Annotated in this window: 148 protein-coding genes, 4 pseudogenes and 1 riboswitch; of the genes and pseudogenes, 89 read left to right on the top strand and 63 right to left on the bottom strand. The window is 48.3% G+C overall.

Translation table 11 applies throughout. From position 1 onward, the window contains the following. Positions 1 to 191: 191 nt before the first annotated feature. The gene (locus NC980_RS14195; protein WP_190376708.1) at positions 192 to 4,985 is read right to left on the bottom strand and encodes a PAS domain S-box protein; all 4,794 of its coding nucleotides are present in this window, start codon (positions 4,983 to 4,985) and stop codon (positions 192 to 194) included. A 408-nt stretch (positions 4,986 to 5,393) separates the two neighbouring features. Here NC980_RS14195 and NC980_RS14190 point away from each other — a divergent pair, with 408 nt between their 5' ends. From NC980_RS14190 to NC980_RS14170, 5 genes are all read left to right on the top strand, one after another. Further along, positions 5,394 to 5,927: a hypothetical protein gene (locus tag NC980_RS14190; protein ID WP_190376707.1), complete on the top strand. Its 534-nt coding sequence runs from the start codon at positions 5,394 to 5,396 to the stop codon at positions 5,925 to 5,927. Between the two features lie 352 nt (positions 5,928 to 6,279). Next, on the top strand, positions 6,280 to 7,716 hold the full coding sequence (gene gltX / locus NC980_RS14185) for a glutamate--tRNA ligase (protein WP_190376706.1): 1,437 nt from the start codon (positions 6,280 to 6,282) through the stop codon (positions 7,714 to 7,716). Between the two features lie 256 nt (positions 7,717 to 7,972). Then, complete coding sequence (ftsH2, locus tag NC980_RS14180) at positions 7,973 to 9,859, top strand: ATP-dependent zinc metalloprotease FtsH2 (protein WP_190376705.1); 1,887 nt, start codon at positions 7,973 to 7,975, stop codon at positions 9,857 to 9,859. 789 nt (positions 9,860 to 10,648) lie between these two features. Then, positions 10,649 to 11,200 (top strand): heme NO-binding domain-containing protein, encoded by a 552-nt coding sequence (locus NC980_RS14175; RefSeq protein WP_190376704.1) that lies wholly within the window; start codon positions 10,649 to 10,651, stop codon positions 11,198 to 11,200. Continuing rightward, entirely contained in the window at positions 11,166 to 12,542 is a 1,377-nt protein-coding gene (locus NC980_RS14170) for an ATP-binding protein (RefSeq protein WP_242026831.1), read from the top strand. The genes NC980_RS14175 and NC980_RS14170 overlap by 35 nt, the downstream gene beginning before the upstream one ends. Positions 12,543 to 12,735: 193 nt before the next feature. Here the strand turns inward: NC980_RS14170 and NC980_RS14165 are convergent, their stop codons facing one another. The 3 genes from NC980_RS14165 to NC980_RS14155 all read right to left on the bottom strand — a co-directional run bounded on the left by NC980_RS14165 (position 12,736) and on the right by NC980_RS14155 (position 16,653). Beyond that, the gene (locus NC980_RS14165) at positions 12,736 to 14,343 is read right to left on the bottom strand and encodes a glycosyltransferase family 2 protein (RefSeq protein ID WP_190376703.1); all 1,608 of its coding nucleotides are present in this window, start codon (positions 14,341 to 14,343) and stop codon (positions 12,736 to 12,738) included. Positions 14,344 to 14,423: 80 nt separating this feature from the next. Further along, positions 14,424 to 15,149, bottom strand: a complete 726-nt coding sequence (locus tag NC980_RS14160) for an HAD family phosphatase (RefSeq protein WP_190376702.1) — start codon at positions 15,147 to 15,149, stop codon at positions 14,424 to 14,426. Continuing rightward, on the bottom strand, positions 15,127 to 16,653 hold the full coding sequence (locus tag NC980_RS14155; protein WP_190376701.1) for a mannitol dehydrogenase family protein: 1,527 nt from the start codon (positions 16,651 to 16,653) through the stop codon (positions 15,127 to 15,129). Before NC980_RS14155 ends, NC980_RS14160 begins: the two co-directional genes overlap by 23 nt. Before the next feature lie 376 nt (positions 16,654 to 17,029). On the opposite strand from NC980_RS14155, the gene hflX reads away from it, so the two are divergent. Next, positions 17,030 to 18,715: a GTPase HflX gene (hflX, locus tag NC980_RS14150; RefSeq protein WP_190376700.1), complete on the top strand. Its 1,686-nt coding sequence runs from the start codon at positions 17,030 to 17,032 to the stop codon at positions 18,713 to 18,715. Positions 18,716 to 18,839: 124 nt separating this feature from the next. Here the strand turns inward: hflX and NC980_RS14145 are convergent, their stop codons facing one another. Further along, entirely contained in the window at positions 18,840 to 20,732 is a 1,893-nt protein-coding gene (locus tag NC980_RS14145; protein WP_190376699.1) for a sugar-binding domain-containing protein, read from the bottom strand. Positions 20,733 to 21,209: 477 nt separating this feature from the next. Here NC980_RS14145 and NC980_RS14140 point away from each other — a divergent pair, with 477 nt between their 5' ends. The 8 genes from NC980_RS14140 (at position 21,210) to NC980_RS14105 (ending at position 28,721) form a co-directional block, all read left to right on the top strand. Beyond that, a complete protein-coding gene (locus NC980_RS14140) occupies positions 21,210 to 22,445 on the top strand; it encodes a glycosyltransferase family 1 protein (protein WP_190376698.1) in 1,236 nt (411 codons plus the stop codon). Next, entirely contained in the window at positions 22,438 to 23,640 is a 1,203-nt protein-coding gene (gene glf, locus NC980_RS14135) for a UDP-galactopyranose mutase (protein ID WP_190376697.1), read from the top strand. Before NC980_RS14140 ends, glf begins: the two co-directional genes overlap by 8 nt. A gap of 161 nt (positions 23,641 to 23,801) precedes the next feature. After that, complete coding sequence (gene galT / locus NC980_RS14130; protein ID WP_190376696.1) at positions 23,802 to 24,902, top strand: galactose-1-phosphate uridylyltransferase; 1,101 nt, start codon at positions 23,802 to 23,804, stop codon at positions 24,900 to 24,902. A gap of 18 nt (positions 24,903 to 24,920) precedes the next feature. Continuing rightward, positions 24,921 to 26,042 (top strand): M24 family metallopeptidase, encoded by a 1,122-nt coding sequence (locus NC980_RS14125; RefSeq protein WP_190376695.1) that lies wholly within the window; start codon positions 24,921 to 24,923, stop codon positions 26,040 to 26,042. Positions 26,043 to 26,047: 5 nt separating this feature from the next. After that, entirely contained in the window at positions 26,048 to 27,133 is a 1,086-nt protein-coding gene (galK, locus tag NC980_RS14120) for a galactokinase (protein ID WP_190376694.1), read from the top strand. A gap of 147 nt (positions 27,134 to 27,280) precedes the next feature. After that, positions 27,281 to 27,487 (top strand): chlorophyll a/b-binding protein, encoded by a 207-nt coding sequence (locus NC980_RS14115; RefSeq protein ID WP_190376693.1) that lies wholly within the window; start codon positions 27,281 to 27,283, stop codon positions 27,485 to 27,487. 42 nt (positions 27,488 to 27,529) lie between these two features. Beyond that, a complete protein-coding gene (locus NC980_RS14110; RefSeq protein ID WP_190376692.1) occupies positions 27,530 to 27,979 on the top strand; it encodes a DUF4383 domain-containing protein in 450 nt (149 codons plus the stop codon). Between the two features lie 94 nt (positions 27,980 to 28,073). Next, on the top strand, positions 28,074 to 28,721 hold the full coding sequence (locus NC980_RS14105) for a class I SAM-dependent methyltransferase (protein WP_190376691.1): 648 nt from the start codon (positions 28,074 to 28,076) through the stop codon (positions 28,719 to 28,721). On the opposite strand, the gene NC980_RS14100 is transcribed toward NC980_RS14105, so the two are convergent. Then, entirely contained in the window at positions 28,718 to 29,260 is a 543-nt protein-coding gene (locus NC980_RS14100) for a general stress protein (RefSeq protein WP_190376690.1), read from the bottom strand. The two genes, NC980_RS14105 and NC980_RS14100, sit on opposite strands and share 4 nt — an antisense overlap. Positions 29,261 to 29,995: 735 nt before the next feature. Between NC980_RS14100 and NC980_RS14095 the strand changes: the two genes are divergently transcribed. Together NC980_RS14095 and crcB are read left to right on the top strand one after the other, a co-directional pair. After that, entirely contained in the window at positions 29,996 to 30,466 is a 471-nt protein-coding gene (locus tag NC980_RS14095) for a hypothetical protein (RefSeq protein ID WP_190376689.1), read from the top strand. A 1-nt stretch (position 30,467) separates the two neighbouring features. Then, entirely contained in the window at positions 30,468 to 30,875 is a 408-nt protein-coding gene (gene crcB, locus NC980_RS14090) for a fluoride efflux transporter CrcB (RefSeq protein ID WP_347272599.1), read from the top strand. Here crcB and NC980_RS14085 read toward each other — a convergent pair. Next, positions 30,867 to 31,313 (bottom strand): ferritin-like domain-containing protein, encoded by a 447-nt coding sequence (locus NC980_RS14085; RefSeq protein WP_190376688.1) that lies wholly within the window; start codon positions 31,311 to 31,313, stop codon positions 30,867 to 30,869. The two genes, crcB and NC980_RS14085, sit on opposite strands and share 9 nt — an antisense overlap. A 213-nt stretch (positions 31,314 to 31,526) precedes the next feature. Then, positions 31,527 to 33,149 (bottom strand): ABC transporter substrate-binding protein, encoded by a 1,623-nt coding sequence (locus NC980_RS14080; protein WP_190376720.1) that lies wholly within the window; start codon positions 33,147 to 33,149, stop codon positions 31,527 to 31,529. Between the two features lie 512 nt (positions 33,150 to 33,661). On the opposite strand from NC980_RS14080, the gene NC980_RS14075 reads away from it, so the two are divergent. Then, positions 33,662 to 34,873, top strand: a complete 1,212-nt coding sequence (locus NC980_RS14075) for an AAA family ATPase (RefSeq protein ID WP_190376687.1) — start codon at positions 33,662 to 33,664, stop codon at positions 34,871 to 34,873. 187 nt (positions 34,874 to 35,060) lie between these two features. Here the strand turns inward: NC980_RS14075 and NC980_RS14070 are convergent, their stop codons facing one another. Beyond that, positions 35,061 to 35,591, bottom strand: a complete 531-nt coding sequence (locus tag NC980_RS14070; protein ID WP_190376686.1) for a CAP domain-containing protein — start codon at positions 35,589 to 35,591, stop codon at positions 35,061 to 35,063. A 245-nt stretch (positions 35,592 to 35,836) separates the two neighbouring features. Here NC980_RS14070 and NC980_RS14065 point away from each other — a divergent pair, with 245 nt between their 5' ends. Further along, complete coding sequence (locus NC980_RS14065; protein ID WP_347272601.1) at positions 35,837 to 36,271, top strand: DUF1499 domain-containing protein; 435 nt, start codon at positions 35,837 to 35,839, stop codon at positions 36,269 to 36,271. On the opposite strand, the gene NC980_RS14060 is transcribed toward NC980_RS14065, so the two are convergent. The 3 genes from NC980_RS14060 to purS all read right to left on the bottom strand — a co-directional run bounded on the left by NC980_RS14060 (position 36,255) and on the right by purS (position 38,002). Further along, positions 36,255 to 36,857 carry an exopolysaccharide biosynthesis protein gene (locus NC980_RS14060; protein ID WP_190376684.1) on the bottom strand — a complete coding sequence of 201 codons (603 nt, stop codon included), beginning with the start codon at positions 36,855 to 36,857 and terminating at the stop codon, positions 36,255 to 36,257. The genes NC980_RS14065 and NC980_RS14060 overlap by 17 nt on opposite strands. A 100-nt stretch (positions 36,858 to 36,957) precedes the next feature. Continuing rightward, positions 36,958 to 37,656 carry a phosphoribosylformylglycinamidine synthase subunit PurQ gene (purQ, locus tag NC980_RS14055; protein ID WP_190376683.1) on the bottom strand — a complete coding sequence of 233 codons (699 nt, stop codon included), beginning with the start codon at positions 37,654 to 37,656 and terminating at the stop codon, positions 36,958 to 36,960. Between the two features lie 79 nt (positions 37,657 to 37,735). Further along, positions 37,736 to 38,002, bottom strand: coding sequence for a phosphoribosylformylglycinamidine synthase subunit PurS (purS, locus tag NC980_RS14050; RefSeq protein WP_190376682.1), 267 nt, complete (start codon positions 38,000 to 38,002; stop codon positions 37,736 to 37,738). 92 nt (positions 38,003 to 38,094) lie between these two features. Here purS and NC980_RS14045 point away from each other — a divergent pair, with 92 nt between their 5' ends. Beyond that, a complete protein-coding gene (locus NC980_RS14045) occupies positions 38,095 to 38,490 on the top strand; it encodes a Fur family transcriptional regulator (protein ID WP_190376681.1) in 396 nt (131 codons plus the stop codon). Between the two features lie 49 nt (positions 38,491 to 38,539). On the opposite strand, the gene NC980_RS14040 is transcribed toward NC980_RS14045, so the two are convergent. Then, positions 38,540 to 40,759, bottom strand: coding sequence for a putative PEP-binding protein (locus NC980_RS14040; protein ID WP_190376680.1), 2,220 nt, complete (start codon positions 40,757 to 40,759; stop codon positions 38,540 to 38,542). Between the two features lie 53 nt (positions 40,760 to 40,812). Between NC980_RS14040 and NC980_RS14035 the strand changes: the two genes are divergently transcribed. Beyond that, positions 40,813 to 41,520 carry a ComF family protein gene (locus NC980_RS14035; protein WP_242026819.1) on the top strand — a complete coding sequence of 236 codons (708 nt, stop codon included), beginning with the start codon at positions 40,813 to 40,815 and terminating at the stop codon, positions 41,518 to 41,520. A 4-nt stretch (positions 41,521 to 41,524) separates the two neighbouring features. Here the strand turns inward: NC980_RS14035 and NC980_RS14030 are convergent, their stop codons facing one another. The 4 genes from NC980_RS14030 to NC980_RS14015 all read right to left on the bottom strand — a co-directional run bounded on the left by NC980_RS14030 (position 41,525) and on the right by NC980_RS14015 (position 45,518). Further along, on the bottom strand, positions 41,525 to 43,165 hold the full coding sequence (locus tag NC980_RS14030; protein WP_190376679.1) for an ATP-binding protein: 1,641 nt from the start codon (positions 43,163 to 43,165) through the stop codon (positions 41,525 to 41,527). Between the two features lie 33 nt (positions 43,166 to 43,198). Further along, positions 43,199 to 43,765 carry a chemotaxis protein CheB gene (locus NC980_RS14025; protein ID WP_190376678.1) on the bottom strand — a complete coding sequence of 189 codons (567 nt, stop codon included), beginning with the start codon at positions 43,763 to 43,765 and terminating at the stop codon, positions 43,199 to 43,201. Continuing rightward, positions 43,765 to 44,595 (bottom strand): protein-glutamate O-methyltransferase CheR, encoded by an 831-nt coding sequence (locus NC980_RS14020; protein WP_190376677.1) that lies wholly within the window; start codon positions 44,593 to 44,595, stop codon positions 43,765 to 43,767. The genes NC980_RS14025 and NC980_RS14020 overlap by 1 nt, the downstream gene beginning before the upstream one ends. 80 nt (positions 44,596 to 44,675) lie before the next feature. Continuing rightward, entirely contained in the window at positions 44,676 to 45,518 is an 843-nt protein-coding gene (locus NC980_RS14015; RefSeq protein WP_190376676.1) for a DUF72 domain-containing protein, read from the bottom strand. A 108-nt stretch (positions 45,519 to 45,626) separates the two neighbouring features. On the opposite strand from NC980_RS14015, the gene NC980_RS14010 reads away from it, so the two are divergent. Further along, on the top strand, positions 45,627 to 46,508 hold the full coding sequence (locus tag NC980_RS14010) for a M48 family metalloprotease (RefSeq protein ID WP_190376675.1): 882 nt from the start codon (positions 45,627 to 45,629) through the stop codon (positions 46,506 to 46,508). Between the two features lie 58 nt (positions 46,509 to 46,566). Beyond that, on the top strand, positions 46,567 to 47,151 hold the full coding sequence (locus tag NC980_RS14005) for a rhomboid family intramembrane serine protease (protein WP_190376674.1): 585 nt from the start codon (positions 46,567 to 46,569) through the stop codon (positions 47,149 to 47,151). 35 nt (positions 47,152 to 47,186) lie between these two features. Here NC980_RS14005 and NC980_RS14000 read toward each other — a convergent pair whose 3' ends face one another. Next, positions 47,187 to 48,116, bottom strand: coding sequence for a LysR family transcriptional regulator (locus tag NC980_RS14000; protein WP_190376673.1), 930 nt, complete (start codon positions 48,114 to 48,116; stop codon positions 47,187 to 47,189). A 116-nt stretch (positions 48,117 to 48,232) separates the two neighbouring features. Here NC980_RS14000 and ilvD point away from each other — a divergent pair, with 116 nt between their 5' ends. From ilvD to NC980_RS13985, 3 genes and pseudogenes are all read left to right on the top strand, one after another. Further along, complete coding sequence (gene ilvD, locus NC980_RS13995; protein WP_190376672.1) at positions 48,233 to 49,918, top strand: dihydroxy-acid dehydratase; 1,686 nt, start codon at positions 48,233 to 48,235, stop codon at positions 49,916 to 49,918. Between the two features lie 202 nt (positions 49,919 to 50,120). After that, positions 50,121 to 50,237: pseudogene (locus tag NC980_RS13990) on the top strand (type II toxin-antitoxin system HicA family toxin); the annotation flags it as partial. 11 nt (positions 50,238 to 50,248) lie between these two features. Then, positions 50,249 to 50,629 (top strand): hypothetical protein, encoded by a 381-nt coding sequence (locus NC980_RS13985; RefSeq protein ID WP_190376670.1) that lies wholly within the window; start codon positions 50,249 to 50,251, stop codon positions 50,627 to 50,629. Here the strand turns inward: NC980_RS13985 and NC980_RS13980 are convergent. Continuing rightward, complete coding sequence (locus tag NC980_RS13980; RefSeq protein WP_242026818.1) at positions 50,626 to 53,706, bottom strand: glycerol-3-phosphate acyltransferase; 3,081 nt, start codon at positions 53,704 to 53,706, stop codon at positions 50,626 to 50,628. The two genes, NC980_RS13985 and NC980_RS13980, sit on opposite strands and share 4 nt — an antisense overlap. 6 nt (positions 53,707 to 53,712) lie before the next feature. Beyond that, the gene (locus NC980_RS13975) at positions 53,713 to 54,351 is read right to left on the bottom strand and encodes an alpha/beta hydrolase (RefSeq protein ID WP_190376669.1); all 639 of its coding nucleotides are present in this window, start codon (positions 54,349 to 54,351) and stop codon (positions 53,713 to 53,715) included. A gap of 462 nt (positions 54,352 to 54,813) precedes the next feature. On the opposite strand from NC980_RS13975, the gene NC980_RS13970 reads away from it, so the two are divergent. The 5 genes from NC980_RS13970 (at position 54,814) to NC980_RS13950 (ending at position 65,103) form a co-directional block, all read left to right on the top strand. Next, on the top strand, positions 54,814 to 57,252 hold the full coding sequence (locus NC980_RS13970) for a hypothetical protein (protein ID WP_190376668.1): 2,439 nt from the start codon (positions 54,814 to 54,816) through the stop codon (positions 57,250 to 57,252). A gap of 17 nt (positions 57,253 to 57,269) precedes the next feature. Beyond that, complete coding sequence (locus NC980_RS13965; RefSeq protein WP_190376667.1) at positions 57,270 to 57,830, top strand: hypothetical protein; 561 nt, start codon at positions 57,270 to 57,272, stop codon at positions 57,828 to 57,830. 69 nt (positions 57,831 to 57,899) lie between these two features. Further along, positions 57,900 to 59,408, top strand: coding sequence for a hypothetical protein (locus NC980_RS13960; RefSeq protein ID WP_347272598.1), 1,509 nt, complete (start codon positions 57,900 to 57,902; stop codon positions 59,406 to 59,408). Continuing rightward, positions 59,405 to 62,821 (top strand): TonB-dependent receptor, encoded by a 3,417-nt coding sequence (locus NC980_RS13955; RefSeq protein WP_190376666.1) that lies wholly within the window; start codon positions 59,405 to 59,407, stop codon positions 62,819 to 62,821. The genes NC980_RS13960 and NC980_RS13955 overlap by 4 nt, the downstream gene beginning before the upstream one ends. 113 nt (positions 62,822 to 62,934) lie before the next feature. Further along, complete coding sequence (locus tag NC980_RS13950; RefSeq protein ID WP_199298497.1) at positions 62,935 to 65,103, top strand: DUF11 domain-containing protein; 2,169 nt, start codon at positions 62,935 to 62,937, stop codon at positions 65,101 to 65,103. On the opposite strand, the gene NC980_RS13945 is transcribed toward NC980_RS13950, so the two are convergent. Both NC980_RS13945 and NC980_RS13940 read right to left on the bottom strand, forming a co-directional pair. Next, a complete protein-coding gene (locus tag NC980_RS13945) occupies positions 65,100 to 65,639 on the bottom strand; it encodes a DUF456 family protein (protein WP_190376665.1) in 540 nt (179 codons plus the stop codon). The two genes, NC980_RS13950 and NC980_RS13945, sit on opposite strands and share 4 nt — an antisense overlap. Positions 65,640 to 65,649: 10 nt before the next feature. Further along, entirely contained in the window at positions 65,650 to 66,492 is an 843-nt protein-coding gene (locus NC980_RS13940) for a M48 family metalloprotease (protein ID WP_190376716.1), read from the bottom strand. Positions 66,493 to 66,763: 271 nt separating this feature from the next. Between NC980_RS13940 and NC980_RS13935 the strand changes: the two genes are divergently transcribed. The 3 genes from NC980_RS13935 (at position 66,764) to NC980_RS13925 (ending at position 67,833) form a co-directional block, all read left to right on the top strand. Further along, positions 66,764 to 67,057: a DUF4870 domain-containing protein gene (locus NC980_RS13935; RefSeq protein WP_190376715.1), complete on the top strand. Its 294-nt coding sequence runs from the start codon at positions 66,764 to 66,766 to the stop codon at positions 67,055 to 67,057. Positions 67,058 to 67,164: 107 nt separating this feature from the next. Next, positions 67,165 to 67,536, top strand: coding sequence for a hypothetical protein (locus NC980_RS13930; RefSeq protein WP_190376664.1), 372 nt, complete (start codon positions 67,165 to 67,167; stop codon positions 67,534 to 67,536). 27 nt (positions 67,537 to 67,563) lie between these two features. Next, positions 67,564 to 67,833: a DUF2171 domain-containing protein gene (locus NC980_RS13925; RefSeq protein WP_190376663.1), complete on the top strand. Its 270-nt coding sequence runs from the start codon at positions 67,564 to 67,566 to the stop codon at positions 67,831 to 67,833. Between the two features lie 44 nt (positions 67,834 to 67,877). On the opposite strand, the gene NC980_RS13920 is transcribed toward NC980_RS13925, so the two are convergent. Both NC980_RS13920 and malQ read right to left on the bottom strand, forming a co-directional pair. Beyond that, positions 67,878 to 69,569, bottom strand: a complete 1,692-nt coding sequence (locus NC980_RS13920; RefSeq protein ID WP_190376662.1) for an ABC transporter ATP-binding protein/permease — start codon at positions 69,567 to 69,569, stop codon at positions 67,878 to 67,880. Between the two features lie 79 nt (positions 69,570 to 69,648). Further along, positions 69,649 to 71,139 carry a 4-alpha-glucanotransferase gene (gene malQ, locus NC980_RS13915; RefSeq protein WP_190376661.1) on the bottom strand — a complete coding sequence of 497 codons (1,491 nt, stop codon included), beginning with the start codon at positions 71,137 to 71,139 and terminating at the stop codon, positions 69,649 to 69,651. Positions 71,140 to 71,319: 180 nt separating this feature from the next. Between malQ and treS the strand changes: the two genes are divergently transcribed. Continuing rightward, on the top strand, positions 71,320 to 74,577 hold the full coding sequence (gene treS / locus NC980_RS13910; protein ID WP_190376714.1) for a maltose alpha-D-glucosyltransferase: 3,258 nt from the start codon (positions 71,320 to 71,322) through the stop codon (positions 74,575 to 74,577). A 212-nt stretch (positions 74,578 to 74,789) separates the two neighbouring features. On the opposite strand, the gene NC980_RS13905 is transcribed toward treS, so the two are convergent. The 7 genes from NC980_RS13905 to NC980_RS13875 all read right to left on the bottom strand — a co-directional run bounded on the left by NC980_RS13905 (position 74,790) and on the right by NC980_RS13875 (position 88,915). After that, positions 74,790 to 76,148: a glycosyltransferase family 1 protein gene (locus NC980_RS13905; RefSeq protein ID WP_190376660.1), complete on the bottom strand. Its 1,359-nt coding sequence runs from the start codon at positions 76,146 to 76,148 to the stop codon at positions 74,790 to 74,792. Positions 76,149 to 76,233: 85 nt separating this feature from the next. After that, positions 76,234 to 77,304, bottom strand: coding sequence for a glycosyltransferase family 4 protein (locus NC980_RS13900; RefSeq protein WP_190376659.1), 1,071 nt, complete (start codon positions 77,302 to 77,304; stop codon positions 76,234 to 76,236). A gap of 731 nt (positions 77,305 to 78,035) precedes the next feature. Next, positions 78,036 to 83,540 (bottom strand): hybrid sensor histidine kinase/response regulator, encoded by a 5,505-nt coding sequence (locus NC980_RS13895; RefSeq protein ID WP_190376658.1) that lies wholly within the window; start codon positions 83,538 to 83,540, stop codon positions 78,036 to 78,038. Positions 83,541 to 83,726: 186 nt separating this feature from the next. Beyond that, on the bottom strand, positions 83,727 to 86,375 hold the full coding sequence (locus tag NC980_RS13890; protein WP_190376657.1) for a methyl-accepting chemotaxis protein: 2,649 nt from the start codon (positions 86,373 to 86,375) through the stop codon (positions 83,727 to 83,729). Between the two features lie 258 nt (positions 86,376 to 86,633). Further along, positions 86,634 to 87,164 (bottom strand): chemotaxis protein CheW, encoded by a 531-nt coding sequence (locus NC980_RS13885; RefSeq protein ID WP_190376656.1) that lies wholly within the window; start codon positions 87,162 to 87,164, stop codon positions 86,634 to 86,636. A gap of 12 nt (positions 87,165 to 87,176) precedes the next feature. Beyond that, positions 87,177 to 87,542: a response regulator gene (locus NC980_RS13880; RefSeq protein ID WP_190376655.1), complete on the bottom strand. Its 366-nt coding sequence runs from the start codon at positions 87,540 to 87,542 to the stop codon at positions 87,177 to 87,179. Positions 87,543 to 87,670: 128 nt separating this feature from the next. Next, positions 87,671 to 88,915 carry a response regulator gene (locus tag NC980_RS13875; RefSeq protein WP_190376654.1) on the bottom strand — a complete coding sequence of 415 codons (1,245 nt, stop codon included), beginning with the start codon at positions 88,913 to 88,915 and terminating at the stop codon, positions 87,671 to 87,673. Positions 88,916 to 89,145: 230 nt separating this feature from the next. On the opposite strand from NC980_RS13875, the gene hmpF reads away from it, so the two are divergent. Beyond that, positions 89,146 to 90,855, top strand: a complete 1,710-nt coding sequence (gene hmpF, locus NC980_RS13870) for a pilus motility taxis protein HmpF (RefSeq protein WP_190376653.1) — start codon at positions 89,146 to 89,148, stop codon at positions 90,853 to 90,855. Here hmpF and tilS read toward each other — a convergent pair. From tilS to ccsB, 3 genes are read right to left on the bottom strand one after another with little or no spacing between them, the layout of a single operon-like run. Continuing rightward, the gene (tilS, locus tag NC980_RS13865) at positions 90,852 to 91,817 is read right to left on the bottom strand and encodes a tRNA lysidine(34) synthetase TilS (RefSeq protein ID WP_190376652.1); all 966 of its coding nucleotides are present in this window, start codon (positions 91,815 to 91,817) and stop codon (positions 90,852 to 90,854) included. The genes hmpF and tilS overlap by 4 nt on opposite strands. Before the next feature lie 49 nt (positions 91,818 to 91,866). Further along, positions 91,867 to 92,259 (bottom strand): KGK domain-containing protein, encoded by a 393-nt coding sequence (locus NC980_RS13860; protein ID WP_190376651.1) that lies wholly within the window; start codon positions 92,257 to 92,259, stop codon positions 91,867 to 91,869. 36 nt (positions 92,260 to 92,295) lie between these two features. Further along, positions 92,296 to 93,255 carry a c-type cytochrome biogenesis protein CcsB gene (gene ccsB / locus NC980_RS13855; RefSeq protein ID WP_190376650.1) on the bottom strand — a complete coding sequence of 320 codons (960 nt, stop codon included), beginning with the start codon at positions 93,253 to 93,255 and terminating at the stop codon, positions 92,296 to 92,298. A 184-nt stretch (positions 93,256 to 93,439) separates the two neighbouring features. Between ccsB and NC980_RS13850 the strand changes: the two genes are divergently transcribed. The 6 genes and pseudogenes from NC980_RS13850 (at position 93,440) to NC980_RS13825 (ending at position 96,456) form a co-directional block, all read left to right on the top strand. After that, on the top strand, positions 93,440 to 94,459 hold the full coding sequence (locus tag NC980_RS13850; protein ID WP_190376649.1) for an adenosine deaminase: 1,020 nt from the start codon (positions 93,440 to 93,442) through the stop codon (positions 94,457 to 94,459). Positions 94,460 to 94,543: 84 nt separating this feature from the next. Beyond that, positions 94,544 to 95,143: a hypothetical protein gene (locus tag NC980_RS13845; RefSeq protein ID WP_190376648.1), complete on the top strand. Its 600-nt coding sequence runs from the start codon at positions 94,544 to 94,546 to the stop codon at positions 95,141 to 95,143. A gap of 193 nt (positions 95,144 to 95,336) precedes the next feature. Next, positions 95,337 to 95,552 carry a hypothetical protein gene (locus tag NC980_RS13840; RefSeq protein ID WP_190376647.1) on the top strand — a complete coding sequence of 72 codons (216 nt, stop codon included), beginning with the start codon at positions 95,337 to 95,339 and terminating at the stop codon, positions 95,550 to 95,552. A gap of 16 nt (positions 95,553 to 95,568) precedes the next feature. Then, on the top strand, positions 95,569 to 95,811 hold the full coding sequence (locus NC980_RS13835; RefSeq protein WP_347272600.1) for a type II toxin-antitoxin system RelE/ParE family toxin: 243 nt from the start codon (positions 95,569 to 95,571) through the stop codon (positions 95,809 to 95,811). 3 nt (positions 95,812 to 95,814) lie between these two features. Further along, positions 95,815 to 95,931, top strand: a pseudogene (locus NC980_RS13830) (adenosine deaminase); the annotation flags it as partial. Positions 95,932 to 95,973: 42 nt separating this feature from the next. Then, positions 95,974 to 96,456: an AAC(3)-I family aminoglycoside N-acetyltransferase gene (locus tag NC980_RS13825; protein ID WP_277881354.1), complete on the top strand. Its 483-nt coding sequence runs from the start codon at positions 95,974 to 95,976 to the stop codon at positions 96,454 to 96,456. 424 nt (positions 96,457 to 96,880) lie between these two features. Here NC980_RS13825 and NC980_RS13820 read toward each other — a convergent pair whose 3' ends face one another. Then, entirely contained in the window at positions 96,881 to 97,063 is a 183-nt protein-coding gene (locus NC980_RS13820) for a hypothetical protein (protein ID WP_190376712.1), read from the bottom strand. A gap of 115 nt (positions 97,064 to 97,178) precedes the next feature. On the opposite strand from NC980_RS13820, the gene NC980_RS13815 reads away from it, so the two are divergent. Beyond that, on the top strand, positions 97,179 to 97,772 hold the full coding sequence (locus tag NC980_RS13815; protein ID WP_190376645.1) for a YdeI/OmpD-associated family protein: 594 nt from the start codon (positions 97,179 to 97,181) through the stop codon (positions 97,770 to 97,772). A gap of 9 nt (positions 97,773 to 97,781) precedes the next feature. Here the strand turns inward: NC980_RS13815 and NC980_RS13810 are convergent, their stop codons facing one another. From NC980_RS13810 to NC980_RS13795, 4 genes are all read right to left on the bottom strand, one after another. Then, positions 97,782 to 98,204, bottom strand: coding sequence for a hypothetical protein (locus tag NC980_RS13810; protein WP_190376644.1), 423 nt, complete (start codon positions 98,202 to 98,204; stop codon positions 97,782 to 97,784). A gap of 396 nt (positions 98,205 to 98,600) precedes the next feature. Beyond that, positions 98,601 to 98,978: a DUF5615 family PIN-like protein gene (locus tag NC980_RS13805; protein WP_190376642.1), complete on the bottom strand. Its 378-nt coding sequence runs from the start codon at positions 98,976 to 98,978 to the stop codon at positions 98,601 to 98,603. Continuing rightward, a complete protein-coding gene (locus NC980_RS13800) occupies positions 98,975 to 99,202 on the bottom strand; it encodes a DUF433 domain-containing protein (RefSeq protein ID WP_190376641.1) in 228 nt (75 codons plus the stop codon). Before NC980_RS13800 ends, NC980_RS13805 begins: the two co-directional genes overlap by 4 nt. A gap of 133 nt (positions 99,203 to 99,335) precedes the next feature. After that, complete coding sequence (locus NC980_RS13795; RefSeq protein WP_190376640.1) at positions 99,336 to 102,641, bottom strand: HEAT repeat domain-containing protein; 3,306 nt, start codon at positions 102,639 to 102,641, stop codon at positions 99,336 to 99,338. 147 nt (positions 102,642 to 102,788) lie between these two features. Here NC980_RS13795 and fabI point away from each other — a divergent pair, with 147 nt between their 5' ends. Further along, entirely contained in the window at positions 102,789 to 103,586 is a 798-nt protein-coding gene (fabI, locus tag NC980_RS13790; protein ID WP_190376639.1) for an enoyl-ACP reductase FabI, read from the top strand. A 194-nt stretch (positions 103,587 to 103,780) separates the two neighbouring features. On the opposite strand, the gene NC980_RS13785 is transcribed toward fabI, so the two are convergent. The 5 genes from NC980_RS13785 to NC980_RS13765 form a co-directional block, all read right to left on the bottom strand. After that, positions 103,781 to 104,347 (bottom strand): hypothetical protein, encoded by a 567-nt coding sequence (locus NC980_RS13785; RefSeq protein ID WP_190376711.1) that lies wholly within the window; start codon positions 104,345 to 104,347, stop codon positions 103,781 to 103,783. A gap of 41 nt (positions 104,348 to 104,388) precedes the next feature. Continuing rightward, positions 104,389 to 104,928, bottom strand: a complete 540-nt coding sequence (gene coaD / locus NC980_RS13780) for a pantetheine-phosphate adenylyltransferase (RefSeq protein ID WP_190376638.1) — start codon at positions 104,926 to 104,928, stop codon at positions 104,389 to 104,391. 104 nt (positions 104,929 to 105,032) lie between these two features. Further along, positions 105,033 to 106,205, bottom strand: a complete 1,173-nt coding sequence (locus NC980_RS13775) for an aldo/keto reductase (RefSeq protein WP_190376637.1) — start codon at positions 106,203 to 106,205, stop codon at positions 105,033 to 105,035. Between the two features lie 574 nt (positions 106,206 to 106,779). Continuing rightward, complete coding sequence (locus NC980_RS13770; RefSeq protein WP_190376636.1) at positions 106,780 to 107,688, bottom strand: ROK family protein; 909 nt, start codon at positions 107,686 to 107,688, stop codon at positions 106,780 to 106,782. Beyond that, positions 107,666 to 107,827, bottom strand: coding sequence for a hypothetical protein (locus NC980_RS13765; protein WP_190376635.1), 162 nt, complete (start codon positions 107,825 to 107,827; stop codon positions 107,666 to 107,668). Before NC980_RS13765 ends, NC980_RS13770 begins: the two co-directional genes overlap by 23 nt. Positions 107,828 to 107,965: 138 nt before the next feature. Between NC980_RS13765 and NC980_RS13760 the strand changes: the two genes are divergently transcribed. Continuing rightward, positions 107,966 to 110,056, top strand: a complete 2,091-nt coding sequence (locus NC980_RS13760) for a flavin-dependent dehydrogenase (protein ID WP_190376634.1) — start codon at positions 107,966 to 107,968, stop codon at positions 110,054 to 110,056. A gap of 91 nt (positions 110,057 to 110,147) precedes the next feature. On the opposite strand, the gene NC980_RS13755 is transcribed toward NC980_RS13760, so the two are convergent. From NC980_RS13755 to NC980_RS13745, 3 genes are all read right to left on the bottom strand, one after another. Beyond that, positions 110,148 to 110,306, bottom strand: a complete 159-nt coding sequence (locus tag NC980_RS13755) for a hypothetical protein (RefSeq protein WP_190376633.1) — start codon at positions 110,304 to 110,306, stop codon at positions 110,148 to 110,150. Positions 110,307 to 110,624: 318 nt separating this feature from the next. Further along, positions 110,625 to 111,692 (bottom strand): glycosyltransferase, encoded by a 1,068-nt coding sequence (locus NC980_RS13750; RefSeq protein WP_190376632.1) that lies wholly within the window; start codon positions 111,690 to 111,692, stop codon positions 110,625 to 110,627. Next, a complete protein-coding gene (locus NC980_RS13745) occupies positions 111,685 to 112,878 on the bottom strand; it encodes a glycosyltransferase (RefSeq protein WP_190376631.1) in 1,194 nt (397 codons plus the stop codon). The genes NC980_RS13750 and NC980_RS13745 overlap by 8 nt, the downstream gene beginning before the upstream one ends. A 185-nt stretch (positions 112,879 to 113,063) precedes the next feature. On the opposite strand from NC980_RS13745, the gene NC980_RS13740 reads away from it, so the two are divergent. The 4 genes from NC980_RS13740 (at position 113,064) to NC980_RS13725 (ending at position 116,620) form a co-directional block, all read left to right on the top strand. Further along, the gene (locus NC980_RS13740) at positions 113,064 to 114,098 is read left to right on the top strand and encodes a WG repeat-containing protein (protein ID WP_190376630.1); all 1,035 of its coding nucleotides are present in this window, start codon (positions 113,064 to 113,066) and stop codon (positions 114,096 to 114,098) included. A gap of 66 nt (positions 114,099 to 114,164) precedes the next feature. After that, positions 114,165 to 115,439 (top strand): sodium:proton antiporter, encoded by a 1,275-nt coding sequence (locus NC980_RS13735; protein WP_190376629.1) that lies wholly within the window; start codon positions 114,165 to 114,167, stop codon positions 115,437 to 115,439. Positions 115,440 to 115,540: 101 nt separating this feature from the next. Beyond that, positions 115,541 to 115,636, top strand: a complete 96-nt coding sequence (psaM, locus tag NC980_RS13730; RefSeq protein ID WP_058996364.1) for a photosystem I reaction center subunit XII — start codon at positions 115,541 to 115,543, stop codon at positions 115,634 to 115,636. Between the two features lie 561 nt (positions 115,637 to 116,197). Further along, positions 116,198 to 116,620 carry a hypothetical protein gene (locus NC980_RS13725; protein ID WP_190376628.1) on the top strand — a complete coding sequence of 141 codons (423 nt, stop codon included), beginning with the start codon at positions 116,198 to 116,200 and terminating at the stop codon, positions 116,618 to 116,620. Between the two features lie 137 nt (positions 116,621 to 116,757). Here NC980_RS13725 and NC980_RS13720 read toward each other — a convergent pair whose 3' ends face one another. After that, positions 116,758 to 117,063 (bottom strand): hypothetical protein, encoded by a 306-nt coding sequence (locus NC980_RS13720; RefSeq protein WP_190376723.1) that lies wholly within the window; start codon positions 117,061 to 117,063, stop codon positions 116,758 to 116,760. 650 nt (positions 117,064 to 117,713) lie between these two features. Next, a riboswitch (cobalamin riboswitch) is annotated at positions 117,714 to 117,857 on the top strand. A 31-nt stretch (positions 117,858 to 117,888) separates the two neighbouring features. On the opposite strand from NC980_RS13720, the gene cobG reads away from it, so the two are divergent. The 6 genes from cobG (at position 117,889) to NC980_RS13690 (ending at position 123,415) form a co-directional block, all read left to right on the top strand. Further along, positions 117,889 to 119,205: a precorrin-3B synthase gene (cobG, locus tag NC980_RS13715; protein ID WP_190376627.1), complete on the top strand. Its 1,317-nt coding sequence runs from the start codon at positions 117,889 to 117,891 to the stop codon at positions 119,203 to 119,205. Beyond that, complete coding sequence (locus NC980_RS13710; RefSeq protein ID WP_190376626.1) at positions 119,198 to 119,827, top strand: precorrin-8X methylmutase; 630 nt, start codon at positions 119,198 to 119,200, stop codon at positions 119,825 to 119,827. The genes cobG and NC980_RS13710 overlap by 8 nt, the downstream gene beginning before the upstream one ends. A 2-nt stretch (positions 119,828 to 119,829) precedes the next feature. Next, positions 119,830 to 120,525, top strand: coding sequence for a precorrin-2 C(20)-methyltransferase (locus NC980_RS13705; protein WP_190376625.1), 696 nt, complete (start codon positions 119,830 to 119,832; stop codon positions 120,523 to 120,525). After that, on the top strand, positions 120,513 to 121,928 hold the full coding sequence (gene cobJ / locus NC980_RS13700) for a precorrin-3B C(17)-methyltransferase (RefSeq protein ID WP_190376624.1): 1,416 nt from the start codon (positions 120,513 to 120,515) through the stop codon (positions 121,926 to 121,928). Before NC980_RS13705 ends, cobJ begins: the two co-directional genes overlap by 13 nt. A gap of 366 nt (positions 121,929 to 122,294) precedes the next feature. Beyond that, on the top strand, positions 122,295 to 122,999 hold the full coding sequence (locus NC980_RS13695; protein ID WP_190376623.1) for a MotA/TolQ/ExbB proton channel family protein: 705 nt from the start codon (positions 122,295 to 122,297) through the stop codon (positions 122,997 to 122,999). An 8-nt stretch (positions 123,000 to 123,007) separates the two neighbouring features. Further along, entirely contained in the window at positions 123,008 to 123,415 is a 408-nt protein-coding gene (locus tag NC980_RS13690) for a biopolymer transporter ExbD (protein ID WP_190376622.1), read from the top strand. A 58-nt stretch (positions 123,416 to 123,473) separates the two neighbouring features. On the opposite strand, the gene NC980_RS13685 is transcribed toward NC980_RS13690, so the two are convergent. Further along, a complete protein-coding gene (locus NC980_RS13685; protein ID WP_190376621.1) occupies positions 123,474 to 124,556 on the bottom strand; it encodes a hypothetical protein in 1,083 nt (360 codons plus the stop codon). A gap of 394 nt (positions 124,557 to 124,950) precedes the next feature. Here NC980_RS13685 and pstS point away from each other — a divergent pair, with 394 nt between their 5' ends. The 5 genes from pstS (at position 124,951) to pstB (ending at position 130,623) form a co-directional block, all read left to right on the top strand. Next, positions 124,951 to 125,994, top strand: a complete 1,044-nt coding sequence (gene pstS / locus NC980_RS13680; RefSeq protein WP_190376620.1) for a phosphate ABC transporter substrate-binding protein PstS — start codon at positions 124,951 to 124,953, stop codon at positions 125,992 to 125,994. A gap of 124 nt (positions 125,995 to 126,118) precedes the next feature. Continuing rightward, positions 126,119 to 127,912, top strand: a complete 1,794-nt coding sequence (locus tag NC980_RS13675; protein WP_190376619.1) for an iron uptake porin — start codon at positions 126,119 to 126,121, stop codon at positions 127,910 to 127,912. Between the two features lie 72 nt (positions 127,913 to 127,984). Next, positions 127,985 to 128,944: a phosphate ABC transporter permease subunit PstC gene (gene pstC, locus NC980_RS13670; protein WP_190376618.1), complete on the top strand. Its 960-nt coding sequence runs from the start codon at positions 127,985 to 127,987 to the stop codon at positions 128,942 to 128,944. 11 nt (positions 128,945 to 128,955) lie between these two features. Beyond that, positions 128,956 to 129,831: a phosphate ABC transporter permease PstA gene (gene pstA / locus NC980_RS13665; RefSeq protein WP_190376617.1), complete on the top strand. Its 876-nt coding sequence runs from the start codon at positions 128,956 to 128,958 to the stop codon at positions 129,829 to 129,831. Between the two features lie 3 nt (positions 129,832 to 129,834). Continuing rightward, positions 129,835 to 130,623 (top strand): phosphate ABC transporter ATP-binding protein PstB, encoded by a 789-nt coding sequence (gene pstB / locus NC980_RS13660; protein WP_190376616.1) that lies wholly within the window; start codon positions 129,835 to 129,837, stop codon positions 130,621 to 130,623. A gap of 44 nt (positions 130,624 to 130,667) precedes the next feature. On the opposite strand, the gene NC980_RS13655 is transcribed toward pstB, so the two are convergent. Next, on the bottom strand, positions 130,668 to 132,053 hold the full coding sequence (locus NC980_RS13655; protein ID WP_242026804.1) for an SGNH/GDSL hydrolase family protein: 1,386 nt from the start codon (positions 132,051 to 132,053) through the stop codon (positions 130,668 to 130,670). 319 nt (positions 132,054 to 132,372) lie between these two features. Between NC980_RS13655 and NC980_RS13650 the strand changes: the two genes are divergently transcribed. The 4 genes from NC980_RS13650 (at position 132,373) to NC980_RS13635 (ending at position 135,603) form a co-directional block, all read left to right on the top strand. After that, positions 132,373 to 133,602, top strand: a complete 1,230-nt coding sequence (locus NC980_RS13650) for a hypothetical protein (RefSeq protein WP_206753819.1) — start codon at positions 132,373 to 132,375, stop codon at positions 133,600 to 133,602. Positions 133,603 to 133,683: 81 nt separating this feature from the next. Continuing rightward, the gene (locus NC980_RS13645; RefSeq protein WP_190376614.1) at positions 133,684 to 134,283 is read left to right on the top strand and encodes a helix-turn-helix domain-containing protein; all 600 of its coding nucleotides are present in this window, start codon (positions 133,684 to 133,686) and stop codon (positions 134,281 to 134,283) included. Positions 134,284 to 134,380: 97 nt separating this feature from the next. Next, entirely contained in the window at positions 134,381 to 134,881 is a 501-nt protein-coding gene (locus NC980_RS13640) for a Uma2 family endonuclease (protein ID WP_199298494.1), read from the top strand. A gap of 179 nt (positions 134,882 to 135,060) precedes the next feature. After that, positions 135,061 to 135,603: a Dps family protein gene (locus NC980_RS13635; RefSeq protein ID WP_190376613.1), complete on the top strand. Its 543-nt coding sequence runs from the start codon at positions 135,061 to 135,063 to the stop codon at positions 135,601 to 135,603. Positions 135,604 to 135,658: 55 nt separating this feature from the next. Here NC980_RS13635 and NC980_RS13630 read toward each other — a convergent pair whose 3' ends face one another. Beyond that, on the bottom strand, positions 135,659 to 136,123 hold the full coding sequence (locus NC980_RS13630; protein WP_190376612.1) for a GNAT family N-acetyltransferase: 465 nt from the start codon (positions 136,121 to 136,123) through the stop codon (positions 135,659 to 135,661). Between the two features lie 229 nt (positions 136,124 to 136,352). Here NC980_RS13630 and NC980_RS13625 point away from each other — a divergent pair, with 229 nt between their 5' ends. Continuing rightward, positions 136,353 to 136,889 carry a diheme cytochrome C gene (locus NC980_RS13625; protein WP_190376611.1) on the top strand — a complete coding sequence of 179 codons (537 nt, stop codon included), beginning with the start codon at positions 136,353 to 136,355 and terminating at the stop codon, positions 136,887 to 136,889. A gap of 68 nt (positions 136,890 to 136,957) precedes the next feature. Here the strand turns inward: NC980_RS13625 and NC980_RS13620 are convergent, their stop codons facing one another. Further along, the gene (locus NC980_RS13620; protein ID WP_190376610.1) at positions 136,958 to 137,191 is read right to left on the bottom strand and encodes a hypothetical protein; all 234 of its coding nucleotides are present in this window, start codon (positions 137,189 to 137,191) and stop codon (positions 136,958 to 136,960) included. Between the two features lie 25 nt (positions 137,192 to 137,216). Here NC980_RS13620 and NC980_RS13615 point away from each other — a divergent pair. Together NC980_RS13615 and secA are read left to right on the top strand one after the other, a co-directional pair. Next, positions 137,217 to 138,680: pseudogene (locus NC980_RS13615) on the top strand (DEAD/DEAH box helicase); the annotation flags it as partial. Between the two features lie 81 nt (positions 138,681 to 138,761). Beyond that, positions 138,762 to 140,315 (top strand): annotated as a pseudogene (secA, locus tag NC980_RS13610) (preprotein translocase subunit SecA); the annotation flags it as partial. Positions 140,316 to 140,390: 75 nt separating this feature from the next. Here secA and NC980_RS13605 read toward each other — a convergent pair. After that, positions 140,391 to 141,575, bottom strand: a complete 1,185-nt coding sequence (locus tag NC980_RS13605; RefSeq protein WP_190376608.1) for an NAD(P)H-quinone oxidoreductase subunit H — start codon at positions 141,573 to 141,575, stop codon at positions 140,391 to 140,393. 86 nt (positions 141,576 to 141,661) lie between these two features. Further along, on the bottom strand, positions 141,662 to 142,555 hold the full coding sequence (locus NC980_RS13600) for an AraC family transcriptional regulator (protein ID WP_190376607.1): 894 nt from the start codon (positions 142,553 to 142,555) through the stop codon (positions 141,662 to 141,664). Positions 142,556 to 142,639: 84 nt separating this feature from the next. Between NC980_RS13600 and ureG the strand changes: the two genes are divergently transcribed. From ureG to NC980_RS13565, 7 genes are all read left to right on the top strand, one after another. Further along, the gene (gene ureG, locus NC980_RS13595) at positions 142,640 to 143,272 is read left to right on the top strand and encodes an urease accessory protein UreG (protein ID WP_190376606.1); all 633 of its coding nucleotides are present in this window, start codon (positions 142,640 to 142,642) and stop codon (positions 143,270 to 143,272) included. 181 nt (positions 143,273 to 143,453) lie between these two features. Continuing rightward, positions 143,454 to 144,773, top strand: coding sequence for an urea ABC transporter substrate-binding protein (urtA, locus tag NC980_RS13590; RefSeq protein ID WP_190376605.1), 1,320 nt, complete (start codon positions 143,454 to 143,456; stop codon positions 144,771 to 144,773). A 101-nt stretch (positions 144,774 to 144,874) separates the two neighbouring features. After that, complete coding sequence (locus NC980_RS13585; RefSeq protein ID WP_190376604.1) at positions 144,875 to 146,035, top strand: branched-chain amino acid ABC transporter permease; 1,161 nt, start codon at positions 144,875 to 144,877, stop codon at positions 146,033 to 146,035. 12 nt (positions 146,036 to 146,047) lie between these two features. After that, positions 146,048 to 147,223 carry an urea ABC transporter permease subunit UrtC gene (gene urtC / locus NC980_RS13580; RefSeq protein WP_190376603.1) on the top strand — a complete coding sequence of 392 codons (1,176 nt, stop codon included), beginning with the start codon at positions 146,048 to 146,050 and terminating at the stop codon, positions 147,221 to 147,223. After that, on the top strand, positions 147,183 to 147,938 hold the full coding sequence (gene urtD, locus NC980_RS13575; RefSeq protein WP_190376602.1) for an urea ABC transporter ATP-binding protein UrtD: 756 nt from the start codon (positions 147,183 to 147,185) through the stop codon (positions 147,936 to 147,938). The genes urtC and urtD overlap by 41 nt, the downstream gene beginning before the upstream one ends. Before the next feature lie 6 nt (positions 147,939 to 147,944). Beyond that, a complete protein-coding gene (gene urtE, locus NC980_RS13570) occupies positions 147,945 to 148,697 on the top strand; it encodes an urea ABC transporter ATP-binding subunit UrtE (protein ID WP_190376601.1) in 753 nt (250 codons plus the stop codon). Positions 148,698 to 148,734: 37 nt separating this feature from the next. Continuing rightward, on the top strand, positions 148,735 to 149,145 hold the full coding sequence (locus NC980_RS13565; RefSeq protein ID WP_348253934.1) for a hypothetical protein: 411 nt from the start codon (positions 148,735 to 148,737) through the stop codon (positions 149,143 to 149,145). A gap of 103 nt (positions 149,146 to 149,248) precedes the next feature. On the opposite strand, the gene NC980_RS13560 is transcribed toward NC980_RS13565, so the two are convergent. After that, on the bottom strand, positions 149,249 to 149,740 hold the full coding sequence (locus NC980_RS13560) for a hypothetical protein (RefSeq protein WP_190376599.1): 492 nt from the start codon (positions 149,738 to 149,740) through the stop codon (positions 149,249 to 149,251). An 87-nt stretch (positions 149,741 to 149,827) separates the two neighbouring features. On the opposite strand from NC980_RS13560, the gene NC980_RS13555 reads away from it, so the two are divergent. Both NC980_RS13555 and NC980_RS13550 read left to right on the top strand, forming a co-directional pair. Beyond that, complete coding sequence (locus NC980_RS13555) at positions 149,828 to 149,974, top strand: hypothetical protein (protein ID WP_190376598.1); 147 nt, start codon at positions 149,828 to 149,830, stop codon at positions 149,972 to 149,974. An 8-nt stretch (positions 149,975 to 149,982) separates the two neighbouring features. Further along, complete coding sequence (locus NC980_RS13550) at positions 149,983 to 150,963, top strand: NHL repeat-containing protein (RefSeq protein ID WP_190376597.1); 981 nt, start codon at positions 149,983 to 149,985, stop codon at positions 150,961 to 150,963. 291 nt (positions 150,964 to 151,254) lie between these two features. Here NC980_RS13550 and NC980_RS13545 read toward each other — a convergent pair whose 3' ends face one another. The 3 genes from NC980_RS13545 to NC980_RS13535 form a co-directional block, all read right to left on the bottom strand. Then, a complete protein-coding gene (locus NC980_RS13545; protein ID WP_190376596.1) occupies positions 151,255 to 151,965 on the bottom strand; it encodes a microbial rhodopsin family protein in 711 nt (236 codons plus the stop codon). Positions 151,966 to 152,045: 80 nt separating this feature from the next. After that, positions 152,046 to 152,681 carry a bifunctional phosphoribosyl-AMP cyclohydrolase/phosphoribosyl-ATP diphosphatase HisIE gene (gene hisIE, locus NC980_RS13540; protein ID WP_190376595.1) on the bottom strand — a complete coding sequence of 212 codons (636 nt, stop codon included), beginning with the start codon at positions 152,679 to 152,681 and terminating at the stop codon, positions 152,046 to 152,048. A 27-nt stretch (positions 152,682 to 152,708) separates the two neighbouring features. Further along, positions 152,709 to 154,436, bottom strand: a complete 1,728-nt coding sequence (locus tag NC980_RS13535) for a CBS domain-containing protein (protein WP_190376594.1) — start codon at positions 154,434 to 154,436, stop codon at positions 152,709 to 152,711. Positions 154,437 to 154,535: 99 nt separating this feature from the next. Here NC980_RS13535 and psbZ point away from each other — a divergent pair, with 99 nt between their 5' ends. From psbZ to NC980_RS13520, 3 genes are all read left to right on the top strand, one after another. Then, complete coding sequence (gene psbZ / locus NC980_RS13530) at positions 154,536 to 154,724, top strand: photosystem II reaction center protein PsbZ (protein ID WP_190376593.1); 189 nt, start codon at positions 154,536 to 154,538, stop codon at positions 154,722 to 154,724. A gap of 113 nt (positions 154,725 to 154,837) precedes the next feature. Further along, positions 154,838 to 155,413, top strand: a complete 576-nt coding sequence (gene ribH / locus NC980_RS13525; RefSeq protein ID WP_190376592.1) for a 6,7-dimethyl-8-ribityllumazine synthase — start codon at positions 154,838 to 154,840, stop codon at positions 155,411 to 155,413. A 144-nt stretch (positions 155,414 to 155,557) separates the two neighbouring features. Next, on the top strand, positions 155,558 to 156,574 hold the full coding sequence (locus NC980_RS13520) for a TOBE-like domain-containing protein (RefSeq protein WP_190376591.1): 1,017 nt from the start codon (positions 155,558 to 155,560) through the stop codon (positions 156,572 to 156,574). 13 nt (positions 156,575 to 156,587) lie between these two features. On the opposite strand, the gene hpnJ is transcribed toward NC980_RS13520, so the two are convergent. Beyond that, positions 156,588 to 158,033: a hopanoid biosynthesis associated radical SAM protein HpnJ gene (gene hpnJ / locus NC980_RS13515; RefSeq protein ID WP_190376590.1), complete on the bottom strand. Its 1,446-nt coding sequence runs from the start codon at positions 158,031 to 158,033 to the stop codon at positions 156,588 to 156,590. Positions 158,034 to 158,331: 298 nt separating this feature from the next. Here hpnJ and NC980_RS13510 point away from each other — a divergent pair, with 298 nt between their 5' ends. The 8 genes from NC980_RS13510 to NC980_RS13475 all read left to right on the top strand — a co-directional run bounded on the left by NC980_RS13510 (position 158,332) and on the right by NC980_RS13475 (position 164,601). Then, positions 158,332 to 158,919 (top strand): TetR/AcrR family transcriptional regulator, encoded by a 588-nt coding sequence (locus tag NC980_RS13510; RefSeq protein WP_190376589.1) that lies wholly within the window; start codon positions 158,332 to 158,334, stop codon positions 158,917 to 158,919. Beyond that, positions 158,916 to 160,088 (top strand): ABC exporter membrane fusion protein, encoded by a 1,173-nt coding sequence (locus NC980_RS13505; protein ID WP_190376588.1) that lies wholly within the window; start codon positions 158,916 to 158,918, stop codon positions 160,086 to 160,088. Before NC980_RS13510 ends, NC980_RS13505 begins: the two co-directional genes overlap by 4 nt. A 33-nt stretch (positions 160,089 to 160,121) precedes the next feature. Continuing rightward, a complete protein-coding gene (locus tag NC980_RS13500; protein ID WP_190376587.1) occupies positions 160,122 to 160,739 on the top strand; it encodes a GNAT family N-acetyltransferase in 618 nt (205 codons plus the stop codon). Positions 160,740 to 160,751: 12 nt separating this feature from the next. After that, positions 160,752 to 161,117, top strand: coding sequence for a DUF5367 family protein (locus tag NC980_RS13495; RefSeq protein ID WP_190376586.1), 366 nt, complete (start codon positions 160,752 to 160,754; stop codon positions 161,115 to 161,117). Further along, a complete protein-coding gene (locus tag NC980_RS13490) occupies positions 161,107 to 161,307 on the top strand; it encodes a hypothetical protein (RefSeq protein WP_190376585.1) in 201 nt (66 codons plus the stop codon). The genes NC980_RS13495 and NC980_RS13490 overlap by 11 nt, the downstream gene beginning before the upstream one ends. 9 nt (positions 161,308 to 161,316) lie before the next feature. Beyond that, positions 161,317 to 162,468, top strand: coding sequence for an ABC transporter permease DevC (gene devC / locus NC980_RS13485; protein ID WP_190376584.1), 1,152 nt, complete (start codon positions 161,317 to 161,319; stop codon positions 162,466 to 162,468). 2 nt (positions 162,469 to 162,470) lie between these two features. Then, positions 162,471 to 163,178, top strand: coding sequence for a DevA family ABC transporter ATP-binding protein (locus tag NC980_RS13480; protein ID WP_190376583.1), 708 nt, complete (start codon positions 162,471 to 162,473; stop codon positions 163,176 to 163,178). 94 nt (positions 163,179 to 163,272) lie between these two features. Continuing rightward, entirely contained in the window at positions 163,273 to 164,601 is a 1,329-nt protein-coding gene (locus tag NC980_RS13475; RefSeq protein ID WP_190376582.1) for a hypothetical protein, read from the top strand. Positions 164,602 to 164,718: 117 nt separating this feature from the next. Here the strand turns inward: NC980_RS13475 and NC980_RS13470 are convergent, their stop codons facing one another. Both NC980_RS13470 and pds read right to left on the bottom strand, forming a co-directional pair. Next, a complete protein-coding gene (locus tag NC980_RS13470; protein WP_190376581.1) occupies positions 164,719 to 165,654 on the bottom strand; it encodes a phytoene synthase in 936 nt (311 codons plus the stop codon). 32 nt (positions 165,655 to 165,686) lie between these two features. Further along, the gene (gene pds / locus NC980_RS13465) at positions 165,687 to 167,105 is read right to left on the bottom strand and encodes a 15-cis-phytoene desaturase (protein WP_190376580.1); all 1,419 of its coding nucleotides are present in this window, start codon (positions 167,103 to 167,105) and stop codon (positions 165,687 to 165,689) included. Positions 167,106 to 167,698: 593 nt separating this feature from the next. Between pds and NC980_RS13460 the strand changes: the two genes are divergently transcribed. Next, entirely contained in the window at positions 167,699 to 169,795 is a 2,097-nt protein-coding gene (locus tag NC980_RS13460) for a PA14 domain-containing protein (RefSeq protein ID WP_190376579.1), read from the top strand. A gap of 65 nt (positions 169,796 to 169,860) precedes the next feature. Here NC980_RS13460 and NC980_RS13455 read toward each other — a convergent pair whose 3' ends face one another. Beyond that, positions 169,861 to 169,956, bottom strand: a complete 96-nt coding sequence (locus NC980_RS13455; RefSeq protein ID WP_190376578.1) for a cytochrome b6-f complex subunit PetL — start codon at positions 169,954 to 169,956, stop codon at positions 169,861 to 169,863. 119 nt (positions 169,957 to 170,075) lie between these two features. Here NC980_RS13455 and aroB point away from each other — a divergent pair, with 119 nt between their 5' ends. Further along, positions 170,076 to 171,164, top strand: coding sequence for a 3-dehydroquinate synthase (gene aroB / locus NC980_RS13450; RefSeq protein ID WP_190376577.1), 1,089 nt, complete (start codon positions 170,076 to 170,078; stop codon positions 171,162 to 171,164). A 255-nt stretch (positions 171,165 to 171,419) separates the two neighbouring features. On the opposite strand, the gene NC980_RS13445 is transcribed toward aroB, so the two are convergent. Continuing rightward, a complete protein-coding gene (locus NC980_RS13445) occupies positions 171,420 to 173,021 on the bottom strand; it encodes an ABC transporter substrate-binding protein (protein ID WP_190376576.1) in 1,602 nt (533 codons plus the stop codon). 80 nt (positions 173,022 to 173,101) lie between these two features. Here NC980_RS13445 and NC980_RS13440 point away from each other — a divergent pair, with 80 nt between their 5' ends. Continuing rightward, the gene (locus tag NC980_RS13440; protein WP_190376575.1) at positions 173,102 to 173,911 is read left to right on the top strand and encodes an RNA methyltransferase; all 810 of its coding nucleotides are present in this window, start codon (positions 173,102 to 173,104) and stop codon (positions 173,909 to 173,911) included. The last annotated feature ends 107 nt before the right edge of the window (positions 173,912 to 174,018 follow it).

The following is a 174,018-nucleotide window of genomic DNA, read 5'->3' as shown; positions in this document are numbered from 1 at the left end:
CAATTGCTTTGTCAACATTCTCGGCGGCTTGATTGCCTACTGCCATCAACCGAAGAAACCGTCCATTGCGCTCGACCACAATCTGCTGCTCCCGGCTTAACCCGAACTCAGGTTGAATTAGTCTCAGCTCTAGACTCATATTGAGTCTCAAATTATCATCTGGGATGAGATTCGCTAGGGCAGCACCGGATTTAGTCTATGAGGGTGATGATCGCTTGCACTAACTGTTCTGGGTCAAGTGGCTTTGTGATATGCCGTTGATATCCACTGTTGATTGCCCGGTTATGATCATCTTCTCTGGCATAAGCAGTGAGCGCGATCGCGGGAATCTGTCCCCCCTGCTCGACGGGTAAACTCCGTACCTGTTGAATCAGCGTGTATCCATCGACTTTGGGCATCCCAATATCACTGACCAATATATTGGGTTGGAAAGATGGCAAATTTGAGAGTACCTCTGCGGCAGAAGTCACGATCAAAACCTCTGCTCCGTATTGGGTGAGTAATACTGCGAGTAGATCGCGGGCATCAGGTTCATCATCCACGCCAAGGACTCGAATCCCAGTTAAATCGAGTTCTTGGTGGGGTGGCTCGATCGATGGCTGGATTGCGGGTTCAACATTGAGCAAGGGCAGTAAGACCGTGAACGTTGCGCCTAATTCTTCGCCGGGGCTATCGGCTGTAATGGTGCCGCCGTGCGCTTCCACTAACTGACGAACGATCGCTAACCCTAACCCTAATCCCCCATATTTGCGAGTAATCGAAGCATCTTCTTGCTGGAAGGATTCAAAAATGTGAGGAAGAAATTTTGGACTAATGCCTTTACCCGTGTCGCTTACGGTGAGTTGTGCCTGATTGCCGACTTGTTCTAGGTGGATGTCTATCTGTCCACTATTAGGAGTAAATTTAATCGCATTGGACAACAGGTTCCAGACGACTTGCTGAAGGCGAGCCGCATCACCCCTTACTTGCCCAATGTTGTGTAACACAGAATGCAGTGAAATTGCTTTAGCTGTGGATGCTGTTCTGACTGTTTCGATCGCCGCTTCAATCACAAAGGATAGATTGACAGAGTTTATATTTAAGGTGAGCTTGCCGCGTAGGATTTTGGCAACATCGAGGAGATCATCAATTAGCTGGGTCTGAAGATTGGCGTTACGCTCGATCGTCGCGAGGGCTTGAGGCATTTGAGCCGCGTTCACTTTACCCGCTTGCAGTAGCTTTGTCCAACCGAGAATGGGGTTGAGGGGCGATCGTAACTCGTGGGACAGAATTGCTAAAAACTCGTCTTTGATGCGGTTGACGCGGACAAGTTCTTCGGTCTGCTGCTGGAGGGAGTTGAGTAGCTCGGAGCGTTCTAGGGCGATCGCAATTTGGTCGCAGATCGCTTGAAAGAGAGACTGCTCAGAGGCTGTAAATTCAGTGCGGCTGAGGCTGCCAAAGCTTAATGTGCCAAACAATTTTTCTCGAACCACCAAGGGCTGGCTGGCACAAGCGGTGGCACCGAGCGATCGTGCTAGTTCCAATTTCGGATCATCAGACTGCTGAATCTCTGCCCGCACGATTTGGTGGCGTTCTTGCGCGACCGTACCGCAAATGGCTTGCCCAATGTTTAGCCATTTGATCTGCTGAGCAACGTCCTCTGGGATGCCGCCGTAGTTAGCAAGCTGTAGCTTTTGCTGCGATTCATCCAGGATGTAATTGAGATACACATCTAGTCCCACTCGATCCTTGAGCTTATTAAATACGGTTTCAATCAGAGCAAGCGGTTGGGTAGAAGAAAGCAAATCGCGGGTCGTTTCATACAGCAATTCGATATGATCCCGACGCTCTGCAAGAGCGGCTTCGGCTCGTTTTTGCTCAGTAATGTCTAAGATCGTACCGATCATCCGAAGCGGCTTTCCGGTCGCATCAAAATACGCTTGTCCTTTTGCCCTAATCCAGCGCTCAATGCGGTCTTGAATTCCGATCGTGCGATATTCCACATCGTAATCGCCGCCACTGGCTGAATTGATTGACCATTGCATTGCCTGTTCTGCGCGCTCGCGATCGTCGGGATGCAGCGCCTCAAAAAAGACTTCGAGGCTAGCGTCGGCTTCAGGGGGTAAGCCGAGAATAGCTTTGCAGCCTGTATCCCAGATAAGTTCACGGGTGATCAGATTCCAGTCCCAAGTGCCTAACTGAGCAGAGGCGATCGCGATGCGGAGGCGGTCTTCGCTCTGGTGCAAGGCTTCTTCTGCAAGTTTGCGATCGTGGATGTCAGCGATCGAGCCAATGTGTCCTTTGAACTGATGACTCTCTGGATCAGTCCAAGGGTGCCCGGCTCCAATCACCCACCGATAGTTGCTGTCCTGTCCCCGCAGCCGATATTCCGTCTGAAATGCTTCGTGGCGCTCAACTGCATTTAGGAAAATCGTTCTGGTCGCTTCGTAATCTTCGGAGTGCACAGCGTCGAGCCACCCCAACCCTAGTCCTGCGACTTCTGCTTGTCCGGTGAACTCGTACCAGCGTTTACTTAAGTAGGTGCAATGCCCTGTAGTATCTGCGACCCAGATCATCATGGGCGTGTTGTCTGCCATGAGGCGAAAGCGTTGTTCACTAGCGCGTAGGTCTTCTTCGACCCGTTTGCGCTCTGTAATATCCATGTCCACCCCAGCCATCTTGACTGGGGTGCCTGCTGCATCATAGAAGACTTGTCCCAGACCCAGTGCCGACCGTACTGTGCCATCCGGCAGAATAAAGCGGAATTCGATGTTGTATTCTTCTCGATCGTGAAGTGTATGCTGAATTGCTTGCTCAACCCAGGGCAGATCATCGGGATGAATCATTGATCTGACGGTTTCATAGCGTCCATCAAAGCTACCAGGAGCCATGCCAAATAGATGTTCTAAATTGGTAGACCAATGGACACGATTGGTTTGAAGATCCCAGTCCCAACTGCCCATTTTGGCAGCTTTCATTGCCAGATTTAGCCGCTCTTGGCTCTGTTGCAAAGCAAGTTCGGCTTGCTTGCGGCTGTCAATATCGGTTACGGTGCCAATCCAACCTGTGGTTTGTCCTTGGTCATCCTGGGTTGGTACAGCGCGACAGATAAACCAGTGGTATTCGCCCTTGTGACTGCGGATTCGATATTCAATTTCAAAGGGTGCTTGATTGAGGAGCGATGTACTCCATTGAGACAGGGTGCGATCGCGATCGTCGGGATGAAGTGCACTTAGTCCTGCTAAGCCCATCGACTCCGCTTCGCTGAATCCTGTGTACTCATACCAGCGTTGATTCCAGTAGTTAACACCTCCGGTGGCATCAGCAGTCCATACCATTTGCGGCATGGCTTCGGCTAACGCTTGGTAGCGCTGCTGGCTGGCTTTGAGGGCGGCGGCGGACTGACTGCGTTCCGAGATGTCGAGAAAGGCTCCGATCGCGCCCCGGATTTGATTTTGATCATCGCGTAGGGGGGTTGCATAGCATAGGAGCTGGCGGATTGTGCCATCGGGGAGTAGGATGTCAAACTCTACATCTCGCACTTCTACGCCCAGTCTGGCAGCGATCTGCATGGGCAGATTCTCAGGGGGAATTTCCTGTCCATTTTGGAAGGTGCGATAGGAGGGTTGCTCGGTAGTAGGTGCGGTCTTGGAGATGTTTTCGCCGGAACGAGTGCCGAGCATTTCTCGAATGTAAGCATTGCTCTGCATTTCAGTGCAGGCTGGATTAACGGCGATCGCGACACCGACGGGTAGGATTTCTAATAGCGTTTGCAGTTCTAAGACGCGATCGGTTAACTCCTGGTTGAGTTGTTGGATGGCTGCTTCAGCTTGTTTTTGCTGAGAGAGATCGATCACGAAGGCGACATGCTCATCTATGCCATCTACCCATTGTGTCGCACTGATCCAAATGGGAAGCCGTGTTCCATCGCGCCGAACCAGTTCTTTTTCTCCAGGTGGGAGGGCGCCCTGTTGCCGCAGGTGTTCCATTGCCTGCTTGGTTTGTGCCGATAGCTCCGGTGGGGCAAAGTCACGCCAGTTCATGCCGTGCTGCTCAAATTCTTCTCGGGTGTAACCATGTAGGTGCAGCATAGTGTCGTTGATGACGCTCACGTCACCGCAGGCGGTGGCGATGCCAATGCCGATTGGAGCCGTATCAATTAGCCGTTTTAGTCGATTCCGCTGTTGTTTCAGGTCGATTACGGTCTGGTTTAGCTCGAGTTCTAGATATTTGCGATCGGTGACATCGCGCCAAGAGGCAACAAAGCCGTCATTCAGTTTGGTGACTCGAATATCAAAAGCCCGCACCAGTCGACGATCGGCATAGGTGTCATCGTAGATTAGGGAGTCTTTAATTAAGGGTTCACCCGTTTCCACCACATAGCAATATGCATCGAACAAGCCTGATTCACGATGACCTGGTAGTACCTCACATAAGCCGCGTCCAATCTGCATTTCCTTGGGCATTTGGTTGTTTTCGCACGCTGCTGCATTGAGATAATCGATGCGAAAATCTAAGATCTGTCCTGAGCGGTCACGGATGGCTGAGAAGATGCCAAAACAGTCGAGCATATTCTCAACTGAGGTTTGGAACTGCTCTTGGCTGCGTTGCAGTTCTCGTCGTAACTCTGCGTTTTCGATCGCGTTCCGCAATGAGAGTCGCAGGTCATCGGGTGTGATCTGATCTCTAACGAGATAGTCTGCTGCGCCGTTTTTGAATGCCTGGACTGCGGTCTTTGTGTCTTCATCGTCGATCACAACGATCGGGGGGCAGCGATCGCCCATTTGTTCTTTTAATTGACGCAGCAGAGTAACGCTATTGGAGTGGGGAAAATGAAGCTCTAAGAGAATGGCATCGATTTGCTGTAGCTGAGACAGCGCCAAAATTGGGGTTTGACATTTCAAGATTCTGTATGCAACAGTTCTGTCCTGTTGTAATTGATGCTCATATTCGCGATCGTTCTCATCTGAGTCAGAGACGACAAGGACAGTCCGGTGAGTTGACATGCTGGGGCTGGGGCTAGCAGAGATGAAGTGAAGCGATAGGATTTGAAACTTTTTGTAGAGTCGCGAATAGATTCTATCAGGTTTAAAGTGGTGTTAGCTTCGGTACTGTGACTGGCTGAGTTGTCTCGGTTATAAATCTATATAAATGGAGAAATTAAGATAATTGAATTAGTTTGACTATCAATTAAATTCTATTGAATTGGTATACGAAGAGCATTTTTGCTGCATCGATTTGAGGCAGTAGGGATAGCGCAAAACGTCTATACAGAAGTTTTTCAAGCTGCGGAGACTTTCTGATGACCAAGTTTTTGGATTCAGCAGAGCGGATAGATTCCGATTGTTTTAGTTTAAATACTTGAGCCTGCAAATTTACGTCAACTCTAATTACCAATGTTTCAGTTCAACACTATGAACCGTCATCTTCTCCTAATATTAATTTTCAACCTTTGTATTCCCTTCACGACTCTGCTTAAAGCTGAGAGCCAGCCTGCGGCATTTGACTTTCGCAATAATCTGAAAGATGGAAATTACCGCTTCTGTAGCCAACGTCCTCGATCGGGAACTGTGACTGCTCCTAGTGAAGTGGTGGGCAATTGTTTTCTATTTCGTAAACAGGGAGGGCAGGTGATTGGCAAGTATTACGATACTCGCAGCTTTGGTGAAGTGAGTGTGTGTGTGAGTGGTTCAGTTACCGATCGTGTTCTCGCTCAAGGGCTAGAGGAGATTGGTGGGATTGGTCGGCAACGAATTCCAGCCAATTCAATGGGAGACGAATTAGTCAATTGGGATAAGGAGGGCATTCTGAAGGTTTCAGGAGCTGAAACTTACAGGGAAACTAGCGATAGAGGTAGGTTAGTGCGCTATCGACAAGCAATTCTGGATTTGAAGCGACTCTATCGGGTGAATGCAGGAGCGATCTTGCCGCCGACTCGATGCTTCTAATAGGGTGGCACATAGTGTTTTTTGAGACTCACAACTAGACTCAAAATTAGTCTTACTTGAGACTAATGAAACAAAATTGTTGAGGATCGGTCTGGGAAAGCTCAGACCGAATTTGGGTAAATGAGAGTGCGATTGAGGAAAAAACAAGCATAAAAATTTAGTCCATTTTTAGTCCAGAGACTTAAACGACCTAATATAGACAGTCTGAAATTACCTTGAATCGGAAAACTTAGAGAAATTAAAACTTTTGAACTTCTGCGGGATACGCAGAAGTTCAACCTTGATCAAACCTCCAAACCTCAGGTCAACAAGCTCCGTTAGAATGAAGAATGCACAATTCTCTATTTGACTCATGACCGTTCGCGTTCGCATTGCACCCAGTCCCACGGGTAATCTCCACATCGGAACGGCTAGAACCGCAGTTTTCAACTGGCTGTTTGCCCGTCACCACGGCGGAAAATTTATCCTCCGCATCGAAGACACCGATCTAGAGCGATCGAAGCCCGAATTCACCCAAAACATTTTCGAGGGACTCACCTGGCTCGGTTTGAACTGGGATGAAGAACCCGTTTATCAAACGGCTCGAATGAGTTTGTACCGTGAAAAGATCCAGGAACTCCTAGATAAAGGATTAGCCTATCGCGCCTACGATACTCCAGAAGAACTCGATGCGATGCGAGAAGCGCAAAAAACTAAAAACGAAGCGCCTCGCTACGATAACCGTCATCGCAATCTCACACCCGAACAGGAAGCCGCTTACCTCGCTGAAGGTCGCAAACCCGTCATCCGATTCAAGATCGACGACGATCGAGAAATTTCCTGGACAGATCTCGTTCGCGGCACTGTTACCTGGAAAGGTCGCGATCTCGGCGGCGATATGGTGATCGCTCGCGCCGCAGAAGGTGAAGCAATCGGTCAACCCCTCTATAACTTTGTTGTCGTCATCGATGACATTGATATGAAGATCACCCACGTCATTCGCGGTGAAGATCACATCGGCAACACTCCGAAACAGATCCTACTCTACGAAGCCCTCGGCGCACCTTTACCCGAATTTGGACACACGCCGCTAATTTTGAACCAAGCAGGCGCAAAACTTTCCAAACGCGATGGTGTCACCTCGATTTCTGACTTTAAAAATATGGGCTACACCGCAGAAGCGATCGCCAACTATATGACGCTCCTTGGCTGGTCGCCCCCCGAACCGATGACCGAAATCTTCTCGCTCACCGAAGCGGCTGAGAAATTCGGCTTCGATCGCGTCAACAAAGCCGGAGCCAAGTTCGATTGGGATAAATTGAACTGGATCAACGGGCAATACATTCACGCAATGCCGATTGATCAAGTCACCGATCTATTAATTCCAGTTTGGAAATCGGCGGGTTATGTGTTGGATGAGAAGAACGATCGTGCATGGCTCGAACAAGTCAGCGCCCTCGTTGCCCCCAGCCTGTCTCGTCTGAATGAAGCCGTAGACATGACGCGCTACTTGTTCCAATCGCTGGACTACACCGACGATGCCAAAGCCCAAATGCAGCAAGACGGCGCAGCCACAGCAATCAAAGCCATTCTAGAATCAATGCCTTCACCCCTAACTGAAGCTGCAATCCAAGACTTAATCAAGCAAGTCGTGAAAGAGCAAAACCTTAAAAAAGGAGTCGTGATGAAATCACTCCGAGCGGCTCTAACTGGAGCACTTCAAGGGCCAGATCTCGTGCAGTCCTGGCTACTGCTCAATCAGAAAGGACACGATCGCGACCGCTTCGAGCAAGCCTTGTCGATCAGTTAGCGAGTAGGGAGTAGGGAGTAGGGAGTAGGGAGTCAACAAAAATTGTTAATCCCCACTCCCCACTTCCCACCTCAATTGCCCGAACTCTCAGAATTAAGTTACATTTAGTTAAGATTCCTCTCATTAATTTCCTGGTGAAGAATCCGTAAAAGTACTCGTGCCTCATTCAGCTTCAAGCCTGAGCAAAACCGCACTGTACAGTCCTTGGAAAATAACGATCTTTACCGTTGTAGCCGTATCGCGAGGTTGCTAGTTTATGAAATCTTCTTGGAGAACCATCCTGCTTTGGGCAATTCCCGCGCTTGTCGTCGGGTTTTTCCTCTGGCAAGGATCAATCGCTCCAACCGCACCCAATACCAGCAGAAACACTGCCAGCACCCGTATGACCTATGGGCGGTTCTTGGAGTATTTGGACGCAAATCGAATTAATAGCGTTGATTTATATGATGGAGGTCGCACTGCCATTGTCGAAGCAGTCGATCCAGACCTGGATAATCGGCTACAACGCTTACGAGTCGATCTTCCCGGCAACACCCCTGAATTAGTGACCCGTCTCCGTAATTCTGGTGTCAACCTAGACTCCCACCCAATTCGCAACGATGGCGCAGTTTGGGGTTTACTCGGAAACTTAGTCTTCCCGATCCTCTTGCTTGGTGGACTCTTCTTCTTGTTCCGGCGATCGGGCAATGTCCCTGGCGGCCCAGGTCAAGCGATGAACTTCGGCAAGTCCCGCGCTCGATTCCAAATGGAAGCGAAAACGGGTGTCATGTTCGATGATGTCGCAGGCATTGAAGAAGCCAAAGAAGAACTGCAAGAAGTCGTCACCTTCCTCAAAAAGCCAGAACGCTTTACCGCAGTCGGCGCGAGAATCCCCAAAGGTGTTCTGCTCGTCGGCCCTCCTGGCACGGGTAAAACCCTGCTCGCAAAAGCGATCGCAGGTGAAGCAGGCGTTCCCTTCTTCTCGATCTCCGGTTCCGAATTTGTCGAAATGTTCGTCGGTGTCGGTGCATCCCGCGTTCGCGACCTGTTCAAAAAAGCGAAAGAAAACGCTCCCTGTATCATCTTCATCGATGAAATTGATGCAGTAGGACGGCAACGGGGTGCAGGAATCGGTGGCGGAAACGATGAACGTGAGCAAACTTTAAACCAACTTCTCACCGAGATGGATGGATTTGAAGGCAACACTGGAATCATCATCATTGCTGCAACCAACCGCCCTGACGTTCTAGACTCTGCATTACTTCGTCCCGGACGCTTCGATCGTCAAGTCAGTGTTGATGTTCCCGATATCAAAGGTCGCCTCGAAGTCCTCAACGTCCACGCCCGCAATAAAAAGATTGCACCTGAAGTTTCCCTTGAAGCGATCGCTCGTCGTACCCCTGGTTTCTCCGGTGCAGACTTAGCGAACCTGCTCAACGAAGCGGCAATCCTCACCGCTCGTCGCCGCAAAGACGCAATCACCATGCTCGAAATTGATGATGCGGTTGATCGTGTTGTCGCTGGCATGGAAGGCACACCGCTCACCGACAGCAAGAGCAAGCGATTAATTGCCTATCACGAAGTCGGACACGCGATCGTTGGAACGCTCGTGAAAGAACACGATCCGGTTCAGAAAGTGACTCTAGTTCCACGCGGTCAAGCACGGGGTCTCACCTGGTTTATGCCGAGTGAAGATCAAGGACTGATTTCGCGATCGCAAATTCTTGCTCGTATCAAAGGTGCATTGGGTGGACGTGCCGCAGAAGAAGTCATCTTTGGAGATGCTGAAGTGACAACAGGTGCAGGCGGTGACATTCAACAAGTCACCGGAATGGCACGTCAGATGGTAACTCGTTTCGGCATGTCGGATTTAGGTCCACTCTCGCTCGAAAGCCAACAAGGTGAAGTCTTCTTGGGTGGCGGCTGGATGACTCGCTCTGAGTATTCCGAAGAGATTGCCGCTCGAATTGATGCTCAAGTCCGCTCGATCGTTGAGCACTGTTTAGAAGATACTCGCCGCATCATTCGCGAAAACCGTGAAGTGATCGATCGCTTAGTCGATCTACTGGTCGAGAAAGAAACGATCGATGGCGATGAGTTCCGCCAAATCGTTGCCGAGTACACCGCCGTTCCCGAAAAAGAACGTTACGTGCCGCAACTGTAATTCTGAAGTTAGATAACTGCGATCGGGGTAGTGAAAACTGCCCCGATTTTTTAGTGCAATCGTGAATTCAAATTGCCAGATCACAAAAGGGCAATCGCTTCTTCTCAGTTTGTCTCAAGCTATTATTTAAGACTCAATTTAAGTCCAATATCAAGACCAAAATGAGAAAAATTTCCATCAGGTGTAACTGTGCAGTTCCCCCTTGTGCCAACAGCTAGAGGACGTAATAGCGCGATCACTCAGTCAGTGAATGCAAAGGCACTTCAGCATGATCAAAGTGAGATCATCTTGTTCAACGTTCATCTGGTGAACGTGGTTGAGCAGAATTTTAGGCAGAATAGTACAGGCTCTCTTTGGGAAAAATACGAAAATTTTCTATCTAATCACCCTATCGATGGGTAATATGCGGAATATGAGTCAGTCTAATGTTTCTAACTCCAGGATTAAGCAGAAAAAATCGGTCTAATATCCTAGTTTCGGATGTTATGCCGACTTTGAGCAGTCCAAATCGCCCTAACAGGGTACTATGCCGACCATTTTCGGTCTAACGCTCCGATCTAAATGGTTAGGCGGAAAGCGTCAGTCTAAACAATTGTTGGGCTACTTTATCTTCTAGTAACGACACGGTATGTAATCACTCCATTTGTACCAAAACTAGCAAATTTACTTCAGAAGTGGGCAACCTATTCTATGGGGAGCATTTTGCCGATCAACTTTCAAGCAACCTAATCTCAAAGGGGTTGCAGACAAGCTACATAGCAATTCTGAAACAGCACTACAGGAGGTTTTATGTACGGCTTAGTCAACAAAGCAATTCGCGACATGGTGTGCAGTCGCTTCGGTGAAGAAACCTGGAATAAGATTCAGCATAAGGCTGAAGTTGAAGTTGATACTTTCATCAGCATGGAGTCTTACCCGGATGATGTAACCCATAGGCTTGTAAAGGCTGCAAGTCTTGTTTTGGGTCTACCTGCTTCAGCAATCATGCAAGCCTTTGGAGAGTTCTGGGTGCAATACACGTCTGAAGAAGGGTATGGGGAACTGATGGCGATGAGCGGCGATACGCTTCCCGAATTTTTACAGAACCTAGATGACCTTCATACCCGTGTCGGAATAAGTTTTCCAAAACTCCAGCCGCCATCTTTTGACTGTGAGGAGATTGAAGGACAAAAGCTACACCTTCACTATCATTCACATCGAGAGGGGTTAGCTCCGATGGTGGTGGGATTAGTGAAAGGCTTGGGTACGCACTTGAATACAGATGTTGAAGTTACCCAGATTCAAAGCAAGTCTGAGGGTGCAGATCATGATGAGTTTACCATCCAATATAAACCTAACTGAACTTTTCATGCAGCCCCAATTCACTTTGCCACCCCACTTACTTGCGAAGTCATTTCCTTTTCATTTTGTGTTTAATGGAGATCGCACAATCATCCAATCTGGAGAAGTTTTGCAGCGGCTTATTCCTGACATCATCGGGTCACAGTTTGCCAAGTGTTTCCAGATTAACCGCCCTATTATTCAAACTGCTAATTTTGCTGCCATTAGTAAGCAATCTCACAGCATATTTATTCTGAAATCGCTCCATAGTGAAATGACTTTAAAGGGGCAGATGATACCTATTGATGACTGCGAGGTCATTTTCTTCCTGGGTTCCCCAGTCGTTACAGAAATTAGCCAGCTAAACCACATTGGAATCAAATTAAAAGACTTTGCAATTCACGACTCTGCTGCTGATTTTCTCTTTCTTTTGCAAGCGAAGAGTCGATTAATGGATGAGTTAGCAGAACGGGAAGTGAAACTAAAAGATATTTTGAGAGGCAAGGAGGAGATTGCCACACTTGCAGAGGCGAGAGCTAGAGACATAGAACAGGCTCTCGAAAACTTACAGAGAACTCAAGCACAACTGATTCAGGCTGAAAAGATGTCTGGGTTGGGACAAATGGTGGCAGGGATTGCTCATGAAATCAACAATCCGGTTAACTTTATCAACGGTAATCTCACCCACATCGATCAGTATGTTCAGTCTCTCATAACCCTACTTAAACTTTATCAACAGCACTTTCCTCAAGCCTCTCCTGAAATCACTGATTGCATGGAGGAGATTGACCTTGAGTTTTTATTGATTGATTTACCACGTATAGTTGCATCAATGCAAACGGGAACCAGTCGGATTAGAGATATTGTTCTGTCATTACGCAACTTTTCTAGATTGGATGAGGCAGAACAAAAAGATGTGGACTTACACGAAGGAATCGATAGCACATTACTGATTCTCAACCACAAGTTAAAGCAAGGGATTGAGGTCGTTAGAAAATATGGAGATTTGCCAAAAATTTTGTGTTATCCATCTCAATTAAATCAAGTATTTATGAATATTCTTTCCAATGCTGTTGATGCATTATTTGAGACTGATCTAAAATCCAAGCAGATTATGATACAAACCTGTTTAGAGCCAGCTAAACAGGTTTGTATCAGCATTCAAGATAATGGAAATGGAATTCCTCCTGAAATTAAAGAGAGAATTTTTAATCCATTCTTTACGACAAAGCCTAGCAGCAAAGGGACAGGATTAGGACTATCAATCTGCCATCAAATTATCGAAAAGCATCAGGGGACGATCGATGTAATCTCTGAATTGGGAAAGGGAACTGAATTTACCATTAAAATTCCAATTTCCTAATCTCAGTGCTTTTCTCTAGATTAAGAGATAAAGCTTCTAACCAATTGCCAGCAGCCCAACACTGCGTTGGTGCGGACGGAACAGAGAGCGTTTGTGGGAGTTCGAGGCAGTCTGCCGCCGCTCAACTTAGCGTTATACCGCTGACATCACTGACGATGAAGATAATGAAAAACTCCAGCGATCGCCTTTCAAATTACTGCCCGATCGCCCCTGAGTAAGCCATCTCTTTCAGCCCTAGATACTCCCGCCAAAACGCCTCAGACGTTAGCTCTGCATAAGAGCTTTTCCAGTCCTGACTCGCATCCTCCCAGCGCGTGCGGCCTTGTTCTGCAACACTTGCCCAACGTGCTAAAAGCTCAACGCTTGCTAAAGTATCAATCTCAATTTGATTTTCATAGCTCCGACTCAGCTTCAGCGTCATCGGGTGAGTCAACTCTGGATTAGCACCCTTAATCAACTCTGTCCCTTTCAGATAGTCCTCAAATGCTTTAATCAGCATCTGAGCACGATCGTAGTCTGGCTTTAACAACGCCTGCATAATCTCTTTGGTCAGATTAGTCACCGTATGTTTATAGTTCGGTGAGAAGTGCATTGCATAAGTAATCAAATCATTGCGGAAATAGTAGTAAGCTTCCCAATTGAGGTTCTTTGCAGAAGCGGGAATATGCCACACTGCCATCGACGGGAAGGTCACGATCGGAATGCCAAACTTCCGCTTTGCTCTCATGCAGAACTCAACATCATCGAGCTTAATAAACAACGGCAACGGCAGTTTGATGCGCTCTACCAACGCTTTCGAGAAAGAGCAGAACCAAAACCCACCATAATCTGCATCCACTTCCCTCAACAATTGATTCAGAACCTTAGTATCCCGCAAATCTAAATCATAGTTCAATGGCATCAGTGAGTCAGATGCACCCTTCGTTTTAGAAGCCTCGTTGTAGGTTGCGCCTGCCTCATACAAAGACCATTTTCTGTTTAAGTTCAGCAAGCCACCTGCAATGATCAACTCCGTCTTCGCATACTCATGCACCGAGAACAGCCGAAAAACGCTTTCACTTTCTAACTCGACATCATCATCCATCAATAAAAGATGGGTCGAGCTACCTTCTGCTAAAACCTCCATGATGCCTCTGGTAAAGCCACCACTACCACCCGCATTCATGTTCGGAAATAGCTTCACTCTCGAATCTGCAAACTCATTCGGATCAAGTGTCCGACCATTATCCGAAACAAAAATCTTCAGGTCGCGATCGTGCAACAATTCATCTTGCAGCAGCGTCGAAAGAGTGTTTCTAACGTAATCCTCTTTCTTGAACGTACAAATCACAACGCCCAGCGAGACTTCCCTAGCTTTCGGTTGATCCGTCGCAATCCAGCCAGACCCGAAAATTCCCTGTTTACTGAGGCAAGTAATCTCAGCATAGATTCTGCCTGCATTTTCGGTTTGAACCAGATCGATCGCAGCCAGCTTCACAGGCGTAGAAAGTTCACACTGCTCAAGATGTTGTTCTAAAATTGCTTCTCTTGCATTACTTTCAGCGACTTCTCTGTAAACAGTAACCTTAAAATCACCCTCTAGCTCTAGCACATAATAGATAGATTCAAGCGAGGTGTATTTAACGTAGTAGCTTTCGTAAAATGAATTGAAATAAGAGCTAGAAGAAACCGTTCCACCTTGACCCAGAACTATCTTTTTGCTGCCTTCCTGATCATCAATCGATACTGCTCCATCACATTGAACATACAATTGAGCAATATCAATTGACTTGGGAAGCTTGATTCTACCGATAATATTCATAAAGCTTTCTGTTACTAACTCAATCCCATTATTAAACTTAGGGGAGAGCATTCAAAAAGACTCTCTTTCTTGAGACAGATTTAGAGCAATGGAATCAATTCAGACATCTGTTCAATCACACAATGAACACCCACCGATCGCAGTACAGAGACACGATCGCTACGTTCCTCTTCGGTAATGTGAGTTCCGCCCACATACCCTACAATCATTGAAATTCCAGCCGCAACCGCAGATTTTACTCCACTGATTGAGTCTTCGACTGCAATACAATTTGATACCTCTGCATTCAAACACTGTGCCGCATAAAGATAGACATCTGGCAAAGGCTTCGGTCTGCGAACCGGAAGAGAATCAGCCGCACTAAACACACGATCGCCAAAATACTCCATTAACTCCGAAGCTGCTAAACAAGCCTTTAACCGCCGCAAACTACTGTTGCTCACTAGCGCAAACTCAATGCCACGATCGCACAACTCATCTAGCACCGCAGGCGTTCCCTCAGTTGGCTTTGCACCAATGCTCAAGTGATCGATCGCTCGATCTTCTTCCTCCAGCACCAATCGCTGAATGTCAGCCTCTGTTAAAGCCATCGGTGCATCTGCATAAATTTGCCCCAAAATCTCTCGATACGGTTTCCCTGCAAAGTGCTTGATAAAGTCTGGCAAATCATAGTGACGTGCCCCCGGAAACTCGCAAACCACCTCAGCCGTTAATTTCCACGCGCTCTTTAACGCCACAATCTCGCTATCCACAACAGTTCCGTCATGGTCAAACAAAACGACCTTACGCGGCTGAAACGATGTCATGCTCAAAATGCTCCTGACTGTAATATCTGAGTGTAGCCGATAGTCCGCGTGTCCGAATCTCCCACATTGCCCGATCGCACTCCAGATCGAGCAAGTCGCAACACTCTCCCGGCTCTAATCCAAGCATTTCACTCAATGGCTTCCCTATTTGAATCGCCGCAATCACCTCTGGCTTATCGTTGGCTTCAAACGACTGACCAAGCTCACTCGCGCCCTCTCGGATGGTCAGCATCCAAGCCGCGATCGGCAACATCAATCGTCTTAAACTCACCCCTTGAGCATGAGCATCTTTCAAGATTGGAGCAATATACTTCCCAATTTTTCGAGAAGTTTCTGCCGCAATTCGCTCGATTTTGTCAGGAGTCGCTTCATTGCTTAATCTCAGTAACACCTGATCAACGTACTGTTCGCACATTGAATCGACAACCGGAGTTGCAGCCGTAATATCATCCATCAATAACCGCAGAAATAAGTGGTACTCTGGCAATCTCAGTGCTTGATGGACACACTCAATCCCACCCCGAACTGCCAAACAAGCAATAAATGAGTGAACTGCATTTAGAAATCTAGATTTGAGATGCAGAAAAGGAGTGATATCGTCCGTCATCGTCACGCCGATCTCTTCCCACATCGGTCGATCGCTACTAAACTTGTCCTCAACCACAAACTGCCAAAACGGTTCAGTCACAATCGGTGAACGATCGCGAACCTGTAATAATCGATACGAATGCTCCTTATCAGCTTCATGCGCTTGCGGTACAATTCGATCGACAACAGTATTCGGGAAAGTTGCATTATTTACAATGTACTCTGCAAGACTTGAATTAACCTGTTCTGCATAAGTTAGCACCGCTCTTTGTAAAATCTCCCCGTTTCTCGGTAAGTTATCACAAGACAGTGTAGTACAAGGTGCAATGCCACGATCGCGACGACGACGCAAACCTTCTACAATGAACCCGATCGCAGTCGTTGGATGAGTTGGATGCTTCAAATCATGCACAATTCCAGGGTGATTAATATCTAAAGCAAACCGTGAATCCAGACAGTAACCGGCTTGAGTCACAGTCAATGTGACCAAATGAACTGTAGGCGATTCCATTAGCTCAAGCACAGTGTTCGGCTCTGCTGCACCATCAATCATGTGCTTGATCGAACCAATCACATCTGCTGACTCATGATGTTCATCCCCGATGTAGCGCTCAGTTAAGGTATAAAGAAAGTCTTGAGGCTGCAACTTTGCGATCGTGCGATGACTTCTAAGGCTCACACCGCAAATTCCCCATTGCAGATCCTTTTGAGACAAGTGTTGATGAATAATGCGTGCAAGGTGCGCCCGGAAAAAACGACCTGGACCAAAATGCACAATACCTATATTCAATTCGCTTCGATTATAAGGAGACTGTTGTTTCCATAACTCAGTTACAGTAGCTGGAGCTATGCCTGCAGTCTGAAGTCCTGCGTCAAACAACGAAGAACGAGTGCTCAGCGAAAAATAGTCTTTCATGACATCCCTTCAGATTTAAGTGGAGTCGATATTTAATGTGGCAAATTCTTAACTTGAAACATTCACAACTGCTTACAGCGCGAATGTTCACTAAGTTGTAACTCACAAAGTTATCGACTTAGTGATCAGCTAAATACATCAATTCAATAATTTTGTTTCCTTATAGTATTAGGAGCGATCGACCCTGCTATCTATCTGTAGTTAAATTCATAGATCTAACTTGCGCGCCTTGGATAATTCCAAATACCTAGCCAATCTATTCTAAGGATGTTTATTCCTTTGAACTAACCCTCTAGACTCCCTCCTACCCAAGTCAGAGGTTGACAGAGGAGCAACTCTTTATGGTTGAGGAATCGCAGATTTGCAGGTTTACCTCATGGCAACGCTTCATGGTAATCTTCAGGGCTTGAAATCCACACATATCAACCAAATTGAGCAGCTATACGAGGAACGATTAGCGGACGATCGCTTCATCACTCCAGAATTTGCTGATCAATTAGCCGCCCTCAGCCAACTCATTCATCAACCGCTCTGCTGTTATATTAATCGTCGCGGACAAGTTATCCGCGTTGGAATCGGCACTCCAATGCAAACCCGCCTCCCTGACTCTGAGTCACCTCGTCGAAGCGGCGATCGTTTCAGTGGAATTCGCTGCTTGGTTGCTCAGTTTCATCCGCCTGATGCCAGCGCCTTTATCGCCATGCTGCGTCAGCGTCTCGATGCAATGGTCGTTCTTACCCTAGCCGATACAAAGTCCAATCAGGCAAAAGCCTTAATCCAGCACTCTTACTTAGCGCATCTTACCCCCGACTTTGACCAACCCTGGCAAGTTGAAACGTTTCCGCTCCAATCTCTATTTGAACAAGATGCCGACGAATTGATTCACGACTGGGAAAGCGACATCCAAGGTGCCGGATTCGACTTATTACAACCGGTTCAGTCTGATCACGATCGCGCCCTACTCGTCGGACTCCAAACTGATAGGATGTCTGATCGTCGCTTCCAAGACAGCCTTAATGAATTGCGCCGCCTCGTCGAAAGCGCCAAAGGTGAAATTGTTGGAGTCGTACAGCAAAAACGATCGCACCCTCATCCCCAAACCGTGATTGGTCACGGCAAAGTCGAAGAAGTCACCTTAGAAGCACAGCGATTAGGGGCAAATCTCATCGTTCTCAATCAAGATATCTCTGCCACCCAAGCGCGGAACCTAGAAGAACAAATCGGAGTGCGCGTGGTCGATCGTACCCAAGTCATCTTAGATATCTTTGCCCAACGAGCGAGATCGCAAGCCGGAAAGCTCCAAGTCGAGCTTGCACAGCTTGAATACACCTTGCCGCGATTGCGCGGACGCGGGCAAGAAATGTCTCGCTTAGGTGCAGGAATTGGAACACGCGGCCCTGGTGAAACCAAGCTAGAAACCGAACGCCGCACCATTCAGCGAAAAATTACTCAACTCCAGCAAGAAGTCAATCAACTGCAAGCCCATCGCGCCCGTCTCCGTCAGCAGCGCGATCGCCAGCAACTCCCCACGATCGCCCTTGTCGGCTACACCAATGCAGGCAAATCAACGCTTCTAAACGTTCTCACCCAAGCCGATGTCTATGTTGCCGATCAACTATTTGCCACACTTGATCCAACCACTCGCCGCTTAACAATCACTGATCCAAACACGCACGAGCGCCGCGATGTATTACTAACAGACACGGTTGGATTTATCCATGATCTGCCACCTGCGCTAATGGATGCCTTTCGCGCCACCCTCGAAGAAGTCACCGAAGCCGATGCACTCCTTCATGTTCTCGATTTTTCTCATCCCGCTTGGGAGCAGCATCTAGAATCCGTGAACACGGTGTTATCTGAACTACCCGCAATACCCCCAAACGCAATCTTGGTGTTTAACAAAGTTGATCGAGTCGATCGCAACACTTTAGATCAAGTGCAGCAATCTTACCCCGATGCAGTCTTTATTTCAGCGACTGAACGCCTTGGTTTAGATCGGCTTGCACACTGCTTAATACAACTATCCAACACTTTGACACCCTCCACCGCAGGCTCTACTTAGTAACTTTAAGAAAAAAGAGATTCCCCAATCCAAGGAAATCTCAGTCTCAAAGTCCCCCACTCGTGGAGGATTTAGGGGGCATTCAACGGCTCAACCGCAGCAGAAAACCATCAATCACGCCGGACTAACTCTGCCAAGATCCACTGCACTGAGGCGTAATCGCACATTCCGCAATCTGAGCGATCGTCTCATGTCCCAGAGTCGCCGCCTCGATCGCATGGATATCAAACTTCGGAGTGCGATCGATATAAAGCAAGCCATTTGCCTCTTGGAAAGTATCTGTTAACTGCGTATAACAGAATCCACTAAACATCTCAACGCGGTTCACCACATTCAGAAGCTTGTGATAGCGCTGCTGAAGATCACAGATATCCGAAGAACGATCGTAGCCCCAAGCTTTATCCGCTTGATCATCGGTCGGGCGAGTGTAAGCCACTCCACCAAACTCCGTCAGCATGATTGGCTGCCCTTGGTGCGGATAGCCATCCAGCGTCAGAATTCGTCCACCCGGTCGCTGTGTCTCAAACAGATCTGACAATTTCACCTCAGAGCCGTAGCGCTTACCCAATCGATCGGGCTGGCTGTCATAATCATGAATCGCCAGAATATCCGTTGTCGCACTTTCCCACCCATCGTTGCCGATCACGGGTCGAGTCGGATCAAGCGTTTTCGTCAGATAGTACAACGCCTGAACATAGTGGCGTTGCGCTGCGGTCTCTGTCAGGTTCGGAACCCCCCAAGATTCATTAAACGGGACCCAAGCAATGATGCAGGGATGACTGCTGTCGCGATCGATCACCTCTGTCCACTCTTTCGTAATTCGTTCAACCGCCTTACGAGTGAACCGATAAGCACTCGGCATTTCTTCCCACACCAACAATCCCATCACATCCGCCCAGTACAGAAAGCGCGGATCTTCGATCTTTTGGTGCTTCCGAACGCCGTTAAAGCCCATCCGCTTCGTCAATTCAATATCTTGACGCAGCGCTTCATCCGATGGCGGAGTCATCAAGCTTTCCGCCCAATAACCCTGATCCAATACCAACCGCAGATAGTAAGGATGACCATTCAGCATAAAGCGATCGCGCTGAATGTTCGCGGTTCGCATCGCTGTGTAAGACTTCACCTCATCGATCAACGTGCCTTGATGCCAAAGCTGAATCTGAGCATCGATCAATGTTGGTTTCTCAGGACTCCACAGCAAAGCATTACGATAGTCGTCAATTCCCGGATCAGACAATGCAATCCGGCGGTTGATATCTTCGTTAACGACTTCGTAAGTGTCATTTACCAACAAGCGATCGCCCACGCTCATACGCACTTTGATGTACAAGTCATCACAGTTTGCGCCAACCATCGAGGCTTCAAATCCAATTTCCCAACGCTCAAAATGCGGTGCCCAACGAATCTTCTCGATATAGGTTTGTGGGACACACTCAACCCAAACGGTTTGCCAGATTCCAGTTGTACGGGGATACCAAATGCTGTGCGGCTCTAGCTGCCAATCCTGTTTTCCTCTAGGCTTCGCCAAATCAAACGGATCATCTTGTGCCAACACTGTCACGCGCTGCATCGTTCCCGGTTGAAGAAATTCCGTGATCTCAAAGCTGAACGGGGTATATCCGCCTTCATGACCCCCAACATAGCGACCATTGACCCAAACCGAAGCTTGATAGTCTACTGCGCCAAAGTGCAGCAGCACCCGTTGATGATCACTCGGAACTTCAAATTCTCTCTCATACCAGCAATAAGCGTGAAAGCCAGTATCACCGATGCCACTTTTCTCTGTTTCAGGAGCAAAAGGAACTTCGATCGTATGTGTCCATTCAGGCACATCATCGGGCTGTTTCCAATCTCCTTGATCATTAAAGGAGAATTTCCACGCCCCATTGAGGTTGATCCACTGCGATCGCTGAAGCTGCGGGCGCGGATAACCTGTTTCGAGTTGACGACAAAGTGCGATCGGGCTAGAGGCAGACTGGGCGATACTGTCGAGGCTTTTACCGAGTAGTTTCATGGAAAGTCACTCCTTCAATTAGGAGAAAATGCGCCTTGCTTCGATGCGCGTGAACAGCAGATTAAAACCTAACATCAAAATTATTACTCCTGATAAAAGTTTACTTTTCTAATGAAGATTGTTTTGTTACACAGAACCAAAAAGAACGAATCCTTGCTTTATTGGGGAGCACCAATTCTCTAGCAAAAGGAATGTAGCTTATAGCCCCAGTGCGTATTGAGACAAGAGTGCTTATACGTATATTATAGCTCAAACTAATTCTAACTTGGGATAGAAGAACTTTTACAAAATAGCTCCATTGCTTTATCTATCTTAAAAAAGTTATTAACAAATCAATAGACTTTGATATCTACCCAGCGCATCTTTTTTGTTTTATCGAGCATTTCCAACTCTTCAGATAGAAGGAATACTGAGTCATTGTGACTATTTTTGAATTTGTGATTGCAACTTAGGCAACATCCAGAAATTCAAAAATCTATGTCCTTATTCAACAGAGGATTGAACGGCTATAGCCGTTCGATCGGGAATAGTCGAAAGCCCTTTATAAAAGCATCCACCTCAGAAAGCCAAACTCCGCCTGATTTTGGCTCGATGGATCACGTTTTGCCCGATCTAGTCTGTTTGTCCCATTTGCGCTGGGACTTTGTGTATCAGCGTCCGCAGCACCTTCTCACCCGTTGTGCTAGTCACCGCAGAACCTTCTTTATCGAAGAACCCAAGTTTGAATCTAATGCAGCTTGGCGCTTAGAAGTAACTCAGCGCGATTGCGGCGTTTGGATCGTCGTGCCCCATCTCCCCAGCGGGATGAGCCAGGAAATGACCGCTACCATGATGCAAACGCTGATTGATGAGCTATTTACTGACTACGGCATTTCAAAACCTATTCTGTGGTACTACACCCCGATCGCACTATCATTCACAAATCACCTTGATCCCCGCTGTATCGTCTATGATTGCATGGACGAACTCTCTGCCTTTAAAGGAGCTTCAAACGCTCTAAAAGACTGGGAAACAGAACTATTCAAACGTGCAGATGTCGTGTTTACCGGAGGACAAAGCCTCTACGAAGCCAAACAACATCAGCATCCGAATGTTCATGCTTTTCCAAGTAGCATCGATGCCGCCCACTTTGCCCAAGCGAAAAGCATTACAGTTGATCCCCAAGATCAAGCTTGCATTGCTCATCCACGTTTGGGATTTTATGGTGTAATTGATGAAAGAATGAACTTAGAGTTAGTCGATAGGATTGCTCAAGCTAGACCTGGCTGGCAGCTAGTGTTAATTGGTCCGGTTGTGAAGATTGATCCCGGTTCTCTTCCCCGTCGCCCTAATATTCACTACTTAGGCAGTAAGTCTTATCAAGAATTACCTCATTACCTGGCGCATTGGGATGTTGCATTGTTGCCGTTTGCATTAAATGAATCCACACGGTTTATCAGTCCCACTAAAACCCCGGAATATCTTGCAGCCGGGAAGCCAGTGGTTTCAACCTCCATTCGGGATGTAGTCCGCCCTTATGGAGAAGCTGGACTGGTTCACATCGCTGATCGCGCTGAGGAATTTATCGATCAAGTTGAACTTGCCATGCAGCAGGGACAGCCTGAGCAGGTCGAGGACTTTCTTGCACAAATGTCCTGGGATCAAACCTGGGAAGCGATGATGCAGCAGATTAACGCAGTTATTTTGAATTCTCGGAGAACTTCTAATGTTTGATTATTTAATTGTGGGTGCGGGTTTTGCAGGCAGCGTAATTGCAGAACGATTAGCCAGCCAGTCTGGGAAAAAAGTGCTGATTTGCGATCGCAGAACTCACATTGGCGGTAATGCTTACGACCATTACAACGATGCGGGGGTGTTAGTCCATAGTTATGGTCCGCACATCTTCCACACCAATTCTCGTGATGTCTTTGACTATCTTTCAAACTTCACTCAATGGCGACCGTATGAGCATCGGGTGCTGGCAAGTGTCGATGGTTCACTGCTACCAATCCCGATCAATCTTGATACGATCAATAAACTTTATGGCTTAAATCTAACCTCGTTCCAGGTAGAAGAGTTCTTCGCCTCAGTTGCTGAGAAAAAAGATTATATTCGTACCTCTGAAGATGTAGTTGTGAGCCGAGTCGGACGCGAACTCTACGAAAAGTTCTTCCGCAACTATACGCGCAAACAATGGGGTATTGATCCCTCTGAGCTAGATAAGTCAGTCACTGCTAGAGTTCCGACCCGTACCAATCGCGACGATCGCTATTTCACTGACACCTATCAAGCAATGCCGCTCCATGGCTTTACTCGGATGTTTGAGAATATGCTGTCGCATCCGAACATTAAAGTCATGCTGAATGTGGACTATCGCGAAATTCAGAAGGTGATTCCCCATCGCGAGATTGTTTACACCGGCCCTGTAGACGAATTCTTTGATTTCCGCTTTGGTAAATTGCCGTATCGATCGCTCGAATTCAAACATGAAACCCACGATAAGCCTTTATTCCAATCGGCTCCGGTCGTGAACTATCCGAATGAACAAGCCTACACTCGCATTACAGAATTCAAGTATTTAACTGGACAAGAGCATCCCAAAACGAGCGTTGTCTACGAATTCCCCCAAGCAGAAGGCGATCCTTACTATCCGATTCCGCGTCCTGAAAACGCGGAACTCTACAAGAAGTACAAAGAGCTTGCAGATGCAACTCCAGGAGTACACTTTGTCGGACGCTTAGCAACTTACAGATACTACAACATGGACCAAGTCGTTGCTCAAGCCCTTACTACCTACGCGAAGATTTCAGAGCGTCCAACTTGGCACCCCGAAGATGTTCAGGTGGTGAAGAAAGCAATGGCAGCCGATCAAGAGACCCCGACGGTTTCAAGCAATGGCAATGGAGCAAAATCTCTTTCTTCAACCTAAGCTTTGAAATTGTGTCTTGCTTTGTTGCAAGCGGATGGTTGCCCCCTAGAAAAACTTTAAGAATCGAAAGGTTTTGGTTTGAAGTCCCCCACTTGTGGGGGATTTAGGGGGCAAACCCAAGGCATCAGGATGGATAGAGATCCCCTCAAGGTGAAAAGCTTATGTATTCCCAAATGCTGCTAAAACCGGACGGTCGCAAACTGTTTTTATACAGTCGAAACGCGATCGCACCCGATATTGTTGCCCCCAGTCCTAGCCCTGATCCGATTCAGGCAAGTCCTCATCTGCGGTGGCATCCGTTGCGCGGCGAATGGGTTTGTTATGCGAGTCACCGGCAAGGGCGAACGTTCATGCCGCCTCCAGAGTACAATCCACTCGCACCCACGCATGATCCTCAGTTTCCGACCGAACTTCCTCAAGGAAACTATGATGTTGCTGTGTTCGAGAACCGCTTTCCGTCAATGGTTCCCACTGCCAACACAGCCCCGCATGAGATTGTTAACACACTCCCTGCAAATGGCGCGTGTGAAGTCGTTGTGTTTGATCAAAATCCACAATCATCCCTTAGCTCACTCAAGCTCGATCATATTGAGTTACTGATTCAGGTGTGGGGCGATCGTACCCGTGCTCTTGGAGAGATTGACCAAATCCAATATGTTCTCCCGTTTGAGAATAAAGGTGTCGAAGTTGGCGTAACACTGCACCATCCACATGGGCAAATCTATGCGTATCCATTTGTTCCGCCTGTTCCTGCAAACATGGGGCAACAGCAGCAAGCCTACTATCAACAACATCAGCGCAGATTGTTGCAGGACTTGATTCAGCAAGAGATTACTGATGATCAGCGAATCTTGTACCGCGATGATTTCGCGATCGCGTTTGTCCCTATCTGCGCCCGCTATCCCTATGAAGTCTGGATTGCTCCGATCGATCCCGTAGCAACCTTGATCGATCTGACTCCTGATCAGCGTCAAGGACTTGCCAAAGCACTCAAGACTGTAACCATGAAGTTTGATGGATTGTGGCAGCGATCGTTTCCTTATCTGATGGCATGGTATCAAGCACCGATTGATGGTCAGCCGCATCCAGAATGGCACTTACACGCAGAATTCTATCCGCCCTATCGCACTGCCGATCGCCTCAAGTATCTGGCAGGAACTGAACTTGCTGCCGGAATGTTCGCGAATGATGCCCTTCCTGAAGAAAAAGCCAAAGAACTACAAGCTGTCGCTGTGCAAATCGAAGACAGAGTAACGGTCTAAGCATCAGGAGCAACAGAAATGCAATCTCAACTCAGCCCCACACCCGCAAGCGACGATCGCACTACCGAAATCAGTCAAAAACTAACCTGGATGCGCGAAGCCTTACAGGAAGCTGGAGCATCTGGTCTGCGATTGAGCGGAATTGATTGGTTTGCGTGGGCAACCGCAGGCGGCTCGAACATGGTGCTACTTGCGGCAGACACAGGAGTTGCTGAAGTTTTAGTCACACTCAATGGTGCATGGATTCTGACCGATGAGATCGAAGCTCAGCGACTTCAGGACGAAGAAGTTCCCAGCAGCTCAGACTATCAATGGGCGATCGCTCCTTGGGCAAAAAAAGCCGATCAAGAGTCTTTTGTGCAAAAGGTCACTCAAGGCGGCAAAGTCATCAGTGATATCGAAGGCAATCTCCCACGATCGCTAATCGATCACAAACGAATGTTATTACCGAGTGAAATTGATCGCTACCGCCAAGTGGGAAAACTCGCCAGCGAAGCGATGACCGAAGTTCTCGCGCAAGCCTCACCGGATTGGACAGAAGTTCAACTTGCCGGAGCGGGAGCGGCTGCTCTTTGGACTCGTGGACTACGCCCCGCCCTCACGCTTGCGGCTGGAGAAGTTCGCTTGCCTAAGTATCGCCACACCCTTCCGAAGCAAGAAAAAATTGGACGGATGGCAATGTTAGTCTTTTGCGCCCGTGGCTTTGGTCTGTATGCAAATCTCACTCGCTTTGTTTACTTCGATCGACTATCCGAGCAAGAAGCAACCCGACATCAACAAGTGCGAGAAATCGAAGCGATCGCGCTCGATCATTGTCAAACTGGAACATCGCTCAATCAGATTTACCACACCCTACAAAGCGCATACGAGCAACAAGGCTATCCCAACGCCATTCGCGAACATCACCAAGGCGGAACTACTGGGTATCTATCTCGCGAAGTAGTTGCTGATCCTGAAACGAACGATCTTCTATTTGCCAACACTGCGATGGCTTGGAATCCTAGCCTAGTCGGAGCCAAGATAGAAGACACTTTCTTACTTCACGAAGATAATCGCCTCGAAAATCTTACACTTGATCCACACTGGAAAAGCATTGAAGTCAACGGACGACAACGTCCCCTCCCCTTAGAAAAGTTCTAATCGCTATGACGACAGCCACAACAGTCACCTTTGAGCAAATCTTTAATGCTTCTCCTGATGTTCAAGCGAGTGCGCCTGGACGAGTCAATCTACTAGGCGAACACACGGACTACAACGATGGTTTTGTGTTGCCGACTGCAATTCCTCAGCAGACTACTGTTTATCTCGGTGCTAGCCCGAACGATCGACATCACATCTATTCTCAGGAACTATCCGAGCAAGTTAGTTTCGCTCCGAGTGATCCCATTCCTCAGGGCTTCAGTAGCTATGTCATTGGCTGTATTCGCACCCTTGAACAACAAGGATTGAACATTCCACCGCTCAACATCTTTGTGACTTCTTCGGTTCCAATTGGCTCTGGCTTGTCGAGTAGTGCAGCCTTAGAAGTTGCAATGTTACGCGCTTTACGATCGCTCCTCCATCTCAATATTGATGATGTCAAGATTGCTCAGTTTGGACAAGATGCAGAAAGAAACTTTGCCCATGTTCAATGCGGCATCATGGATCAGATGGCATCCAGCTTAGCAGATACTGATCACCTATTATTTCTGGATACACGAACGCTCGATCGTGAATTACTACCCTTTCCTCAAGGCGCAGAAGTCCTAGTCATTGATAGTGGAATTCCTCGTACATTAGCAGGCAGTGGATACAATCAGCGCCGTGCAGAGTGTGAGGAGGCTGCTAAATTGCTTAATGTTCCAGCTTTGCGAGATGTGCAGGATGTAAGCGCGATCGCATCCTTACCGAGTCCGCTCAAAGAAAGAGCGCGTCATGTGATCACCGAGAACAATCGTGTTCTAGAAGCCCGAAGTGGTGTATCGGCTGAGCAATTCGGACAATTGATGAATGCCTCTCATGCAAGCTTGCGCGATGATTATGAGGTCTCTGTAGAAGGATTAGATCGGCTCGTTGCAATGCTGCAAGAAACACCAGGAATATTAGGAGCGCGGCTCACGGGCGCAGGATTTGGAGGCGCATGTGTTGCCTTAGTAGATTTCAACACCCGTTCTGCTCAGGCAATTCAAGATGTCCTGAATCGCTATCAACAAGCAGGATACAACGGAAAAATATTAGTCGATCGCACCTAAGTTATTTCTCTGACTTCTCCTATTAAGTCCCGCCTTTGGAGATAGACCAAAGCCGCTTCTAATGGCAGACTAAACCCATAAAGTTGCTCGCTAGTATGGCAGTGCAGTCAGATAAATAACAATTTTATGGAACGCTCAACACTTGACATGGAACGTTCAACAATTAATACCGATCAAGTTCCCGCTGTGACTCCGGCTTATAATGGTGCCGATCGTAACGCCTGGATCTTTGGCTGGAATCCTCAACAAGAACTTTGGAATGGTCGGTTAGCAATGCTCGGTTTCATTGCTTATTTTCTCTGGGATTTAGCAGGATATAGCGTGGTACGCGAGGTTCTCCATCTAGTTCGTTAAGTCTCTCAGTTTGTCAAAATCTTTAATATTCAAATTACAATCATGCAATCAACATCAATCTCTACAAGCGCACCAACTTCTCCGATTCGTTATGGTGCTTTAGGTCTAGGCCTGTTCTTCCTGCTGCTTGGTTTAGCTGGATTTGTGCCTGCTTTTGTGGCTCCCCCTGAACACTTTATTCCCAATCTGGGCTTCGGTTACCTCTTTGGATTGTTCCCGACCAACTATTTCCATAACGCAATTGGCATTTTGGTTGGAGTTTGGGGACTTGCTGCATTTACCAGCTTGACTGGCTCGATCGTATTCACTCGTATCTTCGCGATTGTGTATGCGGCAGGTGCAATCTTAGGACTGCTTCCGTTTACCAACACTCTATTTGGTCTGACTCCTCTATTTGGTGCAAATGTCTTGCTGAATGCGATCGTTGCAGGAATTGCGTTCTACTATGGCTTCGTGAAATCCTCTGAAGTTAAAGCCGCAGCGATCAAGTAACAGTCAGAATCTAAAACTTTAAGAAAGTAGCCCAGAGAAGGCTACTTTTTTTTCGTTAAAATAAAGCTGCCCCTCAACTAAAGAGACTCAGCCGATGATCGAAGTGCTGCAAAATTGGCAGGAAGTTCAAACCGCAACACAAGCTTTGCAACGAGCAAGTTTACCCACTCACATTACAACTGAGAAGAATTGGGATCAGTGGCTACTCGCTCAACTTCTACAATCATCAGAAATCAATCAGCAGTCTAAGCTCATCGATCTAGGATGCGGTGATTGTTGCACCCTTGAGTTACTCTCTGCTCTTGGTTTTGAAGAATTGCATGGCATCGATTTCACCATCAAACCGAATCAATCGAACTACAAGCTTTACCAAGGAGATTTGACAGACACCTCATTTCCAGACTGTTCCTATGATGTTGCTGTTAGTATCTCTGTGATTGAACATGGAGTCGATCTCGATGCGTTTTTCCAAGAAGCTTATCGATTGCTCAAGCCCAATGGGTTGTTATTCGTAACTGCGGACTATTGGCAAAGTAAAATTCCAGTTGATTCATCGATTCAACCTTTCGGACTGTCTTGGACGATTTTTTCAAAGACAGAAATTGAGCAAGCGAGCGCACTTGCCCAATCTCACGGCTTTCTTCTAGAACAAAATCAAGAAATTCCAGCGTGTACTGAAACAACCGTCTCTTGGTACGAAAAGAACTATACGTTTATCGCGCTCACATTCCGAAGACCTTAGTAGATCATTAACTCGCGAATGTCTTGCTGCTTAAACACCTGTTCAGCCTGACGAATCTCTTCTTCACTTCCCTCAACAGTGATCAGATAGTCGCCGCGTTGCAGGTGATCACCGTATCGTCCCGCCATCCCGCTCGGAACACCGTAATCAATCAAGGCTTTCTCCAAATTATTCGCCGCAACTACAGCAACACCACTCGCCGCAACACTCGCCGCCAGCGCTGCTCCTAAACTTCCGGCTGTCAAAACAACACCGAGTCCTGGAAGCGCAAGTGCGGTCAATCCTAGGATAGAAAATCCTGTGGCACTCGCTGCCAGCGTATTTCCAACTACACCGGCTGAATTGACCACTTTTGTATCTCCCACGTGATCGCTGACTTCAACCCCGCTCACTTGCTCTGCGGGTTCCGCTTCTTTCGCAATCAAAGAGATTTTGTCGATCGCAAATCCAGACGCTTGCAAGGTCTGAATGGCTTTTTCTGCGTCTTCACGATTTAGGAACACGCCGATCGCTCGTTTTTGCTGTTGGCTAACCACCATTTTCTTTATTCCTACAAATAACAACGATAATCACACTGAAATTGTTTGTGATTCACACTTTGATCTTGGCAACCTTGATCTCGTGAGCCATCGTTCCAGGGGGGTAGCTACCAAGTGGACAGAATTTTGACGAAAATCATTCACTCGATCGAGAGCATTGCAGAGCCGTACTACACAAGGGACAACAATCAGGCATTTTCAGAGGCGCGGGGCAAGCATCGCCTCTCGCGCTTTTAATTGGATCAATCTTGCACGATCGCGAATGTAACTAAGATTAGATTTAGTTTTAAGAAAGATTACTGTCAATCCACCGATTGATAGAGAAGTGGAGTAAGAACTATCTCTTGAATTAAGTTTTATTTGAATACCATAAGTTAGATTACTTTTTAACTTGATCCTGAGAGAGACTGATACTGTTAAGACACTCATAAAGATAAAAGGACAGTTATATGCAGGCCTCTAAAAAGCACTTAGGTGAATCATTCGGGTTGGTTTTGTTACTGGCGATGTCCTGCGTTGGCATGATTACACTGATGTCACAGATGCAGTAGTAAAACGCTCTGCCACTCAATTAACCTGTAAGATTGCACAGTTTTAATTCACTTAATCTAATATTTAGGAATTGGGTAGGAGCATTTTCGAGTTGCTCCTACCCTTCGCTTTTTGAGAATTGAAGCTTGAGTTCAACTCAGGATCTCTATAATGAGATGAACAGAGAATGATGTTGACTGACACATGGATAAACCACTCGATGCCGAGCAATCGATCGAAGTTGCGACCCGCATCAAAAGTAAAGCAAAAGCCAGTTTTGAGAACGCAGCGAAAGCAATTTCTACTGTTGAAGGAGCGCTGTACGTTCAAGGATTCATTGTGTTTGCCGGAGCGCCTCACAAGCCCGTTGAACATAGCTGGCTAGAGTTAGACGATCGTATCCTCGATCCAACCTTCCCGCACTTCAACCGCAAACCCGAACAACTCCACTACTACGCCGCCCAAAAACTCACTCCCAAGCGGCTTAGACAAGCGATCGAAGAAGCCAAAGAAGACTATCCCGAAGATGATCCCTTGCCCATCTACGGATCAACGCCTTATGAATACTATGGCGATGTCATGCTAGGTGGTAAAGAATATACACAAGCTTATGAAACTGCGAAGGCAAAGTGTAATGAATTAAATCCACCGAAGAGTCGCAATCAGCAAAACTAAAGTGAATCCATTTGCAACACTAGATCCAACCTTACGCAGCGCGATCTCGATTAGTTTGGGTGCGATTCCAGGTGCATTGAGCCGTTACTATCTCACGCTGCTGTTTGCGCGATGGTTTGGCATACAGTTCCCCTATGGCACCTTTTTTATCAATATCACAGGTGCAATGGTGATGGGCTTCTTTGTCACCTTCTTTCTAGAACGTGGCATCGGCACCCCAGAACTTCGCTTATTCTTTGCGGTTGGGTTTCTCGGCTCCTACACAACTTTTTCAACTTACGCGCTTGAAACTTCGGTCTTAGTGAAATCTGGAAATCCCAGTCTTGCGCTTTTGTACGGGTTAGGAAGTGCCGCGATCGGATATTTAGGCTTAGAACTCGGCAGCTTCCTCGCTCGAAAATTAAGTTAAATCTGGGTGGAAATCTCGCAGCATTTTCTTCAGTTCCATCCCGTGCAGTTCTTCCTGCCCGATCATACCGCGTACAAATTCTTCAAGATAAATGCTGGCATCTTCCACAACATCTAACAACTGTTTGTAGAGATTCAACGCTGCCGTTTCGTGGTTGAGGCTCTCAAGCAGAATGTCGTAAATCGAGTGCTTGTCCGTTTCTTCGATCGGCGCGATTTTCAAGCTTGGATGTCCTTCGAGTCCCGTGAGAATTTCTCCAACTTGTTGAGCGTGGAGTAGGGATTCACTCGCCTGTCCCTTGAGAAACTGCACGATCGGGATACGATTAGGTCCTGTAACCATGAGTGAATAGTGCGTGTATCGTACTACGCCTGCTAACTCAGCTTCCATGATGGAATTGAGCAAATGGGTTGTTTTTTCTAAATTGAGATCGCGCATGATTGGCTCGCTGATGACAGAAGACTAGGTTCTCATAAACTTCGATCAGTTTAACTGTCGATAATTACTCTCAATGATGCAACTTTGCAGTTAAAGACCGAGCCAAAGCAAACCTAGCCTCTGTAGGATAACGGCTCTACTACAAATCGGCAATTATTCTCATTAATATGCCTCCGATCGCCGAAACCCACACCCCAAGCTCTAAATCTCCTACTATTGTTTTGCGATCGCTTCAAAGGGTTCCGCCCCCAATGGGCTAGGTGTCCATCCGGTCATCGTTTTACGCTGTACGAGCAATGGATCAGAATGCACGATCGACAATCGCACTGCTTCACGATGAATGATCTCATCTACTTCTGCATAAAGCTTTGCTCTAGCTGAACGATCGCTAGTCGCTCTGGCTTGATTCAGAAGTTGGGTGACGCGATCGTTTTTCCACCCCCCCAAATCTGTCGTGCTACCCGGCCCAAAATGTGGATAGTAAAAGGTATCCGGATCACCATAATCGCCCGTCCAGCCCAACATAAACATCGGATAGCCTGGATTTTTATTGCGATCGGCAAGATACGCCGCCCAATCTTTTGTTTTCAAATTGGCACGAATTCCAACCGCCTGCAGATCTGCGGCGAATGCTTCGGAGATCGGTTTTGGGGTCGGAAAGTAAGGACGCGCCACAGGCATATACCACAAATCAATTTCAAACCCATTCGGAAAGCCTGCTTGCTTCAGTAAATCTTTAGCTTTCTGAGGATTGTAATCATAGTCTTGCAGCTTCGGCGAAGTTGACCAGTCGAGCGCAGGTGGAACAAAGTGCGGTGTGGTTTGCGCTGACCCTTTCCAGAAAGCTTGCACGATCGCTGGCTTGTTAATCGCATGAGCGATCGCCTGTCTCACTCTCACATCCGACAATGGCTTAAAGCTTGGATTTAATGCCAGATAGCCCACATTAAACGAAGGACGATTCGCCACAGTTAAATTCTGATCTTGCTCAATTTCTGTCTTTTGATCGGGAGCCAGTTCGACCGTAAAGTCAATTTGTCCGGCTCTCACTTGCGCCAACCGCGCACCGGAATCTCCCACAAACCGCATCACCAGTTGATTCGATTTCGGTAACTCTGGCTTCCAATAGTTCGGATTTTTTTCTAAGGTAATGCGATCGCCACTCTGCCACCCTTTGAACATAAATGCCCCGGTTCCAACGGCTCCGCCTGCGGGAGTGCCATAATTTGCGCCTGCTTTTTGAATCGCGCTGGGACTAGCAATGCCGAAGTATGCCGCTGCGATCGCCGTTGGAAATGCGGCAAAGGGTTGTTTCAGCACAAACTGGAGGGTCGAATCATCCACAACCCGAACATCCTGTATCAGCGAATCCGGTTCGCCCTTGTAGCCCCCGAAAATCTGTCCCCAAATTTCGTAGCTCTTGCCGGCATTGCGAAACCCATTCGGATTGTTTTTATCCCACCAGCGATCGACATTAAATTTCACCGCATTGGCATTAAAGTCTGTCCCATCATGAAACTTTACGCCCTGACGCAGCTTGAATGTCCAGGTCTTGCCATCTTTGGAAGCACTCCAAGCGATGGCTAAACTGGGTTCTAGCTCAGTCGTTCCAGGCTTGAACTGAATCAATCGATTGTAAATTTGGTTATGAACAATCAAAGAATTCCCATCAGTCACATTGCCGGGTTCTAAGTTCGTTGGTTGTCCACTCGCAGCATAGACTAACACACCCGAATTAGCAGGAGTCGAATTTTGCGGGCTGCAATTCGTGACGACAACAGCCAAAGCAGACAACAACGCGATCAAGCCCGATCGCCAGATTTGAGGATTTACCATTGCATCTGAATCCATACAAGCTTCTGGATTTTATCAAGTGCAGCGATTAAAGCAAATTGACAAGCTTGTATTATGAATGTAGTATAAAAGTAATCTTAGAGGAATACGATACGAAATGAAATCGTCAAACTCGTTCAAACCTTTGAGCATCGCGCCTTAGAACGGTTGTAGTAGAAGCATTCCGCTCATTTCACCGTAGCATTGTGCTCTCTAATCCCCGATCCGTTAACCGTCATCGATCAAATTCGCTACGGAATCCAGCGTTATAATCAGGCTCATGGTATTGAATCAACTCCAACGCTAGCTATCACGAAACCATTACGCAATTTTGGATTTACCTGATTCAGATTTATCTTAATCGCATTAATGTTCATGATTCTTTACCGAAAGCGAATTAGTTAATGAATCTTTATCCCGACCGGTTCTATTGTTTGCATCCTACAGCCGCGACCTGATCTTTTCGCCGGAAGCCCGTTCTCTCTGGATTGAACCCAACCTGAAATTTTTGAACTATGCAAGACTTTGACTTTAACTTTAATCAGTTCAATCAATTCAACCAAAATAAACAGAAAGGACAAAGTTTACTGGCGGCAGGTTGGCGACCGTTGAATCGCGATTTTGACTGGAGCTATTTTCTACAGCTAGCCCAAGAGGACTCAGAAGAATTAAACCGCCGAATGATGGGAGCCGTCAGCACGATCGCAGATGCTTTAGGACGCAGTCATCAAGCCTGGTGGTCAAACGCGATCAATTTATTTTCGTCCTACACGCGCGGCGAGATTGATCAAGTTTGGAACTATCTCACGCCTGATCCGCCTTATCCCGACTATCGCTATCGAGACACGCTCAGCGTAGAAACCCCGATTCGTCAGATTGTCAGCCGCAACAACATTCCGATCGACTACGTTCTCACGCGCTTACAAGAAACCACAATCCGCCAAACCCTCGCAATTCTGGGGCGACCGGATTTAATCATGCAAAGCTATCTGGATCGATCGTTTTATTTTCCTGTAGAGCGGTTTGAAAATTGGGATCGACTGGATATCGTCAGTAGCGCTTATGCTTACTGGTCAGCGCATGAAGTGTGGTTACAAATTGATTATGTCGATCGCGGACGACGCTACTGGACGCTGATGGCAAAAAACATGGCTCCGCTCATCCAAAAGTCTACTTATGGATTAGCCGTCATGCTGAGTGGCTATCAAAGCCGCGTCGGGCAAATTCACGCCCAGTTTGCAGTCCGGGACTTTCCGCCAGAGATTCAAGCCTTTACGGACACCGTACAGCAAACGGTGATGAATCAACATCGATTAGCTGTATTGGTGCATGGTGATCCAGGAACCGGTAAAACTGCTTGGACGCAAGCGATCGCCAAAGAGGTTCTAGTTCCACTGGGTTATGTGATCTTCATTCTGGATCATGATGCGGTTGAAAACTTTGTGCCACCAAGCTATTTGGAACGGATTTGTCTGATCATCAATGAGGCAGATAACTTAGCACAGGATCGATCGACTGAGATTGCTCAATCGAACAATAAGACAGAACACATTCTCAGCTTGCTCGATGGAACGCTGTATCAGAGCGTCGTGAGTGTTGGCAACTTTGAGCTAGAGCAGAAGTTAGTCGTGCTAATGACTTGTAACACCACTGAGCGACTTGATCCGGCAATGTTACGAAAAGGTCGAGTTGATCTCATGTGCGAGTTTAATCACCGTTTCGTGTAAATCCAATGAATTAGCTTACCAGATTGATTTGTGGATGCGACAGATTCTCGCCCCCTAAATCCCCCAGAATGGGGGACTTTGAGTATGATCTGTCGCATTCTATGTTTAATTCGGTAGCTGTCTGATCTCTAACTGGAGAAGACAGCTTTTTTCAATTGCAGCACTTTGGAGCAATTTACCTCATTGTTTACCGACGCAGAAACAACTGTGTGATGTAGTAAGTATTGTTCTTTTTCCAAACTCCTACTCCAGTCTCAGCATAAATCGGGCGCAGAATGTTCTCTCGATGCCCTGGACTATCTAGCCACCCCTCGACTGCTGCGGGTGCGGGCTGAGCTACATTTGTTCCTTTGAACAAATTCTCACCGACAGCAATATAAAAAATGCGATCGGCACGAACACGATCGGCGGGTGTCGTCCCGTCAGGACTGGTATGGCTGAAAAAATTCTTCTCTGCCATTTGCTTGCTGTATCGTCGAGCCACTGCTGCGAGTCGATCGTTGTTTTTCAATCCCGATAATCCATCTTGCTGCCGGACTTGATTAATTTGCTGATGGATTGCCGTCTCAATTCGTGCTGTGGTGGTCGATTGTGCTGGCGTTGGAGGAGTTGACGGCTGAGAAGAAGGAGGCTCAAGAATTGGAAAATCAGGAAATCGCTCTCTAATCTGTTTGCATCCCGTTGTCGCCAATATCAGCGCGGTACACCCGATGCCCATAAGCCAAGATGCTCGACAATGCCGCGTTTTTCTTGTGGTGTATGTTAATTTGCAGGAGTTCGTCTTAAATTCGCTAGGTTGCATGATAGGTAAGAGGCGGTGCGATCTGCTTTTCTCTAATCTAGCAATCTGAATCCTGCGGCTTCTTAATTCTATCCATACACTAGGAGATGTCTATGCTGAAACGTACTGCCCTATTGGTCTTAATTGCATCCTTGTGTTGGTTTGGAGTGAGTGCAAGTGCAATGGCACTTCCGTTAAATCCTCCGATCGCAACTCTGTTTTCATTTTCAGGAACTCGTCCGACAAATTTAGGTTTAAACAACGATCGCTTGGCAGAATGTCCAAGCACACCAAACTGTGTCAATAGCTTTAGCACCGATTCAACCCACGCGATCGCACCGATTTCCTATGCCGTTTCGCCTGAAGCAGCGATCGCTAAGTTGAAACAAACCATTGAATCCCTACCTCGTACAAAAATCATCAAAGCCACAGATAACTATATCTACGCAGAATTTGCCTCTAAGATCATGGGCTTTGTGGATGATGTGGAATTTTACTTAGACAACCCTGCAAATGTGATTCAGGTGCGATCGGCTTCTCGCCTCGGAGAATCAGACCTCGGGGTGAATCGCCAGCGGGTCGAGGCGATTCGCGCTCAGCTTAAAGCCATTGATTAATTAAATCCGGCGCTCTCCAAAGCAAGTAAACGATAACAGCACAAATGGCAGTAATCAAGGCAGTCAGCCCATAAGCCACACACATCAACAATCCATCAGATTCGAGCATTGCCACCACTAAAAGCAATATCCCGATCGTTGGAAATGGATTAGTAAATGGAATCGGTGCAATGAGCAAAATGGCTAACCAAGTAATGCACAATCCATTGAACTGCCAGATATGCGGATTCGATGCAATTCGTCTGAGACGAGGACGCGTAATTTTTTCTAAGATACGCGTCACTCGTCGAATATTTTTTAGCAACTCCCGGGCAAAAAAAGTCGGGAATCGAAACTGCGCCAATTTCTTTGGCAACCAAGGCGATCGCTTCCCTAGCGCCATCTGCATCCCTAATAAAATGCACCCCGTTCCTGGAACTCCCGTCAATCCAGGCGGAACCGGAAACAAAAACGGAATCACCAAAAGCGCGATCACCAAGCAAAAACCACGTTCTGAAGTTTCAGCTAGAATCGCCGCGATCGTTAATGGCTCCTCAGACAGTCGCTTTAACAAAGATTCAATGTCTTGAGAAAAACGAAGGTGCATAGCGAAATCACTGATTCGATACAAAAATTCTGACGCAAATTTTTCGGATCGGGATCAGTGATGCCCCAAAATTATTGAATTTGCTGAACCGGAAGAGGTACTACACCAACGCTGGAACCGCTTTGAGAATGCTTTCAAACAGCGCTAATCCATCCACACAGCCAAGCGCGCGATCGGAAGCGCGTTCCGGGTGCGGCATCATGCCCAACACATTGCCCTGACGATTACAAATGCCAGCGATGTGATTGAGTGAGCCATTAGAATTGCTTTCGGGTGTGAGATTGCCCGCTGGATCACAGTAGCGGAAGAGAATTTGATCGTGATCTTCGAGCGATTTCAACGTCTCCGCATCGGCGTAATAACTGCCTTCCCCGTGCGCGATCGGGAACTCGACGACTTGACCTTTCCGGTAATTCTGCGTCCACACTACATCATTCCGCTCCACCCGCAGAGGAACACGATCGCAGATAAAATGCAAATCTCGATTTCGTACCAATGCCCCCGGCAGCAATCCCGCTTCGGTTAGCACTTGAAACCCGTTACAAATGCCAAGAACTAACTTTCCAGCGTTAGCATGATCGATCGTCGATCGCATCACCGGAGAAAACCGAGCGATCGCCCCACAGCGGAGATAATCCCCATAGCTAAATCCACCCGGAACCACAACGACATCAATATCAGACAAATCACTTTCTTCATGCCAAATCATTCGAGTCGGCTGACCGAGTATCCCTTCTGTCACCCAGACAATATCGCGATCGCAGTTCGATCCCGGAAACACTAAAACCCCAAATTTCATCGCGATCCTCCTTAACTTTTAAAGTCCCCACTGTGGGGGATTTAGGGGGCACAAATCACTCAAAACGAAGCCAACCAACTTAAACCGCCGCCAGTGCTTGAAGCTCAATCCGATAATTCTCAATTACCGGATTCGCCAACAACTGATCACAAATCACATCCAACTGCTCTCGTGCTGCTGTTTCACTCTCGGCTGTCAGCGATAATTCCACATACTTCCCGATTCTGACTTGCTCCACGTTAGAGTAGCCCATGTGCGCCAATCCTGACTGCACCGCCGTCCCTGCGGGATCTAAGACCGAAGGACGAAGAGTAACATAGATCTGAGCTTGAAATTTTTGAGTCACAGTCGCTGTCCTAATGGTGAAACGTTCTGAAAACCTATCTATTCTAAGACTGCGTTGATTCAAAACGGCATTGATCTCTACAATTTATCAACATGAAAACCCAGCGCACCCGAAGCCAAGACCGCATTCTCAATATTCTCAAGAGTCTCAACCGATCGATTTCTGCTCAAGATCTCTATGTCGAATTGCGGAGTCGCGATCAGGGAATGGGATTGGCAACGGTGTACCGAGCGTTAGAGGCTTTGAAGCTAGAAGGCATGGTGCAAGTGCGAACGCTCTCAAATGGTGAATCGCTTTATGGCTTAATTCAGGAAGATCGACATCATTTAACTTGTTTGCAGTGTGGTGAATCCGTGGCGATCGATGAATGTCCCGTTCATGCGTTAGAACAACAGTTAAATCAATCGCACCGCTTCAAAATTTACTATCACATGCTGGAATTTTTTGGCATGTGCGATCGTTGCCAAGCAAAAACCGAGGGACTTTGATCGAATTGTCAGAGTCTACCTATTGTCACAGTCTAGAGATCTTTAAAGTTTAGAGGCGCGATCGCGAGTCCCCGAATTGTTCGCGTACCCCATTCAATAGCATGCGCTGTTCTGCACGTGCGATCGCTCGATGCGCCATATCTACAACCGACAAATTGACTGAGATCGCATCAACTCCCCACTCAATCCAGCGATCGATCAGCTCAGACGTAATCGGCGCTTGGGTTGAAATCGAGCAGGGGATCTGTAAGCGATGCGCCGATTGAATCAATTGAGCGATCGCATTCATCACCGCAGGATGCGTTTCATCAAACGCCTGTACCATCGCACTTTGGTCGCGATCGACTCCAAGAATTAGCTGAGTTAAATCGCTCGTCCCGATGCAAATTCCTTGAATACCTGCCTCAACATACTCCGGCAGCAAAAACAACACTGAAGGCACTTCTGCCATAATCCAAAGCTGAAATTGAGCATAACCCAACAATCCCGCTTGCTCGACTCGACGACGACAAAAGACAAATTCTTCGACTGTTCGCACAAACGGCAGAATCAATCTCAAATTAGAGCAGCCTGCTTGTAACGCTTGTTCAAGTGCAGCAAGTTCAAGATCAAAGCGCTCCGGATGCCGAACATAACTCAGTGTCCCGCGCATTCCCAGCATGGGGTTCGCTTCCGGTGGCGTAACTTGAAACTCGTGCGATCGCAAATCTAAACTGCGATAAAACACCGGACGAGGCGCAAACGATCGCGCAAATTGCTGAATCTGTTCAGCTAATCGGTCTTGATCAAGCGCCTCTAGCATTCCTCCTAGCATTAGCTCTGATCTTATTAATCCTATTCCATCAATATTGATGTTCTCTGCATCTGCGATTGAATCGACCTGACTGAGATTAATCATCAATTTTGTGGCAGTTGTATTCCAAGTCTGCTCTATTCGCGTTGATTTTGGTGAAGCTTGAACCGTTTGGTGAGTGAGTGTAACTGATCCAGTATTTCCATTAACGACGATCGTATCTCCCGTGTGAATTCGTTTTGTGGCTTCTTGCGCTCCTACGATCGCGGGAATCCCCATTTCTCGCGCCAAAATTGCCCCGTGGCTAGTCATTCCACCCTGCTCCGAGACGATCGCAGCGGCGTATTTGAGCAAGGGAATCCAACTGGGCAAAATCACTGGAGTGACCAGCACAGAACCCGCCGGAACCGGGGTGTCTGGTAATTCTAAACCGCTCAGCACGAAGGCAGGGGCGATCGCTTGTCCGGGAGCCGCCCCCAGTCCGAAAACGATCGCCTGATCTGAATGCGACGGAATCGGATCTGGATAGACAGTCGGGGCAGGGTTTCGAGCCGTGGTGATGTAGAGGTGTGAGTCAGACAACTGCCACTCTAAAGCAATAGGGAATTGCAAGGTTTGAGCGAGAGTGCAGAGGGCTTCTTGCTGAGGGGGCTGCAAAACTGGCGCGGCTTCGCTGAGGTGCGATCGTGCGAGCGGTTCCGTTCCAGCTTGAATGTGATAGGCGATCGTTTGTCGTCCTGCTTGCTTTAGTTGAATCTGATCTTCGGAGATTTGATAGAGTTCTGGCTGCACTTCGCCCCGTGCAATCGCAAAATTTAACCCGCGAGCTGCCGCAATTTCCCACTGGGGCGGTTGACCTTGCAGCGAACCGGATGCCGTGACGCTGGCGATCGGTTGAATTAGCACTGCGAAGTGGATTTGCTGGAGTTCAAGCTTTGCGCCTTGCCAATAGACCAGATTTTTTGCCCGAAATAGTTCTGCCCACAGTTGCTTGAGCGCGATCGCCAAGTCGTTCATCTCTAGAGTGGAAATCTGTGGCTCGATTAAATCACAGAGTTCTTGGCTAGAAAGTGGCGCATCGAGCGCGATCGACGGACGCAGAATCACAGCCGAGGGTGCGCCTAAATCGGGCAACTGTGCAATTGCGCTCTCGATTTCTAACATCCAGTCTTCTGGAAGTTCGGCATGTTGAATCGTTGGGCGAATTTGCCGAGCGATCGTTTGAAGCTGCTGTGAGTCTTCGAGATTCAGACGCAAAGAGGAGTAAGGCAAATCGGCAAACAAGGGCTGCAACCAGTGAATCGTTTCGAGGAAGTGACGAAACCGGGTTGCCGCTAACACGACGCTCGGAAGCACTGGAAATCCTTTCTGAGCGATCGCACTCAGTTGTAGTGCTTGTTCCCCTACCTGTGTCTGATGTTGCGATTCAATGTGATCGAGCGAGAACAAAGTTTCCACAGCTAGCGATTTTTCCATTGATTCTTGATTGTATGAGACTTGCTTCGACAGTCCCGGATTGATCAGAATAAATGAATGTTTGCTGGAGGGCACTTTTAAAAGGATGGTTTTGGTCGCCTGCAATGCTCGATCGATTGTTGAATTTTGTTCTGCAAAACCCCTGTCCTTTATGCGATCGCGCGACTTCTGAGCCACTTTGCCTCGATTGCCAGCGCTGCTTAGAGGGCAATCGTCTCACCCATCCTGCACAATTTTGGCAGCAGCAACCCCGATTATTCGCTTGGGGCAACTATAGCGATGCGCTCAAGCGGACGATCGCGAAATTGAAATACGATCAACACCCTGAATTAGCCGCGCTGCTGGGTGAAGGGTTAGCGCGATCGTGGCTAGAAGCCTCGCTGAGCCGGGATAAATTAGCGATCGTTCCCATCCCGCTTCATGATAAAAAACAGCAGCAGCGCGGATACAACCAGGCGGAATTAATCTCACGCGCTTTTTGCAGAGTCACCGGGAATTTGCACCAACCGTTGGGACTGCGGCGCATTCGGGCAACCGAAGCCCTCTTTAACTTATCCCCTAGAGAGCGAGAACGAATGCTAACCCAGGTGTTTGAAATTGGGAAGATCCAGCCCGATCGACCCGTATTATTAATCGACGATATTTATACCACGGGCGCAACTGCCCGCGCTGCAATTCAGGTGTTGCACCACAATGGCATTCGAGTATTAGGAATTGCGGTTGTGGCAAAACCAATCTCAGATTTACGATCGTTGCGGTAAATGTTCACCAGATTTTCTGCTCGACTCGATTTCGCTCAGATGAGATTGACTTTCCCATTCCGCGAAGATCTTCGCGTAGTTGGTTTGCTGGCAGCAGCGGCAACCGGACTGTGAACGTTGCGCCTTTTTCCAGCCCGGGACTGGTTGCCTCGATCGTTCCCTCATGTAATTCCACCAGATGCCGCACGATTGCCAATCCCAGCCCTAAGCCATTGTGCGATCGCGTCGTCGTACTGTCCGCTTGTCGGAAGCGATCGAAGACGTGGGGGAGAAATTCTGCATCGATCCCAATGCCCGTATCCGTCACAGTGATTCGCACCATGTTGGCTTCTTCCGTTTGGGCTTGAATCGTAATTTTTCCTTCTTCAGGCGTAAACTTGACTGCATTGGTAAGCAAATTCCAAACGATCTGCTGGAGCCGGGTGGAATCTCCCCAAATGTTACCAATATTAGGCGCAAATTCCGTAATCAGTTGGATCGATTTGACTTCAACTTGAGGACGAACCCCATCGATCGCCGCTTGAATCACAGCCACAGGCTGGATCGATCGGTGATTCAAGCGGAGCTTACCGCGAATAATTGTTGAGACATCCAAAATGTCTTCGATCAGTTGTGCTTGGGTTTCAGCATTGCGCTCGATCGTTTCGAGGGCGCGATCGACCATTTTTTGGTCGTATTGCTTGGTTCGCAGCAGTCGCACCCAGCCCAGCATCGAATTTAACGGGGTTCTGAGTTCGTGGGAAAGCACCGCGAGAAATTCATCTTTCATCCGGTTTGCGGCTTCCGCTTCTTGACGGGCAAGCTGTTCTCGCATCACCTGAGCGCGAGTCACCTCGGCTTCCTTACGTTCGGTAATGTCTTCGATCGTGCCCACATGACCGAGCGCTTCACCGGATTGTGCCAGCATCGGACAGGAGCGCACATGCACCCACTGAATGCGCTCATCGATTGTCTGAAAGCGCAACTCTTCAGAAAATTCTCCGCCATGCTCTAAGTAAACATTCCATTGCGACACAGCCCGATCGCGATCGTCGGGATGAATGCACTGTTGCCAACTCCGCTCTGAGGCTCGATCGGGGGCAATCCCACAAATGGCTTGAAATCGAGGATTGGTGTAATTACAGCGTCCCTCTGAATCAATCACAAAAATTCCAGAGGGCGAGGAGGCAGACAGCGATCGAAACCGCTCTTCGCTGCGGCGCAGTTCACGATTGATTGCGGTCAATTGTGCAGCTTGGTGCTGAATTGCGGCGGCCTTCTTGAACAAATCGACAAAGACCCCAACCTTAGAAACCAGAATCTCAGAGTTAATCGGTTTAATCAGGTAATCTACTGCACCGAGAGAATAGCCCTTGAATACACCCTGTTCGCTCGCATCAAAGGCGGTCAGGAAGATAATTGGGGTGTGCTGCGATCGTGCCCGACTGCGAATCAGATTCGCAGTCTCAAAGCCATCCATTCCCGGCATCTGAATATCCAGCAGAATCACGGCAAAATCCTGATTGAGCAAGCATCTTAGCGCTTCTTCTCCCGACGATGCCCTCACTAAGTTTTCTCCGAGCCTACCTAAAACCGCTTCTAACGCCAGCAGATTTTCAGGCTGATCATCGACGATTAGGATGTTGACGGAAGTATGCATGGGCATGAACGCGATTCTTACAAGGGTTAAAAAGCTGATTCAACAGGGGGAACACAAAGTAGTTAACAAGGGAGGAATCCGCTCCAACGGCAAAATACGATCGACCGCGCTCTTGGCGATCGCAGCTTCGGGCATAGAGGGACACTCAGCGCTGCGGGGGTCTTGTACGATCGTAAATCCGCCTCGCGCTTTGATTTTTGCTAGTCCTTTTGCTCCATCTTGATTGGCTCCGGTTAAGACGACTCCGATCGTGTTGGATTGGTAGATTTCGGCTGCTGATTCAAATAAAACATTGATCGAGGGTTTTGCAAAGGCAACAGGGGGATCAACAGAGAGTGAGAATCGCTCAGGATCGACCAGCAAATGATAGTCCGCGGGGGCAAGATAGATGCACCCAGCACGAATTGGTTCTTTGTCTTCGACTTCCAGAATCGGCAAGCGGCTCTCCTGCTGTAGCGTTCGACTCAGGCTGCTCCCAGAGCAGCGATCGCGATGCTGCGCGATTGCAATAGCTGCTGAGAATTCCCCTGGTAATGCTTTTAACATATTTCTCAAGGCAGATAATCCTCCCAGAGATGTACCTATGACGACGAGGGTGAACGCCACTAGCTCATCCTCCGATAGAGTTTTTCGGCTTTTGAGAGTTCTATGTAGCGATCGCACAGTGAAGTAAATCGCAGCGTTTCTTGTCGTCCGAGTGCCAGAACTCCAAACGAACAAAGACTTTGATAAAACAATTCGTGAACGCGATCTTGGAGCGTTCGATCGAAATAGATTAATACGTTTCGGCAGATAATAACATTGAATTCATTAAACGAGCCGTCGGTGACGAGATTATGCTGCGAAAATACCATGTTGTCTCGTAGAGAGGAACGAAAGATCGCATTTTCGTAAGCGGCTGTATAGTATTCGGAAAACGATTTTTTTCCGCCTGCTTTGTGATATTGCTGCGTGTAGTCTTTCATCGCAGAAATTGGAAATATTCCGCTTCTTGCGGTTTGCAAAACTTTCTCGTTTGCATCGGTTGCATAAAGCCGACAGCGATGATAAATGCCTTCTTCTTGCAACAAAATTGCCATCGAATAAACTTCTTCTCCGGTTGAGCATCCAGCGTGCCAAATCCGAATAAACGGATAAGTTCTTAATGTTGGCAATACTAGATTCCTAAAAGTGAGATAGAAGCTTGGATCGCGAAACATTGAGGTAACATTTACCGTTAAACTGAGGAGCAATCGATCGAGAGATGTGCGATCGTGTAACACTCGGTTTTGTAGTTCTGAGATCGTTTTAATACCTTCTGCTTGCATAAAATTGTGCACTCGGCGACTGCGCGAAGACGGCGCATAGTTACGAAAGTCGTAACCGTAATAGCGGTAAATTCCTTCAAACAGCAATTGAATTTCAATTGTTTCGAGCGTCGGTTGCACAGCCAGCATAATAAGAGGGATCAAACGTATTTCTGTTATGCCACGATCGCGCTTGCGTTGTAATCCTCCTAGCGCGTCAGTCTTAGGGCTTAAAATAAGCGCATTTGCGAAGACGGCGGTTCAATCTGATTCCAAGATAGGACTGGAACTGAAACCGAATGTTGTTCTAATAATTTCTGAAAAGAACGAGCATTTTGAGGCGATCGTTCTTCAATCGGGCAATGGACAAAGAAGTAGATTTCAGTTCCTTGTTGCAGCGCGCGATCGACCAACTTCACCCATTCTTCCAAGTACACTTGATTGATACTCGGATGGCTAATGTACCGAATTAAGCTAAAGGGTGCAGTGATATCGGGCTGTAGAGGAACCTGTGGCTTTTTGCGTTCACTTTGCAGTTGTGGATCATCTTCGCATTCATAAATTGGACGAGTATCCAACAGAACTCGACCAATGTTTAACTCTTTTAGAAGTTCATTTAACTGTGTGCGATACGGTTCCTTAAACCATTGTGCATGGCGCACTTCAAGCGCTAAATTTGCGCCTGTCCAACCCCGTAAAAAGGCTTCTAGATCCTTGAAGTTTGCCGGACTATAGCTTGGAGGTAACTGAGCAAACAATACGCCTAAACGCTCGTCCAATCTCTGCATCAATTCCAGAAATTGCAATGCTTCAGGTAAGGACGGCGCGAGTTTTCCGTTATGCGTCAAAGTTTTCGGCAATTTTGGGCAGAACTTAAATCCGTTGGGTGTTTCCGATTTCCAACGATCGACCGTAGTGCGATCGGGAATCGAATAAAACGTGGTATTGCCTTCAACACAAGTAAACCGCCGACTATAAAGATTCAGAAAATCAGAGGGTTTACTCTTAGGTGGAAACAGATCCCCGACCCATTGTTTATACGCCCAAATCGCACAGCCCAAGCGAAACGTCATCGCAAACCATCCTTTAGAAAAACACTGTTTCATTCATCTGATAGAGTCCAATTCCAACCAGGAATCTGATACTTAAATCGCACATTAGAAAAATTTCTAGGTTAAAAGATGTTTGGCGGAAATCAGATCAGAACAGCGGCGCTGCTCGGACTCTTGAGTGGGCTTTTTGTTTTAGCCGGCTACTACCTTGTTGGGAATGAACAAGGTCTTATTCTAGGGCTAATCTTCGCTGCATTCAGCAGTTTAGGTTCATGGTACTACTCCGATCGCGTTGCCTTAGCTTCGTATGCAGCCCAACCGATCGAACGCGCTCAAGCTCCAGAACTGTTTGATATGGTGCAAAGGCTGTGCGATCGAGCAGAAATTCCGCTGCCGCGCATCTATCTGGTTCCAACTCAATCCCCAAATGCGTTTGCAACCGGACGCGATCCGAATCATGCAGCCGTTGCCGTGACGCAAGGAATTATCGAACTGTTGACCCCGGAAGAGTTAGAAGGGGTACTCGCTCACGAATTAACCCACGTGAAGAACCGCGATACGTTGACTCAAGCGGTTGCAGGCACGATCGCGGGTGCAATTACCTTTCTCGGTCGGATACTCACGTTTGGGGCGCTGTATGGCCCGGTTTATCGCGACACTCGGCGTGGCACAAACCCGATCGGCTTATTGTTCTTGATCGTTCTTGCACCGTTGTCGGCTGCTTTGATTCAGATGGCAATTTCTCGGACTCGTGAATTTGCTGCCGATGAAGGTTCTGCCCAACTGACCCAAAATCCGTCAGCACTGGCGAGTGCCTTAGAAAAACTCGAAACGATCGGTCATGAAATTCCGATGCACGGGAATCCAGCAATGTCGCCACTGTTGATTGTGAATCCGCTCTCAACCGAAGGACTACAATCGCTGTTTCGGACACACCCTCCGACTGAAGAACGGATTCGTCGGTTGATGCACTACGCTCAAGAAGTAAAATCTCCTGCGATCGCCTCCTAGCCCGCAGAGCGTTGAGGACTCTGTGCTAAAACAAGATTACCCTCAACGAAAAACGGTCATGACCCGACGCGATCCAAACGACCCCAATGGTATTGGAGATGAACTCAAAACCCACATTCTCATCCTGGGCACACTCGTTGGGATTATGTGGATTGTCGAAGTGGTCGATATTGCTCTTGCTGGCAAACTCAACTATCTAGGAATTTATCCTCGCAATGCGATCGGCTTGCGAGGTATTTTATTAGCGCCGTTTCTGCATCGGGATTTCCGACATCTCATCAGCAATACGATTCCGCTTGTGGTGATGGGTTGGTTTGTGATGCTGCGCGGCGTTTCTGAATTCTTTAAGGTCAGCGCGATCGTCATGCTAGCGAGCGGGCTGGGAGTCTGGCTACTGGGCGCACCCGGATTACATATTGGAGCAAGCGGCGTAATCTTTGGCTACTTTGGATTTTTGCTGTCGCGGGCTTATTTTGAGCGGAGTGCTTTGTCGATCGCCATGTCCCTTGCTGTGGGATTACTGTACGGTGGCATTATTTGGGGTGTGCTGCCGGGGCAGTTGGGCATTTCCTGGGAAGGGCATCTATTTGGTTTTCTGAGTGGAATATTTGCTGCAAGGCAGATTTCTCTGCGTCGCTGGTAAGAGCGCGCGATCGCGCTTAGTTCGACAAATTTTATTCAGAAGAGCTGAGGGTGATTTCTGTGCTCATTCACGTAGCGTCTTACAACTTGCAAAAATTCGCGTAGAACCGACGAAGTATGATCGGGTCGCCATACTATTGCCGTCTCAACTAAAGGTGCCATCTCAGCTAAAGGCATTGCTGACTCCAGAGGTTTGTAAACCACCCCAACTCGTTTCAGACTTTGTAGTGAGGCTGGAACTAAGGCAATCCCCATCTCGGCTGAGATTAAGCCAATAATCGTCTGCATTTGAATTGCTTCCTGCATCACGTTCGGGCGAAAATTCGCTTGTTCGCAAAAACTGACAATTTGATCGTAAAGACCAGGGCCAAGATGGCGTGGAAACAAAATAAACGACTCATCTGCAAGGGAGTGTAACGAAATGGCGGGTTCGGTTGCGAGTGGATGAGATTCTGGCAACGCGACAACCAGCGGCTCTTGCAAAATGTATTCCAGGCTCAAGTGATTATCTTTTAGCGGTGGATGACAAAACCCCACTTCAATTCGATGATTCTGCAATGCTTCTTCTTGTTGCGTCGTCGTCAACTCCTGTAAGACCAGATTGACTTGGGGAAAACGCTGACGAAACTGAAACAGAATCGCGGGCAGAATGTCGTACACTACAGAACTGGTGAATCCGATCGTGAGTGTTCCGGTTTCGCCTCTGCCTGCTCGTTGTGTGTCGCAGACGGCTTGTTCCAATTGAGCCAGAATCTGATACGTTGCCTGCAATAAAACTTGTCCTGCTTCGGTTAACTGAACTTGTCGCTTTGTGCGGCGATGAAACAGTTCTACACCTAATTCTGTTTCCAAGTGCTTGATCTGCTGGCTCAAGGGAGGTTGAGCGATGTTTAATCGATCGGCGGCGCGATTGAAGTGGAGTTCTTCCGCAACCGCCACAAAGTAACGAAGGTGGCGTAGTTCCATTGATTTGATATGTTTTTCGTCTTAAATCAATCAAAACATATATTGGACAGACACAAAGCGGCTCCCTATACTCCAAGATGAATGAGTTCCGCATATCGAAAAAGAGCGAGAATACTATGCCCGAAAACCTAAGAAGTCAAGCCATTACTCAAGGCGTTCAGCGATCGCCCAATCGTGCCATGCTGCGTGCGGTCGGATTCGGTGACAATGATTTTACGAAACCGATCGTGGGGGTTGCGAGTGCTCACAGTACGATTACTCCCTGCAACATGGGGATTGCACCGCTCGCCTCGGAAGCTGAAACTGGAATTCGTGCGGCTGGCGGAATGCCGCAAGTGTTTGGAACGATTACCGTGAGCGACGGGATTTCGATGGGTACGGAGGGAATGAAGTATTCGCTCGTCTCACGGGATGTGATTGCAGATTCGATCGAGACTGCCTGCAATGCTCAGAGTATGGATGGCGTGTTAGCGATCGGCGGGTGTGATAAAAATATGCCGGGAGCCATGATCGCAATGGCGCGGATGAACATTCCAGCGATCTTTGTGTACGGCGGCACGATTAAGCCTGGTCATCTTGATGGGCAAGATTTAACGGTCGTCAGTTCGTTTGAAGCGGTTGGACAATATAGCGCCGGTCGGATCGAAGAATCGATGCTGTACGCAGTCGAGCGCAGTGCTTGTCCGGGTGCAGGTTCTTGCGGCGGGATGTACACGGCGAATACGATGTCCTCTGCATTTGAAGCGATGGGCATGAGCTTGATGTATTCCTCCACAATGTCAGCAGTCGATCCTGAGAAAGCAGAAAATACGGCACTGGCTGGCAAGGTGTTAGTCGAAGCGATCCGCAATCAGATTCTGCCGCGTGACATTATCACTCGTAAGTCGATCGAGAATGCTATTTCTGTGATCATGGCGGTCGGCGGATCGACGAATGCAGTGTTGCACTTTTTAGCGATCGCGCATTCGGCTGGCGTTCCCCTCACGATTGATGATTTTGAAGTGATTCGTGAGCGCGTTCCAGTTCTGTGTGACCTTAAACCTTCGGGTCGGTATGTGGCAACAGACTTACACCGAGCAGGCGGAATTCCGCAGGTGATGAAGATGCTGTTAGCGCATGGATTGATCCACGGGGATTGTTTGACGATTACTGGGGAGACGATCGAGGAGCGATTGAGAGATATTCCCGAAGAACCCCGCGCCGATCAAGATGTGATTCGTCCGTGGAACAATCCGATGTACTCGACCGGGCACCTGGCAATCTTGAAGGGCAATCTGGCAACCGAAGGATCAGTCGCGAAAATTACCGGAGTCAAGAATCCGAAGATTACTGGGCCTGCGCGAGTGTTTGAATCCGAGGAAGCTTGTTTAGAAGCAATCTTGGCAAACAAGATCAATGCAGGTGATGTTTTAGTGATTCGCTATGAAGGGCCAAAAGGCGGGCCTGGAATGCGAGAAATGCTGGCTCCAACTTCGGCAATCATTGGCGCAGGACTCGGAGATTCCGTTGGACTGATCACCGATGGACGCTTTTCTGGTGGAACTTACGGCATGGTTGTGGGTCACGTTGCACCGGAAGCTTTTGTCGGAGGGACGATCGCGCTTGTGCAAGAAGGCGATGAGATTACGGTCGATGCTCATGCCCGATTGCTGCAACTGAATGTTCCTGAAGCTGAGTTAGAAAAACGTCGCGCTGCATGGCAACCCCCCGCACCGAGATATACCAGAGGTGTGTTAGCAAAATACGCCCGATTGGTGTCATCGAGCAGTTTAGGAGCCGTAACCGATTTGGGATTAGAGTAAGTTGACGTGAGTTCGACACAAGTGCTTAGCTGCGTTTGGATCTGCGGATAGCCCCCTAAATCCCCCACGAGTGGGGGACTTTGAACGGGTAGGAAACCTCTTAAACTTGGGGAACTAGCTCCTTTCTAAGTCCCCCAGAATGGGGGATTTAGGGGGCGAAGTAGCTCACATCGAAGCGGAAAAAACTCATCGAACTGACGTTAAAGAAAGAATGGGCTCAATTCTTTCGATTCCAGTTCACGGTAGTCGAGATTTACCTAAGGGAACATTGAAAAGTATTTTGAAAGATGCTGATCTAACGGAAGAAGATCTAGAGTAAGTCACATCTTTATGCAGCCGAATTCAGAATTTCTCACACCCGAAGAATGTATCGAAGTCGATAAAGCGCTGTTAACCTCAAAAGATAAGTTCTCAGCGCGAGTGGCAATTTATTCCTTACGATCGCTCAAAAAAATCGCTCAAGCGTCAGGACAAGCGATCGCGGATCTTCAACTCCCACAAATTGAAGATTGGATCTATCAAGATGAAAGCTTACAGGGCGGGATTGATAACGAGTTTAAGAAGTTCTTCTCGAAGCTTGTCGTTGCTTCGATCAATCCCTTAATGCAGATTGCACAGACGAATGGAACACCGATCGAATCGCTGACGGTTCCGCAAGTGGTCGCTTGGTTTGAGGCAAAAGCCAAAGAAGCCCTGAAATCTCAACCTTAGAGAATTTCGATCGTTCCCTGCTGCCCATTAATCCGAACGCGCTGCCCGTCTTGCAGAATTTCGGTCGCGTTCGGAACATCCATCACTGCCGGGATACGATATTCTCGCGCCACGATCGCGCCATGTGAAAGCCGTCCGCCGACTTCGGCAATCAGTCCGCCGACTCGCGCTAGTACGGGCATCCAACCAGAGTCCGTATAGGGAACGACGAGAATGGTTTCACGATCGACATTAATCGAACCATTGAGCGATCGCAGCACTCGGATTGTTCCCTCGACTTGCCCCGCGCTGGCTCCGATGCCTTGTAATCGGTCTGAGGCTTGCCATGTTGGGAGTTGGGGAGCGGGGGGATCGTCGCCATAAACGAGTTGGGGAATTGGGGAGAGTTGGCGATCGTGGTCGAATTGCGATCGACGCTGCTCGATCAGTTGGGAAAATTGAGCTTGGAATTCTGGGTTTGAACCCGTGGCTTGCTGGATTTCCGCATAGGTCAGAAAGAAGATGTCACCCGATTCGGAGAGAATGCCGGACTTGAGCCAAAGTTGTTCGATCGCCACAAATCGCCAGCGCAGTTCTGCGAGTAAACGACTGTAAATTTCAGTGACTTTTCCCTTGAGGGCAATGCGTCGCTGAACGCCTTTGTTTTTGATCTGCGGGGCTGCAGGGGCGGGAGTGGGACTTAAGCAAAATTGTTGGAAGAGTTCGCGCACAGGTTGCGGTTGTTCACGCCAAGTTGGGACAGCGATATCGGTTCCGACTTCGCTTAAGTAACCGTATTGGTCGAGGAGTTGATCAAACTGCTTCAGAATGGCTTGTCCCTGATCCGTTTGAGCAAGTTGAACGAACAGATCTTCTTGACTCTCGGAATTTTCTAACACGGATCGCGCAGAAGCCGCCAAATCAGAGAGCGATCGCAGTGCTGCAACTTCCGGAGTGTCTCGGTTATCTAGGTCTTCATCGCGGACTCGAAAGACTGCTTTTCTGAGTGCCGCACTCAAAGGAGCAAGAATGCTGTAATAGGTCGATCGCTCTAATAGTTCAAGAATTTGCTGAATTTCTTGAGTAATTTGCTGGATCTCTTGAGTGTCAAGCTCAATGTTTTGTGTTCCAGATGGAAGTTCTTGTGTTCCAGACCGAAATTCTTGTGTTCCAGATGGAAGTTCTTGTGTTCCAGACCGAAGTTCTTGTGTTCCAGACCGAAATTCTTGTGTTCCAGATGGAAGTTCTTGTGTTCCAGACCGAAGTTCTTGTGTTCCAGACCGAAGTTCTTGTGTTCCGATCGCAAACGTTTCTGCCGAGAACGAGAAATTTCTCAGTTTAAGCAGCATCGGTCTAAAGTAAAGCTGCTCGTCTCGTGCAAAATCCTGCTCCAATCGCATTTCACGCTGAAGCAATCGCAGCAATCCGGGCAAATTTGCGATCGTCGATCGTGTCGGTGGCTTGCTGAACTTTGCCCCTCTGGTTAAAAACTCCAAACTCTCAGCAGGCAATCCCATCCGCCGGAAAATCTGCCCTAACAATGTGGCATTGAAGTAGGCGTGTGAATAGTGTAAGGTTGCCGTTTCAGTAAAATCCAAGCCTGAAGCACGATTGCCTAAGACGATCGTAAAAATTTTCCCCCAAACTCCGCAAGTCAGCGGACGATTAATCGACCAAGTTAAAGGACGAATTGCACCGGGAATCACTTCTGCGGCAATTTTGCGTGTCCAAATTGGGGCGAGCGTTGTAATCGATCGCGATTGCAGCACCCACAAAGTTTCCCCATCAAAACTCCACTCAATATCCTGTGGCACTCCATGAAAATGCTCTTCTAAATGCCGCGCTAGGTATGCCACTTGCTGAATTAATCGCCCTGGAACCGTTCCTTTTCCTTCGATTTCGAGCGTCGCATCCTCTGGTAGTCTCCAATCCGCCCCGACTTCTCGCACATTCACCTGATAACTTTCGGGTGTCTCTTGTCCTGAAACCACACGATCGGCAGTCCCTGGTAACGCTTCAATCAATACGCTGTCACCCTGCCGCGTAATCGGATCACGACTAAACGCCACTCCCGAAAACACCCCCCGGACTTGCTGCTGAACGAGCACCACCATCGACGCATCAGAAATTTCTCGATCGCGCCGATACTTCACGGCGGATTCCTGCTCATACGACTCCAAACATCGCAAAATCGCAGGTAAAAGTAATTCTCGATGCGTAATATTTGCGATCGATTCATACTGCCCTGCTGCGGAAGCCGATTCAGAATCCTCTCCGATCGCGGACGATCGTACAATCAACGGATTCTCTCGCGAGGGTTGCAATGCTTGAATCAACGGTTTCGGATCATCTCCGGGCAACAAGATGCAAGCATCCGGAACCGGATAGCCCGATCTCTTTAATTCCGAAAGCGTTGCCGCCTTTTGTCCAACTTTCTCCGCTTTCAAGATTTGATCGAGTGTCAGGAGCGATCGATCCTCCCTTAGAAATTGAAACATCGCCTGTGATCCTCTCTGCGCTTGGTCTGGTTTAAGGTTTAAGTCATCTGGGATCTGGTTATAAATCCACCACAAAAAAGCTGCAAGTGCGATCGCGCTTCCAATCAACGGAGTCTCCGACGGATGCCGCAAGGCTGTGATCAGCGGAAACAAAATCAGAACGCCAAACTTGCCCGATCGCCGTTCTCGCAGAATCGTAAACCCAATTCCCCCGATCAAAAATACAAGAAACGAGGTGATCGGATCATGCACCGCATAGCCCCACACCACATTCGTTGTGCCTGCTCCTTTGCCGATAAAATACCGCCCGTAAACCAGCGCAATCAGCGAAATCACTTCCCACTCTGGACGATCGGGAAAAAACGATCGGGCTAACAATACCGCTGCAATTCCCTTAAACGCCTCAGACAATACGGCTAAAATCCCGACAATCTTCCCCCCGTGATAAAACGCGGCTGAAACACTGAGATTTCCTGTCCCCAATTCGGACAGTCGTTTCCGAGTCAGAGTGCGGGTGATCCAACTAATCAGCGGCAACCCTCCCAGAATCGGACACAGAACAAAAATCAGCAGAGAACCCCAAACAGGCATCAACGTCATAGCGCGTTACTTCGAGTCGATCGTTTCCTTGATGTTCGCCCAAAACTTCCAAACTTCCTGCATTACCGCAGAATGAATTCGCAAATCGGGATGAGACACACCAGACAGACAGACAAATTCTGCACCGTGAATGACCGCCGATTCAACGGTAACAACGCCATCGTGTCCGTCACCACAATCGCTTGCCACCACTAAAGTTGGAATTTCTGCGGCAATCCTCTGCGCGATCGCGCTTCGATTAATTCCTAAATCTCTCGCAATTCCAATCCCCCAACCAAACGGATCGACCTTGCGGGCAATATGCGATCCTCCGATCGGCGCACCCAGCAGCACCAACGAATGCACCCACGACCACCATTCGGGATGCCGATCGAGCAATTCCACCCACAACACTCCCCCCATCGAAGTTGCAATAATCCGAATCGGCACATCAGGATATTTACTTAACGTATCGCTCACCACCGCTTGAACACTCTGAATCAGCGGTTCTAAATAAAACAAAGTCCTAACCCAGTGCAATTCGGGTGCAACGATCAGAGTATCTTTCAGATCCAATGCGTGAGCCAATCGAGCGATCGTCTGACTCCCTGAAAGATCCGTCATGCCATGTTGAGCAAACAGGATGGTTTGGGGCTGAACAGTCATGTTTTCAGACCAACAAGAACTTTCTTCACCTTAGTAGATAAACGGGCGTTGCTGCTATAAACACGGATGCTGGATTTGAACGGATGCAAGGCAACAAAAATTCCCTAAGCAGCTATCAGCAGAAATTTATCGATGTCTAAGCTAGATAGCTTAAGCCAGATCAGTATGCTGTCAGTGATCCAACGGAACTTTTCCGGACTGTGCTGATAACTACAAGAAGCATGGGCACATTTCAATTGTAGATCTGTTCCCTTTGATAGATGTATTACAGCCTTCTGCTGAGTCTGGCAACTTAGAAATTTTGAGCCTTGTGTAGTTTTAGATGATTGTGATCGTGCTGAACTTTCGCGGCTGATCCTCTGACTCACTCTCTACTAGCTTCTTCGCTCGATCGCGCCCTCACAAATTCATGGTGGGGTCAAGCTTCATGCGCTCTCTTCAGTTCTTCTCCTGCCGCCCCGTATGAAAACAACCCCTTACCAGCTTTTAGCAGCGACGCTTCTAATCGGCAGTAGCCTTTCTGGGATCAAAGTCGCCCTCGCGCAGACTGTTGCTGACACCGAAATCAGTAACACTGCCACGGCAACCTATTCGGATGGCACAACCACCTACAACGCAACGTCTAACACTGTAACTGTCAGAGTTGCTGAAGTCCCAGGAATCATCATCTCAGCCGACACTCCGAGCAATCTCACTCCGAATGCAGGAGATACGCTCTATGTGGATTTCACCATCACAAACGTTGGGAACGATCCGACGCAGTTTTTCATACCGGGCACAGCTACTCTTTCCGATAGCACTAACTTCTCACTGAATGGGTCTTTGCAAATTGTTGCAGTCAACGGTTCAGATATCACTCCGGTCACTGTCCCTGCAGGCGGTGGTGCAACTGGAACCTTACTAAGCGCAATCTCAGGAGGAGGCTCGATTCCACCCAACGGGGGCAGTGGTGCAACTGGAACCGTCACCGTTCGCGTTCCGATTCAAGTGAATGGAACGGCTCCCGCAAGCGCAACGACAACGGTTTCTCTAGGTAACACCGCAACGCCAAATGCTCAGAACGTCGATCGCACGGGCAATGTAAACAATACGCTTGATGTCTACACCGTAGATAACCCAGACAGCGTCTCTGGTGAGACCGAGGGCGTTCTGACTCAAGTCAACGAAGCGATGGCAACCAGTATTTCGATCACTGTCAATGCTCGCTTGCAAGCCTTCGCCACCCTGCTCAAAGCGGCTTCAAGCTACAGCAACAACAACACACCCTCAGACCTCACAGACGATGCATTAACCTATTCACTAGCGCTACGGGTCGAAAATCCAACTTCTCCGCCTACGGGTCTAGTTGCTTCGGATCTCCATCCCACAGCGATTAACTTAGATGGCGGAACTGCAAATCAAAACCGCATCTTAGTATCGGATGCAATTCCAACCGCAACCGCGCTGAGCACAGCCACGCCCACCACACCCGACAATACCTGGCAAGTCGTCTACACAACTAGCGCCCTTTCAATTCCCGCCCACCAAGCCAAGTGGGTCACAATTCGTCCAAACTCCGGCACGATTACACGGGTTGGCTTTATCCGATCGACCGCGATCGCCAAAGGTACAACCGTTACAGGCTTCTCATTCTCGGTCAACCCTATCTCTGGCTTTACGGGTGGACGCATTGCCAACATTGCTCAAGTGTTTGGTCAATCACAGCCCGGAACTATCGCACCCGGAACTTCCACTCAACTGGTGTACGACGAATCCGGTGATCAATCCCCCAACAACCAGCTAGAAGGCAGCAACCCCGATCCAAACAGTGGTGGCGCGACTGCAACCGGACGGGGAATTGGGGATGGAGTCGCAAATCCGGCAAATGATGGCATTGATCCAGGTACCGGAACCACTCCAACCAATACTGCAACCACTAACCAAGGAGATCTCAACGATACAGACGGGGGTGAAGTTACGCTCTATACGATCGCAGCCGCACCGCTCAATGGTCCTAACGGTCGCCCTGATGCCATCAATACCACCAACAACAACGACTTTACCAACCGATCAATTGTGTTACCTGCGGGTCTCCCTCCAGGATTACCGTTAAACGATAGTCAAACGCTAGCGACAACATTTACCAACACCGTTCGGAACACAAGCAGCAGTCCAGCAACAATCTCCTTGATTCCAATTCCGCCAACTGTGCCAGATAGTCTAGCTACGGGAACGATCGTCACAATTACGGTTGGCTCAGATGTCGCAGCGTATGAATACAACGGCACAAGCTTTGTCTATCAATCAGGCACTAATACTAGCGCCACCAATCCGGTGAAGCTCACAACTGTTGCGGCAGGGGGAACGGCTAACTATACAGTGACGATCGATCTTCCCGGCGAAATCTCCCAGACTACCGGCTACTCCGTTCCAATCTTGGCGTTCATTGATGAGAACAATAACGGTAGCTCATCGAATGAGCCTGGAAACATTACAATCAATCGCCTCTACACCGGATATGTAGAACTTGAAAAAGATGCCCGCATTCTCGCTGGTGCAACCGAGATTGTGGGATATACAACCGATGAAGCGGCACTGAGCGCAGCCGCAAGACCCGGACGCATCATCGAATATCGCATTCGCTATCGCAATATCTCAACCCTAGCTCCGAACAATTCCGGGAGTGTTAATCTCCCCGCTAACAACCTGGTGATCACTGAAGATGGTGCAACTGCGCCGAACAATTGGTTCACCTCCACAAGAGACACCGTTGGCGGAACCCTTCCAGGCTCGGCAACTGCAACAAGCGGGGCCATCAGCGGCACTGCCAACAGCGGAGACATTCAAATCTATGTCAATACTCTCACCATCCTTGCACCTCAAGGAGCGGGGGAGTTTATTTTCCGCCGTGAAATCAGATAGTTCATCAGGAGTGAAGCATGAAACGGAATTTTGTTTGGGTAGGACTAGGAATTGTGGCAACGGTAGCAATGTTTCCGATCGACGGAACATTCGCTGCGGCAAGATTGCTCGATCGTGGGTTAGCGATTGCTCAAAACTTGAACCAACCGAAAGTTGAACTGCGGCTGATTGCAAAACAAAAGCTAATGCGGAAAGATGCTCAGGGCAAAGAGCAAGTGGCTTGGAATGAGTTAACCAAAGATACGATCGTGCAAAAAGGCACCATTCTGAGATTTCAAATCGTGGCGAAAAACACAGGTGATCGTGCGGCTGAGAAATTAGTAATCACACAGCCCGTGCCGAAAGGAACAATTTATGCGATCGGCACTGCGATCCCAAGCGGGGCTGAACTCAGCTACAGCATTGATGGCGGTAAAACCTTTAGCGCAAATCCGCTAGTACAGATGACATTACCCGATGGCAGAACTGAGATGCAGCCCGCATCTCCCGAAGCCTATAGCCATGTGCGCTGGACTTATGCAAAATCGATCGCACCCAAGAAGGGTCTAGAGATGACCTACGACGTAAGCGTTCGGTAGATATTTAGGACTTTGATTGCTTTGGTCAATCAAAGTCCGCTTCCCTGAAAATCCTACGCATTCAAGACTGTGAACTCATCGACCCTCCCGAAAGTGCAGCAGTTTTCCCGCGCGCTCAAAACGCTCAAAACATTGAGTGCTGCGATGTTACTTTGCGCTGTGAGTGCTTTCGCGACTCCTGCACAAGCTCAAACAAAGACCTCGACGATTACCAACCGCGCAACTTTTACCTACAACGATCCAGCAGGCAATTCATTTAGCAGTGTGACCAATCGGCTTCAGCAGGGCTTAATTGATCCTCTAGGGCGGATTACAGGCTGTGCAGGGGAAGCATTGTCAAGCTATTCAGGGTTTAGTGTGAGTGTGCATGCAGCAGATGCGTCTGGAGTTGAACTTGGTTCACTGGTGTCGCTAACAGAAACTGAACTTCCAGACATTCCGAACAATGGCGTTTCTGCTGGACTTGAGCCAAACCGTCAAAATAGCAATCCGTTCTTTCTGAGTGCTAACAGTGATGGTCGATATAACTTTCTGCTCGATGATGCACGGGGACAGTTAGCGATCGGCAATCAATACATTCTGGTGATTAACCCGCCTCAAGGCTCGATTTACAGTCAGCGTCGAGTGCGATTAACGATTACAGGTCGCAATGGACGGCAGGTGTCTTACACTGCGGTTTCGCTCGATGGTAGACCCTTGAGTACAACCACAGGAGTCAACTCCATTGATGGAGAGTTAACGATTCAAGATGCAGAGCAAGTGGGATTGTCGCTGGCTGCGATCGACTTAGATGCCACTCTCTGTCAGGCGCAAGCCATTCAACTCGTCAAAACTGCTGATCGAGCGACTGCGGTACCCGGAGACACGGTACTGTATCGACTATCTATTCGCAGTTTAGCGAGTGCTCCTGTTAGTAATCTTACAATCACAGATGTATTACCGCTTGGCTTCCGATTCCGGGAGAACAGTGCAAAAGCGGAATTTCAAAACACGATTGTTCCGGTTGCTGCGATCGAGAACGGTTCTACGATTACCTTTACGCTGCCGAACATTACCTTACCTCCCAACAACGGCACACAGACTCCAGTTCTCAATCTGGTGTATGCAGCAACATTAACCCCAGATGCCATTCGCGGCTCAGGGCAGAATCGCGCTCTAGTTCAAGCGACGCGATCGGACAATCAGGACATTGTGAGAGATGGCCCCGCGCTACATCGGCTCCGGGTTCGCAACGGCATCTTAACTGACTGCGGAACGATTATGGGTCGGGTGTTTGAAGATAAAAACTTTGATGGGGAACAACAGCCCGGAGAGCCTGGAATTCCGAATGCAGTAATTTTTCTGGATGATAGCAATCGCATCACCACAGATGTCAATGGATTGTTCTCCGTTGCAAATGTGCTAGCGGGCTATCGCACTGGCGTTTTAGATCTGACGAGCATTCCAGGTTATACCCTTGCGCCGAATCAAAGATTTGTTGAACGCAATAGCCAATCTCGCTTAGTTCGGCTTGCTCCGGGTGGATTGGTGCGAATGAACTTTGCGGTTACGCCAGCGCAACGGGAGGCGAGAAAATGAAAATTCGATCGGTTTACGCTTTCTGTCTGATTCCCTTGCTGGCGATCGTGTTCAAAGTCCCGCAAGCTGATGCCACTCCTGCTCCAGTTCAAACACAGTCTCAACCAACGCTAAAATTTATTTCTCCTGCGGTTAACAGTGTTCTCGACTTGCCGTCTGCAACGGTTGTGTTGCAATACCCCAAGGATGCAAAAGTTGAACTGTTTGCCAATGGTGAGCGAGTGAGCGATCGCTTGATTGGACGCACAGAAACGAGCAGCACTACGATTACACAAACTTGGTATGGAGTTGCACTCAAAGACGGCAAGAATACCTTAACCGCTCAAACGCTCGTTAATGGTGGAAAAGGTGCAACGGCTACGATCAACGTACAGGTTCGGGGCGAGGCAGCTAGACTCACTGTGAGTTCTGTTGAATCGCGTATTCCCGCAGATGGCCGATCGACCGCAACGATCGAAGGTCAGGTGTTAGATGCTCAAGGCAATCTCTCAAATCGAGAAACGACTGTTACCTTATCAGCAACCGCAGGCGAATTTATAGGTACAGATGCCGACAAAGAGCAGCCTGGATTTCAGGTGAAAGCACAGCAGGGACGATTTACCGCAACTTTGAGAGCGGGACTTGAACCGAGAGCCGTGACAATTCAGGTGCGGGCAAATGCGTTAGAAGCTTTCTCGCAGCTAAATTTTGAAACCGATCTCAGACCCTCGATCGCAACGGGTGTGATTGATTTGCGCTTTGGCAGACGTGGAACAGACTACTTTGGCAGGCTGAGAGATTTTAATCCCGAAGATCGAAACAATCCTTACCGACTGGGTGCGCAAGCGGCAGTGTTTGCCACAGGTCGGATCGGAACCTGGTTGTTTACCGGAGCGTTTAACAATAGTAGAACGCTGAATGAAACCTGCGATTCAACGGCAAGATTATATCGCGATATTCAACCCTGCGATCAGAACTATCCGATTTATGGCGATAGTTCTTCGACGACTGCAATTACACCCTCACGCGATAGTTTATTCCTCAGACTTGAGCGCACTTCTCCCGTTTCAGGAGCAGGGATAGACTATGCAATGTGGGGAGATTTCAATACCGAGGAATTTGCGCGACGATCGCAGTCATTCACTGCCACCACGCGCCAACTCCACGGATTCAAAACGAACTATAACATCGGTAATCTTCAAATTACGGGAATTTTTGCTGATAACTTAGAAGGCTTTCAGCGAGATACAATTCCACCCGATGGCACAAGCGGTTTCTACTTTCTATCGCGCCGATTGTTGCTCGAAGGCAGTGAGAATGTTTTTCTCGAAACTGAAGAACTGAATCGACCGGGAACAGTGATCGATCGACAATCCCTAAGCCGGGGTGCAGATTATGAGATTGCCTACGATCGTGGCTCACTATTATTCCGTCAGCCAATTTCAAGAACAGACATTGGTGTAAACGGTGAAACACTGGTTCGCCGGATTGTTGTAACCTATCAGTACCAACAGCGTGGATCGAATAACAATCTTTACGCAGGACGATTACAGTACAACTTTGCGCGAGGACTCGATCGTGAAAGCTGGGTCGGTGCAACCTATCTGCAAGAAAATCAAGGGGTACGTCAATTTGAATTATTTGGAGCCGATGCACTACTGAGATTCGGAACATCTACACAACTGATTGCCGAATATGCTCATTCCGAAAATTCATTAGACTTAGGTAGTTCAGTTCGCGGTTCAGCCTATCGCCTTGAACTCAACAGCCAAATTGCTCAGGGTATCTTTGGGCAAGCTTACTATCGTAAAACTGATGCAGGCTTTAACAACAATGCAACAACGAGCTTCACACCCGGACAAACTCGCTATGGCGCACAAGTTTCTGCCACCGTTTCTCCGACTACCAATGTTAGAGTGCAATACGACAAAGAAGACAATACTGGAATTGCCCCCCGTCCTCTCACTCTGATCGATGAATTGTTGACTCCTCGCACGGCTCCGATCCCTGGATCGCGAGTAGACAATTCTCTGACAACTATTACAGCAGGGATAGAACAACGCTTCGGAACTGCAAGCTTTAGCTTGGATTGGCTGTATCGCGATCGCCAAGATCGCCTAACTCCTGCAATCTTCTCTGGAAGCTCTGAACAATTGCGATCGCGGCTCACGTTTCCTCTGACTGAAACCTTAGCCTTCCTGGCTCAGAACGAAACAACTTTGTCCTCGGGAATTGATCCAGTCTTCAACGATCGCACTTTACTCGGCTTAAACTGGCAAGCACTCCCAGGAGTTAGAGTCCAGTTTGCTCAACAGTTCTATCATCGCGGACAGTTCGCCGGTCAATCGCTGACCAATCTCAGCGTGTTAGGTGAACATAAGCTATTTCGGGACACTACCTTAACCGGACGTTACACGCTGTTGGGCGGAGCAAATGGCACGAACATTCAAGCGGCGATCGGACTGAATCAAATTCTCAGAATCTCTCCTGGGCTGAGGGCAAATCTTGCATACGAGCGCGTGTTTAGTACGATTTCGAGCCGCAGTGCCGCAGAAACTATCTTCGCACAACCGTTTGCAGTCGGACAAAGTGCTGCAAGCTTAGGCTTAGAAAGTGGAGATAACTATAGTATTGGGCTGGAATACTCGGATGAGTCCCGCTTTCAGGCGAGTGCCCGCTTTGAGCGTCGAACTTCCTCAGCAGGTGCAAATACTGTGATTTCAGCAGGTGCCGCCGGAAAAATTAGCCCTGCGCTCACTGCACTGTTTCAGTATCAACAAGCCAATGCCGCGAATCAAACTTTAGTGGGACTCGATGATACAAAGACGTTAAGACTAGGACTGGCATATCGAGATCCGAACGACGATCGCTTTAATGCTTTACTCCGCTACGAATACCGCAAAAATCCCTCAACAATTCCCGATACGATTCTGTTTGGGAGCGGCACAGGCACAACCGAAAACCTGTTTGCACTTGAAGCGATCTACGCTCCGAACTGGCGTTGGGAATTCTACGGAAAGTTTGCCCTGAGAGATAGTACTTCGTATCTAGCGAGTGATTTAGCTGGAACCAGCACTGTTACCTTGGCGCAAGGTCGAGTGGTTTACCGATTGGGCTATCGGTGGGATGTCGCCGTCGAGGGACGTTGGATCGGACAATCGACCACAGGCTTTAACGAACTCGGTTGGGCACTCGAAGCAGGATACTATCTCACGCCAGATTTGAGACTTTCAGCAGGTTATAGCTTCGGACGGGCAAACGATCGCGATTTTACGGGTTCGCGATCAACCAGTGGGCTGTATCTTGGCGTAACCCTGAAAGTGAATGAGCTGTTCAACGGATTTGGGCTGCAACGGTTCCCCAAGCCGCAAACGCCGCCTGAACAACAAACCGTGATGCAATCTGATGCCAAAGCCCCCTCTCAGCCACATTAAATCATCCTGCTATGACTTGCTTACTTCAACTGCTTCTAACCCTTAGAAAGTCTTCTCAATATTTCGGAAGGATAGGAACTTTTATCGCTTGTCTTTGGCTTACTGGAACGCAAGTGGCACAAGCAGAAGGCAGCCGCACACTTTATCCTTCAGGGGCGACAGGGAATCGAGCAAACTTAGAGTGGCGAACAGACTTTTCCTACGGCAATACATTACGACGACGAACACTACTAAAAGTTTATGCCAAAGCAGGCGAGAGGATTCTACTCGGTTCAAGTAACACCACTTCTAGTGCTGATATCCTAGTGTTCAACCCTGGTCGTGTTACAGGTCCGATCGGTAGTGAAGCAGTTCCAGTTTCTTCATCGGCTGACTTTCGATGTTCTGTTCAACGCACAAGTCTAGGTGATACAGCGCGAGGACGCATTACAACTCGCACCATGGAGCTAGCAGGTCCACAAGCGATTTCTGGAACGGGCAACACTAGCGGCTATCTTCCTTGTTACTACACTGCTCCAACAACGGGAGTTTATGATGTGGTTGTTTTTGGTCCAAATACAACAGAGGGCACCCCGAACGGATCGATCGACAGCTTCAATACTGATAACAATGGTCAAGGAAATAGTGTTGCCGCTTGGGATGTGACGGTTCGGGACAGCAATCCCAATTCAACGACCGATAAAAACGGTCGAGTATTTACCTACTACTTTGCGTTCTTTGCTGGAAGCAATGGGCGACCCTTATACTTCTCGGTCTATCCGGTTACGAATGATGGCTATCGTTACAAGATTACTTTACGAGGGCTTGATCCTGCTGGCTTCCTGCTCTACGGAAATCAGGTTGGATTTTTTGACAGCGATGGCAAGACTCCGCTCTATCGCGACTTAATTGGACAAAATAGAGACTTGGATTCACCTGATGGAGAGGTTAGCCTTTCCCGCCCTCAGTTTGCAACCTTTCTCAATGATCCTGATATTGAGGCTTTAGCTTTTGTTAATCGCTATGCTGTGGATGGTAATTTCGTCGGGGTGGGAATTCCGCTCATACCTGCTCAACCGGATGTGGATTCCCTAGCGTTTTCAGGCAAATTTAACGCAAATACCAGTATTGTCAACCAGGGTGGGACTTTTAGGTTTAACAGTACGATCGCAGGCAATTATCAATTAGTGATTAGTCGTGATGGTTCTAACTTTGATCCCACAAACCTCAATAATCGAGTGCTGCGCGGTGTAATGTCTGCATCAGGGCTACAATCTGTCGATTGGGATGGAAGAGATAATAGCGGTGTCGCTTTTCCAGCCGGTAGCTATCCAGCTCGAATTCGTGTCCATGCAGGCGAGTACCATTTTCCGCTCCTGGATGCTGAAAACAATGCCTTTGGTGGTCCGACAATCGAGTTGCTGAATGCCACCAATCCACTCGGTAACTTTCAAGCCTTTTACGACGATCGAGGATATCGCACAGCCGACGGTGCAATTGTCGGAACTGTAGGGCAGGTTTTATGTGGTATCAATCCACCCTCCCCGAGCTTTAGTGATCCGATCAGTGGATTTGACACTCGTACAAACGATCGTCAGTATGGAGTCCCTTCAAGTACAGGAAACACCAATACTAAATGTACGGGTTCATTTGGGGACACCAAAGGCTTAGATATCTGGACTTATTTTCCTAGTGGCGCAAAACTCACCAATGTCAATATCATCAATACTCCATCCGCCAACTTACGGCTAGTGAAACGGATTACGGCACTTAATAGTACAAACTACACAAATCTCATTGATGACCCCGCAGATTCGAGTGACGATAGTTCACGAAACTGGATCGCTAACTATATTGTAGGTCGCACTGGGAAAGGCGTTACTGCGGGCGATTTCGTTCCGGTTAAACCCGGTGATAGCTTAGAGTACACAATTTACTTTCTCTCAGATGGAAGTAGTCCTGCTCAGAATGTGACGATCTGCGACTTGATTCCACCCAACACAACGTTTATTCCGAATACCTTTAATACCAGCACACCGAAGGATAGCCCCACATCTGCAGGCAACTTTGGGATGCAACTAACGATCGACAGCGCCACGGTCTATCTCAGTAATGCCGATGATGTACCCGATCGAGGTCAGTTCTTTGCACCGGGAACTGCTGCTCCTTGCGGTGCAAACGGAGCATCGGTCATTGTTCCAAATGGGGCAATCATGCTGAAATTAAACAATCTTCCCAATGCCACTGCAAAGGGCACTCCGAATTCGTTTGGCTTTATTCGGTTTCGAGCGAGAGTGAATTAAGCCCACATCACCGATGACCAGGTTGACCAAACAAAGATGCCAACGGCTGCGATCGCTAACACAACTTCGATTAAGTTTCCGATCAGTGCGCCAAAGCCGATCGCGAGACTCACTTTTCCCGCCGTTTTAAGGCGTTCTGAGGCTGGGAGATTGCGGCGATAAAGATACTCACCGATAAATCCACCCAATAGACCACCGACGAGGATTCCAGCAATGGGGCCACCAAGCGGCAACGCAGGCAACAACCCAAAAAAGCCGATCGCCATGCCCGCAAGCATTCCATACTGGCTCCACTTACTCGCTCCTGCTTGTTTGGCTCCCCAGTAAGAGCCGAGCCATTCTACAACAGCACTCAGAATCAGCGCCACGAAGATCAATCCGAGCGGCAGTAGCGGAATGGCAAACTTTGTCACCACACACCACACTAAAATTGCTGCCAGAATTAAGCTAGGCCCCGGCACTCCGGGTAACACTGCTCCCGCAACTCCAACTAGCATCACCGCGACTAATACCCAGTACAAAATCATTAGATTCATGGTGTTTCTCCTATCTGCGGCGAACCACTTGAGCAAAGCGATCGCGCCCGTCTTCTAAGTTCGTCGGAATGCCTTGAGGAAAGGACTTTTGAATCGCCGCTTTCAAGGTTTGTAAGCGATTTCCGGGGTCGGGATGAGAACTGAGAAACTCTGGTTTTCGTCCTCCCGAACTCTGCGCCAAAATTTGCATGAGTTCGAGAATGCCGCGCGGGTCGTAGCCTGCTTGAAGCATGAATTTTAGTCCGAGTCGATCGCTTTCCGCCTCATCCTGGCGACCGTAGCGGAGGTTAACAAGCTGATTTGCGGCTTGAGCGATCGCGGCGGCTCCCTGTCCGCCATCTTCTCCACCACTTGCCGCAACTCCGATCGCGTTCACCAGAGAAACACCAAGCTGCTGTTTGGCGAGATGCTCGGCTCCGTGTCGCCCAACTACGTGACCGACTTCATGCCCTAATACGGCAGCTAGCTGCGCTTCTGAGTTCATTCGTCCTAGAAGTGCTGCGGTAATGAAGATTTGTCCGCCTGGAAGCGCAAAGGCATTGACTGTCTGGGAATCGCGCAGCAGATGGAACTCAAACGGGTAGGGCGCTTTAGCAGCCTCCGATCGCTGAACCACCCGTTCACCAACTGCATCGATGTAGTCTTGCAGCGATTGCTCAGGGAAAAGTCCGCCGTGCCGAGTTGCCATTTGCTGACGGCTTTGCAGTCCGAGCGCGATTTCTTGTCGGGGCGACAGTTGAACGCGCTGGTTTTCGCCAGTAACGGGATTGACATTCGTTGCCCCGAAGTAGCTAAAGAGACTCCCAACCGCAAACACCAGCCCTAAGATTAACCGAATTAGAACACTCACAATAGTCGTTAAAAAGATGCGATCGATGTATTCTGAAATGCTCTAATGAAATAGATCAATCAGCCTAGAGGTACAGTTCTTTGTGAACTTTGGGCGCTATTGGATACATTAGATGAATGAATCACCCTTAGATTTATCCGTGCGACGTTGGGGGATGAGTTGTCATTTGTCGGGATTGTTGGCGATCATAGTCTGCTCGGTTGCACCGATTCCGTTCTTGGGAGCGCTGTTTCCTTATCTTGTTTGGAGACTGGGGCGCGCTTGACATCCATTTATCGATCAGCAAGGGCGAGAAGCGATTAATTTTCAACTCTCGATGACAATCTATCTGTTGATTGGTGTAATTTTTTGGACTTTTCTGGCATTTACGACTTGCATGGTTGCAATTACAGGTGCATCCCCAAGTCAGACTATTTTTGGTACTGTTTTTGGTTGGTTGCTAGTGCTCGGTATAGCGACGCTTGTGCTGTTCGCGGGATTTATGATTGTGGTAATCAGCTTTGCTGCCGTGAAAGCCAGCCGAGGACAGTCGTACCGCTATCCGTTCAGGATGCAGTTTTTGCAGTGATTGTGGTTCACTTTAGACGCAGTGTGAAATTGAATCTGTCTTACAGGAGAAGCAGTGACGATCGCAGCAGCTTAGAATGCGACTCAGCTTTTATCTAAAGAGGTTAAATGATGCCTATCGCTTTATCGGCATTGCAGCGAGGGTTGCGCCGAACGATCGCAGTCGTGTCGCTTGTTGTATTGTTTACTGTATCTAACTTTGTATTTCTAAACTTACCGAGCTACGCTGCACCTCCATCTTCGTCCTCTTCGATTAGTGCCGAAGAGCAGATCGATCGGGCGTTTGAAGAAACTGAGGCAGCAGGGATTCAAGAAGAGATCTATCAACAACGTCTGCAAGAAGGACAAGACCCTGAGAAGATGCCCGGACCGTTTAAGCGGATTGTGGATGCGGAAGGAAAGGAAGTTCCTGAAACCAGCTTGATTGAGACTTCAGTGAGCAAAGTACGGGAACTGACCCAGAAAGTTACGGGCAAATAAACCATTTTTTATATCGAGGACACAATCGTGGACATTTCTAAAATTAGAGCAGATTTAGCAATTTATGCTGAAGGCCCTGGCGGTTTGGATGGCGCATCAGATGTGCACATCGGAACTGTAGATCAAGTTGAGGGCGGAAAGTATATCAAAATGAAAAAGCTTGATTCTCCCGATCGACAGCATCATTGGTTTCCTGTCACTTGGGTTCGGGCAGTTGATGAAAGTGCTGTGTTTTTGAACAAACGGATCGATGAAGTGCTTAAAGAGCTGATGAATGAGGCTCCGGCGGAAGTCTAGTTTTTCAGAGCGGCTCGATCGTTTGATCGGAGCCGCTCTTTGTTTCAATTGCTAACTTCTTGCGGATGTTTTAATTTCCAGGTTTTGTCCTGCGAGAATTCCAGAATGGCTTGATGATATTTTGCTAATGTCGATCGATGTCCCACACTGAGGAAAGTTGTCCCAACTCGCTCTAAATGCTCGTATAATCGCTCCTCGTTTGCTTGATCTAAAGCGCTGGTGGCTTCATCGAGAATGGCATAATCTGGCTTATTCAACAGCAATCGAGCAAAGGTAAGGCGCTGTTGTTCTCCCAGCGATAAGACATCTGACCACTCTTGTTTTGCTCCAAAGCCCCCGAAGCGATCGGCTAAATCCGCTAAATTAACTTGCTCTAATATCTGTTGTAGCTGAGCATCTTCGATTTCAAGATCAGAGTTTGGATAAAGCAACTGATCGCGCAAGGTTCCCAACACCATGTAAGGACGTTGCGGTAAAAATAGAACCTGATCTAAATTGGGACGCACGATCGTTCCAGTCCCAGAGTTCCATAAGCCTGCGATCGCTCTTAATAAAGAACTTTTACCGCAGCCACTTGCACCCATGACTAAAAGCCCTTGCTGTTTGGGAAGCTCGATTGATAAGTTTTCAACTAATGTACGTTGTCGGTTTGGAGTTTGAAGGGTTAGGTGTTCGATCGTGATGCGATCGTCTTCGGTGGTTTGAATGATTGCTTGTTCATCTACAGCATCTTTTTGTTCTAAAAATTCTGCAAAGCTGGATAGACGATTAATTCCAGCCCCAAAGGTTGTTAACGCTTGGAATCTTGCAACAACAACATTGAGCGAGAAGAACACTCGAACAAATGCGCCTTGAGCTTCAGTCACTTTACCCACTTCCATCTCTCCCGCAAAGATTGCAGGAGCAACGACTAAAGCAGGCAGAATGAACGGAATAAACTCATACGCATTCGTCAACACATTCAGATTGAGTTCCCAAATCAGCAGCCGTTTCACATTCTCAAATACTTCAAGAAACCGCGCTTTGACTTGGTTCGATTCTTGTTCTTCGCCCCGATAGAACGCGATCGCTTCAGCATTCTCGCGAATCCGCACCAAGCTAAATCGAAAATCTGCTTCTTTTTTCAGTTGCTCAAAATTCAGTCGCACCAAAGGCTTGCCAAAGACAACGGTGGTTACAAGCGTTCCCGCCAGCGCATACAATACTAGAAAAATCACTAGCGGTTTAGAAATGCCCCAAAGCACCCCACTAAAGGCAATCACCGAGAGAACCGATTCAACTAGAACCAACAAAAAGGCAAGCGACTCTTGCGTAAAGCTCCGAACATCTTCAGCGATTCGCTGATCGGGGTTATCAATTTCAGGTTTTGCGGTCAGTTCATAATAAGCCCGATCGTTAAAGTAACTATCCACAAAGCGCGTCGTTAGCCAACGTCGCCACTGTAAGCTGAGACGATCGCGTAGATAGCGATAGCCTGCAAGCAATGGCGCATAAATCACCAGAACAGCAATAAACACAAACACGGTTTGCCAGAATCGCGATTCATCACGGGCAGAAAGCGCGGAAATTAACACGCCTCGCTTGTTGTTCAGAATCACGCTCAAACCCGTGTACGCCAGTAAAAATAGCACCACACCCAGCAACAAGCCTCTTGCCTGCCACTTTTCGTTCCCTTGCCAGTAGGGTTTCGCGATCGTCCAGAATTGCCGAAAACCGCTCAAGTTCAATCGATCCATGTATGCTGTCCTAGAAACGCTGCAATTGATTTACAGCGTAAGCGGAACCCCGCAACTTGAAACCTTCTTGCAAGATGATTTATGGCTTCAGCCGACTGTAGCAAGCGGTCATCGATCGTAGCTTTTCCGCCAGTTCATCGGTGAGCAGTTCAGAGCTTGGATATCGCCAACGCCAATTGCCTGCATATTGGCTTGGATCATTCATGCGCGATCGTCCATCCAGTCCTAGAATGTCTTGCAGCGCTGGAATTGCCCAAACCGACACAGACGCAAACGCCATCCGGACTAATGCCCAATGAATGTTTGTCTCATCCGGAGTATAGCCAATGTACTGCGCGAAGAATTCTTTTTCGTGCGGTGTTGCTGTGTTCCACCAGCCGATCGCAGTATCGTTATCGTGTGTCCCAGGATAAACGATGCTGTTTTGAACATAGTGATGCGGTAGATGTGTGTTGTTTGCATCATCACTAAAAGCGAACTGTAGAATCTTCATGCCGGGGAACCTGAAGCGATCGCGTAGCTCCTCAACTTCGGGGGTAATAATCCCAAGGTCTTCCGCCAGAATTGGCAATTCGCCTAAACGCGCTCCCAAGGTTTCAAAAAACTCGGCTCCCGGTGCTTCGATCCATTCTCCATTGATCGCCGTTTCTTCACCGGCGGGAACTTGCCAATACGCTTGGAAGCCCCGGAAATGGTCAACTCGAACAATATCAACATACTGCAAAGTGGTTTGAAAGCGCTGAATCCACCACTCATACTTGCTTTTCTGGAGTTGATCCCAGTCATAAACGGGATTTCCCCAAAGCTGCCCAGTGGCGCTGAAGTAATCTGGTGGAACACCTGCAATAAAGGTCGGCTCAAACGTGTCTCGATCGAGCTTGAAAATCTCTGGATGCGCCCAGACATCGGCGCTGTTATGGCAAACATAGATCGAAATATCACCAATAATCTGAATGTTCTTAGCATTGGCGTAGTGCCGCAATTTCATCCACTGTTCAAAGAACTTGAATTGTAGAAATTGATGAAACTGGATGGATGGCTGCAAGGCTTCAGTTGCCGATTTAAGAGCATCAGGATCGCGTTTTGCTAGTCCTCGATCCCAGTGATGCCAATCTTTTCCAGGGTTGGCTTCAAGTAATGCCATAAACAATGCAAAATCATCTAGCCACTGGGATTGCTGCTGGCAAAATTCCTTGAAATCAGGCTGTGGCTTGAAGCGATCGAACGCTAACTTCAGCAGTTTGGTCTTGTAAGGAATCACGCGATCGAACTCAACTCGCTCCCGTCCCCCTTCAATCGGGATCACTTCTTCAGGCTTCAGTAATCCTTCTTCGGCAAGCTGCTCCAAGCTAATCATCAATGGATTACCAGCAAACACGCTGAAATTCATGGTGTAGGGTGAATGTTCGTAGCCGGTCGGAGCCAACGGCAAAATTTGCCACAGCGTTTGACCACTTTTGGCGAGAAAATCCACAAACTCATATGCAGATCGCCCTAAATCCCCAATGCCAAACTCACTCGGTAAACTCGTCGGATGCAGAAGAATTCCGCTCGATCGCTGAAACATCACCCATTCTCCACGCTTGCCATCGCTGAACTTTACTAAACTCTGTGAACAAAATCATAATTCTATGGACGGAAATTGAATCACCAAAGCAATTTGTGAAGAATCAGTCTTAGGAGGATGACGAAAATTCCTAAAACCTCCTAGCGTAATACCGTAATTTCAGCAATTCTAACGGCGACGATGATGCAATCTTCAACGCTCAACTACGATCCTCAATGGTACAAAGATGCCATTATTTACGAAGTTCCAGTTCGTGCTTTCGCAGATAGCAACGCTGATGGCATCGGGGATTTTCGCGGCTTGACTGAGAAGTTGGATTATTTGCAAAATCTGGGTGTAACGGCACTTTGGGTGCTGCCCTTTTTTCCGTCCCCGTTGCGCGATGATGGCTATGATATTTCAGACTATACCAGCGTCAATCCGATCTATGGCACGATCGAAGACTTCAAGGATTTTCTAGAAGCCGCTCATGCCCGTGGAATTCGCGTCATCATCGAGCTAATTATCAATCACACTTCTGATCAGCATCCCTGGTTTCAACGCGCTCGACGTGCCCCAGAAGGCTCTGTCGAACGAGATTTCTATGTCTGGAGCAACACCCCCGAAAAATACCAAGAAGCACGCATTATCTTTCAGGACTTCGAGGTTTCTAACTGGACGTGGGATGCTGTTGCTAAATCTTACTTTTGGCATCGCTTCTACTCACATCAACCCGATTTGAACTATGACAATCCTGCTGTGCAAGAAGCAGTGTTTGAGGTCTTAGACTTCTGGTTAAGGATGGGGGTCGATGGCTTGCGAATGGATGCAGTCCCTTATCTATACGAGCGAGAAGGAACAAACTGTGAGAACTTACCAGAAACGCATGAGTTTCTGAAGAAACTACGTCAGCGCGTGGAAAAAAACTATCCCGAATGTATGCTGCTGGCTGAAGCAAACCAATGGCCCGAAGATGCTGCGGCTTACTATGGCGAAGGCGATGAATGTCATATGAACTTTCATTTTCCATTGATGCCGCGATTGTTTATGTCGGTGCGAATGGAAGATAGTTTTCCAATCAGTGATATCTTGCAACAAACACCAACCATTCCAGAAAACTGTCAGTGGGGAATTTTCCTGCGAAATCACGATGAACTGACTCTAGAAATGGTTACAGATGAAGACCGGGACTATATGTATCGCGTCTATGCTCAAGACAAAGAAATGCGAGTCAATCTAGGCATTCGACGACGATTGGCACCGCTACTGGGGAACGATCGCCGACAAATCGAACTGTTAAACAGTCTATTGCTCTCCTTGCCTGGAACCCCTGTGCTGTACTACGGTGACGAGATTGGCATGGGCGACAATGTATATGTGGGCGATCGTAACGGGGTCAGAACTCCGATGCAGTGGAGTGACGATCGCAATGCTGGATTTAGCCGCGCCAATCCCCACAAACTTTACTTACCGCTGATTGTAGATTCTGAGTACAACTATACAACCGTGAATGTTGAAGCTCAGCGATCGAACCCGAATTCGTTGTTAAACGCAATGCGGCGCTTGATTGCAACTCGAAAACGGTTTCATGCTTTTGGACAGGGAGAATTTCAGCTATTACACCCGGAAAATCGTAAAGTTTTAGCATTTACCCGCGTCTTCAAAGATGAGTGCATCCTAGTCGTTGCGAACTTATCCCGCTTTGTGCAAACCGTTGAGCTTGATCTCTCTACTTTTTCTGGTTTTGTTCCGGTTGAGGTTTTTGGCAGAACACAGTTTCCAGCTATTGAAGATGCACCTTATTTTCTCAGCTTAGGAGCTTATGCGTTTTACTGGTTTAGCCTCAAACCCCAAGAAGTTGAAACGATCGTACCTTCAGAATTACCCACATTGCGATTAGTTGGAAACTGGCAAAGCGCGTTGACACAATCCGCGAGTAAAACTGCCTTGGAAACAATTCTGGTTAATCATCTAATGCAGCATCGCTGGTTCCGAGCGAGAACCCGCCCAGTGCAATCAGCTCAAATTGCCGAATCAATCACAATTCCATATCAAGCTCATGAAGCTCAGATGGTTTGGCTGCAAGTAAACTACCTTCAAGGGCAACCCGAAACCTACATTGTGATTGTGGCTCATGCAGATAGCAACCGCGCCGCTTCTCTTCCGCCTGAATCAATCATTGCTCAAGTTGAAGGAGACGGGGTATTGTTTGCAGCGATCGCTGATCCAGCATTCCTAGTTGGATTGCTCGAACGGTTCTCGGATGGCGATCGCTATCCCGGTCAATCTGGACAACTGAGCGTGAGCGCGATCAGACAGTTTCCAATGCTGGAAGCTTCCTTGCTCAAAGGTGAGCATAACAATACATCGATCATCTACGGTGAATCGGTAAAAACCAGTGCAGAAGCTGCTTATATCCTCAAATTGTTTCGCATTATTGAAGAAGGAATCAATCCAGATGTCGAGATGCGGCAATTCTTACAGTCTCGATTTACTCAAGTCCCTGCCATTGTTGGCACACTTACTTACCGATCTTCTAGCAAACCACCTTCAACGATCGCAGTTCTGCAAGAGTTTATCTCTGATGCGCGGAATGGTTGGGACTATACATTAGATAGTCTTCGTACCTATTTTGATGCAGTCACCTCCTGCGAGAATGGAGCTTGTACTCTACAAGAAAGCATTCCAGAAGCCGCCCAGACTGCTCTTGCAGCTTATCTTGTCAATATTCAACGTCTGGGACAACGAACGGCTGAATTGCATATCGCTTTAGCTTCTGATCCTGAAAATCCCGACTTTAAGCCAGAGCCATTTACCTCTTTGTATCAGCGATCGATTTATCAATATGCTCGTAATCTCGCTGGACAGGTGTTCCTCACATTGAGAAATGAACTATACCAAGTACCAAATCCCCAACTTGCACAGAAAGTTTTAGAACAATACCAGCCTTGTCTAGACCAATTCCGCAGCATTCTGGATCTGAAAATTACAGCGATGCGGACTCGATATCACGGAGATTATCATCTCGGACAGGTGCTTTACACCGGAAAAGATTTTCTGGTGATTGATTTTGAAGGCAATACTTCGCGGAGCTTGAACGATCGCCGCATGAAGCGCTCTCCTTTACGCGATGTTGCCGGAATGCTGCACTCATTTTATTTCGCAGGCTCGATCGCGCTAAACAATGAAATTAGCAATGCAGAATTTGCGCCGGATCAACTGGAGAACATGAAGCAATGGGCAGAAGCCTGGAAACAATGGGTCAGCACCACTTTTTTGGATGCTTATCTTGAGGTCGCACAGCAGGATGGTTTCCTACCGCAGAATTCTGACGAACTGCAACGATTGTTAAATCACTACTTACTAGAAAAAGCAATCTTTGATCTAGGAAAAGCATTGGCCCAATACTCTTCTCAGCTTGACATTGCTATGCTGAGAATTCTCGAACTCTGCTCGGTCTAATACCAAATCAAATTGCAATGTGACGACGGTTCAGTTTCTCCTTTATAGCTGTAGCCATTTGAATTAACGTGAGTCTCCAACGAAGGCGTGCCTGCGGGAAGGGCACGCCTTCGTTGGAGACTCACGTTAAATTGATATCAGGTCGTCGCGTCTAGGGAAGCACTTCTTAGTCGAGAAAACCTCGATCGAGAACTAGCACAAGAGCTTAGATTCTACGAAACCTTTAAAGGAATCGGATTCACCCGCGAATAGGCAACTTTTCTCGGAGCCAAAATTACGCCGTCATCCATGATCGACTCCGCCAACGATCGCCGATACAAATCACTCAACTGCACCGCAACGCCCGTCCAGCTAAAGTTCTGTTGCACCCGTTCCGATGCTCGTTTGCGTAACTTTCTCGCCCACAATTCATCATGCAAAACTCGCCCGATCGCCATTGCGAACGCGGCGGTATCCTGAGGCGGAACTAACAATCCCGTTTCTCCTGGAACCACTGTAAATTTCAAACCGCCCACATCCGAAGCCACCACAGGCGTTCCACACGCCATCGCTTCGATCGCCACCAATCCAAACGGCTCATAATGGCTCGGAATCACGCAGACATCCGCCGACGTGTAATAAAGCGGTAAGCGATCGTGCCCGACTCTTCCGGCAAAAATTACATTCTCTGCAATTCCCAATTCATTCACTAATTGCTCAATCCGTTGGCGCTCCTGCCCATCAGATTGATCAGAAGCACTACCTCCCACAATCACCAAGCGTAAATTCGTAGGATCAACAGCGTTTCGGTAAATTAACTCAAACGATCGCACCAGCGTTTCAATTCCCTTACGCGGATCGAATCGTCCCACATACAATACAACTTCATCCGTCGGCTTCAGTCCTAACTCCTGACGCGCTTGCAGTTTTGGGATCGTATGAAATCTGCCCAAATCAGTGCCACAAGGAATCACTTCAATCCGCCCCTCTTGCGATACCCACGATCGCAGCATCTCTTCTTCTTGAGGACTCGTCGCCACAATACAACGCGCCTGCTCTAAAATCTGTTTCTCCACAGCCAAACGAGTGTCCGCGATCGCAGGACGATTCGGAACCGCCTGATACTTCACAGCACCCAGCGAATGATAAGTGTGAATCAATTCAACCTTGTGGGTCTTTTGCACCTCTAATCCTACCCAAGCCGACATCCAGTAGTTCGTGTGGATGAGCGGATAATGATGCTTTGCCTGGTACTGAAGAAACGATTCCACAAACTCCGGCATCCACTCAAACAACTGATCACGCGGCACAAACTTCTCCGCGCCTGCCTTCAATCGAATCGTGCGGCAATGGGGAGTATGCTGCACGATCGTCTCATCGTTCGGATTTGCTTTGCGGGTGAACAGATCCACCTGCCAACCCAAGCGAGAAAGCGCTTCTCCAACTTGGCGCACATACACATTTTGACCCCCCGCTTCTTCCCGACCCACTTCAGCCGCCGGATCACCATGTTCAGAAATCAACGCGATCGACTGTCTCGGACTCTGCAATCGACTTTGAACCGGAGCAAACTTTTCATTGATTACAACCATTACTTCTACCTCCACAAATTTGAACAATGGTGAAGGATAAACCGTGCTTACCCTTCATCCTTCTGCGTTACGTTCTCTCCGTGGCTCAATTGAGTTGACCGACTAATTGCTCACTTGCAGGAAACATAGTCTCACCGAGCAACTGCCGATATACAGCTTCGTATCCATCGGTCATGCGCTGTACGCTAAAGTTCTCGATCACATGCTGACGACACATGGCACGATCGATTTCTGCAAGACGATCCAAAGCAGCAACACAGTCGTCGATCGTTTCACATAAAAATCCAGTCTTGCCATCTTGAACCACTTCTGGAACTGAGCCGAGGCGCATCCCAACCACGGGTGTTCCTGCCGCCATCGCCTCGACCATGACTAAACCAAACGGTTCTTTCCACGTAATTGGGAATAGCGTTGCCATTGCTTGCCCCATTAGCGTATTTTTCTCCACATGGTTCGCCTCGCCCAGATACTGAATTTGCTCACCATCGATCTGGGGCGCTAACACTTCCTCATAAAACTGACGATCGACAACATCGATCTTACCTGCCATCTTTAACGGGAGTCCTGTACGTTTAGCAATCGAGATCGCGTGATCCGGCCCCTTTTCCGGTGAGAGCCGACCGAGAAACGCGAGATAGGGGGGATCATTCGGCTTGGCGTAAAACTTGTAGCTATCCACATCAATGCCGTTATACACTGTTGCAACACAGTTCAGACCCAAGCGCGGATCTCGCTGTGCATCAGAAATACTGACATAGGACTGCGATCGGGCATACGAGAACAGCTTTTCGTTATCCGGAGTAAACACGCCATGTAGCGTATGAACTGTTGGCGTTGTCGCAAATTGTGCAAAGGGCAAAGCCGCGAATCCCATGTGAGAATGAATAATATCAAACTCGTGCGAGCGCTCATACACCTGAGCAAGTTGCAGGGACTCATACACTTGGTACTCCTTCACGGTTGGGTCAGTCCGAATCGCACGGGGATGTACTGATTCCAACTCCGCTAAGGTTAGGGAGTCACCCGTTGCGAATAATGTAACTTCATGACCTCGACGGACTAATTCATCGGTTAATAAGCTCACAACTAATTCAATGCCACCATACGCCGGGGGCGGAACGCGCTCCCACAATGGGGTAACTTGGGCAATTCGCATAAAAACCTCCTACAAGGTCAAACAGCTTGGTCGCCTCACATTTGCCAGAGACTCTCGATCATTTGCTTCCTAGGAGAGCTAAGTCAGATTTAGTCTAAAATTCAAATTCTGCCAAGGCGGTGATTCCGACTTGACAGGGTGAAAAACACCACTATCACTGCTGGAATACTACGTAAATACTACGAGGCGATTTCAGCAAAAATACTTAACTAAACAGAAAGTGTTCGGGTGGTTAATCGATGCCTGGGCATCGATCCTGATTGAAGCGACAGTTCATCTCTATGTGACACTATAGCAAGATTAGAGCCGCATCTGCTACGCAGCATTCCTTCCGTGTTCGGATATTACGAATCTCGACACCCGACGATCGCGCTCTCGCCAAAACCTACGCCCTTCCTTAATGACATCTAAAATAATTCATGTCGCTTTTTCTACAAAGTTTGAGAGATATAAAATTTTGTATCGGGGCTTACTTGCTAAAAAGTTTCACTCAAATCTGTAGACATATTCTTGAATTTGTAGGTTATCGCAAAAAAGGGGGTAGCGATCTACAGAATTAGGAATTTGTCCAATTCATTAAAAAAGACGGAGCCGTTAAAGCTCCGTCTCAGCCATAGCGATCCTATTAGAGTTGTGAGCGCTAAAAAAGTAGGGAGGAGGGGGCTAAAAAGGAACGGCACTCCACCTTCACAACTGATTTAGGATCGCTATAGGTCGCTAGGAATCCAACCTCAACCGTTTCCAGGGCTATTCGCAGAGATTAGCACCTCTCCCTTGAGCATCCGCTGTGCCGCATCAAGTAGCGCTTCTTCTAAGTATGGTTTGGTAAAGTAACCACTTGCGCCCAGAGAAGCTGCCATTTGGCGATGTCGATCGGCACCCCGCGAGGTCAGCATTGCGATCGGGAGATTCGACAAGTTCGGGTCTTTCTGAATTCGCGATAGCAATTCCAGTCCGTCCATACGGGGCATCTCAATGTCACAGAACACAATGTCACAGGGCAGACCCGATCGCAGTTTTTCCCAAGCTTCCTGACCGTCGCGGGCTTGCTCCACCCGATAACCGACTTTATTGAAGGTCATCGATAGCAATTCGCGGACTGTAATCGAATCGTCTACGATGAGTACCATTGGCTCGGTCTTCACTGCCGCCGTCTCAACGACAGGTTGAGCCGTTCCTTGCTCCCAGATTGGGCCTGCATCGCGACGAATTCGACCCAGTGACAGGTCAATCAGCTCCAATACATCCGCGATCGGCATAATCCGCCCATCTCCTAGCACCGTCGCACCTGCAACACCGATCGGTTTTGGCACCGGGCCTTCAAGCTGCTTGATGACGATTTCTTGTTCGCCTAAGACTTGATCGACTTGTAGCGCTAGATAATTTCCTGCGCTTCGTAGAATCACGATCGAAACCAAGTCGTCTTCCTGATTGCCCCCGTAAACCGTTCCTCGACTGAGATGACGGTTATAGCTCAGCAATTCTCTCAACGGGCGCACAGGCAGCACTGTATCACGCCAAGTAATACAAGCTTGTCCCTCTGCATCGGTATGAAGTCGCTCTTTCGGAAGGTCGAGCATATCTTCAACGCCATCCATTGGGAAGGCAATGCGGGCACGATCGCTAATACAGCACAGCGCTTTAGAAATACTCAGCGTTAAAGGCAGCCGAATCGTAAACGTGGTTCCTTTGTTGTGGGCTGAATCGATGCTAATCGTGCCTCGAATCTCGCTGAGACTTGTCCGCACCACATCCATGCCCACACCACGCCCCGAAAAATCATCAGCTTGATCTTTCGTACTAAATCCAGGATGGAACAGCAAATCGTAAATATCGAGACGAGTTGCATTCTTTGCTTCTGCTGCCGTGATCAACCCTTTCTCAATCGCTTTCGATCGCACCCGTTCCACATCAATCCCTGCTCCATCGTCCGAGACCGAAATCACGGTCTGGTTGCCTTGGTGAAACGCTCGAATTGTGATTCGACCTGTGGGTGCTTTTCCTGTGGTGTAGCGGACTTCTGGATTTTCGATTCCATGTGTGATCGCATTGTTTACTAGATGCGTCATCGGATCGTATAAATGCTCCAGAATCATCTTGTCGATCAGCGTGTCGCGCCCTTCGATCACCAGTTCTGCTTGTTTGCCGCACTTCATTGCAATATCGCGAACTGCACGCGGCAAGCGATCGGCGGTTTGAGCAAACGGCACCATTCGCGATCGCGTCAATCCTTCTTGCAGTTGCGTTGTCACCTGCCGGAACATCCGCGTCACTTGATCCGCTTCATCGACAATAAATTCGATATCCGATGAAGACTCCCGCACTCGCACAATCAACTCGATCATTTCTTGAGACAGCGAGTGGAATCCGGTAAAGCGATCCATTTCTAACGGGTCATACTCGACTCCGAGCGAGTTGCCGTTTGCGCTCCGGTCTGAACCTCCAAACGCAACGCGGCGATTTTGACGACTTGCCAGCAACGAGCTTTCGAGCAGCGATCGCTCGTATAAATCCTGCATTCGCTGACCGACATCACTCAACTGCTGCACCTGATACAGCAGATTATCGAGCGACTGCCGCAACCGCTCTTGGTCTTGCTCTAGGCTATTACGGTTGACTACCAGTTCCCCGACTAAGTTACTCAGATTGTCGAGTTGCTTGATCGGAACCCGCATTGTTTGTTCGTTGAATCCTCTTGCCACACGGGTTGAGCGGCGACCGGGTGGAGTGGCAGTACGGCTTGCAGCAGAGCCGCCCATCGTCATGTCGGCTTCCTCCAGCATCTTCTCTAAGTCGCCGAATTCTGCCTCTGCTTCGTGGGCTGCGGCAAAGTTGAGCGAGGCTGGGTCTGAAGCATCCCCAAGGAGCGATTCTAGGTCATCGAACTGATCGATCGCAGCGCTGGTAGGAGTGGCCTCCTCCAGTAGAGACTCTAACTCATCTAGATTGCTGGATGTTTCATCTAGTTCTGAAGCAGGTAAGTTGAGAAGATCATCGAGACTATCTGCTTCGGGTGTCGTTGGGTCGAATTGGAGGGCGGCAAATCCTGCTCCTAATCCAGCGATCGTGGCTGCTCCGAGTCCTGCATCGAGAAGCGGATTGGTGTCGCTAGTGGGTTCACTTGGCAACTCAACCTCTGCAAGTAAGGAGTCAAGCTCATCTAGGCTAGTATCACTAGAATTCGCGAAATCACGATTCTCATCTCCTAGATCTACTAAATCTAGATTAACTTCATCGAAATTAACTTCATCGAAGAAGCCGCTTTGATCAATATCCAGTGTTTCTTCGGTCAAGGGTTCTGTGCCCAACTGATCGAAGTCAAGGTTGGATAAATCATCGAGAATAAGCGATGTGTCTTCTGTTAATTCTGAATTTGTTAATTCTGAATTAGGCTCTAAGCCGCTTAGCTGTGGCTCTACATCCGGTGCGCTCAATAAGTTTTTCTGCAAGACTCCTAACTCTTGCTCCAACAAGTCTGTTTCGCCTAATGACTCAACCTCAGAAAAATCATCAAGGTTGAATGATTCTAACAAAGGCTCCGGGATCGACAAATCGGTTGAAGATTCAGCGGAAAAATCCAGCAAATCAGCGATCGGGTCTTCCAAACTTAACGAAGAATCGCTGATAGACTCAGCCCCCATGAGATCCTCAAAGCTGAGTGACTCTTCTAGCGAGGCTTCCTCGATCGACAAATCGGTTGAAGATTCAGCGGAAAAATCCAGCAAATCAGCGATCGGGTCTTCTAAACTTAACGAAGAATCGCTGGTAGACTCAGCACCCACGAGAGCATCAAAGTTGAGTGCTTCTAGCGAGGGTTCCTCGATCGACAGGTCGGTTGAGGACTCAGAAAAATCCAGCAAATCAGCAAGCGAATCTTCCAAATTTAGTGAAGCACCGTTCTCGGAGTTGGCTTCAGTATCAAGCAGAGACTCAGGTGTTGAAAAATTCAGTAAATCTGCAAAAGAATCTTCATCTTCTAAGCTTCCTAAAGATTCTGAGTTAATAGCTCCCTGACCATTTAGCGTGTTCTCTTCGTCCGTACCAAGTTCGCTAAATTCGCTGAGGCTAAGTTCGATTTCTTCGTCAAACTCGTTCCATCCGTTTAATGTCGCTTCTGCTTCAGCCTTTGGCTGATCTAAGAGATGGTCAAGTTCAAAATCCGTAGAAGAAATCTCAAATTCACTAACATCGAAAGTCGAATTCTCAATCGGAGCGTCGTCCGTAATCTCTCCAGAAAATAATGAGTTGAGGACTTCATCTTCTTGGGCATCCAAATCTAGACCGGATTGCTCTAAGTCTTGTGCCGCAAACCCCGAATTTTCTGTATCATCAGCATTGAATAAATCCGTACCCTCCACAGAAGGTTGCATTTCCGTTGACTCAAACAAACCCTCGAATTGTACGGAATTAGCACCTGCTTCTAGATTCAGGTTATCCCACGGATCAGGAACCAGTTCTGATAAACCGTTGAGCTGTGTTGCCTCGGTGAGTTCGCTTCCTAATGATCCATCAAAATCATTGTCTAAACTCAATAAATCAAAGCTGTCGAAACTTAGATCTTCAGGAGGGCTGGTTTCAAACATTCGATCGAGATTCGCTGAGTTTAATGTCTCGATCGACTCTGAAGGGTTTGCTTGATTTAGTGCCGATGGAAAATCCAGGTCTGAGTTGTCTAGCCCAGCAAATAGCTCACTCAAATCTTCTAAGGAATTGTCGCTTTTCACATCAAGCTGATTGGCAGAATCAGCTTCAGCATCTTGCGACACCCCCAGTTCATCAAAGTCTAAGTCAGATGCAGTCGTCTCCGTTACGACAACCGCATTGTCGAGTGGAACAGCACTCCCTTCAAACTCTGTTAAATTCTCAGAAAAATCTAGTAGCTCCTCGATCTCGGCCTCAGAGGTTAAGTTTGGCGCATCGAGCCCGTCCAAAAGCTCATCTTCAAATAAATCTGCTAAATCATCAATCTGGGCGTTTGCCTGAGTTCCACGCTCTTCAGAAGATTCAGGTAGAAAATTTGTAAAATCATCCACCTCTGCATCTAATTCCGCACTCGATATATCAGAAAGCGCTGCAATATCAAGTACTTCCTCCTGTTCCCAAGTCGCCTCTAACCCTGGTAGCTCATCCTCAAATAAATCCGCAAGGCTGTTCAATTCCTCCATGCCCACATCAGGACCCTTTTGATTGAGGAAATCGGTTGCTCCTGGTGCTTGTTCTAAATCAGGTAAATCAAACAATCCATCCAGACTTAACCGATTTGGTGAGAGCGCATCCGACTCGTCCAAATCAAATAAGCGATCAAAATCTGAAGCCTCTGCTGTGGAGTCGTCTGCTGCAAACTCTAAAATTGAAAAATCAAGGTCGTCTGAGGAATCGCCCTCTGCGATCGCAAAGAAGTCTGCTAAGTCTAACTCCATCTCAGCCGCGCTAGTGGGCGCAGGAACCATCGCCTGTAGCTTCTGGCTGGCAGTAATTTCCTGAGCGCGTCCCGCTAAAACCAGTTCTTGAGCTTGCTTAATCTCAGGAATTAACACCTGTGCAAGATCACGATACGAATTCACAGGATTCGCGATCGCCCGACTTGCTATCTCAATTAATTGACTCCATTGCGTCACTCCGAACGCCTCGCCTAGCCCCCGTAAACCCTCACAGATGCCCTGTAGCCGTTCCCGCGCATCCAGCATTGTCTCAGCTTGCCGAAATGTTTGCAGCATCTCACGCAGTTGTGCGGGCACATCATTCTGGAAGATCACCACAAGCGTAGGATCTCCCACGGGAGATTGAGTAAAGGTCGAGCTAGAACGAACTGCCTGTTGTAGCTGAACCAGGTGCTGCTCGACCTCGGAAAATACAGGCTCTAGCTGGGTTAAAGACGCTTGTGCGGTTGCCTCGTCTAGTCCAGCAGGAGTCTGTAGCTGCTCTAAATAGCCTTTGAGCGCATCATACACTCTTAATAAAAGCGTCTCCAGTTTGTGGTCTGGCTGAATGTTGGGAGCCTCTTTAAGTACCTTGAAATAATCTTCTAAGCGGTGAGACGTTCTCTGTATGCTGTGAAAACCCAACATTGCAGCCCCACCCTTAACCGAGTGAGCTGCCCGGAAGACTTCGTTCACCAGTTCTGGATCTGCCATCATGCCTCGCAGATTCAGCAAACCCTGCTCGATCGTATTGAGGTGGTCTTTTGCCTCCTCAATGAAATAGCCCATGATTCGCTGCTGTTGTTCCGGCTGCATCGCACTGTTCCTTTGCTGTAGATGAGTAATCTCCGTCGAGCCTGGTTCAAGTTGAACGCGGAAGTCTCTGGGATGAAGATGACCCAGTGGGGATCGGTTGAGTCATCGAGGTGGGTTAACCCGGAGTGATTTTGATTGGCTTCACTGTAGCCGAAGTTCCTGGGTCGGGCGCATAAAGTTGAGCGCTTATTTACGCTCTGCGGTTTCCACGCGGAACCGTTCTACTGAGGTGAGCAAGTCGCGGGCAACACCGACGAGGTTTTGCAGTGAACCAGACACCCGCTGCGCTTCTTGCGAAGTTTCTTGTGCGGTGAGTTCCACCGATTGCATGACCTGAGCGACGTTGCGCGAAGTTTCGGTCTGCTCCACTGTATCGGCAGTAATCGATCGCACCAACGTATCAATCACGCTCGAAACCTGAATAATATCTTCGAGCGATCGTTTGGCTTGCTCTGCCAGTCGAGTCCCCTCAATCACCTGCTGGGTTCCTTCTTCCATCGCGGTCATTACGGAGCCAGTTTCACCTTGAATCTGTAGAACGATTTGCTCAATCTCTTTGGAGGCTTTAGCGGCGCGGTCTGCCAGTTGTCGGACTTCATCGGCGACGATCGCAAATCCTCTTCCTGCTTCTCCTGCCCGCGCCGCTTCAATACTCGCGTTCAGTGCAAGCAGGTTGGTGCGGGAAGCAATCTGAGAAATCAGCGCTACGATCTTAGAAATCTCTTGCGAGGATTCCGCCAATCGTTTCACTTTGCGAGTCGTTTCTGCGACGGTTTCCCGAATTTCGAGAATCCCTGCAACCGTTCGTTCTACGGCTTCGCCACCTTTCAGTGCGGTAGCAGATGCGGTTTTTGCGACTTCTTCCGCTTCACGAGCACTTTCTGCCACACGCTGAATTGAATTCGTCATCACCTGCACCGAGTTCAGCGTCACCGCCAGTTCTTCGGCTTGTCTAAGGGCATCAGAGGACAGACTGCGAGCAAACATCTCGTTTTCGGTCGAACCTTTGCTTACTTGGCGCGCTGCTTGCTTCACCTGCTGAACGATTTCGCGCAGGTTTTGAATCGTGAGGTTGAAAGAGTCGGCAACGGCTCCCAGCACGTCTGCGGTGACTTCTGCTTGCACCGTCAAATCTCCCCGCGCTGCGCCTTCTACATCGTCGAGCAGTCGAATCACTTGGCGCTGCAAATCTTCTTTTGCCTGCTCTTGCTCTTCTGCTTTACGCTGTGCTTCGCTTGTGGTTGTGGAGATGATGCGCGTCATCTGATTGAATTCGGCTGCAAGATGACCGAGTTCATCTTCGGCAAAGACCGAGGCGCGGGCGCTAAAGTGACCTTGAGACACCGCTTGAAACTGCGCTCTGAGGTCGTTGGCCGATCGTTTCATATGACGCGCCGTGAGTTGCCCGACAGCAAGCGCCGCACCGCCACCGCAGACTCCCCCTGCTAACGCCATGATGATCCCCGTTGTCCGTAGTTGCGAGACGACAGCCCCATTATTCTGCTGTGCAGCTTGATTAGATGAGACAAAGCTCACAACCGCCACCGCGATCGCTGAGACAATTCCTGCGGCTCCAGCCGCGATCGCCTGCTTGGTGGCAAATGAGGCATTTTCCAGGGGAGCTAACCAACCCTGCTCAACGGTGGGTGTGGGGTCGGCAACCGGTGCATCGACCTGAGTGGTAAAGCTCGGAACCGGTTCAGCAGTGCTGGAGATGCTGAACAGTTCGTCTTCAGACAGTTTCGCACCTGCACCGTTTGAAGAGCCGAAGCCTGGGTCTTGAACAAAATCAAGGTCGGTGCTATCTGAAGCGGCTGACAGATCTGAAGAGAAACCAAAGGCACTGCCGACCGAGGGACTGGTAAAGCCGGCAGAATCTTCAGACAAGTCAAAATCGGCTAGATTGCCGAGGTCGTCAAAGTCTTCAAAATTGTCAAGAAAATCAACGTTGCTTTGGCTACCGGGAGCTACAGGAGCGCGATCGTTCGGTTCATCGTCGACCGGGGCAAACTTGCCCTGCTCAGCCGGAAAGTCAAACTGAGCCGCCGCTTGCTCATCGTAAAAACTGGGAGCTGCCATAAATAACGTATCTTCGCTGGTGTCGCGGCTTACGATCGGACTGTGACCCAGATCTGCTTCGCTAGAGATGCCTGGGTTGGTTGAAACAGTCGTCATGCCGCTGGGAGTTGTGTGATCGTCTGCTGCGAAGACTTGATCAAAATCATCTAGAACGCTTGAAAAGTCAGTGTTTGCTGTGAAGTCTGATTGAGCGAGAGTGTCTGAAGTGTGACTGGGTGAGATCGCGAACGGATCATCTAAGCCAAAATGATTGTGCTGCTTTGAGCCGTTTCCATTTTGAAGACTTTTGTGACCGTTGTAGTTTGCCTCAAACGGATCGCTAAATAAAGCGTCATGCTCGGTATTTGCATTAAATCCGTCATCGTGTAGCACAAGGTGATCAAGCGAGTTTACATCAGAAGCGGCAAAACCATTGGACTCCCCGAATGCTGAGTAATCGGTTTCTAAGTTTGTATCACCAATGCTATCTACTCCATTTGCTGCAAACTGCCCCGCATAGGCCAATCCGCTATTGGCGTAATCGACGAACTCTGGGTCAGAGGTCAGCTTCAGCACCGATTGATACTGCTCTTGTGCCACATCATATTTCTGAAGTCCGTAGCAGTAAATGTGACCACGCAATAATCGAGCGCTTGGATCGTCAGGATAGTGATCGACTAGACGATCAACAATGCCTGCGGCTTCTTCATACTTGCCCTGCATATAGGCTCGCTCTGCCTGCTGATATTCTTGGGCAAACTCATTTCCTCGTGCCATATGCCTCCTCCTGCAAGTACGTGCTGCTCTGAAAACCGGATTTGAAACTGGGAGCAGTTAGGGTAAAGTGAAAATGATACATACTCTGATAAATTGCGGCGCAACCAATTAAAACGTTTTTCAAGCGCTCAAGTTTCTGATGTGCAGCATTAAAGTGTATCTCGAGCAGAGAACCTCTCTTGAAAGGAGAATTCCCTAGATTCTTCACAGAATCAACATATTTTTCTAAATTCAGTGTCGATCGGCTTGACACACTCCTCATGCTGCCCACCGTGCTGATCGTAAGATCGAAACTTGATCGAGCAGCCGCAAACATTGCCCCCCTTCTTGAGCGAGAACCCATTCTCCCCGTAGAAAAGGTGCAACAGAGTCAGGAACGGCGGTTGCAGCTTGTACATGGTCAATATCAAGCCACTCCATCCCCAGAATGCGATCGACCGCCAAGCCCAGCATAATATCTTGATCTTCAATCGCGATCACTGAAATTTCTGGGCGATCGGTGTTGAGTGCTGCCGCATCGCCTAAAAACTGCCCCAAATCTGCCACCCAAACCACTCGACCTCGAACATTCAGCGTTCCGAGCAGGAGCGGCGAAACATTGGGAACAGGTGTAATTCGATCCGGTGAGGGAGAAAGCACTTCGCGAATTCCAGTTGCAGGCAAAGCAAATTCAGCCCCCGACGGTGTATAGAAGCGCAAATGCAACTCACCTTCAGGGCTTTCTAGCTCTTGAAATTCGGGCGCTTGATCCTGCCCTCTTCCGGTTAAGAAATCTGGACTTCCTACCATTACCTCTATTTCCTAACTACGCAACAATTGTTTCACCGTACCCACGAGTTCGGTCGGCTGAAAGGGCTTGGCAATATAGGCATCTGCGCCCTGCTTCATGCCCCAATAGCGATCGAACTCTTCTCCTTTTGAGGAACACATCACGACAGGTACTTTTTGAGTCTTTGGATCTGCTTTAAGCCGACGACAGACCTCGTACCCATTCATTCGAGGCATGACGATATCCAACACCACTAAATCGGGACAGTGCTTCTCAATGTGTTCCAAGGCTTCTACGCCATCGGTCGCGATCGTCACGGCGATTCCACTGCCTTTGAGTAGATTCGTAATCATTTCTCGCTGAGTGACGCTATCTTCCACGACTAAAACTGTACTCATAACCCCCTACCTGTGAGCTTGGCTGAACCGATGACGGGAGGGACTAAGCCCCGTTTACCTTGAATCCTTACTAAATAAAGTACCCGCAAATCTTGAAATAATCTGATTTACTGCAAAAACAAGTATTTTTACGAGGGATTTAAACGAAGCTCTGCTTCTAAAGCATCCAAAATTTGCGCGGTTGTTGGAATTGGGTCAGGTTGTCCAATCCCAATATATTTTTCAAGCAGCATCAGAATTTCATGTTCTCCAAACGGTTTGGTTAAATAATCAGTTGCCCCTACCATTCGCGCCCGCACCCGATCGATAAATCCATCTTTGCCGGTCAACATGACGATCGGAGTGTGCCGAAATGCGGTCGATTGTCGCAGCATGGCACAGAGTTCATATCCATCTAGCTCTGGCATTGCAATATCGCACAGAATAAAATCGGGCTTGAGTTGAAACACCAAACTCAAGGCACTCAGTGGATTTTCGATCGTCGTAATTTCGTAACCATTGCGATTTAGCATTAATTCTACTGCCTTCCCAATCGTTGGGCTGTCATCAATGCAGACGACCTTAGGAGCCTTGATCTGCAAAGACAGTTCCGAAGCAGGCTGTGAGGGTGAAACGGCGTGGTCGGCCTGTAGCCAACCGCGCTGAAGATACGGATAGACTGCCCGTGCAACCGTAGAAATATCACGATTCAGATATCGAGCGATTTGGCGAATGGAAGTTTGTCCGTCCAGGTAGCGATCAAGTGCTTGAAACGTGGCTTCGGGAAGTGCGGCTTTAAGTCTTGCTGCCTCTGCAATCAAGAGACATTGATCCGGAGAATGAAGCTGTGGATGGAGCTGTTTCCACTCTTGAATCTGCTTCAACATTTTCATCGCTAGGGGTGCAATTTCCAGCGTTAGCAGTTGAGGGGTCAGTGGATTTCCTAGCTCAAACACAAATGAGCCTTGATGGAGACTGAGCAAATCAAACAGCGTCTCCTGCACCATGCCTCGGAGAATACTGCGCCCTTGAGCGGGTGTGACGAGATGATTTTCTAGTAGTGCCCAAAGACAGCCGTACTCTGGGGTGTTGAAGGTCGCGATCGACGATGCCGGAATTTGGTCGATCGTGGCTTCTAAGCGATACCGATGTAAATAATCGCGTAAGCGGGATAAATCCGACTCTGTTTCCCCGGCATAGACGATCTGACCGTTGAGAAAAAAGACAAACCAGGACGGATAATGATCAACGCTACTGTGCCGAAGGTGACGACGATTGAGCGCACCAGACGATTGCGGCGAGTAAGCCTCAACAAATAATTCACCCGTGCGCTGACCGAGTTCGATCAGTTGCAGAATACTTCTGATATCAATTTCGCTTAACTGTCCTTGCATGAAGGGATGCCATAGGTCGGGGGACGATCGACATTCACAATGCAGCTAAATTGAATCTGCGTGAATTGACTCCACATTGTATCCGCTAATGCTGGGGTGTATCGAATTTTTTAAAGATTCGGTTTTTTGGGGTATCAAGTGATCAAAATTTTTGATCAGATGGGTAGAACGCAGCCAGTTCGGGCACATTAAGCGAAGCATTGAGCATCGATTAGAAGAGGGCTATTAGTGTGCTGTATCTAGCAGAAGTGGTTCAGAAGAAAGGCGGAATCATGGGCGGTGGCAAGTCTGAACTGAAGTTACTGGCTTGTCAGCGAGCAGAGCAAAATTGGAGCGCGATTACCGCAGAGGAGATTATTGCTGCGGATGAAGCGAGTAAGTTTGGCTCTGGGACGCTCTTGCTCGTCGATTTGACTGGCAATAAGCAGGTGCAGCGGGTTCAAGAAGCAGGTCGCCCGATCGCCAACATTCTGCAAACGTTTTCACGGTTGCAAGACAAAATCAAGACTAAAGAAGTCGAAATCGAGCAGTGGAACGAGTCGCTGACGTACCAGAGTCAGGAATTGACCCGCCGGGAAATGGAAATGGAAGCGCGGCAGGAGGAGCTAAAAATCCTGGAGGCTGAATGCCAGCAAATAGAGCAGCAGCGCCAGGAGTTTGAAGCAGAGCGGGAAGAATTGGCGCGCCAACAGCAGGAGCTAGAGCGCAATCGCCAGGAATTAGAGGGGGCATGGGAGCAGTTACATGGACAAAAGCGCCAGTTAGAAGAGCAACAAGCAGAATTATTCGGGGCTTGTGTTTTGGATGAAGCGAAGGCACAGGAACTTTATCAATGGCTCGATCGCTTAGTCGAATCTGAGACATCGCCTGAAGCGATGCAGCAGTGCCATGAGCTACTCAACTATCAGCAAAGTCTCCTAACTCATCACTGGCAGACGCTAGAAGAGCAGCGGCATTCGGCGGAACAGATGCGGCAAGACATTGACCAACAGGCACATCATCTGGCTGAGCAGTGGCAAGCCTGGGAGCAGGCACAAGTGTCTCTTGAACAAGCCAAAATCGAGCTAGGAACCCAGCATTCTCTTTTGCAGAGTCAGCAGGAGTTTGCTGGACTGCTCAGAGCACAGATTGAGTATCAGACTCAGTTGCACCAGCAACTTCAAAACATGGTCGAAGGGGTCGATAGTGACGCACCGATCGTCGATGTACAAGCGCTGGAAACTATGGATCTTGGAGAACTGCGATCGATTGTGCAAGGAATGCAGCGTGAGTTTGATCAGTCCTCGCAATTTGTGCATCATCAGGATGAGGAGCTTCGGCTGAAAGAGGAGGAGATTCAGGCACTCAAAGACAAGATTGCTCAGGTGAATGAGTTCGATCGCATGAGCCTTGAAACGGAGCTAACCGATGAGCAGGATGCTTATGAATTTCTGCACCAAACTTTAGTCGGTCAGCGCCGCAGTTTAAGAGAAAAAGAGGCAATTTTGCGCCAACATAAAGCGGTGTTAGTGCGGCGCGGTGGAGCAGAACCCGATGGAGAACGCGAACTAGATTTTTCGATCGTCTTTTCCCAAATTGAAGCACAACGCCAAAAGCAAGCTGAAAAATTACAGCAAATCGAAGCACAGATTCAAGAGCTTGAGTTAAAAACTCAACAACTTCAGCATCAAATCAATGAGCAATCGGGTAATCAAGATGCCAAGCGCAGCGAATTAAAGCAAATTGAAGCGGCATTGCAAGTCCAAAGAGTGACAGTGGCGGAACTTTCGGGTAAAGCTTCGCTGTACCAAGAGATGCTACAACCGGTTCAAGATTCGATCGCTTCAATGGGGCAGCACCTTGAAGCGATCGCACAGTCCGGCGGACAACATCACGCGATTGAGGAAATGAAAGCAGTGATTGCGAACCTCACTCAGAGTCCACAGTATGCAGTGGCTTAAGAAATCTGACTGAGACAAATGAAGTTGCCACGGACTTGCGCGATCGTCGTTTTGATCAATGGATCGGTGCACGATCGATTTGGCGCACCGATCAGTGCAACCAGTTTTTCAACTTGCTCAAAATTGGGATTGAAGTTGAGTGATCGCGCTAAAAACTGCCGCATCACTCGGCGCTGGAGGGCAATCGGAGCTTGACGTAAAACTTGACGATTTAAACCATCGGGTGAAATTGCTTGTCCGTAGATTTCATGAGCAGCATTCTCTAAATACTCGACTTCTGCGGAGAGAAGTTCGATCGTTTGGGCTAAGTGTTGCTCGGTTTGAGGATTAAAATACGTTTTTAGATAGGGAATAAGTTCCTGTCGAATTCGATTTCGAGCATAAGTCAGATCCGAGTTTGTGCTGTCTTCCCAAATTTGAAGATGACGATCGCGGCAGAAGTCACCGGTTTGAGATCGGGTCAATTCTAATAATGGACGCACTAGCGTTTGAGTTGAGCTGAGCGATCGTGTCCAATGAAGGGATTGCAGCCCGTCGGCTCCGCTGCCGCGAATCAAGTTGAATAAGAGCGTTTCAGCCCGATCGCTTGCTGTATGTCCCGTGACGATTGCGCTTTTGCCTGCGATCGATTGAAGCTGGGTATAACGCCATTCTCTAGCAGCGGCTTCGCTGCTGGGCGCAGAGTCAGCAGTCTTTAGATAAAACGGTAGGTTCCACTGTTTAGCTAGGGTTGCTACATACTCGGCATTAGCTTGGGAATCAGAGCGCCAGCGGTGATCACAATGCGCGATCGCGAGTTGCCAATTCCAGCGCGATCGTAAATCTACAAGCAGTTGAGCAAGGCAGAGTGAATCTTGTCCACCAGAGACGGCAATGACGATCGATTGATTTTTCTGTAAGAGCTGGCGTTGGCGAATTGTGCGATGAATTTGAGCATGGAGCGGTGTCCAAGATTGCGCCATATAGATAGAGAGACGCTAGAGACGCGATTAATCGCGTCTGTACGGAAGATTAGTAATCGTCTTCGGCAGCGTAAATATCGTCAATATTTCGGGGGCGGAGTCGATCTGTAAGCGGTTCAGGCTTGCCCAAAGGCTCAGGCTGCCGAGCAGAAGAGCGCTCCGGTAATCGTTCTTGGGGTCTAAGCGGCGCAAATTCTAACCGGATTCGGACTCTACCTCGTTGCCATCCTGCACCAGAAGTGAGCCGCAGCGCCTCGCACTCTAAGCCTTCATCAAACCAAGCTTCACAATCTTCTGACCAATCGCTTGAGTTATCGCTGACGGCTTGTGCCAGTTCATCTAGAAATTCGCTGACTTTGAAAGTCGGATTGCCCATCAAAACGCGACCGCGATCGACGAACAAGACTTCATCTTCATTCATTGGGGTAAATCCATTATCCATGTCGCTTTTCTATCCTCGCTCGCGTTCTCTTGTGCATTATAAGAACCATCCGTAGCTATGGAGTCCTTTACCGAGCAGATTTACGCCCAAATAGCAAACCCAAACCACGACGAAGCCGACTGCGGCGAGAATTGCAGGTCTCCGACCCTGCCAACCTTTGGTGATCCGGGCATGAAGATAAGCTGCAAACACAAGCCAGGTAATGAACGCCCAGGTTTCTTTTGGATCCCAACTCCAGTACGATCCCCAAGCTTCGTTTGCCCAAACGCCGCCTGCAATAATGCCGATCGTCAATAGCGGAAAGCCTAACCCAATGACGCGGTAGCTGATGTTATCTAAGGTGTCGGCTAAGGTCAAGCGCTGAGGAGAAAGGGTTGTGCGCTCTAAAACGGCAGTTCCGCCAGAGTTCGCATTCATTTCTTCTGAACGGTGCAGTTGGTAGGATTTTTCGCGGTAGCTGCCCGTTCCGATCGAGCTTCCTCGGAGTTCGATATTTTGTCCGCGAGTAATGACGAGAAAGGCGATCGCCAGTAACGATCCCACCATCAGCGTGGCGTAACTCAACATCATGACGCTGACGTGCATCATTAACCAGTTGGATTTCAAAGCCGGAACCAGAGGGGCAGAGGCTTGCATCGTGTCGGGTAGAGTGAGGGCTGCAAATGCCGTAATTGCCATCGCAACCGGAGCCGTAACGACTCCAACCAGCTTACTTTTGCTCATGTTCTCAGCGATCAGGTGCATCGTAGTAATGCCCCAAACCAGGAAAAAGAGCGATTCATAAAGATTGCTCAGGGGAAAATAGCCCGCTTCGATCCAGCGAGCAGCAAGCAGCGTCGCGGTTGAAAGATTGGCGATCGCCATTCCTGCGGTGCCTAAAGCCGATGCGTAAGGAATCTGTGGAAAGGCTGCACCGACCCAGTAAATCAGCATCGTGGCAAATAAAACGGCAAAGGATAAGTTATCTAAAATCCCTTGAAGCGCAACCAAATCCATTTGTGTTTCCCTTCGAGTAAGTGTCGGTCTACTTATTATTGTATAAGCCTGTGGAGCGAGAAGGGTTTTACCGGTAGCTGTACTCAGGGTGTAAAAAATCGATTTTGGTATTACAAAGAGCCTGTCAAGTTGAGAATGACAGGTCAGAATAGGAACAATCATCAGAATTGATACAGAGGTTTCCGTGGCTTTATACGCAGAATTGCATCGTCACTTAGGCGGCTCGGTTGTCCCTCGCATTTTGTGGCGCTATTTAGAACGCAGCGAATCGGAATTAACCGATCGCTTTTCCGCTTATGCTGAATTTGAAGATTTTTACACTCGTCCGCGTAACACGCTCGATGAGTATTTGGAACTGCATACGATCGTCGAAGGTGTGCAAACGGCTGAGGCATTGCCCTATTTCATCTATCGCTTGATGCGGGGCGCGTACATTTTCGAGAATTTGGCGTACTTGGAACTTCGCTATACGCCTTATTTGCGAACGAATCCGAACTTGGATCAGTCGCACCGAATTGAGCAGATGATCGAAATTGCTCAGATTGTCGGTCGTGCCAGTCAGTTGAAAGAATATCCGATCGTCAGCAGTCAAATTCTCTGTATGCACTCGAAATTGCCGTATGAGGTGAATCGAGCGATCGTGGATTTGGCGGCTCAGATGCCGGAATATATTTGCGCGATCGATTTGGCGGGCGGTGATTCGTATTACGGGGAACGGTTGGAGGAGTTTATCGGGCTGTTTGAATATGCGCGATCGCTCAATCTCCATACAACTTGTCACCTGTACGAAACGGAAGGCAATTATCCCGAACTGCTACCGTTTTTGGATCGGATCGGGCATGGCATTCAAATTCCGCTCCGTTACCCACATTTGCTGGGAGAAGTAGCGCAACGAGGTCAGTGCTTAGAAGTCTGTCCGACCACTTACCTGAAAACGGGAACGCTTCAGGAAGTTCGGCAACTGAAACAGGTGTTTGATCAGTGTTTTGATGCAGGCGTGGATATTGCGATCTGTACTGATAACGCGGGTCTGAATGATGTGCGGTTGCCGTTTGAGTATGAAACGCTGCTGACTCAGGATGTGATTGGGTTTGAAGAGTTGGAGGTTTGTCAGGATGCGGCGTTCCGTCATGCGTTTGCGTGGCAATATGCTCAGCGTCCGGCATCGTTGATCGATCGGCTTCTAAAATCTGAGGCAAGTTAGACATTAGACAAGTGGGGAGATGAAAATAATTGCTGTCTATCTCCCCACTCCGAACTAATACAGTGATTAGGTGCGAGTTGACGGATGCCAAAAATTAGCGACTTCTTGTTAGATCCAAATCATCGCCCTGATCTTGCTCAAGCTTACGATCAAGCAATTACTTATGATTCAGATTATCTTGCTTGGTGGGACAATTGCCAATGTGGAAATGCTCTGGCGGAGTTTGCATTATCGCTTGGAATTGAAGAAAAGATTCTAAGTCGGGCGATTTGTTGCTGTGTGCAAACTGTGATGCAATTTATTCCATTGAAATTTCAGCAGCAATCATTACAAGTGTTGGAAACGATTGAGGCATGGAAAAACAATCTTGCATCTCAAGAAGAAGTTCAGACAGAAATTGATACACTTCGTAGTCTAGCCGAGGTCGGCAATATCAATCACTTAGAACGTTGTGCTATTGCAATAATCATAATGAGCAGCAACCGCGATGTAGAGACGACAGTGCGCTTTGTTGCTGATACTTGGGCGATCGCAAAAACAAAGGAAAGCTCAACAAGCGATGAGGATAATGATTCAGCTTGCTATATGAAAGTTTTCAATCAAGTCAATCAAGTTTGTGCGGATATTATTCGTTCTGAAATTCCGATCTCTATCATCACTGATAGATGGTCAAGATATAGTTAATAGAATAATAAGGTGCGATCGCATCCGCTACAATCAAGCTACAGCTTTGAGCCGCGATCGCGATATCTCCATATTTCCCGATTTAACGGGCTTTTTTAAGAACGATCGCGATTTTTGGCGATCGTGAAAGCCCTTCGAGAAGAACGAGAAATCGCCGCATAATGGAAAGAAGCGTTCTCTAGGAAACTTTGATATGCTCGATATTCAAAAGCACTATGTCTGCGATGAGAACCAACGCCCGATCGCCGTACAGATTGCAATCGCGGATTTCGAGCAAATTGAGGAAATCCTAGAAAATTATGGATTGGTTAAACTCATAGAGACTTCAGATGCGCCTGAGCGACTGTCTAAGGAGAAGGCCTTAACATATTATCGATCGCTCAAAGGCAGACAGAATGTAGACAGTTGAATATACTAAGCGGTTTCTGAAGGATCTTGCAGCTTTGCCAACTGACATCCAAGAGCGGGTAGAACCTATTGTCTTCGAGCAATTAGAGTCAGAAAACCCATTTGAACTGGGATACCTGCAAAAACTAAAAGGCTATTCCGACAAATATAAAATTCGGATTGGCGATTATCGCATCGGGCTTACAATCGATAAACAAGCCCAGATCATTGTCTGTGAGCGAATTGCCCATCGAAAAGATATCTACAAAACTTTTCCTTGACACAATTATAAAGAGTTGGAGGTTTGTCAGGATGCGGCGTTTCGTCATGCGTTTGCGTGGCGATATGTTCAGCGTCCGGCATCGTTGATCGATCGATTGTTGAAGTCGGAGGCGAGTTAGGAATTAGAGAAATTCTTTTGTGCTGCAGTTTAGGAGGTGTACTTGTCTTTACAATCCCGTTTCAGCATTCACCAAATCGCGCCCGACGACGTAGCTTTGTTGGAAGCCATGTTGACAATCTTTGGCGAAGCCTTTAATGAAGTGGAGACCTACAGCGGGAATCGACCTAGTGTGACTTATCTCAAGCGTCTGCTCAACAGCGGCTACTTCATTGGGATCGCTGCTGTGCAGGACAGCGAAGTTGTAGGCGGTATCGCAGCCTATGAGCTGATGAAGTTCGAGCAAGAGCGCAGCGAGATCTACATCTATGATTTGGCTGTTGCCGCAATTCATCGTCGTAAGGGTATCGCGACAGCATTGATTCGGGAGCTTAAGCAGATCGCCCAAGACCGAGGAGCATACGTTATTTTCGTGCAGGCAGATATCGATGATGAACCCGCGATCGCGCTGTACACGAAATTGGGCATTCGCGAAGAAGTGCTTCATTTCGACATAGCAGTTGAGGATGGCAATGGCACTGCGTAACAATTGAGATGTAGCGGGTTTTGAATCAGCGTTGCGGGGATAAATTAAGAGATCGCATCCGCTACAATCAAGCTACAGCTTTGAGCCACGGTCGCTATAAATCTCTACGTTTCCCCGATTTGACAAGTGTCTTTAAACACAATCCTGATTTTGCAGCGATCGTGAAAGCTCTTCGAGAAGAACGAGAAATTGATGATTCTCCCGCATACTCGCTGGATGACATCGAATGACATTACGAATTCTAGATACCGACCATGCTTCGCTTTGGAATAGGCGATAGAAAAGAGTGTCTGTCTTCATTCTTTGACGAACAATCGCAATTCTAATAAAGCATGAAAGGAGCGATCGCGATCGCCGCTTGGCTCCCTTTTCTCTAGCGATCGCGGTTTGATGCTGTGGGGAAGCGATCAGAACTCAGCGTCTCTCACTCTTCAACAATTTGCCAGAGTGCATCAATCCCATTTCTGACATATTCTGAATCCTGGTTTTGTTCAATCCATTGCACGAGTTTAGGTTCTATCGATCGATCTACTTTGCCCAACTTGCCTAACGCCTCTGCTGCGCTGGAACGCACACCGTCCTCAGGACCTTTGAGCAGTTCGAGCAGTGCGGTGACAGCCGTATATCATAGTGTGAAAGTATGAATAATCCAGAGCGAAGGATTAAGGAGCCATGATTTATTCTAATGGGGGGCGAAGCTGTCAGAAAACTAAGCTTGAGCAATGTCGAAATTTGAAGATCAATTAGACAGGATTGAAGCGATCGACCGAGCCGCATGGCGCAATTGGCTGCTCCAAAATCATCAAAGTGCGATTGGAGTTTGGTTGATTTACTACAAGGTGAAAAGCGGCAAGCCGAGCGTTTGGTACAGTGAAGCGGTGAAAGAAGCGCTCTGTTTTGGTTGGATTGATAGCAAGACGAAATCGCTAGATAACGATCGCTACATGCAAATCTTTACACCTCGTAAGCCGAAAAGCGTTTGGTCGAAGTTGAACAAGCAATATATTGAAGAACTAATTGCTCAGGGTTTGATGACACCAGCAGGATTGCAGAAGATTGAAGCTGCGAAACAAGATGGATCTTGGACTTCATTAGATGCGATCGAGGCTTTGATGATTCCACCGGATCTGGCTGCAGCTTTGGGGAGAAATGCGATCGCTCAGCAGAACTTTGAGGCGTTTAGCAACTCGACGAAGAAACCGATTCTCTATTGGATTGACAGTGCCAAACGGTTGGAGACGAGACGAACTCGGATTGAGAAGACGGTACAGTGTGCAGTGCAAAATCAATCTCCGCTGACTCGTTCTCCAAAGTAGCAGGATTCGTTATGCGGTGGTGGCTTTCCGACCGTTTCCGTTTGAGGGGATCTTGGGGGCGATCGTCATGAGCATCTCAGCATTATCGGCAGGGAAAGATGGCGTGGGGATGGTGCCTTTGCGGATGGTGCCTCCGGCTTGGCTGTATTCCTTGCTGTTGCTGCCGTACTTGATTTTGACGGCGCTGAGCATTCGTCCGGACAGATTTGCCATGGCACGATCGAGTTCATCGAGTGTTTTGCGAGAAGCATCGAGTTCCGCCACCATCTGATTGTGTTTTTCGAGGGCTGCTCGCAAGGTTTCGATCTGTTCGCTGTAGAAGTCGATCGTTAATCCATAGCCCAAGTCTAAATTGGGGTTGATCGATTTCAGTCCGGCGAGGCGACGCTGTGCTTTGTCGAGTTCGGCAGATCCCCTGGTTTGTAAAGGCATTCAATTGCTCCTGAATTCAACTTGAATCAACTTGCTTCTACGATAGAAATTTCAAAGTTGATTTGGGAGGGGTGGATTTATGGATCTCAATTTGAAGTTCTGGTGAATTGGTGCGAGTATGCCTCTGCAAAAATACTAGGGATTGAGTTGGCTAAGCTTGGTCGATCGAGGGATACGATCGTTACAAAGTCGCTTTGTGTGACTTCAAATTCAGTTTTTGTAAAGTTCAGGAGCGAGTTTGTAAACTCCGGAGGTGAATCTGAAACCTCCAAGAGTGAATTGGAAAACTCCGGGAGCGAGTTTGTAAACTCCGGGAGTGAATTGGAAAACTTCCGATCGCAAAATGAAACCCCAACTTGCGATCGGAAGGGGACGGCGATCGTGGTTGAAAGGGCATTAATCGATCCCACTGATGGGCAAGGAACGAATTCGGATGCGCGATCGCTCAAATACAACCAAACTCCCTTCCGCTAAAGCGTCTCGAACCGCCTCAAGATTCGCCAACAAAATTGCGACTTGCTCAGATGGGCGACGTTCGAGCGATCGTCGAAACAAAATGACAGATGGCTTTCGTTCTTGGCGTTGTGCCAAAAAAGTGCCGAAATCAGTATCCGCAGAAACGATGATTCGCTCCTCGATCGCGGCTCGTTCAAAAATGACAGAATCATCTGCTGCCTGCATTTCATAATCGCGCACATGAACCGCATCGTACCCAGCTTGGCGCAGGCTTTCGGCTAACAAGGGAGAGAGGGCATTATCAATCAAAAACTTCATGCGCTGCGAAGGGGAAGTTCACGTTCTTTCACCGCTTCAGCCGCATATCGTAGGGCTTCTTGAAGATCTTCTAACTCCAAATCTGGATAGGCTTCTAGAATTTCATCCTCTCGCATTCCATCTGCAAACATCCCGACCACAGTTGAAACTGGAATGCGTAAACCTCGAAGGCAAGGAACTCCGCCCATTTGATTCGGGTTGACGGTAATTCTAGTGAATGGCATCCTTGGGTCTCCTGAGACGTATAAAAATTTTACTTGTCTTTCGCAGCTTGATTTCCTCAGAGATCGCGGTTTGATTCTATGCAGGGGCGATCGCAGGGGGAATGAGCGATCGTAAATCGAGACTCGTTAACCCTCATTCTTCAACAATTTGCCAGAGTGCTTCGATTCCATATTCGATATTTTCAGAATCTTGGTTTTGTTCAATCCATTGCGCGATTCTGGGTTCTATCGATTGATCGCATTTACCCAACTTGCCTAACGCCGCTGCTACACTGGAACGCACTGAGCAATCCTCGTCTTTGAGCAGCTTGAGCAGTTCAGTAATTACGGGGTCTGTCGTAGTACCCAACTTGCCTAACGCATCCGCTGCACTCTCGCGCGTCCACGAATCCCTGTCTTTGAGCAGCTTGAGCAGTTCAGTGACCACGGGGTCTGAGTCAACACCCAAGTTGCCTAACGCCGCTGCTGCACTGAAACACACTGAGAAATCCTCATCTTTGAGCAGCTTGAGCAGTTCAGTGACCACGGGGTCTGAGTCAACACCCAAGTTGCCTAACGCCGCTGCTGCACTCTCACGTACCCAGAATCTCTCGTCTTTAAGCAGCTTGAGCAGTTCAGTGACCACGGGGTCTAAGTCAACACCCAACTTGCCTAATGCCGCTGCTACACTGGAACGCACTGAGAAATCCTCGTCTTTGAGCAGCTTGAGCAGTTCAGTAATTACGGGGTCTGAGTCAACACCCAACTTGCCTAATGCCGCTGCTGCCCTGAAACGCACCCAGGATTCTTCGTCTTTGAGCAGCTTGAGCAGTTCAGTAATTACGGGGTCTGTCGTAGTACCCAACTTGCCTAATGCATCCGCTGCACTCTCGCGCGTCCACGAATCCCTGTCTTTGAGCAGCTTGAGCAGTTCAGTAACTACGGGGCCTGTCGTAGTGCCCAACTTGCCTAACGCATCCGCTGCACCAAAACATACTGAGAAATCCTCGTCTTTGAGCAGCTTAAGCAGTTCAGTAATTACGGGGTCTGTCGTAGTGCCCAACTTGCCTAACGCATCCGCTGCCATGAAACGCACCGCGGAATCCTCATCTTTGAGCAGCTTGAGCAGTTCAGTAACTACGGGGCCTGTCGTAGTGCCCAACTTGCCTAATGCCGCTGCTGCATTAGAACGCGCCCAAGATTCTTCATCTTTGAGCAGCTTGAGCAGTCGCGAGAGTGCTTCCTCGCTCTCTCCCAATTCAAATTGATACTGTCGCAGTCGAATCTCTCCAATTTGCTCTGCCTGAGCTTTCAATTTCTCAAGAATATCATTCTCAAATGCACTCTCACTCAAGCGACAAAGCGTCTCAAAAACTCTTTCTTGAATTCTGCTAATTACTTGGGGTGATCGACTGACTTCCAGCGTTACTAACTTATCTAAAATCTCTTCAACTAAAGCCTTATCCACACCTTTCAAATCTTTGGGATCTTCTGCCAAACACTCGCCTGCAAAGAATAAATCTCGATGCAGCCATTGTTCATACTGACTCTGATGCTCCAAAACCGCACGAATCGCCTTTGCAACCTTCTTCGGTTTCTGTTGAGCAATCAGTAACAGCAACACTTCCCGCCAGTGCTGATCGTGCAAGTGCTGTCGAATGTGAGCCAGCACGATCTCAAACTCATCTTCGTTATCTGCTCGATAGTCAATCTCCTGAGCGCAAAGATACTCCTGAAACGTCTTATGCACAAAGGCGTAACAATCCTGTCCATGCTCATTCAGCAATCCAGTCCGCTCCCGCACAAACTTCAAAAACTGTTTTGCCTCGTCTTTTGCCTGGTAGAGTTCAAGCTGTTTCTGTTTCCGAATCTCCTTGCTCAACCACTCCAGCAATTCATCCTTATCAATCAGCGTCCCCCCTTCCGTATCTCCCGTACTCCCCTGTGTATGAATCCAATACGCCAACCCTTCCATCAACCGCCGCAAATCGCTCAAATCCAGGTACTTCAGCACCGTTTTTTCCGTCAATTCCTTATTGCTATCCCAGGACTCAATCAAAGTCTTAACCGCGATGTCATACAACCTAAAGCGTTCTCGTGGCAGTCGCGCCTGATAGCGATGAATCAACGCCACGATCGTTAACAACAACGGATTCCGCGCCAACACCTTAATGCGATCGTGCTGATCCAGCGCCTTCCTCAAACTGTCCTTCTTCCGATCTGCCTCCGCCGGATCTTTAATCCGACTGTCATACCAATGCTGAATAAACTCCTCAACCTTGGCATCATTAAACGCCAACAGGTCATAATTCGGAAACTCCTCCGTTCGGAAAAAGTCCTGCTTATAGCCCGCCGGACGCGAAGACACGATCGCTCGATTCTGGTCATACTGTCCCAAAAAATTCTCAATCCGTTGCACCATGTCATAGCGCTTGCCCTCGTCCGCCACCTCATCCAACCCATCCAACAAAATCAGCGCCCGTCCGCGATCGAGCCAATACTCAAAAAATCCCGTCGGCACACCCTTCACCGTCATCCGCTTCTCAGCAAACCACCGCACAAACTCCAACACGCCCAACTCAGGACGCAACGCCCAATCCCGAATCGGAATCAAAATCGGCAACCAGTCCCCATCCTTCAATCCCAAATCCGTCGCTTCCCCGATCGCCAATTTCACCGCAAAATATCTCAGCAGCGTCGTCTTCCCCGACCCCGGCGCACCCAAAATCACCACTTTGGAACGATTCTGCTGTAACAATTGCTGCGCCAAAAACTTCCGCCCCGTCCGGTCAAAACTCGCTCTCGATCGCTGTTCATACAAAAGCGCTGCCTGCCGACTTCCCACATCATCAAACAATCCCGGCATCTCATCAAACCGAGCGCTGTCGAAGAATCGATCGCGCTTCTGAACATCCGGCATGACAAAGATACTGACCAACTTGTCCGCCTTATCAACCTCTTGCCCTTCAACTGCCATCCCCGCAAACTTCACATCATCAAACCAATTCGCCACCTGTTTCAGATAATTCTCTTGCGCTGCCTGAAACTTGGCAATATAAGCACTCGTTTGCTCAAAATACGATCGTGAAAACGTCTCCAGCCAAGGTTTAAGAATTGTCGAATTCAACTGAATCTTTTGCTCTTGTTCGACTTGCTCAAGCACCTTTACCAAGCAATCGACATCCGGTGTTCCCTTCTCTTCCAAAGGCTTCTTCAACTCATTCAACACCCCTTGATGCTTGAGCGCTTTCTCCAAAAAATTCTGCTTCTGCTTATCATCACACCGTAGAAACAGCATCTTTGCCGGATCGGTTTGCATCTCATGCGTCTGAACAGTAACCTCCAAAGCCCTTAAGAGCGCCTCTTTAAGTTCGGTCTGATTCAGCCGACTCTGAACCTGCTCTATCAACGGCTTCGCAACCAGTGGCGCGACTATCCTCAGAATTGCAATCCAATCCATGCTGAGAACTCCCGACGATCGATGAGTTCAATTATGGCGCGTCTCATTCGTCACCTCAGCCAAACTCCCGATTCTTTCAAGGCATCCCAGAAGTTTCAGGTGATCCCTTTCTGCTATCCTCATAAATGCTTTACACAGTAGAAGACCATGCTAGACCTGACTGGAAAGAACGCACTTGTAACGGGAATTGCCAACAATCGATCGATCGCATGGGGCATTGCTCAACAGTTACACAAAGCAGGCGCAAACATTGGAATTACTTATCTACCCGACGAAAAAGGCAAAGCAGAAAAGAAAGTCGCAGAACTGACCGAATCTTTGCAGCCAAGTTTATTCCTGCCGTTGAATGTACAGGATGAGGCTCAGATCGAATCTGCATTTAACACCGTGCGCGAAAAATGGGGCAAATTAGACATCCTGATTCACTGTCTTGCCTTTGCCAACAGAGAAGATTTATCCGGTGATTTTTCCAACACTTCGCGCAGTGGATTTTCCCTTGCGCTTGATGTCAGTGCTTATTCGCTGATCCAGCTTGCCGGAGCCACAAAACCTCTAATGACCGAAGGCGGTAGCATTGTCACCCTAACTTACTTGGGTGGCGTCAAAGTGATTCCGAACTACAACGTCATGGGAATCGCCAAAGCTGCCCTAGAAATGAATGTGCGTTATCTCGCATCAGAACTCGGTCAGAACAATATTCGCGTGAATGCTATCTCGGCAGGCCCGATTCGCACGTTGGCTTCTTCTGCAGTCGGCGGCATTCTCGACATGATTCACCACGTCGAGGAAGTTGCGCCACTGCGTCGGACTGTGACTCAGATTGAAGTTGGTAACACGGCTGCGTTTCTCTGTAGTGACTTGTCAAGCGGCATCACCGGACAAGTGATTTACGTCGATGCGGGCTACGAAATCATGGGAATGACTGGATCGAAAGCAGCGGAGTAATCAAGCTCTGAATAAATACCCATGCCTCACCAATCCTGTAATTTGGTGAGAAGCATTGCGATCGACCCATCAGCCCAGCCGTTTCTTTCCAAACGGTGCTCGAATACGTCGAAGCCCTTCCCCAAGAGGAGCAAGATGTTTTGTTTGATCTGATTCAGGAGCGGCGGATTAGGTGTGTTAACAAGCTCGATCGCTTACTGCACCTTACGATCGCCCACATTCCCCTTCGGTTTCGGAATCGATGGCGGTTGCGGCTGATTGATCTGCAACTGAGCACGACCATTCCGCACAATTCGCAGCATTTCGCTCATCTGCGCTTCCATATCCCGCAGGACTTTATCGGCGTATTCGTCCGCACCGTTCTGCACATCCTCGCTTTCTTCGATCGCCAATTGCCGCATTTCCTCTAAATCCTGCTGCGCTTGTCTTCGCATCTGTTCGATTTGCGCCAGAGTTTGCTGCTGCACCGCTTCACACTCATGCTGTACCGCACTGCGAATTTGCTGCGCTTCTTGCTCGGCTCGCTGAATAATTCCAGTTTCATTCAACATCAGAGCGGCGCGGCGTTCTGCCTCTTCGACAATCTCTTGAGCGTACTGCTCCGCCTGATCCAAAATCTCATCACGGTGCTGCGCGATCTCCACCGCTTCGTGAAACGCCTCTGGTAAGCTCAACCGCACCAGATCTAACTGATCGAGAAATTGTTCCTCGTCGATTAGCGTCCGACGAGACAGGGGAATCCGGGGGCTATCGAGAAGCATTTCCTCTAGCCGATTCAGTTCTCGTTGAATATCGAGACTGCCTACTCGCTGAACGTCGTGGCGACGATCGCTGGGGTTGGCTCCGTCTGGGGTGATGCTGGGTGGGTCTTGGCGTAACATCGGTAAATATCTTCGGCGACGTGGGTAGGAACCAGGTGATCGATCGATCCGCCAAAGCGGGCGATTTCTTTGACCACACTGCTGCTGAGGAAGCTGTGCTCATTCGAGGTCGCAAGAAATACGGTCTCGATTTGAGTTGATAGCGTCTTATTCGTGTGTGCCATCTGCAACTCCATCTCAAAATCTGAGACAGCGCGTAATCCTCGAATCAGGGCGGTCGCTCCCTGCATCTGAGCGTAGGTCACGGTTAACCCTTCAAAACTATCGACTTCAACGTTAGGAAGGTGGTGAGCCGCGATCTGAATTTGATCGAGGCGCTCTTGAACGCTAAAGAGCGGAGTTTTGTTGGGATTTCGCAGCACGGCAACAATGACGCGATCGAACAATAGCGCACCTCGCCTGATAATGTCGAGATGTCCGTAGGTAATCGGGTCAAAGCTACCGGGGTAGATGGCTATCACGAGAAAAATTCAGTGTCTGTACTGAGGGCAATAAAACGAATCTACTTACTTTACCTCGCCGGAAAAAGTTTGAGCCGTTTAATTTAGAAGAAATTTTTCAATGGTTATTGCTCGGATAATCGCTTGACGGCTTCACCGGCTAGCAGTTGGTGGGTTTCGTGCAGTAATTCTGGGATGCGATCGGCAAAGGGACTGTCAACTAAGCAGGGTCGCAGGGCTGCGATGTCGATTTCATTCACCCGCGCTCCCGGAAACCAGTGACTGCCTTGACCGAGCAAGTTATAGCGCATTTTGGCGTAATCGACCAAATCGTAAGCGATCGCTAAATTCCGTAGCCATAAAATTGTGTGCAGATTCAGCCGTCCGGGGGTTTCGTCAACCGTGGGTAATCCAGTTTGCCAGCGTTTTACCCAATCGGCACCGAGACGATCGATTGCCGATTGCTCTAGTCGTTCAAGAATCGGGGGGAGGAGTTCATCGGCGCGATCGAGCAGGTCTAAGGTTTTCAGGTGTTCATCGAAATCGCTCGGTTTTGCGGCTCCGACGCTGAGGGTGTGGACTTGCGGATGGCTCAGACAGAAGAGATTGTTAAACACGATCGGGGAAAGCGGCGCACAGAGATCCACTAAGCGCTGGGGTGGATTGTAGAGGTTGCCGCCTTTGTTGGAGGGGCTGATGATGAAAACGCCCATATCGTGACGGGTTGCGGCTTCGATCGCGCTCCAGTTTTGCTGATTGATGTAGTACCAGTGCAAATTGACGTAATCGAACTGATCGGTTTCGATCGCCTGGGTAATAATATCGGTCAATCCGTGCGTGGAAAATCCCACCGATCGGACTTTTCCTTGATCTTGTAGCTTTCGCACGACTTCTAGGCAGCGCAGCGCCTGTTCTAGCGTTTCTGCATTGTTAATTCCATGCAGCCCCAAGAGATCGACGTAATCCAGTTTGAGGTATTTGAGCGATCGTTCAAACGTATTGCGAAACGATGACGGATCTGCCATTGGCACGACTTTGGTTTGGCAAATCAGCTTTTCGCGGGGGATTTTTGGCAAAATTTGACCCAACTGCATCTCCGAAGAGCCATAGCCGCGAGCGGTTTCGATGTGATGAATTCCTAACGCAAATGCTCGTCGAATGGTGGCTTCTAAGTTTGCCTGATTGTCTGCTGGAACTTGATCGCGAGGGACATCTTGCCATTTGTATTGATAGCGCATTCCCCCGCATGAAAATACAGGCATCTGAAGTTCAGTGCGTCCAAAACGTCGGTACAACATGAGCGATCGCGTCAAAAGTGAAGGTCAGATTCTATCCTAGCGGGTTGAAAAAGATTCTTTGGTGCTGGGTGGTGGCTGCACTTTGCAAGAAGAGGAGGGCGATAGACTTGCACTTGTCTGCTCTAATCGAAACGGTTGGATAAACTGAGGACGTAATTTTACTTGTCGAGAGATGCGTGATTAAATGAGCAATTTTACGCTTCTAAGATAGTGCTTTATCCATGCGGTTTGTCATTCTCGATCGCTCCCATCTCATTCAGAACAGCGTCACTGCTATCTTTAATCGGAACATTTCCCCTCAAAACAGCAACATTCCTACTTTAAGCAAGACTATTCCCACTTCAAGCAGCAACATTCGTGTTCAGAAGCGAAACATTCCTACTTTGAGCAAGACTGTTCCCCCTTCAAACAGCAACATTTGTGTTCAGAAGCGAAACGTTCCTACTTTGAGCAAGACTGCTCCCACTTCAAACAGCAACATTCCTGTTTTTAACGCAATTTGTCTCAGTTGACGCACCAATCTTGCTGCTGAAAGCCCCAAACGGCTCTAAAAAAGCGAAGAGCAAACCCTATCCTAACGGGTCGAACTTAATTCCTCGGTGCAATATCGGTCGAGCGCTAGTTTCGCGGCTCCAACCATTCCTGCTCGATTTCCCAATTCTGCTCTCAAAATCCGTAATCCTTCCCGCGAAGTAGGCATGACTCGCTGTTCAATTTCAGCGATCGCACTCGGTAAGAAAAACTCCGCACTCGCGCTCACACCGCCCCCGATGACGATCGCTTCTGGTGTCAGCACATAAACTAAGCTCGTCAATCCAACACCCAAATCGCGCCCATATGATCGCCAAAACGAGAGCGCTTCCGGATCGCCCGATCGTGCCAATTGCCCTAATTCGTCCGGTGCTTTTCCGGTGCGTCGGCGAATTGCTCCGATCGAGAGATGCTGCTCTAGCGATCCACGATTACCACTATTGCAGAGCGTACCATTCGCATCGAGACTAATCAGCCCTAGTTCACCTGCTGCACCGTTGTGCCCGATAAATAGTTCACCATTGAGCATAATCGCTCCGCCCACTCCCGTTCCCAACGTCAGCAAAATGAAATTGCGAAACGATCGCCCCGCTCCTAACCAAGCCTCTCCCAATCCGGCGCAATTGGCATCATTCGCGGCGATCGTGGGTCGTCCGGTTTTCGCTTCTAACCAATCCGCCAGCGGCACATCGACCCAATCCGGTAGATTAATCGCAATTCGCGCAATGCGTCCCGCTGCATCGGTCGGCCCTGGCATTCCAACCCCGATCGCCAAAGCCTCTCGATTCGGATCAAGTTGCTCAATTGCCTCAACGAGCGCATCGAGAACGGCTTCGGGAATTGCAGGCTGCGGAGTCGGAATCGAACACGATCGCAGACAGGTGCCATCGCTCTCAAACTGCCCTAGCTTAATCGCCGTTCCACCGAGATCAATTCCTAGAACCTGCTTCATCCTGTGTGACTTCCCATGCCTGCGCCACCTTTTCACGCCACCAATAGCGCTGCTCAACTTCTAGCAGCGTATCATCTTCCATCACTTCTGCTAATGGTGGGATAGATTTGGAGACGGGGCGCGGACTAGGATAATTCATTGGGCAGATCCAATCTGGCGGCTTCAATCATGAATAATGAAATGATGTGAAGTTTCTGAAGTTGGTATCAGGAGTAGCTTGTTTTCCCTCAATTTGTCAATCCGCTTTCGTTCTTATTTCGGAGTTTAGAACCCACTCATGAAAGAAATTCTTTATCTCGAAGTTCCTACCCCTGATACCAATGCTGTGATTCAGTGGCTACACACGGATTATCACCCCGATCGCGGCGAAAAAACACAAACTCCTGCCGGAATTCGGCTAACTTTGGGCGGTGAGCTTTCAATTTTTGTCTGGTCGCTTCAGCGATCGACTTATCTTAAAGTTTTTCGTACAGGCACGATCGCCCACGAAAAACAAATTATTAATCACTTTGTCAGCGCGATTAGAACACAGTTTCCAAACCTTTACCCGGAACCGCCAAACCTTGATCTATCGCAACACTCCATTTTTGAGGCATTAGCACCGTACTATCCCAAAACCGTAGAGTTCTTCAAGAAAATCCCGAACGGGGAATATGATCTCAATCGAGTTTACTGGTGGGAACAGCGCTGGCGCGAGGGAGTTCGGGCACCGCAGGCTCCTAAGCAAGTTGTGTTTGTGACCGATGATGGCAATATCTCGCCTGCAAAGACTGCGTTTGATCTGGTCTATGTTGGCGGGGCATTGGGAATTGTTCATGCGGCAGTAATGGCGAGACTAGGCTATCGCGTGTTGCTGCTTGAGCGGATGCCCTTTGGACGGATGAACCGGGAATGGAATATTTCGCGCGGTGAGTTCCAGAGTTTGATTGATCTGGGATTGTTCACCGCAGCCGAGTTCGATCGCGTGATTGCTAATGAGTACGTCGATGGGTTTCACAAGTTCTTCGATGCGAATAATCCACCGCAAGCGAAGGCAAAAATTCTGCATACGCCTACGGTTCTAAACGTTGCGATCGATGCTGAGAAATTTCTCAAACTCTGCGGCGATAAACTCCGCGAAGCAGGCGGCGAGATTTGGGATGAAACTGAATTTCAACGCGCTGACATCAGCCGCAATCAAGTGACTATTTATGCAACGCATCTCCCAACCCAAAGCGATAGACAAATCACCGGACGATTGTTAGTCGATGCCATGGGAACGGCTTCGCCGATCGCGTGGCAATTAAACGGTGGACGGGCGTTTGATAGTGTCTGTCCAACCGTTGGCGCAGTAATTTCAGACGGCTTTGATCCAGCAGTGTGGGATAGTCACTATGGCGATGTGTTGAACAGTCACGGCGACATTTCACGCGGACGTCAATTGATTTGGGAACTGTTCCCAGCCGAAGGTAAAGAACTTACATTTTATCTATTTCACTATCATCAAGTGCATCCCGAAAACCCTGGATCACTGTTGGAAATGTATGAGGACTTTTTCACGATTTTGCCGGAATATCGACGTTGCGACATGGATAAGCTGGTCTGGAAGAAAGCAACCTTTGGCTATATTCCTGGACATTTCAGCACTAGTAGCCGCGATCGGACGGTGGCATTCGATCGGCTCATTGCGATCGGTGATGCTGCCTCCTTGCAATCGCCGCTAGTGTTTACCGGATTCGGCTCACTGGTGCGAAATCTTTCCCGCTTGACTCAGTTGCTCGATACAGCACTCAAGCATGATTTGTTAACGAAACAATATCTGAATGCAATTCGAGCCTATCAAAGCAATATCTCTGTCACCTGGATGTTTTCTAGGGGCATGATGGTTCCGACCGGAAAATCCTTGCCACCGCAGCAAGTCAACTCGATGTTGAATACATTCTTTGATGTGTTGGCGACGCAGCCGCCTGCGATCGCAGATGCGTTCATCAAAGATCGCGTCACCTGGACAAGATTCAACAGGATGGCGATCGTTGCGGGTTGGAAGAATCCATCTCTCTTGCTCTGGATCTGGCAAATGGCAGGCGCAAAAGACTTATTACGCTGGACAAGAAGCTATCTTAGCTTCGGGGTGAATGCTTTGATTAGCTGGATTTTGAGCGGCTGGTTTCCGAAATTGCTGTTTCAGGTTCAACCCTGGTTAGAGCCAAGATTTCCGGCTTTGTGGCTGTGGGGATTATCGCAAAGCTATGCGCTCACCTACGGTATGGGTAAACCCGACTTGATGCCGAAATTTAAGCTATCGAGACCGAGAACTGCGATCGGCATCAATCCGCGATCGCGCTTAGAGAGCCGAGAACCAGAAGCCGGAAATCGTCAGGTTAGCTAACCAAACAGCTTCTAGAGTGGGGAGATGCTGGATCTTCTCACTCTCTGCTTAAGCGACTGGCACAAAGTTCAACGGTGCGATGATCAAGGTGTTACCGATTCGACCCCTGCCGATTGGGAATTAGTACTTCGTCCACGATCGCTTGCCCTTCAAAGCGCATTGGATCAAACAAAGGATTCGCTGGTCTGAAGTTTTCCAATTCTGCGGATGAGTGGTGAACTCCAAAGAACTTGAATAATAGATGAAACATTTCCCCGTCCCTCCAATTCATTCATCTATTAGCTAGTGATGTTCTATCTTGTTTTGTGACTGTTGCAATTCTGTTCACGATTCGATTTTGAGCATTAATTCTCGATTCTCTATTAATTTGTAAATTAACGTGAGTTCGATACAAGTCTTGGCTGCGTTTGGATCTGCGGGTAGCCCCCTAAATCCCCCACGAGTGGGAGACTTTGAAGCTTAGAAGGCGCTTAAATTTGGGGAATCGCGATTCTCTAAGTCCCCCAAAATGGGGGATTTAGGGGGCAGATCGGCTCAAATCGAAGCGAAAAAACTCATCGAACTGACGTTAATCCTTCGGGCGAGAAACCCGAAATCTAGGCGATCGTGCCTTCCCTCTCAATTCCTGCCAAAGTTGCTCATATTGTTTGGTCATTGCTTCAACCGTGTAATTCGATAGTGCCATTTGTCTGGCTTGTTGCCCCATTTGCAGACGTAGAGGGACATCATCTCGCGATCGCATTAAAGCTTTTACCAATCCATCCACATCGTTCTTTTCGATCAACCATCCCGTTACACCATCAATCACCGCTTCGGGCATACTTCCAACTCGTGTAGCAATCACCGGACGAGCCGCTAACATGGCTTCGACCATTGCTAAAGGAAAGCCTTCTGAGCGAGAGGGCATTGCCACCACATCGAATTTTGATAGATACGATCGCGGACTGTCCACCCAACCTAAAAGCTGAACTCGCGCTTGAATACCTAGATCAATTGCCAGTTGTTCTAAGTTCGATCGCTCTGACCCTTCACCTAAAATTACCGCATTGATGTTCTCAGTTTGAGCGATCGCTTTCAATAAAATTTCATGCGCTTTCATTGCATCTAATCGCCCGATGCTTCCGACGGTCATGGTGTCTGCCGTGACTAATTGAGCTTCTCCTAAATCCGGTACACCATTCGGAATCGAGATTACTGAATTGCGACCGAGCGCGTAAAAGTCCTCCATGCGTTGAGTGCTCTTCTTTCCTACGGCAACATGAGCATCAAGCCGCAAGGATAGAAATCGAGTGCGCCAAAGCTCGATCGCATCAGTCGTTCTGAGCGGTAATTGATCCACTCGAACCGCTCTGGCGTTTGGAATCATCAATGCGGCTGTTAGACCGATCGCACAAGCCCAGGGTGTACAGCAATTGATGTGAATGATATCGGGCTGCAATCGAGCGAAGGTTAACCAATGCGAGAAAAGTGTTTTAGGCAGAATAAATTTAGGACGATCGTGGGCAATTGCATTCACCACAGTCTCAGAAACACCGACTACAGTTACGTCTGCCGAGGTAGTTGCAACTAAATGACCTAAGCTAATTTCTGCACCACCAATTCCTTCCGAATCAGTGTAGACCACAACTTTAAGCATGAGACAACACCGATCGATAGATTGCAAGATGAGCTTCGGCGATCGTTTTCCAGTTGAGCTGTTGCACGAATTGATACCCTTGTTGAGCTAAGCGAAATCGCTCTGATGGATCTTCAATTAGCTCTAACAGTGCATGAATTAGTGCATCAGAATTACGCGACGGAATCTGTTTAACTAGGCTAGTTAAGGTTGAATCCGTCGATCGAGTTGCAATCACAGGTAATTGATGTGCCATTAATGCTAGTAATGAGCCGCTTTTCAGGGTCACACCATGATTAAACGGTAGCACTCCGATATCAGCACCCGATAGATAAACAGAAGCAACCTCCCCTGGAACATAGCCTGTCATGTGAACTCTACCATTGAGTTGCAGCTCAGAAAGCGTGCTTTCTAGCTTGTTCCAATACTGTTTAGCCTCTGCTCCACGCAACGCTAGGCTTTCAACCCCACCTATTAAAATCAATCGTGCTTGAGGTTGCTGCTGCACTACGATCTGAAAAGCCTTGAGCAATGTTTCCAAACCTTTCACCGGATGCAAAAATCCGAAGAACGCGATCGCAGTCACATCCTCAGACCAACCACAGTTCTCTAATAGCTTTTGTCTTGCAGTCTTACACGCAGTCACATCAATATTTGCACCGATTGGAATTCGATGTACTTTTGCATCGGGGAGACGATCGACAATTACTTTTTCAGCCTCATCATTCGTTGTGATAATTGCAGCACTTTGAGTTAGCAAAAAACCATCTTCACGATCCCACCATTGCTGCTGTTGACCCCACTGTTTCAAGCTCTCTAACAATGCAGCTGGAATCCATTTCGGCTGCCATTCCCACCAGCCATATTCGTGGGCAGTGGTGATGATCGGTTTATGCCATCCTGTAGCCCGAAGTACGATCGGTAACAGAAAGATGGCTCGATCGAATCCATAAGTCCCTGCTGCATGTTGAATGTGCAAGAGATCCGCCTGCGTTTGATGAATTGCTTGCACCAGTGCAGGTAGATTCTGTAAATTCCAGTCCTCTACAACGCCTAAGACGCTTGGATCGTTGGCAAGTTTGGCGGCTTCAGTTGTCGTTAAAACAATAGTATCGATCGACAGTTCCGATCGCAGTCGTGCCGTATAGTGAGCCACCCCACAGCGATCGGGTAAATAAGTTCCGGCAATCAAAGCAACTTTAGGCATTTCCAACATCACGAACATCCTAGTTAGCGATATTAAATTTGCTACCTCAGATAAAGCGCAACTACTCTACGGCATAGTCAGTAATTTGCAGCAATAGTTTTAGGCGATGATCGACTTTCACCTAGTTTTAATGTTCAAACTGTTGTTCCTCGTTACACTTAAGCGTATGTGTTACTGATATTTCGATGATGTTTCGCCTCTTTTTGCTTGCGGCTCTCAGCTTGGTAACGATCGAAGCTTGCACGGCTCCTCCGAGAATTGCAATCGCACAACGCGCTATCGCTGTCACACCCACTCCACTTGCAATCGAAAATCAGTTTGATAGCGCAAGTGACTTCGCTGAAGGTGCAGCGTTAGTGCAGTTCGGACGAGAATTTCGCTACATCGATCGCGCTGGGAGATTAACCGTTACGCCAAAAATCGAGCTTGAAGCCTACGCACCGTTTTCTGAAGGATTAGCGATCGTCAAACTCGGCGGTTTATTTGGTTATTTGAATCGGCAGGGTGAGTTCGCGATCGAGCCAAAATTTGAGCAAGTGTCAAAATTTCAAGAAGGACTGGCTGCCATCCGCGTCGATCGACGCTACGGATTTATTAAACCTACAGGTGAGGTAGTGATCCCGCCGAAATTTGAACTGACCTCCGGATTCTCTCAAGGACTCGCAGCCGTAAAATTGGGCGCAAAATATGGCTACATTGACCCAACTGGACAGATCAAAATTGAGCCAAAATTCGATGATGCTTGGCGATTTTCTGGGGGATTAGCGGCGGCTCGAATCGGTCAAAAATGGGGCTACATCAACCAAAACGGTCAATTTGTCGCCCAACCTCAATTTGATGGCGCGTTTAATCTTTCCGATGCAATGGGGCGCGTCCGAGTTGGTGAGCGTTGGGGATATGTCGATTCCAGGGGAAAAGTTGCGATCGCACCTCAGTATTCATTCGCCTCTGATTTCTCTAACGGTTTAGCCTTAGCTCAAAGCAATCAAAAATGGGGCTACATTGATAAATTCGGCAAATTTGTAATCGAGCCAAAATACGAATTTGCTGCAAGCTTTCAAGAAGGATTTGCTCCCGTCAAAATTGGGGACAAGTGGGGCTACATCGACCCAACCGGAAAGATTGCGATCGCGCCTCAGTTTGAAGAGGCAGGCGCATTTCACGAAGGATTAGCGCGAGTCAAACTTAACGATAAATGGGGCTATATTCCTAAGCCCTGAGAAAGACGGCGAATCTATCAGCAGACGAATAGGACATAACCAGATGCCCCATTAGAGTAAAGACGAATGCAATGTGGGAAAGCACCTGTGGATGTTTATATTCTTGGTTTATTAGTCATCGGCTTACTGCTACTAATGGTAACGCTGGGAGCAGGATGGATCGCCCGCTTACCGCTCTCTTATGCACTGATTTATCTACTTGTTGGTATCATTTTAAGTCCGTATGGTTTTAATCTGATTCAGGCTCGCCCAGACGCAAATTTTTTAGAGCGAGTGACGGAAATAGTCGTCTTGATTTCGCTCTTTAGCTGCGGACTCAAAATGAATCGTCCAATGCAATTTTGGGCTTGGCGATCGACCACGCGATTAATCGGTTTATTAATGCCGATCACGATTTTTTCAATTGCTGCGATCTCGCATTTTATTCTCAAATTAGACTGGGGATTAGCCATTCTTTTAGGTGCAATTCTTGCCCCGACTGACCCGGTTCTCGCCGCAGAAGTACAGCTCGAAGACCCGCACGATCGCGATGAATTGAGATTTGGCATCACTTCCGAAGGCGGACTGAATGATGCGTTGGCGTTTCCGTTTGTCTACTTTGGCATTCACTCGATCGAAAAAGGCGATTGGCGCAGTTGGTTTCGCGAATGGCTCATAATTGATGTGGTATGGGCAATTCTTGCCGGATTAGTCGCTGGATTTGTGGTCGCGAAAGCGATCAAATGGATTGATAAAAAACTCGAACGCTTTCGGACTCCCGATGACTTGATGGAAGATTTCGTCGCCCTCAGCGCCATTCTCATTACCTATGCCGTGACTGAGTTAATCAACGGATATGGGTTTTTAGCTGTCTTTATTGCAGGAATCGCCATGCGAAGACGGCGAAATACCGAGTACACAAAAAATCAACTCCACTTCATCGAACGGTTAGAAAAACTATCAGAAATCGGAACCATTCTCCTACTCGGCTCGATGCTGCGATTTCAACCGATGCTGAAATATGCGGGCGATGCGTTTCTAATTGCCTTTAGCTTAATCTTTGTGATTCGCCCATTGGGAACTTGGATTAGCACGATCGGTTTAAAGGTTCATCCCGCAACGCGCTGGCTTTATGGCTGGTTCGGAATTCGCGGAGTCGGTTCGATTTACTATCTCGCTTACACGTTCGGTCATGGGCTGATGGGTGAGACGGGTGAACAAATCGCCTGGATTACCTTTTGGACGATCGTCATTTCCGTCCTGCTGCATGGCGTAACTTCAACCCCCCTAATGCGCTGGTACGAGCGTCACGTCGAACACAACCCAACTTTAGAGCAACATCCCGCCCAGCACGAAGCTTAATCGGGACACGCTCTGTTGCATCTTGTTACGAACTACTTCCCGAAATGTGCATTTTCGTTCACATTGAGGAACGATACCCTGAGATAAGGAGTTTTCACACAATGTCTTTATCCGATACTCAAGTTCTGGTTGCACTGGTCGTGGCTCTCATTCCGGGAGTCCTCGCGTTTCGGTTAGCCACTGAACTGTATAAGTAGGTTCCGAATCAGTAGGTTCCGACCAAAGCAAGAAACTCGCCTTGATGGTGAACAGGCAAATCGTTAAAAGAAAACTGTCAATTCAGTGCTCATTTTTCGATTCAGCTAGTAAACTATCTAGGCGAGTTTCCTGCCTAAATGGGTTCTTTCCAAGCAGGTAGGCGAACATATCGCGATCGAAAAGCACAAAAAAGCGCCATTCAAGACTGCGAAAAAATTCAAAGCTTTTCTCTCAGTTTTCAGTTCTTTTTTGTTGTAACTGTGCTTAGTTCACTCGTACTTCTTGATTTTGGGTGCCAGATTTGTAATCTTGAATAAGCTCTACTGATAATCAAATTTTGAAAGTCAATCCTTTGATGAATTAAAGTTTGATATTCTTCCCGTTGAATCGGTGAGAAATTTTGGTCAGTCTCTTATACAAGAACATCGAACTCAGTTAAGTTACAGGAATTCACGTTATTCACGTTAAAAGTGAAACCTAAGCGTGAATACTTCTGGATGAAAGTTTTTTGTGCCTGAGTGACTTTCTTTTGCTATCTGCTATCACACGCTAACGAACCCATGAATGCACTTCCTCTTCCACAGCCGCCTGAATCTCCCAAGCCTCGCCGCTCTCGACAGTCTGCACGTCGTGCCCGTCCGCAGCCTGTGCAGTCAGCCAGCAGACATCGTATTTTAGCGGCTGAAGCGATCGCGAAACTGGGTGTAAATGCTGTCATTTCTAGCGCCGCGATCGCGGCATTGGTGCAGCTTATTCCTCAGAGCATCAGCCAGCAGACAAAACTCAAAGAAATTCAAGCGGAAGTCCAGATCGCTGAGACGCGAGTGACTCGCTTGAAAGCAGACTTTAACCGCTATTTCGATCCGCAGCAGGCAACCGCGATCGTTCAGGAGCAAACGAATCGTGCAGACCCGAATCAGCGCTTGATTGTTTTAGATGGTGCAGAGTCCCCCAGACAAGCGGCTCCCGCTCAAAATCCTTAGCGATTCGCAACTCTGAAGCCCCAACAGAATTCGATTGAATGTCGAGGTCAGCTTGATTTCGACGCTTTTGCATGAAAAAATCGCACCCTTGATATGAGGATGCGATGCCCAATTTTGCCTAACGCTTTGCTTAACGCCTAGAGCGAAGAAGCCGTAACTTCCGACTCTGAAAGCATTGCCCCAGACTCAATGACACAAGGAAAGGCGCTGGTAAATGAGTTTCCTCCAGCGCCGGTCGTACTGCGCGATCGGGCAAATGCTACTTCAGGATGCCAGGGGGCGACTTCCCATTCTGGTTCAAAAATTGGAGTTGCCAGAGAACAAGATTTCCAGGTACTTTGAACGGCGACATTGAGTTGATTACAGTGTCCACCGCGCCGTCCTTCAGGAGAATAGAATCGACAGTGGCGACAGATTGAGGTCAAGGCATCGTTATTGTTCATGTTCTCGGACAGGTTAGAGTGCGAATGTGAAACAGCAGGACTACTTCTTATGAAGTATTTTGGTTTGTTGTTGAGTGAAGTCAATTAAGAAATATTGAGTAAGTTGCCTATACTCAATACCGATTAGAACGATTAACCGGGGTTCACAATTACTGTGTTTCTGATTCTTATTGTTAAGCAGGTTCGCAGGAATGTGTGTTTATAAAAACCTTGAAAATCGTTGCTATATCTCGCTTTTAGCAATCAATTGCGAAAATGGAGTTTCATATTGATTTTAGATTTCGGGGATCGCTCTAAATCGTGAGAAATAATTGTTTAGAGCTGTACAAAGGCGAACTAGAAGTGCAAAAACAGGATAGGGATCAGAGAGAAACACATAGCAAACTCACTTATTACAAATCAGACTTTTTGAAGTGACGAAACAAGAAACCTGTTTTTAGCGTCACTTTTTGATCGCGCCCTGCAATAAGTATCCCCAGCAGAATCGCGGTACTCCTCTAGCAAGAGTTAGAAATCGGGATCGCTGAGTAGAGAGTTTACAAATGAACGCAACTATGAATTGAAAAGCAACGATCGCAATTATTACAATCCGTAAAAACTTCTAAATTTGTCAATTTTCAGTTTTCTTAAGAAAGAGGTAACTATCGGAATGCGAGTGAATTGAGTGTGATATGCTGCATTGGCTTAGGATTGGGAAAGTCCGGTCAGATTCCGGCACTGTGGCGCAACTGTGATGAACCCTGTAATGAACAAGGGTTCGAGTCAGAATGCCAATCTTGAGCAGTCTGTTTAATTCTCTGCGACTCACGGAGAAGGGGCGTATTCATGAGTTGGTTGGCTGCATCAAATCCCTGTCCAGGCTTGTTTTATGGCACCGCTGCTCAAGACGGAACGTTGATTCGGATTCGCGTTCCGGGCGGTTGTATAAGTCGTGATCAAGCGGTTGCGATCGTCGAAATTGCCGATCGCTGGCAGACTTCCAGGGTTCAAGTGACGAACCGCGCGAATCTTCAGTTTCGCGCGCTGCGATCGATTCCGAGTCCCAAAGTGTTTAGCACGCTGCAATCGGTCGGACTTGCATCTCAGAATCCACACCTGGATCACCTCAGAAATATCATGGCAAGCCCAACGGCAGGAATTGATCCAGCAGAGTTAATCGATGTGCGATCGCTAGTTCAGGCAATTGATACTGATCTTCAGAACACGCCTGAATTGATCGGACTGCCGCCTAAATTTAGTATTGGAATTGATGGCGGTGGAGCGATCGGGATTGGGGCGAGATCCGAATCAGTTTGGCAGCATCGGTACAATGAGATTCAGCTTTCTGCGGTGACGTGCGATCGGTTTAAGTTGACGCTGGGGAGCAATCGGCGATTCTATGAGACAGGTGTGCTAATCAAAAAGTCAGATTGTGTGGCAGCGATCGCAGCGCTGACGCAAACGTATCTCGCTTATGTGCAGCAGTCCCAAAGTCAGAAAAAGCCACGTCTGCGAGATTTATTAAAAGATTGGGGGATTGAATCGTATCTTGAGCGCGTTCCGTTTCAGTTTGAGCGTGATTCAGATGCTTCGATTTCCCCTGCTCGAACACGAACAGAGCTAACGCAGTATTTAGGCATTCAACCGCAGCGCCAACCCGGACGGGCTTATATTGGAATTGCGCTCAGACTGGGGTGGATGACGATCGCTCAGCTTCGAGGCCTGATTCAACTGGCGGAAACTTACGGTTCTGGAGAATTGCGGCTCACCCCCTGGCAGTCTATTTTGCTTCCCGACGTGGCGATCGACCAGACAGCAACGGTGCTCGACGCGATCGCAGCGCTTGAGCTTTCCACCGATTTGATCGATTCTACAGTGGTTGCCTGTGCTGGAAAACCAGGCTGTGCAGCCTCAGAAACTCACACTCAAGCCCACGCATTAACCTTGATCGACCAATTAAAACATCCTGTTAACATTCATGTTACTGGTTGCCCAAAACGATGCGCTCAACCCAGCCCCGCAGAATTTACTCTGCTGGGAACAACTGTGCAAGGCTCTGAAGCTTATGCTTTGTTTGCAGGCGATCGACCCCTCAGCGATCGTCCGATTCTCGCAAGTGAACTTTCGACGATCGTAGAGTTAATTAACACGCTACATGATTGATTACATTCGTAACGGTGACGATATCTACCGCAAATCCTTTGCCATTATTCGCGCAGAAGCTCGACTCGATCGCTTACCTGCTGATCTGGCTCATGTCGCAGTCCGGTTAATTCATGCTTGCGGAATGACTGATTTGGCTGAAGATATCGAGGCTTCTCCGGATGCAGTGGAAGTGGGGCGATCGGCGCTTGCGATCGGTGCTCCGATTCTGTGTGATGCTCAGATGGTGGCAAATGGCGTGACCCGCAAACGCTTACCTGTAGATAATCAGGTAGTCTGTACGCTCAATGATTCGATGGTTCCAGAACTTGCACGATCGATCAACAACACGCGATCAGCTGCCGCTTTGGAACTTTGGAAACCCATATTGGGTGGATCAGTCATAGCGATCGGCAATGCTCCGACAGCGTTGTTTCGGTTGCTGGAGTTATTAGACGAAGGTGCGCCAAAGCCCGCGCTGATTTTAGGGTTTCCGGTGGGATTTGTCGGGGCCGCAGAGTCAAAGGCGGAACTTGCGGCAAATAGTCGGGGTGTCCCGTTTATCACGCTGCACGGGCGGCGGGGTGGAAGCGCGATCGCAGCGGCAGCGGTAAATGCTTTAGCAAAACAAGAGGAGATATAAATATGACAGGTCGGCTTTATGGCATTGGCATTGGCCCTGGAGATCCAGAACTACTGACAATGAAAGCGTTTCGGGTGCTGCGATCGTCCTCAGTCGTGGCTTATCCGATGTCGGATAGTGGGCGCAAATTGGCACGATCGATCGTGGCGGAATATCTCCGACCCGAACAAATCGAAGTGCCGATGTATTTTCCGTTTAAGCTCGAAGAATCAGCACAGCCTTACTACGATAAAGCCGCAGAAACGCTGGCAGAACATCTAGAAGCAGGGCGTGATGTGGCGGTGCTGTGTGAAGGTGATCCATTCTTTTTTGGATCGTTTATGTATCTGTACAATCGCTTGTCCGATCGATTTCAAACTGAGGTGATTCCGGGTGTGTCTTGTGTGATGGCAAGCCCAGCGATTTTAGGAACGCCTTTAACTTACCGCAATGATGTGTTTATGGTGGTCTCGGCCATTCTTCCTGAAGAAGAGTTAGCATCGCGGTTATCAGTCGCTGATGCTGCTGCAATCATCAAACTGGGTAAGCACTTCAATAAAGTTGTCAGTGTGCTGAAACAGTTGGGACTGTACGATCGTGCCAAATACATTGAACGTGCAACCATGCCCGATCAGCGCGTTGTGCCGATTGATCAAATGAATCCAGCTGAAGTTCCTTATTTCTCAATGATTGTAATTCCGAGTCAATGGCAGCCTTAACTTCTTCTACGATCGCAGTAATTGTCTTGAGTCAAGCCAGTATTCCGATCGCTCGTCAGATTGTGAATACTTTCCCGAATGCAACTTTGTACGGCTTAGAACATCGGACTCATGGAGCCGATCGCGCCTTTACTCAGTTCGGGGAAACCGTGCGCGAATTGTTCAGTCAAGGGACTGCGATCGTGGGAATTTGTGCTGCGGGAATCTTGATTCGCACCGTTGCACCTCTGTTAAACAATAAATGGCAAGAACCACCTGTGCTTGCGATCGCAGAAGATGGTAGCGCAGTGGTTCCCTTACTGGGTGGCTTGCAGGGCGTAAATGATCTAGCGCGTCAAATTGCTGCAATTTTTGAAGTTGTGCCCGCAATCACTACGAGCGGAGACATTCGATTTCGCACGGCATTGCTCGCTCCACCCAAGGAATATCGCTTGCTCAATCCTGATGATGCAAAAACTTTTCTAGCAGATTTACTCGCAGGAGCGACCGTTAAGATTGAGGGCGATGCGCCTTGGCTGGTGGAGAGTCAGCTACCGATCACGCCTGATGCCCAATTAACCATCAAAATTACAGAGCAAGGGGACAGCTCCGCTGAGCTGAAGGGCAGCGCAGGTCGTGCAGATTGTTTGGTTTATCAGCGAACTGCAATCAAACGGCTTGCCATTGTTGGCACAGGTCCCGGCTCAGCCGAGTGGATGTCTCCTCAAGTTAAAGAAGTGCTGCGATCGGCGACTGATTGGATCGGTTATCAAACCTATTTGAACTTAGTCGAACCGCTCCGCACAACACAGCGCCTTCATGTCTTTGATAATCGTGAAGAGCTAGAGCGGGCAGCACTGGCGCTAGATTTGGCAGCAGCGGGGCGATCGGTTGTGATGGTGTCATCCGGCGATCCGGGCATTTATGCAATGGCGGCAGCAGTGTTTGAGGTTCTAGAGCGCGACCATAAACCGGACTGGAGCAAGATCGACCTTCAAGTTTGCCCCGGAATTTCGGCGATGCAAGCGGCGGCGGCTCAAGTGGGCGCACCGTTGGGACATGATTTCTGTGCGATTTCGCTCTCAGACATTCTCAAACCTTGGGCAACGATCGCCGATCGCATCGCTGCCGCCGCTCAAGCAGACTTTGCGATCGCCTTTTACAATCCCGTTTCTAAAACGCGCACTTGGCAACTCGAAAAAGCGAAAGCCTTATTGTTGAACTCTCGATCGCCTGACACTCCAATTGTTCTTGCTCGTAACTTAGGCAGACCCGGACAACAGATTCAGGTGAAAATTTTAGGGGATTTAGCGATCGACGATGCCGACATGAGAACCGTGATTTTGATTGGCTCAAGCAAGACGCGAGTGATCGATCGTGCAGACGGCGGAGTTTGGGTCTATACTCCACGCCGTTATGATTGATCTGTTAGACAGTCTTGATATTGACTTGCGGAAACGGATGCGAGTGAAGCAGTGTTACTTCAGCAGGAGATACGCGATCGCTAACCTTGTCATTCTTCGATTTAACGCCGTTGTATTCACGTAACGTTATTTTTTATTGTTCTTAACTAGAATTTCGATTGTTCATTACGCTGCCTTAACCTGGTTGAACGGATGTTTCCGATAAGCTAAACAGGAGTTTGCTTTGTGTTGATTAGATCTCTTACGTGAATCTCAAGCATTCATCAAATTCGATCGAGCCTTCACGCGAGAAGTTCACTTTGTTCGACAATCTGCATTTCTTTGACAACTTTCCCGGATCAGTTCAGTACGCCAGTTCAGTACGTTATGTCTAATCTCTACGAAGTTCTTGCAAAAGGCGGGCCGATCATGATCCCGCTCGTCGGCTTGTCTGTTGCAACGTTTGCTTGTGCGTTTGAACGATCGACGTTTTGGATTCCTTTACTGCGGACTGAGGCGAAGCTTGCCCACGATGTTCTAGAAGTCGCGAAATATAGCTTAGTTGATGCACGAACGATCGCAGAGCGGTCTGAGTCGCCGATCGGACGCTTTTTGCTGGCTCCGCTCAAGCTGAATCAACCAACTCCCGAAACTTTTCGCCTCGCACTCGAAACCGCAGGCGATGAAGAGTTTGCCAAAATGCGAAAAGGCGATAAATTGCTTGAGAGTACGATCGCGATCGCGCCACTGCTCGGACTGTTGGGAACCGTGACAGGTCTGATGATTACCTTTGCCAACCTAAATGTAGGCGGTGGGGCTGCTTCTGCCGAATCCACCACAAAAGCCGCCGCCGGAATCGGAGAAGCCTTAACGACTACGGCGGGCGGTATGGTCGTGGCAATCATCGCGCTCTGTATCTTCCGAGTCTCGGTGACGCTGCAAGGCAAACAAATCGACTATTTTTCTAAGGTTGGCAGCGAGTTGGAATTGATTTATCGTCAATATTGGTACGAACCTGCGATGAATGAGCTTGCGCGAGTAGAAATGGCGGGGCGTTCTCAGCAGACCGATTCGACTGGACTCCCAGTTTAAGGTAGATTATGAGATTCAAGAATCAGCACAAAGGATCGCAAATGCCAGAAGTCAATCTCGTGCCGATGATGGACGTGATTATGACGATTCTGACGTTTTTTATTATCGTGTCGATGACGTTGACGAATTTTCAATCGGTAGATGCAACGCTACCGAGTTCGGAAAAAGGCGCGAACAAAGAAGCACCTGCTGATCCGTTAGTGATTGGAGTAACGAGAACAGGTCAAGTCGAAATCAATCAAGGTACAGTGACAGAAACGCAAATGGCTGAACAAGTCGTTTCGTACTTTCAAAAGAATCCGAAAGGAACGATCGTTTTGAAAGCCGATAAATCTTTGTCGTATGAACAGGTTGTGAAAACGTTGGGAGTGCTGCGGGATGTTGGAGGCGATCGCGTTTCGTTAGCGATCGAGTAATCGTCGTAGAGAAAGGGGAAACACGTTTTGTATTTCCCCTCCTACTTAACTGGTTCTATTAACTGGCCGGATTTTTCAACCACGTTATAACGATCGTTCCGCTTTGATCTTTAGTCGGAACTAAATTCATATAGAACGTGATGTTGTCTTTTTGCAGCTCATAAAGCTTGCCGCCGCCGTACTGACCTTTTGGGGTGACTTGAAATGTTCCAGCCAGTCCTGCGGTTGAAATCGTGTTATAGAATACCTCCGGTGCCTGACCCAGAATCAGAGTCGGACTGCCATCAATCCCCGATCGCGTTTCTGGAATAGCTCCGCTCTGCAAATCCGCTTCATTCAACACTTTGAAGAACAGTTGCGGATTTGCAAAGTGTTCGGGTCTAGCATTCGTTTCAGGATTGTCAGAGCGATCGACTTGGGGTGCAAGCTCGGTAATCAGATTGTAATAATCTTCAGGAATATTGACTGATCCTTTTAGCGTGGCCAAATCTGCAACTTTACTGTCACTCAAAAGCACAACAGTAGTCGGCTCATCCTTGAATAGATGCAGAAATAGCGTTTTCTTGTCGGGAGTCGTGACGGTATAGGTCTTTTTGTCAGCGCTCTCTTCGTCTGGAGTTAAGGTAAATCCTTTCGCCTTCGGTGCAGAAAGATAGAACGCCGCAACCGTAGACAAATTCGCCGTCGCAACTCGGCAGTTTTCACCCAGCCCTAGACCGAAACAGTTCGGAGTCGAGGGATTGTAGTGTGGAAAGTCGGCAGCCGTTGCGGTGTCTGCTTTGGTTGAGGCTCTGGTTTCCGTTTGGGGTGCTTCAGCTGTCGCTTGCGGCTGGGGCAACTCGTTGGCTGATTTCTGAATGATTGGATTAGTATTGGGTCGATTAATTTTCGGAAGTGCAGGTCTACTTGGTTTTGAGATCGCGATTTTCGGAGTTTTTGTCGCGTTAGCTTTTGTCGTGGGCAGTTGCGTAATTTTAACCGGAGCTTCCTTGTCTTCGGGTGGCTTTTCGCTGGCTTTGGGAAACGGCATAAACAGGACGATCGCGTGTAGTCCTAATGCTGCAAACAGCATTGGTCGGATAAAGCTGCGAACGGCTGCCGGAAGTTGAGAAAGGGACGGGATCGAGAGCGTCTTTATCATAGGGTCGGATGGCGCATGAACTAAGGGCAGGATGAGATGTTCTCGCTTTTCTAAACTTGGAGCGCAATTTGTATCCGAAGCATTTCTGCTGTGAGATCTAAATCCAAAAGATGCCTACATATTTAAAGTGCCATTTTTGCTTGTTCTACTAGAATGCAAAAGCAACAGTGTCATCATATCAAACTCTGTCCTCAAACGGATTCTTTAGTCGAGCTTTTTGTAGTATCACTGGTATCATTCCGCTATTGTGGATAGCGTTGCATTTTCATTAACCTAACTTTTAACTAGATTTAATTTTCTGTTATCGTTCTGTTTGCCTTCATTTAACTGCCAGAGTTGTAGGGTTGTTTTTGTTACTTCAATCGATACTTGATCGCGCAAGGACGAGGACACCATGACACTCTCTAGAAAAGCTCTCCGCTGTGGAGCGATCGCGCTGTTTGTGGCAACTGCGATCGCGCTTTCCCCGGTTCTATCGGCGATCGCTCAGTCCAGAGCCACAATTAACGGTGCAGGCGCAACGTTCCCGGCACTGTTGTATGAGCGCTACATCTCGGAATTTAAGAAAAAAGAGCCGAACACTACGGTCAACTATCAAGCGATCGGAAGCGGCGGTGGAATCCGCCAGATGCTGGCAAATGTGATTGACTTCGGTGGCAGTGATGCCGCAATGACCGACGAGGACATGGCGAAAGTTAGTCGCGGTGTCATCTTGGTTCCGACAGCAGGCGGCGCAGTCACACCAATTTATAATGTTCCCGGTGTCAATAGCCTGAAACTTTCGCGGGAAGTGTTACCCGAAATTTTCGCAGGGCGGATTACCAAGTGGAACGATCAGAGAATCGCCAAAGACAATCCTGGAGTGAATCTGCCGAATTCAGACATTAAAACGGTGGTGAGAGCCGATAGTAGCGGCACAACGTTTATTTTCACAAATCATCTTAGTGCGGTGAGTCCTTACTTTAAGGGTCGCGTCGGTGTGGGAACGGCTCCAAAGTGGACAACGAATCCGCTCAGAGGTCGAGGAAATCCTGGAGTTGCAGCGTTGGTACAGAGAACACCAGGTTCGATCGGCTATGTCGAATATTCTTATGCGAAGAAGAACAACATCGCAGTTGCAGCAGTGCAGAATCAGAAAGGCGACTTCTTGACTCCTTCGATCGAGAACACCAACAAAGCATTGTCTACTGTGACCTTTCCCGCAAACTTCCGCGTGTTTGAGGGCAATCCCGCCGATGGCTATCCGATTACAGGACTGACCTGGATGATGGTGTACAAACAGTACAACGACCCACAGAAGTCAGAAGCAGTGAAGAAATGGGTTGAATATGTCTTGACTGAGGGACAGAACCTTAACGCAAGCTTAGACTTTACTCGGATTCCGCCTGATGTGGCACAACGGGCACTTCAGCAAGTGAGAAGCGAAGTGAAGCCCTAGAAGGTTTGAACTTAAAGGCTCTGAAACTGCCGTAAAGCCGCTAGAACTTTGATCTATGATCGATGCGAGTTCTAGCGATTTAGAGCGGCTTGCCCGATTTACTTGTGATGTGAGGATTAGTTCCATGTTTCGCCTATTTTGGTATTCCCTTGTGTTGTCGCCTACATTGATAGGCGCGGTAGCACTTTCCGCGACGGCTCAATCTCTGGGTCAAGAGCGCGTCACTTCAGTTAATGAAATCTTGGCTCAACCTAATGCGCTCGAAGGACAGGTGACTTCGGTGTCTCAGTTGTCTGATGTTCGACCTACAGATTGGGCATTTCAAGCTTTGCAATCTTTAGTTGAGCGGTATGGCTGTATCGCGGGATATCCTGACCGTACCTTTCGTGGCAATCGAGCATTAACCCGCTTTGAATTTGCAGCAGGACTGAATGCATGTCTCGATCGCGTCAACGAACTGATCGCCGCATCAACTTCGGATTTGGTGAAGAAAGAAGACCTGACAGCCCTGCAAAAACTACAAGAAGAGTTTGCCGCAGAGTTAGCATCACTGCGCGGAGCGGTGGATAGCTTGGAAGCACGCACCACTACCCTAGAACGGCAGCAGTTCTCGACGACCTCGAAACTGACCGGAGAAGTAATCTTTTCGGTCAGCCAAGCCTTTGGTGCAGATCGAGCCGTCAATTCTGACCAGCAGCGAGTGATTGATGCAGCACTCACACCTGCGGCACGAGAAGCAGCGCGAAATAATGCAATCACCGGATCGCCAACCAACCCTGATCGTGGAGTTCGCGAGAATACAATTTTTGCCGATCGGGTACGGCTTGCGTTTGATACGAGCTTTACCGGACGCGATCGCTTGAGAACCCAACTGCAAGCCAGAAACATTGCTGCGTTCAGTGGCACCGGGGCGACCGGAATCACAGGCACAAACATGACCCGTTTGGGCTATGACGGCAGCAACAGTAACTCGATCGAGCTTCGACGCTTGGAATATCGCTTTCCGCTCGGCGATCAAACCACTGTATTCATCGGAACGGGAACGAATGATGGCTTAGAGTTTAACGATTCGATCCCGACGCTTAGCCCGTTTGAATCCAGTGGGAGCGGTTCAATTTCGCGGTTTGGTCGGTTCAATCCGATCTACCGCACCAGCACTGGAACCGGGATCATCGTGAACCATCGATTAGGGCGAGAATTTACGCTGGGTAATCAATTCACCCTTTCGCTCGGTTACTTAGTGCCGACTGGAGATGCTCAAGATCCGGGTCTCGATCGTGGACTGTTCACCGGAAGTTATGCGGCGATCGCGCAGCTCGTGTACCAGCCAACCCCAAATCTGGGGATTGGTTTCACGTATGCGAATGCGTACTACAACACGGGTTCTGGAGTGACAGGCAGTACCGGGAGTAGTTTTGCGAACAACCCCTTTGGCAGTAACCAAACGATTAATTCGGCTGGAAACGTTCCGACCAGTACGAATCAGTTTGGACTACAAGCCAACATTCGGCTTAATCCTGGTCTAACTCTGGCAGGTTGGGCAGGGTTGACCGACGCAAGAGCGAGACGCACGATCGGAACTGGAACAACGGTTCGAGAAGACGATCGAGCAACGATCTTCAATTGGGCGGTGGGTCTAGCGTTTCCTGATCTGTTCAAAGAAGGCAGCTTGGGTGGAATCATTTTTGGTATGCCGCCGAAAGTAACCAGCAGTGACTTTGGCTTGGCGACACCCACTGCCGTTTCTGCTCGTCGAGAAGATCAAGATTCTTCCTATCATTTGGAAGTTTTCTACCGCTATCGCCTCAACGACAACATTTCGATCACACCGGGCGCATTTGTGATTTTCAACCCAGAAGGCAATTCTGCGAACAATGCGATCTACGTCGGTACGATCCGAACAACATTCACGTTTTAGCTTTCACACCTCACTGCGGGGACACTTCCCTTTAGGGTGTCCCTTTCTTTATTCCTCTCAATCTTCAGCATTATGGCAACGATTCCATCTCAGTCGAGAAATATTCCAGAGTCGATCGAGGGTGGTAACACTGCTTGGATCGATTTAGGCTTTACCTGGGGCTTGCGAATTTTATCGCTCAGCGCGATCGCGCTTTTGCTCTGGATGGGCTGGATTATTTTTAACGCTGCACTCCCCGCGATTCGACAATTCGGATGGGAATTTCTGATGCGGCAGGAATGGGATGTAAATCAGCTTCAGTTTGGGGCGCAAACTTATTTATACGGAACGATCGTCACTTCTGCGATCGCGCTTTTATTCGCAGTTCCGATTGGCATCATGGTGGCAATTGTCACTAGCGAGAGATTTCTGCCGGGATGGTTGCGATCGACGTTAGGATTTTTGATCGAATTGATTGCCTCGATTCCCAGCGTGATTATTGGCTTGTGGGGCATCTTCGTGCTGATTCCATTGATGAAACCGATTCAATCCGCATTACATCAGCAATTGAGTTGGATTCCCTTATTCGGAACTGATACCTTTGGCCCCAGTATGCTGGTGGCGGGAACTATTCTTGCGGTGATGATTTTACCTACGATCGCTGCGATTAGCCGAGATGTAATGTTAGCGATTCCCCAAGATTTACGCACCGCATCTCTTTCACTAGGGGCAACTCGTTGGGAAATGATCACAACTGTATTAATTCCAGCAAGTCTATCGGGAATCATTGGCGCGATCATGCTGGCGTTGGGACGGGCATTGGGTGAAACAATGGCAGTAACGATGGTGATTGGTAATTCGGATCAAATCAGCTTATCGTTGCTAGATGCAGGAAATACGATTCCGTCAATTCTTGCAAATCAGTTTCCCGAAGCATTAGACGAACTGCATATTGGAGCGTTGATGTATTTGGCGTTAATGCTGTTTGCGTTAACCCTAGTAATTAACATGATTGCAAATTCGATCGTCAAAACATTCGGCTTAAAACAATAGATTTTAAAACAATGAATGCAGAGCAACCGTTAACGAAACCCCTATCGCTCGATCGCCGGATTTTTAGCCATGCGATGAGCGCGATCGCGGTTCTTTTCACAGCACTTGCACTCTTGCCGCTCCTCTCGGTTTTACTGGAAATTCTGCGTCAAGGCCTACCGAATCTGAAGTGGGAAGTGTTTACAAATCTACCTGCCCCGGCGGGCGATACCAGCGTTGTAAGTGGATTTGCGAATGCGATCCAAGGAACAGTGCTAATGGTGAGTATCGCAACGGCTTTTAGTATTCCGTTTGGAATTGCGATCGCTATCTATCTTGCTGAGATTGGTAAATCTGGTGCGATTGCTCAAACAGTCCGATTTGTGTTGTCAATCCTGAGTGCAGTTCCTTCGATTGTGGTTGGCGTATTTGCTTACGCTGTGATTGTTCTCGCTACAATCTTTGGCTATCGCGGATTCTCAGCATTAGCGGGTGCGTTTGCGCTAGCGGTAATTATGTTACCGATCGTCGTTCTCTCGACCGAAGAAGCTTTGAAGCTTGTTCCCAATCATCAACGATTAGCCTCAGCAGCACTCGGTGCAAATTCAATTCAAACAGTGTTTAAGATTGTATTGACAACAGCATTACCGAGTATCACAACCGGAGTATTGTTAGCGATCGCTAGGGCCTCTGGTGAAACCGCTCCGCTCATTTTCACGGCATTGTTTAGCCAGAGTTGGGTCGAGGGTCTTCTTAATCCTGCACCTTCGCTCTCGGTAATGATCTACAACTATTCGAGTTCTGCCTTTCCCGAACAAACTCAGCTTGCTTGGACAGCTTCACTGGTGCTGCTCGGTCTTGTGACTGTCACCAATCTTTTGTCTCGTCTGATCACCCAGAAACGTTAACCTATGACTTCTACTTCTCAGCCCGAACTTGCGCTTTCAGCCCAAAATATGGATGTGTTTTATGGCGATCGTAAAGCCTTATCGTCCGTCTCGATGGCGATTTATCCCGGACAAGTCACTGCGATTATTGGTCCGTCCGGCTGCGGTAAATCAACCTTTATCAAAGCGCTAAATCGGATTGGCGAACTCGAAAGCGAGATGCGAGTGAAGGGACAGGTGCAATTTTTTGGTCAAGATATCTACAGTCCTCGCGTCAATCTGAATCGACTGCGGCGGCAGATTGGCATGGTGTTTCAAAAGCCAAACCCATTCCCCATGAGCATTTACGATAATGTTGCTTATGGGGTGCGGGTGTTTAGTCGGGTTTCGCGATCGCGTCTTGATGAAATCGTTGAAACCGCACTTGCAGACGCAGCCTTGTGGAATGAGGTCAAAGATAACCTGAAAAAATCAGCCCTCAGCTTATCCGGTGGACAGCAACAACGGCTCTGTATTGCGCGGGCATTGGCAGTGAAGCCGAAAGTTTTGCTAATGGATGAACCCTGTTCGGCGCTTGATCCGATCGCCACCATGAAGATCGAGGAATTAATCAGCTCATTGCGGAAAGAATTCACGATCGTCATTGTCACCCACAATATGCAGCAAGCGGCGCGAATTAGCGATCGTACAGCCTTTTTCAGCACCGACGAAAGCCGCATCGGCCAACTGATTGAAATTGACAATACCGCTAAAATTTTTAACGGCGCAGCCCATTCCCGGACTCGCGATTATGTCGAAGGGCGATTTGGGTGAGCCTTAGCCCGTCTTGGCTGCAACGCCCTTATACAGATGAACGGTCAAGAGGGCGGAACATTTCCTCCAGCGTAAGGCTTGGGCTGGACGTGCAGCTTCGGTACGATCGCATCATACAATCGATTCGAGATCGCACCATTCGCACTATCAGTTAAGTGAATTGCATCTTGGAACACTTCACCCTGAGCAGTATTCAAGCCCTCAACAAGATTCAGCGTTGAAATTCCAGGTGTATCGCGCTTCACTTGCTCGATCGCGCCTTGGAGCTTGCCGTAACCCGCTTGAATCTGCTGGGGATAGCGCGAACCTAACTGATCCAAAATCTCTTTTTCCCGTCCGGCAGGCTTTCCGGCGCGAGTAGACACTTCAGGCTGAAGCGCAACAAAGAGCGGAATTTTAGCAGCCGTCGCCAGACGTGAAACCTGTTGAAGATTATGGCGATAGCGATCGGCGCGGCGTTCTAGTTCTTTAGTATCCGTCGTTAATCGCTCTTGTACAGGGTCTTCAACCGGAGGAATTAGCTGCTTGAATGCAGTATGAGGACGAAATATCCAGTATTGAATCCCCTTCACTAAATAGAATTGCTGGAAGAAATCGTTAATTTGATTGCCCCAGCTTGTCATCAAATGCCGAGGCGCACTTTCTAACAGCGCTTCTACTTGTGGAACATCCACCCCATCCTGAACGCTGGGAAGCAGCAAATCAGAGTAGCCATTGATCAGTACGATCGCATCAGGTTTGTAAGGCAACACCTCAAACGCTAATTGTGCTAACTCATTGCCTGACACATATCCTGGAACGGCTGCATTAATCACGCGATAGCGAGTTTCTCGAATTCGGGGCGGCAGTTTCAGTGCCTTTTCTAGCTCATCGGCAAAATAGGGCAGCGTATCGGGGCGAAACTTATTCGGGTTGGCTTTTTGGGCGGCAACTTGTTGGTTGAGACGGGACTCAAGCTGAGCCGCGATCGTCGCTTGATTGTTAGAGCTGAGTTGTCCAAAAGCCGCTGAACCACCAAGCAGGAAGATTCGCACTTCATCTTTGGGTTTATCGGGGCTGATTGGCTGATCGGCTCTAAAGCCTTGCTCATTAATTTTCCAGGCTGAATTTTGCTGATTGCCAACGAGCCGATAGCCCAGAACAGGGCTGCGTTTTACAGTCAGTTGTCCATGATCTGGAAGTCCATCGAAGGGGTTTCCCTGCTGATCGAGAAACTTGAGCCGGTAAGCTGTGAGATTTAGGGGTTCGCCTTCAAAGGCGTTTAATTCTGCGGTTTTTCCTGTAGCGCCCACAATTAGGCGCAGCAACAGTTCTAGCCCCACCAAAGCGAGTGGAATCGACAGAAAAATCCACCGTTTTGGAAACGCCTTTTTCTTCTGATATAGCGAACGGCTAGACCAGGAAGACTTTCGGCTATGCCTAAAAAACATTGACAATTTCCTCTTTCTACGATCGCACTAGGTTACTTAGAACTCGTATTAAACCCGATAGATGTACCAGAGTTGAACATTCAGAGCAGCACCCATTCGATGATTGACGGTTAAAGTTGATTCAATCTCACCTGATGATTTTTCAATACTTTAGGACAGAGTTCAAGTCTGTCTGCAAAACTGCACAGCTTTAGATATCGGTTTCAAATTCCTATTACCATACAATGAAGTCGCACCGAATTTGCTGATATTTTGGAATCTTTGAATAAGATTTGTGGTTGACAAGTTGGTCGTCAAATCGGGAATTCTAGCCAGGAAAATGAGTGAACTTCCCGATATGAGTGAGTTAACGCTTGAGCAATGTTATGCGCTATTAGAGTTAAGTCCGGGAGCTTCGATCGTCGAGGTTGATGCTGCCTACTCGAAAAAGGCATTGGAGAAAATACAGCAGGGTGCAAAGCAAGAAAAAGCTTTGCTAAAAGTTGCTTATGAGCAAATAAAAGAGCATCTCTACGAAATGGCTCATCAATCTGAATCACACTCTTTAATGAATCAAATTGTAGAGTTTATACAGCGCCTCCACCCGGAGCCGTTCCATGTCAAGATTCAAGCTGACGCACTTCAAATCTTTTTCAAAACTAATTTAAATCATGACTATGGCAACCAAATTTATCAGCAGATCCGCACCTTAGAGCTACCTGGAATTAAAACGATCGTCATCTATGGAATGCGATCGTCAAAGCTCGTAAGTTGGAAAAAACAGTTCACGATCAATGCGGTTTCTCCGGAGGATTGTGATCCGTATTCATTCAAGAATCGTTATGTGTTGCTTTTAGCATTTCCGGTGGCGATCTGCTCTGCAATTCTGTTTCAATCGCTTGGCTTCACAAAAATATTGTTATTTCCATTACAGCTTTGGGTGCATGAAGTCGGTCATGCCACAGTCGCTTGGTTTTCTGGACGACGCGCTTTACCGCTACCGTTTGGTTGGACAAGTGTGTTGCTAGAGCGATCGCTGTTTGTTTATTTTGGAATGTTGCTGCTGTTGGGCTTACTGTTCTGGGCAGGTTGGAAAGAGAAAAAGCGATCGACGATGTTGTTTGCGGTGATTTGTGCGATCGTACAGTTTGTGATGACCTGGATACAAACGGCGGATCAGTTTGAGATGTGGCTTGCCTTTGGTGGCGTGGGTGGTGAGTTTTATCTCAGCGCTTTAATGATTGCTGGCTTTTATTTTCAACTTCCGAACTATTGGCGATGGGACTTTTGGAGATATCCCTTAATTATCGTCGGTTCGAACACATTCTGGGGAGCCTTCTCAATGTGGCAGGACATCCAGAAAGGCACACGCTCAATCCCTTGGGGGTCACTTCTACTCGGAGAAGATATAGGTGATATGAATACACTCAGTGAAGTGTACAACTGGAGCGATAAAACAATCATCACAACCTACAACACTTTAGGCAATGTTTGCTTGATTGCTTTGATTAGTCTTTACGTCTTTTTCTTGATCAAGCATCGCCGTTGGATTGTTGGTGCCTTCGGCTAGTGCTTCGCACAGTGCATCACCAGCAAACCACTCTGATACAGTGAAAGTACAGCGAAAGCAAGATGTTCGATCGCGCCTCATATGACCGACTACACGCCAAAAATCCGAGAATTAATGCGATCGCGTAACCTCGCTACCTTCCGAGCCTTGCGCGATCGTACAGGTCTGACCGAAAAGCAGCTTGCCAAACTGCGGCAGGGTCAACTGCAACAATTACGTTTAGAAACACTCACACAATTTGCCGCACGCTTAGAGATTTCTTTGAGTGATCTGCTTTCATTGTTTGATCTGATTCCAACGAGCACCCTTCAGAAAGAATACGATCGACTCCAAATTCAACTAACAGAACAACGCGAAACATTACTACAGGACTTCCAACAATCTAGCCTGCAAACTTTAGAACCGTGGTTAATCCAATGGTCGGCAGCCGCTTATGCAGCCCAACAAAATCCTCAAGCGCCTGCGGTGAAGCTTCTACCATTGTTGCGCCCGATCGAACAACTGCTACAACAATGGGGCATTGAGCAAACTGCGATCGTTGGTTCTGAAGTTCCTTACGATCCGCAGCAACATCAACTCATGGGCGGTGCGGCTGAACCTGGCGATCCGGTTCGCGTTCGGTATGCGGGGTATCGACAGCACGATCGACTGTTATATCGCGCCAAAGTGAGTCTGATTTAACAGTACAGAAATTCTACTCCAGAATAAACTTATCCCAATAGCATCCAGGAGTCGCACGGTGGTGCAAACCAAGCGCAAATACACCGTAGAAGAATAATTGGAAGCCGAGGCGCAATCTGATGAGAAACACGAATACATTGACGGTGAAATTGTTCTGATGTCGTGTGAATTTCCGAATCACAACAAAATTACAGGCAATCTTCACACTGAGTTAAATGTTGCTTCAAAGAGTTCACCTTACGATATTGTTGTAACGGATCAACGATTGTGGATTCCTAAAAAGCGAATTTATACGTATCCAGGCATTATGGTCGTCGCTCAACCTCTACAACTTCAACCAGGTCGGCGCGATACGATTACAAATCCTTGCTTTATTGCAGAAGTATCATCTAAATCAACTCGTAGCTATGATAAATACGAGAAATTTACTGCTTATCGCACTATTCCAGAGTTTCAGGAATATCTATTAATTGATCAATATACAATTCATGTCGAACACTACGTCAAAAGCGACGATCGACGCTGGATTTTAGTCAATTACGATGATGAAAATACCGAAATCTCACTTTCGTCTGTCCCCTGTCAATTCAATTTGTAGTATCTGACCTGTACAACAAAGTCGATTGGACTGAGCCACAAGAAGAAGCAAGCGAACCAACCTAAAACACTCTGAAGACGGAATTGACAAACCCCTCCTTCCTTCCTTCGACTGATGCCCCCATAACAGAAATTTGGTGAACTAGCAGAAGAAACCCGATAAGGTAAAAAGTGATTGTCATGCGTAAAATTAACATCGGCTTAACTGACGAACAACGCCAAGGCGTATGCGAAATGCTGAACCGCGACCTGGCAGATGAAAACTTGCTTTTGATTAAAACAAAGAAATATCATTGGGATGTCACAGGCCCTGAATTCCGCTCCCTGCATCAAATCTGGGAAGAGCAGTACACCATCCTAAACGAAGCGATCGACCAACTTGCTGAGCGCATTCGTCAATTGGGCGAATACCCCGTTGGAACAGCGGCTGGCTTCATCCAATACGGCTCACTTCAAGAACATACGGGTGAAGTTCCTCCTGCCTCAACGATGGTCGAAAACTTGGTTGACGATCACGAGACAATTATCCGCAACTTGCGCGAACACATCGATCGTTGTTCTGAAGAGTTCCACGATGAAGGAACGGCTGACTTCCTTACCGGAATGATGGAACAGCATGAAGAAATGGCATGGATGCTGCGATCGTTCATTCAAGGCAAGCGCGTTGAATCCGACAACGTAACCCCGAACGAAGTGAAGTTCCCCGCAGGTGTTGCAAACTAACTTCTAATTTGTGAATATTCGCCCCCAGTGTTGCTAGAACGCTGGGGGCTTCGCTTTACCTGCCGATATCACATTCGACTTCAGGTGCAGGAGTCGGCAACACTAATGGCTGATTGAAATACACCATTGTGGTTGTCTGATTGATCTCAAATCCGATCCGCTTATAAAACTCTTGCTGATTCGTCGTCATCAAATACAGTCGCTCGACCTTTGATACGTGCGGGTGACTCAATACAGTTTGCACTAACTTGCGTCCGAGACCTGCTCCCTGATAATCCGGATGCACGACGACATCCCAAATTGTAGCGCGGTAAACTCCATCCGAAGTCGCTCTCGCAAACCCAATCAGACGATCGTGATCCCACGCCGAAATCACCGGATCACTATTTTTAATCGCGATCGCTAAATCTTCGAGCTTGCGATCGCCCGCCCAAAATGCCGCAACTTGAAACAAAGCCTGAAGCTGAACCAGATCGACCTGACTTTTGCGATCGCAAAACTGAACGTGACTGCAATCCATCGTGAAAATTCCTGAAGTTGAAGGTGAGGTTGTGTGTGATCGAACAGGGATTTCTGACGATTCTCATGCCGCTCGCACTTTGACCGCAGAAATCTTCTCGATTATTCTATGAATTGCTTAGAGATCACATCGCACTGATGTTAGATTCCGAAACAAATTAAGTCCAGCATAAGTCGATGTCTCTACAGCAGAAAAACAAACTCACCCGGATTCACGTCAGAATCACCGTATGCCAAACTCATCTCAGTCTAAACCGCGTCGGATTCGTAGGCGTTCTCCGGTCATTCTCATCCTGATTTTGCTGATCTGGAGCCTAATTTTAGGCTGGGGACTGGCTCAAGCTGTAGAAAAACCTCAATCGGCCGAAATCGGAACCGTTGATGTCGTTTCAGGCAATCTCCAGCTTGCACAGCAAACGTATCTCCAAAACTGCGCGACTTGTCATATTGGCATTCCTCCCGCCGCTTTCCCAACCCAAACCTGGCGCGAATTGCTCCGAGACTCGCAGCACTATGGCGCAACCCTGACTCCACTGGTTGAGCCGGAACGATCGCTCGTCTGGACTTACCTCAGAACCTTCTCTCGCCAAGCCCTCGAAGACGAGCGCATTCCTTACCGTTTTGGCGAATCGAAACCATTTAAGCTTCTGCATCCGAAAGTTGAGATTTCGCGATCGATTTCCCTCTCTAGCTGCGCCACCTGCCACCCCGGAACGAATCAGTACAACTTCCGTAAACTCACCCCAGATTGGGAAAACGCACCTTAAATTTGAGGTGCGCTACTCTGAGCGATAAGCAAAGTAGCACAGAAGCTTCAAGGACAACAGCTGCGACGTTACATCAAGTTGACCGGATTAAGCGCGATCGCAAAGCGTTGAGCGTAGAACGTCCTGTAGAGGTTGCCACTTTTACCTAAAGATCCTCTCACCACTCGCGAATTACGGTTTTCCCCCGATGCCATTGCCCGTTCAGGTTTCGATCTGAGTGATAGGATTGGAATACCTTTATCGGGATCGGAATAAATGTGCAACTCTGCACGTTTTGGTCGATCGCACCCCCACACCCACATTCAGAAGCTCTGATTTTCCCCTGTCATGCTTAAATCTCTCCTGGGCGACCCCAATCAACGCAAGCTCAAGAAATACAAACCCCTGGTCAATGAAGTCAATCTTTTAGAAGAAGAGATTGAGCCGCTCTCAGATGACGCATTGAGAGCCAAGACCACTGAATTCAGAGAGCGACTCGCCAAGGCAAAGAATAGAGACGAAGAAAAGCAAATTCTCGATGACATTCTGCCGGAAGCGTTTGCGGTTGTGCGTGAAGCGGGCAAGCGGGTCTTGGGAATGCGGCACTTCGATGTGCAGCTAATCGGCGGTATGGTGCTGCACGATGGACAAATCGCTGAAATGAAAACCGGGGAAGGAAAAACCCTAGTTTCGACGCTGCCTGCTTATCTCAATGCGCTGTCTGGAAAAGGTGTTCACGTCGTCACGGTGAACGATTACCTGGCAAAGCGCGACGCGGAATGGATGGGACAAGTTCACCGCTTTTTGGGCTTGAGCGTGGGGCTAATTCAGCAGAACATGAGTCCGATCGAGCGTCAGAAAAACTACGCTTGCGACATCACTTACGCCACCAACAGCGAATTAGGATTCGACTACCTGCGCGATAACATGGCGACTGCGATGGAAGAAGTCGTGCAGCGTCCGTTTAACTACTGCGTCATCGACGAAGTGGATTCGGTGCTGATCGATGAAGCCCGGACTCCGTTGATTATTTCGGGTCAAGTTGAGCGCCCGACTGAGAAATATATGCAGGCGGCAGCAGTGGCACGATCGCTTAAACGCGATGATCATTACGAAGTCGATGAGAAGCAGCGTAATATTCTGCTCACCGACGAAGGGTTTATCGCCGCAGAACAAAATCTGGGTGTTTCCGACTTATTCGACCCGAATGATCCTTGGGCGCACTATGTTTTCAACGCAATCAAAGCCAAAGAACTGTTTATCAATGATGTGAATTACATCGTGAGAAACGGCGAAATCGTGATTGTAGATGAATTTACCGGACGAGTCATGCCGGGTCGGCGGTGGAGTGATGGACTGCACCAAGCGATCGAAGCCAAAGAAGGAGTCGAGATCCAAAACGAAACTCAGACCTTAGCGACAATCACTTATCAAAACTTCTTCTTGCTTTATCCGAAGCTTGCAGGGATGACCGGAACCGCGAAGACCGAGGAAGCGGAACTTGAAAAAATCTACAAGCTCGAAGTCACGCTGGTTCCAACTAACCAACCGCGCCGCCGGATCGATTTGTCGGATGTGGTTTACAAGACCGAAGCAGGCGACCTGAAAGTATTTGCGCGGGAGTGTGCAGAAAAATCGGCTCAAGGCCGTCCCGTTCTCGTTTGGGCGATGAACCTAGAAGCATTGAGTAATCTGTCTCAATTGCTTGATGAACAAGGACTTGCCCATAATCTCTGTCCGGGTCTACCTCAAAGCAGTGATCAAGCGAGAGAAATCGTGCGGCAAGCGAAACATCCCAGCATGATTACCGTGACCAACAGTTACGAAGTTTATCGGATGATTCGTCAAGCGGTTCCTGAAGGTGAAAACGGACTGTTTGTGTTAGGCATCACCGGAAAATGGAGCGCGATCGCGCTTGAATGCGAGGAAATGCATCGCACCGGTCGCCCAGTCCTGGTTGGAACCACCAGTGTTGAGAAGTCTGAACTACTGTCTCAACTGCTGCAAGAATTGAACGTTCCTCACAACTTGCTGAACGCAAAACCAGAGAACGTAGAGCGGGAATCTGAAATCATCGCTCAAGCAGGTCGGACAGGCAAAGTGACGATCGCCACCAACATGGCAGGACGCGGAACCGACATCATCTTGGGCGGTAATTCCGATTACATGGCGCGTCTGAAAATCCGCGAATACTTCATGCCGCGAATTGTCGAGCCAGAAGACGACGATGATTTTTCGGGGATGGGCTTTGGCGATTCGCGAGGCGGCGGACAAGGCTTTGAACCCGGACGCAAGATCAAAACCTGGAAAGCCAAGTCTGATATTTACCCGACCGAACTTTCCCAGGAAACGGAGCAGGCATTGAAAGATGCGGTTCACTTTGCGGTGCAGCAATACGGGGAACGCAGTCTGCCAGAACTGGAAGCCGAAGACAAAATCGCGACCGCAGCCGAAAAAGCCCCCACGAACGATCCAGTCATTCAAAGCTTGCGGGAAGTGTATAAGCGGATTCGTGTGGAATATGATGCTTACACCGATCGCGAACACGAAGAAGTTGTGAAACTCGGTGGACTGCACGTCATTGGAACAGAGCGCCACGAATCGCGGCGGATCGATAACCAACTGCGGGGACGGGCCGGACGGCAGGGCGACCCTGGATCAACCAAGTTCTTCCTCAGTTTGCAAGATAACTTGCTGCGGATTTTCGGGGGCGATCGGGTTGCGAACATGATGAATATGTTCCGCGTCGAGGAAGATATGCCGATCGAGTCGAAGATGCTGACGCGATCCCTCGAAGGCGCTCAGAAGAAGGTGGAAACCTACTACTACGACATCCGGAAGCAGGTGTTTGAATACGACGAAGTGATGAATAATCAGCGTCGAGCCATCTACGCTGAACGTCGTCGAGTGCTAGAAGGACAAGATCTCAAAGAGAAAGTGATTGAATACGCAGAACGCACGATGGATGACATTGTGGAAGCGTATATCAATCCCGAACTGCCGTCAGAAGAGTGGGAACTCGACAAGCTCTTGAGCAAAGTGAAAGAGTTTGTTTATCTGCTGAGCGATCTCGAACCCAAAGATCTTGAAGACATGAGCCTGGGTGAGCTGAAAGCGTTCTTACACGAGCAGGCTCGAATTGCTTATGACCTGAAGGAAGCGGAAGTCGATTCTGTGCAGCCGGGATTAATGCGTCAGGCAGAACGATTCTTTATTCTCAATCGGATTGATACCCTGTGGCGTGAACACCTGCAGTCAATGGATGGCTTGCGGGAGTCTGTTGGCTTGCGGGGTTACGGACAGAAAGATCCGCTGATTGAGTATAAGAGCGAAGGCTATGAGTTGTTCTTGGAGATGATGATCAATATTCGTCGAGATGTGGTCTACTCGCTGTTCCAATTCCAGCCGCAGCAACAACAGCCACAGGTTGAAGTTGAAGTCGTTTAAAGCGTATTGATAGCAAAGACGATCGCAGTTCTCAAACCGCGATCGTCTTTTTTTGGGCAGATTTGCTTGATGGATTTAACGATCGACCGATCCCATAACCAAATCGATGCTCGCCAAAATCACAAAAATATCAGCAACTTTACAGCCTTGAATTAACTGAGGCAGCAATTGCAGGTTGTTGTAATCTCCGGGGCGAATTTTCCAACGCCACGGAAACACATTGTCATCGCCAATGATAAATATTCCCAGTTCACCTCGCCCCGACTCTACTCGAACATAGTGTTCGCCTTTGGGGATTTTGAAGGTTGGCGCGATTTTTTTGGCAATAAATTGATAGTCGAACCTATTCCACTCGGATTTTGCTCCGGATTCGATTCGTTTTACTTCTAGGTTTTCGTAAGCTCCACCTGGTAGCGCCTTTAGAGCTTGCTTGATGATTTTGATCGACTCTCGCATTTCTCGGATTCGCACCGCGTATCTAGCAAAACAATCGCCTGCCGTTTCCCACTGAATCTCCCAATCTAATTCGTCATAGCATTCATAGTGGTCAACTTTGCGTAAGTCCCATTTCACACCCGAAGCCCGTAACATTGGTCCTGTCACGCCCCAATTGATTGCGGTTTCGCGTGTGAGGATACCAACGCCCTCTGTGCGTCGTCGGAAGATTGGATTATCCGTCATCAATCGTTCGTACTCATCCAGAGTTGGCGGTAGATAGTCGCAAAAGTCCGTACATTTATCAACCCAACCGTAGGGTAAATCTGCTGCAACGCCTCCCACACGGAAATAGTTGTGATTGATCATGCGATAGCCTGTGACGGCTTCAAACAAATCGAGGATGAGTTCACGATCGCGCAGCGTCGGAAAAAATAATGCTTGTGTCCCGACATCGCCGACAAATGGGCCTAACCACAGTAAATGATTCACAATGCGAGTGAGTTCCAGCATGATCATCCGAATGTAGCGGGCACGTTTCGGAACTTCGATCTGCGCGAGCTTCTCAACTGCATTCACGGTGACAGCTTCGTTAAACATTCCACCGTAATAGTCCCATCGGCTCGTATAGGGAATAAACATCGTCGTGGTGCGGTTTTCAGCGATCTTCTCCATGCCGCGATGCAGATAGCCAATCACAGGTTCACAATCGACCACATCTTCCCCATCTAACGTGACAATGATCCGAAAACAACCGTGCATTGCTGGATGGTGAGGTCCCATATTGATCACCATCGGTTCTGTTTTGGTTTCGATCCAGCCCATAAGTTGAACTCCTGATGTTTATTCTGACTATCAAAAATTGAGGGTGCGATCGTCTTGTAGATTCTTCCGCTTTTTGTAAATTCTTCCTATGAGTTTTGAATCATTTTTGGTGTGATACCCAATAGCTTTTTACAGTGCCGATGCAAGTGACTTTGATCCACAAATCCGACCTGCTTTGCAACTTCTGCGATCGGTAATCTTCCTGCAATGAGCAATTCCTTTGCCCGCGCCACTCGCGCCCGAATCACGAACTGATGCGGTGTCACGCCAGTCGATTGTTTGAACAACTGTAAGAAATAGCGCGGACTCATTTTTGCGATCGCAGCCAGTTCACCCAAGCTCAAATCTTGATCTAAATGAGCCTGGATATAATCGACAACGCAACGTAAACGGGATTGAGATAATCCGTTTGTATAGTCTCGAATTGAAGGTCGTTGTGCCGAATAATGCTGTAGGAGATGAACGATGAGCGCATTTGATAGTGATTCAGCATATAGGCGACTTGCGGTGCCATCACGCTCTAGAACCGTTTTTAGGGAGAGTCCAATGTGATAGACCAGCGGATCATTCAACGCGAATTGCGGTAATAGTTCAGTTTGATCAGTCGCCTCATCAACAGCTTGAGCAAGCTTAATCGAATCAAATCCAAAGAACATCACGCCACCCCAGTCAAACCAGCGGCTTCGACAACCGATCCGGGCGGGAACCAATACCATATTGCCGTTCGCGACCTGTTCCCGATGAAACTTGCCATCAATCGATCGCTCTGCAATCTGTGACTGATTGGTATGCGTAAAAATTGCTAACGTATGCTGCAAAGAAAAAACTTCAGTCGTTTCTCCGGGCGGCATATAGTCATAGCCAAAGCAAATTCCATCCCACCCTGCTGCAAGACTTGTCAGTTGAGGCGATCGCGCAAAAATTCGCCGATAGCCTGCCTCTCCTTCTCTTGCAAAGTCGATTGTGAGTGCATTGCTCATAGCGCTAACTTAAGAGTTTCTTTCACCGTAATCCAAAGCGATCGTGATAAGTCATTAAGATCAGCAAAATTTTAAGAAACTCTCATGACACACACTCTGGTTTCTACTGCCTTTCGCGTTGGAATTGCGGGACCTGTGGGTTCTGGTAAAACCGCACTCGTTGATGCACTCTGTAAAGCAATGCGCGATCGCGCCCAAATCGCGGTTGTCACCAATGATATTTACACCCAAGAAGATGCCAAGTTCTTAGTGCGATCACAAGCACTGACTCCCGATCGCATTCTCGGAGTCGAAACTGGGGGCTGTCCACACACGGCAATCCGTGAAGATGCGTCGATGAATTTGGCCGCGATCGACCAGCTTGAGCAGCGATTTGAGAACTTAGAGTTAATTTTTGTCGAGAGCGGCGGAGATAACTTAGCGGCGACCTTTAGCCCTGAATTAGTTGACTTGAATATTTATGTGATTGATGTTGCAGGCGGCGACAAAATCCCCCGCAAAGGGGGGCCTGGAATTACGAAATCTGATCTGCTTGTAATTAACAAAATCGATCTTGCTCCCTATGTGGGCGCAGATTTAGACGTGATGGAGCGAGATGCAAAACAAATGCGGGGAGAAAAACCGTTTGTGTTCACAAATCTCAAAACTCGTGTAGGACTAGATAGGGTGATCGACTTTGTATCAACCTACGCAGGGATGAACTTGAAGCAAAAATAACAAAACAATCCTTAAAAAGTAATCTTGTATACAATTTCCCGAAAACCCAAGCCCTAGTATTTCAGAGTTATTACTTAAAGCTTGAAACCGCGATGATTCTGCGACTCGCTCCTCCGCAGAAGCAATCTCGATTGGGGTTGTCGATCGCCTGAGCTTGGATCAACTCACTACACCTTTGGACATGACAAAATCATTTGGACGGCGCGAATTTATTATCCTTGGCTCTACGGCGGCAGGAAGCGTTCTGTTAAAGTCTTGTGGCGCTCCGCCTCAAACGGGAACAACGTCTGCCAATGCTCCCGCAGCTTCTCCCGCAGCGAATACGACTGCATCGGGTAACACGATCAAAGTTGGTATTCTGCACTCGCTATCTGGCACGATGTCGATCTCTGAGAAGAGCGTCGTCGATGCAGAACAACTCGCGATCGAAGAAATCAACAAAGCGGGCGGTGTGTTAGGTAAGCAAATCGAAGCCGTCGTCGAAGATGGCAACTCCGATTGGCCTACCTTTGCTGAAAAAGCGAAGAAATTGATCGATCAAGACAAAGTAGCAACGGTGTTTGGCTGCTGGACTTCTGCCAGCCGTAAAGCGGTTCTGCCTGTGTTCGAGTCGAAAAAGCACTTGCTTTGGTATCCGGTGCAGTACGAAGGACAAGAATGCTCGAACAATGTGTTCTACACGGGCGCGGCTCCGAACCAACAAATTGAGCCTTCGGTAGAATGGCTGCTGAAGAACAAAGGTAAAGATTTCTTCTTGGTGGGTTCAGATTATGTGTTTCCGCGCACGGCGAACACGATTATCAAAGCCCAACTTGCAGCCTTAGGTGGCAACACCAAAGGCGAAGACTACATTCCGCTCGGTAACACCGATGTCAAGCCCGTTGTCGACAAGATCAAGCAAGCTCTGCCAAATGGTGGCGTGATTTACAACAGCTTGAACGGTGACACCAACGTTGCCTTCTTCAAAGAACTGCAAGCCTCTGGCTTGACTCCGGATAAGTATCCGTCAATGTCGGTCAGTATCGCAGAAGAAGAAGTCAAAGCAATCGGGGTCGAATACTTGAAAGGACATTACGCCGCTTGGAACTACTTCCAAACCGTAGAAACACCCGCCAGCAAGAAGTTTGTCGAAGCATTCAAGGCGAAATACGGCAGCGATCGCGTGGTCAACGACCCGATGGAAGCGGCTTACATTATGGTTTACCTGTGGAAGCAAGCGGTCGAAAAAGCCGGAACCGCTGACGATCTTGCAAAAGTGAAAGCCGCCGCTTACGGTCAGACCTTTGATGCACCGGAAGGTAAGGTGACAATGAACTCAAACCACCACTTGTCGAAGTTCGTGCGGATCGGTGAAGTTGCACAAGACGGACTCTTCAAGATCGTATCCGAAACTAAGGATGCGGTGAAACCTGTGCCTTGGAACCAGTTTGTGACAGAAACGAAGGGCTTTGCGTGCGACTGGTCTGATCCGGCGAAGGGCGGAAAGTTTAAGACCGCTTGATGAGTGGGGAGTAGGGAGTAGGGAGTGGGGGGAGAAGTCAGTTTTTTCCCCGCTCCCTACTTTCTACTTTTAGGGAACACGATTTAGACACGGAGAAAGCTTTGCTGTCAGGACTTTTAAACGGGATCTTCAGTGGTGTTAGCGTCGGCTCGGTGTTGTTGTTGGCAGCATTGGGACTGGCGATCGTCTTCGGGCTGATGGGCGTGATCAACATGGCTCACGGGGAGTTGATGATGCTCGGTGCTTACACAACCTTTGTGGTGCAGAATGCCCTCAGACCAATGGGTGGGTTTTGGTTTGATATCTACATCTTTGTAGCTCTAATTGCGGCGTTTATCGTTACGGCGCTGTTTGGCATTGTTCTAGAACGGGGCGTGATTCGATATTTGTATGGGCGACCGCTTGAAACATTGCTGGCGACTTGGGGCGTGAGCTTGATTCTGCAACAGTTGGTGCGGAGCGTGAGTTGGCAATTAGTCACGCTGGTGGCGATGTTCTGTGTGCTGTTTTTTGGCGCATTGTGGATTCTGGCACGTCGTCCGAACTATGAGCAGATTCGCGGCTGGTCGATCGCAATTCTGCTGCCGCTATCGGCTGCCATCGCAATTGTCACGGGCAACACGGTCGGACAAATCTATGGGTTAGCCGTCACCAAACCTTGGTTTGGCGCACAGAACGTCGATGTCACCGCTCCGCGTTGGCTGCGGGGGGGATTGTCGATCGCGGGAACACAGCTATCGTATGCGCGAATTTTCATTATTGTGTTGACGATCGCGGCTGTGTTCGGCGTGTATTGGTTCTTGAACAAAACGTCTTGGGGTTTGAGAATTCGGGCGGTGACTCAAAATCGCAGTATGAGCGCTTGTCTTGGAATTCCGACTCAGAAAGTGGATGCGCTGGCATTTGCGCTGGGATCAGGACTGGCAGGAGTTGCGGGCTGTGCGGTGAGCTTGTTGGGATCAGTCGGGCCAAACACGGGACAGAACTATATTGTGGATACGTTCATGATTGTGGTCGTGGGTGGCGTTGGAAAGCTGGTCGGCAGCATTATTGCAGCTCTCGCGATCGGCACTGCTAACTACATCATCGGATCGAATGTGTTAGTCGATATGTTTAGCTTCTCTCCGCAACTGTCTGAATTTTTCAAATTTTTCTCGACGATCAGCATGGCAAAGGTGATGGTGTTTGCATTGATTATTGTGTTTCTGCAATTCCGTCCGGCTGGGCTATTTCCGCAAAAAGGACGAACCGTGGATGCTTAGGGAGAAGTTGACGTGAATAAAGAAGCGCCTTGGTGGAAGCAGCGATCGTTTTTAATTGAAGCGGGACTCGTCGTGGTGATCGCGCTCGCGCTCATTTACATTGTGCCGAATTTGCTGGTCGGCATTGGGCAAGGGTTTCGAGTCGGATTGTTGGGGCGGTTTTTAGCGCTGGCGATCGTGGCTTTAGGAATCGATTTGATTTGGGGCTATACCGGAATTCTCAGTTTGGGACACGGCTTGTTTTTTGCGCTGGGTGGCTATAGTTTGGCGATGTTTTTGCAGTTGCAGATTCCGGCTGGACAGTTACCTGACTTTTTTACACTGTATGGTGTGACTGAGCTTCCGGCGTTTTGGCTGCCGTTTTACTCGCTGCCGTTTACCGTATTTGCGATCGTGTTGTTGCCTGCGATCGTCGCGGCGGTTCTCGGTTATTTGGTGTTTCGTAACCGACTTCGCGGCGTTTATTTCTCGATTCTGACGCAAGCGGCGTTGATTGTATTTTTTAACTTCTTCAACGGTCAGCAAAAGCTCATCAATGGCACAAACGGCTTGAAAACCGATACGACAACCTTTATGGGTCAAACGGTTGGCGATCCGCCGTTGCAGTGGGCGTTTTATATCCTAACCGTTTGGCTATTAGTTGGGGCTTATGCGCTGTGTCGGTGGCTGACGAGCGGCAGGCTGGGAAGACTACTGGTTGCGATTCGAGATGATGAACCCCGGCTGAGATTTTCTGGCTATAACCCGACTGTGTTTAAGGTGCTGGTGTTTGCGGTTTCTGCTGCATTAGCAGGGGTTTCGGGGGCATTGTTTACGGTGCAGTCTGGGATCATTTCACCGAAAGCTATGGATATTGCGTTTTCGATCGAGATGGTGATCTGGGTTGCGGTTGGGGGTCGTGCAAGTTTAGTCGGCGCGATTCTGGGCGCATTGATTGTCAACTTCGCGAAAAGTATTCTCAGCGAACAGTTTCCGCAGTTCTGGTTCTTTTTCCAGGGTGCATTGTTCCTGATCGTGGTGACGGTGGTACCGGGCGGACTGATTGGATGGCTGCGTACCGATGGAGTAGAGCTAGTCCGATCGCGGTTCTTGGGCAAGCGCAGATTAATGACCTATCCCAGCTTAGAAGAAGATCCGGAAGTGCAATATGAGCGAGAAAATCTTACAAATCGAAAATCTGACGGTTAGTTTTGATGGCTTTAAGGCGATCAATAATCTCAACTTTGATCTCGATCGTGGCGAGTTACGCGTCGTGATCGGGCCGAATGGAGCCGGAAAAACGACCTTCTTGGATACAATCACGGGCAAAACGCAGCCGACGGTTGGAACGGTTTATTTTAAAGGGCGCAATACCAAAGGCTTGAAAGAGCATGAGATCGCTCGGTTAGGTGTCGGGCGCAAGTTTCAGACTCCGCGTGTTTATCTCAATCTCACGCCCCGCGAGAATTTGGAACTGTCTTGCACTCGTGATAAGAATCTGTGGAATGCGATCATCGGTAAGCGTCCGGTTGCAGAACAGCGCACTGTATCGGGATTGCTGGAGACGATCGGGCTTGACCTCAAAGCCGATATCAAAGCCGCATTGCTCTCTCACGGTGAAAAGCAACGCCTAGAGATTGGAATGCTTGTAGCTCAGTCACCGGAATTGCTCTTAGTCGATGAACCGGTCGCGGGACTCACCGACGAAGAAACCGAGAAAGTTGGAGATTTGCTTTTAGCGCTGGCTGAAAGTCATTCGATCGTCGTGATTGAGCACGATATGGAATTCGTTAGACAAATTGCTCGGAGAGTGACGGTACTTCATCAAGGCAGTGTCTTATGTGAAGGCACAATGGACGAAGTACAGAACGATCCGCGAGTGATTGAGGTTTATCTGGGTCAACAAGAAGATCACGCTGCTTAGAACACTATGAGCTACACGAACACCACGCTAGAGCCAATGGAATTCAGTACAACAGCGCCAACGCTGCAAGTTTCTGATCTGAATGTGTATTACGGAGAAAGCCATATTCTTCGTGGCGTTGATATGACGGTGCAGCCGGGCAAAATGGTTTGTCTCATCGGGCGAAATGGGGTCGGTAAAACGACGCTGCTGAAGTCGATTATGGGATTGCTGAAGCCACGATCGGGATCGATCGTGTTGGCCGGGGAACCCATCACAGCGAAATCTCCGGATCAGCGCGCTCGTCTCGGCATCGGCTACGTTCCACAAGGGCGAGAAGTAATTCCGCGCCTGACGGTGAAAGAGAATCTGATTCTCGGACTCGAAGCGCTGCCGAAACGGAATAAAACGGCTGAGATTCCCGATGAGATTTTTGAACTGTTTCCGGTGCTAAAAACGATGCTGTCGCGGATGGGCGGAGATCTGAGCGGCGGACAACAGCAACAACTCGCGATCGCGCGTGCCTTGATGGGTCAGCCGCGATTACTGGTGCTGGATGAGCCGACCGAAGGGATTCAACCGTCGATTATTCTGGAAATCGAGGCGGCTGTGCGGCGGATTATCGAAACGACTGGGATTTCGGTTTTGCTGGTGGAGCAGCATTTACATTTTGTGCGCCAAGCAGATTGGTACTATGCGATGCAGAAAGGTGGAATTGTGGCATCGGGTTCGACTGAAGAACTGAGTAAAGACGTGGTGCAGCGATTTTTGGCGGTTTGATTTTGATCGGCGTTTGATCTGGGGGGTTTTCGCTTCGTTGTTCGGTGGTTTGCCCCCTAAATCCCCCACTCGTGGGGGACTTCGAGCCATAGAGCGAGGTTTCGGTTTTTTAGAGCAAGGTTTTGATTTTTTAGACTCACGTTTCGGTCTTTTAGAGCAAGATTTCGGTTTTTTAGAGCAAGGTTTTGATTTTTCACAGCAAGCTTTTGGTTTTTTAGACTCACGTTTCGGTTTTTTAGAGCAAGGCTTTGATTTTTCACAGCAAGGTTTCGGTTTTTTAGAGCAAGGTTTTGATTTTTTAGAGCAAGGTCGCTGTAAACGATCGCAAGTGTCCTGTTCAAAAAAGAAACGCTCTTACCGCGAAGATAGGAACGCTCTCATACCAAATCAGTCTGTTAATGCTACAGATCGTTCGCCCCCTAAATCCCCCACGAGTGGGGGACTTTGAGAATCCGAAACAGATTTAGGCTTGAAGTCCCCCACTCGTGGGGGATTTAGGGGGCACGACTGAGCATCAACGAAGCGAAAAAATCCGTCGAACTAACGTTAGATTAAGCGGGTGTCGCCTCCAATTCTGCGCTGGCTTCAGCCGCTTCTTTCTTATTGCGACGCACAAACTGTTGCTTTAGTTGATTCACAACAATCTTCATTCCAGGCTGATCGTCATGCGATTTGACCGCATCATAGACTTTCAGCGCTGCAACATACGCTTCACTGTGGGCAGCAAGATAGGTGTCATCGACCAAGCTATGCAGTTCAGTCAATGCCATCAACACAGGATAGAGATCCTCAACCAAGCGGATATCTTTCTGCATTTCCTCAACGTTGAACGATCGCGGTAAACAGTCCGTATGTTGCTGTGCGGCATCCAAGCAATTGAGCATGAAGCCACGACCCCGATCGCCCGTTTTTGGCAGGCTCTTGCGTTCCTCTTTCGACAAATGCACCAGAAAGGGCATCGCTTGTTTAATCGTGTCGATCGCGCTCATGATCGTGTTGCGGTCTTCTGCGCTTAAAGTGGCACTGATTCGATTGGTTGTCATATTTAATACTTTTGAAATCGATTAATACTTAGGTAGCTTCATTCGTTAGCGATCGTCGAGGGGGTGAGACACCCCGAAATCGCTCCTATGATTCGCCTCGCTCCGAAGCCGTATATATTTTCTTTTATTCATGCAATTTCTAAGCACATTCACAGAGGTCACGCAGCAAAATCTCGCTTAAATGGCAGTGGTCGCCGCTCAAAACAGGTGCGGCGAGTTCTCTACGATGAGTAATCATGTCTATGAATACAACAACAGCCCCAACGATCGCACCGTCTTCAAAAAGACAATCGACGATCGCAAAACTGGGAATCGGAACGATCGCGGGCGCAATCCTACTAGGTGCGGTGCAAACAGAATCAGCGATCGCGCTGTCCTACGCTTCCACACCCACCACTTTTGCAACAGGTTTCAACCGTTCTTATGGCATCGGAGTTGCCAGCAATGGTGATGTGTTGGTCGCGAATTATGGCAACAGTACCGTGAGTCGCTTTAGCAGCGCTGGTGCCTTCCTAGGCAACTTTGGCTCCGGTTTCAGCGGTCCTCTTGACGTTGCGTTTGCCAGCAATGGTGATGTGTTGGTCGCGAATTATAACGGCAATACCGTGAGTCGCTTTAACAGCATTGGCAACCCCCTGGGCAACTTTGGCTCCGGTTTCACTAATCCTGCTGGCATCGCGTTTGCCAGCAATGGCGATGTGTTCATCTCAAACAATAGCGGTACCGTGAGTCGCTTTAACAGCGCTGGTGCCTCCCTGGGCACCTTTGCCTCCGGTTTCACCTCTCCTCGTGACATTGCGGTTGCCAGCAATGGCGATGTGTTCGTCTCGAATGCTAGCGGCGGTACCGTGCGTCGCTTTAACAGCGCTGGCACCTCCCTGGGCACCTTTGGCTCCGGTTTCAGCACTCCTTGGGGTATCGTCATCGACAGCAGTGGCGATGTGTTGGTCTCGAATTTTAGCGGCGGTACCGTAACGCGGTTTAGTAGCAGTGGTACTTTGCTGCAAACTCTCACTGGCTTAAACCAACCCGCTAGCATGGCGATCGCGAGCAATGGGGATCTCTTAGTCGCAAACCACGGTAATAACTCCGTTTCTCGCTTTGCGGTCGCGACTCCTGTACCCTTCGGCTTCACACCGATTTGGGGATTCCTGTCGCTCGGCATTCGTCCGTTGATCAAACGCTTCAAGCCGCGCAAGCTGGCAACGGTGGCGGCAAAGTAGACAGTTTGTTTCGGGGATGAGGGTGGCAGGTTGCTTGCAGTTCTTCGAGTCGCAAATTCAACTTGCCCCCGAACTGCCGCTTGAGCATCCTTGACGCTAATACGACGTGATACCCAATTGATTTTTGAGTGCGACAGATCTTGGAAGCCCCCTAAATCCCCCACGAGTGGGGGACTTCAAGCCTAAATCTGTTTCGGGTTCTCAAAGTCCCCCAGTATGGGGGATTTAGGGGGCGAAGAATCTGTCACATTAATAAATTGATTCGGTATGAGAAGCTCTATCGAACTCACGCTAACGCGACATCTCAACACGATCGAACTCCGCCTGTCTCACATCTGCCTGCTCTAATTTCTGCAACGAACTCAGCGCCAAAAATCCAAATCCCACTTTTGCCGCAACATCGAGAATGGTATAAAACGCCGTCTCAGTTGTGCTGTTAATGACGTTAATTCCGGTTCTGGCAAGAATCCACACGACCGGATACAGCGACCAAATGACTAAATGTACTGTTAGCAAGCGATTAAACACAGACTTTGATCGTGGGTAAGTGTCGATCGCTTGATTACGATAATGCTTCAACAATAAATACGCCAGTCCCAAATAAAAACCACAACTGACGATATACCAAAGATTTGTAATCGGCTTCGGCGAAATCGTCGCCACAAACCCCGTCGCAATCATCAACACATCCGCCCCGATCATGCTGGCAAGAATAATCGGTTTCGTTTTGCCCAAATAGCTCAGTAACACGAGCGTCAACGGAGTCGAGAACGTCCAGGTGATATAGCGCACCCAAAAGGTGGGACGATCGAAGATCACGTTAAACCCTTGGCGCTGCGTCATTGCGAGATATAGCACTGCTGCGATCGCGCAGATAAAGAAGTTCAGCACATAAACGATTTGCCAGCGATCGTTTTTCGCTCGTTCTGCTCCAAATCCGAAAAAGATTGCTCCTGCGGTCATACTGAGACAACCGAGCCAAAGCCATGCTTGTTGTGTCATTGCGCCCTACTCTGAGAATGATCTATCAGAACTGTAGAGCGTGTCTGACTGATATACCTCTGACTAACGAATGACAATCGTTACCGTCGTTCTTGCAGCTTGCGATACACCGCTTTGAGATCGACATTGTGATGGGCCAGCGCCACCAGCGTATGGAAGAATAAATCTGCCGCTTCTCCGGCGATCGCCTCTTTGTCATCGTCTTTACAAGCCATCACGACTTCTGCCGCTTCTTCTCCGATCTTTTTGAGAATTTTGTTATCCCCGCCTGCAAACAATGTGCGGGTGTAAGAACCCTCGGTTGGATTGTCGCGACGATCGCACACCACCCCAAACACTTGCGACAACGTATCCGCAGGCGGCGGTGTAACCTTGCCATCGACTTGATGAAAACAGCTTCGCTCTCCGGTGTGACAAGCAATATCCCCGATTTGCTCAACCGTGACGAGTAGCGCATCACTATCACAGTCGTATCGAATCGCTTTCACCTTTTGCGTGTGTCCTGAGGTTGCGCCTTTGTGCCAGAACTCTTGGCGCGATCGACTCCAAAACCAAGTCTCTCCAGTAGAAAGCGTTTTCTGCAAAGATTCCTGATTCATCCACGCCATCATTAACACGGTGCCATCGAGGTAATCTTGAACGATCGCAGGCACTAAACCACGATCGTCATATCGAATTGCATCGGTGGGAATTGAATCAGCAAAAATCGGAGCCATATAGGAGTTGTGCAATCAGGGCATTTTTCAGTTTAGCGGGTAATGTTCGGCTAGATACTGTTCGGCAGTACTGCGATCGCAAATCTCACCGTCCAAGGTCGCCTTCAGCAACTCTTCAAGCATCAATTTGAACTGTTTACCGGGTTTGTAGCCGATCGCTTTTAGATCTGAACCATCAAGCGGTGCTTTCACCTGCAACCAAACCGTGAAATATTTCCAGATTGATCGACGCAGCGATCGCGTTCCTCGTGCCGCCACCAATCCCAGCGTTTCAGAATCAAACGGCTTCAACAACTGCACAATCTGACTGGGTTTCTCACACTGCGGTAATTTTTGCCCGATCGTTTGCTCAATTTTGCAGAGATGAGTTAATCGCTGAATCGCATCCTGCGGTAGCTGTAGCGTTTGAGCAACGATTGCGCGGTCATCGATTCTCGCAATCAGCACCTCTAATAACAATTGCCAATGCGGAATCGAAAAATCATATCGCTGGAACCGATCCGCCCATTTCAACTGTTGCCAAAGTGCGCGATCGAGCTTCAATTGTGGATGAATGCAAACCAACGCATCGAGATCGGCTAACTTTTGGATCGCCGCTTTCCAATAAGCCGCTTGCAAAATGTACTTCAGTTCCGACCTGAGCCGACTTTGCAACGCTGGAACAGGACGATTGCGAAACTGATAAACTCCGGATGCGATCGCATGACGAATATACATTTCCGTTTGCGGCTCAATCTCAAATCCCAACCGCACCGCAAACCGCACGGCTCGATAAATTCGGGTGGGATCTTCGATAAAACTATTCGGATGTAAAACGCGAATTTGTTTCGATCGTAAATCCGCCACACCTCCAAAGAAATCGAGAAGTTCTTGCGATGCCTCTGGCGCACGGGTACGTGTTCGTGGCTCCGTCAATCTCAACGCCAACGCATTGATCGTAAAATCCCGACGGTAAAGATCTTGTCGAATTGAACTCGATTCGACCTCCGGATTGGCGGCTGGATACAAATAAAATTCAGTCCGCGCTGTAGCAATATCAATCCACAGCGAACCCAACTCCGGATCATTGTGCCAAAGTACTGCCGCCGTTTGAAACTTCCCGTGAATCTCCAGTCGGGCTTGCGGGTAAATCGCCTGAAGTGCTTTCGCTAACTCAACTCCCGCCCCCACATCCGCCGATCGATGAAACCCATCCACAACTAAATCAATATCGCTCAAACTGACTTCAGCATCCGGATCAGCAAGAAGCAAATCCCGCACCGCTCCTCCAACTAGATAAAGATGCCATCCCCGCGCTTCAGCCGCTTGAGCCGCGATCGTCAAAATCTTCTGAAACGGCACCGCCAGCCGCTCTAGTTGCAGCAATTTCGGCGCAGCTTGAATCTGTCGCAACACATCGGTTCTGGTCACAATCCCCACCAATTGCCCGCGATCGATCACCGGAAGCCGCCCGATATCATACGTTCCCATCAGCGCTTGAATCTGGGACATCGGCGTATCAGGCGCGATCGTTCTTACCTGCGTCACCATCACCTTCTCCACAGGCACCTGCTTCAACCCGTGATGCGCCGCCAACTCCACATCCCGTCGTGAAACGATCCCCACCAATCGAGCGCCCTCGACGATCGGCAATCCCGAATGTCCGTAGCGCAGCAGCAGCTTTTGTGCCTCCTCGATCGTCGTCTCCGGTCGAATCGTCCGCACCGGCGACGACATCAACTCGCGGGCAGATTGCTCTGGATTGATATGAGGCATAGAATCGCGTCCGCCTTTTCTGATAACGTACTATTCAGGACTTTCGATCGCGTCTTAAGAACATTGAGACACTAAAAACGCTGTTTTAGGGAGAGACACATGACCTTTATTTTCCAGCTAGCGCTGTTGGCACTGGTTCTATTCTCGTTTGTGATGGTCGTTGGCGTTCCGGTCGCTTATGCAACGCCGCAAAACTGGGATACCTCCAAGAAATTGCTTTATCTTGGTTCGGGCATCTGGTTCATTCTAGTGATTACGGTCGGCGTTTTAAATTATCTTGTGACCTGAGTTCTGCATCAACTGGGGAAGAATTCAAGCTTCATCCCCAGTTTTTTCAGTTCATTATGTAGAGTGTTGTAATGACTGCGTAGCTATCGCGTCTTGGGACTCGGACTAAAACAATGACTATTTTTGAAGGAACGTTCGCTCAGAGTGAGTCGCTACGGTTTGCGATCGTGGTCGGTCGCTTTAATGATTTGGTGACAACGCGCTTGCTCGAAGCTTGTCAAGACTGTCTGAAGCGTCATGGCATTGATGTTAATCCCCAGGGAACGCAAGTCGATTATGCTTGGGTTCCGGGCGCGTTTGAGGTGCCACTGGTGGCGCGTCAATTTGCGCTCTCCGGTCGCTACGATGCAGTCATTTGTCTCGGTGCGGTGATTAAAGGACAAACGCCTCACTTTGATCATGTTTCGGCAGAAGTCTCGAAAGGAATCGCGGCGGCAGGATTTCAGACGGGCGTTCCGGTGATTTTTGGAGTGCTGACCACGGATACGATGCAGCAAGCGATCGAACGCGCTGGAATCAAGAGCAATCTCGGTTGGGAATACGCTATGAGCGCGATCGAGATGGCAAGCTTGATGCGACAAATCCGCGCAGGGGGAGAAATGCCGTCCGCGCAGTCCAGCATCACCGCAGCTTCGATTCCGCAGGCGACGCTCTCCCCAGCACACAGCGAGAGCCAGAACGCGCGCTAAACAAGTTTGGATTTAAACACAATTCAGGGTGTCTCATCGGAGATACCTTTTTAATTTTGCGAGGTCTTAGAAAACGATCGCAGCTTTATGCTATAAAACTACAGTAATCTTGTCGGAAAACCGGGATTCCTTGAGGTCATTGCTGTGGGTATCGTAGTACAGGACGTTTCTAAACGCTTTGGGAGCTTTCAAGCGGTCGATCAAGTCAGTTTAGAAATTAAGAGTGGTTCGCTGGTGGCGCTGTTAGGCCCGTCAGGGTCAGGCAAATCGACGCTGTTACGCTTGATCTCAGGTTTAGAAAGTCCGGATTCCGGTCGGATTTTTCTCACCGGCGAAGATGCCACCGATCGCAGCGTCCAAGACCGCAACATTGGCTTTGTGTTCCAGCATTACGCCCTGTTCAAGCATCTGACTGTACGGAAAAACATCGCCTTCGGCATGGAGATTCGCAAGTATCCTCCTGATAAAGCGAAAAAGCGAGTCGAGGAGCTACTGGATCTGGTGCAGTTAGGGGGAATGGGCGATCGCTATCCGTCTCAACTCTCTGGCGGTCAACGGCAACGAATCGCCCTGGCTCGCGCTCTAGCCGTCGAGCCGAAAGTGTTATTGCTCGATGAACCGTTCGGAGCGCTCGATGCCAAAGTGCGGAAAGATTTGCGGGCTTGGCTGCGACGATTGCACGATGAAGTCCATGTCACGACCGTATTTGTGACGCACGATCAAGAAGAAGCGATGGAAGTCGCAGACGAAATCGTCGTGATGAATAAAGGCAAGGTTGAGCAAATCGGAACGCCTGCGAATGTTTATGATCATCCGGCAACTGCGTTTGTGATGAGCTTTATTGGCCCTGTGAATGTGTTGCCAAGTTCGTCGCGAATTTTCCAAAATAACGGCTTTGACTCCGCACATCCTGAAATGTTCTTGCGTCCGCATGATGTCGTTGTAGAAACGTCTCCGAATGGTTCGACGGTTTCCGCACGAGTGACGCGATTAATTCACTTAGGTTGGGAAATTCAGGCAGAATTAACGCTCGATGATGGTCAAGTGGTGACGGCGCATTTAACCCGCGATCGTTTTGATGAGTTAAAGCTCTCACCCGATCAGCGCGTTTATGTCAAACCCAAAGACGCGAAGTCCTTCCCGCTGTACTACTCGATTTAGGTGAGAGCGGCTCTCAAGAATGCACAGACTGCTTCTGAGCTTGGGAACGACGCTCTTTCAGATAGTCAAAGAATTCACGACCTTCTCGTAAGCGTCGAATCAGCATTTGGCGATCGCTCAGCATTTCCCGCACAATCGGGACGATTGCTTTCGGTCGAAAATAGAAGCGACGATACATCTGCTCGACCGCAGCTTCAATGTCTGCACTCGACAGCGAGGGATAGTGCAAAGTTGAGGTTTGAATGCCCGAATCCGTCACCATTGCGGCATCGCTGAACCAGCCGTTCGCTTGCGCTTGGGCAAACAGTTCAGTCCCCGGATACGGAGCCGCGATCGACACTTGAATCGTATGCGGATTGATTTCACAAGCAAATCGAATCGTTTCTTCGACTGTTTCAGGCGTTTCGATCGGCAGCCCGATAATGAATGTGCCATGTACAGTAATGCCTAAGTCATGGCAATTCTTCATAAATTGTTTTGCGACTTCGAGCTTCACACCTTTGCGGATATTGTTGAGAATCTCCTGATTGCCTGACTCAAATCCAACTAGGAGCAACCGTAAGCCATTGTCTCTGAGTTGCTTCAAGGTGTCGTAGTCGAGATTTGCACGAGCGTTACAACTCCAAGTTAGCTTCAAGCGCTTCATGTGTTCACTAATCGCGATCGCTCGATGCTTGTCGATGGTAAACGTATCGTCATCGAACATATATTCGCGCACACGATCGCCAAAAATTGCTTTCGCTTCCTCCATTTCCCGCCCAACGACATCAGGACTCTTAGCGCGGTATTGATGTCCGCCGATCGTTTGAGGCCAAAGACAGAACGAGCATTTTGCAGGACAACCGCGACCCGTATAGAAAGAAATGTAAGGATGTAGCAGATAGCCGATGAAGTATTTGTTGATATCGAGATCACGATCGTAAATCGGGAGAACGCTCGGCATCTGATCCCAATCGTGAATTAGAGCGCGATCGTTGTTGTGATGAATTGTGCCAAACTGATCCCGATAGCTCAGACCATCAATTTGATCCCAAGGTTTCCCTTCTGCGAGTTCTTTGCAGGTGTAGTCGAACTCATGCCGACAGACAAAATCAATAATGGGATGCTGTTGTAGAGTTGGCTCTGGTAACACGGCAACATGAGCGCCAATCAGTCCAACTTGAGTACCAGGATTTTGTGCTTTGATCGCAGCGGCAACTTTAGCATCATTCGCAAGTGTAGGCGTGCTGGTGTGCATAATCACCAGTTCGTAGTCTTTGGCGATCGCTAAGATATCCTCAAGCGTTTGATGATGAGGTGGTGCATCTACAAGACGGCTTTCTGGAACGAGAGCAGCAGGCTGAGCGAGCCAGGTTGGGTACCAAAATGAAGTGATTTCTCGCTTTGCTTGATACCGGGCACCTGCACCGCCATCAAACCCATCAAAGGAAGGTGGACTAAGAAATAAAGTCTTTTTCATCGCCGCTTCGCACCTCAAGTTGATCACACTATCGAGAATAGTAAGCGAATCTTTTGACTTGAGCAATCTTCGAGCGGATTTAAGAGCGATCGTCTAAAGAAGATGCAGCTTGCGTCTCAAACAATTTTCTAAAGGGGTTTACAAACAGAAATTTATGAGACAGAATTTATAACAAGCGTTCGATATAAATAGGAAGATCGAGCGAGGATCGTCAAAGAACAATTGCAGAAGACATGGGGGGTTTCTCAATGTTTAACCAGTAAAATATATCGAATGTTCGATATCTGAATTCACCTGTATGCCTAAGGTTGTTGACCACGATCGCTATCGCAAGGAACTGTTAGTTAAGTCGTTTGATCTGTTTGCAGAGAAAGGATATGCCGCGATCACAATGCGGCAAATTGCTCAAGGGTTAGGTGTTTCGACTGGAACGCTGTATCACTACTTTCCGAGTAAGGAGGCATTATTCGAGCAGTTACTAAAAGAACTATCTGAGTTAGATATTCGCAATTTTTCGACTCGGTTAGAAGGAAAAGACCTTGCAGAGCAAACTCAGGCTGCATTTGCAATATTTGAGGAGCATCGAGACTACTTTCTAAAACAAACATTGCTGATGACAGACTTTTACCAACATCAGCAACGAGAAGGAAAAGAAGTCAGCGAAGTCTTCAGACGGATTTGTGACCAAGCTGAAAAGATCATGTCTGAAATGCTTGGAATTGATAATCCACAAATCTTGCTCTTCATGATGAGCGTTGTTGATGGATTATTACTGCAAGAACTTTATGGACATCGAAAGATTGATTACCAAGCACAAGCGAAATTGTTATCGGAAATGCTCACGCTGTACTTAGAGAAACACAACCTGAAACCAAAAAAGCCATGAGTCTTGACATCTTTCTGAAACCTAAGAATCGCCTTTGGATTGGAATTGGGATTGCTACACTGATTACAGGTGGAACGTCATTTTATGTTGTTTCTCAATTCACTCCGAAGCCTGCCGCTCTGCCTGTCGAAACCGCTCCAACTATTAAGAAGATTGCTGCCTTGGGACGACTAGAACCTGGATCTGAGGTGATTCGGATCTCGGCTCCGATCGCGCTTGATGGAGATCGCGTAGCCCAGCTCCTGGTTAAGCAGGGCGATCGGGTTGTAAAAGGTCAGGTGATTGCAATTTTAGATTCGCGTGATCGCTTGCAAAACGCCTTGGAGCAAGCCCGCGAACAGGTACGAGTTGCCCAAGCCAAGCTTGCCCAAGTCAAAGCAGGCGCAAAGACCGGAGAGATTGAAGCCCAGCAAGCCGCGATTACTCGCTTGCAAGCCGATCGCCAGGGTGAAATTGCAGTTCAAGCCGCAGAAGTCAAACGTTGGCAATCTGAAGTCAGAACCGCACAAGCAGAGTTCGATCGATTCAACAAGCTCTATCAGCAAGGCGCGATCGCAGCTTCTAACTTAGATAGTAAACGTCTTGCCCTAGATACAGCCCAATCGCAACTGAGACAAGCCCAAGCTAAACAGAATCAATCTGCAAATTCACTCGAAGCACAGTTAACGGAAGCAAGAGCCACGTTGAATCGAATTGCAGAAGTGCGTCCTGTGGATGTTCAAACCGTTGCAACTGAGCTGAGTAGCGCGATCGCAGCAATGAAACGTGCTGAAACAGAGTTAGAGCAAGCCTACATTCGTGCGCCGATGGCGGGTCAGATTCTCAAAGTTCATACTCGCAGTGGTGAAAAGATTAGCGACTCTGGTGTTGCAGATTTAGCACAGAATGATCAGATGGTGGCAGTGGCTGAAGTTTATCAAAGTGATATTGCCAATGTGAAAGTTGGACAGGCAGCAACAATTACAGGGCAAGCCTTTACTGGAAAATTGCAGGGAACTGTTTCTGAGATTGGATTGCAGGTGGACAAGCAGAATGTGTTTAGCAATCAGCCCGGAGAAAACCTTGATCGGCGGGTCATTGAGGTAAAAATTCGCTTAACTCCAGAAGCAAGCAAGCGAGTTTCGAGCTTAACCAATTTACAAGTTCAAACTTCAATTCTGCTGAACTAACGGATAACGAACGTTCGATTTAAGGAGAAAGAGATGGACATCGTTAAGTTGAACCCGTCAGAGTTTGCGATCGCATCGAATCAACTCGCAGCCGCTTTTAGTCAAGATCCACTTATTGGGCAGTTTTTACCCGAAGAAAGTACCGCAAAGCAAACGACTTTAAAGCAAATCAGTCAAGCCATGCTCAATTATGGGCAATCGTACAACCAGATCTATACGACTGCCGAATATCCCAAAGGAGTTGCAATGTGGCTGCCTCCGGAGGCTGCTCGAATTACCCTATCTCAACTGTGGCAAGTTGTGACATCAGGATTGCTCTTTGTCCCGTTTTATCTGCGTTGGGATCGCATTCTTGATTTTGCTTCGTTTATCGGTACAGAGATTCGATTGCACGATCGCACCGCTTCAGAACCGCATTGGTACTTAGCAATGTTAGGGGTGTCGCCTGAATGTCAAGGTCAAGGCATTGGGGGACAGTTACTTCAGCCTGTTTTGCAAGAAGCCGATCGTACAAAGCTACCTTGCTATCTAGAAACATCGACTCCGGGTGGAGTGCGGTTTTACCAACGTCATGGCTTTGAGATTGCTCATCATGGAACCTTTGCAGGCCGCGATTACTGGGCAATGAAACGTTCACCTCAAGAAGCATAGGAGGAATTCACAATGCTGTTTTTAGGAGTTGGGTTTCTGATCTGGCTTGTGGCAACGATCGCGTTCCGTCTGATCGGGCAGTACCTTCTTGATCCATCCAACAGTGCACTATCGATTGGATTGTTTTTAGCGACAACGATCGCAATGCTGATTGTGGTAACAGGAGTTTATGCTTGGCAGCAAGTGGATGCGATCGCACGTCCCAAAGTTGCATTGCTGATTGCTTTACCGGGAATGCTACTCGATGTTGGAAGTGTCTTATTCTTTCCATCAGTCTTTCCAAACATTGATCCAAGCGCAAATGTTTTATTTGCTGGCTTAATGTTATGGGGCTATTCATCGATTCTCGGAGCGAGTTTTCTATCCTATGAGCGTTAAGACTTTTTCAGTGTGGATACGTTTTGTGCGGATGCAGCTTTCGCCGTGGCTAACACTGATTCGATCAGCATATCAAGCGCTTCGGGGATGTTCCTACGCTCGTACTCACCTCATGATGTCGATTGCAAAACTCAATTTGCTGACAGTCTACGATTTGCTCGATGACTTAATCCGCTATCCACCGTATTAGGACTGTGAGATGCCTCGTAAAACACCACTGGCTTGGTTCCAGTTAATGAAAGAGAAAGCCCGCTTAATGGTTGCAATCGCGGGAATTGGCTTCGCAGATATGCTGATGTTTATGCAGCTTGGCTTTCAAGATTCGCTGTATGACAGCGCGACAGTGCCACATCGGTTGTTGCAAGCGGATTTGGTAATGATTGATCCACAGTTCAAAAGCTTAGCTTCCTTCACACCGTTTTCGCGGGAGCAGCTTTATCAATCGCTGAACAACGATCGTGTTCAATCCGTCAGTTCAATTCGGATTGCAATGGGACAATGGAAAAATCCCGAAACTCGCTTAACTCGCAATATTCTGATTTGGGGAATTGAACCCGATGCACCTAGCTTTAAGCTACCCGGACTAAAAGAGAACTTAGAGTCACTGAAGCTATTAAACAATGTTGTGTACGATCGCGTCGGTCGTCCTGAATTCGGTGCGATCGCAGATACTTTCCAAAAGCAAGGCACGGTTACGACTGAACTTAATCAGCAAGTGATCCAAGTGAGCGGACTCGTCACCATGGGCGCGTCCTTTACCGCAGATGGAAATGTGTTCATGAGCGATTCAACATTCCTGAAGCTCTACAACGATCGACAAGCAAACAAAATCGATATTGGACTGATTCAACTCAAACCAGACTCAGATGTCAAAGCAGTTCAGGCGCAACTGAGTGCAAACTTACCTAATGTAAAAGTGCTGACTCCTCAAGAGTTTGCAGCAATCGAACGGAACTACTGGGAAAGTCAAGGAACAATCGGATTTATCTTCGGAATTGGTGTAGTTGTAGGCTTTATTGTTGGAACAGTGATTGTTTATCAAATTCTCTACACTGATGTTGCTAACCACTTACCTGAATATGCCACATTGAAAGCAATGGGATATAGCGATCGCTTTTTGCTCAATGTTCTACTTCAAGAAGCACTAATTCTCGCTGTGCTTGGCTTTATTCCAGGCTTTGTGGTTGCGGTTGGACTCTATCAAATTACCTATGCTGCAACCTTGCTCCCCATTGCTATGAATACCAATCGTGCCATTACGGTGTTTGTTCTTACTGTTGTGATGTGTTCGATTTCGGGCGCGATCGCAATGCGAAAACTCCAAGCTGCTGATCCTGCGGATATTTTCTAATCATGCAACCTGTTATTTCTGTTAGAAACCTGAACCACTACTTTGGTCAAGGCAATCTGAGAAAGCAAGTTTTGTTTGATATCAATCTCGATATTTATGCAGGCGAGATTGTGATCATGACGGGTCCTTCTGGTTCGGGTAAAACTACACTGTTAACGCTTTTAGGCGGCTTGCGATCGGCTCAAGAAGGCAGCCTCACGATTCTGGATCAACAAATTCGAGGAGCCACAAAGCAACAATTGACTCATCTTCGCAAAAACATTGGCTACATCTTCCAAGCGCATAACTTAATGACGTTCTTAACCGCAAAGCAAAATGTCAGAATGTCGCTGGAATTGCACGATCGCTATCGCAATCAAAGCTTGGATGCAATGGTCGTTTCAATGTTAGAAACCGTTGGACTCGGACATCGGGCAGACTACTATTCTGACGGACTCTCCGGCGGTCAAAAACAGCGAGTCGCGATCGCCCGTGCCCTAATCAGCCATCCAAAAATTGTGCTTGCCGATGAGCCGACTGCTGCACTCGATAAAAAGTCGGGTCGCGATGTGGTTGAACTAATGCAGAAACTTGCAAAAGAGCAGCACTGTACAATTTTGCTCGTCACGCACGATAACCGCATCTTAGATATCGCCGATCGCATTGTCTACATGGAGGATGGACATTTAGTCAGCGATGGGAAAAGCGCGATGAGTATGACATCAGCCTGACAAAGAAGTCTGGCGGGGTTGCAATACCTTCCAGAATTGAGGCAAACACGATTGTATCTCAATAGAGCAAACACATAGATTGATGTTCCTGTAAATGTTCACGTCACTTAGATTACAGTCGTATCTCCTCCGTTCTTTATTTCCGATTCTCTTACTTGCAAGCCTCACTACAGCTTCAAAACCTGCTCTTGCAAACTGTGCTGGCTACGGTCGCCCACCCGAACAAGTCAACCTTGAAGTTAGACAACGCGCCAATCAACTTAAAAATGATCCCAATCAGTTCTTTGGGAAAAAGATGTTAGAGACGATCGCAGAGCGCCGCATTACGCTGACTCCGGCTTTCGATCGTTTAACTGGACTCGAAAAACGACAAATTCTCAACACCTTACAGTTAGAAGGCTCGACCTATGAAGTTTACACAGCCGATGGGCGATTAGTCTCGGCTCAATATGATGGCTGTACTCGAACTCATTTAATGACAGAGCGCGATCGCTATAGCTGGTATCTCAATCGTCCCCCCGTACAGATGCCTTTACCAATGCTGCGTGATGCCTTACGGAACCCAGGGCAACCCCGCTGGCGTAAAGTCAACCAAAGTATCCATCCTGAAGACGAACGCAGAGCGAGGTTTAAGTTCTGGGAAACTGTAGGCTACGCTAGGGCAAATCAAGGCTGGTGGATTGCTTGGGTTCCTGAAGGGGGCTACTTTGAAGTGGCTGTTCGCAATGCTGATGATCTCAACCAACTCAAGCCTTACCTAGCTACTGCATTTCGCCAGTACCGCTATGTCGTGTTAGCAACGGACGGAACACCGCTTTATGACACACAGAAAGCATTAAACAATGCCTGGATCTCTCTACTTGGTAAAACGTCTGCGCCTGCAGGATGGCAGGTTCGCCCATGCGATCGTGAAGCTCCCTTTTTGTGCGCCTATCGCAATCAAGTGTATCTGGGCAGCGTCGAACTTCAGCGCTGGACATACGACAAGTCCCCGATCTTGCAGGCTCAATTTGACAAGCTTGGCTTAGTTCCAGGACTGTTTACTTACAGTAATTCGAATGATAAAGCAAAGGTACTAACAGCATTGAAAGCTGTAATCGCAGATTACTACAAAACCATTCAAGCCGATCGAACTTCAACTTACGGCAAAGCTTACAAAGTTCAGGTACAATCCCCCGAAGAAGTTAAAGTCGGTGCTCTACCCGGATTAAGGTATGGCTTTAAGGGAATCGATCAGTCTGGAAAGGTTCGAGAAAAGTATGTCAGTTACATGGCGTTTGATAGCAATTTGAACACCATCGTCACGGGATACGACCCAGCGGCAGTGGGCAGTGTGTTCAAAGAGCTGAGCAGCTTAGAGCAGTTTGAGCCTCACTTAAAGACGATCGTTGAGAACCTCAAACTATCTGAAGGCGATCGCTAGCTCTAAAACTCTTGTTCCCTTTGGAAAAGGTTATGGCAAGCCCGGAATTCTTCAATTTTGGGAAAAACTCAAGTTCATGCCAGCGATCGCACCTCGTTAATTGTGCGATCGCGATCGTTATAGTACCTTCGCTCTCAGCCAAGAAATCGGCAGCAGTGACAACTTCCGCATTCCCGGCACATATGCCCGACGATTGAAGTTGTCGTAGTTGTTGTTCTCGATCGCATTCAAAATCCGGCTATACAGCATCAATGCCGACCATACAGGCCAACGCGCATCTTCATTCAGCGTGGCGATTCCCCGCTCTGCTTGCGTGTAAAACTGCCGCGCACGCTCAATCTGAAACTGCATCAGCGCTTTCCAGCGATCGTCGTTCACGCCTTTGAACAAATCATCTTCGCCATACCCAAAGCGCCGCAAGTCCTCAAGCGGCAAATAAATTCGACCCCGCCGCGCATCTTCACCCACATCGCGCAGAATATTCGTCAACTGTTTTGCCACACCGAGCGCGATCGCATCATCAAGCGGTGAATATCCCGGCTCTGGGCAATACCAGGGTGCAGAAGTATCCGGTTCGGCGAGTCCCATCACTGAAGTAGACATTAGCCCAACGGTACTCGCCACTCGATAGCAATAGAGATAAAGATCGTCAAACGTCTCATAGCGACTGCGATAGAGATCCATCCGTTGTCCCGCGATCATGTCGCGGAACGGCTGAATCTCGATCGGGAATCGCTCCACCGTGTCTACCAGTGCCACATCAAAATCATCTTCCGGGTAGCCCGCAAAGATTTTTTCGAGTCGTGTTTCCCACTCGTCCAGGGTGTCCATCGTGGCGGACTTGCCGTTGAAGCCATCGACTAACTCATCGGTGCGACGACACCAGACATAAATTGCCCAGATCGCACGTCGTTTTTCAGTCGGAAATAACAAGGTCGCCAAGTAGAAAGACTTGGTGAAGTGTTCCATCAATTGGCGGCACTGTTCGTAAGCCTCATCGACAGAAGCCAGCGATCGTACATAGGAGGAGGGTTGTTCGGGCAATTGCAGCATTCGTTAGGACAAATGGAAGGGTTGACAAAGCGCTAATTGCTACTGGTGACTAAGCGTTTCGGCTCAGTCGGGGTAGAGACAGGCGCGTTCGTAATTGCCTGCGCTGTCAGCTTACCAGAAAGGACGGCACCTTCCATACTCCCCAGATACTGTTGCATCGTGTAGCTCCCCGAAAGATAGAAGTTTTCAATCGGAGTCATTTGCTCTGGTCGATAAGCCTGTCGCCCCGGTGAAGCGGTGTAGACCGATCGCGGCGTTTTCACGACTTTGTATTTCCGCAGCTTGGCAGGATCATCTCCGGTTAGGTGCTGCGGGAATAACCGCTCTAGCTCCTTCATTGTGGCTGCGATGATTTCTTCGTCGGATTTGTCGATCCAATCTTTTGCGGGAGCCAGAACAAATTCCAGCATCGAGCGATCGGGATCTTCATAGGCTTTGCAGGTAATGCTCATGTCGGCATACACGCTCAGCAAGTCCGATCGCGAAAATAAAAGCTGATCGATGTCGGTGAGTTTGCGATCGAACCACAAGTGCAGATTGATCACAGGAACGCCTTCTAACCCTTCGAGCTTTTGGAAGAAGGGCACCGCTTTCCAAGGTTCTGGCATCAAGACCTTCATCACATCGACCGACATTGCCGAAACATAGCGATCGGCGGTAATCACTTCATCGGACGCACCATCCAGTCCGCGAATCAGGAAGCCGTTTACCGTATTGTCATCGTTTAACAATATTTGCTTGAGCGGTTTTTTCAGGTGAACTTCCCCACCGTTAGCAACGATGTGATCCACGATCGGCTGACACAATCTTTCCGTGGGTGATCCGTCGAGAAAAGCAATTTTCGAGCCGTAGCGCTCTTGCAAGAATTTGTTCAGCGCCGTCAGAATAATCGTCGCTGAAACTTCGTCAGGGTTAATAAACGTCAGCGCTTTCGAGGCAGCAATAAAAATATCAGAACTAACGCGCTCACCGATGCCTTGTCGCCGCAGCCATTCGAGTAGGCTGTATTTGTCCATGTCTTCGACATACTTTTGACCCCTGAGCACACCGGGCCAAAGTCCGAGCGCAAATCGGAGCTTTTGCTCCCAGGTCAACATATCGTTATTGTTCAGAATCGACATGATGACGTTAAACGGAGCCGGGATATCTGGAACTTTGAAGTAGGAGTAAGTCTCTGGCTTTTCCGGCTGGTTGAAAATCAGCGCGTGTTCTTTCCACTGAAGTCGATCGAGAATATTCAGTTCTCCCATTAGTTGCAGCATGTTTGGGTAAGCCCCAAAGAAAGCATGAAGTCCGGTTTCGTACCAATCGCCGTCTTCATCTTTCCACGCTGCGACTAGACCACCCAAGACATCGCTACTTTCCAGCACGATCGGCGTGTGTCCAGCATCCACTAAATATTTCGCACAGGATAATCCTGCTAAGCCGCCCCCGGCGATCGCTACTCGCATGTAGTCTGTTCACCTAACTTGTGATCGACAATTCGCTCCCAATTATACGTTGCGAACCGTTACATTTTTTAGACTTTGTGCAAAAACTTAGGCGCGGTTGGGTAGAGCGTCAGCAGAAATGATCATCTCACCCAAGTTAGATTCATCGGCGATCGGGGAAGACTTAGCCAGGTTTGACATTGAGTTCAGAAAAGTCTAGGAGTTGCGCTCTACCAAGATTTGCATCCGTTAAGTTCAACGTTAATCTGCGTTTTGCTAGAAAGTAAAAATAGTCATACGCGTAAAATTAGCTGGTCTAGGATACGGAGAAGTTTCAATCAGAACTATTACAGCTTCACCACTTAAGTTGCTTGCTTACTCTTTTGCACTAGGCACTTCAACTTTGTACTTCTTCTAATGTGTGAAGCGAAATGATCTGATTGTTTAAGTTCGTTTTGTTACCTCAACTGAGTTTCCACATAAATGTCCTGGCTGATCGCCAGATGTGTTCCAAGGCTGTCACTCAGGCTTGCTTCTGACTGTGCCTGATTACAGGTTTAAAGATCCCGGTAAAGCTTGCGCTCAGTTCGCTCTCAATTACACAGGAATTCATAATGGTGTTAGACCCATCTCCCAATCTCAATCGGGATATTGGCAGCTTTAGCCTGTCTGCAAATCCAACCGCCGCGCTTATGAGTGATCCAAATCCTGATGCGTTGTTTCCATCGATGAATGTGGTGGCATCTTCGAGTTCTACCACCTATGGTGCGATGGGACTCAAGGCGGAATACTTCAATGACACCCATCTAGAGCAGAGATCGATCACTCGCACTGATCCGACGATCGATTTCAACTGGGGCAGGAGTAGCCCAAATTCGGCGGTGAATGCGGATGATTTTTCGGTGCGCTGGACAGGGGAAGTTACCCCACTGTATTCCGAGCCTTATACCTTTTCGGCAGATGCAGACGATATGATTCGGGTTTGGATCAATGATCAACTGCTGATCGATCGCTGGTACAACCCGACCGAACGCAATTCAATCATCGCTCTCGATGCGGGGCAAAATTACAGCATCCGAGTCGAATATGCAGAATTCGGGGGAGATGCGTCGGTTAAACTCCAGTGGTCAAGTCCGAGTCAAACCGAGGAAGTGATCCCACAAAGTCAGCTACGATCGCCCCTGATCAGCACGAATACCAATCCGGGTGCAGCCTTATTGAGCGATCCACAAGACATCAATCTCGATGACTTCACTCCGATTAATGGCGCTTTGAGTCCCGATCACCCGGCTGACTTTTATCGGTTTACCCTCACTGAACCCACACCGATTAACATCAGCATTGGAAACCTAGCTGCTAACGTAGATCTGAAACTGCTCAATGAGCAGGGCGATATTATTAGCACCTCTGCCAATGATGGAACCATGATCGAATCGATCGCTGCTGTTCTGAGTGCTGGAACTTATCTGCTGCAAGTGTTCTCTGGTCAACCTGTAGACACAAGCTATGTCATGACGACTGCGAGCGCCAACACGATTCGAGAACGGGCAAGACCAGCAGATACGTTTATTGACTCGATCGGCATGAACGTGAATCTGCGCTATACGGGGATTAGTTATCATGACCGTTACGCCGATGTCTTCGAGCCGCGTTTACGAGAATTGGGCATTCGCCATATTCGCGATGGTGGAAACAAGCCAGAAGTGTTCACCAAGCTGCGACGACTGGCAACGTTTGGAATTAAGTCTACGTTGATTGTCGATCCGCGACTCGGCGGTACACCTGACAACGTTGTACAGCAAATCAAACAGGCATTACCAGGAATTGCGGCTGTCGAAGGCCCAAACGAGTGGGACGCTAGTGCTGAAACGATGCGCTATGAAGGCAAGCCTTTCCCGGATGGGCTGCGGGAGTATCAAGCAGATTTGTATCGTGCGGTAAAAAGCGATCCGGCGACCGCTCATCTTCCGGTACTCGTTCCATCGATGGCGCAACCAGAGAACGGGCAACGAGTGGGATCATTGGCTGAATTTAGCGATTTCGGTAATATGCACAGCTATTCAGGCGGACGAATTCCGGGATTTGATTTCGATCGTCGCTGGCTCCCGTTGACCAGAGAGTATTCTGGCAATCAACCGATTATCGCGACGGAAACGGGATATCACAATGCAGTGAACGATCGTGAAACGGGTCACAAAGCGGTGACTGAGCAAGTGTCAGCGAAGTACATTCCGCGAACGTTCTTGGAGTTTTTCAATCGCGGTGTGAATCGGACATATCTCTACGAATTCATGGATCAGCGACCCTTACCAGATGCTGAAAACAACTTTGGCATTATTCGTGCCGATGGAACCCCGAAACCTGCGTTTTATGCGCTGCGAAATCTGATTCGCATTCTAAAGGACACGCCTGGAAGTACAGCAAGCGGAGGGCTTTCCTATTATTTCAGTGGAAATGTGAAAGACTTGCGCCACACGCTTTTACAAAAGAGCAATGGGGAGTTTTATCTGGTGATGTGGCTGAATTCTGAAAGTACCGAGACGCTAAAAACTCAGCGAGTCACCGTGAATTTGCTATCGCCAACCCAGGAAGCTGCAACCTTTTTACCGAATCGATCGCCGAATGCAACTGCCACGTTTGCGACCCCAAGTCGCATTACGATGGATGTACCCGATGCACCAATCATCCTGAAAGTTGTGCCAAAAGCTTAAAAGTTGTGCCAAAAGTTTAGAGGAATGAATTTGGGGCTGTACAACTTGTATCGCCCCAAAGAAACCTAGATCAGCTTGATTGCGCGGAAAGTAAAGAACAGACCATAAGCAAGCGCGATCGCGCCACCGACAATCAAGAAATAAGCAATGACTGCGGACATAAATTGTGTCTCCTAACCTCTCTAACAAAACTATACAAAAAAACGGAGGGCGTTTGATCGCTTCATGCGGCTCGATCGCTTGATAAAATCACTCCAAACGCTGTTTTTGAGAGCGACTCATGCCGTCTGTTATTCCCGTTACGCTACCCCAAAACTCTTACGACATCGCGATCTCGTCGATTAACGAAATTGGCGATCGGATGCAAACTTTGACCAAGCTCGGCAAAAAAGCGCTAATTGTCTCGAATCCAGTGATTTTTAAGCATTATGGGCAAACGGTGATCGATGTGCTGACGCAAGCAGGCTTTACGGTGAGTTCGTGCATTTTGCCGGCGGGGGAGCGATACAAAACCCCGGCAACGCTGCAAAAGATTTATGATGCAGCGTTAGAGAATCGGTTAGAACGATCGTCGGTGATGGTCGCGTTAGGCGGCGGCGTGATCGGAGATATGACGGGGTTTGCTGCGGCAACTTGGCTCCGGGGAATTAACGTGGTTCAGGTGCCAACGACGCTCTTGGCGATGGTGGATGCCGCGATCGGTGGCAAAACTGGAGTGAATCACCCGAACGGGAAAAATTTGATTGGAGCCTTTCATCAACCCCGATTGGTTTTGATCGATCCGCAAGTTTTGAAAACGCTGCCTTCGCGGGAGTTCCGCGCCGCGATCGCCGAAGTGATCAAATACGGGATCATCTGGGACGCGGAGCTATTTGAGAAACTAGAGCAAGCGAAGCGATTAGATCAGATTCGCGCTGTCGGAGATGATTTGGTGTATGAAATGTTGGTACGATCGGCGCAAGCGAAGGCGCACGTCGTCAGCAAAGACGAGAAAGAATCGGGATTACGAGAAATTCTTAATTACGGACACACGATCGGACACGCGATCGAAAGCTTAACGAATTATCGCGTGGTCAATCACGGAGAAGGCGTTGCGATTGGCATGATGGCGGCGGGATTGATTGCGGTTGAAATGGGACTCTGGGAGCGAGGAGAGTGCGATCGTCAAAAGGTTCTGATTGAAAAAGCGGGTTTACCAACTCGAATTCCGGAGGAGTGCGATCGGTCGAAGATTCTGCCAACGCTGCAAGCTGATAAGAAAGTCAAAGATGGAAAAGTCCGCTTTGTTTTACCGCGACAAATCGGAACGGTGATTGTGACGGATCAAGTTGAACCGGATGTAATTCAGGCTGTGCTGTCTCAGATGTAGATTTAATGTGAATTCGACGGAGCGCTTGCTTCGTTTTTATCGGCTTCTTGCCCCCTAAATCCCCCACGTGTGGGGGACTTTGAAGGATAAAAAATCTCTTAATTCTAGGAAATCTCTTGTCTTTAAGTTCCTCAGCCATGGGGAATTTAGGGGGCACAAGCTGACTAAAACGGAGCGACAAACGATTTTGTGTGTACAGGGTAGGAATGGGGGATTTAGGGGGCAACTCGGCTCGAATCGGAAAAACTCATCGAACTAAGCCTTTTTCATCGTTCCAAACGGAACTTTCTGAGTCACTTCTAGCGTTGCATCTTGAATATTTTTCTGCACAAATAAGACATCTTTGTTTTGCCAAAGTGGAATGAAGGGAACATCTTTTGCCAGTGCATCTTGCAGTTGTTCAAACATCTGCCGACGCGCTTCTGGATTGCGTTCTTTGCGGCTTTGACCAATCAATTGATTTACTCGATCGCTGTAATAATACGATCCCTGCAACGCGCTCGATCCCTCTTCACAGCCCTGACTCGGTGAGCCTTTTGCACATTCCATAAACGGCTGAATATAGTTATCTGCATCCAGAAAATCAGGTGTCCAGTCCAGCAAAAAGATCGGATATGCGCCTTTGTCGAGATTTCTGTAAGCGGTGACGGATTCAACACTGTTGAGTTGAAGCTGCATCAAATTACCGAGATATTTTTGCACCACTGCCTTTAAGGTCACGGCTGCAAGCTGATCGTTTGAGATGTTCGATCGATACCAAAATTCAACCTTAAGCGGATTCGATTCTGAATAACCTGCTTTTGTAAGTAAATTTCGTGCTTTCTCAATGTTGCGATCGCCATATTCCTTAAACACAGGCTTCTGTTCCCGCAAGCTGCTCGGAATCAAACTATATAAAGGCTCAACTTGTCCTTGGAAAATTCGGCTCCCTAAAATCGGACGATCCATGATAGCGGCGATCGCTTGTCGCACTTCTAGACGATCGAGCGGCGGAGATTTCATATTCAAGGTGAGATAATCGATTCCACTTCCTGATCGCTCGACCATCTTCCAGGTATTGTCGCTGGCGTTCTCTTTGAGATTGCGAATCTGTTCGAGTGCAAGTCCCTGGTAAGCAACATCGATCGCGCCTGTCCGAAACGCATTAAATAAGTTCGCTGGACTTGAGAAAAACTGAACGTTTACACCCCGATTTGCAGGTTTATCGCCCCAATATTGCTCGAACGCATCGAGGACGATCGAATCAGTCCCAAACTTCGCTAATTTGTAGGCTCCAGTTCCCACAAAACTTTCAGAATTAAACGATCCTTTCTCGATTTTGTAGGCTTTGGGAGAAACCGCACACGCACCTGAAAATGCAAGCAGAGCAGGAAATCCAGCAAACGGCTTTTTCAACTTAATGCTTAACTGATCTTCACCCTGTGCCGAAATCGAATCCACGGCATCAGCTAGCAAAAATGCAGGCGAACCCCCATTTTGAATAAAGCGCCGCAATGAAAACTCCATTGCTTTTGCGTTAAATGGCTCACCATCATGAAATACAATCCCACGCCGCAACGGAATCGTATACGTCAACTGATCCGCACTCACTTTCGGTAATGCTGTCGCTAACTGCGGCTCTAACTCACTCGTACCCGGTTTATAGCGATAAAGTCGATCGCCTAAGTTATACAGGAGATTTCCGGCAAAAATACTATACGCATCTGCCGGATCAAGGGTGCTGATACTGGCAGTCGTCCCGATCGTAATTCGCCCATCATTCTTCGCCATCGGTTCAGGCGTAGACCGAGTACAGCCGATCACGACAGAAAAACACAGAACGCAGAGGATCAGCGATCGCCAAAGTTTTCTCAGCATGACAGCAGCCCAAATTGAGTTTTTTGAGTGTACCAGGAATTCAGCGACGCACTAAAATTCCTTTAGTGTCGGAAGAGAAGATGATTACCAGTCTGCAAAATCCACTGATCAAACAATTACGAAAGCTGCATCGCGCTAAAGAACGGCGAGAACAACAAGTCGTTTTACTTGAAGGAACGCATCTGATCGAGGAAGCAAGCGCGATCGGCTTATTTTTTCTCACCGTCTGCTGTACCGAAACCTGGCAGCACCAGCATCCGGATTTGTTTGCATACCTGCAACGACGATCGCAGCGGCTTGAGCTCGTTACCCCGGAAGTGATCAAAGTGACCGCCACCACCGTAGAACCTGATGGAGTTGTAGCAACCGTTGATCGCTTTCACACTCGTCCCGTCGAATTTTCTCAATTGGGTCTAGTTCTCGAAACAATTCAAGACCCCGGCAATCTAGGCACGATTATTCGCACTGCCGCCGCCGCAGGAGTGGAAGGACTTTGGCTGAGTGAAGACTGCGCTGATATTGAAAACCCGAAAGTTTTACGATCGTCTGCCGGACAATGGTTTCGCTTACCGATGTCGATTCGCTCGGACTTAAAGGCGGATTTAGCGACGGCCAAATCTCAAGGAATGCAAATCATCGCAACCGTTCCCACGGCGACCCGGACTTATTGGGAAATTGACTTTTCTCGACCTAGCGTGATTTTGATGGGAAATGAAGGCGTAGGGCTATCAGCTGAATTGCTGGAATTGGCAGAGGTTCAGGTGACAATTCCATTAGTAGCAGGGGTGGAATCGTTAAATGTAGCGATCGCGACTGCATTAATGCTGTACGAAGCACGACGGCAATATCAGGCATCTGCCTCTACAGTGAAGGAACCGTTTTTAACCTGAGTTCGGGTTAAGCCGGGAGCAGCAGATTGTGGTCGAGCGCAATGGACGGTTTCTTCGGTTGATGGCAGTAGGCAATCAAGCCGCCGAGAATGTTGACAAAGCAATTG

Source organism: Leptolyngbya sp. AS-A5 (assembly GCF_039962495.1).
Taxonomy (GTDB): domain Bacteria; phylum Cyanobacteriota; class Cyanobacteriia; order Leptolyngbyales; family Leptolyngbyaceae; genus Leptolyngbya.
Note: the sequence above shows the minus strand (reverse complement) of the source record. Positions and strands in the feature narration are given on the sequence as shown.

What these genes read in the sequence shown, in the direction of transcription:
- pstB (WP_190376616.1), top strand. Translation starts at nt 129,835, where the DNA reads ATGACTTCTACTTCTCAGCCCGAACTTGCGCTTTCAGCCCAAAATATG.
- NC980_RS13600 (WP_190376607.1), bottom strand. Translation starts at nt 142,555, where the DNA reads ATGAGCAATGCACTCACAATCGACTTTGCAAGAGAAGGAGAGGCAGGC.
- NC980_RS13985 (WP_190376670.1), top strand. Translation starts at nt 50,249, where the DNA reads ATGCAGCCGAATTCAGAATTTCTCACACCCGAAGAATGTATCGAAGTC.
- NC980_RS14005 (WP_190376674.1), top strand. Translation starts at nt 46,567, where the DNA reads ATGACCCGACGCGATCCAAACGACCCCAATGGTATTGGAGATGAACTC.
- tilS (WP_190376652.1), bottom strand. Translation starts at nt 91,817, where the DNA reads ATGGCGCAATCTTGGACACCGCTCCATGCTCAAATTCATCGCACAATT.
- NC980_RS13455 (WP_190376578.1), bottom strand. Translation starts at nt 169,956, where the DNA reads ATGTCCGCAGTCATTGCTTATTTCTTGATTGTCGGTGGCGCGATCGCG.
- NC980_RS13745 (WP_190376631.1), bottom strand. Translation starts at nt 112,878, where the DNA reads ATGCCTAAAGTTGCTTTGATTGCCGGAACTTATTTACCCGATCGCTGT.
- NC980_RS13860 (WP_190376651.1), bottom strand. Translation starts at nt 92,259, where the DNA reads ATGGATAATGGATTTACCCCAATGAATGAAGATGAAGTCTTGTTCGTC.
- NC980_RS14125 (WP_190376695.1), top strand. Translation starts at nt 24,921, where the DNA reads ATGCAATCTCAACTCAGCCCCACACCCGCAAGCGACGATCGCACTACC.
- urtD (WP_190376602.1), top strand. Translation starts at nt 147,183, where the DNA reads ATGAGCGAGAAAATCTTACAAATCGAAAATCTGACGGTTAGTTTTGAT.
- cobJ (WP_190376624.1), top strand. Translation starts at nt 120,513, where the DNA reads ATGGCAGCCTTAACTTCTTCTACGATCGCAGTAATTGTCTTGAGTCAA.
- NC980_RS14010 (WP_190376675.1), top strand. Translation starts at nt 45,627, where the DNA reads ATGTTTGGCGGAAATCAGATCAGAACAGCGGCGCTGCTCGGACTCTTG.
- NC980_RS13755 (WP_190376633.1), bottom strand. Translation starts at nt 110,306, where the DNA reads ATGTTTCATCTATTATTCAAGTTCTTTGGAGTTCACCACTCATCCGCA.
- ccsB (WP_190376650.1), bottom strand. Translation starts at nt 93,255, where the DNA reads ATGGATTTGGTTGCGCTTCAAGGGATTTTAGATAACTTATCCTTTGCC.
- NC980_RS13545 (WP_190376596.1), bottom strand. Translation starts at nt 151,965, where the DNA reads ATGACACAACAAGCATGGCTTTGGCTCGGTTGTCTCAGTATGACCGCA.
- NC980_RS13930 (WP_190376664.1), top strand. Translation starts at nt 67,165, where the DNA reads ATGATGCCTATCGCTTTATCGGCATTGCAGCGAGGGTTGCGCCGAACG.
- NC980_RS14085 (WP_190376688.1), bottom strand. Translation starts at nt 31,313, where the DNA reads ATGCGCGATCTCAATTTAGAAAAAACAACCCATTTGCTCAATTCCATC.
- NC980_RS13810 (WP_190376644.1), bottom strand. Translation starts at nt 98,204, where the DNA reads ATGCCTTTACAAACCAGGGGATCTGCCGAACTCGACAAAGCACAGCGT.
- NC980_RS13695 (WP_190376623.1), top strand. Translation starts at nt 122,295, where the DNA reads ATGTCTAATCTCTACGAAGTTCTTGCAAAAGGCGGGCCGATCATGATC.
- NC980_RS13945 (WP_190376665.1), bottom strand. Translation starts at nt 65,639, where the DNA reads ATGAATCTAATGATTTTGTACTGGGTATTAGTCGCGGTGATGCTAGTT.
- NC980_RS14000 (WP_190376673.1), bottom strand. Translation starts at nt 48,116, where the DNA reads ATGGAACTACGCCACCTTCGTTACTTTGTGGCGGTTGCGGAAGAACTC.
- NC980_RS14075 (WP_190376687.1), top strand. Translation starts at nt 33,662, where the DNA reads ATGCAAGACTTTGACTTTAACTTTAATCAGTTCAATCAATTCAACCAA.
- NC980_RS14020 (WP_190376677.1), bottom strand. Translation starts at nt 44,595, where the DNA reads ATGCTGGCTGTGCAACCGACGCTCGAAACAATTGAAATTCAATTGCTG.
- NC980_RS13690 (WP_190376622.1), top strand. Translation starts at nt 123,008, where the DNA reads ATGAGATTCAAGAATCAGCACAAAGGATCGCAAATGCCAGAAGTCAAT.
- NC980_RS13885 (WP_190376656.1), bottom strand. Translation starts at nt 87,164, where the DNA reads ATGGTAGGAAGTCCAGATTTCTTAACCGGAAGAGGGCAGGATCAAGCG.
- ribH (WP_190376592.1), top strand. Translation starts at nt 154,838, where the DNA reads ATGACTATTTTTGAAGGAACGTTCGCTCAGAGTGAGTCGCTACGGTTT.
- NC980_RS14100 (WP_190376690.1), bottom strand. Translation starts at nt 29,260, where the DNA reads ATGGTGGTTAGCCAACAGCAAAAACGAGCGATCGGCGTGTTCCTAAAT.
- psaM (WP_058996364.1), top strand. Translation starts at nt 115,541, where the DNA reads ATGTCTTTATCCGATACTCAAGTTCTGGTTGCACTGGTCGTGGCTCTC.
- pstA (WP_190376617.1), top strand. Translation starts at nt 128,956, where the DNA reads ATGAATGCAGAGCAACCGTTAACGAAACCCCTATCGCTCGATCGCCGG.
- purQ (WP_190376683.1), bottom strand. Translation starts at nt 37,656, where the DNA reads ATGAAATTTGGGGTTTTAGTGTTTCCGGGATCGAACTGCGATCGCGAT.
- NC980_RS13900 (WP_190376659.1), bottom strand. Translation starts at nt 77,304, where the DNA reads ATGCGAATTGCCCAAGTTACCCCATTGTGGGAGCGCGTTCCGCCCCCG.
- fabI (WP_190376639.1), top strand. Translation starts at nt 102,789, where the DNA reads ATGCTAGACCTGACTGGAAAGAACGCACTTGTAACGGGAATTGCCAAC.
- NC980_RS13840 (WP_190376647.1), top strand. Translation starts at nt 95,337, where the DNA reads ATGCTCGATATTCAAAAGCACTATGTCTGCGATGAGAACCAACGCCCG.
- NC980_RS13740 (WP_190376630.1), top strand. Translation starts at nt 113,064, where the DNA reads ATGATGTTTCGCCTCTTTTTGCTTGCGGCTCTCAGCTTGGTAACGATC.
- NC980_RS13725 (WP_190376628.1), top strand. Translation starts at nt 116,198, where the DNA reads ATGAATGCACTTCCTCTTCCACAGCCGCCTGAATCTCCCAAGCCTCGC.
- NC980_RS14065 (WP_347272601.1), top strand. Translation starts at nt 35,837, where the DNA reads ATGGCACTTCCGTTAAATCCTCCGATCGCAACTCTGTTTTCATTTTCA.
- NC980_RS14030 (WP_190376679.1), bottom strand. Translation starts at nt 43,165, where the DNA reads ATGCCCATGCATACTTCCGTCAACATCCTAATCGTCGATGATCAGCCT.
- NC980_RS13490 (WP_190376585.1), top strand. Translation starts at nt 161,107, where the DNA reads ATGAGCGTTAAGACTTTTTCAGTGTGGATACGTTTTGTGCGGATGCAG.
- urtA (WP_190376605.1), top strand. Translation starts at nt 143,454, where the DNA reads ATGACAAAATCATTTGGACGGCGCGAATTTATTATCCTTGGCTCTACG.
- NC980_RS13645 (WP_190376614.1), top strand. Translation starts at nt 133,684, where the DNA reads ATGACCGACTACACGCCAAAAATCCGAGAATTAATGCGATCGCGTAAC.
- NC980_RS13875 (WP_190376654.1), bottom strand. Translation starts at nt 88,915, where the DNA reads ATGCAAGGACAGTTAAGCGAAATTGATATCAGAAGTATTCTGCAACTG.
- NC980_RS13635 (WP_190376613.1), top strand. Translation starts at nt 135,061, where the DNA reads ATGCGTAAAATTAACATCGGCTTAACTGACGAACAACGCCAAGGCGTA.
- NC980_RS14045 (WP_190376681.1), top strand. Translation starts at nt 38,095, where the DNA reads ATGAAAACCCAGCGCACCCGAAGCCAAGACCGCATTCTCAATATTCTC.
- NC980_RS13805 (WP_190376642.1), bottom strand. Translation starts at nt 98,978, where the DNA reads ATGAAGTTTTTGATTGATAATGCCCTCTCTCCCTTGTTAGCCGAAAGC.
- NC980_RS13630 (WP_190376612.1), bottom strand. Translation starts at nt 136,123, where the DNA reads ATGGATTGCAGTCACGTTCAGTTTTGCGATCGCAAAAGTCAGGTCGAT.
- NC980_RS14145 (WP_190376699.1), bottom strand. Translation starts at nt 20,732, where the DNA reads ATGAAACTACTCGGTAAAAGCCTCGACAGTATCGCCCAGTCTGCCTCT.
- NC980_RS13775 (WP_190376637.1), bottom strand. Translation starts at nt 106,205, where the DNA reads ATGTTGTACCGACGTTTTGGACGCACTGAACTTCAGATGCCTGTATTT.
- NC980_RS14105 (WP_190376691.1), top strand. Translation starts at nt 28,074, where the DNA reads ATGATCGAAGTGCTGCAAAATTGGCAGGAAGTTCAAACCGCAACACAA.
- ureG (WP_190376606.1), top strand. Translation starts at nt 142,640, where the DNA reads ATGACACACACTCTGGTTTCTACTGCCTTTCGCGTTGGAATTGCGGGA.
- NC980_RS14195 (WP_190376708.1), bottom strand. Translation starts at nt 4,985, where the DNA reads ATGTCAACTCACCGGACTGTCCTTGTCGTCTCTGACTCAGATGAGAAC.
- devC (WP_190376584.1), top strand. Translation starts at nt 161,317, where the DNA reads ATGCCTCGTAAAACACCACTGGCTTGGTTCCAGTTAATGAAAGAGAAA.
- NC980_RS13650 (WP_206753819.1), top strand. Translation starts at nt 132,373, where the DNA reads ATGAGTGAACTTCCCGATATGAGTGAGTTAACGCTTGAGCAATGTTAT.
- NC980_RS14190 (WP_190376707.1), top strand. Translation starts at nt 5,394, where the DNA reads ATGAACCGTCATCTTCTCCTAATATTAATTTTCAACCTTTGTATTCCC.
- NC980_RS13970 (WP_190376668.1), top strand. Translation starts at nt 54,814, where the DNA reads ATGAAAACAACCCCTTACCAGCTTTTAGCAGCGACGCTTCTAATCGGC.
- NC980_RS13675 (WP_190376619.1), top strand. Translation starts at nt 126,119, where the DNA reads ATGTTTCGCCTATTTTGGTATTCCCTTGTGTTGTCGCCTACATTGATA.
- NC980_RS13440 (WP_190376575.1), top strand. Translation starts at nt 173,102, where the DNA reads ATGATTACCAGTCTGCAAAATCCACTGATCAAACAATTACGAAAGCTG.
- NC980_RS13705 (WP_190376625.1), top strand. Translation starts at nt 119,830, where the DNA reads ATGACAGGTCGGCTTTATGGCATTGGCATTGGCCCTGGAGATCCAGAA.
- pds (WP_190376580.1), bottom strand. Translation starts at nt 167,105, where the DNA reads ATGCGAGTAGCGATCGCCGGGGGCGGCTTAGCAGGATTATCCTGTGCG.
- NC980_RS13495 (WP_190376586.1), top strand. Translation starts at nt 160,752, where the DNA reads ATGCTGTTTTTAGGAGTTGGGTTTCTGATCTGGCTTGTGGCAACGATC.
- NC980_RS13890 (WP_190376657.1), bottom strand. Translation starts at nt 86,375, where the DNA reads ATGGCACGAGGAAATGAGTTTGCCCAAGAATATCAGCAGGCAGAGCGA.
- NC980_RS13770 (WP_190376636.1), bottom strand. Translation starts at nt 107,688, where the DNA reads ATGAAGCAGGTTCTAGGAATTGATCTCGGTGGAACGGCGATTAAGCTA.
- NC980_RS13965 (WP_190376667.1), top strand. Translation starts at nt 57,270, where the DNA reads ATGAAACGGAATTTTGTTTGGGTAGGACTAGGAATTGTGGCAACGGTA.
- NC980_RS13500 (WP_190376587.1), top strand. Translation starts at nt 160,122, where the DNA reads ATGGACATCGTTAAGTTGAACCCGTCAGAGTTTGCGATCGCATCGAAT.
- NC980_RS14080 (WP_190376720.1), bottom strand. Translation starts at nt 33,149, where the DNA reads ATGGTAAATCCTCAAATCTGGCGATCGGGCTTGATCGCGTTGTTGTCT.
- pstS (WP_190376620.1), top strand. Translation starts at nt 124,951, where the DNA reads ATGACACTCTCTAGAAAAGCTCTCCGCTGTGGAGCGATCGCGCTGTTT.
- NC980_RS14160 (WP_190376702.1), bottom strand. Translation starts at nt 15,149, where the DNA reads ATGACATCGTTTCAGCCGCGTAAGGTCGTTTTGTTTGACCATGACGGA.
- NC980_RS13720 (WP_190376723.1), bottom strand. Translation starts at nt 117,063, where the DNA reads ATGAACAATAACGATGCCTTGACCTCAATCTGTCGCCACTGTCGATTC.
- NC980_RS13550 (WP_190376597.1), top strand. Translation starts at nt 149,983, where the DNA reads ATGAATACAACAACAGCCCCAACGATCGCACCGTCTTCAAAAAGACAA.
- NC980_RS14115 (WP_190376693.1), top strand. Translation starts at nt 27,281, where the DNA reads ATGGAACGTTCAACAATTAATACCGATCAAGTTCCCGCTGTGACTCCG.
- NC980_RS13605 (WP_190376608.1), bottom strand. Translation starts at nt 141,575, where the DNA reads ATGGGCTGGATCGAAACCAAAACAGAACCGATGGTGATCAATATGGGA.
- NC980_RS13765 (WP_190376635.1), bottom strand. Translation starts at nt 107,827, where the DNA reads ATGAATTATCCTAGTCCGCGCCCCGTCTCCAAATCTATCCCACCATTA.
- NC980_RS14155 (WP_190376701.1), bottom strand. Translation starts at nt 16,653, where the DNA reads ATGAAAGACTATTTTTCGCTGAGCACTCGTTCTTCGTTGTTTGACGCA.
- urtE (WP_190376601.1), top strand. Translation starts at nt 147,945, where the DNA reads ATGAGCTACACGAACACCACGCTAGAGCCAATGGAATTCAGTACAACA.
- NC980_RS13480 (WP_190376583.1), top strand. Translation starts at nt 162,471, where the DNA reads ATGCAACCTGTTATTTCTGTTAGAAACCTGAACCACTACTTTGGTCAA.
- gltX (WP_190376706.1), top strand. Translation starts at nt 6,280, where the DNA reads ATGACCGTTCGCGTTCGCATTGCACCCAGTCCCACGGGTAATCTCCAC.
- hisIE (WP_190376595.1), bottom strand. Translation starts at nt 152,681, where the DNA reads ATGGCTCCGATTTTTGCTGATTCAATTCCCACCGATGCAATTCGATAT.
- NC980_RS14170 (WP_242026831.1), top strand. Translation starts at nt 11,166, where the DNA reads ATGATGAGTTTACCATCCAATATAAACCTAACTGAACTTTTCATGCAG.
- hpnJ (WP_190376590.1), bottom strand. Translation starts at nt 158,033, where the DNA reads ATGAAAAAGACTTTATTTCTTAGTCCACCTTCCTTTGATGGGTTTGAT.
- NC980_RS13445 (WP_190376576.1), bottom strand. Translation starts at nt 173,021, where the DNA reads ATGCTGAGAAAACTTTGGCGATCGCTGATCCTCTGCGTTCTGTGTTTT.
- NC980_RS14035 (WP_242026819.1), top strand. Translation starts at nt 40,813, where the DNA reads ATGAATGTTTGCTGGAGGGCACTTTTAAAAGGATGGTTTTGGTCGCCT.
- NC980_RS13760 (WP_190376634.1), top strand. Translation starts at nt 107,966, where the DNA reads ATGAAAGAAATTCTTTATCTCGAAGTTCCTACCCCTGATACCAATGCT.
- psbZ (WP_190376593.1), top strand. Translation starts at nt 154,536, where the DNA reads ATGACCTTTATTTTCCAGCTAGCGCTGTTGGCACTGGTTCTATTCTCG.
- pstC (WP_190376618.1), top strand. Translation starts at nt 127,985, where the DNA reads ATGGCAACGATTCCATCTCAGTCGAGAAATATTCCAGAGTCGATCGAG.
- NC980_RS13750 (WP_190376632.1), bottom strand. Translation starts at nt 111,692, where the DNA reads ATGCTTAAAGTTGTGGTCTACACTGATTCGGAAGGAATTGGTGGTGCA.
- NC980_RS13735 (WP_190376629.1), top strand. Translation starts at nt 114,165, where the DNA reads ATGCAATGTGGGAAAGCACCTGTGGATGTTTATATTCTTGGTTTATTA.
- NC980_RS13905 (WP_190376660.1), bottom strand. Translation starts at nt 76,148, where the DNA reads ATGGTTGTAATCAATGAAAAGTTTGCTCCGGTTCAAAGTCGATTGCAG.
- NC980_RS13920 (WP_190376662.1), bottom strand. Translation starts at nt 69,569, where the DNA reads ATGGATCGATTGAACTTGAGCGGTTTTCGGCAATTCTGGACGATCGCG.
- NC980_RS13460 (WP_190376579.1), top strand. Translation starts at nt 167,699, where the DNA reads ATGGTGTTAGACCCATCTCCCAATCTCAATCGGGATATTGGCAGCTTT.
- treS (WP_190376714.1), top strand. Translation starts at nt 71,320, where the DNA reads ATGCAATCTTCAACGCTCAACTACGATCCTCAATGGTACAAAGATGCC.
- NC980_RS13470 (WP_190376581.1), bottom strand. Translation starts at nt 165,654, where the DNA reads ATGCTGCAATTGCCCGAACAACCCTCCTCCTATGTACGATCGCTGGCT.
- NC980_RS14015 (WP_190376676.1), bottom strand. Translation starts at nt 45,518, where the DNA reads ATGACGTTTCGCTTGGGCTGTGCGATTTGGGCGTATAAACAATGGGTC.
- NC980_RS13710 (WP_190376626.1), top strand. Translation starts at nt 119,198, where the DNA reads ATGATTGATTACATTCGTAACGGTGACGATATCTACCGCAAATCCTTT.
- NC980_RS13625 (WP_190376611.1), top strand. Translation starts at nt 136,353, where the DNA reads ATGCCAAACTCATCTCAGTCTAAACCGCGTCGGATTCGTAGGCGTTCT.
- NC980_RS14040 (WP_190376680.1), bottom strand. Translation starts at nt 40,759, where the DNA reads ATGGAAAAATCGCTAGCTGTGGAAACTTTGTTCTCGCTCGATCACATT.
- NC980_RS13475 (WP_190376582.1), top strand. Translation starts at nt 163,273, where the DNA reads ATGTTCACGTCACTTAGATTACAGTCGTATCTCCTCCGTTCTTTATTT.
- NC980_RS14165 (WP_190376703.1), bottom strand. Translation starts at nt 14,343, where the DNA reads ATGAATATTATCGGTAGAATCAAGCTTCCCAAGTCAATTGATATTGCT.
- NC980_RS13505 (WP_190376588.1), top strand. Translation starts at nt 158,916, where the DNA reads ATGAGTCTTGACATCTTTCTGAAACCTAAGAATCGCCTTTGGATTGGA.
- NC980_RS13655 (WP_242026804.1), bottom strand. Translation starts at nt 132,053, where the DNA reads ATGTTTTTTAGGCATAGCCGAAAGTCTTCCTGGTCTAGCCGTTCGCTA.
- NC980_RS13880 (WP_190376655.1), bottom strand. Translation starts at nt 87,542, where the DNA reads ATGAGTACAGTTTTAGTCGTGGAAGATAGCGTCACTCAGCGAGAAATG.
- NC980_RS13560 (WP_190376599.1), bottom strand. Translation starts at nt 149,740, where the DNA reads ATGACAACCAATCGAATCAGTGCCACTTTAAGCGCAGAAGACCGCAAC.
- cobG (WP_190376627.1), top strand. Translation starts at nt 117,889, where the DNA reads ATGAGTTGGTTGGCTGCATCAAATCCCTGTCCAGGCTTGTTTTATGGC.
- galT (WP_190376696.1), top strand. Translation starts at nt 23,802, where the DNA reads ATGTATTCCCAAATGCTGCTAAAACCGGACGGTCGCAAACTGTTTTTA.
- NC980_RS14140 (WP_190376698.1), top strand. Translation starts at nt 21,210, where the DNA reads ATGTCCTTATTCAACAGAGGATTGAACGGCTATAGCCGTTCGATCGGG.
- hflX (WP_190376700.1), top strand. Translation starts at nt 17,030, where the DNA reads ATGGCAACGCTTCATGGTAATCTTCAGGGCTTGAAATCCACACATATC.
- ftsH2 (WP_190376705.1), top strand. Translation starts at nt 7,973, where the DNA reads ATGAAATCTTCTTGGAGAACCATCCTGCTTTGGGCAATTCCCGCGCTT.
- NC980_RS13815 (WP_190376645.1), top strand. Translation starts at nt 97,179, where the DNA reads ATGTCGAAATTTGAAGATCAATTAGACAGGATTGAAGCGATCGACCGA.
- NC980_RS13980 (WP_242026818.1), bottom strand. Translation starts at nt 53,706, where the DNA reads ATGACGTTGATGCCTGTTTGGGGTTCTCTGCTGATTTTTGTTCTGTGT.
- NC980_RS13955 (WP_190376666.1), top strand. Translation starts at nt 59,405, where the DNA reads ATGAAAATTCGATCGGTTTACGCTTTCTGTCTGATTCCCTTGCTGGCG.
- NC980_RS13535 (WP_190376594.1), bottom strand. Translation starts at nt 154,436, where the DNA reads ATGCCTCATATCAATCCAGAGCAATCTGCCCGCGAGTTGATGTCGTCG.
- NC980_RS13510 (WP_190376589.1), top strand. Translation starts at nt 158,332, where the DNA reads ATGCCTAAGGTTGTTGACCACGATCGCTATCGCAAGGAACTGTTAGTT.
- NC980_RS14095 (WP_190376689.1), top strand. Translation starts at nt 29,996, where the DNA reads ATGGATAAACCACTCGATGCCGAGCAATCGATCGAAGTTGCGACCCGC.
- glf (WP_190376697.1), top strand. Translation starts at nt 22,438, where the DNA reads ATGTTTGATTATTTAATTGTGGGTGCGGGTTTTGCAGGCAGCGTAATT.
- NC980_RS13800 (WP_190376641.1), bottom strand. Translation starts at nt 99,202, where the DNA reads ATGCCATTCACTAGAATTACCGTCAACCCGAATCAAATGGGCGGAGTT.
- NC980_RS13795 (WP_190376640.1), bottom strand. Translation starts at nt 102,641, where the DNA reads ATGGATTGGATTGCAATTCTGAGGATAGTCGCGCCACTGGTTGCGAAG.
- ilvD (WP_190376672.1), top strand. Translation starts at nt 48,233, where the DNA reads ATGCCCGAAAACCTAAGAAGTCAAGCCATTACTCAAGGCGTTCAGCGA.
- NC980_RS13785 (WP_190376711.1), bottom strand. Translation starts at nt 104,347, where the DNA reads ATGCTTCTCGATAGCCCCCGGATTCCCCTGTCTCGTCGGACGCTAATC.
- aroB (WP_190376577.1), top strand. Translation starts at nt 170,076, where the DNA reads ATGCCGTCTGTTATTCCCGTTACGCTACCCCAAAACTCTTACGACATC.
- NC980_RS14070 (WP_190376686.1), bottom strand. Translation starts at nt 35,591, where the DNA reads ATGGGCATCGGGTGTACCGCGCTGATATTGGCGACAACGGGATGCAAA.
- NC980_RS13845 (WP_190376648.1), top strand. Translation starts at nt 94,544, where the DNA reads ATGCCAAAAATTAGCGACTTCTTGTTAGATCCAAATCATCGCCCTGAT.
- NC980_RS14060 (WP_190376684.1), bottom strand. Translation starts at nt 36,857, where the DNA reads ATGCACCTTCGTTTTTCTCAAGACATTGAATCTTTGTTAAAGCGACTG.
- NC980_RS13555 (WP_190376598.1), top strand. Translation starts at nt 149,828, where the DNA reads ATGATTCGCCTCGCTCCGAAGCCGTATATATTTTCTTTTATTCATGCA.
- NC980_RS13620 (WP_190376610.1), bottom strand. Translation starts at nt 137,191, where the DNA reads ATGTGGGTGTGGGGGTGCGATCGACCAAAACGTGCAGAGTTGCACATT.
- galK (WP_190376694.1), top strand. Translation starts at nt 26,048, where the DNA reads ATGACGACAGCCACAACAGTCACCTTTGAGCAAATCTTTAATGCTTCT.
- NC980_RS13975 (WP_190376669.1), bottom strand. Translation starts at nt 54,351, where the DNA reads ATGACTGTTCAGCCCCAAACCATCCTGTTTGCTCAACATGGCATGACG.
- NC980_RS14175 (WP_190376704.1), top strand. Translation starts at nt 10,649, where the DNA reads ATGTACGGCTTAGTCAACAAAGCAATTCGCGACATGGTGTGCAGTCGC.
- NC980_RS13895 (WP_190376658.1), bottom strand. Translation starts at nt 83,540, where the DNA reads ATGCAGCCGGAACAACAGCAGCGAATCATGGGCTATTTCATTGAGGAG.
- NC980_RS13685 (WP_190376621.1), bottom strand. Translation starts at nt 124,556, where the DNA reads ATGATAAAGACGCTCTCGATCCCGTCCCTTTCTCAACTTCCGGCAGCC.
- NC980_RS14110 (WP_190376692.1), top strand. Translation starts at nt 27,530, where the DNA reads ATGCAATCAACATCAATCTCTACAAGCGCACCAACTTCTCCGATTCGT.